The sequence below is a fragment of the Psychrobacillus sp. AK 1817 genome (assembly GCF_008807035.1).
Taxonomy (GTDB): Bacteria; Bacillota; Bacilli; order Bacillales_A; family Planococcaceae; genus Psychrobacillus; species Psychrobacillus faecigallinarum.
The window spans coordinates 2,133,845-2,364,530 of sequence record NZ_CP031739.1; the positions used below are offsets into that span (position 1 = coordinate 2,133,845).

General features: G+C 36.7%; 222 protein-coding genes, 5 tRNA genes, 7 pseudogenes and 3 riboswitches (2 of these 237 cut by a window edge). Of the genes and pseudogenes, 88 read left to right on the forward strand and 146 right to left on the reverse strand.

The features are described from left to right. The 5 genes in view from D0S48_RS10535 to D0S48_RS10555 are tightly spaced (at most 55 nt apart) and all read right to left on the reverse strand, a layout consistent with a single transcriptional unit that may run on beyond the window. Window positions 1–61, reverse strand: the start of a protein-coding gene (locus tag D0S48_RS10535; RefSeq protein ID WP_144538466.1) for a sulfurtransferase TusA family protein. The gene continues 503 nt to the left of window position 1, outside the view; the window shows 61 of its 564 coding nt (coding positions 1–61); it begins with the start codon at window positions 59–61; its stop codon lies off the left edge, out of view. 51 nt (window positions 62–112) lie between these two features. Further along, window positions 113–409, reverse strand: a complete 297-nt coding sequence (locus tag D0S48_RS10540; RefSeq protein ID WP_144538465.1) for a rhodanese-like domain-containing protein — start codon at window positions 407–409, stop codon at window positions 113–115. Window positions 410–424: 15 nt separating this feature from the next. Next, window positions 425–766 (reverse strand): rhodanese-like domain-containing protein, encoded by a 342-nt coding sequence (locus D0S48_RS10545; RefSeq protein ID WP_144538464.1) that lies wholly within the window; start codon window positions 764–766, stop codon window positions 425–427. An 11-nt stretch (window positions 767–777) separates the two neighbouring features. After that, window positions 778–1,254, reverse strand: a complete 477-nt coding sequence (locus tag D0S48_RS10550) for a DsrE/DsrF/DrsH-like family protein (protein ID WP_144538463.1) — start codon at window positions 1,252–1,254, stop codon at window positions 778–780. A 55-nt stretch (window positions 1,255–1,309) separates the two neighbouring features. Further along, a complete protein-coding gene (locus tag D0S48_RS10555; protein WP_144538462.1) occupies window positions 1,310–1,570 on the reverse strand; it encodes a metal-sensitive transcriptional regulator in 261 nt (86 codons plus the stop codon). 293 nt (window positions 1,571–1,863) lie between these two features. On the opposite strand from D0S48_RS10555, the gene D0S48_RS10560 reads away from it, so the two are divergent. Beyond that, on the forward strand, window positions 1,864–2,781 hold the full coding sequence (locus D0S48_RS10560) for a DMT family transporter (protein WP_144538461.1): 918 nt from the start codon (window positions 1,864–1,866) through the stop codon (window positions 2,779–2,781). 111 nt (window positions 2,782–2,892) lie between these two features. On the opposite strand, the gene D0S48_RS10565 is transcribed toward D0S48_RS10560, so the two are convergent. Continuing rightward, window positions 2,893–3,126 (reverse strand): hypothetical protein, encoded by a 234-nt coding sequence (locus D0S48_RS10565; RefSeq protein ID WP_151111572.1) that lies wholly within the window; start codon window positions 3,124–3,126, stop codon window positions 2,893–2,895. A 10-nt stretch (window positions 3,127–3,136) separates the two neighbouring features. Further along, window positions 3,137–4,399 carry a CYP152 family fatty-acid peroxygenase CypC gene (locus D0S48_RS10570; protein ID WP_151111573.1) on the reverse strand — a complete coding sequence of 421 codons (1,263 nt, stop codon included), beginning with the start codon at window positions 4,397–4,399 and terminating at the stop codon, window positions 3,137–3,139. Window positions 4,400–4,550: 151 nt separating this feature from the next. Here D0S48_RS10570 and D0S48_RS10575 point away from each other — a divergent pair, with 151 nt between their 5' ends. Continuing rightward, window positions 4,551–5,180 (forward strand): alpha/beta hydrolase, encoded by a 630-nt coding sequence (locus tag D0S48_RS10575; RefSeq protein ID WP_151111574.1) that lies wholly within the window; start codon window positions 4,551–4,553, stop codon window positions 5,178–5,180. Between the two features lie 69 nt (window positions 5,181–5,249). Here the strand turns inward: D0S48_RS10575 and D0S48_RS10580 are convergent, their stop codons facing one another. The 3 genes from D0S48_RS10580 to nagA all read right to left on the reverse strand — a co-directional run bounded on the left by D0S48_RS10580 (window position 5,250) and on the right by nagA (window position 8,330). Beyond that, the gene (locus D0S48_RS10580) at window positions 5,250–6,251 is read right to left on the reverse strand and encodes a YeiH family protein (protein ID WP_151111575.1); all 1,002 of its coding nucleotides are present in this window, start codon (window positions 6,249–6,251) and stop codon (window positions 5,250–5,252) included. 194 nt (window positions 6,252–6,445) lie between these two features. Continuing rightward, window positions 6,446–7,153, reverse strand: a complete 708-nt coding sequence (nagB, locus tag D0S48_RS10585) for a glucosamine-6-phosphate deaminase (protein WP_186318166.1) — start codon at window positions 7,151–7,153, stop codon at window positions 6,446–6,448. Between the two features lie 10 nt (window positions 7,154–7,163). Continuing rightward, window positions 7,164–8,330, reverse strand: coding sequence for an N-acetylglucosamine-6-phosphate deacetylase (gene nagA / locus D0S48_RS10590; RefSeq protein WP_144538455.1), 1,167 nt, complete (start codon window positions 8,328–8,330; stop codon window positions 7,164–7,166). Between the two features lie 406 nt (window positions 8,331–8,736). Between nagA and D0S48_RS10595 the strand changes: the two genes are divergently transcribed. Beyond that, entirely contained in the window at window positions 8,737–9,444 is a 708-nt protein-coding gene (locus D0S48_RS10595; protein ID WP_144538454.1) for a hypothetical protein, read from the forward strand. A gap of 50 nt (window positions 9,445–9,494) precedes the next feature. Here the strand turns inward: D0S48_RS10595 and D0S48_RS10600 are convergent, their stop codons facing one another. From D0S48_RS10600 to D0S48_RS10655, 12 genes are all read right to left on the reverse strand, one after another. Beyond that, a complete protein-coding gene (locus D0S48_RS10600) occupies window positions 9,495–11,132 on the reverse strand; it encodes a thiamine pyrophosphate-binding protein (protein WP_144538453.1) in 1,638 nt (545 codons plus the stop codon). Between the two features lie 14 nt (window positions 11,133–11,146). Further along, complete coding sequence (locus D0S48_RS10605; RefSeq protein ID WP_151111576.1) at window positions 11,147–13,885, reverse strand: bifunctional diguanylate cyclase/phosphodiesterase; 2,739 nt, start codon at window positions 13,883–13,885, stop codon at window positions 11,147–11,149. Window positions 13,886–14,418: 533 nt separating this feature from the next. Continuing rightward, on the reverse strand, window positions 14,419–15,210 hold the full coding sequence (locus D0S48_RS10610; protein ID WP_151111577.1) for an ABC transporter ATP-binding protein: 792 nt from the start codon (window positions 15,208–15,210) through the stop codon (window positions 14,419–14,421). Between the two features lie 20 nt (window positions 15,211–15,230). Further along, entirely contained in the window at window positions 15,231–16,445 is a 1,215-nt protein-coding gene (locus tag D0S48_RS10615) for an ABC transporter substrate-binding protein (RefSeq protein WP_151111578.1), read from the reverse strand. Between the two features lie 37 nt (window positions 16,446–16,482). Beyond that, a complete protein-coding gene (locus D0S48_RS10620; protein ID WP_151111579.1) occupies window positions 16,483–17,544 on the reverse strand; it encodes a branched-chain amino acid ABC transporter permease in 1,062 nt (353 codons plus the stop codon). A 4-nt stretch (window positions 17,545–17,548) separates the two neighbouring features. Continuing rightward, complete coding sequence (locus D0S48_RS10625; protein ID WP_144538448.1) at window positions 17,549–18,433, reverse strand: branched-chain amino acid ABC transporter permease; 885 nt, start codon at window positions 18,431–18,433, stop codon at window positions 17,549–17,551. Then, window positions 18,430–20,307, reverse strand: a complete 1,878-nt coding sequence (locus D0S48_RS10630; protein ID WP_151111580.1) for an AMP-dependent synthetase/ligase — start codon at window positions 20,305–20,307, stop codon at window positions 18,430–18,432. The genes D0S48_RS10625 and D0S48_RS10630 overlap by 4 nt, the downstream gene beginning before the upstream one ends. A gap of 16 nt (window positions 20,308–20,323) precedes the next feature. Further along, window positions 20,324–21,097, reverse strand: a complete 774-nt coding sequence (locus D0S48_RS10635) for an ABC transporter ATP-binding protein (protein ID WP_151111581.1) — start codon at window positions 21,095–21,097, stop codon at window positions 20,324–20,326. 244 nt (window positions 21,098–21,341) lie between these two features. Beyond that, window positions 21,342–22,553, reverse strand: a complete 1,212-nt coding sequence (locus D0S48_RS10640; protein ID WP_144538445.1) for a NupC/NupG family nucleoside CNT transporter — start codon at window positions 22,551–22,553, stop codon at window positions 21,342–21,344. Window positions 22,554–22,803: 250 nt separating this feature from the next. Then, window positions 22,804–24,009 carry an EAL domain-containing protein gene (locus D0S48_RS10645; RefSeq protein WP_151111582.1) on the reverse strand — a complete coding sequence of 402 codons (1,206 nt, stop codon included), beginning with the start codon at window positions 24,007–24,009 and terminating at the stop codon, window positions 22,804–22,806. A gap of 97 nt (window positions 24,010–24,106) precedes the next feature. Beyond that, the gene (locus tag D0S48_RS10650) at window positions 24,107–24,754 is read right to left on the reverse strand and encodes an SIMPL domain-containing protein (protein ID WP_151111584.1); all 648 of its coding nucleotides are present in this window, start codon (window positions 24,752–24,754) and stop codon (window positions 24,107–24,109) included. 120 nt (window positions 24,755–24,874) lie between these two features. Then, window positions 24,875–25,582, reverse strand: a complete 708-nt coding sequence (locus tag D0S48_RS10655) for an alpha/beta fold hydrolase (RefSeq protein ID WP_151111586.1) — start codon at window positions 25,580–25,582, stop codon at window positions 24,875–24,877. Between the two features lie 234 nt (window positions 25,583–25,816). Here D0S48_RS10655 and D0S48_RS10660 point away from each other — a divergent pair, with 234 nt between their 5' ends. Beyond that, window positions 25,817–26,182 (forward strand): DUF2188 domain-containing protein, encoded by a 366-nt coding sequence (locus D0S48_RS10660; RefSeq protein WP_151111588.1) that lies wholly within the window; start codon window positions 25,817–25,819, stop codon window positions 26,180–26,182. A gap of 46 nt (window positions 26,183–26,228) precedes the next feature. Here the strand turns inward: D0S48_RS10660 and hemH are convergent, their stop codons facing one another. After that, the gene (gene hemH, locus D0S48_RS10665; protein WP_151111590.1) at window positions 26,229–27,140 is read right to left on the reverse strand and encodes a ferrochelatase; all 912 of its coding nucleotides are present in this window, start codon (window positions 27,138–27,140) and stop codon (window positions 26,229–26,231) included. A gap of 158 nt (window positions 27,141–27,298) precedes the next feature. Further along, the gene (locus tag D0S48_RS10670) at window positions 27,299–27,955 is read right to left on the reverse strand and encodes a vWA domain-containing protein (protein ID WP_151111592.1); all 657 of its coding nucleotides are present in this window, start codon (window positions 27,953–27,955) and stop codon (window positions 27,299–27,301) included. A 211-nt stretch (window positions 27,956–28,166) separates the two neighbouring features. On the opposite strand from D0S48_RS10670, the gene D0S48_RS10675 reads away from it, so the two are divergent. Both D0S48_RS10675 and D0S48_RS10680 read left to right on the forward strand, forming a co-directional pair. Next, window positions 28,167–29,222 carry a YeeE/YedE family protein gene (locus tag D0S48_RS10675; protein ID WP_151113794.1) on the forward strand — a complete coding sequence of 352 codons (1,056 nt, stop codon included), beginning with the start codon at window positions 28,167–28,169 and terminating at the stop codon, window positions 29,220–29,222. Window positions 29,223–29,292: 70 nt separating this feature from the next. After that, a complete protein-coding gene (locus D0S48_RS10680; RefSeq protein WP_144538438.1) occupies window positions 29,293–29,517 on the forward strand; it encodes a sulfurtransferase TusA family protein in 225 nt (74 codons plus the stop codon). Between the two features lie 44 nt (window positions 29,518–29,561). On the opposite strand, the gene D0S48_RS10685 is transcribed toward D0S48_RS10680, so the two are convergent. Beyond that, entirely contained in the window at window positions 29,562–30,536 is a 975-nt protein-coding gene (locus D0S48_RS10685) for a macro domain-containing protein (RefSeq protein ID WP_151111594.1), read from the reverse strand. Window positions 30,537–30,683: 147 nt separating this feature from the next. On the opposite strand from D0S48_RS10685, the gene D0S48_RS10690 reads away from it, so the two are divergent. Genes D0S48_RS10690 through D0S48_RS10705 form a run of 4 tightly spaced genes read left to right on the forward strand, consistent with a single transcriptional unit; the run spans window position 30,684 to window position 32,855 of the window. Then, window positions 30,684–31,172, forward strand: coding sequence for a sigma-70 family RNA polymerase sigma factor (locus D0S48_RS10690; RefSeq protein ID WP_144538437.1), 489 nt, complete (start codon window positions 30,684–30,686; stop codon window positions 31,170–31,172). After that, a complete protein-coding gene (locus D0S48_RS10695) occupies window positions 31,165–32,154 on the forward strand; it encodes an anti-sigma factor (RefSeq protein ID WP_144538436.1) in 990 nt (329 codons plus the stop codon). The genes D0S48_RS10690 and D0S48_RS10695 overlap by 8 nt, the downstream gene beginning before the upstream one ends. Then, window positions 32,136–32,435 carry a hypothetical protein gene (locus tag D0S48_RS10700; protein WP_144538435.1) on the forward strand — a complete coding sequence of 100 codons (300 nt, stop codon included), beginning with the start codon at window positions 32,136–32,138 and terminating at the stop codon, window positions 32,433–32,435. The genes D0S48_RS10695 and D0S48_RS10700 overlap by 19 nt, the downstream gene beginning before the upstream one ends. Window positions 32,436–32,471: 36 nt before the next feature. Beyond that, window positions 32,472–32,855, forward strand: a complete 384-nt coding sequence (locus D0S48_RS10705; protein ID WP_151111596.1) for an SLAP domain-containing protein — start codon at window positions 32,472–32,474, stop codon at window positions 32,853–32,855. A 36-nt stretch (window positions 32,856–32,891) separates the two neighbouring features. Here the strand turns inward: D0S48_RS10705 and D0S48_RS10710 are convergent, their stop codons facing one another. The 5 genes from D0S48_RS10710 to D0S48_RS10730 all read right to left on the reverse strand — a co-directional run bounded on the left by D0S48_RS10710 (window position 32,892) and on the right by D0S48_RS10730 (window position 36,019). After that, on the reverse strand, window positions 32,892–33,374 hold the full coding sequence (locus D0S48_RS10710; protein WP_151111598.1) for a hypothetical protein: 483 nt from the start codon (window positions 33,372–33,374) through the stop codon (window positions 32,892–32,894). Between the two features lie 259 nt (window positions 33,375–33,633). After that, window positions 33,634–34,578, reverse strand: coding sequence for an MBL fold metallo-hydrolase (locus D0S48_RS10715; RefSeq protein WP_151111600.1), 945 nt, complete (start codon window positions 34,576–34,578; stop codon window positions 33,634–33,636). Window positions 34,579–34,600: 22 nt separating this feature from the next. Continuing rightward, on the reverse strand, window positions 34,601–35,353 hold the full coding sequence (locus tag D0S48_RS10720) for a YqjF family protein (RefSeq protein ID WP_151111602.1): 753 nt from the start codon (window positions 35,351–35,353) through the stop codon (window positions 34,601–34,603). A gap of 4 nt (window positions 35,354–35,357) precedes the next feature. After that, the gene (locus tag D0S48_RS10725; RefSeq protein ID WP_151111604.1) at window positions 35,358–35,633 is read right to left on the reverse strand and encodes an HAD family hydrolase; all 276 of its coding nucleotides are present in this window, start codon (window positions 35,631–35,633) and stop codon (window positions 35,358–35,360) included. Further along, window positions 35,618–36,019 (reverse strand): HAD family hydrolase, encoded by a 402-nt coding sequence (locus D0S48_RS10730; RefSeq protein WP_151111606.1) that lies wholly within the window; start codon window positions 36,017–36,019, stop codon window positions 35,618–35,620. Before D0S48_RS10730 ends, D0S48_RS10725 begins: the two co-directional genes overlap by 16 nt. A 158-nt stretch (window positions 36,020–36,177) precedes the next feature. On the opposite strand from D0S48_RS10730, the gene D0S48_RS10735 reads away from it, so the two are divergent. Then, window positions 36,178–37,296, forward strand: coding sequence for an NADH-dependent flavin oxidoreductase (locus D0S48_RS10735; RefSeq protein ID WP_151111608.1), 1,119 nt, complete (start codon window positions 36,178–36,180; stop codon window positions 37,294–37,296). Between the two features lie 46 nt (window positions 37,297–37,342). On the opposite strand, the gene D0S48_RS10740 is transcribed toward D0S48_RS10735, so the two are convergent. The 4 genes from D0S48_RS10740 to D0S48_RS10755 form a co-directional block, all read right to left on the reverse strand. Further along, window positions 37,343–38,119 carry a YqhG family protein gene (locus tag D0S48_RS10740; RefSeq protein ID WP_151111610.1) on the reverse strand — a complete coding sequence of 259 codons (777 nt, stop codon included), beginning with the start codon at window positions 38,117–38,119 and terminating at the stop codon, window positions 37,343–37,345. A 29-nt stretch (window positions 38,120–38,148) separates the two neighbouring features. Further along, window positions 38,149–39,681, reverse strand: coding sequence for a DEAD/DEAH box helicase (locus tag D0S48_RS10745; protein WP_144538427.1), 1,533 nt, complete (start codon window positions 39,679–39,681; stop codon window positions 38,149–38,151). Window positions 39,682–39,792: 111 nt separating this feature from the next. After that, the gene (locus D0S48_RS10750; RefSeq protein WP_151111612.1) at window positions 39,793–41,481 is read right to left on the reverse strand and encodes a MutS-related protein; all 1,689 of its coding nucleotides are present in this window, start codon (window positions 41,479–41,481) and stop codon (window positions 39,793–39,795) included. Between the two features lie 14 nt (window positions 41,482–41,495). Continuing rightward, window positions 41,496–42,908 carry a vWA domain-containing protein gene (locus tag D0S48_RS10755; RefSeq protein ID WP_151111614.1) on the reverse strand — a complete coding sequence of 471 codons (1,413 nt, stop codon included), beginning with the start codon at window positions 42,906–42,908 and terminating at the stop codon, window positions 41,496–41,498. Window positions 42,909–43,107: 199 nt separating this feature from the next. On the opposite strand from D0S48_RS10755, the gene D0S48_RS10760 reads away from it, so the two are divergent. From D0S48_RS10760 to D0S48_RS10785, 6 genes are all read left to right on the forward strand, one after another. Continuing rightward, window positions 43,108–43,200: transfer RNA gene (locus D0S48_RS10760), tRNA-Ser, on the forward strand. Between the two features lie 135 nt (window positions 43,201–43,335). Next, window positions 43,336–43,412: transfer RNA gene (locus tag D0S48_RS10765), tRNA-Met, on the forward strand. A gap of 3 nt (window positions 43,413–43,415) precedes the next feature. Continuing rightward, window positions 43,416–43,491: transfer RNA gene (locus tag D0S48_RS10770), tRNA-Asp, on the forward strand. A gap of 112 nt (window positions 43,492–43,603) precedes the next feature. Beyond that, window positions 43,604–43,679 (forward strand) — tRNA-Phe (locus D0S48_RS10775). Window positions 43,680–43,694: 15 nt separating this feature from the next. Continuing rightward, window positions 43,695–43,765: transfer RNA gene (locus D0S48_RS10780), tRNA-Gly, on the forward strand. Between the two features lie 145 nt (window positions 43,766–43,910). Next, the gene (locus D0S48_RS10785; protein WP_151111615.1) at window positions 43,911–44,567 is read left to right on the forward strand and encodes a hypothetical protein; all 657 of its coding nucleotides are present in this window, start codon (window positions 43,911–43,913) and stop codon (window positions 44,565–44,567) included. A 417-nt stretch (window positions 44,568–44,984) separates the two neighbouring features. Here the strand turns inward: D0S48_RS10785 and D0S48_RS10790 are convergent, their stop codons facing one another. After that, window positions 44,985–45,983 carry a Gfo/Idh/MocA family protein gene (locus tag D0S48_RS10790; RefSeq protein ID WP_151111617.1) on the reverse strand — a complete coding sequence of 333 codons (999 nt, stop codon included), beginning with the start codon at window positions 45,981–45,983 and terminating at the stop codon, window positions 44,985–44,987. Window positions 45,984–46,154: 171 nt separating this feature from the next. Here D0S48_RS10790 and D0S48_RS10795 point away from each other — a divergent pair, with 171 nt between their 5' ends. From D0S48_RS10795 to D0S48_RS10805, 3 genes are all read left to right on the forward strand, one after another. Then, a complete protein-coding gene (locus D0S48_RS10795) occupies window positions 46,155–47,030 on the forward strand; it encodes a radical SAM/SPASM domain-containing protein (RefSeq protein WP_151111619.1) in 876 nt (291 codons plus the stop codon). A 188-nt stretch (window positions 47,031–47,218) separates the two neighbouring features. Beyond that, a complete protein-coding gene (locus tag D0S48_RS10800) occupies window positions 47,219–48,196 on the forward strand; it encodes a BMP family lipoprotein (protein ID WP_151111621.1) in 978 nt (325 codons plus the stop codon). Window positions 48,197–48,215: 19 nt separating this feature from the next. Then, window positions 48,216–49,865: a methyl-accepting chemotaxis protein gene (locus D0S48_RS10805; RefSeq protein ID WP_151111623.1), complete on the forward strand. Its 1,650-nt coding sequence runs from the start codon at window positions 48,216–48,218 to the stop codon at window positions 49,863–49,865. Window positions 49,866–49,977: 112 nt separating this feature from the next. On the opposite strand, the gene D0S48_RS10810 is transcribed toward D0S48_RS10805, so the two are convergent. The 4 genes from D0S48_RS10810 to D0S48_RS10825 all read right to left on the reverse strand — a co-directional run bounded on the left by D0S48_RS10810 (window position 49,978) and on the right by D0S48_RS10825 (window position 57,040). Continuing rightward, window positions 49,978–51,783 carry a carbon starvation CstA family protein gene (locus D0S48_RS10810; protein WP_151111625.1) on the reverse strand — a complete coding sequence of 602 codons (1,806 nt, stop codon included), beginning with the start codon at window positions 51,781–51,783 and terminating at the stop codon, window positions 49,978–49,980. 750 nt (window positions 51,784–52,533) lie between these two features. Further along, complete coding sequence (locus D0S48_RS10815) at window positions 52,534–53,730, reverse strand: hypothetical protein (RefSeq protein WP_151111627.1); 1,197 nt, start codon at window positions 53,728–53,730, stop codon at window positions 52,534–52,536. Between the two features lie 41 nt (window positions 53,731–53,771). Further along, window positions 53,772–56,345, reverse strand: a complete 2,574-nt coding sequence (locus D0S48_RS10820) for an ABC transporter permease (RefSeq protein ID WP_151111629.1) — start codon at window positions 56,343–56,345, stop codon at window positions 53,772–53,774. Beyond that, window positions 56,342–57,040, reverse strand: a complete 699-nt coding sequence (locus D0S48_RS10825) for an ABC transporter ATP-binding protein (protein ID WP_151111631.1) — start codon at window positions 57,038–57,040, stop codon at window positions 56,342–56,344. The genes D0S48_RS10820 and D0S48_RS10825 overlap by 4 nt, the downstream gene beginning before the upstream one ends. 416 nt (window positions 57,041–57,456) lie before the next feature. On the opposite strand from D0S48_RS10825, the gene D0S48_RS10830 reads away from it, so the two are divergent. Genes D0S48_RS10830 through D0S48_RS10840 form a run of 3 tightly spaced genes read left to right on the forward strand, consistent with a single transcriptional unit; the run spans window position 57,457 to window position 60,240 of the window. Beyond that, window positions 57,457–58,374 (forward strand): AAA family ATPase, encoded by a 918-nt coding sequence (locus D0S48_RS10830; RefSeq protein ID WP_151111633.1) that lies wholly within the window; start codon window positions 57,457–57,459, stop codon window positions 58,372–58,374. A 2-nt stretch (window positions 58,375–58,376) separates the two neighbouring features. Continuing rightward, entirely contained in the window at window positions 58,377–59,480 is a 1,104-nt protein-coding gene (locus D0S48_RS10835; RefSeq protein ID WP_151111635.1) for a DUF58 domain-containing protein, read from the forward strand. Between the two features lie 13 nt (window positions 59,481–59,493). Next, on the forward strand, window positions 59,494–60,240 hold the full coding sequence (locus tag D0S48_RS10840) for a DUF4129 domain-containing protein (RefSeq protein WP_151111637.1): 747 nt from the start codon (window positions 59,494–59,496) through the stop codon (window positions 60,238–60,240). Window positions 60,241–61,323: 1,083 nt separating this feature from the next. Here the strand turns inward: D0S48_RS10840 and D0S48_RS10845 are convergent. Further along, window positions 61,324–61,866 (reverse strand): peroxiredoxin family protein, encoded by a 543-nt coding sequence (locus D0S48_RS10845; RefSeq protein ID WP_151111639.1) that lies wholly within the window; start codon window positions 61,864–61,866, stop codon window positions 61,324–61,326. A 93-nt stretch (window positions 61,867–61,959) separates the two neighbouring features. Here D0S48_RS10845 and D0S48_RS10850 point away from each other — a divergent pair, with 93 nt between their 5' ends. From D0S48_RS10850 to D0S48_RS10860, 4 genes are read left to right on the forward strand one after another with little or no spacing between them, the layout of a single operon-like run. After that, window positions 61,960–63,756, forward strand: a complete 1,797-nt coding sequence (locus D0S48_RS10850; protein WP_151111641.1) for an ABC transporter ATP-binding protein — start codon at window positions 61,960–61,962, stop codon at window positions 63,754–63,756. Further along, window positions 63,749–64,267 (forward strand): MauE/DoxX family redox-associated membrane protein, encoded by a 519-nt coding sequence (locus D0S48_RS21340; protein WP_225321743.1) that lies wholly within the window; start codon window positions 63,749–63,751, stop codon window positions 64,265–64,267. The genes D0S48_RS10850 and D0S48_RS21340 overlap by 8 nt, the downstream gene beginning before the upstream one ends. After that, on the forward strand, window positions 64,264–64,404 hold the full coding sequence (locus D0S48_RS20635) for a hypothetical protein (RefSeq protein ID WP_191963794.1): 141 nt from the start codon (window positions 64,264–64,266) through the stop codon (window positions 64,402–64,404). The genes D0S48_RS21340 and D0S48_RS20635 overlap by 4 nt, the downstream gene beginning before the upstream one ends. Continuing rightward, window positions 64,404–64,892, forward strand: a complete 489-nt coding sequence (locus tag D0S48_RS10860) for a hypothetical protein (protein ID WP_151111644.1) — start codon at window positions 64,404–64,406, stop codon at window positions 64,890–64,892. The genes D0S48_RS20635 and D0S48_RS10860 overlap by 1 nt, the downstream gene beginning before the upstream one ends. Window positions 64,893–65,035: 143 nt before the next feature. Here the strand turns inward: D0S48_RS10860 and D0S48_RS10865 are convergent, their stop codons facing one another. The 5 genes and pseudogenes from D0S48_RS10865 to tcuA all read right to left on the reverse strand — a co-directional run bounded on the left by D0S48_RS10865 (window position 65,036) and on the right by tcuA (window position 70,740). Beyond that, window positions 65,036–65,398, reverse strand: a complete 363-nt coding sequence (locus D0S48_RS10865) for a hypothetical protein (protein ID WP_151111646.1) — start codon at window positions 65,396–65,398, stop codon at window positions 65,036–65,038. Window positions 65,399–66,055: 657 nt separating this feature from the next. Then, a pseudogene (locus D0S48_RS10870) lies at window positions 66,056–67,582 on the reverse strand (tripartite tricarboxylate transporter permease). A gap of 12 nt (window positions 67,583–67,594) precedes the next feature. Then, complete coding sequence (locus D0S48_RS10875) at window positions 67,595–68,050, reverse strand: tripartite tricarboxylate transporter TctB family protein (RefSeq protein ID WP_151111648.1); 456 nt, start codon at window positions 68,048–68,050, stop codon at window positions 67,595–67,597. 59 nt (window positions 68,051–68,109) lie between these two features. After that, window positions 68,110–69,141 (reverse strand): tripartite tricarboxylate transporter substrate binding protein, encoded by a 1,032-nt coding sequence (locus tag D0S48_RS10880; protein ID WP_151111650.1) that lies wholly within the window; start codon window positions 69,139–69,141, stop codon window positions 68,110–68,112. Window positions 69,142–69,231: 90 nt separating this feature from the next. Beyond that, window positions 69,232–70,740 carry an FAD-dependent tricarballylate dehydrogenase TcuA gene (tcuA, locus tag D0S48_RS10885; RefSeq protein WP_144538415.1) on the reverse strand — a complete coding sequence of 503 codons (1,509 nt, stop codon included), beginning with the start codon at window positions 70,738–70,740 and terminating at the stop codon, window positions 69,232–69,234. Between the two features lie 193 nt (window positions 70,741–70,933). Between tcuA and D0S48_RS10890 the strand changes: the two genes are divergently transcribed. Next, window positions 70,934–71,806 carry a LysR family transcriptional regulator gene (locus D0S48_RS10890; RefSeq protein ID WP_151111652.1) on the forward strand — a complete coding sequence of 291 codons (873 nt, stop codon included), beginning with the start codon at window positions 70,934–70,936 and terminating at the stop codon, window positions 71,804–71,806. 328 nt (window positions 71,807–72,134) lie between these two features. Here D0S48_RS10890 and D0S48_RS10895 read toward each other — a convergent pair whose 3' ends face one another. The 3 genes and pseudogenes from D0S48_RS10895 to D0S48_RS20640 form a co-directional block, all read right to left on the reverse strand. Continuing rightward, entirely contained in the window at window positions 72,135–75,281 is a 3,147-nt protein-coding gene (locus D0S48_RS10895) for a DEAD/DEAH box helicase (protein ID WP_225215989.1), read from the reverse strand. Between the two features lie 93 nt (window positions 75,282–75,374). Continuing rightward, on the reverse strand, window positions 75,375–76,097 hold the full coding sequence (locus tag D0S48_RS10900) for an NERD domain-containing protein (protein ID WP_144538413.1): 723 nt from the start codon (window positions 76,095–76,097) through the stop codon (window positions 75,375–75,377). Window positions 76,098–76,588: 491 nt separating this feature from the next. Next, window positions 76,589–76,947 (reverse strand): annotated as a pseudogene (locus D0S48_RS20640) (transposase); the annotation flags it as partial. Window positions 76,948–76,998: 51 nt separating this feature from the next. On the opposite strand from D0S48_RS20640, the gene D0S48_RS20645 reads away from it, so the two are divergent. Beyond that, a complete protein-coding gene (locus D0S48_RS20645) occupies window positions 76,999–77,334 on the forward strand; it encodes a hypothetical protein (RefSeq protein ID WP_191963920.1) in 336 nt (111 codons plus the stop codon). Here the strand turns inward: D0S48_RS20645 and D0S48_RS10915 are convergent. The 7 genes from D0S48_RS10915 to D0S48_RS10945 all read right to left on the reverse strand — a co-directional run bounded on the left by D0S48_RS10915 (window position 77,318) and on the right by D0S48_RS10945 (window position 86,250). Further along, window positions 77,318–77,668, reverse strand: a complete 351-nt coding sequence (locus D0S48_RS10915) for a hypothetical protein (RefSeq protein WP_225321605.1) — start codon at window positions 77,666–77,668, stop codon at window positions 77,318–77,320. The two genes, D0S48_RS20645 and D0S48_RS10915, sit on opposite strands and share 17 nt — an antisense overlap. Further along, window positions 77,655–79,355, reverse strand: a complete 1,701-nt coding sequence (locus tag D0S48_RS10920; RefSeq protein WP_144538411.1) for an LXG domain-containing protein — start codon at window positions 79,353–79,355, stop codon at window positions 77,655–77,657. Before D0S48_RS10920 ends, D0S48_RS10915 begins: the two co-directional genes overlap by 14 nt. Before the next feature lie 180 nt (window positions 79,356–79,535). After that, entirely contained in the window at window positions 79,536–82,697 is a 3,162-nt protein-coding gene (locus tag D0S48_RS10925) for a DEAD/DEAH box helicase (protein ID WP_151111656.1), read from the reverse strand. 186 nt (window positions 82,698–82,883) lie between these two features. Next, window positions 82,884–83,222: a DUF2185 domain-containing protein gene (locus D0S48_RS10930; RefSeq protein ID WP_154311869.1), complete on the reverse strand. Its 339-nt coding sequence runs from the start codon at window positions 83,220–83,222 to the stop codon at window positions 82,884–82,886. Beyond that, entirely contained in the window at window positions 83,215–83,751 is a 537-nt protein-coding gene (locus D0S48_RS10935) for an ankyrin repeat domain-containing protein (protein WP_151111660.1), read from the reverse strand. The genes D0S48_RS10930 and D0S48_RS10935 overlap by 8 nt, the downstream gene beginning before the upstream one ends. Before the next feature lie 7 nt (window positions 83,752–83,758). After that, window positions 83,759–84,526, reverse strand: a complete 768-nt coding sequence (locus tag D0S48_RS20960) for a GH-E family nuclease (protein WP_225216036.1) — start codon at window positions 84,524–84,526, stop codon at window positions 83,759–83,761. Window positions 84,527–84,852: 326 nt separating this feature from the next. Then, complete coding sequence (locus D0S48_RS10945) at window positions 84,853–86,250, reverse strand: YfcC family protein (RefSeq protein WP_144538407.1); 1,398 nt, start codon at window positions 86,248–86,250, stop codon at window positions 84,853–84,855. A gap of 348 nt (window positions 86,251–86,598) precedes the next feature. Here D0S48_RS10945 and D0S48_RS10950 point away from each other — a divergent pair, with 348 nt between their 5' ends. From D0S48_RS10950 to D0S48_RS10975, 6 genes are all read left to right on the forward strand, one after another. Next, window positions 86,599–87,759: an ABC transporter substrate-binding protein gene (locus tag D0S48_RS10950; protein ID WP_151111662.1), complete on the forward strand. Its 1,161-nt coding sequence runs from the start codon at window positions 86,599–86,601 to the stop codon at window positions 87,757–87,759. Window positions 87,760–87,825: 66 nt separating this feature from the next. Next, window positions 87,826–88,710: a branched-chain amino acid ABC transporter permease gene (locus D0S48_RS10955; RefSeq protein WP_144538405.1), complete on the forward strand. Its 885-nt coding sequence runs from the start codon at window positions 87,826–87,828 to the stop codon at window positions 88,708–88,710. A gap of 7 nt (window positions 88,711–88,717) precedes the next feature. Beyond that, a complete protein-coding gene (locus tag D0S48_RS10960; protein ID WP_144538404.1) occupies window positions 88,718–89,698 on the forward strand; it encodes a branched-chain amino acid ABC transporter permease in 981 nt (326 codons plus the stop codon). After that, entirely contained in the window at window positions 89,670–90,443 is a 774-nt protein-coding gene (locus D0S48_RS10965; protein WP_144538403.1) for an ABC transporter ATP-binding protein, read from the forward strand. The genes D0S48_RS10960 and D0S48_RS10965 overlap by 29 nt, the downstream gene beginning before the upstream one ends. Beyond that, window positions 90,436–91,146 carry an ABC transporter ATP-binding protein gene (locus D0S48_RS10970; protein WP_144538402.1) on the forward strand — a complete coding sequence of 237 codons (711 nt, stop codon included), beginning with the start codon at window positions 90,436–90,438 and terminating at the stop codon, window positions 91,144–91,146. The genes D0S48_RS10965 and D0S48_RS10970 overlap by 8 nt, the downstream gene beginning before the upstream one ends. Before the next feature lie 20 nt (window positions 91,147–91,166). Continuing rightward, window positions 91,167–92,291: an alpha-hydroxy-acid oxidizing protein gene (locus D0S48_RS10975; RefSeq protein ID WP_225321606.1), complete on the forward strand. Its 1,125-nt coding sequence runs from the start codon at window positions 91,167–91,169 to the stop codon at window positions 92,289–92,291. A gap of 164 nt (window positions 92,292–92,455) precedes the next feature. Here D0S48_RS10975 and hpaB read toward each other — a convergent pair whose 3' ends face one another. Continuing rightward, window positions 92,456–93,886: a 4-hydroxyphenylacetate 3-monooxygenase, oxygenase component gene (gene hpaB, locus D0S48_RS10980; protein ID WP_151111666.1), complete on the reverse strand. Its 1,431-nt coding sequence runs from the start codon at window positions 93,884–93,886 to the stop codon at window positions 92,456–92,458. Between the two features lie 212 nt (window positions 93,887–94,098). Here hpaB and D0S48_RS10985 point away from each other — a divergent pair, with 212 nt between their 5' ends. Beyond that, window positions 94,099–94,446, forward strand: a complete 348-nt coding sequence (locus tag D0S48_RS10985) for a hypothetical protein (RefSeq protein ID WP_151111668.1) — start codon at window positions 94,099–94,101, stop codon at window positions 94,444–94,446. Window positions 94,447–94,568: 122 nt separating this feature from the next. Here D0S48_RS10985 and D0S48_RS10990 read toward each other — a convergent pair whose 3' ends face one another. The 4 genes from D0S48_RS10990 to D0S48_RS11005 all read right to left on the reverse strand — a co-directional run bounded on the left by D0S48_RS10990 (window position 94,569) and on the right by D0S48_RS11005 (window position 97,799). Next, window positions 94,569–95,267: an MBL fold metallo-hydrolase gene (locus D0S48_RS10990; RefSeq protein WP_225321607.1), complete on the reverse strand. Its 699-nt coding sequence runs from the start codon at window positions 95,265–95,267 to the stop codon at window positions 94,569–94,571. Then, window positions 95,257–95,895 (reverse strand): TetR/AcrR family transcriptional regulator, encoded by a 639-nt coding sequence (locus D0S48_RS10995; protein WP_151111670.1) that lies wholly within the window; start codon window positions 95,893–95,895, stop codon window positions 95,257–95,259. Before D0S48_RS10995 ends, D0S48_RS10990 begins: the two co-directional genes overlap by 11 nt. Window positions 95,896–96,044: 149 nt before the next feature. Further along, window positions 96,045–96,668: a hypothetical protein gene (locus D0S48_RS11000; protein ID WP_151111672.1), complete on the reverse strand. Its 624-nt coding sequence runs from the start codon at window positions 96,666–96,668 to the stop codon at window positions 96,045–96,047. Between the two features lie 246 nt (window positions 96,669–96,914). After that, window positions 96,915–97,799 carry an SDR family oxidoreductase gene (locus D0S48_RS11005; RefSeq protein ID WP_144538580.1) on the reverse strand — a complete coding sequence of 295 codons (885 nt, stop codon included), beginning with the start codon at window positions 97,797–97,799 and terminating at the stop codon, window positions 96,915–96,917. A gap of 162 nt (window positions 97,800–97,961) precedes the next feature. Between D0S48_RS11005 and D0S48_RS11010 the strand changes: the two genes are divergently transcribed. After that, window positions 97,962–98,138: a hypothetical protein gene (locus tag D0S48_RS11010; protein ID WP_225321608.1), complete on the forward strand. Its 177-nt coding sequence runs from the start codon at window positions 97,962–97,964 to the stop codon at window positions 98,136–98,138. Window positions 98,139–98,224: 86 nt separating this feature from the next. On the opposite strand, the gene D0S48_RS11015 is transcribed toward D0S48_RS11010, so the two are convergent. The 5 genes from D0S48_RS11015 to D0S48_RS11035 all read right to left on the reverse strand — a co-directional run bounded on the left by D0S48_RS11015 (window position 98,225) and on the right by D0S48_RS11035 (window position 103,791). Continuing rightward, window positions 98,225–98,983 carry an SDR family oxidoreductase gene (locus tag D0S48_RS11015; RefSeq protein ID WP_151111674.1) on the reverse strand — a complete coding sequence of 253 codons (759 nt, stop codon included), beginning with the start codon at window positions 98,981–98,983 and terminating at the stop codon, window positions 98,225–98,227. A 203-nt stretch (window positions 98,984–99,186) separates the two neighbouring features. Beyond that, window positions 99,187–100,392, reverse strand: a complete 1,206-nt coding sequence (locus D0S48_RS11020; protein WP_144538393.1) for a quaternary amine ABC transporter ATP-binding protein — start codon at window positions 100,390–100,392, stop codon at window positions 99,187–99,189. Continuing rightward, window positions 100,389–101,276, reverse strand: coding sequence for an ABC transporter permease (locus D0S48_RS11025; RefSeq protein ID WP_318245411.1), 888 nt, complete (start codon window positions 101,274–101,276; stop codon window positions 100,389–100,391). The genes D0S48_RS11020 and D0S48_RS11025 overlap by 4 nt, the downstream gene beginning before the upstream one ends. Before the next feature lie 33 nt (window positions 101,277–101,309). After that, entirely contained in the window at window positions 101,310–102,305 is a 996-nt protein-coding gene (locus tag D0S48_RS11030; protein WP_144538391.1) for an ABC transporter substrate-binding protein, read from the reverse strand. A gap of 526 nt (window positions 102,306–102,831) precedes the next feature. Continuing rightward, a complete protein-coding gene (locus tag D0S48_RS11035) occupies window positions 102,832–103,791 on the reverse strand; it encodes a 2-hydroxyacid dehydrogenase (protein ID WP_144538390.1) in 960 nt (319 codons plus the stop codon). A gap of 155 nt (window positions 103,792–103,946) precedes the next feature. Further along, window positions 103,947–104,054, forward strand: a riboswitch (TPP riboswitch). 76 nt (window positions 104,055–104,130) lie between these two features. Between D0S48_RS11035 and D0S48_RS11040 the strand changes: the two genes are divergently transcribed. Genes D0S48_RS11040 through D0S48_RS11055 form a run of 4 tightly spaced genes read left to right on the forward strand, consistent with a single transcriptional unit; the run spans window position 104,131 to window position 107,397 of the window. Beyond that, window positions 104,131–104,721, forward strand: coding sequence for a YkoF family thiamine/hydroxymethylpyrimidine-binding protein (locus tag D0S48_RS11040; RefSeq protein ID WP_144538579.1), 591 nt, complete (start codon window positions 104,131–104,133; stop codon window positions 104,719–104,721). Continuing rightward, window positions 104,714–105,295, forward strand: a complete 582-nt coding sequence (locus tag D0S48_RS11045) for an ECF transporter S component (protein ID WP_144538389.1) — start codon at window positions 104,714–104,716, stop codon at window positions 105,293–105,295. Before D0S48_RS11040 ends, D0S48_RS11045 begins: the two co-directional genes overlap by 8 nt. Then, window positions 105,288–106,652: an ABC transporter ATP-binding protein gene (locus tag D0S48_RS11050; protein ID WP_225321609.1), complete on the forward strand. Its 1,365-nt coding sequence runs from the start codon at window positions 105,288–105,290 to the stop codon at window positions 106,650–106,652. Before D0S48_RS11045 ends, D0S48_RS11050 begins: the two co-directional genes overlap by 8 nt. Window positions 106,653–106,701: 49 nt before the next feature. After that, window positions 106,702–107,397, forward strand: a complete 696-nt coding sequence (locus tag D0S48_RS11055) for an energy-coupling factor transporter transmembrane component T family protein (protein WP_255475395.1) — start codon at window positions 106,702–106,704, stop codon at window positions 107,395–107,397. A 53-nt stretch (window positions 107,398–107,450) separates the two neighbouring features. Here the strand turns inward: D0S48_RS11055 and D0S48_RS11060 are convergent, their stop codons facing one another. After that, window positions 107,451–109,523: a bifunctional diguanylate cyclase/phosphodiesterase gene (locus D0S48_RS11060; protein WP_151111676.1), complete on the reverse strand. Its 2,073-nt coding sequence runs from the start codon at window positions 109,521–109,523 to the stop codon at window positions 107,451–107,453. 245 nt (window positions 109,524–109,768) lie between these two features. Here D0S48_RS11060 and D0S48_RS11065 point away from each other — a divergent pair, with 245 nt between their 5' ends. Together D0S48_RS11065 and D0S48_RS11070 are read left to right on the forward strand one after the other, a co-directional pair. After that, the gene (locus tag D0S48_RS11065; RefSeq protein WP_151111678.1) at window positions 109,769–110,269 is read left to right on the forward strand and encodes a DUF1697 domain-containing protein; all 501 of its coding nucleotides are present in this window, start codon (window positions 109,769–109,771) and stop codon (window positions 110,267–110,269) included. A gap of 104 nt (window positions 110,270–110,373) precedes the next feature. Next, window positions 110,374–110,742, forward strand: coding sequence for a VOC family protein (locus D0S48_RS11070; protein ID WP_151111679.1), 369 nt, complete (start codon window positions 110,374–110,376; stop codon window positions 110,740–110,742). Between the two features lie 172 nt (window positions 110,743–110,914). Here the strand turns inward: D0S48_RS11070 and D0S48_RS11075 are convergent, their stop codons facing one another. Then, entirely contained in the window at window positions 110,915–114,004 is a 3,090-nt protein-coding gene (locus D0S48_RS11075; protein ID WP_151111681.1) for an efflux RND transporter permease subunit, read from the reverse strand. Window positions 114,005–114,100: 96 nt separating this feature from the next. Between D0S48_RS11075 and D0S48_RS11080 the strand changes: the two genes are divergently transcribed. Further along, window positions 114,101–114,943 (forward strand): TetR/AcrR family transcriptional regulator, encoded by an 843-nt coding sequence (locus tag D0S48_RS11080; protein WP_144538382.1) that lies wholly within the window; start codon window positions 114,101–114,103, stop codon window positions 114,941–114,943. Window positions 114,944–115,089: 146 nt separating this feature from the next. On the opposite strand, the pseudogene D0S48_RS11085 reads toward D0S48_RS11080, so the two are convergent. Beyond that, a pseudogene (locus D0S48_RS11085) lies at window positions 115,090–115,335 on the reverse strand (isochorismatase family protein); the annotation flags it as partial. On the opposite strand from D0S48_RS11085, the pseudogene D0S48_RS21345 reads away from it, so the two are divergent. Next, window positions 115,336–115,503, forward strand: a pseudogene (locus tag D0S48_RS21345) (LLM class flavin-dependent oxidoreductase); the annotation flags it as partial. 64 nt (window positions 115,504–115,567) lie between these two features. Here the strand turns inward: D0S48_RS21345 and D0S48_RS11095 are convergent. The 4 genes from D0S48_RS11095 to D0S48_RS11110 form a co-directional block, all read right to left on the reverse strand. After that, window positions 115,568–116,599 (reverse strand): ribonucleotide-diphosphate reductase subunit beta, encoded by a 1,032-nt coding sequence (locus D0S48_RS11095; RefSeq protein WP_144538381.1) that lies wholly within the window; start codon window positions 116,597–116,599, stop codon window positions 115,568–115,570. After that, complete coding sequence (locus tag D0S48_RS11100; RefSeq protein WP_144538380.1) at window positions 116,571–117,026, reverse strand: flavodoxin; 456 nt, start codon at window positions 117,024–117,026, stop codon at window positions 116,571–116,573. Before D0S48_RS11100 ends, D0S48_RS11095 begins: the two co-directional genes overlap by 29 nt. Next, entirely contained in the window at window positions 117,014–119,239 is a 2,226-nt protein-coding gene (locus D0S48_RS11105) for a ribonucleoside-diphosphate reductase subunit alpha (protein WP_144538379.1), read from the reverse strand. Before D0S48_RS11105 ends, D0S48_RS11100 begins: the two co-directional genes overlap by 13 nt. Window positions 119,240–119,396: 157 nt before the next feature. Then, window positions 119,397–119,576: riboswitch (cobalamin riboswitch) on the reverse strand. 207 nt (window positions 119,577–119,783) lie between these two features. Then, on the reverse strand, window positions 119,784–120,986 hold the full coding sequence (locus D0S48_RS11110; protein ID WP_144538378.1) for a DUF418 domain-containing protein: 1,203 nt from the start codon (window positions 120,984–120,986) through the stop codon (window positions 119,784–119,786). Window positions 120,987–121,093: 107 nt separating this feature from the next. Between D0S48_RS11110 and D0S48_RS11115 the strand changes: the two genes are divergently transcribed. Next, a complete protein-coding gene (locus D0S48_RS11115) occupies window positions 121,094–121,795 on the forward strand; it encodes a response regulator transcription factor (RefSeq protein ID WP_151111683.1) in 702 nt (233 codons plus the stop codon). A 2-nt stretch (window positions 121,796–121,797) separates the two neighbouring features. Next, window positions 121,798–123,444: a sensor histidine kinase gene (locus tag D0S48_RS11120; protein WP_151111685.1), complete on the forward strand. Its 1,647-nt coding sequence runs from the start codon at window positions 121,798–121,800 to the stop codon at window positions 123,442–123,444. Window positions 123,445–123,481: 37 nt separating this feature from the next. Here the strand turns inward: D0S48_RS11120 and D0S48_RS11125 are convergent, their stop codons facing one another. Genes D0S48_RS11125 through D0S48_RS11135 form a run of 3 tightly spaced genes read right to left on the reverse strand, consistent with a single transcriptional unit; the run spans window position 123,482 to window position 126,009 of the window. Then, window positions 123,482–124,309 carry an undecaprenyl-diphosphate phosphatase gene (locus tag D0S48_RS11125; protein WP_144538375.1) on the reverse strand — a complete coding sequence of 276 codons (828 nt, stop codon included), beginning with the start codon at window positions 124,307–124,309 and terminating at the stop codon, window positions 123,482–123,484. 9 nt (window positions 124,310–124,318) lie between these two features. Beyond that, window positions 124,319–124,921 (reverse strand): DedA family protein, encoded by a 603-nt coding sequence (locus tag D0S48_RS11130; protein WP_144538374.1) that lies wholly within the window; start codon window positions 124,919–124,921, stop codon window positions 124,319–124,321. Further along, window positions 124,921–126,009 carry a metallophosphoesterase gene (locus D0S48_RS11135; protein WP_144538373.1) on the reverse strand — a complete coding sequence of 363 codons (1,089 nt, stop codon included), beginning with the start codon at window positions 126,007–126,009 and terminating at the stop codon, window positions 124,921–124,923. The genes D0S48_RS11130 and D0S48_RS11135 overlap by 1 nt, the downstream gene beginning before the upstream one ends. A 161-nt stretch (window positions 126,010–126,170) precedes the next feature. Here D0S48_RS11135 and D0S48_RS11140 point away from each other — a divergent pair, with 161 nt between their 5' ends. The 6 genes from D0S48_RS11140 to D0S48_RS11165 all read left to right on the forward strand — a co-directional run bounded on the left by D0S48_RS11140 (window position 126,171) and on the right by D0S48_RS11165 (window position 129,998). Further along, window positions 126,171–126,518 (forward strand): lmo0954 family membrane protein, encoded by a 348-nt coding sequence (locus D0S48_RS11140; RefSeq protein WP_144538372.1) that lies wholly within the window; start codon window positions 126,171–126,173, stop codon window positions 126,516–126,518. A gap of 13 nt (window positions 126,519–126,531) precedes the next feature. Further along, entirely contained in the window at window positions 126,532–127,170 is a 639-nt protein-coding gene (locus tag D0S48_RS11145) for a PspA/IM30 family protein (RefSeq protein WP_144538371.1), read from the forward strand. Between the two features lie 98 nt (window positions 127,171–127,268). Next, a complete protein-coding gene (gene liaF / locus D0S48_RS11150) occupies window positions 127,269–127,970 on the forward strand; it encodes a cell wall-active antibiotics response protein LiaF (RefSeq protein WP_144538370.1) in 702 nt (233 codons plus the stop codon). Continuing rightward, complete coding sequence (locus D0S48_RS11155) at window positions 127,967–129,040, forward strand: sensor histidine kinase (protein ID WP_144538369.1); 1,074 nt, start codon at window positions 127,967–127,969, stop codon at window positions 129,038–129,040. The genes liaF and D0S48_RS11155 overlap by 4 nt, the downstream gene beginning before the upstream one ends. A 1-nt stretch (window position 129,041) precedes the next feature. Next, window positions 129,042–129,683: a response regulator transcription factor gene (locus tag D0S48_RS11160; protein WP_144538368.1), complete on the forward strand. Its 642-nt coding sequence runs from the start codon at window positions 129,042–129,044 to the stop codon at window positions 129,681–129,683. A 21-nt stretch (window positions 129,684–129,704) separates the two neighbouring features. After that, window positions 129,705–129,998 carry a hypothetical protein gene (locus tag D0S48_RS11165; protein WP_144538367.1) on the forward strand — a complete coding sequence of 98 codons (294 nt, stop codon included), beginning with the start codon at window positions 129,705–129,707 and terminating at the stop codon, window positions 129,996–129,998. A 52-nt stretch (window positions 129,999–130,050) separates the two neighbouring features. On the opposite strand, the gene D0S48_RS11170 is transcribed toward D0S48_RS11165, so the two are convergent. Both D0S48_RS11170 and D0S48_RS11175 read right to left on the reverse strand, forming a co-directional pair. After that, complete coding sequence (locus D0S48_RS11170) at window positions 130,051–130,554, reverse strand: AAA family ATPase (RefSeq protein ID WP_144538366.1); 504 nt, start codon at window positions 130,552–130,554, stop codon at window positions 130,051–130,053. A 3-nt stretch (window positions 130,555–130,557) separates the two neighbouring features. Further along, window positions 130,558–131,022, reverse strand: coding sequence for a DinB family protein (locus D0S48_RS11175; protein WP_144538365.1), 465 nt, complete (start codon window positions 131,020–131,022; stop codon window positions 130,558–130,560). Between the two features lie 61 nt (window positions 131,023–131,083). Between D0S48_RS11175 and D0S48_RS11180 the strand changes: the two genes are divergently transcribed. After that, entirely contained in the window at window positions 131,084–132,067 is a 984-nt protein-coding gene (locus D0S48_RS11180; RefSeq protein WP_225216040.1) for a nuclease-related domain-containing protein, read from the forward strand. A 438-nt stretch (window positions 132,068–132,505) separates the two neighbouring features. Here D0S48_RS11180 and D0S48_RS11185 read toward each other — a convergent pair whose 3' ends face one another. The 8 genes and pseudogenes from D0S48_RS11185 to D0S48_RS11220 all read right to left on the reverse strand — a co-directional run bounded on the left by D0S48_RS11185 (window position 132,506) and on the right by D0S48_RS11220 (window position 140,283). Further along, window positions 132,506–134,710: a sensor histidine kinase gene (locus D0S48_RS11185; RefSeq protein ID WP_151111687.1), complete on the reverse strand. Its 2,205-nt coding sequence runs from the start codon at window positions 134,708–134,710 to the stop codon at window positions 132,506–132,508. Window positions 134,711–134,848: 138 nt separating this feature from the next. After that, complete coding sequence (locus tag D0S48_RS11190) at window positions 134,849–135,541, reverse strand: response regulator transcription factor (protein ID WP_151111688.1); 693 nt, start codon at window positions 135,539–135,541, stop codon at window positions 134,849–134,851. Window positions 135,542–135,659: 118 nt separating this feature from the next. Beyond that, window positions 135,660–135,872 (reverse strand): hypothetical protein, encoded by a 213-nt coding sequence (locus D0S48_RS11195; RefSeq protein ID WP_151111690.1) that lies wholly within the window; start codon window positions 135,870–135,872, stop codon window positions 135,660–135,662. A 198-nt stretch (window positions 135,873–136,070) separates the two neighbouring features. Further along, the gene (locus tag D0S48_RS11200; protein WP_151111692.1) at window positions 136,071–137,192 is read right to left on the reverse strand and encodes a CamS family sex pheromone protein; all 1,122 of its coding nucleotides are present in this window, start codon (window positions 137,190–137,192) and stop codon (window positions 136,071–136,073) included. Between the two features lie 517 nt (window positions 137,193–137,709). Next, window positions 137,710–138,121: pseudogene (locus D0S48_RS11205) on the reverse strand (MarR family transcriptional regulator). After that, window positions 138,111–138,407 (reverse strand): transporter suffix domain-containing protein, encoded by a 297-nt coding sequence (locus D0S48_RS11210; protein ID WP_151111694.1) that lies wholly within the window; start codon window positions 138,405–138,407, stop codon window positions 138,111–138,113. The pseudogene D0S48_RS11205 and the gene D0S48_RS11210 overlap by 11 nt, the downstream one beginning before the upstream one ends. Before the next feature lie 349 nt (window positions 138,408–138,756). Beyond that, on the reverse strand, window positions 138,757–139,221 hold the full coding sequence (locus D0S48_RS11215; protein WP_151111696.1) for a DinB family protein: 465 nt from the start codon (window positions 139,219–139,221) through the stop codon (window positions 138,757–138,759). 150 nt (window positions 139,222–139,371) lie between these two features. Next, window positions 139,372–140,283 (reverse strand): S16 family serine protease, encoded by a 912-nt coding sequence (locus D0S48_RS11220; protein ID WP_144538356.1) that lies wholly within the window; start codon window positions 140,281–140,283, stop codon window positions 139,372–139,374. Between the two features lie 200 nt (window positions 140,284–140,483). On the opposite strand from D0S48_RS11220, the gene D0S48_RS11225 reads away from it, so the two are divergent. Beyond that, a complete protein-coding gene (locus D0S48_RS11225; RefSeq protein WP_144538355.1) occupies window positions 140,484–141,365 on the forward strand; it encodes a BsuPI-related putative proteinase inhibitor in 882 nt (293 codons plus the stop codon). 41 nt (window positions 141,366–141,406) lie between these two features. On the opposite strand, the gene D0S48_RS20650 is transcribed toward D0S48_RS11225, so the two are convergent. Genes D0S48_RS20650 through aceA form a run of 3 tightly spaced genes read right to left on the reverse strand, consistent with a single transcriptional unit; the run spans window position 141,407 to window position 144,448 of the window. Then, window positions 141,407–141,529, reverse strand: coding sequence for a YhfH family protein (locus D0S48_RS20650; protein WP_191697291.1), 123 nt, complete (start codon window positions 141,527–141,529; stop codon window positions 141,407–141,409). Window positions 141,530–141,541: 12 nt separating this feature from the next. Further along, entirely contained in the window at window positions 141,542–143,137 is a 1,596-nt protein-coding gene (gene aceB, locus D0S48_RS11230) for a malate synthase A (RefSeq protein ID WP_144538354.1), read from the reverse strand. Between the two features lie 27 nt (window positions 143,138–143,164). Then, window positions 143,165–144,448 carry an isocitrate lyase gene (aceA, locus tag D0S48_RS11235; protein ID WP_144538353.1) on the reverse strand — a complete coding sequence of 428 codons (1,284 nt, stop codon included), beginning with the start codon at window positions 144,446–144,448 and terminating at the stop codon, window positions 143,165–143,167. A 199-nt stretch (window positions 144,449–144,647) separates the two neighbouring features. Between aceA and D0S48_RS11240 the strand changes: the two genes are divergently transcribed. The 3 genes from D0S48_RS11240 (at window position 144,648) to D0S48_RS20655 (ending at window position 146,068) form a co-directional block, all read left to right on the forward strand. Continuing rightward, a complete protein-coding gene (locus tag D0S48_RS11240) occupies window positions 144,648–145,304 on the forward strand; it encodes a LytTR family DNA-binding domain-containing protein (protein ID WP_144538352.1) in 657 nt (218 codons plus the stop codon). Between the two features lie 223 nt (window positions 145,305–145,527). Beyond that, a complete protein-coding gene (locus tag D0S48_RS11245) occupies window positions 145,528–145,905 on the forward strand; it encodes a YybH family protein (RefSeq protein ID WP_144538351.1) in 378 nt (125 codons plus the stop codon). After that, a complete protein-coding gene (locus D0S48_RS20655) occupies window positions 145,898–146,068 on the forward strand; it encodes a hypothetical protein (protein WP_154311906.1) in 171 nt (56 codons plus the stop codon). Before D0S48_RS11245 ends, D0S48_RS20655 begins: the two co-directional genes overlap by 8 nt. A 25-nt stretch (window positions 146,069–146,093) precedes the next feature. Here the strand turns inward: D0S48_RS20655 and D0S48_RS11250 are convergent, their stop codons facing one another. The 5 genes from D0S48_RS11250 to D0S48_RS11270 all read right to left on the reverse strand — a co-directional run bounded on the left by D0S48_RS11250 (window position 146,094) and on the right by D0S48_RS11270 (window position 150,164). Further along, on the reverse strand, window positions 146,094–147,446 hold the full coding sequence (locus tag D0S48_RS11250; RefSeq protein WP_186318154.1) for a DUF4652 domain-containing protein: 1,353 nt from the start codon (window positions 147,444–147,446) through the stop codon (window positions 146,094–146,096). Beyond that, window positions 147,439–147,963 (reverse strand): sigma-70 family RNA polymerase sigma factor, encoded by a 525-nt coding sequence (locus tag D0S48_RS11255; protein WP_144538349.1) that lies wholly within the window; start codon window positions 147,961–147,963, stop codon window positions 147,439–147,441. The genes D0S48_RS11250 and D0S48_RS11255 overlap by 8 nt, the downstream gene beginning before the upstream one ends. A gap of 113 nt (window positions 147,964–148,076) precedes the next feature. After that, window positions 148,077–148,526 carry a hypothetical protein gene (locus tag D0S48_RS11260; RefSeq protein WP_144538348.1) on the reverse strand — a complete coding sequence of 150 codons (450 nt, stop codon included), beginning with the start codon at window positions 148,524–148,526 and terminating at the stop codon, window positions 148,077–148,079. Window positions 148,527–148,678: 152 nt separating this feature from the next. Further along, window positions 148,679–149,278, reverse strand: coding sequence for a CPBP family intramembrane glutamic endopeptidase (locus tag D0S48_RS11265; RefSeq protein ID WP_225321610.1), 600 nt, complete (start codon window positions 149,276–149,278; stop codon window positions 148,679–148,681). A 1-nt stretch (window position 149,279) separates the two neighbouring features. Next, window positions 149,280–150,164, reverse strand: a complete 885-nt coding sequence (locus D0S48_RS11270; RefSeq protein ID WP_144538347.1) for a DMT family transporter — start codon at window positions 150,162–150,164, stop codon at window positions 149,280–149,282. 94 nt (window positions 150,165–150,258) lie between these two features. Here D0S48_RS11270 and D0S48_RS11275 point away from each other — a divergent pair, with 94 nt between their 5' ends. Continuing rightward, window positions 150,259–150,489, forward strand: coding sequence for an excisionase family DNA-binding protein (locus D0S48_RS11275; RefSeq protein WP_144538346.1), 231 nt, complete (start codon window positions 150,259–150,261; stop codon window positions 150,487–150,489). Window positions 150,490–150,549: 60 nt separating this feature from the next. On the opposite strand, the gene D0S48_RS11280 is transcribed toward D0S48_RS11275, so the two are convergent. Together D0S48_RS11280 and D0S48_RS11285 are read right to left on the reverse strand one after the other, a co-directional pair. Further along, window positions 150,550–151,536 (reverse strand): homoserine dehydrogenase, encoded by a 987-nt coding sequence (locus tag D0S48_RS11280; protein ID WP_144538345.1) that lies wholly within the window; start codon window positions 151,534–151,536, stop codon window positions 150,550–150,552. A 123-nt stretch (window positions 151,537–151,659) separates the two neighbouring features. Continuing rightward, a complete protein-coding gene (locus tag D0S48_RS11285) occupies window positions 151,660–152,952 on the reverse strand; it encodes an O-acetylhomoserine aminocarboxypropyltransferase/cysteine synthase family protein (protein ID WP_151111699.1) in 1,293 nt (430 codons plus the stop codon). A gap of 120 nt (window positions 152,953–153,072) precedes the next feature. Then, window positions 153,073–153,188, reverse strand: a riboswitch (SAM riboswitch). 145 nt (window positions 153,189–153,333) lie between these two features. Between D0S48_RS11285 and D0S48_RS11290 the strand changes: the two genes are divergently transcribed. Beyond that, window positions 153,334–153,975 (forward strand): glycerol-3-phosphate acyltransferase, encoded by a 642-nt coding sequence (locus D0S48_RS11290; RefSeq protein ID WP_151111701.1) that lies wholly within the window; start codon window positions 153,334–153,336, stop codon window positions 153,973–153,975. 13 nt (window positions 153,976–153,988) lie between these two features. Then, window positions 153,989–154,576 carry a YdcF family protein gene (locus D0S48_RS11295; protein WP_151111703.1) on the forward strand — a complete coding sequence of 196 codons (588 nt, stop codon included), beginning with the start codon at window positions 153,989–153,991 and terminating at the stop codon, window positions 154,574–154,576. Window positions 154,577–154,733: 157 nt separating this feature from the next. Here D0S48_RS11295 and D0S48_RS11300 read toward each other — a convergent pair whose 3' ends face one another. Next, the gene (locus D0S48_RS11300) at window positions 154,734–155,483 is read right to left on the reverse strand and encodes a DUF2087 domain-containing protein (protein WP_151111705.1); all 750 of its coding nucleotides are present in this window, start codon (window positions 155,481–155,483) and stop codon (window positions 154,734–154,736) included. 153 nt (window positions 155,484–155,636) lie between these two features. On the opposite strand from D0S48_RS11300, the gene D0S48_RS11305 reads away from it, so the two are divergent. From D0S48_RS11305 to D0S48_RS11325, 5 genes and pseudogenes are all read left to right on the forward strand, one after another. Further along, window positions 155,637–157,334, forward strand: coding sequence for a M3 family oligoendopeptidase (locus tag D0S48_RS11305; protein WP_151111707.1), 1,698 nt, complete (start codon window positions 155,637–155,639; stop codon window positions 157,332–157,334). Window positions 157,335–157,361: 27 nt separating this feature from the next. Beyond that, window positions 157,362–157,768: pseudogene (locus D0S48_RS11310) on the forward strand (RDD family protein). 212 nt (window positions 157,769–157,980) lie between these two features. Further along, complete coding sequence (locus D0S48_RS11315; RefSeq protein WP_151111709.1) at window positions 157,981–158,634, forward strand: lysoplasmalogenase; 654 nt, start codon at window positions 157,981–157,983, stop codon at window positions 158,632–158,634. A 33-nt stretch (window positions 158,635–158,667) separates the two neighbouring features. Next, entirely contained in the window at window positions 158,668–159,894 is a 1,227-nt protein-coding gene (pepT, locus tag D0S48_RS11320) for a peptidase T (protein WP_151111711.1), read from the forward strand. A gap of 12 nt (window positions 159,895–159,906) precedes the next feature. Beyond that, window positions 159,907–160,868, forward strand: a pseudogene (locus D0S48_RS11325) (multidrug resistance efflux transporter family protein). A gap of 59 nt (window positions 160,869–160,927) precedes the next feature. Here the strand turns inward: D0S48_RS11325 and D0S48_RS11330 are convergent. Next, window positions 160,928–163,084: a YhgE/Pip family protein gene (locus D0S48_RS11330; protein ID WP_151111713.1), complete on the reverse strand. Its 2,157-nt coding sequence runs from the start codon at window positions 163,082–163,084 to the stop codon at window positions 160,928–160,930. Between the two features lie 144 nt (window positions 163,085–163,228). Further along, the gene (locus D0S48_RS11335) at window positions 163,229–163,576 is read right to left on the reverse strand and encodes a DUF6054 family protein (protein WP_151111715.1); all 348 of its coding nucleotides are present in this window, start codon (window positions 163,574–163,576) and stop codon (window positions 163,229–163,231) included. Between the two features lie 825 nt (window positions 163,577–164,401). Here D0S48_RS11335 and D0S48_RS11340 point away from each other — a divergent pair. Beyond that, complete coding sequence (locus D0S48_RS11340) at window positions 164,402–164,716, forward strand: DUF3243 domain-containing protein (RefSeq protein WP_144538333.1); 315 nt, start codon at window positions 164,402–164,404, stop codon at window positions 164,714–164,716. After that, window positions 164,706–164,918: a hypothetical protein gene (locus D0S48_RS11345; protein ID WP_151111717.1), complete on the forward strand. Its 213-nt coding sequence runs from the start codon at window positions 164,706–164,708 to the stop codon at window positions 164,916–164,918. The genes D0S48_RS11340 and D0S48_RS11345 overlap by 11 nt, the downstream gene beginning before the upstream one ends. Before the next feature lie 255 nt (window positions 164,919–165,173). Here D0S48_RS11345 and D0S48_RS11350 read toward each other — a convergent pair whose 3' ends face one another. Genes D0S48_RS11350 through D0S48_RS11360 form a run of 3 tightly spaced genes read right to left on the reverse strand, consistent with a single transcriptional unit; the run spans window position 165,174 to window position 167,119 of the window. Further along, on the reverse strand, window positions 165,174–165,563 hold the full coding sequence (locus D0S48_RS11350) for a DnaJ family domain-containing protein (RefSeq protein WP_151111719.1): 390 nt from the start codon (window positions 165,561–165,563) through the stop codon (window positions 165,174–165,176). A gap of 9 nt (window positions 165,564–165,572) precedes the next feature. Then, window positions 165,573–166,019, reverse strand: coding sequence for a PH domain-containing protein (locus tag D0S48_RS11355; RefSeq protein ID WP_144538330.1), 447 nt, complete (start codon window positions 166,017–166,019; stop codon window positions 165,573–165,575). A gap of 11 nt (window positions 166,020–166,030) precedes the next feature. Beyond that, entirely contained in the window at window positions 166,031–167,119 is a 1,089-nt protein-coding gene (locus D0S48_RS11360) for an AI-2E family transporter (protein WP_151111721.1), read from the reverse strand. A gap of 138 nt (window positions 167,120–167,257) precedes the next feature. Here D0S48_RS11360 and D0S48_RS11365 point away from each other — a divergent pair, with 138 nt between their 5' ends. Next, window positions 167,258–167,698, forward strand: coding sequence for an NUDIX hydrolase (locus D0S48_RS11365; protein WP_144538328.1), 441 nt, complete (start codon window positions 167,258–167,260; stop codon window positions 167,696–167,698). A gap of 314 nt (window positions 167,699–168,012) precedes the next feature. On the opposite strand, the gene D0S48_RS11370 is transcribed toward D0S48_RS11365, so the two are convergent. Beyond that, entirely contained in the window at window positions 168,013–169,452 is a 1,440-nt protein-coding gene (locus tag D0S48_RS11370; protein ID WP_144538324.1) for a DEAD/DEAH box helicase, read from the reverse strand. Window positions 169,453–169,727: 275 nt separating this feature from the next. Here D0S48_RS11370 and D0S48_RS11375 point away from each other — a divergent pair, with 275 nt between their 5' ends. Further along, window positions 169,728–169,949: a DUF2187 family protein gene (locus tag D0S48_RS11375; protein ID WP_144538323.1), complete on the forward strand. Its 222-nt coding sequence runs from the start codon at window positions 169,728–169,730 to the stop codon at window positions 169,947–169,949. Here the strand turns inward: D0S48_RS11375 and recQ are convergent. Then, window positions 169,934–171,700: a DNA helicase RecQ gene (gene recQ, locus D0S48_RS11380; protein WP_151111723.1), complete on the reverse strand. Its 1,767-nt coding sequence runs from the start codon at window positions 171,698–171,700 to the stop codon at window positions 169,934–169,936. The two genes, D0S48_RS11375 and recQ, sit on opposite strands and share 16 nt — an antisense overlap. 40 nt (window positions 171,701–171,740) lie before the next feature. Beyond that, complete coding sequence (locus D0S48_RS11385; RefSeq protein WP_144538321.1) at window positions 171,741–171,986, reverse strand: hypothetical protein; 246 nt, start codon at window positions 171,984–171,986, stop codon at window positions 171,741–171,743. Window positions 171,987–172,263: 277 nt separating this feature from the next. On the opposite strand from D0S48_RS11385, the gene D0S48_RS11390 reads away from it, so the two are divergent. Continuing rightward, entirely contained in the window at window positions 172,264–173,457 is a 1,194-nt protein-coding gene (locus D0S48_RS11390; protein WP_151111725.1) for a class I SAM-dependent rRNA methyltransferase, read from the forward strand. Between the two features lie 448 nt (window positions 173,458–173,905). Here D0S48_RS11390 and D0S48_RS11395 read toward each other — a convergent pair whose 3' ends face one another. Beyond that, entirely contained in the window at window positions 173,906–174,331 is a 426-nt protein-coding gene (locus D0S48_RS11395) for a GatB/YqeY domain-containing protein (RefSeq protein WP_151111726.1), read from the reverse strand. Window positions 174,332–174,471: 140 nt separating this feature from the next. On the opposite strand from D0S48_RS11395, the gene D0S48_RS11400 reads away from it, so the two are divergent. From D0S48_RS11400 to D0S48_RS11420, 5 genes are all read left to right on the forward strand, one after another. Beyond that, on the forward strand, window positions 174,472–174,807 hold the full coding sequence (locus tag D0S48_RS11400) for an ArsR/SmtB family transcription factor (protein ID WP_151111728.1): 336 nt from the start codon (window positions 174,472–174,474) through the stop codon (window positions 174,805–174,807). An 18-nt stretch (window positions 174,808–174,825) separates the two neighbouring features. After that, window positions 174,826–176,121, forward strand: coding sequence for an arsenic transporter (locus D0S48_RS11405; protein ID WP_151111730.1), 1,296 nt, complete (start codon window positions 174,826–174,828; stop codon window positions 176,119–176,121). Between the two features lie 21 nt (window positions 176,122–176,142). Then, entirely contained in the window at window positions 176,143–176,562 is a 420-nt protein-coding gene (gene arsC / locus D0S48_RS11410) for an arsenate reductase (thioredoxin) (protein WP_151111732.1), read from the forward strand. 92 nt (window positions 176,563–176,654) lie between these two features. Further along, window positions 176,655–177,101, forward strand: a complete 447-nt coding sequence (locus D0S48_RS11415) for a MarR family winged helix-turn-helix transcriptional regulator (RefSeq protein WP_151111734.1) — start codon at window positions 176,655–176,657, stop codon at window positions 177,099–177,101. Between the two features lie 71 nt (window positions 177,102–177,172). Next, window positions 177,173–178,507, forward strand: a complete 1,335-nt coding sequence (locus D0S48_RS11420; RefSeq protein ID WP_151111736.1) for an NAD(P)-binding domain-containing protein — start codon at window positions 177,173–177,175, stop codon at window positions 178,505–178,507. Between the two features lie 124 nt (window positions 178,508–178,631). On the opposite strand, the gene D0S48_RS11425 is transcribed toward D0S48_RS11420, so the two are convergent. The 12 genes from D0S48_RS11425 to D0S48_RS11475 form a co-directional block, all read right to left on the reverse strand. Next, a complete protein-coding gene (locus D0S48_RS11425; RefSeq protein WP_225321611.1) occupies window positions 178,632–179,453 on the reverse strand; it encodes a squalene/phytoene synthase family protein in 822 nt (273 codons plus the stop codon). Between the two features lie 73 nt (window positions 179,454–179,526). Further along, window positions 179,527–180,258 carry an SDR family NAD(P)-dependent oxidoreductase gene (locus D0S48_RS11430; RefSeq protein ID WP_151111738.1) on the reverse strand — a complete coding sequence of 244 codons (732 nt, stop codon included), beginning with the start codon at window positions 180,256–180,258 and terminating at the stop codon, window positions 179,527–179,529. A gap of 149 nt (window positions 180,259–180,407) precedes the next feature. Then, window positions 180,408–181,187, reverse strand: a complete 780-nt coding sequence (locus D0S48_RS11435) for an alpha/beta fold hydrolase (protein WP_151113799.1) — start codon at window positions 181,185–181,187, stop codon at window positions 180,408–180,410. A 145-nt stretch (window positions 181,188–181,332) separates the two neighbouring features. Continuing rightward, window positions 181,333–182,991: a hypothetical protein gene (locus D0S48_RS11440; protein ID WP_151111740.1), complete on the reverse strand. Its 1,659-nt coding sequence runs from the start codon at window positions 182,989–182,991 to the stop codon at window positions 181,333–181,335. A 265-nt stretch (window positions 182,992–183,256) separates the two neighbouring features. Next, window positions 183,257–184,297 (reverse strand): siderophore ABC transporter substrate-binding protein, encoded by a 1,041-nt coding sequence (locus D0S48_RS11445; protein ID WP_151111742.1) that lies wholly within the window; start codon window positions 184,295–184,297, stop codon window positions 183,257–183,259. A 221-nt stretch (window positions 184,298–184,518) separates the two neighbouring features. Next, window positions 184,519–185,283 carry an iron ABC transporter ATP-binding protein gene (locus D0S48_RS11450; RefSeq protein WP_151111744.1) on the reverse strand — a complete coding sequence of 255 codons (765 nt, stop codon included), beginning with the start codon at window positions 185,281–185,283 and terminating at the stop codon, window positions 184,519–184,521. Next, on the reverse strand, window positions 185,280–186,236 hold the full coding sequence (locus tag D0S48_RS11455) for an iron chelate uptake ABC transporter family permease subunit (RefSeq protein WP_151111746.1): 957 nt from the start codon (window positions 186,234–186,236) through the stop codon (window positions 185,280–185,282). The genes D0S48_RS11450 and D0S48_RS11455 overlap by 4 nt, the downstream gene beginning before the upstream one ends. Then, window positions 186,223–187,179 (reverse strand): ABC transporter permease, encoded by a 957-nt coding sequence (locus D0S48_RS11460; protein WP_144538308.1) that lies wholly within the window; start codon window positions 187,177–187,179, stop codon window positions 186,223–186,225. The genes D0S48_RS11455 and D0S48_RS11460 overlap by 14 nt, the downstream gene beginning before the upstream one ends. 284 nt (window positions 187,180–187,463) lie before the next feature. Further along, window positions 187,464–187,586, reverse strand: coding sequence for a hypothetical protein (locus D0S48_RS21115; RefSeq protein WP_255475357.1), 123 nt, complete (start codon window positions 187,584–187,586; stop codon window positions 187,464–187,466). A 52-nt stretch (window positions 187,587–187,638) separates the two neighbouring features. Further along, window positions 187,639–188,874, reverse strand: a complete 1,236-nt coding sequence (locus D0S48_RS11465; protein ID WP_151111748.1) for an MFS transporter — start codon at window positions 188,872–188,874, stop codon at window positions 187,639–187,641. Window positions 188,875–189,265: 391 nt separating this feature from the next. Beyond that, entirely contained in the window at window positions 189,266–189,952 is a 687-nt protein-coding gene (locus D0S48_RS11470; protein ID WP_151111750.1) for a GNAT family protein, read from the reverse strand. 14 nt (window positions 189,953–189,966) lie between these two features. Continuing rightward, a complete protein-coding gene (locus D0S48_RS11475) occupies window positions 189,967–191,079 on the reverse strand; it encodes a mandelate racemase/muconate lactonizing enzyme family protein (RefSeq protein WP_151111752.1) in 1,113 nt (370 codons plus the stop codon). A gap of 87 nt (window positions 191,080–191,166) precedes the next feature. Here D0S48_RS11475 and D0S48_RS11480 point away from each other — a divergent pair, with 87 nt between their 5' ends. Beyond that, window positions 191,167–192,399: a transcriptional regulator gene (locus tag D0S48_RS11480; protein WP_151111754.1), complete on the forward strand. Its 1,233-nt coding sequence runs from the start codon at window positions 191,167–191,169 to the stop codon at window positions 192,397–192,399. A gap of 138 nt (window positions 192,400–192,537) precedes the next feature. Here the strand turns inward: D0S48_RS11480 and nhaC are convergent, their stop codons facing one another. The 4 genes from nhaC to D0S48_RS11500 form a co-directional block, all read right to left on the reverse strand. After that, window positions 192,538–193,977 carry a Na+/H+ antiporter NhaC gene (nhaC, locus tag D0S48_RS11485; RefSeq protein ID WP_151111756.1) on the reverse strand — a complete coding sequence of 480 codons (1,440 nt, stop codon included), beginning with the start codon at window positions 193,975–193,977 and terminating at the stop codon, window positions 192,538–192,540. Between the two features lie 92 nt (window positions 193,978–194,069). After that, window positions 194,070–195,173, reverse strand: coding sequence for an amidohydrolase (locus D0S48_RS11490; protein WP_151111758.1), 1,104 nt, complete (start codon window positions 195,171–195,173; stop codon window positions 194,070–194,072). Between the two features lie 53 nt (window positions 195,174–195,226). Then, the gene (locus D0S48_RS11495) at window positions 195,227–195,421 is read right to left on the reverse strand and encodes a YwbE family protein (RefSeq protein ID WP_151111760.1); all 195 of its coding nucleotides are present in this window, start codon (window positions 195,419–195,421) and stop codon (window positions 195,227–195,229) included. Between the two features lie 376 nt (window positions 195,422–195,797). Next, window positions 195,798–196,511, reverse strand: coding sequence for a M20 metallopeptidase family protein (locus D0S48_RS11500; RefSeq protein ID WP_191963796.1), 714 nt, complete (start codon window positions 196,509–196,511; stop codon window positions 195,798–195,800). Between the two features lie 6 nt (window positions 196,512–196,517). On the opposite strand from D0S48_RS11500, the gene D0S48_RS21350 reads away from it, so the two are divergent. Next, on the forward strand, window positions 196,518–196,691 hold the full coding sequence (locus tag D0S48_RS21350) for an RHS repeat-associated core domain-containing protein (RefSeq protein ID WP_151111764.1): 174 nt from the start codon (window positions 196,518–196,520) through the stop codon (window positions 196,689–196,691). Here D0S48_RS21350 and D0S48_RS21355 read toward each other — a convergent pair. The 3 genes from D0S48_RS21355 to D0S48_RS11520 all read right to left on the reverse strand — a co-directional run bounded on the left by D0S48_RS21355 (window position 196,624) and on the right by D0S48_RS11520 (window position 198,111). Next, window positions 196,624–196,836 carry a 3'-5' exonuclease gene (locus tag D0S48_RS21355; RefSeq protein WP_151111766.1) on the reverse strand — a complete coding sequence of 71 codons (213 nt, stop codon included), beginning with the start codon at window positions 196,834–196,836 and terminating at the stop codon, window positions 196,624–196,626. The two genes, D0S48_RS21350 and D0S48_RS21355, sit on opposite strands and share 68 nt — an antisense overlap. Before the next feature lie 4 nt (window positions 196,837–196,840). Next, a complete protein-coding gene (locus tag D0S48_RS11515) occupies window positions 196,841–197,032 on the reverse strand; it encodes a hypothetical protein (RefSeq protein WP_151111768.1) in 192 nt (63 codons plus the stop codon). A 593-nt stretch (window positions 197,033–197,625) separates the two neighbouring features. After that, the gene (locus D0S48_RS11520) at window positions 197,626–198,111 is read right to left on the reverse strand and encodes a hypothetical protein (RefSeq protein WP_151111770.1); all 486 of its coding nucleotides are present in this window, start codon (window positions 198,109–198,111) and stop codon (window positions 197,626–197,628) included. A 163-nt stretch (window positions 198,112–198,274) separates the two neighbouring features. Between D0S48_RS11520 and D0S48_RS11525 the strand changes: the two genes are divergently transcribed. Beyond that, window positions 198,275–199,105, forward strand: a complete 831-nt coding sequence (locus D0S48_RS11525) for a hypothetical protein (protein WP_151111772.1) — start codon at window positions 198,275–198,277, stop codon at window positions 199,103–199,105. A 169-nt stretch (window positions 199,106–199,274) separates the two neighbouring features. Here D0S48_RS11525 and D0S48_RS11530 read toward each other — a convergent pair whose 3' ends face one another. The 4 genes from D0S48_RS11530 to D0S48_RS11545 all read right to left on the reverse strand — a co-directional run bounded on the left by D0S48_RS11530 (window position 199,275) and on the right by D0S48_RS11545 (window position 202,497). Then, entirely contained in the window at window positions 199,275–199,979 is a 705-nt protein-coding gene (locus tag D0S48_RS11530; protein WP_191963797.1) for an Rgg family transcriptional regulator, read from the reverse strand. Beyond that, window positions 199,969–200,130, reverse strand: coding sequence for a helix-turn-helix domain-containing protein (locus D0S48_RS11535; protein WP_151111776.1), 162 nt, complete (start codon window positions 200,128–200,130; stop codon window positions 199,969–199,971). Before D0S48_RS11535 ends, D0S48_RS11530 begins: the two co-directional genes overlap by 11 nt. Before the next feature lie 384 nt (window positions 200,131–200,514). Beyond that, window positions 200,515–201,546, reverse strand: a complete 1,032-nt coding sequence (locus D0S48_RS11540; protein ID WP_151111778.1) for a M20 metallopeptidase family protein — start codon at window positions 201,544–201,546, stop codon at window positions 200,515–200,517. Window positions 201,547–201,849: 303 nt separating this feature from the next. Further along, window positions 201,850–202,497, reverse strand: a complete 648-nt coding sequence (locus tag D0S48_RS11545; protein WP_151111780.1) for a GntR family transcriptional regulator — start codon at window positions 202,495–202,497, stop codon at window positions 201,850–201,852. Between the two features lie 470 nt (window positions 202,498–202,967). Between D0S48_RS11545 and D0S48_RS11550 the strand changes: the two genes are divergently transcribed. From D0S48_RS11550 to D0S48_RS11570, 5 genes are all read left to right on the forward strand, one after another. Then, complete coding sequence (locus D0S48_RS11550; RefSeq protein ID WP_151111782.1) at window positions 202,968–203,408, forward strand: peptidylprolyl isomerase; 441 nt, start codon at window positions 202,968–202,970, stop codon at window positions 203,406–203,408. Between the two features lie 774 nt (window positions 203,409–204,182). Continuing rightward, on the forward strand, window positions 204,183–204,374 hold the full coding sequence (locus D0S48_RS11555; RefSeq protein WP_151111784.1) for a hypothetical protein: 192 nt from the start codon (window positions 204,183–204,185) through the stop codon (window positions 204,372–204,374). Between the two features lie 135 nt (window positions 204,375–204,509). Further along, window positions 204,510–204,716, forward strand: a complete 207-nt coding sequence (locus D0S48_RS11560) for a YjcZ family sporulation protein (RefSeq protein WP_151111786.1) — start codon at window positions 204,510–204,512, stop codon at window positions 204,714–204,716. Between the two features lie 441 nt (window positions 204,717–205,157). Continuing rightward, the gene (locus tag D0S48_RS11565; RefSeq protein ID WP_151111788.1) at window positions 205,158–207,092 is read left to right on the forward strand and encodes a glycosyltransferase family 4 protein; all 1,935 of its coding nucleotides are present in this window, start codon (window positions 205,158–205,160) and stop codon (window positions 207,090–207,092) included. A 14-nt stretch (window positions 207,093–207,106) separates the two neighbouring features. Next, a complete protein-coding gene (locus tag D0S48_RS11570; protein WP_151111790.1) occupies window positions 207,107–208,066 on the forward strand; it encodes a glycosyltransferase in 960 nt (319 codons plus the stop codon). Between the two features lie 201 nt (window positions 208,067–208,267). Here the strand turns inward: D0S48_RS11570 and D0S48_RS11575 are convergent, their stop codons facing one another. From D0S48_RS11575 to D0S48_RS11585, 3 genes are all read right to left on the reverse strand, one after another. Then, entirely contained in the window at window positions 208,268–209,377 is a 1,110-nt protein-coding gene (locus tag D0S48_RS11575; protein WP_191963798.1) for a DUF1648 domain-containing protein, read from the reverse strand. Between the two features lie 2 nt (window positions 209,378–209,379). After that, window positions 209,380–209,763, reverse strand: a complete 384-nt coding sequence (locus D0S48_RS11580) for a GntR family transcriptional regulator (RefSeq protein ID WP_151111794.1) — start codon at window positions 209,761–209,763, stop codon at window positions 209,380–209,382. 425 nt (window positions 209,764–210,188) lie between these two features. Beyond that, window positions 210,189–210,833 carry an FMN-dependent NADH-azoreductase gene (locus D0S48_RS11585; RefSeq protein WP_144538295.1) on the reverse strand — a complete coding sequence of 215 codons (645 nt, stop codon included), beginning with the start codon at window positions 210,831–210,833 and terminating at the stop codon, window positions 210,189–210,191. A gap of 250 nt (window positions 210,834–211,083) precedes the next feature. Here D0S48_RS11585 and D0S48_RS11590 point away from each other — a divergent pair, with 250 nt between their 5' ends. Beyond that, the gene (locus tag D0S48_RS11590; RefSeq protein ID WP_144538294.1) at window positions 211,084–211,287 is read left to right on the forward strand and encodes a hypothetical protein; all 204 of its coding nucleotides are present in this window, start codon (window positions 211,084–211,086) and stop codon (window positions 211,285–211,287) included. Window positions 211,288–211,359: 72 nt separating this feature from the next. On the opposite strand, the gene D0S48_RS11595 is transcribed toward D0S48_RS11590, so the two are convergent. The 8 genes from D0S48_RS11595 to D0S48_RS11625 form a co-directional block, all read right to left on the reverse strand. Then, window positions 211,360–211,797, reverse strand: coding sequence for a GNAT family N-acetyltransferase (locus D0S48_RS11595; protein ID WP_151111796.1), 438 nt, complete (start codon window positions 211,795–211,797; stop codon window positions 211,360–211,362). Window positions 211,798–212,067: 270 nt separating this feature from the next. After that, window positions 212,068–213,012 carry an oxygen-dependent tRNA uridine(34) hydroxylase TrhO gene (locus tag D0S48_RS11600; RefSeq protein ID WP_151111798.1) on the reverse strand — a complete coding sequence of 315 codons (945 nt, stop codon included), beginning with the start codon at window positions 213,010–213,012 and terminating at the stop codon, window positions 212,068–212,070. A gap of 362 nt (window positions 213,013–213,374) precedes the next feature. Then, window positions 213,375–213,932, reverse strand: a complete 558-nt coding sequence (locus D0S48_RS11605) for a hypothetical protein (RefSeq protein WP_225321612.1) — start codon at window positions 213,930–213,932, stop codon at window positions 213,375–213,377. Window positions 213,933–214,038: 106 nt separating this feature from the next. Further along, on the reverse strand, window positions 214,039–214,167 hold the full coding sequence (locus tag D0S48_RS21120; RefSeq protein WP_255475358.1) for an endonuclease/exonuclease/phosphatase family protein: 129 nt from the start codon (window positions 214,165–214,167) through the stop codon (window positions 214,039–214,041). Between the two features lie 127 nt (window positions 214,168–214,294). Continuing rightward, window positions 214,295–215,656, reverse strand: coding sequence for an ABC transporter substrate-binding protein (locus D0S48_RS11610; protein WP_151111800.1), 1,362 nt, complete (start codon window positions 215,654–215,656; stop codon window positions 214,295–214,297). Window positions 215,657–215,690: 34 nt separating this feature from the next. Further along, a complete protein-coding gene (locus D0S48_RS11615; protein ID WP_144538289.1) occupies window positions 215,691–216,503 on the reverse strand; it encodes a carbohydrate ABC transporter permease in 813 nt (270 codons plus the stop codon). Further along, complete coding sequence (locus tag D0S48_RS11620; RefSeq protein ID WP_144538572.1) at window positions 216,500–217,411, reverse strand: carbohydrate ABC transporter permease; 912 nt, start codon at window positions 217,409–217,411, stop codon at window positions 216,500–216,502. The genes D0S48_RS11615 and D0S48_RS11620 overlap by 4 nt, the downstream gene beginning before the upstream one ends. Before the next feature lie 20 nt (window positions 217,412–217,431). After that, complete coding sequence (locus D0S48_RS11625) at window positions 217,432–218,562, reverse strand: ABC transporter ATP-binding protein (RefSeq protein WP_144538288.1); 1,131 nt, start codon at window positions 218,560–218,562, stop codon at window positions 217,432–217,434. Between the two features lie 220 nt (window positions 218,563–218,782). On the opposite strand from D0S48_RS11625, the gene D0S48_RS11630 reads away from it, so the two are divergent. Then, window positions 218,783–219,649 carry a glycerophosphodiester phosphodiesterase family protein gene (locus tag D0S48_RS11630; protein ID WP_144538287.1) on the forward strand — a complete coding sequence of 289 codons (867 nt, stop codon included), beginning with the start codon at window positions 218,783–218,785 and terminating at the stop codon, window positions 219,647–219,649. 2 nt (window positions 219,650–219,651) lie between these two features. Here the strand turns inward: D0S48_RS11630 and D0S48_RS11635 are convergent, their stop codons facing one another. The 4 genes from D0S48_RS11635 to D0S48_RS11650 form a co-directional block, all read right to left on the reverse strand. Next, entirely contained in the window at window positions 219,652–220,098 is a 447-nt protein-coding gene (locus D0S48_RS11635) for a YaiI/YqxD family protein (RefSeq protein ID WP_144538286.1), read from the reverse strand. Between the two features lie 262 nt (window positions 220,099–220,360). Continuing rightward, window positions 220,361–221,443 (reverse strand): ABC transporter substrate-binding protein, encoded by a 1,083-nt coding sequence (locus tag D0S48_RS11640; RefSeq protein WP_144538285.1) that lies wholly within the window; start codon window positions 221,441–221,443, stop codon window positions 220,361–220,363. Between the two features lie 12 nt (window positions 221,444–221,455). After that, window positions 221,456–222,235 (reverse strand): ABC transporter ATP-binding protein, encoded by a 780-nt coding sequence (locus D0S48_RS11645; RefSeq protein WP_144538284.1) that lies wholly within the window; start codon window positions 222,233–222,235, stop codon window positions 221,456–221,458. A 4-nt stretch (window positions 222,236–222,239) separates the two neighbouring features. Next, the gene (locus D0S48_RS11650) at window positions 222,240–223,067 is read right to left on the reverse strand and encodes an ABC transporter permease (protein WP_144538283.1); all 828 of its coding nucleotides are present in this window, start codon (window positions 223,065–223,067) and stop codon (window positions 222,240–222,242) included. A 122-nt stretch (window positions 223,068–223,189) separates the two neighbouring features. Between D0S48_RS11650 and D0S48_RS11655 the strand changes: the two genes are divergently transcribed. Continuing rightward, window positions 223,190–224,539 (forward strand): M48 family metallopeptidase, encoded by a 1,350-nt coding sequence (locus D0S48_RS11655; protein WP_144538282.1) that lies wholly within the window; start codon window positions 223,190–223,192, stop codon window positions 224,537–224,539. 590 nt (window positions 224,540–225,129) lie between these two features. Here D0S48_RS11655 and D0S48_RS11660 read toward each other — a convergent pair. The 3 genes from D0S48_RS11660 to D0S48_RS11670 are packed head-to-tail and all read right to left on the reverse strand — an operon-like array spanning window position 225,130 to window position 229,886. Then, window positions 225,130–225,630: a nucleoside deaminase gene (locus D0S48_RS11660; RefSeq protein ID WP_151111802.1), complete on the reverse strand. Its 501-nt coding sequence runs from the start codon at window positions 225,628–225,630 to the stop codon at window positions 225,130–225,132. A 12-nt stretch (window positions 225,631–225,642) separates the two neighbouring features. Continuing rightward, window positions 225,643–228,723: an AAA family ATPase gene (locus D0S48_RS11665; protein ID WP_151111804.1), complete on the reverse strand. Its 3,081-nt coding sequence runs from the start codon at window positions 228,721–228,723 to the stop codon at window positions 225,643–225,645. Further along, window positions 228,720–229,886 (reverse strand): exonuclease SbcCD subunit D, encoded by a 1,167-nt coding sequence (locus tag D0S48_RS11670; protein WP_151111806.1) that lies wholly within the window; start codon window positions 229,884–229,886, stop codon window positions 228,720–228,722. Before D0S48_RS11670 ends, D0S48_RS11665 begins: the two co-directional genes overlap by 4 nt. Before the next feature lie 146 nt (window positions 229,887–230,032). On the opposite strand from D0S48_RS11670, the gene putP reads away from it, so the two are divergent. Beyond that, window positions 230,033–230,686, forward strand: the start of a protein-coding gene (gene putP, locus D0S48_RS11675; protein ID WP_144538278.1) for a sodium/proline symporter PutP. Its footprint extends 840 nt past the window's final position; 654 of the gene's 1,494 nt are visible here — the first part of the coding sequence; its start codon is at window positions 230,033–230,035; its stop codon lies off the right edge, out of view.

Here is a 230,686-nt window from a genome sequence, read left to right on the forward strand (position 1 = left end):
CTATAGGCATTGGACAAGCCAAACCTTTTGCATCTAATTGAACATCTGCTTTTAAACTCATTTATACTCTCCTCCATACCTAATAGGGTATTATATTTTAGAAAAAATTTTTTTAGTTTATTTCACCTTCCCAAGCTAACATTCCACCAGTCATATTTGTAACATCATAGCCTTGGCTATCTAAAAACTGTGTGGCACGTCCACTTCTACCTCCAGATCGGCATACAATAACGTAGGAATCTTTTTTCGAGAGCTCATTCATACGAAATTCTAACAGACCTAGTGGGATGTGAATAATCCCTGGTATTGCTCCTTGCTCCACTTCATCTACTTCTCGCACGTCAATTAAATTTACTTTCTCACCCTTTACTAGTTTTTGTTCTAATTCTTTTGCTGTTATCTCTTTCATTTAAACTTCCTCCTCTTATCTCCATGCACTCATGCCACCACGGACATTTGTGACACGATCATAGCCTATTTTTTTTAATTGTTTACACGCATTACTACTACGCATACCACTTTGACAAATCACTACAATCTCTTTATCTTTCGGTAGCTCATCCAATTTAGATCCCAATGGGATATTTTTAAACTGTCGAATGTTTCTCCCTTTATATTCAGCCGGAGTCCTCACATCTATGAAGAATTTATCTTTGTCATTTAATATATTTTTCAGCTCTGTAGTAGTAATATTTTTAATACCCTTTGCAGGCAACATCTTCCATGCAAAAAATACTACTACCAATGCAACAAATATCCATTCCATTTGTCTCTCTCCTATATAAATAGATTTACAGTGCCATCTTCAGCGTCAGCCAAGTACGCTGCTACTCCCGCATACTGAACACCATCGAGTAATTCTTCTTGTTGTAATCCCAGCAAATCCATCGTCATAGTACAAGAAACTAATTTTATATCTTGCTCCTGTGCCATCTCTATTAACTGAGTTAAAGAAAGTGCATTATGCTTTTTCATGACATGCTTAATCATTTTAGGTCCCATACCAGCCATCTGCATTTTAGATAGTCCAAGCTGCTCTGCTCCCCTCGGCATCATTTTGCCAAACATTTTTTCTAAAAATCCTTTTTTAACCTCAATATGCTGTTGTTTACGTAGCGCATTTATTCCCCAAAATGTGTGAAATATTGTAACCTCATGATCGTAAGCTGCTGCACCGTTTGCAATAATGTATGCTGCCATCGCCTTATCATAATCACCACTGAATAAAACTATCGTAGTTCTTTTCTTTTCCATCTCAATCTCCTTCATACCTGACGGGGTATTATTTTATTTAAATAAAAAAGCCGGACTATCGGCTCTTTACAACCAAATTCATTGCCTCTTGAATAACAGAATTCATTTTATCTTTATTTCCTTCTGCTTCTTGCACACATTCTAAAAGATTGTTACTAACAATTACACCAATTGTACGATCTGCTGCAGAGCGAACTGCTGAAAGCTGGGTAACGACTTCCTTGCAGTCCTTGCCCTCCTCCATCATCCGTAAAATTCCACGAAGCTGGCCTTCCATTCGTTTAATACGATTAATAGTTTTTGCATCGTATGCCAACAAGCACACCTCCTTCTGAAAATTTGATGAATGTTATAACCGTTATATTATACCCCTATAGGTATTTTGTCAACACCAATATAAAAAAGTAATTTTGTCCCTTAGTGATAATTTCCCTTATATATCTGCAAAAAGGTATGTGTACTAAACACTAGTTGATAAATTAATTATTTATTTTTAATCAAAAAAAGATGGATTGTTTAATTTACATATATGTTGTAAGATTCACTAGTTATATTAAAATATTTTTACTTACTTTAACACACTTAATCTAAAGGTAAGGTGAACTATAGATGAATACGAAAGCTTTTTTACTGGCGATTTTGACTGTAGCAATTTGGGGATCTTCTTTTGCAGCAATTAGCGCCAGCTTAAACGGAGGTTATCCTCCCGGTCATTTGGCATTATTCCGTTTTTTGATTGCCTCGCTTATATTTTTACTCATTGCACTCTGGCCAGGAAGTAAATTTAAACTACCCGAAAAACAGGATGGGTGGAAAATAATAATCTTAGGCTGGATTGGTATTAGTTTGTATCATATATGCGTCACTTTTGGACAGATGACTATTTCTGCAGGGACTGCAGGCATGTTAATTGGTTCTGCACCAATCGTTACCACTGTGATGGCTGTAATTATTTTAAAGGAACGTTTAGGTAAGGTAGGATGGGTTGGTTTAGCTTTCGGCTTTATCGGAATTATTCTTATTGCTTTTGGAACTGGGGATTCTTCCTTTGATATCTCTCCAGGAGTATTCCTAGTTTTAATAGCAGCTATTGCAACTTCTATTTTTTTCGTTTACCAAAAGCCTTTATTTAAAAAGTATAGCGCTATTGAACTTACTGCTTATTTTACATGGACAGGTACTTTGCCTTTTCTATTTTTTGCTCCAGGACTGTTTGATACACTCCAAAGTGCAACAAATGAAGCTAATTTATCGGCTATTTATATTGGAATATTCCCTACCGCACTTGCCTACCTCACATGGGCAATAGCTTTATCTCAAAGTAATGCAAGCTCTGTTTCAAATACATTATACGCTGAGCCGGTTGTAGCTATAGTCATCACTTGGATTTGGCTTCACGAGCTTCCATCTCCTCTCTCTATTGTTGGAGGAGTAATTGCTATTAGCAGCTTGTTGTTCGTCAACCTTTATGGAAAAAAACAACGGCTATCCCTACAACAAAAAAAGTTGGTCAAGTCTCATACATGATTGGCAAGTGAGTAGGTAGTTCTTCGGCTAACGCTACTTTTTCTCGAGGGGCAAGGCGCTAGACAAATCTTTGCTTCTTGTCTTTTAAAAAGGTACCTAGTGACTGAAAATTCACTTAGGTACCTTTTTTTTAGTTTTATCTACACGATGGTATTCAGATATTTGGACTACTCGGACATCCTCTGTATTTAACTCATGGTAAATTCCTCTACTATCTCGAAAGGAAATATATTGGTCTCTCTCACTTTGGATAAGGTCCTCAGCTTCTTCTTGAGAATCTAAGTGTATAAACCTCCTAATGTAGTGGTTTTCATCAAAAAAGTAGGTTACTTTAAATTCTTTCATATTTGTTCTCCTATTGCGGCTTGCTTCTTACATTAGCCATGATAAATTTGCTATGTGGGAGACTAGGTATACTCACCATACTATAACTTAAATCTTGATTTGGAATTTCATAATCAAGTTTATTTGAAAGATATTGAAGACTCACCTTCATTACTTCAATGGTTACCCATTCTCCAGCACAGCGATGTCCCATATTGAAGTCACCTCCGCCTTGTGGAATAAAGCTAAATGGACTCTCATCCCACCCCTCGAAACGTTCAGGATTAAAAACTTCAGGATTATCCCATAGGTTTGGGTCATGGTTGGTACCATATAAGTCCAATAGCGTTAACGTACCCTTTTCAAATTGAAAATTGTTCCATATAAAATCCTTCTTCACTCTTGCAACAGCCATTGGAAAGAATGGATAAAAGCGACGTACCTCTTGGACAAACATTTGTTGGAATTGTTCTTCATTCTTTAAAAGTCTTGATTTATTTTCTGGATATTGATGAACAGCTAATCCAGTGAAGGTAATATAGACGGAAATTGCTACAATTGGCCTGATAATATTCAGTACTTCCACTGCAACGATTTCTTTGTCCAAAAGTTTACCATCTATATCCCTATGAATTGAAAAGTTATACAAGGCAGAGCCTTCCCGTGGTGATAACTCCTTATTTCTAACTTGCTCCACCATTTCTCCAACCCAATCCTCTAATTCCTTCCTTGCATGCCTTCCCATCCAATGTTCGGGACCTAACGCAGACGCAGATTCAAATAATTTAGTCAGTTGCTCCGTCCGCTTTTTAAGTTCACCCTCATTTAAAGGAACGCCTGCCCATTCACATGCTAGTTGGCATAATAACTCTCTGGATTCATCGTATAAATTAATCTGTTCTTTTTGCTCCCATTCGCTACCCTTTAAATCCCAATTCTTATGAGTCAGACTTTTTAAGTGCTCCAAATGTGAAGGTGTCATTATAGACATGAACATACCTTTTCGGTTTCTATGCTCTTCCTCGTCTAAAGTTTGAACTCCCCCCTCACCAAATAACGTTTTTTGAAGTCTCTTTGGTGCAGCTCCATTCCTCATAAATTTGTCATTGTCATAAAAAAGTTTTGATGCTTCCTCTCCACCCAAACATATTGCCTTTTGTCCTAGGAGACGAGTTTCAAAAATATTAGAGGCGAAACTCTTCCGCCTATTAGCCAAGTACATATATCCTTCCCGTAATAATGTGAGGCTATGATCCAAACCCTCTTCTTTTGGCATTTGACTTGAATTCGTCATTTCAACCATCTCCTTATTAGCTACTATTGTTGGTTTACTTTTCCCTTTTTAATCTGATTAAAACTAGCAAGGGGCTAACACTAATGTTTTAAAAGATATAAGGTTGGTATGCTAAAATAAATGTACAGTCTCCAGAAGGGAAGAAACCATTATGAAATCACCTTTTACATACAAATACTTACCACCTAAAACTATCACTCCCAACCAACCATCTCTATTTTTACTGCATGGTATGGGTAGTAACGAAGCGGATCTGCTCCAGCTTGTAAAAGAATTCGAAGGAAGCCATCATATATTTAGTTTGCGTGGACCCATCGTGTTTAGTCCTGGATATGCATTTTTTACTATTGAAGAAGCGGGAAAACCACATAGAGAGGTTTTTGATAAGGTCGTGACTTATCTGCACCAATTCATCGCAGAGGCCATAGAAGAATATAATCTGGATCAAAACAAAATAAATTTATTAGGTTTCAGCCAAGGAGCTGTATTGGCTCAAACTTTAGCTTTTACTATGGGTAATGTTATTAATGGAGTAGTTGCTTTAAGTGGTTATTTACCCGATTTCGTTAAAGAGGAATACAGAAAGCATCCTATTGAACATTTGAACGTTTTCATATCTCATGGGGATTATGATTATGTCATTCCATCTCAATGGGGAGCAGAGAGCAAAGAGTACTTTGAGGAACAAGGAGCTAATGTGACGTTTAAAACATACGAAGACGGTCATGGTGTTATTCCTGAAAATCAGCGTGATATCGTTACTTTTATAAAAGAACTATAAGAAAATTTCTATGAAAAATGCTCTAAGCTGATTTGCTAATAATCAACTTAGAGCATTTTTATATAACATCTACAATAAAAGCAATATTAAAATTAAAGCCACAGAAATTTGGAATACCCCTACTCCTCCAGCATATATAGTTAAATTCCATCCCGACTTTATAAGTTCTTTTATTTTTACCCCCATCCCTATCCCTGCTAGTGCGATAATTTCTAAATATCCTCCTAGCTCTTTTATAGGATTAGTAATGGTAGCAGATGGCTGCAATAAACTATTAATACAGCATAGTAGAAGGAATCCTGCCACATACCAAGGAATAATTTTACCAAAGCTAAACTTCTCTTTCGTCGCTACCTTATTTTCCTGTTTTCTAAATTTAATCTGCTTTAACACAAAAACCACTGCGACTAGAAAAATAATTCGACTTATCTTAAATACCGCTGCTTGGTCCTTTACCTCTTCTCCAACAATACTCCCACTTGCAACTACTTGTCCTACCGATTGTAGCGTACCTCCTATGAGAGCAGCAGATGGTATCACAGCATTAGAAAATACAAGATTTGTGATTACCGGTAAAAAAATCATTAGAACAGATCCAAGAAGGTTAACCAATGTCACAGATAAAGCAATATCAGAGGATTTGGCCTGGATTGCTGGCCCTGTCGCAGCAATGGCCGAGGACCCACATACAGCATTACCACTAGCCATTAGTAAGGAGAAATCTTCGCCAAATCTTAGCTTTTTACCAAGCCAGACAACAAAAATGATGGTTAAAGACATTTGAATAACGATAAAAGAAAGCCCTGACACTCCCATTTCCATGATTGTTTGGAAAGTTAAAGTCGCCCCCAATAAAACGATGGAGTAATACAAGAGATTACTTTCAGAAAATTTCACTCCAGCAGACCATCTTGGAGACGAACTAATTTTCAAATTCCCAATTAAAATACCGATTAAAATAGCAAACAGTCCACTTCCCAAAGCAGGAAATAACTCCCCGATAAACCTTGCTATAACCGCAATGATCATACATAAGAACAACCCTGGTAAAATTCGAGCAATTTTTTTCATATCTATCCCTCGCTACTAAGCTTCTAAATAAAAAGCGTTAGTTTTCTTTATACTAAACTTTAGAATAAGACTTTTATTATCGTAAGTAAAATGAAAAAAAGCTATTAAGTACTTAGTAGATACCTGACCTCCTAAATAGTTGGAAACCAAAAAATCCTCCAACTTGTAAGAGGGAGGATTTAGTATATGCTTTTTTAACTACCGTAAATAATCGTCACATCAGGATGATTCTTTAGACAGCTAGCTGGAAATTCCTCTGAAATACCTTCTTGCTGGATACGCTTAAGAGTTTCAGTTTTATTTTCGCCAAAAGCCAAGAGAATAATTCGCTTAGCTTCCATAATAGTTTCAATCCCCATGGTAATTGCAAGCTTGGGAACTTCTTTTTCTTCAGGAAAATATTTGGCATTATCCTGCCTTGTTTTCTCAGCAAGCTCTACAATATGGGTTCTTGTTTGAAAAGAAGTACCAGGCTCGTTAAACCCGATATGACCATTTACCCCAATCCCTAACAACTGAAGATCAATACCACCATTCTGCTCAATTAACTTATCATAATAGGCACATTCCTTCTCCAAATCCTCTGCTAAGCCATTCGGAAGATGAGCATTTTGTCGCGGAATATTAATATGCTTAAATAGGTGCTCGTACATATAATTATGGTAGCTAGTAGCCTCCTCCGCTGCAATTCCCACATATTCATCCAAGTTAAAGGTATTTACCTCCGCAAAGGAAATATCGCCCTTCATGTGGCATTGGACTAGTTCTTTGTAAAATCCTTCTGGGGTTCCTCCTGTAGCCATCCCTAACACACTTTGCGGCTTTTCAATTAGCTGCTTCTCAAAAATAGCGGCTGCCATTTTGCTCATTTCATCATATGTATTTACTTTTATCCATTTTATATTATTTGCTTTAACCATTAGAATAACTCAGCCTTCCTCTACAAAAAGTATATTGAACCTCAAAGGAATCGTTTAGCAATACAATGTCCGCATCTTTTCCAACTGCAAGACTTCCTTTTCGATTATCTATCCCTAATCTCTTTGCTGCGTTTGTCGACGTTATTTTCACTAGCTCATGTAAAGGTAGATTAGTTAAACTCTGAATCCTTCTCATACCTTCATTCATTTTAAGCACACTTCCAGCTAGAGTTCCATTTTCCAAGGTGGCAGTACGATCAACTACCTTAACCTTTTGATCACCAAGTGTATAGATTCCATCGGGAAGTCCCTTCGCTCTCATGGAATCTGTTATGAGGATGATTCTATCAGTGCCAATTACCTTCATTACTAATTGGAGCATATCATCGGAGAGGTGGATGCCATCAGCGATTATCTCACAGAAAAGCGAGTCATTCATGAAGCCCGCACCTACCATGCCTATTTCTCGATGATGAAGACCTGTCATCGCATTAGTAAAATGGGTTAAATGGGATAAACCATTTTGCACCGCGTCATTAACCTCCAAATAAGATGCCTTTGAATGTCCTGCGGAAGAAATTACCCCCTGTTCTTGTAAAAATTGAAGCATCTTAAATTCTTCGTCAAGTTCCGGGGCTAGTGTGACAACTTTTAATTGAGCAAGATGTTCTCCAAACCAGGTTTTCAACAATGAAACAGATGGTTTTTGTATATGCTGAATAGGCTGAGCTCCCGCCTGCTCCGGGTGAATAAATGGCCCTTCCAAATGGAAGCCTAGCATTTCTGCACCCTGTTCCTCATTAGATTTTTTTAAAAAGCTTGTGTTCACATCTACCGATTGCTGTATACGTTCCTGTGAATGAGTAATAGTTGTTGCTAAAAAAGATGTAGTGCCTTCTTGGGGTAAGTACGCAGATATTCGTTCTGTTGCATCTATCTCTCCGTCCATAAAGTCCGCCCCCACTGCTCCATGGATATGAATATCAATAAAGCCAGGCATTGCCACGTAACCCCTCCCGTCCAGTATAGCTCCCTCATATCCTTCTATTTTACCCTCAGATATACAAGCAATCTTTTCGTTCATTATTAAAATATCTCCATCAATCAATCGGCCATCTTCTGCGCAAATCTGAACGTTTTGAATAAGATAGTTACTCATTAGAAACACCTTTCCATTGAATATTTTGACCACTAAAAAATTATATATTTCTAAATAATCATACAATATATAACGAAAGATTAATATATCTTCAGAGCTTTATTTAAATAAGATCTTCTAATCCATATTTGTATGAATCCATTTCATGATTAAAAAAGACGAGCCATGGGAAGTTAATACAAGGTATGATTGATTTCCTATTTAGAAGACCCTTTCCGTTGCGGATGATAAGCTCACTGGAGTCGCTGTCTGCCGCTAAAAGAAACAGTGTAAAAAAGTTGGGATTTAATAGTAAAGTGCTATATATGTAATTAGCTCATATTACTCAAAATTATAATATATTCATTAAAAATAATTGTTTCATCAAAGTTTTAATGTATGATATATAAAAATAAGGAGGAATATTATGGCATACTCATTTTCTTTAAAATACCACCCATCTATTGATCAAATAATTATTCATACCTTAAAAAAAGAAGGGTTAGATGAAATATCATTAGATTCAAGGCTTAAGAATATGTCTAAAATTGAAGCAATGGATCGATATTTTGATTCCGAAGAGATACAAGTAAATACCGAATCAATTGCCCATTTTGTCCACCATGCTTTTTATATTGATTTAGACAAAGCTTATCTGTTAGACAAGGAAACTTCAGCAAAGCTAGAAGATCCTTCTCCAAAGGCTGCTATTACTTGGTGTTTGTCCAATCATCAACAAGAATGGACCGGCGAGCAAATTCGTGCTCTATTAATAAAGCTGTTTGGCATTAACACAAATGGTCTTGCATTCTTAGAAAATAAAGGAATCTCCTTATATTCTAAAAAGCAGTGGATTCTTCGACAGGACAGTGATTTGTTTATTGTATCTACTGGAGCTAATGACATAGATGTATACATAATAGCAACTGATTTTTTTAAACTTAAAACTGGATTAGACGGCTTACCAGAGAGTTTACATGAAAACTTAAATAGTCTTGGTTTTACCTATGACCATGAAAAAATGTGTTATTACTATTGTACTTCTGATAACCAGCCAGTACCTGACGCATTTAAAAAACAGGTCCTTGATAGTTTAATAGAAGTGATAAATACTAAGTACAGCCATGCCATGTAAATATAGAAGGAAAGCTCTTACCTGAGAAAAACAGATAAGAGCTTTATAATTTATTTTCCAAATGATGACAGGAATTTAACCCGATCTCCCATCGGCGGAATGTTGTTATCCACCAAAGATATTTCTAATATAGCCGGGCCATTCATCTGAAGGAGGCTATTAACTACTTCCTCATTCAGGTCTCCCATTTCTTCTATACGAATACTAGGTATGTTCATTGCTGCAGCCATTGCAGCAATGTTAATCGGCTCTTGTGCAAATGTTGGATGAACACGTTTGTATTGCAGATTATGACCATGGTATACCATGCCTAATCGGGCATTGTTCATAACAACAAATAGAACAGGAATGTTGTATTCTTTAGCAGTCAAAATTTCCATCCCATGCATGAAGAAACATCCGTCTCCTGTAATTGAAACTGTAGGACGATCTGGCTCCGCAAGCTTTGCACCTATGGCAGACCCTATACCACTTCCCATAGCACCGAAATGAACATTTATATCAAATGTGCTATATTCAAGAACATCCATATGATGTATAACATAAGCCATAAATTCCCCAATATCTATTGTGTATCGAGTAGAAGAAGGAAGATAAGACTGCAACTGTAGCAATACATTCTTAGTGCTATATTCATCTAGAATTTGATCATTATTTTCTTTTCTATTAAACGCCATTTCTTTTCTCGTAAGCCCTAAAGACTTAAGCTCCTCTATTAATGCAGAAAGGCTTAGTTGAATATCGCCTAGGACAGGGATATCAATTGAATACTTGCGATTAAAGACGGTTTCATCGAAGTCCATTTGAACCGTAAAGCGCCCATCAGTAAGACTGCTGTTATAGTTATTAGTCGCTGTTTCTCCAAGGCTTGAACCAATAATTAAAAGTGACTTACCGTCTCCATCATTTATAAGATTAGTGGCTTGTTCTGTAGCTGCAAATCCAAATACCCCAGCAGATAATGGGTGATCTTGGCGAACATAGCCTTTTGCGACAGGAGTTGTCATTATTGGCCATTCCAGAATTTCGGCTAACTCAAATAATAGGTCTACAGAATTTCTAACTCCTTGCCCTACAAATATATAACCACTTTTTCTTTCCACTAGCTCTTTAGCTACCAGCTTAATCGTTTCAAGGTTTGGTATTACTTCTTCTCGTACTAGTATGGAAGGAATCTCTTCAATGCCACTAGGCCCTTGTTGAACATCAATTGGCATAGCAATATGAACTGGTCCAGGTACTCCAGAAACAGCAATTTTTGTAGCCTTTACAATCTCCTTTAACAAATCCTTTGAGTCTCTTACTGTCACACTATACTTCGTTACAGATTTATAAATAGGGTCCGCATCAAGCTCTTGAGAAGCATTTAAGCCTTCCGTACTCACTGGTACAGCTCCCGTTAAAAACAAAATCGGCAAGTGTTCTCTCATGGCATTTGCTGCACCTGTCACTAAGTTAGTGCCGCCAGGTCCACTGCTTCCAATACACACACTTAGCTGATTGGAGTACTTTGCATAGGCTGCCGCCATATAAGAGGCTGCCCCCTCATGCTTAGTTACAATTGGCGTTATCTCCGGCATATCATATAATTCATTGAAAAAAGCGTTCACAGAGCCTGCTGGTATTCCAAATACGTGTTGTACACCGATCCCCTTTAAATATTCCAACACAGAACGAACAGCCTTCATTTCATATCCCCCTATTAAATCAAATATTTTTCTTTTAATGCCTCTGCTTTTAAAGGAACACTAAAATAATATCCTTGCATTAAATAGCAATCCTTTGACAACAGAAAATCTAACTGTTCCTTTGTTTCGACACCTTCCGCAATTACATTAAGCTTCAAATTCTGTGCTAGTGTGATGATTGTATTGGTAATGGCTGAATTACTATCATCATCTTCTCTAATATCCTGAATGAATGATTTGTCGATTTTTAACGCATCAATTGGAAAGTTCTTAAGATATCCTAATGACGAATATCCTGTGCCAAAGTCATCTATCGCTATCTTCACGCCAATCTCTTTTAGCTGCTCCATCATTTCAACCGTCAAGTCTTTGTTTTTAATGATTTGATTTTCCGTCAGCTCTAAATGTAAAAATTCGGGCGCCAAATTTACATCGATTAAAATCCTCTGAACTACTTCTACTAAATCATTTTCTTCAAATTGTCTACTTGATAAGTTAACGGAAACACTCAATGCATGATTCCCCTCTTCGTGCCATTTCTTCAATTGCTTACAAGCATTTTCCAATACCCATTCTCCGATTGGCACTATTAAACCAGTATCCTCTGCAATGGGAATAAAATCAGCTGGAGAAATCATCCCTTCTGTTGGGTGAATCCATCTCAAAAGGGCTTCAACTCCTATAATAGAGTTTGTCCTACTATCAATTTGTGGCTGATAATATATATCTAATTCATTTCGGTCTAGCGCTTTATATAAGGCATTTTCTAGCTTAATGCTCTCTAATGATCGGTTATTCATCTCACTCTCAAAGAAGTGATATCCAGTTCCGGATTTTTCCTTAGATTTATACATGGCAGCGTCTGCATTTTTTATTAAAACTTCTCCATCTTCACCGTCTTTAGGAAACATACTGATTCCTATGCTCGTTTTAATGTATACTTCATTTCCCATTAAGGAAAAAGGCTGAGAGAATATGTCCGAAATATGGTCTACTACAAGTAACACATCTTCTATACCATTAATGTCAGGCAGAACAACAGTGAACTCATCGCCCCCCTGTCGGGAAGCAATTGCTTCTTTTGGAATTATAATTTTAAGACGGTTTGCCACCTCGCGAAGCAACAAGTCGCCATAGCTGTGTCCTAAACTATCATTAACTAACTTAAAACGGTCTAGATCCAAGTACAAAACTGCCACCTGTTGTTCTTTGTTTTCTAGTATTTTTTTTAACTTATCGTTTAACAAAACTCTGTTTGGGAGATCAGTTAAACTATCATAATATGCCAGGTATCTAATCTCTTCTTCCATTTTCTTTCTTTCAGTGATGTCCTTAAATGTTACAACTTGCCCTATCACGTTTCCATCCTCTTCTATAGAAGAAAGTACATATTCTACAGCTAAATTTGTTTTATCTTTCTTACAAAACATTTGTACTGTCTCTCCAAATGGCGAATGGTCTGGCTCATGACAAATAACTGTAGACGATGGTGTTCCAATTAGTTCTCCCTTTTCGTATCCAAGCATTTTTTCACTAGCGGGATTACAAAATGTTATTCTTCCATCCAAATCTATTCCAAAAATTCCCTCCCCGGCAGAGTTTAATATTAACTCCTTTTCTTTACTTAAATGTTGCAGCTCATGAACTACTCTTTCCAATTCTGTGTTTTTAACTCGAATTTCCGATGTTCTCTCTTCTATGATGGTTTCCTGCTTGTCCATGAAAAGCAGATTAGATAGGCTTGCTGCAGTCGCATCTACGATAGATTGGGTGAGAAGAATGTCGGACTCCGAATACTCCAATCCTTCTTCATCTAGATTCACAACTGCGATTAACCCCAGCACCTCTCCCATTGTTACTAATGGAAATAGGAACATCCCTTTTATACCAAATGTTTTACAGGCCTCATGATTAGGACGATCGTCAGCAAATACGTCTGGAATCATTATGGCCTTTTTAGTTAAAATAACCTCCTGAAATACAGGGTCATTTTCGTCTACCTTTAAAGTTTTATGCGTTTTCATCCAGTCTTCTTCTGTCCAGTCACTATTCTGACTCAGGCTGGCTGGCTTAATATTTTTTTCAGCCATAGGATCCAATAAATGAACCCCGATGTTATAGTTGCCTAACACCTTACCGACATAAAAGAAACAGCGGTCTATGACTTCCTGCATGGTTGAACACATGGATAACTCTCGGGTATGATCCAAAAGTAATTGTTTTTCCGCTATAAGATTTTCCTTGCGCGTAAGATTTGTAGCATTTTGAATAGCTACTCCAGCCATATTGACATAAGCCTCTACTGTTTGGATTTCATCTTCCGTCAAATTCATAGGTGAACCGTAATCGAATAAGAACACAAGTCCAAAAAGTTCACTTTCAAATGAGATAGGTAAAGCTAATAGAGACTTTATCTGAAATGTTTTTACGGCTCTTGGATCTGGCCTTGAATCCTTCGAAGTGTCGGGTATGTAAATAGTTTTTTGCGTTTCTATCACTTCTTTTGCAAGTAGGTCATATTCCGTTTCGATCATATGCATATCTAACGTAAACCCATTGATAAAATCCGGTTTTCCAACGAAGCCTCTAAACTGTCCATCCTGCTGCGGCAAATAAATTCCTACAGAATCGCACCGAACAATCTCCTCGGATATAGCCTTGACGACTTGCTCCAATACTTCTCTTAGGTCTAATGTAGTATTAATCAACTTAGTTATATGTGCTAGACGAGAATATCTCGTTTGCTTTTTCATAAGGGACCTCCATTTTTGAATAATCTATAAGTCTTTCATTTTAGTTAAATTAATATCTATAATAACACCTTTTTTTGTCAATAAATCTAGTAATATTATTATTTATCGAGAATTAGGAAGAACTAAAACTTTCTCATCAAAAAATATATTGTAAATATTAATACTTTTCCCTATTAACAAAATATTAAAACCAAAAATATAGAGCTTAGTACCTAAATCTCCTGTTCTATATTTATAAGTGATTTATTAGCGAGTAATTATATAGGTGTATTATAAACTAAAAAAAGGATGAACTTAGAGTTCATCCTTAAAATAGTATAATAGGTTTTTCATTGTAGCGAGTAGATACCCATTGACTATATTGAAATAGACGCAATGAGAATATACTCCTCTTAATATTTCCTTGAAGATGCTCTTTGTGCAAGGTTCTGCGACTTCTCTGCAACATTGGGATCCTTTTGCGCAAGATTTGAACTCATCTCTGCAAAGTTCAGCGGCGTCTCCGCAAGGTTCGCCACACTCTTTTAGATTTATCACCAAACCATTCGCTGTTTACGCCTAACCTCCTTATTGTCTCTGTAATTCCTCTCTCCATCTTTACCAATTCCTAAATAATGTTCCTTTACCTCTGTATTCGACAGAAGACTTGGAGCGTCACCTTGCAAAACTACTCTGCCATTTTCCATTATATATCCATAATCCGCGATAGATAATGCCACATTGGCATTCTGCTCTACAACTAGGATAGAGGTACCTTCCTCCTTATTTATTTGCTTTATATTTTGGAATATTTCCTTCACCAATAAAGGTGCTATCCCTAAGGACGGTTCATCCAATAGCAGCAGCTTAGGCTTAGCCATAATCCCTCTGCCTATAGCAAGCATTTGCTGCTCCCCTCCTGAAAGGAAGCCTGCCTTTCGGGAAGCTAGAGGTTGAAGCTTTGGAAAATATCCATATATTTTCTCTATATCACTTTTTATATTTGAACGGTCTTTTCGAGTGAATGCACCCGCCATAAGATTTTCCTCTACCGTTAAATCTTTAAAAACGCGTCTACCCTCCATACACAAGAATATACCGTGTCTTACAATTACATCAGGAGTAAGTCCCTTTAATAACCTACCTTCAAATTCGATAGTTCCGTCTGTTAATTGCCCATCCTCGGCATAAAGCAGCCCCGAAATAGCTTTAAGTGTTGTCGATTTCCCTGCACCGTTACTACCTAAAAGAGCCACGATATCTCCGGTTGGAACCTGAAGGGTTGTTCCCTTTAAAGCTAAAATAATTTTTGAGTATACTGCTTCTACATTATTAACTTTTAGCATGCCAGTTCCTCTTTTCTATTTTAGTCCTTATAGCTAAAGTAATCCGTCAAAGGTTCCCATTTACCACCCTTCACAATTCCTAGACGAGTTTGCTCCGTACCTGTATGATTGTCAGCGCTAAAGCTTACAGGTGCTCCAAGTCCACCAAGATCAAATTCTTTTAAAGATTCAAGACCAGATCGGATCTCTTCTCCTGTTATATCACCATCTGGATGTTTTTTAGCAGCTTCTTCTATACCAGCAACCATGATTTTGGCTGCCGACCAGCCTTGGATAAATTTTTGATTGATATCCTCTATTGTTTTACCCTCAGATTTTAAATATTCCTCCACCTCTGTCATTCCTGGATGATCCTCATATGGTAAAGCGTGAGAAAGAATACCAATATAGCCCTCTGCCACTTCTTCTCCCACCATTGTAATAACTCCTTCACCAGAGGCCCAATTCAAGCCGATGAATTGAGTGTCTATATTTAGGGTTTTAGCATCCCGTAGAATTGTTGCCGTTGCGCCCCATGTTTCTTGGATAATTGCATAGTCTGGATTTTTCTTCTCCATATTCAGCAATTGAGATTGCGCCTCTGTAGCTTGAACATCCACAATTTGTTCATCTACTACCTTAATACCAATTTCCGCTGCGTAAGCTTTAATATCTTCAATTGGTGAACGTCCAAATGCTGTGTCATTATATAATAGTGCTACTGTTGGATCTGATCCTTTATGATTATCCTTAATCCACTTAAGAACAGATCTTCCTTGATCGGAATATGATGCTGCAACTAAGAAGTTATAAGGACTTTCCTCTAGATTTTTCAAGCTCTCTGAATAAGATGCAGAGAAGAATGGAAGTTTATCGCTTGCCACTTGCTGACGCAATGCTTCTGTATCTCCAGTTCCCCATCCAAGAACTGCAGAGACTTTTTCCTTATCACGTAGCTCTTGATAAATCTTTTGGGCTTCTGGAATAGAATAAGCATAATCCTTCCCGTTTAACACCAAATCAACACCCTCTATTTCTCCTTTATCCTTTGCATATTTAAAATATGCTTTCTCTCCTTCAGCGTATGGTGTTCCCACGTCCCCAGTTCCGCCAGTAATATCGTACAGGCCACCAACAACTACCTTTCTAGCACCATCACTGCCTTCGGATGCACCCTCCTCTGAACAAGCGCCTAATAGCAACAAGAACAGAATACCCATTATTGTGAATATAAATTTATTACTTCTCAACTTCATCCTCAATCCCCCTTGCTTCTAATGAAAAACTAACTAGCTAATATGAAAATGGCCAAAGCCTAAAGTACTTCTTTATATTGATCCATATATGTGCGAGTCCCCCTGGCTCAAAGATTAAGAACAAAATTATCACCGCCCCAAATACAAAGTCTTTAAAGGCTGAAAAAAGCTGATAGAAATCTGGCATAAATGCTGCCAAAATATCTATGAATGAGCCTAGCATTACAGGCAACAGCGTGATAAATGCCGCCCCTAAAATAGAACCGAACACACTTCCCAAACCACCTATTAAAATCATGGCAAGGTACTCAATAGATACATGGAAATTATAGAGCTCGGGACTTACAATCATCGTATAGTGTGCAAGCAATGCACCAGAGATTCCTACAAAAAATGAACTTATGGCAAAAGCCATCACTTTATATTTAAATAAATTAATCCCCATTATTTGTGCGGCAATATCTCTGTCTCTGACAGCTAGAAAAGCTCGGCCAGTCCTCGTTCTCAATAAATTAGTGGCATACATGATTGTGAGTAATAAAATGATGACACAAAGATAGTAATACTGTGTATTACTTGTCAAAGACACATTTCCCACCCTCGGCCGATTCAAGACCATCCCAGCAGTGCCGCCCGTCAAACTATCCCATCGACTAATGACGAATAAAATAATAACTTGTGCAGCCAAAGTAGCAATCGCCAAGTACAATCCCTTCAAGCGTAGGGACGGTATTCCAAACAGTCCCCCTATTAAAGCTGTAATAATGCCAGCTAGTGGTAAAGAAATCCAAAAGCTCAATCCATAGGTGGAAGTAAGAATAGCAGAGGTGTATCCCCCCACTCCTAAAAATGCTCCTACTCCTATAGAGATTTGACCTGTAAAACCGGTCAATATATTAAGTCCGATTGCCCCAACTGCCGAGATAGCACATAAAGTAAGCAAGCCTATCCAATAATTGGTGGTAACTAATGGGAGCAGGAGGACTATCGCTACTATTAATAGACCCTTGACCTTGCCAGAGGTCGTCCCAAACATTTTGGCGTCATCTAAATAGGAGGTTTTATAATTTCCACTTTCTCTAACAAACAGGTTTCTCACAGGTTCACACCCTCTCAATTGTTCTACTACCAAATAATCCGTATGGTTTTAACATTAAGATGAGTAAAACCACTATAAATGGAGCAACCTCCTTTAAACCTCCTCCAACGAGTGGATCTATGTATCCTCCCGCCAGATTTTGAAGAATACCAATTACAAAACCACCTACAATTGCTCCAAGAACACTGTCCAATCCACCTAGAATTACAACTGGAAGGACGGTCAAACCAATAGCTGACATAGTGGGGCTTAGTCCATTGATATTTCCTAGTAATATTCCACCTACCGCCGCAACTACAGCAGCTATAGTCCAGGTCGCTGCATACACATATTTCACACTGATGCCCATAGACATAGCAGCCTGTCGGTCATCCGCTACCGCTCGCATGGCGATTCCCATTTTAGAGAATTTGAACAGCAATAGGAATATCGTGAGTAGAATTATCACAATTGCGAAGGACCAAAGATAAACGGGACTAATAATAATCCCAGAAATATTTATAGGCGTCGTCGGGAATATTTTAGGGAACATTCTTGTTTGATGACCCCAAATCATATGAACTGCTCCTCCCAACAAACTAGACAGTCCAATAGTCGCCATAATAACGGACACGACAGGCGCATTTTGTATTGGTCTAATAACTAATCGCTCCACGATTAGCCCTAGGAGTGCGCTGAATATAAGTGTTATCAGCAATGCAATGAAAAATGGAATACGGTAAGCAGTTATCAAAACTAAGCAAATATAGGGACCTATAATAACAAACTCTCCATTTGCCAAATTTAGTGCACCACTTGCCCTATAAATCAACACGAATCCTAATGCTACAAGTCCATAGATACTTCCTACGACCACACCAGTGACAAGCATTTGAAGAAAAAATGTCATAAAGTCACCTCCTGCTCTCTATTTAGTTGAACCACTCGCAAAACCTCATTCTCACTCATCCCCATAGAGATGTTTTCTTTTTCTGTATACATACCATCTATTAGCATCTCATAACGATTTTCTATAAACTTCCTTCTAATTTTATAGGTTCGGGTGAGCTCTCCATCATCCACAGAAAACGGCTTGTGTAGAAGAGTAAATTTTTTTACCCTTGCAAAGGCAGGCAATTCATTCATTAGTAATGACACCTGTCGTTCAAGAAACTCTATTACTTGACTGTGTCTGGCCAACTCCGCATATTCTGTATAAGTTATTTTTTTCTTATCTGCCCATCTCCCCACGCTTATCCAATCCATATTTATAATGGCAGTAACATATGGCTTATTTTGACCAAAGCAAACTGCCTCTAGAATGTAGGGATTTGACTTCAACTTACTTTCTATCAATCTTGGATATATAACCTCACCATTTTGGTTAACAATAATATCCTCTATTCGATCTAATATATATAGATGGCCATCATCCTCAAGGTGACCGCAATCCCCTAAGGATATCCATCCGTCTAATCCCTGTTCATTTTCCCCATTTACGCTGCCGTTTGTAACAGCAGTATTTTTAATATAAACTGCTCCATCCTCGCCAATTTTAGCCATCGTATTTGGTAGAGCCTTCCCTGAACTCCCGGCTCTTACTTCTTTATCTCTTTGGACAAAGGCTATTCCAGCAACCTCAGTTCCCCCATAGGTTTGCTTAAGGTTTACTCCGATGCTGTGATAAAAGTAAAACGCTTCTGAATGTAATGCCGCTCCTGCAACATAGGCTCTTTTAACTCTTGCCAATCCTAAATGGTCTCGGATAGCACTAAAAATGACCATATCTCCTAATATATACATGGCTTTATCAATGAATCGAAGAGATTCTTGGTTTAATTCTGCATAAGCTACCTTGTCACCGAATTTCTTAAAGTATCTAAAAATAGTCTTTTTAAATTTGCTAGATGCTTCCATTCTGTTAGTAAAGCTAGACATAATAGATTGATAGACTCTTGGCGGCGCTAATAATGTGTGTGGCCCTATCTCTCTTAAGTCTCCTAAAACTGTTTGGGGTCTTTCAGGGAAGTTAACTACTGTTCCTTCTATTAATGGAGTTACTATTCCTAATATCTGTTCATGAACCCATGCAAAAGGTAGGAAGGAAAAATAATCATCCTTCGTTTTCACTTTATCTATTGCTAACAGACCCACTGCTGCCTGTATAAGATTTGCATGAGTTAAAATAACTCCCTTAGGCGTTCCGGATGTAGCTGCACTATACGCAATGATTGCTGGATCATCTGCGAAAACCTCTGGAAGTGGTTCTAAAGAGAATTTTGCTCTTTCTCTCAACAATGCTATCCCATCCGTTAATAAATCCTCAAAATCTACCAACTTCGGATGCTTATAATTCCTCATCCCCTGTTTGTTATAAAAGATTATTTGCTCAATTAACGGTATTTGCTCTTCAATTTCTAATAATTTATCTACTTGCTCATGATTTTCAACAACTACAATACGCGCTTGACAGTCATTTAAGTAGAATACAAGCTGTTCGGGTAAAGATTCTGGATAAATCCCTACTGCTACGCCACCTAAACTTTGAACTGCAAGCTGAGTATAAACCCACTCAGGCCTATTATCCCCAATAATCGCAAGACTTTCTCCTTTATAAAAATCAAAATATTCAGATAAAACAATAGACAGTTGATTTACCTTTTTAACATATTCTCCCCAAGTTACCTCATTCCATATTCCTAGATGCTTTTGTCTTAGAGCAATCTCTTGCTGATGGTTAGCAGACCTTTCCGCTAAAAGAGTGGGTAATGTTTTTCTATCCATTCCTAGTTTCCCCTTTCTAAATAACGGTTTCTTCTCCAATATAGGCCTTTATAACGTCTGGATTTTCTTGAATTTCTGCTGGAGTTCCAAAACCAATACGCCTACCAAAATCTAACACAGCTATATGGTCAGATAAATTCATTACAACACCCAAATCATGCTCAATTAATACTACCGTTATATCCATAACCTCATGCATTTCCAAGATAAAGTGAGACATAATATCTTTTTCAGCATTATTCATCCCGGCCATTGGTTCATCCAATAATATCAAGTCAGGACTTAATGCCAGCGCTCTTCCTACCTCCACTCTTTTTTGTAATCCATAAGGCAGCGTGCCGACTGGAATATGACGAATATCCTGTAACTCTAAAAATTCAATTACCTCTTCTACCTTCTTTCTATGCTCTATCTCTTCCCTTGCTGCTTTCCCAACGTATAACCCGCCACTTAGAGGACCTGAGTTCATCAATGAATGTCTTCCAAGCTTTAGATTATCAAGAACGGACATATGGGCAAATAATGCTATATTTTGAAATGCTCTAGCAATCCCTAGTGCAGTACGATTATAAGGCTTCATATTTATAATTTCCTGTCCATTATATAAAATGGAGCCACTAGTCGGATGATAGAGACCACTGATACAATTCAACATACTAGTTTTCCCAGCTCCATTTGGCCCTATTAATGAAAAAATCTCCCCTCTGTTTATATGGTAGCTGACATCCTCTAGCGCCTTCACTCCACCAAATTGTAAAGAAACATTTTTTATCTCTAATATAGGATCCACTAGGACTCCTCCTTTTATGTAAGGGTTTACAGTTAAGCTTTTTTTGAATATTACTGTACATTCAATAGCTTTGTCAATGAAATTAATGCGACTTATTTCCTAATATTTTGTCGTTATATGTTTGAAACTGTTGAATTAAAATGAGTGGTGGTAAATATCTTTTATTCATCAAAATAAAAACCCCCTATGTCTAGTCCCATAGGAGGTTTTGTAAAATCATTATTCGACAAATAATTTTTCTATTTTATAAAAACATTCCCGCTATTGCTGCACTCAATAATGACGCTAACGCTCCAGCGATAACCGCCTTAAATCCTAGGCGTGCAATATCCTCTCGTCGGTTTGGAGCCAATGAACCTAATCCACCTAACAATATTGCCATAGAGCTCAAATTTGCAAAGCCGCAAAGAGCAAAGCTTACAACAAGATTTGTTTTTTGGGAAAGTCCCGCCATCTCATCAGTAAATGACTTATAGGCAACAAACTCATTCAAAACTAGCTTTTGACCTATAAAGGACCCGGCTTCCACTGCCTCCGACCACGGGACGCCTATTGCAAAAGCTAGTGGAGAAAAGATAAAGCCTAAAATACCTTCTATAGTAACTCCCTTATAGCCGAATAGCCCAGTAATTCCGCCAATAAGGCCGTTTAAAAGAGCAATCAAAGCAATAAATGCTAATAACATTGCCCCCACATTCACTGCCAGTTTCATCCCATCTGCTGCTCCACTTGCAGCAGCATCAATAACATTTACTTTTGAATCATCCTTTTCCAGCTTAAAATTTGTATCATCAATTGTTTCAGTTTCAGGAAAGATTAATTTTGCCATTATCAGTCCCGCTGGTGCAGCCATGAAGCTCGCAGCAAGTAAGTATTCGAGTGGTACGCCTAATAATGAATATCCTACTAAAACAGATCCCGATACTGATGCAAGTCCTCCAGTCATAACAGCAAAAAGCTCTGATTTGGTCATATTTGCAATAAAGGGTCGAACAACTAAAGGAGCCTCTGTTTGTCCAACAAAGATATTAGCAGCAGCCGATACTGATTCAGCTCTACTAGTTCCTAAAAGCTTTGAAAGTCCTCCTCCAATAATTTTTATGAAAAATTGCATGATGCCCAAATAATATAAAACAGAAATCAAAGCTGAGAAGAAAATAATAATGGTCAAAACCTGTATAACAAAGATGCTACCAAACTGATCAACATCAGATAGTGAACCAAATAAGAAAGAGATACCCTCGCTAGCATACCCAGTTAAATTTTGTACCCCTTCTGAAAGCATAAGCAATGCTTTCCGCCCTAAATCCCACTTTAATACGATAAATGCAAATACAAGCTGTATGGCTAAGCCAATTAATATAGTCCTTAAATTTATTGACCTTTTGGCATTGGAGAGAAGAAATGCTATCGCTAAAACAACAAGAATACCAGCCATTCCCCAAAGTATATTCATATGCAAAACACCTTCTTTTTTAGTGTGTTAATAGCTTTACTCAATTTAGACATATTCTAGCTATTCCCTATTTTCTTCGAAAAAACCGGTTAATCATTTTATAATAATTTATATTGACACACATAAAAAATCGAAATCTTAGAAATAGGATTTCGACGGAGTTAATATTCAATTGTCTTAAAGTTTAGAAATACTGACGATGTAAAACTTTCAAAAAAGCCTGCTTTCTTTTAAGAAAGCAGGCTTTTTTTTATCTGAATATATTTTTTTTAAATAAATAGTCATAGGAAATATCAATAAAAATATACTCGCTGTTATTGATTGGAACTGAGAAAGTTCTCGTCATTTCTCCTGTTTCAATATCACTATAAACATCCGAGAACACGCCACTCTGATCATTTCTCATTTTAATGATGGTTTTCAAAAAGTATGGTCGCCAGCTCCAATTTTTGTTAATTGCTTCTTCTTGAATTCGCCATTTGGAATCAATTCGAACAATATTCGGTGATGTCTGGAAGCCCTCCTCATCACAAATATAAAGACGGAATGAGTATTCACCCAATTCTTCCGCCAATTGCAATAATTGATTTACATCCTCACTAGATGATTTAATCGCTTGGACCTTTTTCTCTAGTTTGTTTTGTAATTCCTTCAATGCATTAAAATTCTCTTCCAATATCCGTTTTTCAGTAGCAATAAATTGACGACATCTATCCTTAAAGCTTTTCTTTAGTTGATTACGAGGAATTAGTCCTGTACTTGCTTCAGCCAAATATTTCCCCTGATAGTATCTGCCACTATTCTTCCAAGCAAATTGAAGTTGATGGACAGTATCGATACCTTCGAACAACATATTTGCTCCAATTTTACGCGCCAATGAACTAAGTGATGTAAAGAGGTCATTTTGTACTCCCCATGATTCATAGCTTAGCTGTTCAATATTTACTTTAAGTATATTAGGTGCAAGCATTTGAATATAGTCTAAATGACTCTCAGAGCCTAGCTGGTTAATGGCTATTTTTATTCCATAAGTTTTGAAATAGCGCACTACATTATTTAATTGATGAAAATCACCTTTAAAATCATGTTCAGATATCACTAAAACCACTCGAGAAAGTTCTTCCTCAGGAATATAGTGCTTGATAATTTCAAAGAAGCTTTCTCCGTAATCTAGCACAAGCAAATTAGCATTACATGGCAGATAAATATCAAAGTTCTTTGGCTGATTAACAAGCTCTCCCAAAGCAATATGGAGGATTTTATGCTCCACATCATTTCTATATTCTTCGGGAACCTCCTCATCGTAAGCGAAACTATTTAGGTCGAGGAGCTTGTCATCGTATTTTAGTTTGCCAGAAACCTCGTATGCAACAACGACATGCTCGTCTGCGCTAAAGATAGGTTGAAAATAAACCTTTACATTATCTAAGTTAGTTAGAACATCGATTGCATCCATCCTGAACCCCCCTTATCTCCATAAATACATGATAAGTCGTAAAAAGGTATTATGCAAATGGACTTTTCGTATTTTTATACAAAAAAAAATATAATTATTAAAACTGAAACTTAACTGTAACATTTGCTTTAATCGTGATAACGCCCTGTTCAATAGGAGTTGCTCCGACAGCAGAATCCAGTGACATCATTCTATACGGCACTATAGGGCTTCCTTCGTTGTTTTCCACTATTTCTATTACTTGAGGAGCAACAGAAAGCCTCATCGTCTCTGCTATCGTCTTAGCCTTTGACTGTGCATAAAGTAATGCCTTGCTAAGTGCCATTTGATAGTATGTTTCTTCGTTATCTAATCGAAATTCTATAGAAGAAATTCGATTAGCTCCATTACTGACTGCTGTATCAATTACTTTTCCAACTAGCCCTACATCAGGTATTTTCACTGAGATGGCATTAGTCACCTCATATCCTCTGAAAACCTGTTTCCCATCTACAAAATCGTAACGAGGGAAAATATTATATACAGCGGTTTGAATATTCTCTCTCGGAATTTCTAACTCCAGTATAGATTGAATAACCTGATTCATGATTGCTGCATTTCTTTGTTGAGCTTCCTCTACTTCGTTGCCTTCCGTACTAACTTCTACCTGCAGGTAAGCATGATTCGGCGGAACCTTTACCGTTCCCTCCCCATTAACGGAAATAGTTCTAATTAGAGGACAAGGCTGTAAAGCATTTGTATACATAAGATCCCCTTCCATATTGCATATACAATAGCATATGCTCCTCATCCAAAAAACTTGTTTAAAATAATAATTTCACAAGCGGAGAATATTGGACTCTTGTTACATTTCTTTCTTGCAGTATCAATGTTTCTTTAGAAATGCCTCCACTACTTTTGTATAAATAACCGGTTGATCCTCATGCACTAAATGTCCTGCAAAAGGAATTATGGCCACATGTATATGCTTGTTTTCTTTCGGATAAATTGTTGCTCCCACGGTTTCATGAGCATTGTTTTCCCCTACTATGTAAAGTACAGGGAAATGGAATCGATACATTGATAACATATCCTCAAAAGGATACCAATCCTCTTTTTTCCCTAAGTAGATGAACCGCCTCCAATCAGATAAATGTAGTTGATTGAAATAATGGACGAACTCATCGTTTAGCAAAACCTTTTCCTGAGTCCTTACGTCCTGCATATGTAAATCAAGCCAGTTATTTGGTTTAACAGGCATAATGCCCGAAACAGTAAGTGTATGAACGCTATCTGGAAATAGCCTTGCAAATTGTACAGCCACAATAGCTCCAAGTGAACATCCAACCAAATGAACCTTAGCTAATCCATAATGCTCGATGGTTTCTAATAAATCATGTGCAGAATCTATAAAGAAGTCTTCAATTTCATCTGAAGCCGACTGACCGTGCCCTCTTAAATCTGGAGAGAACACCCGATAGCTTTTGCAGAAAAACTCCCTTTGATATTCAAAATCAGTATCCCCTGTCTGTAGTCCAGTATGTAAAAAAATAAGCGGCTCTCCACTTCCCTGAATATGTGTATGTAAAATCATTTAGTAGCCCCTCTCCAATCAATTGCTCATGTTTAGTTAAAGATGGATACATCCGAATAACCCTTACAAAATATGGTATATATAAAATTATACATAAATAGAAAAGTTAAATATATATAAATTAAAAATATTTAGTTAATTTAAAGTGTGCTCCTATTTTTTCCTTCAATATTTCCAACTCGTATGTTTATATTAAATAGTTTTCGGGAAATTTTAAGCAAGGAGGCGATAGGGATGCCGTGGAGTAAAAATGATTATCCAGATTCAATGAAAAATCTTGAGCCAGACGTTCGAGAGAAGGCTATTGAAATAGCCAATGCATTATTAAGAGATGACACGGATGAAGGAAGAGCAATTGCTATTGCAACTGCTCAGGCTAGGAAGGCAGTGAACGGAGATGATAGCGGCCGACCAAGATATGAAGTAAAAGCCCGAGAGGATGACTGGGTACTACTAAAGGATGGTGGAGAACGCGCTATTTTCTCAGAGGATACCAAGGAAGCCTTGCTTGAAAAGGCAAAGCCTTACGTCAATGATCATAATGGAATTCTCGCTATTTATCAGGAAGATGGGGACTTAGATAGTACGTTGTATGAATAGTAATAGCTATAAAAAGAACTTCAGACAAATGAGGTTCTTTTTTTGTTTAACACTTCGTTATTTGTTCCTTCACTATTTCCGCCAATGCAATAACCGTATCAAATGAATCTCCGGGAAATTCAGAACGGACAAACTCTACCTTTAACTCTTCGCTAACAAGTTGTGTATCTCTTCCTATTTCAAAATAGGATTCCATGTCAGTTACTATGGATAAAAGCTCGCATGTTACAAATCCTCGAGAGCCCGCTGCTGCTAACGACCTGATAGTATCCTTGACATCTGGACCAAGCCATCCTACCTTACTGCTAGCACTGCGATAAGACATCATCCAGTTAGATACCCCAGCTTCTCTTGCAACAGCCTGAGCCATTGCTTGAAATTGTTCAATATAATCATCGTTTCCTTCTGAGTAGAGAGGTTGGCTATGGACGGTAAATAATACAAATGCATCATCCTGTACATGTGCCGGAAGCCACTTGTAGGCGCGCCTCACTCGATCGGCGTAAACAGAAATAATAGCTGGGTGAGTATTCCATTTTTTGATATGAATAAGCTTTTTATTTTCTCCTGATCGATTTAGGAAATCCTCTACTTCTTTTTGATACACACCAGCTCCACTTAGAGAAAATATAGGGTTTACTGAGAAAGTAACAACGGTATCTACCCCATCTTCTATCATTCTCTTAAGCGTCTCATCTAAATAAGGAAACGTATGCTTGTAGGCATTATATACTTTTATGTCTTTAGAATAGTTAGACAATAATTTCTCCAACCCTTGAGCAATGCGTTCGGAATGTGCACCCAATGGATCATTGGATCCGAACTCTCGATATCTTTTAACAAAGTCCCCTATCATCTTTATGGTTACCTCTTTCCCTTGAATAAGGTGGGCAAAAAAATCAGGTAAATCATCTTTTGATTTTGGAGCTCCATACGCATAAAAAATAATTCCAATCATTGTTCTTTTTACTCCCTTCTAGTCTAGTAGACATTATAAGAAAAATAAAAGAGCATCATAGCTTTTATCATTTGAACTCCAATATGATGAAATCTAGACAAAAGCATCTACTTTATTTCAAAAGGCCAGTCGTTTGACTGACCTTAATATATATATGTTTATTTTCTTTGTTGCTTGCGGCTAGTAAAATCTCTCTCTATTCCCTGCTTCCATGAACGATCTATGTTGGTACCTTTTCGATAGGAGGATACTACGTTACTAACAGATTCGTAGTTCAAGCGAGTTCCTTCTTTGTCTGCATGGTATTTTACTGCAAACTCCTCTGCAATCCCAAAATTAGCCGCAGTAGCAATTGCATCAATATTGGCGCCGAGAAATATGAATTCCCACCCATACTTTTCTTTCTGATGTGAAATCATTGCTCTAATTTTTTCATATGTGTACTCACAGCTAGAGTTTTCCATCCCATCAGTCGTAATAACAAATAATACCCTATCTGCACGTTCCTCGTGGCTAGTTCTTTTTTGTATATTCCCGATTTTCTGTATGGATGATCCTATTGAATCGAGTAAAGCTGTCATCCCCCCTACCTGATAATCTTGCTCCGTGATTGACGAAACGCCCTTAACATTTATCCGATCATGCAATAGGTCATAGTTATCGTTAAACAATACGGTTGTAACGATTGCATCTCCTTCTTCCTTCTTTTGGTTCGCAAGCATGGCATTGAACCCTCCAATAGTATCTGTCTCCAGCCCTGCCATTGAACCACTTTTGTCTAATATAAAAACTAGTTCTGTTAAATTATTTTTCATTATATTTCCTCCATTTGTTTTTTGTTTACAAATGTAGAATATCAATTACTACTATATAAAAGGTCGCTTTCGAAGGGACATTCATATTTCTCCCCACAAATTGGCAATCATTTTTTTCGAGCAAAAACATTGTCATAATTACTGTTCCAATGTAATATAATCCTATCAGTTTAGTATGAATTAAAAAGAAGGCGGGATAAACGTGATACAAATGCTCATTACAGGCTTATTTTGTGGAGCCCTATTGGGATTCGTCATGCAACGTGGTAGATTTTGCTTGACTGGCGGTTTCCGTGACATGTACTTAACAAAAGACAATCGCATGTTTTATGCGTTATTAATAGCAATTGCCGTTCAAAGTGTAGGTGTCTATACATTAATAGAGTTAGGCGTTTTTGAATTTAATGCTGGGACTCTACCATTATTAGCAATTATAGTAGGTTCATTTATTTTTGGTATCGGTATTGTGTTAGCAGGAGGATGTGCGACAGGTACTTGGTATCGTGCTGGAGAAGGCTTAATCGGAAGCTGGATTGCTTTAGCAGGATATATGCTAATGGCTACAATCATGAAAACTGGGGTATTGGTACCTTTAAACGATAAAATAAGCTCTCCTCAGCTATCAACTAACTCAATTCCCGAAACACTTGGAATCAATGTATGGATTTTAATAGGAATATTAGTTGCTATTGTAGGATGGATTGTTTATAAAGAAGTAACGAAACCAAAAGTCTTCATTCCATCATTGAAAGCTAAAAGAACTGGGTTAGCACATATTTTATTTGAAAAACGCTGGCATCCATTTGTAACAGCAGTTTTAGTTGGGGCTATTGCAGTTTTAGCATGGCCATTAAGTGTGGCAACAGGACGTATAGGTGGGCTAGGGATTACTACTCCTTCCGCTAACATCCTCCAGTATTTAACTACCGGTGACACTGCGTTTATCAATTGGGGCGTATTTTTAGTGCTTGGTATTTTCATCGGCTCATTTATCGCAGCAAAAGCCAGCCGCGAGTTCCGCTTCAGAATGCCCGATGTTAAAACGGGTATTAATAGTTTTGTGGGTGGTAATTTAATGGGCTTCGGCGCTAGCTTAGCTGGTGGATGCTCTATAGGTAATGGTTTAGTTATGACTGCCATGATGACTTGGCAAGGTTGGATTGCTTTAGTATTTATGATTCTCGGAACATGGACTGCGGTATACTTCGTATTTGTCCGTGGACGCCAAAAAAACAAAGCAATGAAAGCAAGTGTAAAAACAGCTTAATAAGTGCGAGAGACTGCTCCTCAACCACCAATTTTAAAAATTACTTATCATAAAAAAGGAGAGATTTTATATGAAACAAGTATTAGAAGTTATGGGAATGGTTTGTCCTTTCCCTTTAGTAGAAGCAAAAGAAGCTATCGCTGAATTAAACTCAGGTGACGAGCTTGTAATTGAGTTCGATTGTACACAGGCTACTGAAAGCATCCCTCGTTGGGCAGCAGAAGAAGGACACAACATCACTAACTACGAACAGCTAAGTGATGCAGCTTGGACAATTACAGTTAAAAAGAAATAATATATTAGGGGATCCAGACACTAGTCAGGATCCCTCTTTTTCTTTTATGCTCCTAATATTACTTGGTCAAAACTAAACAGGGCCTCATTAATCTCGAATATATTATAGTTTTCTTGTTGGATAAAATACTCAATAATAACATCAAATTTATGACTTCTAGATAGCGTATAGCCTGCTTTTCCTAGTAGTTCATTTGTTTCTTTTAGATCTAATTGTAGAGCAATAGCAAAGGCAACTACAGTTTTCTTTAATGGGGTATAATCTTTGTTATTTCTGATTTTAGAAAACAGACGACGATCAATATTCGCTCTTTTGTATACTGCCACATCACTCATACCCTTCGCGTCTATGTAGCAAAGAAGCGTCTCGGAGAAGGACTTATCCATATGCTCTACCATTTCCTCTAGAGTCTGATTGGATTGCACCTCCATTAAATCTTCTTGTAGATACCTTTCCCTTCTATTCCTCCCGAAGCTTAAATCCATCTCGTCTACATAATGCTCATCGATAAATTCTTCGATAGACCTAAACAGTTTCTCACTTAATTTAAACGCTTTTTTATCAAACACAACGATATAAACAAGCATTTCATGTTTCATTAAGAAGGAACTTATCGTAGAAATTGCAACTTGTAGTGCCTGCTCCTTTGGATAACCGTATATACCGGAAGAAATTAAAGGGAAAGCAATAGATTCACATCCATATGATGAAGCTAAATCCAATGAATTTTTGTAGCATGCCTTTAGTAGCTCCTCTTCTTTATTTGAACCACCTTCCCATACTGGTCCTACTGTATGAATAATATATTTAGCTTTTAATTGAAAGGCTTCGGTCATTACAGCTTCGCCTGTTGGACAACTCCCTAGATTATTACAAGCCTCTTGTAGCTTCGTCGATCCAGCCTCCTGAAAAATCGCTCCGCAGACACCACCACCCATTTGTAGCTCCCGATTTGCTGCGTTAACAATAGCATCTACATGCATTTTCGTAATATCGTTTCGAACGATTTCTAATGGCATACTCTCTATCCCCTTTCCCTCACGGTCATTTTCTATTAAGTTAAATGATAGACAAAACAGAACAAGTTGAAAAGTATGACATATTTTTTTATTTTATTGCAACTTTTTAAATACTCCATACGAGGATAAAGTGAAAGGTGGGAAGAAATGGACATTGAAATGCTTTATTCACAGTATGTGAACGATATTTATCGTTACATCTATTCTCTGTGCAAAAATAAAGCTATCGCAGAGGACTTAATGCAGGACACGTTTTATAAAGCCCACATCGCTTTACTTTCCAATGAAATTAGAGATATCAAGCCGTGGTTATTTAAAGTGGCCTACTATACATTTATAGATTACATACGGAAGGAAAACCACACACAGCCTTCTAACAATATTGAAACCCAAACTATAGTTACCCCCGAGACAGTTGTATTGGAGGAAGAATCATACCGAGCGCTCTTAAAGTTATTGGATCAGTTATCTCCATATGAAAAGCAGGCAATAATGCTTTGTGACGTACATGAATGCACTTATGAGCAGGCAGCTAATATATTAGACTTGAAATTAAATACAGTGAAGAGCCATTTACTTCGTGGGAGAAAGAAAATGAGGTTGTTACTGACAAAGGAGGAAACGAAAAATGGATGAATATGAGAAATTACTTGCGAACTCCAAAAGAGATTGGGAGAATGCAACTGATACAAATAAATTACAAAAATCTATGAGAAGAAGTATTTCTTCATCTAGGTGGAAATTGATTCTTGCAACCCTTACGACTGGATTACTCATTGTGCCAATCAGTTATCTTTTAACCTTTATCTACTATGCATTTGGTACAAGCTCTACAACACTAATGGATGTTGCGAGCAACACATTATACGTGACGGAACCCAACACTTCACTAGAGGAAATGGAATTTGACATGGAATTTACCCCCTTTTCTATGAAGCTAGGATTCGACCAGTATAAACGTATCGGAGAAGAGGATTATATAGCGAACACTTACAACTTACAATTTACGCTAGGTAGCCTTTCTAAAAAAGAAGTGGATACATCTCTTGAGAGAGTAGGTGCTAAACATCCTACAGAAACAAATCCTTGGCTGACCCACCCAGATAATCGCAATGAAATTGATAATTCTCGTGAATGGAAGGTTCTCGAAGGCTTACCTGATGAAACAGTAGCAGAGGCCTACATTTCGTTAAACGATGTAGTAGATGTAGAAGAAATAGAAAAACTAATGCCTAATGTAGATATCGTGTGGGCAGCTATTGATACTGGTGTAGAAGACAAAAATTTAAGTAAGGATGGAGATGTTGTTTCTCCAATTGGTTATCCTATACAGCTTGATCAAACTTATTGGTCACCTTTTAGAGATGTGGCTTCCAATGAAGAAGCTTTTATCGATATTCTCCAGTTTATCGTTAAGCATGAAGAGTTAGCGACAGAAGTGTCTAGCGCTAAGAATTTAGCTCTATCTGAACGCATTGAATTTATAGAAAAAAATGGTGTGAAGACATACGCAGTAGTAGTGACAGGTCCAAAACAAGACCTGCTTGGATTAAAGGATCTAAGCGTTATACGGACATTAAAAATTGGTGAGGTGAAATTATGGAATTGGTCACATTAAAACGTTTCGATCGAATATTAAACATTGCAGGCTGGATTGGAATTTTAAGTGGATTGGCTGCTCTATTTTTTCTAAACATCGGGATTTTAACAAACTTTGCTATTGATATAAATAGCCTTTACTCAATTGCAGTTGGACTTACGATTATTTTAAGCGTTTTGGCTCTATTTTCAAGAACTAGCCGATCACTAGGTGTATGGGGTATTGGTTTGGGAGTATTTCTCATGCTATTTCAAACAGTTATTTTCTTTTTAGGCTGGATGGTTATCCCGTTTCCGTAAGAAATGCTAAACTAGTTTCATGAGGAGGGATTTAATATGCAGAAGCTACAATGGGAAAAGTCCTGGGACAAAGCAGTAGCTACCCAGGATCGAGAACAAATTGAACTCATTTTTCTGAAAACGAAAGACCTGATGATCGAGGATATTCTTTTCACTCCTATTCGAGAAGCAATCAATCATAAAAAAGAGTTTCTTGTAACTGTCCTGGTACATAATTTTACCGATCAGGAGCTCATCTTTGACCAGACTCGGTTAGTCTATGCCATTGGCAACGAGATAATGGCAAGACACCTATTCACAATACCGATGCTTATAATCCCTCCTAAAGCTAGTATGCCTTGGACATTTATATTTCCAGAAGGAAGTTATATCGCTGCAAGCTTTTTAGAAAATGGAAGATTACAAATACATTCTATTTAAAAAGGATGATTGTGACTTAAATCACGACCATCCTTTTCAATTATCTTCGTGAGTAGTTATTTCATACTCAAAATGGCTAACATTATCAAATCCTTTAACACGATATAAGAATCTTCCCATATGATCCTTGCCAGTTATATCTAAAATAACCACAATTTTTCTAGGATTGTACGAGGCTAGATAAGCGAGACTTACCTGTTCTTCTCTCATTTGGTTGTTGAGATACTTTAAATATAAGCTACGATCATTACCAACCTTATTTATAGCAGGAATATAAAGACTTCTACTCTCCTTAGGTTCCAAACTTCTGATACTACCTAAATCCTGGAAGAGTGGGTTAATAATAAAACTTAAATTGGTTAGTTCTTCATCACTTGAATTAGTCACCTCAATTGTCACGCCATCTTCGTAATGATAATATTCCCCCTGAAATAACCGTTCATTTAAATAGAGAGCTCCCCATACAAAGAGCACAAACGATATGAGAGCTACTAAAAGGATGTAAATTTTTTTCTTCAACAAGACCCTCCACTCTAGTTACATATCTTATATTTTTCTTTTAAGACAATTTTTTATAAGCTCGTCTCGTTGCATATTCTGAGCAGCCATAACAAAGTTTCAGCTTCTTTCCCTCTGGACTTTTAAACAAACGGTAAGGGCCTGCTTTTCTATGACAAATGGAGCATTTTGTAGAAAATATTTTAAACATTTTGTTCCTCCTAAAACTATATCTCTGTTAATCTCTTACTTTTACTTTTTCTACACCCTGTGTAATTTTTTAATGTTGTTTCTCCAAATAATCCAATAACCCCATAGCACCAACCTCGGTGTCAATTTGGATGATTTGATATACTTCATGGTCATCAGGAATCTCTTGCCCTCTTAAATGATCCTTTACTAATGCCTGAAGTCTTTTTGCCAGCTCCTCATGGTCTTTTTGTTCTCTTTTAACGTCCTTTGCCGTTTCCAAGAATAACGGAAGCCATTCAGAAACCTGCGCTAGTCCTGCTTCTGCATCAGCAGTCATTCCAAAGTGACCATAGTAAATATAGCTTAATTTCATATTTTGGAATCGCTCGATAGCTTTTTGCATCGCCTCTGGATTGAATTGATTTGGTGAAGTGGAAGGTAGCACTAGATCAATACCATCTTTAGCTAGCTGCTCGTAACGAACTCCAACCGTGTCTCCTGAAAACATGCCATTACTGACCGGATCATAAATGCCAAAATGATGATTGGCATGACCCGGAGTATCAAAGAAGGTCAGTGTACAATTTTCTCCAATCTGTAACGTTTCTCCTTCTGCCCTGGTTAACAGTCTTTCCTCTGGAATCGCAACAATAGGATCAAACAAGTCATCAAATTTTGAACCATATACTGCTCTTGCGCCTGCAATAAGTCGCTCAGGCTCAGCCAAATGTCTGGCACCCTTTGGATGCACAACTACTTTCGCATTAGGACATTCCTGCAATAACAGGCCTGCTCCCCCAGCATGATCTAGATGAATATGTGTCACAATAATATATTTAACCTCATCTAAGGAGAATCCCAGTTCCTGTAAACCTTCCTTCAAATGCTTGACCGAGGGACTTGGTCCTGTTTCCACTATTGTTAATTTCTCTTCCTGAATGACATATGTACCTGTTCTTTCTGTTAATCCCATATCATAACCATCGATTAAATATATTCTGTCATTCAGCTTTAATGGATAATTGTTTTTCATCTTACTTCCTCCTTTTTCACTCTTAATTGTCCATCGCGGAAACTAATGGCCACATTCTAACCTCCATACTTTTTGAATAATGTAGGACTGGCTCATCGCCTTCCACTTGGATTCCCTGCTCGGAAAGCATGGTATTTACTCGAATTTCCGCCTCCGCCTGCTGTAATGGCCACTTCCTATGAAGTATGTCACAACGGAGTGGCTCCCCTTTTTTACTTAACGTATATAAGCAATAGCGCTCTGTCAGCCACTCCTCAAAACTGCCTTCTTCTGCATAGAATGGTTGGGAGATAGGACGGTAACTGCATTCTAGCTTTGCATTTACACCATGTCGCCGCTTGCTTGAATATTCGATGGTCGATTGGCTTCTAACTACCTTCATATCTGCATGCATATAAGGTAAATGGTATACCGTTTGGGCCACCTTCACGGCAAGTAAATTTTCCGCATCCAAACTAAAGAAAAACACGCCTGGCTTTCCATTTATCGTGACATAAGTTCGAACATTCAACTCAGCAAAACGATCGGTCCCAGGAACTCTTGGTGTTCCACGCAGCCTAATGTTTGTCATATGGAAAGGAACGACACCAATCCAACCTTTGCCATTAAACGAATCTAAAGGCAGTACGTCAGGTACGATTTTTCGTAAAACATTTAGATCAATAGGATAATGTACAAACAACAGGTCATTCCATGTCTGGGTCATCGTCCAAGGTAGTTTAGGGAGTGGCCAGGACCGGTGACTAGCATCCCATTTATCTTTTTTGTCCTCCATAGCTTTACTCCTTTTCTTTTACAATGTCTATTATCTCCATTGGCTGTTTTAACTTAGGAAATCCGTAGAGTTGATCGCTTACGCTAGACGGTAAAAACCATGTAGCCTGGTAAGGTCTCATCCCCACCTCAATTGCTCCCCTTAGCTCATCGGAACCCCCATCTCCTATAAATAAACAATGCTTAGGATGCACATTTAGATTGTTGCAGGCAATTAGGTAGATTGCTGGATTTGGTTTACGCTCTCTCACTTGGTAAGAGAATACTACGGCAACAAACACTTATTCCAGGCTTCTACCTCCTCTGAAGTACAATTACTAATAAGTCCAATTTTAATATCCAAGGCTTTAAGATTTTCTATCATTTTTATAATAGATTCATCAATATTCTCAAAGGCGACCGACTTAACAAATACCCTTTGCTCATGTATTATTTTGATGGCCTGTTCATCAATTGGTAGGCCGTTTTCTTTTAATATTTCTCTTAAAACAGTAGGATGATCGAGATAAGTTCCGTCCATTCTTTCATTAACTCTCGCATGCCATTCTCTTTTATAGAGCGATTCCTCCAATCCAAGAGATTCTACAGAGTAGCTTGCTTTCTTACCTCCCTCTTTCCATTCCGTAATAAGTGTCTCAAACAAATCAAAAAACACCGCTTGAATCAAAAAGGTCACCCCTAAATTTTGTGAGTTACAGGTAACCTTCTACAGATTATAAGCAAAAACCTTCCTACTGGGAGATTTGAGGCCAATTATTTTGAATTTACAATGCATTCCTTTAGGGTATATATATAGTTGATTTAATGAAAAGGAGATGTTACTTAATGGGAAATACTTCTATGTTTGATTCATACACATTACCATCTGGCGTTACATTAAAAAATCGAATTTTAATGGCTCCAATGACAACTTATTCATCCGAGAAAAATGGCGATATATCAGATGACGAACTAATCTATTATGCTCGACGTGCTAAAAGTGGAATCGGGGCAGTTATTACAGCGTGTGCTTATGCAGAGCCACTTGGTGCTGGATTCGAATACTCAATAGGTGCTGAATCTGACGATAGAATTCCTAGTCTGAAAAAGCTAGCAAATGCTATTAAAGACAATGGAGCAAAGGCTATACTACAAATCTTCCATGCCGGGCGACAATCGAATTCGAAGGTGTTAAATGGCGAACAGCCTGTATCTGCCAGTGCTGTTGCTGCTCCACGCGACAATGCAGAAGTGCCACGCGAAATGACAGCAGAAGAAATTGAAAAAACAATTGCTTCTTTTAAGGAAGCAACGCGAAGAGCTATTGAGGCAGGATTTGATGGAGTAGAAATCCATGGGGCGAACACTTACTTAATCCACCAGTTCTTCTCTCCACACTCCAATCGTAGAACAGACAAATGGGGCGGAAGCTTAGAAAAGCGCATGACATTCCCGTTAGCAATTGTTGAGGCTGTTCAGACGGCAGCTAAGCAGTACTCAACAGAGCCATTCATAATAGGATATCGTTTTTCACCAGAGGAGTATCAGGATCCTGGATTTACAATGGAAGATTCTTTGGAGCTTGTACATGTTTTATCTGAGAAAAATCTAGATTATATTCACGTTTCCCTTGGGCATTTCTTTGGTTCCTCTAATCGTGATGAAAACGATACTACTCCACGCATTAAACTTATCCAGGAAGCAATTGGAGACAAAGTTCCTGTAATGGGCGTTGGTACTTTGGAAACTAGAGAGGACGGTGAAAAAGCATTAGAGGTGACTCCCCTTGTTGCGATTGGACGTGCACTAGTAACTGACCCTGAATGGTTTTCAAAACTGGAAAAAGGAGAAGACGACACCATCTTCCCAGCTGTGTATGTAAGCAAAAAAGAGGAACTGGACATTCCAGATCCATTATGGGATAAAATTATGCAGGTTAAAGGTTGGTTTAAGGTTGCAGACTAACATTTAAAAACGGCTCCGGAGATTAATTTTCCGGAGCCGTCATTTATCATCGCATATAAAACAAACCACCGCTAATAATCTCAATACCAACTCGAGCCGCATACTGCTCCTCGAGAGCCTTTTTCTCCATTTCGTAGCACTCTGGCTTCTCTTCTACACCTTCATAAAAGTATTCAAGTACCTCTAGGCTCCTTCGCCATCTTTCTTTTGCTTCTTCCGCCCATGTATGATCGTCGTTAGCAATAATACCGTCAATTACTGCATCTAACCGCTCTAAACCACGTAATGGCTTAATGATATATGGCAGATTAAATACATTGTCTGGCATAGCCACATCAAAACTAATTTCTTTCATCGAATCGTGGAAATCCTCCCTAACAATTCCAGTCATTAAATTTAACCCCAAGGAGAAGAGAGTTTCCTTTGTCTGATCACTATAGTAGGTAATCTTATAATTGACCCCTAACCAAGGTGTAAATATGACTTGGGTATCACTTACTACCTTTTCATACATATGGACAAATGACCCGAGCTCCTGTGCCGCTTGGAACATTTGGTTAAGCCTGTTCGAACCAAAATGGATTACCTCTCCTTTTATATCCTCTTGCAGCTTCGTTTTGTCTGTAATGAATGTCAGCTGCATAGGACTCGACTCGGCACCAGTTGCTTCTACATATTGCCAATAATACGGTCGATTCATAAGCTTTTTATCCATCTCTTCCGTCAATTGAACGACCACGTAATGGTCGCTCTCACTTAATATCGGGCAATTATTTTCTTTAAAAAATTGAAGTAAAAAATCGTGAACTTGTTTTGGGTACATGCATACCCTCCTTCCATACCCTACCTGCACTATATTGTTTTTTTATAAGTCGTTAGAATATCATCTAGTTCGCCGACTACCTTTTCAAATACATCGATTTTGGTGTAAAGCAAATCTAGAATATGCTGCTCAATCGTATCCTGAATAGCCAAATTATAGATGTGGACATCATGCTCTTGCCCTAATCTATGCACTCGCCCAATTCGTTGCTCTAGCTTCATCGGGTTCCAAGGAAGATCATAGTTGATAACATGATGACAAAACTGGAGATTGATACCTTCTCCACCCGATTCGGTTGCTATTAGCACCTGTGCCTGCTCCTTGAACAAATGCTTCATCCAATCACGCTTGTTTTTGTTGAACTTCCCGTTAAATAAAACACTTGTAATTCCCTTCGTGCTTAAATACCATTGCAGATAAATTTGACTTGCACGGTATTCCGTAAAAATAATCACCTTGTCATTTGCTTCTGCAATAATCTCATAAGCTTTTTCTGCTTTAGAGTTAACTTCAAGAGACATGAGCTTCTGCATCACACTTTGCACATAAGCAACCTCTTCGCGGTTGGTACATTTCTCCACCATGTTATTAAGTGTTAAACAGGTTGCTTCCTTGCTGCTACACATTTCCTTTTGAAGTGTAATCATAGAAAAAGCACCAGAAAAAACAGAGGAAATATTCTTTAAATCGGAAATCATCTCATATGCTTCCTTTTCCTCTTTTGTAAATTCAATTGGAATTATATTCACCTTACGAGTTGTCCATTCAATTCCAGTATCCTGCCTTCTGTTTCTTACCATTACCTGATTCACCAGTTCCCTTAAATACTCATCATGCTCTAGGCTGTGTTTGCTTGCAGAAAAAGACTCCTGGAATGTCTCATAATTTCCCAAATGACCTGGCTTCAATAGAGAAATAAGATAAAATAATTCAAATACATCGTTTTGAACAGGCGTCGCTGTTAACAGCAAGCAGAATTTCTTTTTTAACCCTTGAACGAATTCATATATTTTCGTTTTATGATTTTTCAGCTTGTGCGCCTCGTCAATGATGATCATGTCATAATTTTGAGCATATATGAGTTCTTTATGCGGACTTTTTTTGGCTGTATCCATGCTCATAATGACAATGTCATTGTGGTCAAGGGAATAACTCTTTTTGTATGGGATGGCAGGTATATGAAATTTGAAATTCATCTCTTCCACCCATTGATTAATCAAAGATGCTGGTGCTAGTATTAGAGCCTTTTTAACAAGTCCCCGTACCATATATTCTTTCAATATTAAGCCTGCCTCAATCGTTTTACCCAGACCTACCTCGTCCGCTAAAATTGCTTTCCCATTCATACGTTCAATAACTGTCTGCGCCACCTCTAATTGATGGTTTAAAGCCTGAAGATTTGGCAAATACTTTGGAGACTGAAGTCCCGTAAACTCAGTTATTAAATTATTTTTTACTATGTCATAGCTCATATTATAGAGATTCCAATTATCCCATGACTCTTCATTTTCCAATCGTTTTGTTAAGCCTTCCTTCCAGGAAGACGATCTTTCAATCAACATAAAAAACACCTCACAGCAAATCATTTTTCTTAGATTGCCCAAATGTGAGGTGTGTATGATTTATTTTCGAGAATATAAAATATAAAGACTCTCAAAATGGAAAATTCATTCTTAAAATAAACTATCTATCGTGTTTTCTCTTCCCTTTAAAGCTTCCCATGTTCTATGTACTGTAAAGTTTTGAGCTAAAACGTTAGATCTTTTGGTTATCTCATCTGGATATCCAAGTATTTCTAGCAATTTTATAGCATTTCTTGAAATAGAAGGCCCATCATGAATTTTATAATCAAATTGTACTTCTCCACCTTCAACCTTTTCCCTAAAGTGATAATTATCATATATACTTTCCGCTATTTCGGTCAGCTCGATGTCATGGGTTGCCAACAAATTTATACCTTTATTTAGAGATAGCCACTCCATAATGGAGGCCGACGCTGCTATTCGTTCAATGGTATTTGTCCCTTTTAGAATTTCATCTATAAACGAAATACAAGGCTTTCCTCCCGTTATGAGGCGAATAATTCGCTGTAACGATTTTATCTCAGCAATAAAATAGCTGTCACCATTCAACACATTATCCTGAACCGCCATAGAAGTTACGATATAACTAGGCTTCATAGTCCAGCTTTTTGCAATTGCTGTATTGATTGTTTGTGCTAGGATGGCATTAATAGCCACAGCTTTAATATATGTAGACTTCCCAGAAGCATTAGAGCCTGTGATAAGCGTAGATTTCCTTAAATGAGAAGAATTTAAAACTGGCTTTACTAGAAGAGGATGCGCCATTTTTTCAAATGTAAGTACCTCTTGGTCTGTAAAAGTAGGTGTACAGTATGTATCTAATGTATTACGGTAATAACTGACTGCTATTGCCGCATCAAGCTTTCCTACTAAAGTCCAAACTTCTTCATATTCCTTTTGGTGAGCAGAAATTGTTTTGAAAATCTTATTATAGGAAATAAAATCTAACAAAAAGAGGATACGCACGTATTCTAACAATAAATCAAACTCACCACTTCCTCCACTTCCTAAGGTTGCAATCCTGTTAAAGGTAACTACCTTTTTTAAAGGCTGAACACTTTTTTTTAGTCCATCTATATATGGCATTAGCATCAAATCTTTAAGAGAAGCTATTCGCTTACCAGCAAATATAATAGCAGCAGCATACCCCACCGAATGAAGGTTATTTTCTATCTTTGTCTTGTTTCGATAATAAATGATTCCATTTAAGATCAGTGAGCCTATAAAACTTAATATTCCATATTTAATACTTATAAATAGGAAAAGTAGAGAAGCTATGGGCAGAAGTGCAAGGATTACGTACATATAAGTTTTTTTTATTTCAATCTCTTTGAAGTCAAAGAAATAGGAAGATGAATTTGTATAGTTTTCTTTGCCAAGATCAGAAAGTATTAGAAGTATTTTTTCTCTCAAGTTTACGTTTTCTGTAAATAGTGAATACAATGCTTCATTGCTTTCTTTCTTGTTTGGGTCGATTGCTCGAAGCTCATTAAATAAGTATTCCTCCCCTACAGATGATTGAGTGTAATTTAGCTTTTTGAAAACCTCATTCATTCCTAAATCAGCCCACGTCAGCTCATCCACACCATCATAAACTTTCAATTGTTTTTTCTTATTAAACCAATAGGAGGATATGGAGTTCAAATCTGCTTCTGGCGAGGAAAATATACCAGAAGCCCATTCTTCTCTAAACTTCTTTAATTTCTTTCTTTCTCTAGTAAGTAAATGATAAGAAATGAAGGCAATTACCACGATTGCGATAATGAAAAATGTACTCATTAATAGCCCTCCTATTAAGACTGTTCAGACCTCAGCTTATTCACTTCATCTGTCCAAGCTTTAATTTTTTGATGGATGCGATTATATTCGTTTTCCACCGTCTGTTTTTTTGATTCACTTAAATCATCATTCCACTTGGATAATGTGTCTTTTCGTTCCTGCACCTTAGTTTGTAGTGCTTCTGCTTGTTGTGCTGATATTATTTCTTCCGTTTCCATCCATGTCACCATTTGACTCAATCGATTCCGTTCATTGGAAATGGCAAAAGAAAGGGAAAGCGAAATCTTACTAATATCATACTGCGCATTAGAAATAGCAAAACCATTAGGTGCATTTAATTGAATATAAGACACATCTAAGACACTTGGTATAACCCACTTTTCTTCGATACTTATATTCAATTCGTCGCTATTTTCAGCAGAAATATATTCTCCTTTTCCCGCTTCAGCTACAGCCTTTAATTGATCTTGACCTTTTTGGTCTACATTAAAGCCAATAATATTTACTTGACGGTTTTCATTTCCTTTAGCAAACTCTTCGGCCTCTTTAATAGGATCCCCGTCGCATGTCTCTGCTCCGTCACTAACAATATAAACAGTTAATGCACCTTCATAATTCTTACTTGCTTCATTTGCTGTTTTTATTGCGGCAGCTAATGGAGTCCATCCTTTTGCCGCGACATCATCAACTACAGGATCAAATTTATCCGTACTATAAGACTGCATTGGATAAATCTCATCTATCTTTGTACAAGAAAGCTCCTTATCTTTATCCTCCTGTGTACCTGCATGGCCATAGACAAAAAGAGAAACTTCACTAGAAGCTCCAATCGTCTTTGCAAAGCGCTTCATAGCAGTTTTTGCTATCCCCATCTTTTGTTTGCCATCTACGGACAATAGCATACTTGAACTTGCATCGAGTAATAGCATCGACTTTGGTGTAACTTCCTCATTACTTCCACCTGAGATTGTTTCTTTAGTAGGCTCAGGTAAATATGGTTCATTTAAAACGGCTACATAATTCATCTGTTTATCTAACAGATCACTATACACAGTGCTACCGAAATAATAGAGAAGCATTTTAAATAATGTTTCCTCATCTTTTATCATGTCCGTAGTATTTTTAAGCTCTTCTTGTTCATCTAGTGTTAGCTCTCTTGCATCCTTTGGCCAACTGGATGTTTCGTGTTCAAAAGAATAGTCTAGTGAGAACAAACCTGGCTCAGAATTCTTCCATTCCTCTAAATTTGTCGGAATAATAATTTGTTCAATTGCGAGGAGTTTTTCTTTTTCAATGTTCTCCTCTTCTGTTACTATTTTTTGATTGTCATTTATTTTTTTATTTTCTTCACCTGCTTGGGATTCATTCGAGCAAGCTGATAGGAACAATACGAGCAATATAGTTAATAAAGTAAATAGTCGATTCATGAAATTCCTCCTTGCTTTTAAACTTACTTATAATTCCATACGTAACATAATGGAAAAATGTTTCATTTAAGAGAAGAAACAACTTTTATTATTACGGATATAACCTTAAAATTTGTTTTAGAAGAAAAAGGAGGTTGCTTTTATTTTTTAAAAATGGTATACTAGTTCTTGTCTTGTTGCTAGTACAGTAACATTATATGGAGGAATACCCAAGTTCGGCTGAAGGGATCGGTCTTGAAAACCGACAGGCGGGTCATACCGCGCGGGGGTTCGAATCCCTCTTCCTCCTCCATTTTTATTTACGTTGTTTGTAAGTGTAAAATATAGTATACTAGTTTATATATTAACACCGATGCAGGCGTTAGCCGAAGCAGGTGTCTTACTTTCTTTGAGCGTAGTTGATTTAAATTTCAACATATATTATTGTCGCGGGGTGGAGCAGTTCGGTAGCTCGTCGGGCTCATAACCCGAAGGTCACAGGTTCAAATCCTGTCCCCGCAACCAAATGGTCCCGTGGTGTAGCGGTTAACATGCCTGCCTGTCACGCAGGAGATCGCCGGTTCGATCCCGGTCGGGACCGCCATTTTTATTGTAAGCAAGCAGTTCCTATGCAACTAAGTGATATAGCATACATATTTTGTATTATACTTAACTGACTATGAGATACTAAGCTTCGTTTACTTGATACAAATTTAGGCTCAGTAGCTCAGTCGGTAGAGCAAAGGACTGAAAATCCTTGTGTCGGCGGTTCGATTCCGTCCTGAGCCACCATTTATGTTTTAATATGCGGGTGTAGTTTAGTGGTAAAACCTCAGCCTTCCAAGCTGATGATGAGAGTTCGATTCTCTTCACCCGCTTCCAATAAAAAGAAGACCTATTGATGCAAAGATCAATGGGTCTTCTTTTTTTGTCGTTTCTTTTTCAATTTCTTTCATTCGTTGGAATAATAACTCCTTGTTAGGACAAGATAATAGGAGAAAATGATGAGAGGCGGTAATGACTATGACTACAGAATGGTTTGACAGAGTAACAGAGGAGCTACAGGATCATTTGAATTCGATTTGCGAGCAGTACGATCAAGTCGGCCACATGAACATTAATCGCGCCTCTAAACATCCGCGAATTGAATTTTTTGTTAGTACGTTAGAGGATGAGCGAGACTATTTTTGCACTATTCTATTTGATCCTTATAATGAAGAGTTCTATGTTGAAAGTTTCGATGTTGAACTTCTTCAACCTACCCGAATAATGTTGGATGACATTACTGATATTATAGAAGCTGTTCATGAAAGCTTTCACGAATTTCTTGAAGATGACAGTGAAAGTGAATTAATTTATTTGGAAGATTATGATGATACCAACGATGACAATGATGATGACGATGAAATCATGTTAGAGGAAATTGATGTGGATTGGGAAACACCTGAGGTTACTGCATTTTTAATAGATGATAATATTGAGGTAACATATCAGTTCGGTATAGACAGTGCCAATGGCGATGGTGTTCTCCGTAGAAGAAATCGTAGCTGGGTAGATGATGAGGAGTTCGTCGATGAAAGTACCTTTACTTTTAAAAAAGATGAGGCAAGTACAATTATAGCTATGATCGCAAGCCATATGGATAAATTAATCGGATATGATGAAATTATTGATCTTTAATGTTTTTACATCTTCAATTGTACAAGTACCAATTGAAGATGTTTTATTATGTGTGAAATAATCAACCACTGGAGATAAATGTAGTCTTACTTGTAAACTATTTACCGACAAAAGAATATTCTCAAATATATTTACACCTGTGCCAAGCAGATTAACTTTATTGTCACTCAATTATCACTTCAAAGGAATAGATTGTCATTGATTTGTACTCATTCTCTGCTAACAGAATAACATTGAAAAAGCCTTCTAAATGAAAGAAGGCTTTGATAACGAATAAATTGTCTATTTCCAAGTGTATTTAGTAGTCACTAAAATATAAAAATTTTAGCACCGCAATTGCGGTGCTTTTTTAGGTGATGAATTGTACTAGCAGTCCTTTAATACCCCTCATATAGCACTCCATAAATAAAATATAATTTATCTTATTATTTCTATCACTTCACCCGTTTTAATAGATTCCAGACAAGCTTCTATCACTCGCATGTTCTCCACACTAAATCCCCCAGTCACTTCGGGGTTTGTGTTGTTTAAGATGGCATCCGAGAAATGTTCCACTTCTATACGGTAGAGATCACCATGTATACTTTCTTCTAGTGTCATGTCATGTTGTTGGATTAAAATTCTTCCTAAACCACCATTCTGGTCTGGCCGAAATGCGAATGGTACTTTAATCGTCCCTAAAGATCCCACTATTTCATATTCATTTCTTCCTGCCATGTCAAAGCTACAATTGAAGGTAGCATGAATACCATTATCTAATTGTAAAGTTCCAAAAGCACTTATGTCTACTTCGGTTTCACTATCTAGTTTTGCCAAGCAATGGACCTTCACTGGTTCAGCACCCGCCATGTATCGAATTGCATGAATACAATAACAGCCTACATCAAATAGACTGCCTCCCCCCATTTCTTTATTCATTCTAAATTGGCTTTTACGATTGTCCATATAAAATGAGTGACTTGATGTGATTAGTTTAATTTCTCCTATCGCACCGGACGAAATCAGTTCTTTCACACGATTATGCTGTGGATGGAGCTGATACATGAAAGCCTCCATGAACTTCACATTTTGTTCCATACAGACTTCTACCATCTCTGACGCCTCTTTTGCTGTAAGAGATATTGGCTTTTCACAAAGTATATGCTTTCCTGCCTTAGCTGATTTAAATACCCACTCCTTATGCAAATGATTAGGTAGCGGAATATAGACCGCATCAATCATTGGATTAGCGAGAAGCTCCTCATAGCTTTCATAAGCAATAGGAATATCTAAAGCTCTCGCTACATCGTGAACATTACTTCCTCTACCCGCAATAGCAACCAATTCTGCATTGCTCGCCCTTTTGATAGCCGGAATAAGCTGCTCTTGCGCAATTCTTGCTGTACTTAAAATTCCCCAACGAATTTTGTTCGCCACTGTACTCGCCTCCTTGTATTTCATAGAGTATTTCTTAATGCTTTGTTCGGCAAAGTCTGAGTATTTTCCTCCTACACAAAAATATACTTTTAGAAAGCCCTCTCCTAAATTCTTTTTCTGTTAAAATGAGTATAGTTGTTTATCAAATAGAACTGGAACGGTGAAGAAAACTTGAAAACTTTTAAGAAGATGTATATTGAAATTACAAGTGTTTGTAATCTTGCATGTAGCTTTTGTCCACCAACTGCTCGCAAGGCCAACATCATTAAATTGGATGCCTTTAATAACATCCTTGATCAGATAAAGGACCATACGAGATATATTTACCTGCATGTTAAAGGAGAGCCATTGCTCCATGCTAGGATTGACCAGCTTCTAGACGCAGCTCATGCCAAAGGGTTTAAAGTGAATATTACTACAAACGGGACCCTTATTAAAAAGAACCGAGAGAAATTATTAGGAAAACCTGCACTACGCCAAATAAACTTCTCTCTTCACAGCTTTGATGGCCATGAGGGATCTGAGAATCGAGAAAAGTACCTAGGAGATATTCTTGAATTTGTTCGTGATTCGAGAGAGAATAATACTATCATTTCCTATCGTTTATGGAATCTCCAACAAGATCAGGTGTCTGATCTGGTACAACGAAGAAATCGAGAAACCTTAGAAATTCTAGAAAACGAATATAACCTAGATTTCAAGATCGAAGAAAAGGTACAGCCAGGCAAAGGGATTAAAATTGCACCAAACGTTTTTCTAAACCAAGACCATGAATTTCAGTGGCCAAGCCTTCAAGCCCCTGAGGACGACGGCAAAGGATTCTGCCACGCCCTTCGTAGCCAAGCGGCCATCTTAGTAGACGGAACAGTTGTCCCATGCTGTTTAGACGGTGAAGGTGTCATTAACTTAGGCAATGTCAATAAAACCCCCTTCTCCGAAATCATTGAAAGTGAACGAGCAAATGCACTTTATGATGGATTCACAAGAAGAGAAGCCGTTGAAGAAATGTGCAGAAAATGTGGATATAGACAGAGGTTTGGGGTTTAATTTTGTTCATCTATATAAGAAATAAGTAGCAGCCCATCGAGAACTTGTCTCCGATGGGTTTTTATCTGTCTTAAATATAGAAGTGATAGAATTTTTCAACTAAAGTTACTATTTTAATATATATAAATAAATGTAAAATCCGGACGATATCTTCTTAGTGACAATAAATAAAGATTGGAATTGATTTAATGAATAAAATTTTCCTTATTATAACTATAATAATTTTTAGTCTCACGATTACTGCTTGTTCGAGTTCCCAAATAGACAATCAAAGCAACCAAATGAAAATAGGTATCATGCTTTCAGAAGCTGGTTTAGGCGACCAATCTTTTTCAGATTTAGGATTTGCGGGTCTTGAAAAGGCACGAGATGAATTAAATATTTCTTTTGATTATCGAGAAATCCAAGATAGTGAAACCTATGAAAATGGTTTAGAGGAATTAGTAAAACAAGAGAATGATTTAATCATTGGTTTAGGATTCTCTATGCTAGAACCTATGGAAACAATAGCAAAAAAGTATCCAGACAAGACTTTTTTATTAATTGATTCTCAGTCAGATCTTCCTAATATTTATAATATTACTTTCAAAGAAGAAGAAGCTTCTTTTTTAATAGGGGCACTAGCTGGTATGAAAACCAAGACTAACGTAGTTGGGTTCGTCGGTGGAGAAAACAATCCTCTCATACAAAAATTTGAAAAAGGCTTTATCGAGGGAGTTAAATCTGAAAACCCTAATGCAGAAATACTAAGCCAGTATGCCAATACTTATGATGACGATAAATTAGGAGAAAAAATCGCTGAGCAATTTATCGCAGATAAAGCAGACTTTATCTATCCCGCTGCAGGATTTACTGGTGTAGGCGTTATAAATGAATCCCAACGTTTAGGTACATATTCTTTCGGAGTAGATAGTGACCAGTTTTACTTAGCTGAAAAAGCAGTTGTCAGCTCCATGATTAAACAGGTGGATCAAGTAATATTTAATACTGTAAAAGAAATTGTTGAATCCGGAAAAATTGCTAACAAGAATAGTGAATTAGGTTTAAAAGAGAACGGTTTAGATATTGCACCTATTCGCATTATCGACCTGTCACCTTCTGAAGAGGAAAGATTAAAGAAATTACGAGAAGAAATTTCAAATGGGAATATCACAATATTAAAATAGAAATTAAGGTGACGATAGATTGAAACTTAAACAAAAAATATTACTCATTTCCATTATTCCCTTAATGCTCTCCACTTGCATTATCGGTTTTAATATTATTCAGTTAAAATCTTTAAATGCTTCTACGGAGACAATTGTTCAAACACTTCTTAATGTAGAGGAACTTAATAGCTCAACCAAAAGCTTACAAAAATCATTAAGTGCATATTCTCTCAACACATCAGAGAGCAATAAAAATGATATACAGGTAGACTTAGACTCTATCCAATCCACTTACGATATATTAACTCCTAGTTTAACTAGTGAAAAACAAATAGATATTTCTCAACAAATATCTAAGAAATATAATGAAGTCTTAAAAGAGACAGAAGCTGCTATAACAAATAACAATCAAGCCGAGGTCAAACGTCAATCTCTACGAACAAAAGGGTTAATAAATGACGTCATAGAACTAAAAAGAAATATAAACAAAGAATATACGGACATGCAAATGAGTTTGCATGCAAAAATAGATAGTATCGTAAGTATTTCTATTGCTTTAGCATTGGTTTTATTAATAGGTAGTATCGCAATTGTTGTATTTTTCACAAATCGCATTGTTTCTCCAATTAAACAAATTACTAAAAATGCAGAAGAAATCGCAAACGGGAATCTAGTAGTTGATATGAAGAAAATCCATTCTCGTGACGAAGTAGCTACATTACAAGTAGCTTTTGAGAAAATGACTTTAAATTTAAAAGAAATCATTTCTCATGTCTCAGATAGCTCCAACCAAGTTGCAGCTTCAGCCGAAGAATTGATGGCTAGTGCTGATGAAACGATGAAGGGCACCGAATTAATCTCTACTACTATTCAACAAGTGTCAGATGATACCGAACATCAGAAACGCATTTCAGACGAATCTGCTGTTTCAGCTGAAGAAAGCTCAGTTGAAATAACACATATTGCAGCACAGGCTAATTCAGCTTTACAACTAACAATTTCTACGAATCAAATGACTATAGAGGGTTCAAATTTTGTGTCAGAAACCGTTACACAAATGAATCGTATAAGCGAGGCTGTAGAAGATACGGATAGCGCACTTGTCATCCTTAATAATCGAACAGCCGAAATTGTACATGTATTAAAATTAATAACAGATATCGCAGAGCAAACGAACCTACTTGCATTAAACGCAGCGATAGAAGCAGCCAGAGCTGGTGAAGCAGGAAAAGGATTTGCCGTAGTGGCTGGTGAAGTGAGAAAGCTTTCCGAACAAACAAGAAAATCTGTATCAGATATTACAGGTATTGCTGTTGAGATTGAAGGTGACACAAAAAAAACCATTCAATCCATTAATGATGCAAAGGAAAGAGTTAAATCTGGTATAAGGATTGCTCATTCAACGAAGGTGACATTTCATGATATCCTAACAGCTGTTGAGCAAGTTAAAGACCAAGTAAGTAATATCTCACTGATCTCCAACAAAATTCAAACTCAGGTTACTCAAGTTACTATAAGAGCACAAGAAATGTCCGAAGCAACAAAAGTGACATCAGACAATTCTGCATCTGTAGCCTCTGCGTCCGAGGAGCAATTAGCTTCTATGGAGGAAGTAACTGCAGCAGCTGTTTCCTTAGCAAATCTTGCAGAAGATTTACAGATAAAAATTTCTAGATTTACAGTGTAACTATCACATGCAGCAACATTAAATGACAACGCGAACTAACCCATCCGATAAACACTCGGATGGGTTATTAATTTAAAATGTAACTTATTCATTTAAGGCCTCTCTATATTAATTAGACTGCACCCTTCTCGGCAAGTTCGACTAACTTTTTCTGTGGTATTTTCCAAAGTTCAATCCATTTCCTGATAGAGGTTACGAGTATAATAAAACCAAGGATTAGCATAATTACAGACAGTGTCCCATTTAAAAAGCTAAATCCAGGATTGTCTGAATTCCAGTACACATTTTTTACCATCCAATATCCCGCTACATTTACAGTGACATACAGATAAGAAAGAGGTATCAGGCATGTAAGTATATACCATCGTTTATCTGCAATCTTTAGTACAATAGTGGCTCCAATTATTAAACCAATAGAAGCCATCAGCTGGTTAGAAACTCCGAATAGTGCCCAAACCGAACTAATATCCCCGGAATAAAGTAAATAGCCCCATAAAAAGCACGCTAAGGCGCTGGCAAAAATATTTGCCCATAACGAATCCGTCCTTTTTAAAGGTTTAAAGAATGTACCCCCAAAGTCTTGGATCAGATAACGAGCAACTCGTGTTCCCGAGTCGATCGCCGTTAGGATAAAGACTGCCTCGAAGAGGATAACAAATTGATAAAAATAAGAGGCCATTTTTTCAAAGATAGGAATTTCCGTAAAGATATATGTCATACCTACAGCAAGCGTAACAGCCCCGCCTGTTCTTCCTTCCAAGTCCATTCCAATTTCCTCACTAAGCTTATCTAGATAAACTGTTTCCATTCCTAATGTAGCGTATTTCTCTGGTGTGGAGTTTATAGCAAAATAATCTCCTGGCATTAATGATACAGCAGCAATCAAAGCCATAATTGCAACTAAACACTCTACAAGCATTGCGCCAAAGGCTACCCCTTTAATGTCGCTCCAGCGATTAATCATTTTTGGAGTTGTCCCTGAACCAACGAATGCGTGGAACCCTGATATCGCTCCACAAGCAATGGTAATGGAAACGAATGGCCAAACCGGACCAGCAATAATTGGACCACCACCATTGATAAACTCTGTTAATGCAGGAAATTGAACTGCTGGGTTTACATAGAACACACCAATGATTAATGCTGCAAAAACACCAATTTTCATAAAAGTACTTAAATAATCGCGAGGTGCTAGCAATAACCAAACTGGTAGTGCTGCTGCAAAAAATGCATAGATTGGTAAGGCTAAAGCGATTGTACTCTTTTCTAATGTTAAGAAATCACCAAATGCAGTTCCTTGAATATTAGGTCCCCAAATAATAGCCACCATAATAAGTCCAAAGCCTACGATCGTAGCTACTTTCAAGTTTCCTGTTTTCTTATGGTACAACCCAACTGCCATTGCAATGGGAATTGTAATTCCTACGGCAAAGGTTCCCCACGGATTTCTCTCTAAGGCGCTCAACACGACTAAAGAAAGACCCGCCATCGTTATTGTAATAATAAATAGCATTGCTAATCCTGCACAAAAGCCTGCCACAGGACCGAGCTCTTTTTTCGCGATTTCAGATAATGATTTCCCATCCTGACGCATGGATGCAAATAGCACAACCATGTCATGAACTGCTCCCCCTATTACCGCACCTATTAGAAGCCAAAGCAAGCCAGGTAAATAACCAAACTGTGCCGCTAATATCGGTCCAACTAATGGTCCCGCCGCAGCAATCGCAGCAAAATGGTGACCAAACGTGACCCATTTGTTCGTGGGTACATAATCTTTCCCATCCTCCAGTTCATGTGCCGGGGTTGGTTTGGAATCATCTAATTTTAATACTTTTGCAGCCATAAATGTGCCATACAAACGATAAGCAATTAATAAAATACAGATAGATCCAATTACTATAGTAACCGCATTCATTATTTTTTCTCCTCCATCCTATTAATCTACAATAATCATACTAATAAAGAGAATGATAAATTCGTATAATAAATTGAATAATATAAATATATATAAATTTCAATTATTTATATGATACATGAATAAATAATAGAAAAAAACCATGAAATAATAACTAAATGATTATTGTTGATAATTATTTATAGATTTGAAGAAGAAAAACTGAGGATTCAATTGTTTGTTTAAGTATATAAAAATCATAATTTATCGTGATTTTTTAAGAAAAGAGGACGTTAACTTTAATGGAACCTAACTACTTGAAAAGAATTCTGTCCAAACGTATACTTAAAGTAACTACTGAGTACATTAAAAAAGACTGATTGATGTTAGTGCATCAATCAGCCAAATATAATAGTTGGTTCCCAAAGGGATTGGCTGGTAAAAGGATTAACCCATCAGAGCTCTCAACTCAAGGATGGGTTATTTTTTATATCATCTTTAAAAACTATAACTAGGAATAAATTATAAGATTTATAAACTTAGTAGCATATTTGGTATTATCTCCACAATTTTAAATTATATATATATGGTTAATTGTAGAGGATTTACATTTTTTGTTATGAACTTGGATAGGAATGTTGATAAAAAATATACTTTATACACTTTTCTGTATTCACAGAATTTTAGAATCCCTATAGTGGTGGTTAAATATTAATTGGAAAATGGACTCTCTGGCTTTTTGGATTTTTGGATTTTTGGATTTTTTAAATACTACTGTCTATTAAAGTGATTTTCATAGTCTACGGATAACTGATTAGTATTTCCATAGAATTTTTCAAGTATTATAGTTGTTCTCTCTGAAAGTATTTGAAGTTTGTGTTCGCTTCTAGTATCTATATAAGGATCACTGGCCATATCTTTAACCATTGTAAAAAATTTCTCGAAACCTTGCTGTGTTATTAAATAATCTGCAAGTAAAAATCCGACTGAACTAATTTCAAACGATTGGGTGTAGTTTAGTTTGTTCATATCAGTGATAGGCAAGAAGGCAAACTCTTCGTTTTCTAATAACTGCTGTTCCGCAGTCGCTAGATTATTTAAATTAATGATGGGTTTATCTGTCTCATCCTTTTCGACTACACTTTGAAGAAGAGAGGCGACTCCCTCTTGAAGGTATAGAGAAAGATTATCGTTAGAGAAATCAGAGAGCATCTTATGGCTTAACTCGTGAGCAAGAATTTTAAAGCTATTGTTATGGACCATTGATGGAACCATAAGCTTAAGAGATTCACCTGTCTCATTCCAACCAGCTAATCCAGTCCAAGGCACAGTGGCAGATACTTGCTCCATTGAATCATAGAGTTTAATCGTTATTTCCTTTGGTTCCCATTTAAATTCTTTACTGTAGAGTTCTATAATATCACTGGCCTCATTTAAAACTATCTGGGCTTGTTCTTCGTCCGATACATATAGCACTGCTATGTTGCCTTTAATAATTTTCTCAAAGGGTACATCGTCTATTTTCCAATTATCATTTAACTTTAGGATTGAATAGGTAACTTTGTTAATGGAATCGGAGTTTTGGTATTTCATATTAACTGACAACTCAATTGTTCCTTTTTCCAGAGAAGCGAGATTTACCTTACGAAGATGCACGGTAAAATTATATCCCTGGTTCTTTTTGAAGATGGCTTCTTCAATCCATCTCTCTTGTTCTTTATAGAACAAGGAATTTGACTTGTTTTGAAACTTTAAAAACCCTTCCTCATCATTATTTTCTACAGCTTCAATCATTTGAGAGAAGTATGATTTGACGAGGTTACTTTCTTCAACTATTTCTTCTTGTTTATCAATAGCTGCTTGTTCTTCTTTTGTTAAAGAAATCTCTTCTTTTATATTAGTAGGTTCCGTAGAACACCCAAAAAGAATGGTAACGAGGAAACCTATTAGTATCATTATTTTTTTCAATTTCCATCCTCCTCCCTTTCGAGGAATTCGTTTAACATTTTTCACACATTTTCTTTTAATACGTTATAAGGATTAGTTCGCAATGCTTTAATAGCGGGAAAACATGCACCGAGAATGCCTACTATTACTGGGACACAAATTGTTAATGAAAGAATCAATAACGAATCCCAAGGAAAAACTTTATACATAATACCAATGTAGGAAATAGATAGAATCAGACCTACTACTCCTGCTAATAAACCTACTAAGGCTCCTTCAAAAAAAATAGATCGTGTAACTGTCATATCTTTCCAACCAATCGATTTAAAGAGGGCTAGTTCACCTTCTCGTTCCACGATATTTTGCCACATCATCTCGGCAGTAGTGAGGGCACCAATAATGAGAGCCGCACCCATGATTAAATAGTGCGATTTGTTTACCTCGACTGCAACAAACTCGCCTAACCAGGATGTATATAAAACTCCCTCTAGACGAAAAGATACGTATAAATAAAAGGAGAGTAATGTAGAAGGTAATGCAATGGCCAAAACAGATAAAAGGTTTCTTCCGGGTCTTTGCGAGACCTGGTTCAAAACAAACCCGACCATCGATTGATTACTAAAAATCCTTTTAGACTTTTGGGTTATTTCTCCTGATGTAATTCCTTGATAAGGTTTTAATCGCCCGACTTGTATAAGTGGTAAAATTATACCTAAACCATAAATAACAAGCGATGTACTGAATACTAGAGCAATCTTGCTAAAGTTGAACGTGCCTCCATTTAGCATAAAACTGACTTCTAAAATAAAGGCTATTAGTGTGATTATGATTACATAAAAGAATGCTTCTCCAAGCAACATTTTTCGAAGAATACCCGTTCTCCATCCAATTGCTAGAAATATGCTATATTCTTTCTTGCGAGTCAAATAAGAGACAAATGTTGTTGCAAACACATACATTGAACCGATCAGAAGGATGGTAACGAGAATACTCGTATATCCTAAGGAAGTTTCTCTTAGAAGGGTGATTGCTGCGCCTATATGGATCCAAGGTTGTTCAATCCATCCAAGCGCTTTATCGTGTTCAACCACTTGGGTGATAGTTGGTTGAGGGGATGAGCCTCTGGTAATAATTACTTGAAGTCCAGTTGAATGCTCAATCTTATTTTTGACTTGTTCCATTTTTTCTTGCGCTGCATTTCCAATATCATCGATGCCTTTTATTTTAATGCGTATGGAAGATATGCTATTTCCTCCCGTGATTACTTCCGCTGCCTTCACGGTGGTTAATATGTTAGGGGGATTTGTAAGTAGTCCTGTTGGCAAACCGGATCCCTTTAACATCCTTGGGGGATTTAACGGCTCATGGTCTGGTCCAAGGACTATCTCTGCCTCTGTCGGACGATATGTCTCAAGTGGTAGTTCAGTAATAGGGTCTTTACTAATATTTAATTTATCAGAAGAGAAGCTACCGACAATATTCAATCTCAATACTGGCAAGAGTGGTACCCCATCTTCAGTCAATTCATGATCTAACAATTCTGCTTTTCTTAAACCTGAATCTGGTAAGTCATTTTTAAAAATATCAATCATCTCAATAGGCTTGCTTGACACTTGGTAACTATATGCCCATCTCTCTGGAAAAGGACTTTCTATTTTTTGATAATCAATAATACTAGATTTAAAAATTAATTGAGTTCCATGAACCGATAAAGAAGGATTATCATTTGGGTTAGCCAAAGCTTTAAAAATCATGGACTCCAATTCCTTACCAGTTAACTCAAAACTGTCTACTTTCTCTGTCTGTACCCCATTTAAATAGTCCCGTCCATTACCTTTTTTTATTAACTCGGTAGCTTGTTGCCTTTCAGCTTCAGTATTAAAAGGGATAGCTAATTTTTCTTGTGATACCTGAAAAAGGCTATTGGAAAAGCTTTTATTATTTATTAAAACAGGAATTTCATATAATCGGTCTACTGCCTCATCGTAAATAGCCTCATCAGTTGGGTCTAGGTATCTACTAGTATCAGATATTTGAACAGACTTATCTAATCCTACAAGCTTTGCTTCTTCCACCGGGTCAATACCAACCAATAGTTGGTATTGAGCCAAACTTATTTGGCCTTGATGACCAGCGAAAAAACCTAAGCCTTCATTGGAATCTCTCCAGTTAGTAACCCCGTATATCTCTGTATCCTGGATAGTTTTTTGAGATAAACCATCATTAAATGTTTCTACGATCTTATACTTATAGATACTATTGTCCGTTGTTTTAAATTTTTCCTTCATAGTTATTCCTAACGTGGTGTAGCCCAAAACTGAAACCGGTGCTGCAACAGCTATATCGTTCATTGATCTGATTGCTTCGTATTGATCGTAGCTGATGCCTCCATTAATCCCGTTCAAATAATTCGGTTCCATCAGGTTTTCTTCACTGAAAATTGTCCCTGGTGGTATGACAACAAGATCATAGGCACTTTCCCACTTCTGTTGTAGCTGATTATTAACCGTTCCTTTTGTTGTTTCCGTTAAACTGAACAGATAAATGAGCACACTGCTAATTAACACCACCCCAATCACAGAGAGAATGAGTCGGTCTTTATTTCGTATCAGTTGCTTCATCATAAATGCCATCATACTAGCTGCCTCTGACTAACGGAAACAATTTCTCCGTCCCGCATTTCTAGTTTTGTATTTGCTCGATCTGCTAGATTAGGGTCATGTGTAACCAAAATCACGCCACATTGCTTACTTTTATTTAAAGAGGCTAACAGTTCATATACCATTTCCCCAGTCTCAGTATCTAAATTTCCTGTTGGTTCATCTGCTAATAACCATTTTGGTTGATGGACTAAGGCCCTTGCAATAGCTACTCTCTGTTGCTGTCCACCCGAGAGTTGTGAGGGGAGGAAATTCATTTTTTCTTTAAGTCCAACTTGTTCTAAAACTTGTATAGCTCGTTCTTTTTTATTGTATGATACCTTTCTTCCAAAAAGAGGGGACATGACATTTTCTAATGCTGTCATAGTTGGAATCAAATGAAATTGTTGGAAAATGAATCCAATATTCTCAAAGCGAAAATCTGCCATTTCTTTATTGTTCATTTTGTGAATCTGCTGATCTCCATAGAGAATTTCTCCACTAGAAGGGATATCCAGAGTTCCAATTATACTTAATAGCGTCGACTTCCCTGAGCCGGATGGACCGATAATGGAAATAAAGTCTTGTTCCTGAAATGACAAATTAACTTCTTTTATTGCATATGTTTCTGTTTCTATGCCATCTCCTTTAAACACCTTGGTTAGAGATTTACATGCAATATCTTTATTCAAAAAAATCCCTCCATTTTTATAATTTGTAAAATTCAATTATTTTTAGTGTAACATTTTTTCGAAAACAGTGTATACTTTATTAAAAATATACATTTTTACCTTAAAAAGTATTTAAATACATTTATATGATAATCCATTTAAAATAAAACATAACTTAATAGTTTATTGAGTTATTTATAACTCCAGTTTCTTCACTTATTAATAACCACTAGTGTGAAATTAAAAAAGTAGGTTTTGAAACATCCAATTATAACCTAGAAATAATTGGTATATCAACTTTAAAAAGTTAATTAAATAAACAGGTTTATTGGAAAAGGTGTCGAAATAATTTATACATGAGATGACAAAAAGTTACTGTTAATTTTATAGGAGTAATTAAGGTTAATAATCATCCAAATCAGAATTAGGGGGATAATATGTTAAATAAAGTAAAACAAAATATATCTAAAGTAATTGTTGATAAAGAAAATGAAATTGAGCTAATGATTATTGCCTTATTAAGTGATGGTCATATTCTATTAAACGATGTTCCTGGAACAGGTAAAACTACGATGGCTAAATGCTTTTCAAAAAGTCTTGATGGTACATTTAAACGATTACAATTCACACCAGATACGTTACCTTCTGACATAATTGGACAAGAGTACTTTGATGTTAAAACTAGTGAATTTAAGGTAAGAAAAGGTCCGGTTTTTAGTCATGTTCTATTAATTGATGAAATAAATAGGGCTGTACCTAGGTCACAATCTGCCCTACTGGAGATAATGGAAGAAAAGACGGTCACATTAGGAGGTCTATCTTACCCTTTACCTGATCCTTTCATTGTTATTGCTACCCAAAATCCTTTTGATTCCATTGGCACATTTCCGTTACCTGAGGCACAACTCGATCGATTTTTATTAACAATAAGACAAGGGTATCCTTCCTATGAAAACGAAAAAAAAATGCTAAAAAGATTTAGAATAGAAAACCCTAGTGATTTAGTTGAAAGTGTTATATCAATTAACGAGATTATTGGATTTAAGGAAGAGGTGAAACGAGTGTTAATTTCAGATGAAATTGAAGATTATCTTATGAAAATTATTCAGAGTACCAGAAATCATAAATATGTTGAAGTTGGCGTAAGCCCTAGAGGTTCACTTTCCTTTATGAGAGCAATTCAATCACGTGCATTTATCCATGGAAGGGGCTTTTGCATTCCTGATGATGTGAAGTCATTAGCTCAACCTGTGTTAGCCCATAGAATAACACTAAATATGGAGGGCGAAATCAAGACCACTAAGCAACATATAGTAAGTGAAATACTAGATTCAACACCTGTTGAGGTAGAGTAAAGATGATATTAACAAAGGAAATGACCTATTTTTCTTCTCCTATTACATTAAGTTTCTTAGCAGTGCTTTTTATTATTTTCAACTTTCTAGAAATTTATATTTTAGTGGGCTTAATTGCTCTCATCTTTAGTTTTTCCTTATTATCCTATTCTTATCTTAAAACTGTACAAAGTAAGGTGTCCTGGACATTCAAAAAATATAGCCTTTCTTCAAGTATAGGTGATGTTGAAGATTGTTATATTGAGATATCAAACGATTCTCGACTTCCAGTGTTCAACTTGGAAGTGCAAATTGAGAGTGAGAATGAGAAGAGTATTGTCTTTCTCAACTTGAAGAACAAGGAGGATAGCACGACCAAGTTTAAAGTGGATATGCTACCAAAATCGAAAAAGTTGGTTAGGGTGCGAGTAATGGGTAAAAGCCGAGGGCATCATAAGTGGTCGAATTTTGAAATATTTATTAAAGATCCTTTTCGTTTACAAGTCTTTCGATTAGCATATCCTAGTAAATCACTCCCGATATTTATCATATTACCTAGAATTTTAAAAATAAATGATATTAGGTTACAATCTATTATTCATGGAAATAGAATGACAAACCACTCTTATTACACCGATGCGACAATGATTATGGGAACTAAAATCTACGAAAATGAAAGTTTTCACCACATACATTGGTTAGCAACTGCGAAGGAAAATAAAATAGTGACAAAAAAATATGAAAAAGTGAACGGGAACGAATACACAATTTTTTTGAATATTTGCGGTAATTTGAGTTTTCAATTACGTCATGATATGGAGGAACTTATTGAATATGCAGTATCAGTTTATATTGCACTTTTTAAGGAAGGATGTAAGGTACAATTATTGGTGAATTACACTACATTACAGAACGGTATTCTAAAAGTAGATAATCACTCAAGTAAATCACAACTAAAAAAAATGATGGAAACACTTGCTTTAATCGAGACAAGAGGGGCCTTTTTATCCTCAATGAACTTTTATGATAATGTATTTAGGTTGAAAGACAAAAATTCCATGGCACTTATAATTGGCACTCCCCCTGGCCCAAGCCTTTTCAAAAACTGGGTGCAACTAAAAAAATGAAACGAGGATATAAATGAAACATAAGTTAGTTATCATATCCCTCTTTTTTTTAGTAGGTTTAATCCTTAGTAGTTTACTATCACTGACCTCTCTTTCAATAGCTAAACAAATTAAGAACACATTTAGTGAAGAGAAAAATGAATTATTTGAAGGATTTAACAAATCACCTACTAGAGAAGAGAAGATTCCAGAAAATAAAACAAGCAGTGAATTGCTAGAATGGCTTACAGAACCTCCTACTGGAGAAATAAAATTTGTAGAAGAAAAAAAGGATATGGAAGAGGTTCGACCAATTTTGAATTTCAAGGAAAAAGTCTTGCCATCTAAAGATACTTCAAAATTTTCTTTAAAAGGTACTTTATTTTCTTTACTTTTTGTCATTTTATTATTCTTAACCATACTTTTTATTAGATCGAGTTATAAAAAGAAAAATCGGATTAGTAACAATAACATCTTTGCAGTAGAACAGGAACATACAAAACTTCTAAAAAGTAAAAATAGAATTGAAATTACATCCAACACCAAGAAAACTAGGGTAGAGACATCCATCTATATACATGAAATTCGTAGATTGTTACAAGAATGGGAAGCTAGATTAGTAAAAAAAAGAAACAGAAAAGAGGCTGAAACAATTAATGAGTGGTTTGAAAGAATTAACGGACCTGTAGAAATTATCCATATATATGAAAAGGTTCGTTATGGGGAACAGGAATGCACTGATGAGGAGGTAAGATTCATAAAGAGTATACTAGAATTGTAAAAGACTGGACTATTTAAAATGTATTGAATCTCTGAAATCAAAGGACCAACCTTTTCTCTAGCTTCATAGATGCAGGAAAGAGCATTGGATTGCTTACAGGATATCAAAGCTTTCAATACATTCCGAGGATATCACCAAATCAAACAGTACCAAGAAAGAAAAATGACACGAAATATCTCCCGGAAAGAAACTGTTATGATAATTCAGTGAGGGACAATTTCTTTGGCATGCATCAAGAAGTCAATGTTTCTAGCTAGAACTCAGAAAAATATATCGACGACTATAATATTAAGGAATTTAAAGTAAGATTAAACAATCTGAGCTGCCAAAATACTAAGTTCATACTATTTAATACCGTGGATGCTGCACTCTTAATATTTAGAAAAAGTATTTCTTCGGTAACGGACACTTATTGGTTAGTTAGCTAGCATGAGGTTTCTGGCATACATAGAAATTTTCAAATGAATATGCCTAAGCTATCTATATGATAACTGTTATATCACGAGAGTATAGAAATTGTTTGAGCTAAAAAGCAATGGGAAAATTGACATAACAACCTCATAATCGACAAATAACACCAAAATCAAGTCAATAATATAATAATTACCTTAATAAGTCATAAATTAAATCAATGAAATAGGCAGTCAATTAGACTGCCTCATTGTTTATAAATTACAAACACAATAATTTGTAAATTTGTAACCGCAAGACGTCCCGCCTTTACAATCATATATTTCTACTGCATAACTCCCTAAAAAGCTATTACCACAACTGTCTCTCATGCAAGTTTTTCTACCTTCACAATCACAAAGAGGTGCCATCTTTAATGTACTCATTTTATATTCCACCTTTTTATCAGATTAAATTAGTTTAGTTAGGCAAATCTGCAACCGCACTTTTCACTTAAAAAATAACCACAAGATTCTCGAGTTAGACAATCTACCGCTTCGACATACTTGTGCCCAATATAGCTTAAGCACTCCGAAGTTACAGCACAAGATGTTCTACCAGAACTACAATCACAATTCACAGGACCTAAAAGTTTCATATAATTGTTCACCTCCTTTCATTACCAATCTGTGTTTATATTATCTTTTCTTCTATAATTTCCGGTAAATCGAAATATTTTTTCAATTCTCTCGCATATTTAACATAAGAGATAAAGCGGTGTTCAGAGTTAATTAAAATAAATGTGGGATACATAGAAATTTTATAATTTTTAAGGAAATCTGAATTGGTAAAAAGTATTTCTTTGAAAAAGTGATTTTTTATTTCTATTTTTTTATTGCTACTTGGAGATTTAGATACTACTGGTACAAAATTATAGAATTCTCCATATATTAGAGATTCCTCAGCAAATTCAGATAAGTCTTGATCACAAACATCACACCCAGTATCTATTACTAGTAGAATAAGTGGCTTGTCTGTTAAATCATCTAAAGTCACCTTAGTGTTGTCTATATTACTTAAATTAAAATTAGATACAACATCACCATTATGTAATATAGAATCATTTGCAATTTTTAAAAACATTGCCTGTAAATCTTCACCGAATTTTACCTCTTTTAAAATAGATAAAGCAATTATAAGTAATAAGAAACAAGTTATTATATATATTATTTGCACTATTTAAAACCCCCAGATAATTCTGAAATAACTTTCTTTTAAAGAATAACATGTTATAATAAATAAAAAAAGTAAATTTTAGGAGAAAATATAATGTTTACCATTTTTAAGTCATTTAGAACTATATATAAAATTCACCCATTTTTGTTTTTTATTATTATAATATCTAAATTATCCCAGGGTTTCTTTCCCATACTAACACTACTTATATTGCAAAAATTAATAAATTCCGTTCAGTTATTTTTTGAAACAAAAAGCACCATTACAGAAATTTCGTATTTATTGGGATTACAAATTTTGTTGACAATTTTTAGTAACATCTTGTTGAAAGTAGACGAATATACTGTTCTTTATCTTCAAATGAAGCTTGAACTTAGTATAAAAGGGAAAATATCAGAAAAAATACTTGGGGTTAGTTACGAAAAATTAGAAGATCATCAGTTCTATAATCTTATTCAACGGACTCAAGGGGACTTAGGAAGTCAATTTATGAATCCCATTAATAATGTTTTAGAAATAGGTAGATCTTTAATAGTAATTACAACTGTACTTATATTCTTGATTAAATTTCATATACTATTTTTAATAATATTGATTGTATTTGCTATTCCTCTTCTTCTTTTGCAAAATAAATTTGGTAAGAATCGTTATTGGTTAGCCAAATATTTAACACCCTCTGCCAGGGAACAAAATTATATATTCAGTTTATTTTTAGATAGAAAATATAATAAAGAAATTAGATTGAATCAGTCATTTGATTATTTATTTGATAAATGGAAATTATCTTATAGAAAAAATACCGATGAAGTTTTAAAGCAACATTTAAATCAAAATAAAAAACTTGTAGGTTTAGACATCTTAAGCTCTTTAACATTTGCAACTTCTTTTTTTCTTATTCTATATCTCTTGTCTAATTCTGTGATAAGAATTGGGGATTTTGTATCTGTTCTAGAAGCAATTCAAAGAGTATTAGGAGTAATTCATGGTTTATCCTATATAACCTCCAATCTAAAGGAAAATACATATTATTTAAAAGATGTATTTTCAATCCTTGAGATGCCAAATAAACATAAAAATATTAATAAGGAGTTAGTCTATACAAATACTACAGATCCTATATTAGAGATTAATAATTTAGACTTTAAATATCCTCTTTCCCAAAATAAGGTACTAAAAAATATTAATTTAAGGGTGAATAAAGGCGATACTGTAATTATCGTAGGAAGTAATGGTTCTGGTAAATCAACATTGATTAAATGTTTAATGGGGTTATATGAGATACCCGATAATAAGATAAATCTTTTTGGGAAAGATATTAACCTCTTAACTGAAAAAGAAATTTACGGAAAGGTTTCGGTAATATACCAAGATTTTGGTACATATGAGATGACTGCTTTTCAGAACATATTGTTAGGAGATACAACAAAGGAAAAGGATGCAATTGTAGAGTCCGCTAAAAAAGCAGAAACCGATGAATATATTCGCTCTTTAACAAATGGGTATGAGACAAAGTTAGGAAGACTATTTGAAGGTAGTAAAGATTTATCGGGAGGACAGTGGCAAAAATTGGCGCTTGCTCGGGCAATGTTAAAAGACTCAGAATTGATTATATTTGATGAACCTACTTCATCACTAGACTCAATAGCAGAAAAAAAATTGTTTTTAAAATTTAAAGATATTACAGAAGGTAAGACATCTATATACATTTCGCATCGAATGTATGCTTGTCACTTAGCGGATTACATTATAGTGCTAAAGGAAGGACAAATTGTTGAAATGGGTAGTCATCTGGAATTAATAAAAAAAGAAGGGCACTATAAAGAACTTTATAATAACCAATCAGATATGTATAAAACAGGAGAAATGGAGATAAGTTATGGAAATGTTTAGTTCGATACTCTTATTAATATTTGCTTATATATTTTTATTTTCAGCAACAAGTAAAATGAAAGACTATAAAAGTCATATTGAATTAGTAACAAATTACAAAATATTCCCAGTTATTTTTTCGAAATATCTAGTAAATTTATTTTTATTAATTGAATTATTAGCAAGCTTAATGATTATCTTGAGGGTATTCACAAATTATAGTGTAATGGCTCTATCAATACTTACGGTTATATATTCTATTGCTATTATAATAAATCTTGCAAGAGGAAGAAAAGATTTATCTTGCGGATGTGGAGGAGTATTAGGAGATCATTACATATCATATAGACTAGTCATACGAAATTTGATTATTATAATCGGTCTATTTTCTTCTATTATTCTACCCAAAATTAGTTTACTATTTCTAGAATATATAAATTTAAATATTCTAATAATCGCTGGATTTATCTTCTACTTATTACTAAGAGAGACAATACTGTTAAAATCGAAAACTAAGGAGTTGTTATCATGATTATCGATATAATAATTATTTTTACACTTGTCATTTTCATAGGTCAAAGTTTTTTGATGCTTTCCTACTTTAAAACAATTAATAAATTCTTTCAAGAAATTCAACAAATTGACCTCCCGAAAAAGGAGAAACAATGATGATAAAAGTATTCACATTGACTAGTCTTTTAATTTTAGTAGCGATAAACTTTTTAATAGCAAAAAAAATATATGCACTTTTCAGTTTTTATCTACAAATCATTCCACGAAACCCTTATTTAAAATTGGCTAAAGAAATTAAAGTTGGTCAGACAATTGATATCGAACAGATGAAGGCTGACGAAATTTCCCATAAAAATAGTTTAACTGTAGTTGCTATTTCAATAGAGTGTTCTAAGTGTAAGGAACTTATTAACAGTTTTCCACGGTCAAATCTAAGTTTTAATGACTTCCTATTTTTGAGTAACGGAAAAATTCCTGAACCCCAAAGAAATATATTAATAGATCACAAAATTAGTTTTGTTGAATCTGAAAAAGTTTTTAACGACCTTGGTGTTAGATCTGTACCAAAAGCTATCAAAATTGAAGACAATATTATTTTAAGCGTTAATAATATATCCAATGTTGACGAGTTATCTTTGATTTAAAACTATTATGCTAAAACATTACAGCTTTAATTACTATGAAGTGGAGACAATATCTTAAATCTATTCTCTGGATAAGTTGATGACCCCAAACTATCCTTTCTAAACTTAACTAAATTTTAGAAAGGATAGTTTGGGGATACTTTTTATTCACTAATATAAATCATATAGCTACTTCCAGAAACCTTTGCAAGAAAGATATCAGGATCCTCAAGAATAGAATAAATCTCAGTACCAACCTCTAAGGCATTTGAAGAATAGTCGCTGCTTGGTACAACGTCTGAAGCAACTTTTTCTTGTACTTCTCCAACCTTTTCCCCAATGGTAAATTCACTCCCAGCAGACTCTCTAACCTCAGTAAATCTATTGCTATTTGCAATCAACATCGCTGGGCTATCTGCATGGACTTGTATCACTTCGCTTTGTACAGTCATTTGGTCATATTCCGTACAGCCTGTAATGATCGGTAAAATACAGCATATCACTAGAACCATCCATGATTTTCGCATTTTAATCACCTCTCGATTAGCTATAAACTTACAGCTTTGTAAAATCTCTGTGTACAGAAGTATAACCAACTATTACAGATATATGATTCACCATCTTTAACATCCATTAATTACCACTAAAATACTATCTCTTTTTAATTACAAAGTTTTATTATATTAACTAATACCCTTTTTTTCATAAAGATAACAGATAATAACATTTGGAATAGAAATTTAACTACTAATGTAAAGCTTAATTAAAGGCTATGTTAAATGCTAGGGTTGATTTATGATGCAAATAAATCTCTAAATCAAAGAGTAGAATTGATTTCCGCGACAGCCGGACGCTTTCCGCGGGGTGAACGATAAGCCATCATCCATCGCTTACGCGCGTGGTTGTGATGTCTTATCTGTCTCCCTCATCCCGTTGGAGTCGCCGTAATCACTCCATTCAATAAATGGAGAACGCATTTATTTCATACATAAAGCTCTATTTATGAAATTATCTCACATAAAAAAAGCAGGAAAACTAACTCCATCCCATTTTCTTAATCTATTTATGTTCATAATAGTCATTTGAATTTTCCCTTTGTAATGTTTACAAGTCAAAATCAACCAATAACTTTAACAAAGCTTAATAAAAAAAACAGCCGAAATTTAATTTCGACTGACTACTTCTCATCCTTCTTCATTGGTAACTAAGTTTCTCCCTCTCATTTTCAGAATCATTGGTATTACTACCCAAAGAACAGCAAAAATTAGAAATACTAGAGAAATAGGACTCTGTAAGAAGACTATGAAGTCACCATTTGAGCCTGTTAACGCACGTCTCATATTGTTTTCAATCATTGGTCCGAGTACTAAACCTAATACTAGAGGAGCAAGTGGATAATCGTTCTTTGCAAAAAAGTAACCTACCACTCCGAAAAAGAGAAGTAACATTAAATCAAACACCGTGTATTGGACCGCATAGACACCAAAGATTGAAATTGCAATAATACTTGGCAGAAGATATTTCTTAGGTGTTTCAATAATTTTTGAAAATACCTTTACTAGAGGCATGTTAAGTACTAGAAGCAAAATATTTCCTAAAAACATACTAGCGATTAACCCCCATGCTACTTGTGGATGATTGTCGAATAGAAGTGGACCTGGCTGAACATCATACATGATTAATGCTCCCATCAAAATAGCAGTAGTACCGGATCACGGTATTCCAAGAGTTAATAAAGGTATTAAAGCTCCACCAGATGCAGCGTTATTAGCAGATTCTGGTGCTGCCACTCCCTCAATTGCACCTTTTCCGAACTTCTGTGGATTTTTGCTTACTTTTTTCTCCATGATATAAGAGAAAAAAGATGCCAACGTTGCTCCTGCACCAGGTAGAACTCCTATAAAGAAGCCTAATAACGATCCACGAGTAATTGCGCCTGAGCTATCTCTTAAATCCTTTCGAGTGGGAAGAATTCTACCTATTTTTATTATTTCAGTACCCTCGTTATCTTTTTCTATTATCGTTTTAAATACTTCTCCTAGTGCGAACAATCCTACCGCTATTGTTAAAAACTCAAGACCGGAATATAAATTGGGATTATTAAATGTAAAACGGCCAACTCCAGACACTGCATCTATCCCTATCGTAGCTAACAATAATCCCAATACTGTCATCATAAGAGATTTTGTCATTGAATTGCCAGCAAGTCCACTAACCGCACACAAGCCTAATAACATTAAAGAAAAATATTCAGCTGGCCCAAACTTTAATGCAATGTCGGATAATGGTTCTGCAAGAAGCACAAGACCGATTAATGAAACAATCCCAGCAATAAAAGATCCGATAGCTGCAATGGATAAAGCAGCTCCGGCCCGGCCGTTCTTCGCCATCTGGTATCCATCCAATACCGTTACAACAGAAGACGACTCACCTGGTGTATTCAAAAGAATAGATGTCGTAGAACCACCGTACATGGCTCCATAATAAACTCCTGCTAACATAATTATAGAACTAGTAGCGGCAGATTGTGGGTCAAGCCCGCTTGTAATAGTGGCCGTGACCGGGATTAATAAGGCAACCCCGCTCATAGGGCCAATTCCAGGCAGTACTCCAACTGCTGTCCCTATCAATACTCCAAAAAATGCAAATAGTAGATTATGCCATTGAAACGAAACCCAAAATCCATCAGCAAGAAAATGTAGTGCTTCCACTATTATCACCTCTCAATAAAAAATTGTTGGGAACTCTGGTAAAGAACCTTCTAATAATTTCACAAACACAAAATATATTCCAAGAGAAAACCCTCCAGCTATTAGGATAGTTTTAAGCCAACCACCCTTTTCCATTACCTGAAATCCAATGACTAAAAATAAAAATGTAGTAATTACATATCCCAACTTTTCAAGCAACAAGACATATAAAATAGCAGAGACAAAAATAATTAAAAACCTTTTATATTCTATTTTTACTTTTTGAATTTTCTCAGAAGAATGATTACAAGTTTCAAAAAAGAGGCGAAAGCTAAGGAGAATTAATATTACCCCTAAGGCTGTTGGGAATACGTCTGGCCCTACATTACTCCCATAAGCTGTTTCTGGAATTTTTAAGCTTCCAGCTATAAATGCAACCCCTATAAGTAAAAATAAAATACTTATCATACGATCAAAACTTAGATTCACTTTGCCATCACCTCCGAAAAAAATTAGGGGAAAGAGATACTCTCTTTCCCTCTGCATGATTATTTAGCCATATCAAGCGCATGAAGCAGTTCAGCTATTTGATTACTTTGCTCATCTAAAAATAATTTGAAATCGTTTGAGTTTTTATAATCACTTTCCCACCCAGCGCTTTCCATTGATTTCTTCCACTCTTCTGTTTCTACCATTTGCTGAATTTTATCGTCCCAAAAGCTAAGCGCTTCCTCACTCATCTCTTTTGGTCCGAATATCCCTCGCCAAATCATAAATTCTGCATCTATACCTAACTCTTTCATAGTCGGCACATCACTAAGCTCTCCTTCTATTCGCTCTGGTGCCGCAACTGCTAGTACTTTTACTTTTCCTGCCTTTACATACTCTGTGACAGATGATGCATCTGTTGCAATAGCTCCAGCATTACCACCTAGTAAAGCCGTCATTGCTTCACCGGTGCCATCATACGAAACATATTTTATAGATTTATGATCAATTCCAGACTTATACGCTGGTAAAATAGAGACTAAATGATACATGGATCCTGGTCCCGATCCTCCAGCGAATGTTACGGAAGTTGGATCCTCTTCTAAATCCTCCAATAAAGCTGGGAGGTCGTTATACTTAGAATCTGACCTAACAACAATGGATCCATAGTCTTTCGTCAATTGAGCTAGAGGTGTTGTATCTTTATGTCCAAAAGGACTATTACCTTCCTTTTTTAAATTATTTATTAATACAGGAGGGGAGCCAGTAAATAGTTTATAATCGTTTTTAACATCTTGTGTGGCATAACTAGCAATAAATACTGTTCCTCCGCCACCGGGTTTGTTTTCAACTGTCATCGTCTTATCCAATAATTTAGATTCCGCCATCACCTTTGAAAAGGTCCTTGCTGTCCGATCCCAGCCTCCACCTGGACCTGACGGTGCTACAACAACAATTGGTTTCTCTGGATAAGTTCCATTACTTTTTCCAGCTCCACTCGCAGTATTATTTCCATTCCCACTACAACCCGCTAAAGTCAAAACTAATGCAATCCCTACCAAAACACCTTTCCATTTTGCAGTTTTCTTCATAACTTCTTCACCTCTTCGAATAGTATGAAAGCGCATACATTTTTATTTAAATGAATTCTCCTCGGCTTCCAGACACGAGGAGAATATATGCTATTTGGCTAATTCTGTTCTTTCCCTATTAATATAATTAGCTGCTGATGCTCCTGCCAACTTCCCAAATACAGCACCCGACATTAAACCTGACCCGCCAGGATAGTTTTCGTAAAAGATTCCACCAATCATTTCACCTGCTGCAAAAAGTCCATTTATCGGCTCTTCTCTTGCATCTAATACATGACCTGTCGTATCTACGTGTAGTCCGCCAAACGAAAAAGTGATGCCACACGTAACTGGAAAAGCATAGAACGGACCTTGTTCTATTCGAAGTGCCCAATTGGATTTAAGAGGGGTAATTCCCTTCGTTCCCTTCCCGTCCTTCTCCGCTGGCTTGTATTCGCCTTCCTCTACTGCTCGATTGTATTCGCTCACCGTATCTAAAAATTGCTTTTTATCCACTGGTAACAAATTTACTAGTTCTTCTAAAGTATCCGCTTGAAAAAAAGTAGCTTCTTCCAGATCGTATTCTTTCCTTAACATAGGTCTAACCTGCGCATCATAGAGTTGATATGCGACATGGCCAGGTTGCTTCAGTATTTCACGACCATATTTGGCATACGTATAATTTCGTAAATCTGCTCCCTCATCAACAAAACGCTTTCCATCTTTATTTAGCATGATGCTATATGGATAAGAGTGCTTTTTAAAAATATCGCCGGGTTTTGCAAAGTCACCTACTTTGGGAGCATTATAATCTGTACCAATTGAATGGCAGCCTTCCCACTCCCCATATTTTTGTGCTCCTACTTCTAAAGCCATCGTAATACCATCACCTGTATTGAATTCAGTTCCACGGACAATGGCAGCTTCCCATTCTTCCCCAATATGCTCACTTCTCCAATTCTTATTGGCCTCAAAGCTACCACAAGCTAAAATCACACCAAATGTATTTACAGTAATCGATTCATTTTCTTTTTGCACAACAACACCTGTAATTTGCTCATCTTCTTTATTTAATTTTATAGCACGGGAATCATACCAAATCTCAATACTAAGCTCTTGAGCTCTTTCAAAAAGCTTCTTTATTAATCCAACGCCTTTGTTTTCTGTTTTAATCGGCAAACCTCCCCAAAAATGTCGTTTGCCGTCTTGTAGAAAAGATTGATTATCATAGTTCAATTCAAAGTTAATACCTTGATTTTGCATCCATGCAATTGTGTCATAGGACTTGGAAACAAGCTGTTGACCTAGTTGAGGATCGCTTTTCCCACTCGTTACTCGCATTAAGTCATCATAATAATCTTGTTCCGTGTACTCTGGCATCACAATATTTGCTGCCTCATCGTCTGTCAATTTGGGTATTATTTTTCTGATAGCGTCTAAATTATTGTAGGCAACTCGAATCGCTCCATCAGTAAAATAAGAGTTACCTCCGCGTTTTTCTATTGGTCCTTTTTCTAAAACCAGGACACTGGCGCCACCCTCCTTCGCTGCAATTGCTGCACATAAAGCTGCATTTCCAGCTCCTACTACTACAACATCATAATTATGTGTATGAGACATGCTAATTCCTCCTAATAAGTTATAATGAATCTTAAAAAATATAATAAATATAAAATTCAGAAAATAATAATATTACTTTTCTATTTTTCTTCATAGAAAAATCTTATAAGAGCGCCATATATGTGATTTACATAGCATTTAATGTTAGAATAAATTGAAAATTCTTTTTAAAAGAGAGAGGAGTTAGTTATATTTGGACGAAAAAGATTGGCATATATTAACTACACTTCACGATGAAAGAAATATAACAAGAACTGCCCAGCGTCTCTATATTTCTCAGCCTGCATTAACGTATCGAATCCAACAATTAGAAAAAGAATTCTGCACAAAGATTGTTTCACGAAGAAAAAAAGGGGTGGAGTTTACCGTAAAGGGGGAATACCTTGTTCAATATGCAAATCAAATGATTTATCAGCTTCGCCATACAAAAGAACATATTACTAATATGGATGAAGCAGTGAAAGGTACGCTTAGATTGGGCGTTTCTGGATTGTTTGCCCGATTTGAGCTCCCTTCATTATTAAAAGATTTTTTAAAGGAGTACCCGCAAGTTGATATCAATTTGAAAACAGGCTGGAGTACCGAGATACAGCAGATGCTGCAAAAAGAAGAGGCACATCTTGGAATTGTAAGAGGAGATTATAGCTGGAAGGAACATAAAATATTATTACGAGAAGAAAAAATTTGCATAGCATCTAGTAGGAATATAAATTTTAAAGAACTTCCTTCTCTTCCAAGAGTAAATTACAAAACAGATCCATCCTTAAAAAATACCATTGATAATTGGTGGCAGGAAACTTATACGAAACCACCAATGATTTCCATGGAGGTTGATAGAATTGATACTTGCAAGGAGCTAGTCCTAAACGGGCTCGGGTATGCCATTTTACCAGAAATTTGTATCCAAGAAAACGACCTGTTGTGTGTGTCACCTATTAAAATAGACGACAATCGTTTTCTGACCCGCAATACTTGGTTATTTTATAGAGATGTTACGTTAGAGCTAGCCCAAGTAAAAGCATTTATCCATTTTTTAACTGAAATAAAACAGAAAGTGGTATTATGAATCTTTTTGTAGCAATATCTTAGCCTTTTTCCACTATAATGCCAGTGATTATAGTGATTTCCAGATCTATTACATAAATAGCTATCTTTATGAACATAGAAAAATTCTAGTAGGGAAGATCAGCTAATTTCATTTAGTTCCTCAACAACTAGTAACTCGTGGATATAGATAGTGTTCAAGATAATTTAAAAAGAAAAAAGTGCCAACCTACGGATTAGATATCCTCTTAGGTTGGCACTTTTCTGCTTAATTCACATCACTTTGGAGCTAATTAGGCCCTACATAAGGGTTTGTTGACAGTCTGAATGAGTTCAAAAAGAAAATTATATTATAAAACATTTTTATTAGCACTTGATACAAGGTATGCTGGCATTGGTTCGTGCAATTTCCAAATAATACTCACAGGTTTACTACCCTCATGCTTAACATAATCAGCTGTTCCAAGAAAAATAAAGGGTGAGGTATACGGTCCTTCATTCCTATATTCCCTTATAAAGATAGAAATCTGATTATTCGTTTTCCGATGATTAAAGAGCCTAATTGCTGTTGGGCTGGTATCTGAGGTTCTACTTTGAGATTGCCAATGAAATAATTGTTCATTAATTGCATAGTCTTCATATAAAGTCGAAGGAGAGAAATCTTTATCGGATTTATTTAAAGTAACGAAAAAAACATCCGTTTTTTCCTCTTCAAAATACTTAACTCCTTCTCTAAAAGCAGGCTTTTGTTTTTCATTATAGTAACCAAACGCAGCTAATATTTGGTCTATAGTATAATGTGCATGTACTCTTAGAGGAGACACAAAATCGAACGGAGATTTTTTCTCAAGTAATCTTAAATTTTCAAAACAAACCTCGATTACTTGGAGAATTTCGTCCTTTAATGCTTGACTCGTTAATATTTCTCGAAGTCCTTCCTTTATGGAAGAAAAACCTAAATCCCTAGGAGGCTTAGAGAAAAATGAATAGTACAACATTGCTTCCATTCTTTGCTCTTCCTCTGTATTAACATCAGTCTTTTCTATATATTTTTTGTAAAAACTTATCAAATCTAAGGAATCCAAATGAAATAGTTTATGGATTTTTTTCATCAAAAGATCCTCATATTCCGCTTTATATTCTTTTGTAACCCCCGCCTCTACCTTCATCCTTTCAAAGCTACGGTTTTTTTGTGACCCATAAACATCTGCTAATGATAGATGATAATATTGTAAAAAGTTTTTTAAAGTTAGGCGTCTTCCAGAATCAGCTTCGAAGTGTTTAATTTTTGCAATAAGATTTTGTTTATTAATTCGTGCTTCCTTAATATTTCTTAATATATATTCTTTTGCCTGTTTCTCCATTTGGATAACAGAGCCCTTAGGTAAATGGAAAAAACCATTTTCAATATAATGATGAATAGAATGTTTTGTTTTCCCTACTAACGATCGGAATTTCTCTTCAAAAGGATAATTCTTATGGGCTTGTCCAACAAAATCAAGTACAGTTAAACATTCTTTATCATCCGCTAGTCTTAATCCTCTACCAAGTTGCTGTAAAAAGACAGTTAGACTTTCTGTTGGACGTAAAAATAATACCGTGTTTATTTCTGGAATATCTATTCCTTCATTATATAAATCCACAACAAAGATAAAATTTATCTCACCGCTTACTAATTTTCTTTGAGCTACAACTCGTTCCTCAGGTGATGATTTACCATGCAATGAAATGGAAGGTATATTTTTTTGATTAAAATATGTTGACATATATTTTGCGTGATCTACTGACACGCAAAACCCTAACGCTTTTACTTCATTTAGAGAGGTAACATACCTTTTTATACTTTGTATAACTAGATCACTCCTGCGATGATTTGCAGTATAAATATTTGTTAGTTCTCCTATGTCATATCCTTTTCTTGACCATTTAATACTAGTTAAATCAACGTTATCAGTTACACAAAAGTAATGGAATGGACTTAATAATTTTCTATTTATTGCTTCTGTTAACCTCATTTCAGCAGCAATTCGATCATTAAAATAGCTTAAAATACTATCATTATCCATTCGTTCAGGTGTAGCTGTTAAACCAAGTAAAATAGTTGGTTGATAAAAATCTAATAATGCTCTGTACGAGGGTGCTGTGGCATGATGAAATTCATCAACAATAATATAATCATAAAAATCAAAAGTTGTATTTTCACTCATCTTTTTGCTATTCCAGCTTTGAATACTCATAAATAATTGATCAAAAGACTTAGGCTCGTGCTTCCCAACAAACATTTCACCAAAGTTAGCATCCTTCAAAATCGTTCGGAAAGTCACCAAACTTTGTCGTAGTATTTCTTCTCTATGTGCTATAAATAATAACTTTGCGTTAGGTTTTTGTTTTAGAAATCGTTTAAAATCAAAAGCAGATATTACTGTTTTTCCAACTCCCGTCGCAGCCACTACGAGATTTTTCATCTGACCGTGAATAACTCTTTCTACTTCCAACTCATCTAATATTTCTTTTTGATAATGATAAGGCTGGATATCAAAATAATACTGTTCGGTTTCTTCGGCTACAGTCTCTTTTGACAATGAGTACTGCACCATTTCCCAATTTTCGTGTTCATCAGGTAAGAGAGATTTAAATTCCTCATCGTTCCAATAACTTTCAAAGGTTGCCCCAAACTTTCGAAGGACATCAAAAGAATCCCTTTCGGTTATCTTTAAATTCCATTCTAACCCCGAAGTTAATGCTGGATTAGATAAGTTGGAAGAACCGATGTAAGCCGTACTAAAGCCAGAATCGCGTTTAAATAAATATGCCTTTGCATGAAGTCTAGTTCGTTGCTTATCTAAGGATACCCTTACTTCTGTATTAGGTAATTTACTAAGCTCCACAAGTGCTTTATAGTCTGTTGCTTCCATGTACGAAGTCGTAATAATTCTTAGCCTTCCACCACGTTCTATAGTAAAATCCCTAAGTTCATTTAATATGATCCTGAGTCCAGACCATTTAATAAAAGAAACTATCCATTCAATTTCATCAGAGGAAGCAATCTCTTTTTTTAATTCTTCTAACATGTTAGGTTCATATTGAGATCCCGTGAAAAGAGAGCTTTGAGAAATTGAAGTGATTGGTCGAGTTGGCTTCTCTTTACGAACTGTACGTACACTGTTTAGCTTTTTATATACGGAAGTAAGTATTTCTCCTCTTTCATCTAGTTGTAGATTTACAAAATCCTCATCGTGTAATTTTGAATTTAACAATTGAATAATTTGATTACAAGTTTGAATTTGCAACAAAAGCGCTTCTTCATCTTCTTTTGCATCTTCCCGGATATATGAGAGAGCTTTTTTAGTAACCTCTGAAATATATGAAGCAAAGTAGGTTTTTGCCTCTTCGAAATCCATTTTATCTAAGTCAATTGCGTACATTTCAGGAGAAAGCTTCTTTAACTCTGAATAAATGTTTTTATTTATAGGTAGGTCGTAAATGCCTTCTTTCAAAGAAACACCTCCATAGAAAACTTAATCTAAATCAAGTTTATTATATGTTACCCCTTTTTACTCTAATATTTATAATTTGCTTTAGATTTCCAATCACTTTAGCACATACCGACATTTTGGAAAATTAGAACAACCTTTAAAATCACCATATTTACCTGTTCTAGTGATAAGTTGGCTTTTACAACGGGGACAAATATCCATATTTAGTTTGGTTTTTATTTCTCGAACATGGACTTTTCTTGATTCTTTTCCTTGTATATTCGCATTTATTAATATTTTTGCAATCTGTTTCACTCGATAAGGAAGGATTACTTTCTGTTCATAGGATTTTATCGTTTTAAAAAGACCTGATATGTATAAGACTCGTACATGGTCAGAACTTATTTCTAGATTTTTAAAGGTAGCTTCACTACTAAATGCTATTATTGAATAATAAGGTCCATCGTACATTTCTTTTAGTAACGTTTGTATTGCAGTTAGATGAGCAAAGTTCTGCATAATTGGATTGAGAAAATTATATTTGTTCTTATAAATTACTTGCTTCCAATATTTTTGCTTCTCTTTACCATAAATCCATCCCTTATAATTTTTTGTCTCAATAACGAATATACCTACCGTTGATAACACAACATGATCAATTTGGGTGGTTCCTTCCTCGTAAGGAAGCAACAGGTCATGAAGTACAATATATTCCTCTTCATTTAACCCCTTTAAACGACGTTTTACTTGCCACTCTCCAATAGATCCCTTTACAGATGGATTATTTAAACTAACTAAAAGAGTCACAAAACATATTGCTATTAATATGACTATCATCTTATTTCACCCCTTTCCCAGTAGACGATAGTTATACTTTAGATGAAAATTATTCCATAAACAAGCCGAAAAATAAAAAACAAATAATGAAGAAAGAGTATCTGCCAGAGTCTAGACAAAAGGGTTGGAAACCATTTCGATTTCCAACCCTTTTCCAATTAATCTAGGTTAAATCGGTGAAAAAGTCCGTTGCAGCTTATCATTTTGGTTCTTATTACGCCAGGTTGGGTTTTCCATGTCAAACCGGCTAGTTTCTTAGAATTTAAGGCAGCAAAAGTCAGCATCGCCTGCATGGACAATTTTTTTAATTCCTTTAGGGTTGTCCATCGTATACCATGCTTTTCTTTACTCTTTCCATATACTTCTTTAATGGTTGTGTCGCAAGTCTTCAGCTAAATCCAGGTAGTCATGCCAAATGTGGCGTTGAATCATTTTTTGGTGATTCTTACTATGCGTGCACTATCCTTCCTTTGTGGTTGATCGGTATGTAAGATCTGCTCGAACAGATCAGTATCTGCGAAACGTCGGACATAGTTTTACCTAACATGGAGAAGTGAGGAACCTCTGTATGAAAGTCGAATCCTAGAAACCAACGGTATGCCACATTCGTTTCAATTTCCTTGTTTGTCTGGCGTATGGAACGGATACCAAAGGTGTAATAGATGAATGTCACCTGGATCAGTACTACAGGATCTATGCTGGGTCTCCCAATGGTTGAGTAAAGATCTTCAACTAATCGATAGATAAAGGAGAAATCAATTGCCGCATCCAGTTTGCGCACCAGATGGTCTTTAGGAACCAACTGCTCTATGGTCAGTATCTCCAACTGTTCGCGTTCATTGAGTTTGATTCTTGGTCATCCTATCCATCCCCTCATTCCTTTAATAGGAAGCACTGTTGATTGGAGCGGAGAGCGGCGACTCCAGCGGGAATAGCGCGAGCTGAAGACCCTGGACTGAGCGTAGCGAGGGAAGCGGCTGAAGCCGTGCCCGCGGAAAGCGTCCGCTCGCAGCGGAGATTAACATTTCTAGCTTTATCTCTTAAAAGAAAAAAGATTGTAGGCAAAACACCAAAATTCATGGTGTTTGTCTACAGTCTGAGAGCTGCTGAAGAAACAGCATCTACTTTATTTTCCAATTTTCCAAATATAACAATATTCTTTCCAATCCGATACTTAAAAACTGTATTTAAATCCTTTTCATTTGTACACCTTATTTCTATTATTTCCAACCGTTAAATTCTAAGAATTTATCTGGTATTCTTAATTCAAGCTGTTGTTCCAGTTCTCTTAAAAAGACATTCATATCTGCTTTATCGAACCATTGCTGACTATTATCTAATCCTATGCTAGACTTCCCATAGTTTATAGCACAACCAAAGCTGCCTCTATCATAGGTTAACGTAATGATGAAGTATTTATATGCTTGAAAATCTATGGAAAACGTTTGATGAGGTGTATCTGTTAAGTTATAGATTGAGTAATTATCTACTCGGTCTCCGAAATACTCTCTCATTGCTTTAGTAAATATCTTTGCAGTGTCCTTTGCAGTGACAGTATTATCTTTCTGCATACCACATTCCTCCTTCTTCAATTAGTTCAGTAAAGCCATGCTCCTTTTTTAAATATTCCCACTCCTGGTTAAGATAGCTTCCTTTGTAGTCATTGGGATTGTGAGAAAACCTTATTGCTTTGCCACTAGCAACAGCATCATCTAATGCTGGTACATTTAGGTAATCAAACATCTCTTGGTCGGACAAGTTATATTTTCTTTGAATTGTACCCCAGTCGCCTCCCAAATCAAAGTAAGTGGAATTATTTCCAGCTCTAGCAATATAAGAATCTGGTCCCGGCTTAGTCCAGTCTTCTTTTCCATTCTTGACAGAGGGCGTATATTTTCCAAGCGTCATAGAGCTTGCATCTGGATTATGAATAGAGGCACCTCTTATATGTTGAAATTCCTCTACTGGTATTTTATTACCTACTCTACCATCGACAATCTTTATTCCTCTAGCCTCAAGTACATCATCTATTTTATTTGTAGGGATATCATCAACATTGTCACCTAGTTTAGCTAATTTCCCCAACTTTGTTAACTTACCTACTGGTATAAATCCAGCAGCCGCTAGCCCTCTTTCCCATAAAGAAGAATCTTGACCAAAAAGAGCTTTAACGTCATCTAAAATGAGAAAGTCTAATATCCCTTTTGTCAATTTCATTTCTTCCTCTACCTGTGCATCCATTAACTTTCTTAGGAATAATTCCTTTTCCCCGTCAGACAAGGATGAAATATATTCAATATATTCATCTTCCCCTAATTTATAAGCTTCTTTTGGAGACAATATTTCCTCTTTTACTTCCGAGACAATCTCGTAATAAATGGTGCCGTCTCCTTTTAAACTATATTCTTTAATTACAAGTCCATTTTCATATTCGTGATAATTTATTAAAGTGAAATCACCAAATAATTCTCGCTCTACCGTTCTTTCTAGCTTACCCTTCATTAAATTAAAGGTATCTGCCGATAGCTCAGTGCCAATCAGCTTTTCATGTTCATTTTTAATTGAACAACTTAAAATAGGATACGTTTGAGTTTCTAATGCAACTGTTAGCTCGCTATTGACCGATAGTAAATTCCATTTATTATTTTGAAAGTCTTTATCTGTTAGTCCACTTTGCATTAATGCCTCTATATCAGTAACCCAGTTTTCCATTAAGCTTATACCATTTTCAATAGATAACAAGGCAGTATACTGTGTATTATCAAACTCATATAGTTTATCTAATGTGTCATCTTTTTTAGTTCTAGATCTTACAACTCCATCCTGCACATCACTATCATCCAGATGAGGTAGCGAAACAATATCAGAGACCTGATCTATAATGCTATTTGTCGCTTCTACTAAATTTTTTGTAAGATCTGAGATCATCTTGAGTCCTTCTTCTATTTCACCATCCATATATCTTTCAACCATATGTCCTGCGGTACTTGGTTCAAGTGAAAGTAATGCGTTCTCGGTGGACTGCAGCACTCGTTTATATTCCGTAGTAAAAAGTTGAAAAAATTCAAGGAAGGGTAAGTGACACTCCTCATAAAAAGCCCGGATGGAATTCCCTCCGTGCCCTTTTAGTACTTCGTTCATACCAACTAACCCTTTAATATTTTGATGAATAGTCTCTGTTTCCGTTTGAAGTCTATCAAGCATAGAAATATTATCTTTTAACCCTATTTGTAATTGATCGACATCTAATACCTTCATAAGCTCCCTCCCATATCCATTTTATTGATAATATTGTATTCCATTTATTAGGATAAATGGAAATGAGAGATAGATATATATATAAAATAATTCTTATGTCGGAAAGTCAGATGAAATAATCATTACTAAAGACTTCTCACATTGTATATTTATGATGTGTTTTATCTTGTTTTATTAAAGTTACTCTCCTATCAAAACTTCTAAAATGTCTTCTTCGCTCATACTAATGAGCATATCCTTTTCGGAATGAATAACTTCCTCGATTAGACTTTGTTTTCTGTGTTGAAGCTGGGTTATTTTCTCTTCAATGGTACCCTTCGCAACTAGTCGAATGACTTGAACCTCATTTGTTTGTCCCATACGGTGGGCGCGGTCAGCAGCCTGCTGTTCAACAGCTGGGTTCCACCATAAATCGTACAGGATAACCGTATCTGCTCCAGTAAGGTTGAGACCAGTACCCCCTGCCTTTAATGACACGAGAAATAAGTCACCCTCACCGTTATTGAAACGTTCGCATAGACTGACACGTTCAACTGGAGGGGTTTGTCCGTCTATATAAAAGTAAGGTGCACCCTGTTTGACAAGCTGTCTCCGAATGATTGCTAGCATTTGAGTAAACTGTGAGAAGACAAGCACTCGTCTACCGGTCATACGACAATCCTCTAGAATCTCCATCAGTTGTTCATACTTTGCCGAGCTACCCTCATAGCCTTCAACAAATAGGGCTGGGTGGCAGCATAACTGTCTAAGTCTTGTGAGTCCCGCTAGAAACTTGATACGATTTTTTCGAAAGGTTTTTTTCTTCAAATGCTTCAGAGCATCATGCTTTAGCTCTGCCAAATGAGCTGCATAAAGCTTTTTCTGCTCCACCTGAAGCTCGGAGTAGATAACCATCTCGGTTTTCTTAGGCAGCTCTTCTAAAACATCTTTTTTCATACGACGCAATATAAATGGGCGAACCTGCTTCGCTATATGCTCTCTTCTCATTTCACTGAATTCTCTTCTGTTTGGCAATAGACCAGGAAATACTACGTAGAAAATAGACCATAGCTCGTCTAAGGAATTTTCTATCGGTGTTCCAGTAAGTGCAAATCGATGCTTGGCCTGCAGCATTTTTACCGCCCTAGCCGTCTTCGTCATAGGATTTTTAAATGCTTGTGCCTCATCAAAAAACACCGTATGAAAGAACATATCCCGATAACGGTCAGTATCCATTCTCAATGTAGGATAGGAGGTAACAATGACATCCGCATCTGTTGCAGTGAGCCATGCTGTATTTCTGTCCGCCTTACTACCGTCAATAATTCGTGCATCTATATGGGGTGCGAACTTCTCTAACTCGTTTGTCCAGTTATAAAGAAGTGAGGCTGGGGAAACTACTAATATTGGTTGTTTCCGTGCCCGAACCTCAGGTAGCACTGATTCTATAAAAGCAATGCTTTGCAGCGTTTTCCCCAGGCCCATATCGTCTGCGAGTATTCCTCCAAATCCATAGGATGCCATAAGCTTAAACCATCTGTATCCTGCTTTTTGATAATCTCGTAGCACATTTTCTAACCCTCTTGGCACATCCTCTTCCAGATTTGCAGGGTCGTTTAAGTTTTTTAGAAGCTTCGCAAATTGTAAACCAGGCTCTAGTAAATCTCCATGACTCAAAGACTGTGCAATTTGCATTCCTTTTAGGAGTGGAACTTTCATTCCTTCTCGGAAATGTTCACTGCTTACCTCCATATCCTCCATGAATCTTGCGAGATCCAAAAATTCGGGTGTTTCAAGCGATACTAAATTGCCATTTGGTATTCGATAAAATTTTCTTTTCTCTTCAATGGCTGTCATAAGGTGCTGAATTTCTTTTTCTTTTATACCATCCAGCTCGAACCGAAACTCTAGCCATTCTGTTCTTTCCTTCATCTCAATTCTTATCTTCGGACCCGTATATTCCTTTATAACTCGTATCTTTACAGCAGTAGAAGCATATACCTGCACCCAGTTTTCCACGTTAGGCAGTACATAGTATAGGAAGTTATATTCGTCTTCCTCATCCATCAAATAAAATCCCCCTGGTGTTTGGGTAAACCCACAGTCCAATAGGAGCTTCATGATTTCAAGCTCCTTTTCTCTTTGACGCCGCACTCCAGGAAAATGAGTAAAGGATTCCTCTGTTTCTTCACAGGGATTGACTAGCAGATGGCCATAATGGAATTCTAAGCCTGCTAGCAGTCGATTTTTTACCCTATCTAAAAATAACTTGGCCTTGAGTGGTGTCTCACCCATCCTTTTGGAAATAGGCTCCGCTATATATACCTGACCAAGCTTCATCAAGCCCGGCAAGACTGTTTTCATGAAATGGTCTATATTCTTCTCAAGAATAACTAGCTCGTGCTTCCCGGACTGATCCAGCATGCTTTTGAGTTCAGCGAGTCTGCTTGCTTCCTCTGGCTGAAGTTTATACAGCACCCCCTTGGAGAAGGCATAGCCGTAAGATCGGAAAACAGTCACTAAATCTAGACCTTTTACGTTTAACTGATAATCAGGCTTCTTCGCTTCATCAAATTCAAAACGAATAGGCAGCTCTTGTCCAAGCTGAATACCTTCATAATATAGATCATTATGCAGAAACTTGACCCTTGGTGCTTTTACAAGTAAAGGTAGGAGTCGCTCCCAATCCGATACCGAGATAAGTAAGATATCCTCTTGTATATCAGCCTTACTATTTAAGCGCTGACTTTTCATCAGTAATTGAAGTACCTCATCCGTTTCCTTTGAAAAGCTATAAATTTCCGGTGAGTAGAAGCTGCCTGTAGAATATTCGAAAGGCCTTCTTCTTTCCATCTCGTTTAAAAACTTCGCTACTTGCTTGATTTCATGAAAGGATTCGAGACCAATAGCTAACTGTATACCGAATCCATATGCTTCATCATCCAAGGGTACTGAACAGCAAGTAAACTCCATCTCCAAAATCTTTCTTTCATCAAAATGTAATTGCTTACCTGTAGGAGGTGATGTCTTTTTTTCGAATAGATTCAGCATTCTTTCTGCCAAATATCCATCCATTCGCTGCTTTTCATCGATTGATATGAGGGTAGCGGCAATATGCTGACAATAGGTGGAAATGAATCCTACTGGGGGACATGTACAAGTAGCTACAACCTCTCCAGCAGAGTCAGCTTTTATAGTAACAATGAAATCTTCTCCAGCCTTCACAGTAGCTTCCATCACTTTTTGATTGTTCGGGCTAGGATGAAGATGTACCTTATCCGCAAGAAAATAAGCCTTACCCTTTTTATAAGCAGTAATGCCACATAATTCTTTAATTTTCTTTTCGTTTATTGTACTTTTCATCATCTAAAACCCTTTCTATGTTTCTGTTAGCTCTATTTTAGCATGATAGGAATGTTTGTGCGTCCTGTACATACCTTTACCATTTCTAAACGAAAAGAAAAGGACGCCCATTGTTGGACACCCTTTTCCTCCTCTTATTTAGCTTCTAAAATTTCTTGTAAGTTTTCTACTGCCAGCTTATTACCTCTATGCTAGAATTTGCTCAATTGATGTTGTCTTATCAGCCACTAAATCATAAAAACCGATGTGTACGTTTTCTTCATATACCCAAAATAAATCTGTCCCATATGGTGCTTCAAAAATTTCTAGCATCTGAGGTGCCAGTGAATAGATAGTTTCGGCATTCACAATGACAAAATTATCAGGATTGTTCACATATTCATCATCGTCTAACTCCGAAAAAATATTCCATCCGTTTAATTGAGGAATTGTACTCGGTTCTCTAAAGCTATATCGGATGGGTACACCATTCAATACGTTTTTGGATATCATGAAACCGCCATATGCATCATTTCTATTATCCATCCTCATACTCCTTTACTATTTCCAAGAAGTCATTTCTCCAAGGAAACTCTTTCGCGTAGTCTAGAATCGATTTATTAAAAGTATCCTTTATATTTACATCGGATCCCTTTTCCACTAAATAATAATAAATATCCTTCATATCCTCTGTAGTGTTTTTATTGACTGTTATCGCATATTTTAATGGTATAGAGTTAAATTTGTCCACGGCATTTACGTCCACACCATTTTCTACTAGTAGTCTAACAACCGTTTCCATATAATCTTTTGGACCTTTCATAATGTTAAAGAAAAAAGTATGGAGAGCATTTCTATTATACAAAGAGTCTGTAAAGGAGACGTCTATGCCGTCTTTTAATAGATATTTAGTAATGGCAAGCTTATCCTCGGGATTCTTATCATTAAGCATTGCGGTAGACAACAAGTTAAACTTACTATGCGGATTAATCTGATTTGCCTCTCCGTTATAAAAATTTTTAAAATCCTCAAAGGTTCCCTTAAGTACTGCATCAAACACATTTGTAATTTTCATATCCTTATCATTTCCCTTCGAATTTACGACTTCTATTTGCTCCAGGACTCTCTATCCTAAAGTTTTCAGGATTAAACTGGAACTCTTTCAATTCTTCTAAGGTTATTTCACGATTCCTATATTTTTCAAACATAGGATGATACTCATATCCCTGTCGATGTCCAAAGTCTACTGCACCTTTTCTTGGTAGACCTGGCTTCCAATCAAGGACCTCCATCGTATTAGGATCACGTAAAATGCCATCAGGTCCAACATTGTTTTCATATACATTCCGTTCAAATTCTATTTTTTTGTCCCCTGATAATTGTGGTCTACCTCGTGGTTTTCCATTTTTAATATATGGTCCATTTTCAATAGGAGGTAACTTATCTACAATTTTAGAAGCATCTCCCACCTTATCTGCAGCTTTTGAGGCATCAACGGCATTGTCTATAGCTTTTACAGCTGTTGCGCCACCTTTTACTGCTTTTCCTACAGGAAGAGGGATAAGGGAGGCAGCAGCTATTCCTTTATCCAAAAAAGACGCATTTGGATCGGTTAATGTTCGGAAATCATCCATAAATAGAAAGTCAGCGGTAGCTTCAAAAAAGTTTTTGTCTTTAGGTTTATTCGCCTGTGCTTCCTCTACCTTGGATACTATTTCATATTGAATTGGGGCTGATTCGTTAGTTTGAAATTCTTTTACAATAAGTCCGTTGTCATAAATATGATACCTGACAAACAATGTAGTTTCATCTGGCTCACCCTCAACCGATTTAACCCTACCATTTTCCATAATACTCCGTATCTCAGAATCGATTTCTGTTCCTACTAACTCATCTATATTATCTATTCGCTTCGAAATTTACATCTGTTAGACCAGACATAAATATGGATTCTATTTTAGAGATCCATTGATTCATCATCTAAATCCCTTCCCAGGTGTCCTTTTCATTTGTGTTACACGCTTATCTCTATTTTATCACTTTTGAAATTTAGGCTTGATTATAAATACCTTTCATGCCTTACATTTAAAATGCAAAAAAGATTGCCCCTACCTAGGGACAATCCTCTCATATATACTTAGTTTAAAATAGATTATTCACCTTACAAAGCGAACATTTAGGAAATACCAATGGCAACAGCCACTAGTAATGCAAAGCATGCAATAATAGCCCAGCCAAGAATCATTTTCCATATAAATTTTACCCATCGTTCATAAGGAATACCAGCAACAGCCAAATAACCCATCAAAGCTGAAGAAGTAGGAATAATTGAATTGGTAATAGAGTCTCCATATTGGAATGCTAATACCGCCACTTGTCTTTCAAGGCCTAGCAGATCTGTTATAGGAATCATTATTGGCATTGTAGCTGCTGCCTGACCACTACCAGAGGATATAAATAAGTTAAGCACTGCTTGAATAAATAACATGCCGATCACACTAATTGATTGAGGAAGATTACCAATACCTTCTGCAGCATAATACACGATAGTGTCTATAATCTTCCCTTCCTCTAATACGACGGTAATTGCACGTGCAAATCCAACAATTAATGCACCAAATGTTACCGCTTTTGCTCCGTCAATAAAAGAGTCAAAAATACGTGTAGTGTTTAGACCACCTAGTAATCCTGCTATAATTCCCATTATTAAAAACGAGGCTGCCAGCTCAGTGATAAACCATTCCCAGTTAAAAACTCCATAAATATTAAATCCTATTCCAATAGCCATTGTCAAAAAAACTAGCTTGTGTTTACCTGTCAGTTTAGCAAAGTTTTTCATATCTGCATTAACTTCTTTTTGTTCAATATCATATATAACGCTAAGTTCAGGGTTTCGCTTCACCTTGAAGGCATAGCGCATCACATACCAAATCGCAAAGCCCAAAACTAATATGTATACAGCGAAACGAAAGCCAATACCCGAAAATAAAGGTACATCGGCTAACGACTGTGCTACACCTACCGTAAATGGATTTAACATACCTCCAAAAAATCCACTAGCAGCTCCAAGTGTAATCATTGCTGTACCTGTCACTGCATCAAAACCCATTCCTCGAGCTATTGCTATTCCAATTGGGACAAAAATGATGGCTTCCTCTGCCATCCCCATAGTAAATCCTCCTATAGAAAAGAGAATCATACTCATTGGAATCAGAAGCTTTTCTTTACCTTCTAAAGCACGTACTCCTTTATACACTCCAGCTTCAATAGCACCAGTTTTATGGATGATTCCAAATACACCACTTACTAAAAAGATATAGAAAATAATTTGTGCGCCTTTTTCTAAACCCATCGGAATAGCTGTAAACAGCTCAAAAAAGCTCACTGGATCGCTCTCTATTTCTTTGTAACTTCCATCTACTACAAGCGTTCTCCCTGATTCTTCATCTTCTACTCGTTCAAACTCTCCTGCGGGTACTACATAAGAAGCTAGTCCGGCAATTATAATAATAGTAAATATTAATGTATATGTGTGCGGTACCTTAAACCAGGACCTTTTCTTTTTTTCTCTCATCAATTACGCCCCTATTCATAATTTCAGATATTTCAATATTAATCGAATGTTATATTAAAATATAATAAATTAAATAGTAATAAAAGTATATATTTTTTTACTTACCCTAATAAATTTCCTAAAACAAGATAAAAACTTAAAAATATTATTATTTATTAGTAACCTTTTAAATCCTCATTATGCCCTAACATACTCTATTAATTTTGAATTTCTCTATGTTTTATAGAATTCTAACCCAACCAATCAAATTCTTACTATTATAACAATTCTAAATATTAACTTTACATCATCCTTATAAAGGCTTTAATATAGATATATGTTTCACAATTATCTTTAGGGGGTTTGGGAATGGGAAAGACTTTTAAAAAACTATCTATTTTGCTTTCCATTATGATGTTAGTTTTATTGGCAGCTTGTGGAACGGGAGAATCTTCAACTTCAAGTGGAGAAAATAGCAAAGGCGAGAATGGAACGATTTCAGCAAAAATTGGGGTTATCTCATACATGACAGGTCCTGGTGCTGCTTATGGAGAAGCAATCACAAATGGATTGAAATTAGCTTTAGAAGAAATTAATGAAAAAGGCGATGTAAAAATTGAGCTTGCAATTGAAGATTCAGTCGGAAAACAAGAGCAGGCATTATCTGTGGGTCAAAAATTGATGAGTCAGGACGATATTGTTGCAATCATAGGACCAACATTAAGTACAGAGATGAACGTTGTTGGACCTGAAGCTGATCTCAATGGTATCCCAATTATGGGGACTTCCACTACCGCGGCAGGTATTCCTCAGATTGGAGATTATGTATTCCGTAATTCTATACCAGAATCCCTAGCAATCCCTGCTGCATTGGAAAAAGCGGTAGACAAATATGGAGCTAAAAAAGTTGCTATTCTATATGGAAATGATGATCTATTCACTCAGTCCGGATTCGATACGATGAAGGCAGAAGCTGAAAATATGGGGATTGAAATTTTAACAATCGAGACCTTTCAAAAAGGACAGTCCGATTATAATGCGCAACTTACTAAGATTAAAGATCTTCAGCCAGATCTAATCTTGGCTTCCGCTCTATATAATGAGGGTGCAGTAATCATGGACCAAGCAAGAAAAATGGGGATTGATGTTCCTTTTGTTGGAGGTAATGGATTCAACTCCCCTCAAGTAATTGAAATTGCCGGAGAAGCATCTAACGGATTAATTGTTGCAACTCCTTGGTTTGCGGATAAACCAGATGAAAAAGTTCAAGCTTTTGTAGAAAAATATGAAGAAGCGTATGGTCACAAGCCTGACCAGTTCGCTGCACAGGCCTATGATGCTCTTTATATTATTGCAGAGGCATTAAAAAATGCTGGAGAAGCAGACAGAGATGCGCTTCGTGATGCTCTGGCTGAAATTAAGGATTTAGAAGGCATCCTAGGGAAGATTTCTTTTGACAAGGACGGAGACGTAATAATGGATCCTACAGTTCTTATCATCCAGGATGGAGAATTCCAGTTGTTTGAGTAGTTCAAAATTTAACTAATACAGGTAAGGGTGCATAGCCCTTACCTTATTTTGAAAGGGTGAGCTTTCTTGCTTTTAGAACAAATCATTAACGGAATAACACTCGGAAGCATTTATGCGATCGTTGCCCTTGGATTTACGCTTGTCTTTGGAGTACTAGGTATCCTTAACATGGCCCATGGTGAGATTTTCATGATTGGTGCTTTTATAGGAGTGTTAGTAACAAGCGTATTAGGCTTACCACTGTGGGTAGCCTTTCTTTCAGCAGTAATTGTGACTGCTATCTTAGGGTACTTGTTAGAAAGAATTGCACTTCGCCCCCTACGCGGTAAACAGGGAGTTTCGCATCTAGCCCCTTTGATCAGTACGATTGGGGTTTCCATATTATTGGAGAATCTCTCCCATCATTTATTTGGCGCAGGTAATCATCCGTTCCGCCATTCTTTTGCACAAATTCAAATTCAAGTTGGTTCAATTACAATTTATTTAGTACAAATTTTAATTTTTGCTATTTCTATTACCTTGATGGTTGTACTTTCCTACTGGCTCGCTAAAACGAAAGCTGGAAAGGCATTACGTGCGACTGCTGAAAACTTAGAGACTGCCAGTTTACTAGGTGTGAATACGAAGAGAACCATTACAACTACCGTCATACTGGCATCCGCTCTAGGTGGAATTGCTGGAATTCTAGTAGGCATGGCCTTTAACTCTGTTAACCCTCAGATGGGCTTATCCATGGGTTTAAAGGGTTTAGCCATCATCATTCTAGGAGGAATGGGAAATGTAAAGGGTGCGATGGTTGGAGGATTACTCCTTGGTCTTTCAGAAACAATGATTGTTGCCTATGGAGACTCCGGATACAGAGATGCTGTTGCATTTATCGCCATTATTTTTATCCTTCTCATAAGGCCACAGGGTATTTTCGGCAATAAAACCGCTGAGGCAGGAAGGTGATGATGACATGCTAGGAGAAATCTTAAACCCATACCATCTACAAATTATCTCTTTCATTCTTATCAATATTATATTAGGGATAAGCATTTACATAACGCTTTCCTCTGGACAATTATCTTTAGGAAATGCAGGCTTCATGGGTATCGGAGCCTATACGTCTGCACTACTGACTATCAACTTTGAGGTTCCTCTGTATATAAGTATTATTTTAGGCGCTTTAGTTGCAGGTGCTTTTGGGGTTCTAATCGGTATACCTGCTCTAAGGTTAAGCGGGGTTTACCTAGCTATAGCAACATTAGGCTTTGGGGAAGTAATTAGAGTAATCTTTGTAAACTGGGACTCTGTCACGAAGGGCTCGGTTGGATTGTCAGGTATACCCCATCTTGGTAGAGAACTTTTTCAATTTTTAAGAGACTTAGGCTTTGACCCAGATATGCTTGGTCTTAAAAACAATCAAGCTATCTATTTAATAGTTGTACTTGTTTTACTAATAATTACTATTTCCATCATTTGGTTCTTTATCAGACAGAACAAGTCACGTGTAGGCAGAGCATACGCTGCTATTAAAATGGATGAAAAAGCCGCGGAAGCGATGGGTATTAATATCACTTACTACAAAGTACTGTCCTTTACCCAGGGAGCTATTTTAGCAGGCTTCGCAGGCGCTTTATATGCCCATGTATTAGCTTATATTAGTCCAGCAGATTTCGCTTATCACCGTGCAATAGATATTTTAATATTCTCCATTTTTGGCGGAAGTGAGGTTATTTGGGGAGCAATATTCGGCGCAACCTTTATGACACTTCTTCCAGAAGCATTACGATTCATCAGTGAATATAGATACATGATTTACGGAATAATTCTTATTTTGTTGATGGCTTTCCGCCCTCAAGGAATTATAGATGTCCCGGTATTAAATTGGCTAAAGAGAACATTTACATTTAAAAGGAGGGACTCCAATGGTATTAGAGCTAAAAAATATAACTAAAAACTTTGGTGGTATCTCTGCTTTAACTGATGTTTCTTTCCAAATCAACGAAGGAGAGATATTCGGCTTAATCGGCCCTAACGGTGCTGGTAAAACAACTATGTTTAATGTAATTACGAATATGTTCGCCCCTACCTCTGGGGAAATTCTTTTTCTCGGAGAAAATATTTCTGGTATTAAGCCACATAAAATCACTGATAAAGGCATCTGTCGTACGTTTCAAAATATAAGGTTATTTTCTCAAATGTCTGTTTTGGAAAATGTTTTAGTAGGTGCCCACTGTCGAAATAAATCTGGTGTTTTAACAAGCGTACTCAGAACCAAATCTCAAAAGCATGAAGAAAAGAGTAACCATGAAGTCGCTTTAGAATTACTAGAGTTAGTAGGTCTATCGAGATATGAAGATACCATTGCAGAAAATTTAGCTTACGGTCAGCAACGAAGATTGGAAATTGCCAGAGCCTTGGCAAGTAATCCAAAGCTTTTATTATTAGACGAGCCAGCAGCTGGCATGAATGAAACAGAAACAGAGAATTTATTTGATTTGATCAAAAAGGTTCAACAGCGTGGAGTTACTGTTTTATTGATAGAGCATGACATGCCTTTTGTTATGAAGCTTTGCGACAGAATTACCGTTTTAAATTTTGGGAAGAAGCTTGCTGAAGGTACTCCAACGGAAATACAAAACAATCAAGATGTAATTGAAGCTTACCTCGGCTCAGAGGAGGATGAAGAAATTGCTTAAGGTATCTGGTATTGAAACATTTTACGGGAAAATACAGGCTCTTAAAAATGTGAACCTAGTAGTAGAGCAGGGGCAGATTGTAACCCTACTTGGTGCAAATGGCGCTGGGAAAACGACTACGATGAAAACAATTGCCGGTCTGTTAAAACCGCAAAAGGGAACAGTTGAATTTTTAGGAGAAAACATTACAGGTATGAGACCAGATCAGCTTGTTCGAAAAGGTATCGCCCTTGTTCCAGAAGGGCGAGCTATCCTTTCTACGATGACAGTTCTCGAGAACCTGGAAATGGGAGCTTTCCACAGAAATGATAAGGACATAAAAAAGGATATCGAAAATGTTATGCAACAATTTCCTATTTTAAAAGAACGTGAGGACCAATTAGGAGGCACCCTTTCTGGTGGTCAGCAGCAAATGCTTGCTATAGCTAGAGCTCTACTATCTAAGCCGAAACTTTTGCTATTGGATGAGCCTTCTATGGGTCTTGCACCTTTAATCGTAGCGGATATTTTTAAAATGATTCGTGAAATTAAAGATAGCGGTACAACCGTTTTGTTGGTTGAGCAAAATGCGAAGCAGGCTCTTAAAGTAGCAGACTATGGTTATGTCATGGAGACAGGAAAAATAATTATTAACGGTGAAGCGAGTAACCTACTGGAGGACCCAAGAGTTGTCGAGGCATATTTAGGGAAAAAAACTAGTTAAATTTTGAAAGGATGATATGTATGATCAGTTCTATTTCTCATGTGGAACTACCACATTCTATTTCTCTGTTAGAGCAAATGGCTTCCAAGTCTATTGAAAAAGGGCCGTTTACCTATGTCCATAGCGGAGCCGGCAATGAAAGCACGCTTCGTGCCAATGAGGCGGCCTTTGAGGATTGGTATATCGTGCCCCAGTATTTGAATGATGTGAGCTTCAGGGACACTTCAGCTACTTTACTAGGCACTACCTTTCCTTCCTCCTTTGCACTTGCACCAATCGGCGTTCAAAGTATTTTTCATCCAGAGGGTGAGCTGGCTTCAGCACGTGCTGCTGCAGCTTGTGGAGTACCCTTTATAGCTAGCACATTATCCTCTTATCCTTTAGAAGATATTGCCGCCAACCTAGGAAACACCCCTCGTTGGTATCAGTTGTATTGGTCAAACGATGAAGAAATGGCAATAAGTATGGTGCGTCGAGCAGAAAAAGCAGGATACTCGGCTATTGTAATAACGATTGATACCTCTCTTCTTGGTAATAGAGAGCGTGACTTGAATAATCGTTATTCTCCTTTAAAATTGGGAAAAGGAGCTGCAAACTACTTACACGACCCTGTCTTTCAAGGTAGGTTTGCTAGTCCTCCTTCTGCAGACGATCCAGAGGTCATCAAGAATATTGTAGATATTATCTTTAATCCTTCATTAACATGGGAGAATCTCAAAACTATTAAGGAGCATACAAAGCTCCCTATTTTGCTTAAGGGTATTCTTCATGAGGAAGATGCAAGAAAAGCTTTACACCACGGAGTCGATGGAATTATAGTCTCAAATCATGGAGGCAGACAGCTAGATGGGTGTATTTCATCACTAGAGGCCCTACCATCCATTGCGGAAGTCGTCCAGGGGAAGATTCCGGTATTATTGGACAGCGGGATCAGACGGGGCTCTGACGTCGTAAAAGCAAAGGCACTTGGAGCAGATGTAGTTCTACTTGGCAGACCTTTTATTTATGGCCTAGCTGTTGCAGGAGAACAAGGAGTAGAGCATGTTTTACGTAATATGATTAATGATATTGATGTAACTTTAGCTTTATCTGGGTTTGCCTCGATGAAAGAGGTCAACTCCTCTCTTATTAGAAGAAAGAAATAAGTTTAGTCAGAATAGCTAAAGGCAAGAATGCTGAAATCATGCATTCTTGCCTTTCTAAATTATATGGTTATAAGTTAGAATTCTGTGAGCAGTTGACCGATTATCAGCTTTAATCAATAGTAAACGTCCTATTCAGCCAGATTTCCTCTAGATTTAAAGCAGCTCTATAAAATATCGTTAATACGTTGAACATAAGGCTCTTTATCATATTCAGAGTATAGCAGGCTTGCTACGCGTATTGGGTCTCCAAAGAAAAATCGCTCATATATAGTTTGCCTTGTACCGAATGGACTCATCGTGAGATCCCAGGCTAGTCGAAACAATTTTACCCGCTCTACAGCAGAGGCAGCCTTAGCCTGCATATAATGATCGAGATCCTTTCTAATGGGTGAGTTAAAATCATTTTCTGTTGGAATAGACATAAGTCCGCTGGCTCCTAATAGCTGAATGATTTCTGTCAGCCTTGGGTAGATACGTGGAAAAATAGTTATAGCTGCGTGCAATGTTAATCGATCTGGCTCCATGAGTCCGAATCTATTGATTTTCGCTTCCATCTCCGACTTCATTAACAAAGCTTTTAATGATTCTAATGCGACGATCACCTCTGTCGCCTTTTCCTGCACGTGCTGGTACTCTGCTATATTAATAGTTTTAATAATTGATTGTACAATTCCTAGGACAAATTCAGTTTTAATAATCTGTCGTGCTATCACCTGATGAAGGGAGAATGAGTGGAAGGAGCTACTAATCATAAAGTCATTTGCAACGGTCGTATCATCATAAAAAAATACACGCTCCCAAGGGATTAACACATTATCAAAGACTACAATGGTATCCATCTCTTCATACTTGGAGCTAAGTGGATAATTGAAGGTTGACTCACCACCAACTAGTGACTCACGACATATAAACTTTACTCCCTTCGTATTACTTGGGATAGAAAAGCAATAGCCCTTTCCTTCCTCTAATGAAGAACCTGTAGAGAGTACTAATATTTCATCGGTAATTCCACCCTGTGTAGCAAGAAGGCGCGCTCCTTTTATAATGATTCCTTGATCATTTTCACCAATAACCTTTGCCGCAATCGGCTCCTCTGCAGTTTCTAAATAGTAATACGCTCGATTCACTTGGGGCTCGATAAAGCTATGAGTCAAAGTTAAATCATTTTCTCGTACATATTCATAGTAAGATCGGAAATACTGAGGGAAACAGTTTTTTTTGCCTTCTAATAATTTAACAGAAGAGGCAAATGCCATTAAGGTCGTATTCATATAATCAGGACTTCTACCCATCAATCCATGAGTTACTCGAGCCCATTCCTGCACCATCATTCGTTTTTTTGCCAAATCTTCTTTTGACTTAGGCTCCAAAAAGGACAAGCCGACTAAATTTCCCGTGGTTGGCGAAGCATAGGTTAATATTTCTTTGTATTGAGGGTCATGCTGCATATCAAACAACGCCGCCTGGGTCTTCATAATGCCTTTGAATGCCGGATGCTCTGATATGTTGCCTGTTACTTGCTTTCCATCAATCCATACTTCAGAATTCAACCTATTTATGCGTTCTATATACTGTTTTCCATTAATTGCAGGCATAAACACACTCCTAAATGTAACTTCAAATTATTTAATTTATCTGCTTATATTATTATTTTTTTTCTAAATTGGTGACAAAGAATAAGGGGTATCATTTGACTTACTAAATTCAGTATTCTAGGATAACTATTCAAGGAATAATTTTTTCATAATTATAAATAGTGATATATTCTCTAAATACAATTAAATAAATAATAAAGGAGTCATGCAAAATGAAAAAGTTATTAGTTGCTATGGTAGGTTTGTCACTACTTGCTGGTTGCTCCGATGGACAAGAAAAAGCTACAGATGGAACACTCACCGAAAACAGCTCTAAAGCAGAACTACCAAAGCAAAATCAAGTACTAAAGGACTTTCCTGAATACCCAATTCTAGATGACATTATTGATTTACAAGTATATGTGGCAGATATTGAGACGGATAACAAAGGGTCACGAATAATTTTCTTTGAAGATTCTGATGGCAATAAAACATATAAAAGTGTTTTTGTTAAAGACGAGAATTATTTAAAAGTCATTCAGCTTAATGATGAAGGCATTCTTTACAATGAAATATTATAAAAAACAGTCCCCGAATTCTCTCGGGGACTGTTTTTTATATTCAAGCTATAATATTTCATTAAAGTAGTCATTCTTCAATTATCCGTGTTTTATCGGCAAAGTGGATTTTATGATATTATTTCTTAATTGAGCTTTGCTTTTAAAGTTTTTTTCATTTGATTAATGTAAGTAGTAATGCCATCAAACGGATTATCTATTGTTTTTCCATGACAAACCTCTAGCAGTTTCGGCCTTATATCATTTATGGCAGAAATTCCGCTTTCTGTAGCCTGCTTCATATCTCCAGTAAACATTGGCATAGGTTGATGCAGTTTTCCATTGCGCGTCGTAAATAAATCTCCGGCCAAAAGAACATCATCTAACTCATGGTAGTAAACCACATGCCCTGGGGAATGACCAGGAGTATATACTGGCTTAAGTGATCCTACATTTTGAAGCTCTCCTGCTAATTCATACAAAGACTGTGTCAGTCCGTTAGGAAGATTCTGCTCGAGCTTTTTTCGTCTTGGGTAGAGTATTTTGCCCTCTGCATACGGGATTTCTTTTGCGTGTGCAAATACCGGAACTTCCTTCCCCTTTACAATGTGCTCAACTGCACCCACATGATCTGCATGCCCATGCGTCAATACTATTCTTTTCAAGGGTCCAGCGTTTAGCTGTTCAATAAACCCCAATATTCCCTTAGCCATTTTTGGTAAGCCAGCGTCCACTAACGTAACACCGTCCTCCTCCTCCACTACCCATACTTGAACAGGTATCACTAGCCATATCATCCAAGATCTTATGCTCCAAATATTTTCTGAAACCTGTTTAATCTTCAATTTTTTCTCCCCCTATACATTTCCCCTTCATACCCTCTAACATAATCTCTACTGCCAAATCGAATGTCGGAATCAATCTTTCCATTAGCACTTCAAGCGGCTCGTGCTGGTAGGAATAGGTGCTAAGTATGCCATTTAAATGAAAATAAAATATACGAGAATAGGCTAGAATTTGCTGTTCTGATTTAATTTGCAGACAATTTGTAACAGCTGTTTTTAACAAATTAAATATAGAAAGACGTAATTTATTTATTTCCGTCACCGGCTCTTCATCTACCCTAGAAGACATTTCGTTAAAAAATATGCTATACATACTTTTGTTTTGTAGGCAGAAGTAAATATATTTTTTGCTAATTGTTTTTAATTTTTCTTCTGCTGATACATTCGTTTGTTGAAGCGTTTGTTCCATTTGAATGTATAAATCATTCAGATGTGGCATGGACAACTTGTAGAGAAGAGCCTCTTTATCCTTATAGTAAAGGTAAATAGTGGTATGAGAACATCCGGCCAACTTTGCAATTTCTCGTATGGTAACAGCATCATAGCCCTTTTGAGAAAATAATTTCTCTGCTGCATTGATAATTTCTTTCTTTGTTTCGTCTGAACGTGCACTTTGTCTATTTGTCATCTAAACACCCCAACTAACCATTGGTTATATTATAACCAATGGTTAGTGTTCTGTCAAAAAATGCTCTAAAGTCCTTTAAGACCTCAGAGCATTTTCTTTGCTTATAAATGGAAGTAGCTCAAACATAATCTTTGTCTGCGCCTGTAAGGTTACTCCTCTAATGTCTCTTGTTTCTCTTCTCCTTTAACAAAATAGCTAATTGTGTTACCCTCTGTATCAATTTCGATAGCTTGGTCCACATCTACGGCAATTCTGTGCTCAGCAATTACTTGTTCATCTGTTTTAGAGTATTTATAAGTTGCTAGTGTTTTATTTTTATTGTCACTTTCTTGTGTGATGAGTAGCTCAGATCCATTATTAAATGTTATTTTATCGTTTAATATTTCTATTTTCATATTGTTTTCGATAGGTATGTTTTGTGAGATTGCCCACTTTTCCTCAGTCTCATTATACTTCCCTATTAGTAGGCCTTGGGGTTCCTCTTTAGCTTGCGTATAAGGAATAACGACTTCTGGAATAGTATCCTCGTCAAATTGAACAATTACTGCTTGTCCAAATTCTGGCTCAGTTAGTTCATTTTCCTCCCACCATTTGCTTTGGTTAGATAATGCTAGCCATTCTTCATCTGTTACCTCAAGTGAGAACTCCTCATCTTCAACAACTTCTTTCTCACTTCCCTCAACATCGTTATCTTTCTTCACTGTTGTCTCTTCATCTGAGCAGGCTGCAAGTAGTAAACTAAGTGCAGCTAAAAATAATACTTTTTTTAACATACTAGACCTCCTTTAAAAGATGAATGTGCGTAACACTTTGTGTTTAATAACAAAATTCGACATTCATTTTATCTATATAGCCTAAAAACATGGCTGATAAACTCAATACAGGAAAATTTAGTATTTAATTGATTGGAAACATGAATTTTAGATATTCATTCATTTTAAGAACCTCCTTTGAAGAACCACTCATAAATAAGACCAAATCACGAGTGAGTTGGCCTTAGAAGAGTTAAATTATTGCTTTTAGGAAGAAGTCACTTGCCCGCCATTTACGTGAAGTGTTTGGCCAGTTACAAACCGAGAATCATCTGAAGCTAAATAAACAAAAGTAGGTGCTAGCTCAAATGGTTGACCCTGCCGCTCCATAGGATTGCCAGCTTGTGTGACCTCATCTGCAGAAAAGCTAGCTGGGATCAGTGGTGTCCAAATTTTTCCTGGAGCAATTGCATTGACTCTAATCCCTTGGCTTACTAGGTTATTAGCAAGTGCCCGAGTAAACCCTACATTAGCAGCTTTAGTAGCAGTATAGTCCATCAAATGCTTATGTCCCTCATATGCTACGACTGAGGCAGTGTTGATAATAGAACTTCCCGGCTTCAAATATGCTAAGGCAGCTCTTGTGGTATAGAAATGGGAATATATATTTACCTTAAAGGTATCGTCAAATTGCTCATCTGTAATATCTAGAAGACTTAGCTGTTGGAACTGGATTCCAACATGGTTACATAGAATATCAAGCTGCCCAAATTCCTGAACGGTTGCTTCTACTATGTGTTTGCAGTGATTTTTGTTTCTCAAATCTCCCGGTAAAAGCAAGCAGCGTTGTCCAAGTTCTTCGATTCTGTTTTTCGTGCGTAGGGCATCCTCTTGCTCATCAAGATAAGCAATTGCTACTTCTGCACCTTCTTTAGCAAAGGCAATAGCTGCAGCCGCCCCCATCCCGCTATCACCCCCTGTAATAAGCGCAACCTTTCCTTGAAGCTTCCGCGAACCTACATAGCTTGGGTTTTCAATAATAGGTCTTGGATGCATAAGGCGTTCAAGTCCTGGTTGTCTTAACTGTCGTTGCTCTCGTACCGTAATAGGGACTTCCTGGAATTTAGTTATTTTACCGTAGTTTGGATACATAGGGTAGTTTTGATTGTGCTCATGCGGTTCCAATAAAATCTCCCTTCTGATTTAAATATCAAATCATTTTATGTGAGTTTTCTTTCTAAGGTGAATGTCTCTCTTTTGAAGTCGATGCCAGATTTTATTAGAAGAATAGATTAATCAAAAGGAGGAATGCAGTTGAATGATAACCTAATACTTAACCAAGAAGCAGAAATGCTGCTCACAAATTACTCAGATGAAAAAGTACATGTTCAATATAACTCGAATGCCAAGCCATTCGCACTGCCTGAAATTGGAGCAAGACCACCATATTATTGCCACCCAAAGTATGATGCCTATTATCCACTTATATAATTGCTTGTGGTTGTTAACATCAGAATTATCTAATCCTGGTATTGAAAAACCCTCCTCCATAATGGAGAAGGGTTTTCTGAAGATATTTAATAGGAAAGCCAGCCTGCATCTGCTGTTATGACAGTTCCATTAACAAAGCTTGAATCGTCAGAAGCAAGAAATAATGCTACAGTTGCTATCTCTTCTGATTTACCCATTCTTGGATTGTTGCCCATTCCTAATCGAATACGCCCCATTCCTTTTTCACTCACACTCGTCATAGAATTATTTATGTTAGTTTCTACCCCACCCGGTGCGATTGCATTACAGCGAATGCCTTGGTCCGCATACATATATCCAGTATTTTTAGTGAACCCCACTACTGCATGCTTAGAAGCAGTATAAGCACCGCCAGCTCTAGATCCTTGTAGTCCACCAACAGAGGCTACATTGATAATAACTCCCTTTTGCTTATCTAAGAAGATTGGTAATACCTTACGTGTGGAACGCATGACACTCGTAGTATTAACTGAAAATATTCTTTCCCAGTTGCTATCTTCGATATCCCCAGCAGGCTCAAAGTTGTCCATTATACCTGCGTTGTTCACTAAAATATCAACAGTGCCATACGTATTTACCGTCGTATCAATCAGATTTTGAATATCATCTTCCTTTGCAACATTCGCAGTTATGGCTATTGCCTCTCCACCATTTGCTTTAATCTCGTCGACCGTAGCCTTCGCCGTCTCTTCGTTTAAATCCGAAACAGCGACCTTAGCCCCCTCTTTAGCATAGAGAACTGCAATCGCCTTTCCCATACCTGAACCCGCACCTGTTACTACCGCTACTTTGTCTTGAAGTCTCATTCCAACTACCTCCTCGGTTTGATTGAATGCGCTTACATTATTGTTTTAGTAGTTCACAAATCATCTCTTACTATCTTTAGTTTAGTTAAAAAAATCCAATTTTACAATAGATAACCTGTGAACATTTTTGAAAAAAATAAACGTTTTTAATTCAATTCATAGAAAAGCCCAAAGACGAATTAATCGTTTTTGGGCTCTCCTACTTACGCTTTTTGTTCAGGCTCCTCTACAGGATCACTTATTAAGCTTGCCAAAACGTGAACGCGTAAAATCATTCCTTTCATCGTTCCTTCCTCGTCTGTTACAACAAGAGGATACTTAGAATCAAGGACTTGCTGAATCAAGTCTTGTACATATTCTTCAGGATGGACTGTATTCACATCCTTTGACATTGTTTCTTGTAAGGATTTCTTCTGCTTCATGCCCTCGATAGCCTGGTCAATGGTAATGATACCTTGCAACTGACGCTTTCTGTCTACCACAAAAGCACTCGAGTTCCCATTCTCTCTCATCACCTGGATTGCAACATTTAGTCCATCCTTTAATGATACTAATCCGTTGGGCTTAGACATAATATGCTCTGCCTGAAGAATTTTAGTGCGATCAATATCTCGTATAAACTCTGATATATAGCTACTTGCCGGATTTTCCAGAATCTCTTCTGGAGTGCCAATTTGCTCAACTTTTCCGTTTTTCATAACCGCAACACGGTCCCCAATTTTAAAAGCCTCGTTGACATCATGTGTGATGAAGATTATTGTCTTTTGAAGGCGATTTTGGATATCAAGAAGCTCGAGCTGCATTTCTCTACGGATTAATGGGTCAAGTGCACTGAAGGGCTCATCCATTAATAGTATATCTGGATCGTTAGCAAGTGCTCTGGCGATACCTACTCGCTGGCGCATACCTCCAGAAAGTTCATCTGGATATTGGTTTTCATAACCTTTAAGACCAACTGTTTCTAGATGTTTCTGAGCAATTTCCTGGCGCTCGTTCTTAGACATTCCTCTTATCTCTAAACCATACTCAATATTTTCTAATACCGTACGATGGCTAAACAGCCCAAAATGCTGGAATACCATAGCTATTTTCTTTTGACGATAGTATTTTAACTGTGTCTTATTGTAATCCACGACATTTTCTCCATCGACGTATATAGCGCCAGAAGTAGGTCTATTCAATAAATTTAAACAACGAATTAGGGTAGACTTACCACTTCCTGATAACCCCATAATCACGAAGGTCTCTCCCTCCATGATTTCCATTGAGGCATTGTACACTCCGACCGTATGCCCTGTTTTAGCTAATATCTCTTCCTTTGGTACACCCTTCTCTACCATCGGAATAATTTTTTTAGGTCGAGACCCAAAAATCTTCGATACGTTTTCTAATTTTAATTTTACTGTCATGCGGCATCCCTCCTATGTTTCTGAAGGCGATTCGCAATTCCTCCGGTAACGCGGTCGATGATAATCGCTAGGAAAACAATACTGATCCCAGCTTCAAAACCTAGTGAGATGTCTATTCGGTTAATTGCAAAGAGTACTCGTTCTCCAAGTCCCTGCGCACCAACCATAGAACCAACAACCGCCATTGCTAGCGCCATCATTGTTGTTTGATTTATACCTGCCATAATTGTAGGTAAGGCTTGTGGTAGTTGTACTTTCATGAGCATTTGAGAGGAAGAGGAGCCGAATGATTGTGCAGATTCTACAATCTCTTTATCTACACTTCGGATACCTAATTCTGTTAAACGGATTACTGGTGGTAATGCATAAATGATTGTTGCAATAACTGCTGGTACATTTCCGAGCGGAAAGAAGAAAATTACTGGTATTAAGTAGACAAAGCTTGGCATTGTCTGCATCGCGTCTAATATCGGACGCATGATTCTGGACATGGATTTACTAAAAGCCATTCCAACTCCTAGTGGTATGCCTATAACAAGAGACAAAATTACGGAGATTAAAACGATGGAAATGGTGGTCATTGTTTCTGGCCACAAATCAAAGGATCCAATTAAGAAGATAAATGCTGCATATAGCAGTCCTCCATATAGATTATTAAAAAACCATCCAATTAAAAAGATGATAACAATAAATAACCACCAAGGAATCGCTAGTAGACCCGCCTCAAGACCTTTAATCATGGAGGACGAGATGATAAAGATAAAATCAAAGAATGCATCAAAATTCATGGCAAGAAAATCCACGAATTTCTCTACTACATCCCCTATTGGAAATCGTACGTTTGGAAATTCTGTCATAGAATGGGACTGTAAAAGTACAGCCACAACCACCTTTCTTTAGTTAGATTAAGTAATGAATTATTTCAAAGAAGCTTTTACCTTTTCAGCCACTTCTTCGGACACCCAAGCTGTCCAAATATCTTCATACTCTTTCATCCACCAAATAGCGGCTTCATCTGCTTCAACATCATTTTCCTGCATATAGTCTAATGCACTTTCCGTTAAATCGTTACTAGTTTCATATTTACTTAAAAAGTCTACTACGTCCTTAGCTTGTGTTGGTAAATCCTTATGAACTGCAATAACTACATCATTTGGTGGAAACTCAGTTCCTTTTGATTCATTCCATTTTGCTTCGTCGTAAGGTGCGTCTTCTAATAGAGTTAAATCGTAGCTAGCTGTTACCCACGTTGGTGACCAATAATATCCTACCCAAGGCTCCCCTTTTTTATATGCTCCTGCTAAATCTGCAACAATTGCAGAATCAGAGCCGGGTGCCAGATAGTTATATTGTTCGTCAAGGCCATATGTTTCAAGTTTCGTCCCCAAATACTCACTTACTACCCAACTAGATGGAGCTCCGACCACTCGGCCTTTACTGCTATCTTCGGGATCTTGGAAAATTTCTGGATACTTCTCTAAGTCTTGAACTGTCTTTAAATCTGGAGCGATTGGTTCAATACCTCGTTCTGCATCTCCCTCTATCACGTAAGTTGGAACATATAATCCTTGCGCGTTATCAGCGAAATTAGTAGCTACCTTCATGATATTTCCACTTTCAATTGCTTTTTCGTAGACATCTTTAATGTTATCGGTCCATACTTCCATATAGACATTTATGTCGCCCTTTTCAAGTGATTGCATCGTAGCTGCTGTTGTTCCACTTGTTACCTCGGTTTCATAACCATAACCCTCTTCGATGATAGTTTGAGCAATGCTGTTGTGTAGGCGTATACTATCCCATCCTGCATCAGCAAACTTAATCACCTCAATACTGTCTTTGCTTGTCTCGTTGCCACAAGCTGTAAGTACTAAAAGCATGCAAAGTGAAAAAAATAACATAATTTTTTTCATTAGTCTGACTACCTCTTTTCATTCAATTTTTAAATTAGACGTTCGATCGTTCCTCCTTCAATACTTATAAAATAACTGCTAAAATTTCAAAACAATTAAACTTCCTAATACTGAAATTAAAGGACGCCTAATTTATAACTACTAATACTACTAAACAAATTTGTATATTGCAAATTACTTAAAGAGATAGTTGTTAATTTTTTATTTTAATCTGAATATTTAGCATTAATTTAGTAGACCAATACGATTAGATAAATAGGTAAATATTGTACAATATTCTCGTTTAAAAACAGTAATTTTTATCAAGTATTTGATAGATAGTGCTTTTGTATAGTTTTAATTGAAAAGTGCATGCTCACTTGCTTTCTACTAGATTAGGACATAGGATAGTAAGCTTGATTTCAGGTGGACACTTTCTGTGGGGTGAGCGATAAGCCATCCCCGTCGCATACTTACACCTTTCTTACCTCATAAAAAATGCCATGAATACTGGATTCATGGCAGCCTAGATTATAATTTTTTTCCTTTAAACAACTCGATTGTCAGGTTCTTGTCCCTCTAAAACATTTTCAATTGCTTTAGCATTTATTTGCATCATAGCAAGTCTCGTATGAATACTTGCACTGCCGATATGGGGTAGGACTGTAACATTAGGCAAGGTTAAGAGTGGATGATCTAAAGGAACAGGCTCCGTCTCAAAAACATCTAGTCCAGCGGCCCATATTCTTTTATTTAGGAGGGCATCATAAAGGGATTGCTCATCTACGATTCCGCCACGTGCAACATTAATAAGAGCAGAGGTTTCCTTCATCAATCCTAACTCTTTTTTTCCAATCATCCTTTTAGTTTCTGGAGTTAGAGGTGTCAATATTACAACAAAATCAGATTCTTGCAATAATGTTTCTAGCTCCACATATGTAAAGTTATTTTGTTGCTCTGCCTCTAATTTTCTTGTTCTATTATGATATAAGACTTTCATATTAAAACCCTTCGCACGTCTTGCTACCGCTTCACCGATTCTTCCCATGCCTATGATTCCTAACGTAGCTCCAAAAACGTCCATTCCCGTCAGCTGCATCGGTGTCCATGATTTCCATTTACCTGCACGAATATCTTGTTCTGCTTCGGTAATACGACGAGCAGTAGCCAATAACAACGCAAAGGTTAGGTCTGCAGTTGTCTCAGTTAATACACCAGGAGTATTTGTTACCATAACCCCTTTTTCTTTCGCTGCTTCCACATCAATATTATTGAAGCCAACCGCTAGATTACTGATAATTTTTAAATTCGGTAGACTTTCTATAAGTTCCCGGTCCACTTTATCAGAGAGAACCGTCCACAGGGCATGGACGTCCTTTGCCTCCTTTTTTATATCTTCATAATCCATTGGAGTTTCCTCGCTGTGCCACATATTCACCTCAAATTTTTCTCTTAATGGCTGTACAATTTCCTCCGGTAATTTTCGAGTAATAAAAATTTTGTTCATTTAGTTTCCCCCTTATGTTTTCTGATAATTTAAGCATGGACGATTAGAGAAAAGAATTCAACCATATTTACAATTATATTTTTATACGCTATACTGTGGGCACATAAAGAAAACAAATTGTGTAAATTTATACACAACTGTAAAACTACATACCGTTTCTGCACTAGGGGTGCCCACTTTGGCTGTGATGAGAGCTTTTTAGCTCCGATCCCTTATTACTCGATCAGGATAATACCTGCGTGAGGAAGTGCGGTGACTTTCCTTTTTTCATAAGGGTTAGTGGCTGCATCTTCACGGATGTAGCTTTTTTTTATGAAAAAATTGAGGGAGGTTTTTAGGATGGAATGTGGTTTAAGTCCAATTGTAGGGTTTCGTTTTTCCCTACATCCGATGAGCAATGATTTTGTAAGCATTATTAAAGGTGCACTACAGAATACAGATGTATCCAATGTGTGGATGCATACGGATGATGTCTCAACCGTTATCAGAGGAAAACAAGTTCATGTATTTAATGTGGCAAAATCTATTACTCTGAATGCTGCCAAAACAGGGGTACATGTAGCTCTTTCTGGAACATTCTCAGCGGGTTGTCCTGGCGACACCACTGCTGACGTTTATTTAGACAAGGGAAATGAAGTGACAAATAAGGATGAAACAAACCAATATGTTTCTTCTCAATTTGCTTTATACCCTATGAACAATCCTAACTATATGGATGTGATCTACAGAGAGATTGAGCACGCTAAAGTGAAGGGTGTATTCAATGAATCTATGCATTATGCTAGCGGGATTCATGGGGATATCCATGACGTGTTTGCTTATTATGAGGCAGCCTTCAGCAGAGCTAGATCAGAAGAGCACAAGCATTTAGTGATGACTTTATCGATGAGCATTAATAGCCCTTCTCACGGAGATGACCTCCATGCTTAAATCATGGAAGCTAAAAGAAATTGTTTTAATGTCGGTCTTTGCAGTGGTGTTTGGGATTGTTTATTTACTCTTCCTTCATGTAGGAAACATTTGGTCTGGCTTCGTCGGACCAATCGCATATGAGTGGATTTTTGGTGTTTGGTTTATCGTTTCAATTATCTGTATGTACATCATTCGGAAACCCGGGGCGGCGGTTATCTCGGAAACTATCGCAGCAGCAATAGAGGTACTTTTAGGTAATGCCGTCGGGCCACGTCTTATCCTTTCTGGTGTCATACAAGGTCTAGGTGCCGAGGCTGTATTCGCCGCTACACGTTACAAACGGTTTGATCTTTGGGTTTTAATGCTTGCGGGAGCAGGATCCGCAGTTTTTAGCTTTGTGTATGGCTATTTCTTAGGAGGATTTGCCGTTTATACAACTGGGTATGTAGTTTTCATGCTAGTTGTTCGTATTTTTAGTGGAACTCTCATTGCTGGTTTAGGTGGAAAAGCTGTAGCTGACGGCTTGCTTGCCACTGGGTCGTTAAGAGGATATGCTATTTCGCGTTCAAAAAAAGGTGATATTCGTGCCTAAAGTTATCCGTTTTGAAGATGTCACCTTTTCTTATCCAGACAAGGATACTGCTGTTCTATCAAACTTTTCTATGTCTATCGAAAAAGGAGAGCGTGTCGTCATAACCGGACCAAGCGGCTGCGGAAAGAGCACTTTACTTTATTTGTGCAATCGTCTCTATCCAGAAAATTGCGATGGCATAGTGTCCGGTAGAATAGAACTTTTTGGTAAAGAAAATGATTCCTATCGACCTGGCGAGGTCAATCATCGTATCGCAACAGTATTTCAAGATCCCGATGCACAATTTTGTATGCCAACTGTAGAGGAAGAGCTTGCTTTTACTTTAGAGAATTTACTCGTCGCACAGGAAGAAATGGAGACGAAGATTTCTGAAGTATTGGAGTTAACTAGGTTAACGGATTATCGACATTCCATCATTCAATCGCTTTCTGGAGGTATGAAGCAAAGGGTTGCCACTGCTTGTGCAATGATTATGGAGCCAGAAATATTATTGTTAGATGAGCCTATCACCCATCTGGACCCGTATACCGCAAAACAATATATTGAATGGTTGGACTTACTTCAGCAAAAATCGAGTATAACCATCTTAGCGATTGAGCATAGACTCGACCTATGGGACAACTTCTTTCATCGAACAATTAAGTTAAAGGAAGATAGAATTCCGTATGAAAGCTATACCAAAAGGAAGAGCATGGTTCAAGCAGAAAAGTCTCTGCATGTGGAAAATATTAGTACAAAGCATTTTTTACAGCCAACTTCATTCTCTTTAAATAAAGGAGAAATCGCAGTGCTAGCTGGACCAAATGGCAGTGGGAAATCTACATTATTGAAGGCTCTTTCTGGTATTTTACCCTCTAATGGCAAAGTAAAGCCTAGCATGTTAGGCTATGTACCTCAATCACCAGAATTTTTGTTTATTACAGGGCAAGTGAAGGAAGAGGTTTCTTTCGGTGGTGTTCAAAATACGGAGGAAATGTTGGAGCGACTGAATTTATCTACTGTTTCAGATGCACATCCTTTTTCAATCAGTCATGGGCAAAAAAGGCGCCTAGCTATAGCCATTATGCTTTGTCAGAATCGTGAAGTGATACTGATGGATGAGCCTACTTCTGGCCAGGACTCCGCTACTTTAGCCGAACTGTTTAAAGTAATTGATAATCGTTCTAAGGCAGGTACTACCTTCCTAATTGTTACACATGATATGGAGTTTGCTTATAAGGTTGCAGACACCATTTTACTAATGAAAGACGGAGCAATTACAGGAAAATATCACTCTGACAGCTTTTGGGGTAAAGAAGATTTACTGCTAGAACATCAATTACTCTCACCTAGACGAGGTGCTCTCTATGCACACTAGCCTACATAGGATGAATCCGTCTGTTAAGTTTGTGATAGTAATGATTTGCATGCTGACACTTGCGTTTTTTTTCAATCCATGGACTCCACTTATTTTTTGGTTAAGTATTATTTTGGTGCAAATCTTTTTAAGCCATATATCCTGGAGAAAATGGGGCTTACTGATGCTACCATTTTTTATAGCAGCATTTGGCTATCTTTGGACTACTCTTTTATTTGCAGACAGTAGGACTGGTCCTGTTCTTTGGTCTATCGGTTCTGTTGAAATAACTATGAGTCAACTGAATCACGCCTTGTCCCTAAGCTTTCGCGTTTTAGCTTTTTCTAGCCTAAGCTTGTTATTTGCTTTAACTACCGATCCAATTATATTTATACGTAGCCTAATGCAGCAGTTAAAACTATCTCCAAAAATCGCTTACGGAATTATGGTTGGTTATCAATTTCTACCCCTCTTAAAGGATGAATTTATACTAGTTCAACAGGTGCAGAAACTTAGGGGATTAGATGACCAATCAAATATTTTCAAGAGAATAATAGGTTTACGGCGCGTACTAATCCCCATGCTCGCTGGAGCTGTTCGTAAAGCGGAGAAAGTTGCATTTGCTATGGAAGCAAGGGGTTTCACAGGAGAACCAAGAAGGGTTTTTTATCATAAGGTTACTATTGAAAAGAATGATTTCATGTTAGCATTCTTGTTTATTAGTTTATTATTAATCAGTTGTTTCAGTAATCTTTGGTTAGCGTAAAAACAAAGAGAGTGACACCTGACTTGGGTGACACTCTCTTCCTTTAAATACAATCATATTTTATCAGCAAACTTTTGTTTTATATTCTCTTGCCAATGAAATAGTTCTTCTGCTCGCATAGGTTTAGCAAAATAATAACCTTGTAAAATAGGATTTTCGCAGGATGCCCTTAAAAATCCTACCTGTTCTTTTGTTTCCACTCCTTCAAAGACTATTTCTAGTCCGAGTGACGTCCCTAGTGCAATAATAGCCTGTACTATTAAAGAATCTTTATGAGAATTTGGAACTTCCTCAATAAATGTTTTGTCAATCTTCAAGGTAGAGATTGGTATTTGCTTTAAATAAGAAAGTGAGGATACCCCTGTTCCAAAGTCATCCAGGGCAACAGAGAAACCTTTCTCCCTAAATACTCCTACCGCCCGCATTGCTTCTTCAATATTACTTACAAAGCTAGTTTCCGTAATTTCTAACTCTATTTCATTTGGACAGATTTCATAACTACTTGTAATACTTATCAAACGTTTTAGTAGAGCTGGAGAGGTAACATAATGTCCAGGTATATTAATCGCTACTTTTCCTAGTGAAATATTTTCTTTCTTCCATTGGTACATTTGTTTACAAGCCTGTTCTACAATCCAGTCCGTAACCATTTCCATCTTCGAATTTTCCTCTAGTATAGGGACAAAGACTGCCGGAGACAAAAAACCATATTTTGAATTATTCCATCTTAGAAGAACCTCTACTCCTGCTACTTCCACATTTCGTAGATTTATTTTGGGTTGATACACGAGATATAACTCTTTGTTAATCATTGCTTTTTCAATTCCATCGACTAATTCTTTTTCAAACGTATGCGTATGTATGACCGGATCAAACATAATTACTTCATGTTTATGTTCAATGGAAGAGTCATTAAACACAGCTAGGGCATTCGAATAGATTGAATGAAGGTCTCGATAATCCCTTACCGCGGAAATAGCACAAACCCCTGGAAGTACTATTTTTTTATTTTTAATTGTAAGGGGTCTCTTTAAAATCTCCGCTATTTTTTCCATTGCTATTAGCATTTCATGGATATTTGTATCATCAGTAGTTCTCATAATATAAGCGAAACGATTGCTTTCAAATTTAAACAAACGAGCTGATGGCGGCTTGTAATCCGTGAAGATTTTAGTTAAATGTTGAATGACCTCGTCCCCAAACATGAAGCTAAACTCTTGATTTATTTTTCCAAAGTCATGTAAATGCCAGACTGCTAGTGTTTGACCAGTAACAGACTTTTCAATGTATGATTCAAAGCTTCTACGATTAGGTAGCATTGTAAGATTATCAAAGTAATTGGCTCTATATTTTACGTACCGATCCATCATACTAGATAAAAGTAATACCCCTATTAGCATTCCAAGGAAAAAGGTTACAGTTACACCTAGAAAAGTATTATGCATCGAGTGATTTTCTGCAGTTGCGACTAAATAATCTCTCGGGGCGTAAACACTTATTGCTAATATTCCTACATAATGAGTTGTAGCAATTGCACAGCCCATTAAAATGGATGAAAAAGTTTTAGTAATAAAGTTTTTTGTCTTTTTTGATGAATATTTAATAGAAAATAGAGCAGTCTGCGTAAACATGATAGAGATACACAAGCTGATAAATATAGTAGGTCTATCGTAAACGTATTGCACATCCATCTCCATGGAACGGATTCCAATATAGTGAACTCCTGCTATCCCTAACCCCATTAAAATACTTGCAATTATATATTTCCACCAAGATTGAATTGGTTTATTTACCCAATAGAAAAAAATAAAAGATGCTAAAACACCTGGAATTAGTGACACAAAAGTCAATATCCAATTGTAATTCATACTGATTGGCAACGTAATAGCGGTCATACCTACAAAATGCATAGCCCAAATTCCCAAACCAAGTGAAATAGATGCTAATATTAACCAAAATAAATAGTGAAAAAAACTATTTTTTTGGACTCTTTCATTTAGCGATAGCGCAGTAAATGAAGCAATACAGGCAACTATAATTGAAATTATCACACCGACCAATGAATACTCCGGTTGTAACTCTATAGAATATATGGGTGATATAGCACTAAAAAACAACTTTGTCATTCCTTTCGACGAACAACTTATCTGTTAAACTATACCATATCAACCAGACATATAACATAAAAACCATAATGTAATTGTATAATTTTGATTAAATATTTTATCTTATAATATTTTTACAATATATGTGTGTCGAATTGTTGAAAATTGGTTCTTTATGATTATTTATTTTTGTTATATAATTATTGTGAATATTCCAATACTGTTGAAAATAGGTATTATCAGAAAATTATATAGGAGGCTATTAAATGTCATCAGTGGCTCTGCTAAGAGGAATTAATTTAGGAAAGATTAATAAAGTAGATATGAAATCTCTAAAGCAACTCTTTGAAGAATTGGGCTTTCATAATGTACGTACATATATTCAAACAGGAAACGTTATTTTTGATAACAGTGAATGTAGCGAGGGAAAATTAGAGGAAGCACTAAGAATCACTTATGGGTTTTCTATTCCGGTTACTTTAAGAACGAAATCTGAATTGGAAGAAGTACATAACCATCCACTTTTCTTAAATGACCAAACCTTTGTCATGTTTCTACAAAGGAAAATTACCAACGAACAGATTACTATACTTAAGGAAATAGTAGAGGACGAGTTTGTAGTTCTTCATAGACGTAATTTGATCATTAATCATTCCAAGAACTATCACCAGACAAAGTATACGAATGCCTTCTTTGAAAAGAAGCTCCAAACGGTTTGCACAGCTAGAAATAAAAATACAGTGATAAAAATATTAGAAAGAATGTAGGATGTTTGACATAAGAATTTCTTATACCTTTTTATGAATTAAATAAATTTTTATTATCAGAAAACTTACGGTAAAGTAAAGTTATTCATAAGGGGGTATGAAGCATGTCGTTTACTTTTAAAAAAATCGATCATATTCAATTAGCTGCTCCAAAGGGCTGTGAAGAAGAAGCTCGCCGATTCTTCACTGGAATTTTAAGATTGCCAGAAATAGAAAAACCACCTCTTCTAAAACAGAAGGGCGGTGTATGGTTTACATTAGGTAGCTATCAAATTCACATTGGAGTTGAAGAAAAGTTTTCTCCTGCCAAGAAGGCACATCCAGCATTCGAGGTGGAAAACTTAGAAGCTCTAAAAGAGCATTTATCCGAACAAGGAGTAAGCTTTGTAGTCGATGCAGAGCTACCAGGAGCTAATCGCATCTACATTCATGATCCATTTGGTAATCGAATCGAGATTTTAGAGTGGATGTGACTTAAAAAAAGCGCAGTCGTGACAAAATTGTTCTTCGATTTCCACTCTGCTTTGGTTTACGCTTTCAGGGGTAGCCAATAAGCCATCACCGCCGCTCACGCATCTTGCAGGAACACTTATATTTGAAAAAACGCCTATGGGAAAATGACTCCCACAGGCGTTTTTATTTTAATTAATTATCTTGTACTTCGTTACGTTTTTTCTTAAATAGCTTAGAAAGAACCTCATAAACGATTGGAACTATAATCAGCGTTAACAATGTTGAACTTGCTAGACCACCGATTACGGTAATACCTAATCCTTTAGAGATTAAACCACCGCCACCACCTGAACCAACCGCAAGTGGAACAAGTGCTCCAATTGTTGCAATGGCAGTCATAAGAATTGGACGTAAACGTGTTGCCCCAGCTTCTAAGATTGCTTCACGCATTGTCATACCATCACGTTCCATATGAATAATACGGTCCACAAGCACGATAGCGTTCGTCACAACTATACCTATCAGCATGAGGAGACCCATCATAACAGATACGGAAATTGTTTCATCTGCAAGCCATAGACCTGCAAATGAACCGATTACTGCAAATGGTAACGAGAATAGGATAGCAAATGGCGCTACACCTTCACCAAATGTTACTACCAAGATGAAGTAAACAATCGCAATCGCTGCAAGCATCGCCACTCCAAGCTGAGTAAATGTTTCATTCATATCTGCAGTTACCCCTGCAACTCCAACTGTTACACCCTTAGGTAAGTCTAATTCTTCAATCGCTTCATCTACATCTGCTGAAGCTTTTGAAATATCATCATCTAGGATTGTAGCTGATACAGTAGCATAGTACTCTCCTTTACTACGCGCAAGCGTATTTAAAGCGTACCCTTCTTCTACTGTTACAATTTCAGACAATGGGATTGTTGTTCCCATTGCTGTCGGAACTTCTTTTGCTAAAATATCATCAATTGATTTAGGTGTTTCTGTTTGTTCTTGTTGTACGATAACCTCTAAAGTATTACCGTCTTTTTCAACTGTAGTTAATACTTCCTGAGTAGTAGTAGGACTTAACATCATAACGATTTGACCTGTTGTTAACCCATATTGTAATAATTCATCCTGTGCTACTTGGAACGTATACTCTACATAGCTATCTTCGGCACTTGAAGAAACATCTTTTAATCCTTCTGTTTCTCCCATTACCCCTTCAACCATAGATACAGCTTCATTTAGTTTATCTAAATTTTCGCTATAGAATGTGTAGCTGATTTCATTTGTTGACATAGACATACTCGAGAAGTTTTGGCTCTTCCATTCGCCGGTTTGACCAATGTTAAAGACATACTCCTCAATTTCTTCACGAGCACCAGGGAAATCTTCCATGTCTTCATCAAAGATCAAGTACATTAACGCTCCGCCTGTACCCCCGCCCATCATAGCAGTCATGTCATTTGCACCGTCACCGTTAATAGATACTTGAGCGATATCGATATCTTTGCGTTTTAGCATCTCTTCTTCAACTTTTGTAACGTTAGCTAAGGTATCTTCTTTTAGTTCACCAGCTTTTGGTGTGTATGTTAAATACATTACTTTTTCTTCTTCACTTCCTAAGAAACTAAAGCCAATTAAAGGAGTAAGCATTAGACTACCTACTAATAATGCAATAGAAACAATAGAAGTAATAATTTTATGGTTCAATGTCCATTTTAGAATTTTCTTATAACCTTCAGCTAATTTGCCTTGCTCTTTGTGATTACTTTCTGTTTTTTCAGCATAAAGTTTTTTCTTAAATAAGAAATGAGACATTGCTGGTACAATCGTAATTGCTACCAATAAAGATGCACCAAGAGCAAAAGTCATTGTTAATGCGAATGGCATGAATAATTCTCCAACCATTCCACCGACGAAGATTAACGGTGCAAATACTGCCACTGTTACTAATGTAGATGAAAGGATTGGCTTGAACATTTCAATAGTCGCTTCACGAACTAAAGCACGACCTGATAATGGCTCACCTTTTAAATGTAAACGACGATAAATATTTTCTACTACTACAATGGAGTCATCAATTACCCGTCCAATCGCAACCGTAATTGCTCCAAGTGTCATAATGTTCAACGTTATATCTAACCAATTTAATAGCAGTAAAGCCATGAATATAGATACTGGTATAGATACAATTGAAATAATAGTAGATTTGAAATCGCGCAAGAATAGCAAAATGATTAATACTGCGATCAAACCACCAAAGACTGCTTTTTCTACCATCGTGAATACAGATTCTTCGATAGGAGCACCTTGGTCTAGAGATACATCAATAACAATACCATCAATGTTCTTTTCTTCTTCTGCGATTAAATCCTTCACTGCATTTACTACAGTTACTGTGTTAGCATCTTGATTTTTTACTATTTGAATTGCAATGGCATTCTTACCATTAGTACGGGAAACAGACTCTACTTTACCAACAACCTCAACTTGTGCAATATCCCCTAATTTAACAAATGGAGATGGATTGGTAGCAGATGGAGTCACAGGAATTAGCATTTCTTTTAATTCATCCGCAGTCATAAACTTACCATCGACTGCTACTGCCTGCTCACCTTCTTCAAATTCAAACAATCCTAATGATACAGCCATATCACTAGCTTGAATCATTTGCTTGACAGTATCTTCTGTTACATCCAATTCAGCCATCTTCGCTTCGTCATATGTAAGCTCTACTTCTTCAATATGTTGACCTGTTATAGTCGCCGATGCAACGCCATCGATTTTATCAATTTTTGGAAGTAAAATATCTTCTACTGTCGATGTTAGTTCTACAATATCCTCTTCTGTACTACTTACACTAAGTGCAACTACTGGCATCATATTCATACTGATTGCTGTTATAGTTGGCTCCTGTGCACCTTCCGGTAAAGATATTTTATCCAAGGCAGATTCCATGGCGCGTTTTGCTTCATCCATGTCAGTGCCGTATTCGTATTCCACTTGAATGCTAGACATATTCGAATATGAATTAGAATATACAGACTTAACATCTTCTAATCCTTCTAATGCTTTTTCAAAAGGCATCGAAACGTCTTCCATTACTTTTTCAGGAGTCGCACCAGGATAAACATCCATCACCATTAAGAACGGAATCGAGATATCTGGAATGGTCTCCATTTTCATTCGTGTACCTGAATAAATACCAGAAACAGTTATAATAATCGTTAATAACCAAACTGCTAGTTTATTTTTCAGGACAAAATTTACTAACCCTTTCACCCTTACACCTACCCTCAATTGACTTATCGAACTCATTTATTTATAATAATGACTAATTGGTCATTTGTCAACAATATGCATTGGGAGCGATAATATATGGTAAAGAAACAACTAATTATGGATAAAGCGTTAGAACTGTTTGCTAAACAAGGTTTTGAAGCTACATCAGTCCAACAAATTACTGACCATTGCGGAATTTCTAAAGGTGCCTTCTACCTTTCTTATAAATCTAAGGATGAACTAATCATCTCTTTAGTAGATTGCTTTATGAAACAAATAATCGCTGACATTGACTCGTCAGTCAAAGATTGTTCACATTCTGATGATATGCTATCTACATTTTTTTACACAACCAATAAAGCGTTTCAAGATAACTCTACTTTTGCAAAGATTTTCTTTAAGGAGCAAACCCATACTGTAAATGAAAACCTTTTGAATAGATTGTCTTATTATGATAGTAAGGTAAATGACATTATCTTATACATAATTGATCATTTGGTATTAGAAAATGAAAAGACTAAGTTCGATTTGCTAATTTGTATAAAAGGATTTATGAAGGTCTATGTGGATCTTTTCTTAATCTACGAATTACCTCTACTAGATCTAGATATCCTCACTAAATCGCTAGTAGAGAAAACAAACATCTTAGCTAGGCATTCCACTATTCCTTTTATCACCAAGGAAAGTGCACAGATCTTACAGGATCATATTGAAGGTACTGATAATAATTCAAAACAGATTATTGAATTAATCGAGCAGCTCATAATAGACATTGAGGAGCCGATTGAAAAAGAATCATTGGAGCTCTTAAAAAATTGTCTACAAAGCGAAAACAATAGCCTCGCCATTATTAAAGGGTTATTGGAAAATATTAAAAACAACCCGCAATGTAAGTGGGTTGCCTATTTAATAAGAGAGAAGTACTCCATTCAACAATAAGGGTCATGCTGGGAATACTTATATCGAAAATAAAACAGTTATAAAATAAAGGGTGTCCAGAAATTATCTTTTCTGGACACCCTTTTTTGTTATTGAAATATCCTTCTTGTGAAAGAAAAGATGTTTTTTCCAAAAAGGAAGTTCTTTTATTTTAAAAATGCCTGTGTTGTTTTCACAGTTGCATAGATGCCATTTAATGCGGCCATAAATGCGTAATGAACATGATTAGCGGGAATAATTTTATCTTCAATTTGTAATGACGTAGTTGCACAAGCATCTTCAATCACTTGACATGTATATCCATGTTCAACTGCTGCACGTACTGTTGCATCAATACACATATGTGACATCATACCACATACAATTAATTCTTTAACTCCTTGCTCTTGAAGATGGGGGATGCAGAAACAATTTGTCGGGATATAATTGAATTTCAACAGACGTATCAAGTAGATGAGATCATTGTGATATCTAATATATACGAAACGAAAAAAGAAATTCATTCTTATGAGATTTTAAAAAAAGTTGTGGATGAGCTATTTGATTTAAAAATTAACTAAAAAGGAGGATGTTCATGACGTAGGTCACGAACATCCTCTCTAAATATAGACATTTGCGCTTTTCTTACAAGTCGTCAAAGCCATTATCGATGGCATTAACTTTTACATACTGGCGTGACTTTTGCTCGAAGAAGTCTGTTTTCGTGCCATCTATATTATCCGCATAGGCACGGATCCATTTCATAGGATTCTCTACATACTCTGGGTAGATTTCATGAAGACCGATAAGACGCAGCATCTTATTAGCGCGGTACTTAATATATCCATGCATATCATCTAAATCAATTCCCTCAATGTCCTTGAGTACATAGTTTGACCACTCTATTTCGAGCTCCACTGATTCTTTGTATTGATCGTACACCCAGTTCATCATGTCATCATTATTTAGCTCAGGATTTTCCGCCAGTACAGCACGGAATAACTCTGAGATAAATCGTCCATGCTCTAGTTCGTCTCTATTAATATAGCTAATCATTGTAGAGGTACCTACCATTTTGTTGTAGCGTGCAAGGTTATAAAAATAGGCAAATCCCGAGTAGAAAAATAAACCCTCTAGTAACGTTGTGTAAGTTAATGTTTTTAAAATATTTTCTGTCGATGGATTCTCCACAAATTCATTATAGTATTTCATAATATTTTGGTTGCGCTTTAATAATATCTCATCCGTTCTTCCAAATTCGAAGGATTTGTTTTGTTCATTAAGCGAAACAACTGAGGACAGCACATAAGAATAACTTTCATTATGTACAGCTTCCTGCTGCGCGATTACTGCCATAATAGATTGTACGGATGAATCTGTAGCGTAAAGTGACAGCAACAGAGCTGTACGAGTCTGGGGCGCATCTAATGTAGCAAGTAGACCAATTATTTTCAAATAGGCCTCCTGCTCCGATTTTGTTAAGCTATCAAATTGCTTAATATCATTCGACATATTAATCTCATCTGCTTGCCAATAGTTCCCTAGTAAGCGTTTATAGATTTTATGCCAATGCGGATAAGCTATATCATTCCAGTTTAAAATTCCACTCGATTTCCCATTAAATATCCCTGTGGATTTGTTTGGGTTTCTAGGTTCTAATGTTTTTGCCTTTAACATTTTCCAAAACTCCCTCTAGCCATTTTATAACTATTTTTTCTTGACTTCCTCTTGGTGATTGTTCTATTTTTAAACCTTCATATTCACAAGCATAAAACTCGGTTAGTTTGTTTACAGCATTGCAAAATAAGTCGTCGCCACCGAATTGTGTGTCTCCTGAACCAAAAATATAGACATTTTTCGGTTTATAGCCCACTGCTCGAACAAATTCCTTCACTTCATCCGGAATACCACCCTCGTCCCAAGTGAAGGTTCCTAGAAATAGGAAGTCATATGCAGATAGCTGTGGCACTATCCCATCACCTATTTCATACATGTCCACCATATAACCTTGTTCCTCTAAATTCACTTTTAATAGTTCAGCTATCTCTTCAGTATTCCCGCTATAGCTCAAATAACAAATGATGGTTTTCATTAGCTCGAACAAGACTCACATTCTACCAGTTCTATTGAAGTGGAACGTACATAATAAGTTGTTTTTAGACCACTATTCCAGGCATCTAAGTGTAGCGCTAACAATTCCTTAGCCTTAATAGTATTTTGAACATATAGATTTAGCGAAACACCTTGGTCGATATGTCTTTGACGGGCAGCATTTTGTTTTAACGTCCAATGCTGGTCGATAAAGTAAGCTGATTTGTAATACCATGTCGTCTCTGAATTTAAATCTGGGACTGTCACTGGAATTTTATAATCTTTCTTTTCCTCTGAATAGGTCTTTTGGAAAATCGGATCAATACTTGCCGTACTTCCCGCTAAAATGGAGGTAGATGAGTTTGGTGCAACCGCCATCAAATATCCATTTCGGATACCATTTTCAGCTACTTGCTCACGCAGACTTACCCATTCCTCTCCGTCATATTGACGGTTTTCAAAATAAGCCCCTGTTTGCCAATCAGAACCTTCGAATAAAGGGTAGGCCCCTTTTTCCTTCGCAAGATTTAAGGAAGCTTGAATCGTCAAATAGGCAATTCTTTCATATAAATTATCAGCAAGCTCTACTGCTTCCTCTGATTCCCAACGAATTTGCTTAAGGGCAAGTAAATGATGCCAACCAAACGTTCCAAGTCCAATTCCACGATACCTTGCGTTTGTGCGCTCTGCCTGTGGCACTGGAATCATGTTCATATCTATAACATTGTCTAACATTCTTACCTGGATGTTTATCAATCGTTCTAGTACATCCTCTGGTACTGCTTTACCTAAATTAATAGAAGAAAGGTTACAAACTACGAAATCACCAGGTTTTCTACGAGTTACAATCACATCGTCCTCTAGCTGGATGGATTCAAATTCAGTGGCACTTTGGTTTTGAAAAATTTCCGTACAAAGATTACTACTATAAATCATTCCAACATGCTTGTTTGGATTACGGCGATTCACTTCATCTCTATAAAACATAAATGGGACACCCGTTTCTAACTGGGATCGCATAATTCGCTTCATCAAATCTATTGCTGGAACTGTTTCTCGTGAAAGGCGATGATCCATTACACATTCTTCATACTTTTCTCTGAAAGAACCATCTCCACGTTTTTCATCATAAAAGTCTTCTAATGAGTAACCTTTGAGCTGACGAACCTCGTGAGGGTCAAACAAATGCCATTCTCCTCTTGCATCAACCTTTTCCATGAACAAATCTGGCAAGCATACACCAGTAAAAATATCATGTGCTCGAAGTCGTTCATCGCCATTATTTAGTCTTAAATCTAAAAATGTAAATATATCTTTATGCCACACATCCAAGTAAACAGCTACTGCACCTTGACGTTGGCCTAGCTGATCTACGCTGACAGCTGTATTGTTTAGTTGCTTTATCCATGGAAGAACCCCACTAGACGCTCCCACAAAACCTCTTATAGAAGAGCCACGGCTACGGACCTTGCCCATATAAACGCCTATTCCTCCTCCAAATTTAGAAAGTGTGGCTATGTCTGTGTTGCTATCATAAATTCCTTGTAGACTGTCATCAACCGTGTCGATAAAACAGCTAGAAAGCTGCCCGTGTGGCTTTCCTGCATTAGAAAGAGTCGGAGTAGCAACCGTCATATATAAATTGCTCATCGCCCAATAGGCTTCTTTAATTTTTTCTATGCGGTTTTCTTTTTCGTCCTTCATTAGCGTCATTGCAATAATCATCCAGCGTTCTTGTGGCAATTCTACAATAGTCTTATCAAAATCCTTCGCTACATAACGATCTAAAAGCGTTTTTAAAGCTATATATGTGAAGAGGAAGTCTCTTTCAGTAACGAGGATTTCTGCTAATTGCTCTAATTCCTCTGTAGAATAGGTTTCTATGATACGAGAATCATAAATTCCCTTAGCCGATAGCTTTTGAACGTTATCTGCAAACTTTGTATAGACTGCATCTGCCGTTGTATTTCTTCGTTCCGCTTGTTGCGAATATACTTCTGCTAAATAGATTCGAGCCGCCACAAATGTCCAATAAGGTTCATGTTCATCAAGAAAGCTCAGCGACTCTAAGGACATGGCTTTAGACCAGCTGGCAATATTGCCCTCTGGGTGTTTTTGTAGCCACTTGTCATGTGACCTCCTTAATGGTGCTATCTTTTCTTCCCCAAACTCCTGTGTTAATTGGTATAGTACCTGTTGTTTTTCTGTGTTTGAAATAGTGGTCATTTAGAATTCCTCCCTGTCTTTACATAACAAAAAAGCGATGGCTCTAGCCTCTTCGGCTGAGTCATCGCTCACGATTTTAAAGTAGGAAACAACAAGACGTATCGTTCGTTCAAAGATAGAGTCTCTCGCCCCCACCTCTCAACCCCCGAAGAAAGTGTTGCTTCACCGATAAACAGGCAGGTCTACTGGCTCGTGTTTCTTCCTTCTGCTGGCCTTCCCACGAAAAATCGCAGTGGCATATTCAACAGTCGTCCACACTTACAGTTGCGGGGACAGCTTCGGTATTTCACCGAATTCCCTTTTAAACCATAACGGTACCTTTTCATCGTATAAATACTATATATTGTGTTTTGATTACTTATATACCCTAACATATTGTGTTTAAACTTGTACATAGGTAAAAAGACTAGACGTTTGATACACAGCTTTATTTCTGTACATTAAACTAATTTCATATCCCTTTAATCGCTCTTTCTAATCTCTATTCTATATAAATTTTATAAGCTTTCGTAGCCGTATTATGAAAACTTACTTTCGTATTTATTCATACAGGCTTACCTTGCAGCTTTACCTTCTTTTTCTTAGCTTTCATATGACCGCTCCAGGAGAGGTTTGTACCCATTCGAAGAATCATTTCCAAGGGACCTCGTTTGAATACCTTCAAGTAGTAGTAGCTACCTATACATTGTAGAACAAAAATTACAAAGCCCAGCAAGACACTATTTAGCATGCCCAAAGAGCCAAATTGTCCTAAACCGTATCCGTAATAGATAAAAGTACAAATAACACTTTGCATAATGTAATTTGTTAAAGAAAGTTTCCCAACACTTTCAAAACCAATGAAAACCTTGTTACCTGAGAACTTTATAAATAGGATAGCAAATATACCAATATAGGATATACACAGTAATTGTGTACCCATTTGTAATAGAACTGCTGTCCAATTTGTTTCTTCTCCAATAATAGCGATAGATTTTAAAAGTAAACTAATTGGCAAAAGAGCCATACTTAATATATACCATTTTTGTTCTCGTTCCATGTGTAGAAATAAGCCACCCTTTGCAGCTGCCATACCAAACAAAAACATCGGTGACGTCAACAATGGTCCAAACAAAAGCATAAACAAGCTAAAAAATACTTTTTCCCCTTCACTTTCAAAATACAGTGGATCCTCTGTATTTCTGTGTTGCTTAATTTCCTCATAAGAGCCATTTTGATAGACTTCATTTGTAGTTTCTATGTATAATGATTGCTTTTCCAACTCTTCCTTACTTTTTTCTTCCATTCCATAACTAAGAGCACCAGTCAATACAAACAAAACAGTTCCCCATATAATTAAAGTTTTCTTTTTTCTATTTAAAAAAAGTAATAGGAATAATCCCATTAACCCGTAAAAGGCTAGAATATCCCCTTCCCATAAATAGGTTGAATGAAGTAAACCTAGAATAAAAAGAAATATAAAACGTCTCCATAAATGCCTTTTTACTTTTCCGTTCTTTATTTTAATTGATTCTGCTAGTTTTATTAATGAAAAACCAAACAAAAAAGTGAATATCGGCATAAAACTACCTTCTACTGCTATTTTAAGAATAGCATAAATAGTCTTGTCTGTGGCAGAAGCCGTAAAGTACTCTAATTCTTCCTTTCCCCATATACCGTAATGGAAAATTAACAAATTCGCTAATAATATACCAAACAAACTGATTCCTCTTAAAGCATCTATAAAACGCACTCTTTCTTCTTTCATCATGAAACCTCCTAAAAATATCTCTTAGTTAGTATAAAATGGTAAGCTTATAATAAATTGAAACTAACCTTACAGAAACCTTAAATATTTCTAGGAGTGATTTACTAATGGAAGAAACTAATATTTTGATAGTTGAAGACGAGCTTGCTATCGCTGAGATGGTAGAAATTATTTTAAGAAAAGAAAATTTTCGACATATTGATATTTGTGAAACTTACCCGAAGGCAAGTAATTATATTTCCAATATGCATTATGATTTATATATTCTCGATATAATGCTTCCGGATGGAGTGGGACTTGATTTAGCTAAACAAATTCGTTTTAAATCCGATGCTCCTATATTTTTTCTAACAGCAAAAGAAAGTGATGCTGACAAAATAAGAGGATTTATGAATGGAGCTGACGATTACATAACAAAACCTTTTAATCCACTGGAATTAGCTGCTCGAGTGAAAGCACACATGAAACGCTATACTTCTTCCTTTAAAGCTTCCGATGAAAAAGTATATAAATTTGGCCATTTTTTGTTAGATAAAAGAAGCGCAGAACTTACTGTGAACGGAGAAAAAAGCATTGTTACGGGCAAACTATTTCATTTACTACTCCTATTTTGTGAAAACGCCGGACAGATTTTATCTAAGGAGCAAATTTTTCTTTCTATCTGGGGAGAAGACAGTTATATAGATGACAACACAATCATGGTACATATACGGAGACTCCGAGAGAAGATTGAACAAAACCCTAGTAATCCTAAACAGCTGATTACAATTAGAGGGATTGGCTATAAGCTCCTAAACGAGGAGAAATAGTAATGAGACTTTCAAGTAAAATATCTCTAAGATTTTTAGTTTATTTTGTTGTATTTTATGCTGTATTATTTTTAGTCACATTTGGAATGTTTGCTTATATCATTTTCGATTTGCTTTCAAAGGAAGCTATCTCAGATATTCGTGCATTGGAAGCCTTTGAAATAGAAAGTGACATTGCAAAACAACCGGATGGCAGCTATGTATTTTCGGAGGACTTTATTAAATTGGCTAAGCAAAACTCCGGCCATTTATATCTTGTAGACCAAGCAGGCGAAGTACTTGCAACTACTGAACAAGAAATACTATCTATTGAATGGGTTGCCATACAGAAACAAGATCACGCTGTTTGGGAGTTAACAGACCAGCTGTTCTTACTTTTCATAGAAAACCAACCTGTAGATTTGTTGCTCGGTAAACTTTACATTAATAATAAAATTCAAATGAACGATGAGCTGGAAAAGGAGTTTTCATCTGTAGATGCAGCCGTTGAAATATATAACCAAGATGGGATAAGAGAAGAAATCCTTTATGGAGATGTATATAAAGCATTAAGTAGCATGGAGATAGTTACAAATAGTCAGGATTACTTTGAAAGAAAAGAAATTACTGCCTTTCAAACGATGGAAAACGGAAAAGTCCTAGTAGTACGAATGCCAAATACTAATTATCATCCCTTTGAACCAGCATTAATAGATACTATGAAAAAGCTAGTGTTCTCCATTTTAGCGTTCCATCTCTTCCTGTTTATCTTTACTATTCTTTTTTCCATTTGGATTGGATATCGATTTGGTCGTCCCTTACTATATTTCTTACATAGAATTGAAAAATTAAGCGTAAAGGACTACGATCCTCCAAATGACAAAAGATTACGTTCCCCAAAATCCGGTAGATTTAAACGAAAATACCGTATATACGAGGAAGTGGACAAGTCACTAGCTAGGTTAGCAAATACATTAAAAAGTAACGAAGAGAAAATAATAAAAACGGAAAAACTAAGAGAGGATTGGATCACTGGTCTCTCTCACGACTTAAAAACCCCTCTTAGTTCTATTTATGGATATTCTATAATGCTATCATCTAATGAGTACACATGGACCCCCATAGAGGTACAACGTTTCGCTAAAACAATGCAGGAAAAATCTATTTATATGAATGCGTTAATCGAGGATTTGACATATACTTACCAGTTGAAAAACGATGCGATTCAACTTAACAAAGAAAAGTTGAATCTCTTTGATTTTTTAAGGTCCTATGTTTACGCCTGTGATTGGAATGACATTCAAGAACCTATAGGAAACAAGGATATTACCGTCTATTTAGATGCAAAGCTATTTGAACGGGTTCTCGACAATCTTGTAGGAAATGCAGTAAAACATACTCCGAAGGGCACCAAGGTACACTTAGAAATTTATGAAAAAGATAGCTCAGCCTGTCTGGTCATCCGAGATGAGGGACCTGGTATTCCAAAGGTAGCTTTAGACAACTTGTTTAACCGTTATTATAGAGGTACAAATACTACCTCTGAAATTTCGGGCACTGGGCTTGGTTTAGCAATCTCCAAGCAACTAATAGAAGCACATAACGGAACGATACTAGTAGAATCCTCAAAAATAGGAACACTAGTGACCGTCACTTTTCCAAAAGAATAAAAAAAGCATTGGGAGCTCCCAATGCTTTTTGTTTTTCTTATAAAAATATAATAACTGCAAGTACTGCAGCTAATACAATACGGTAAATTGCGAACGGCGTTAGCTTGACTTTATCGATCAGTTTCAAGAAGAAGCGAATTGAAATTAATGCAAAAACAAATGCGCTGACAAAGCCCACTGCATAGAAGCCAATGTGATCCATCTCTACATATTCCCAGTTTTTCAAAAGAGAAAGGAAGCTTGCCCCTGCCATAATCGGCACAGCCATGATGAAAGTAAAATCTGCTGCCGTTTTATGGTTCATCCCTAGTAATACCCCACCAGAAATAGTTGATCCAGAACGAGAAAACCCTGGCCATAATGATAGACATTGTATAAGCCCTACAAGAATCGCCTGCTTATATGTAATCTTGTCTAGTGTATTCGTTTTCGGATGCTTAGGTCCTAATTTATCTGCTATAATCATTAAAATAGCACCAAGCACTAAACCTATTAAAACCGTCTTTGTTGTAAATAAATGCTCATCGATATAATCCTCAAATAATACACCAAGTACACCAGCCGGAATAAGACCAACAATTACATGAGTCAGTTTTAACTGTTCACCTTTAGGCGCATCCTTTATTTGATATAAGCCTATTAAACTTAGTAGCCTTTTCCAAAAAACAACAACTACAGCGAGAATCGACCCAAGTTGAATAACAATTTTAAATGTATTTGCTGAATATTCCCCTAAAAAATCTTTTGTTTGCAGCCACATATCATCCACAATAATCATATGACCCGTAGATGATACTGGGGCAAATTCTGTCATACCTTCTACAAAACCTAATATTAGTGCTTTAAATAATTCTAGAATTTCCATAAGATCTCCTTAGTCACGTTTTTTAAAATACCATACTAAAAATGCAATACCTACAATTGCTAAAATAATATAAACTACGTTCGAATAGATATCCATATACCCTACGATATCTTCCCAATTTTCACCAACTGCTGATCCTACTGAAACTAAAATAGTATTCCAAATAAGAGTACCTAAAGTAGTAAATAGAAGGAACAGCCAAAACTTCATGTTTGACATCCCTGCTGGAATAGAAATCAGGCTTCTTACTAATGGAATTAGTCGTCCGAAAAATACTGCCCATACGCCGTATTTATCAAACCAGGCATCTGCCTTATGAATATCTTTTACAGTCAATCTCAAGAATTTACCGTATTTCTTTACAATCTTCTCTAAACGCTCTACATCTAATAACAAACCAATCCCATATAGAATGGCTGCCCCTATCACTGACCCTGCTGTAGCTGCCAAAATAACACCTAGCTTGGTCATGGAAGTAGATGTCGTCATAAATCCTCCGAGCGTTAAAATGACCTCAGAAGGGATTGGCGGAAAAACATTTTCTAATAAAATCAATAAAAATACGCCAAAATATCCAAACTGGTTCATCCATTCTGTGATCCAGGCTTCCATTAAACTTCCACATCCTCTAACTTAATCTCAATCGACCAAAGCTCTGATCGACTACCTAGTCGAATTGGTGGTCCCCAAAATCCAAAACCAGAAGATACAATCGCGTGCATACTCCCTTTTTTCCTATACCCATAATCCAGCTCAAAAATTCTTTGTGTAAACAAATGATTCGGCCACATTTGTCCACGATGCGTATGGCCAGAAACATGAAAGTCTACCTTTTCTTTCTCTGGTATAAGTAAATTGGAAGGTGTGTGATCCATCACAAACCAAGGTAAATTCTTTTCTTTTGGAGCCAATTCAGATAACTCTTTTCGATTTCTATTTGTTAAATCCTCACGTCCTGTCAAATAGAACGTATCTGCCACTAAGATTGTTTCATCTAATAGCATTTGCACACTAGATGCTTCCATTTCTTCTATTAAGAGTGGAATTTTCTTTCCGTAGTATTCGTGATTTCCCAAGACTCCATAATTACCATACGTTGATCGTAGCTGCTTCATCACCTCGGACATGCCTTTTTTTACAAACCAAATCGGGTCATCGTCCACTAAATCTCCAACCAATAATACAAGATCAGGATTTTGTTCATTTGATTTTTTTACAAATCGCATTAAATGCGCTTTATTGGACAATAAGCCAAGATGGAAATCAGATGCAACGACAACTTTTAGACTATCCACTGATGCATCCTTTTTTGGCATGGTAATTTTAAGCTCGCGAACTACTGGCGAAAAAGCGTTATATGTTCCTAGTAGCATTATTAACACAAAAAATAATAAAACAATCCCACCTATCAGCTTTAACTGCCCTGGAAAAACCCATGCAAATATAGTTGCAACAGGAAAAAGGAGAATCCCATATTGCATGACGATAAGCCAATAAGAACCTATTATACTAAAAGTTCTAAGTCTGTGGTCAAGCCTTGCGATAATAATCGCAAAAGCAAATAAGAACCAGATAACTAAAAACAGCCAAGAATTGATGGTAAAGAAAGCTTCTAACCATGTTGAAACGCTCCAACCAAAGTAAAAAACAATAGACGAATATATAATGATAGCTAATATAATAGAGCCAATTTTTTTCATTGTGAAATTCTCCATTTTTGTCTTTTCCCATTAGTATAGCAGATTTGAATAATTTACTCTTTCTCAGCCTCTAGACCGAGAAGAAAATCATGTTTAAGACCGTTTGGCTAAACACAAGGAATTGGTAAGCTATATATACAGACGAGAGGAGGAACAAACATATGAAAAAATTTGGTTTAGTTACACTTGGAATAATCGCAGGAATTGTCGCTTTGGTGAATCTTGGTCCGTTGTTAGGATTAGGGATATCCGCGCTATTCGTCTTTGCAGGTGTACATTTTTATCTAAAGAGCGACTCTAGCTTATTGAAAATCTTTTGGGCAATTGTTGGAATTATCGGGTTATTAACAGCTATTTCTAACATACCTGGATTTGTTGGTATCTTATCTATTGTCGCACTTTATTTCATCTGGAAGAAGTGGAAAAAGGACGACATCTCCCTTTCGATACCCAAAACTGATGACCCATTCGTAAACTTCGAAAAACAGTGGAACGAACTTAACAAATAAGGAGGAAACTATCATGACATCATTACTACAACGATTAAAGTATTCAGTCGAAGCAGATCTACACCGATTATTTGATAAAAAAGAGGAAAAAAACCCAATTGCTATGCTTAACCAATACATTCGTGAAGCGGAAAAGCAAACTGAACAAACAGGTAAATGGTTAGAGCGCCAAGGCAAACTAAAATTAGAGCTTGAAAAAGAATTAACAGAAACATTACAAATGGCAGAGAAACGTCAAAAACAAGTGGAGCTAGCTACCGCTACAGGCGAAGAGGATCTAATCTCCTTTGCTCAAGCTGAGGTAAATGCTTATAACGAGCGTGCTAAAACTTTACAAAACAGCATTCGTCAAACAATGGAGGAGCTCTTTGGATTAGAACGTAAGTATGAAGAGATGAAACACAAGGTGAAAGATATGAAGGTCCGACAATTACAGCTGATGGGGAAAGAAAATGTAACTCGCGCCCACCACCAAATGGATCAATTATTAAAGCCTGAAGAAACACAGAAAAACTTTGGTACTTTCCAAGACATGGAGCAATACATTGAACGTCTAGGACAGAAGATCGAAAAAGAGCATGAAATCACTTCAATGGAACAACGTTTAGAACAATTAGAAAAAAACGAACAACCAAAGGCTGAAATTGTGTAAAATATAGAAAAGGTTGTCCATTTTTTAGGACTAATGAGGAGAAGGCAAGCGCCTTCTCCTTCTCATGCATTACTATGCGAAGAAGGGAGAATACAAGCATGAAAGAAAACCAAACAAACAAGCTAGCTTTTTTTCTTATTTGTTTTGTTTTTCTCATTTTTATAGAAGCTACTATATTTGGGAATGGCAATATTATATTAGTCCTTCTTGGCATAGGAATGATGTACTTTAGCTTGCGAAAGCAGTCTAAGTATATTTTCTGGCTAGGTTTTATTTTTCTTATTTTGGCTGTCTTTTCGATGTGGAGTCTACGATTATTTTTAGTAGCCATCATTGTTTATTCCCTTTATAAGCTTTGGAAAAATGAACCCATCAGCCAGGTGATTAAACCATTTGGAACGGTATATGAAGAAACACCGAATAGTATTATTCAAAATAAGCTATTCACATCACAGTCTACTCCATTTCAAGCCTATGAATGGCAAGATGTACATGTGCAAAGCTTTTACGGTGACTACTTGATCGACGTGACGGAAACGGTGCTCCCAAAAGGTACCTCCCTTATTTCTATTCGTCAGTCTTTAGGTAAGGTCACTATTTATGTACCATATGAGATCCCAGTCCGCATACATTATACTACCGTTATCGGCGAAGCCCATATTCTTTCTCGTGGTGCTCGTCGTTTGTGGAACCAAACCGTTCTTGTAAAGGATGGGTATTCGGAAGATGTTGCTCACTCTGCTGAGCTAGTGATTACTGTTTCTACTTGGATTGGAGATATCGAGGTGATCCGGAAATGAGAATATTTTTGGGGCAAGGAATCTCCATCTTTACCTACTTAGTTATTATTATCGCTTTGCTTTTGTATGTTATTTGGGGATGGCCTAATGAAGAGGCATGGTTGTCGTTATTAGAGACGACCTATGCCCAAATCCCTTTTGGTGTGTGGATTGTATTTGTTCTAGCCTTCATAAGCTTTGGTTTTTCATTGAACACACTCCAAAAGGTACGAAGCCAAGAAAAGAAAATAGAAACGAGCCTACGACCTTTACTTGCAGAAACCTTTGAACCGAGCAAGAAGAAATATACTCAAACAAAGCGAATGCAGGCGACTGTTACCCAACTGGAACAGCTAATATTAACTCAGCGAAAAACATTGCAACGTATTACCAACGAAAAGGCAGAAACCCAGGACAGAATTATTCAGGAAAGACTAGTCCAAGAAAGACAAAGACTGGCTAGAGAGCTTCATGACTCTGTATCTCAGCAGCTCTTTGCAGCCTCCATGCTCCTCTCTACTATGGTTGAAATAGAGGAAGCTAAAAATGGAGAAGTGCCAAAGACATTAATGCAAACGGAAAAAATTGTGCAACAGGCCCAATTAGAAATGCGTGCTTTACTTCTTCATTTACGTCCTGCCGCTCTACACAATAAAACCCTGAAGGAAGGCTTAGAAGAGTTACTTCAGGAGCTTCAGGAGAAAGTGTTTTTTACTATTCGATACAGATTAGAAGAGGTTTCCTTATCTAAAGGCGCTGAGGATCATTTATTCCGTATTGCACAGGAAACTCTATCAAATACGTTAAGACATGCTAAAGCAACTGAAGTAGACATTCTATTCGTTGAAAGAGACAATCTTGCCATTTTCCGTGTACAGGATAACGGGGTTGGCTTTGAAGTAGGAGAAGGTAAAAATGGCTCTTACGGAATTCAAAGTGTCAGAGAACGTGCTGTTGAAATTGGAGCTACTTGTAAGGTAGTATCTGTTCCTTCTCAAGGGACAATTGTAGAAGTTAAACTGCCGATTGAAAAGCCAGTAGCCCAACCGATAAATTTAGAAAAAATTACAACCGCAGAGAGGAGTGAATAGAATGATACGCATTTTGTTAGCTGACGATCATGAAATGGTACGAATTGGGGTTTCGGCATACTTACAGGCACAGCCAGATATGGAGGTCGTTGCGGAGGCCGTGAATGGTCAAGAGGCCGTTGACTTGGCTCTTGAGCACAGACCTGACATCATCCTTATGGACATGGTCATGCCTATTTTAAACGGTGCAGAGGCAACTCGGGAAATTATACAAAAATGGCCCACAGCAAAGGTAATGGTTGTCACTAGTTTTATAGACGATGACAAGGTATACCCCGCACTAGAGGCAGGAGCAATCAGCTATTTATTGAAAACATCTAAAGCTTCTCATATAGCTGATTCTATTCGTAAAACTTTAAGTGGGAATGCCGTATTAGAGCCAGAGGTAACCAATAAAATGATGATGCGAATGCGCCAAGGCTCCGGGCATGCACTACATGAAGATTTAACCGATCGAGAAAGAGAGGTACTTCTTCTCATGGCTGAAGGTAAAACTAATCAGGAAATAGCGGACACTTTATACATTGCTTTAAAAACTGCAAAAACACACGTAAGCAACATATTATCTAAGCTGGAGGTCAATGATCGAACTCAAGCTGTCATTTATGCGTATGAGCATAAGTTAGTCTCTACAAAAAAATAACCAATCCTCTCGAGCTGTCATATGCTATTAAAAAGACAGCCAAAGGATGATAGACAACATATGAATCCCAAAAACAACGACAAATCCAGTGAGCAACCAAACTTAGGCGCAACTTTGGACTTCTTGGGCTCTGTCGTCGTGACATTAGGTTTTCTTATTGGCACGATTGGAGAAGGAATTACCCTCCAAGAAAACTTAGAAGAAGAGCAATCCGAAAAAAAATCTAAGAGCAATCAAAAACTTCAGCTTTCTCAAATAGAAAAAAAATTAGACTACGTCATTAACGAACTTGAAGCATTAAAAAGAAAGAGATGACCCTATACATAAGAGGGTCATCTTTTTGTCTGTTTTAGCAGTGTCAGTAAAACTATATATTTTTTTGAACTACTGATAAATCATTTTTTGTTAGTAGTACCACTTTCATCTCATACTTACTAAACTTCTTTAAAAATTCTGGTTTCATCTGTTTTTCAAAGTAGCTTGTCCATTGAAACATTTTTAGAAAAATAGAAAAGGTCGGTTGGTAGTTAGCCTCTTCCAATCTAAGCACTTGACGGGCATACCTCTTTGTAATTCGGAAATACCTAATAGACACAGGAATATCTAAAAAAATAATGTAATCGGAAGCTTCTAATCCTGGATCCGTCCAATCTATATGTACACCCTCGATTATCCATTGGTCGAGGTTAACTGCTTCTTTTAGCAGCTCATCCCTTTTTTCCACAGAATTCCTAATATCCCCTTGCCCTTGATGATTTCTAGTCCAAACAAAGTTATCTGTTTCAAAATGCGGAATTCTATAATGTTGTGCCAACTGGCGAGCAAGTGTTGTTTTCCCACTTCCTACAGAGCCTACAATATATATTTTCATATTTTACACCGCATTTGCTTGATTGATAGAATGAATGACTCCGGCATGAACCCCCTCATGCCAAACAATGAATTGGACAATTGCTTCTACTGTTTCCATGCTATGTAGATTTCCTATTTCTAACGTTTCAATTAAGTAATCCTGAAGATTAGGTGCTAAAAGGGCCAGTATACGGTCTAGCTGGTCTTTTAAACTAACTATTAGTTCTTCCTTTGAAGGTGGGACCTCCTGCCATTCATCCGGATCTGTCCCTGGAGCAAAAAATTGTATCCATTCGGGATGAACAATACTGTAGGTTGGAATTGCTTTTTGAACCAATATTTCCATTTGTACATAGATGTGGCCTACGTTCCATCGAACGGTGTTGGAGAATCCTTTAGGCTTTATATCCCACATATCTTCCTTGCACTGTTTGATCCTTCCTAGTGTATAGATTCTCGCAAAGTTAAGTTGGTATAAAGATTCCATGACTTCCCACCTCTTTTTAATTTGAGTATATCATTTATGGGAAAATTCTGTCTCCTACTACTTGTTTTATATTTTACTAGGTGGTATCTTTTACAAGAAAGGAGAGATTAATATAGACCAACCACGAAGTATTCCTAAAACAATCGAAGTTTACAAGCGTTCCATTCATCGTCTTTCTATTCAACATCCACTAATACCGCACATAGAAAATCGGATTTACAGTCTTAAAGCTGGTTATGCTGGTGAGACTTACGTTGATAATTTTTTAAAACAGAGCCCCTTTTCTAAGCATTACTCAATTTTAAAAGACCTCCACTTTTCTATTTCTGATTCCATCTATCTTCAAATAGACACCATGATTCTTACCCCAAAGTATTTAGCAATCCTTGAAGTCAAAAATATTCGCGGGAAAATCTCCTTCCAAAGAAATCCCGAACAACTTATACGAGAAATCGACGACCAAATCACTGCATTTAAATGTCCCGAGCAACAAGTAATACGCAATACCCAAAAGCTAGCTTTACTACTACATCCCCTAAAAATTCAAATTCCAATTAAATCTTTTATTGTATTTGCATCTACCAAAACTATAGTGGCACAACCTCCTAAACAAGTGAAAGCAGTTATGGGCTGCGATATTGCCACCCACATCGATTCACTCAATGCACTCCCTGATGTCTTATCCATTACTAAATTTCAACAACTAATAAAATATCTAATGACAAATTCGACAGAGTTTATTCCGAAGCCTCTATCTCATAGCTATCCGTTGGAACTTACAGATATAAAACGAGGAACGCTATGTTCACAATGCTTTCAATTTGTAGAAGGTAATTGCCCTACTTGTGGAACAATAAAAAAAATAATGCAGCATCAAGCATTAGAGGACTGGTTTTATTTGTATAAAGAATCTATCTCTAACAAAGAGTGTGTGGACTTCCTGAATCTTAAAGATAAGCATATGGCGTCATACTTAATGAAGACCTCTAGATTATATCCGGTAAACAACACGAGAAGCAGATATTATGTAATCCAAAAAAGATAAATGCCACTGTCTCTGAATAATACATATGTTTACAGAGTGTGGTTGGATTAGGGTCTCATTTCCAATTCCTATTCCTTCTCTCGAGATGGTTTTACGACAATCCGGAGCTCCTTTACTACAATTAAGCTCTACTTTACGACAATTACACGCTACTTTACTACAATGCATTTCCTGCTCCTTCTCTCGAGATGGTCTTACGACAATCGGGGGCTCGATTACTACAATCCAGCTCTACTTTACGACAATTACACGCTACTTTACTACAATGCATTTCCTGCTCCTTACTTCGAGACAGTTTTACGACAATCCGGAGCTCCTTTACTACAATCGAGCTCTACTTTACGACAATTACACGCTACTTTACTACAATGCACTTCCTGCTCCTTAATTTCATACTAAAAACCCCCTCCACAAAAGGAGGGGGGTTACATTTTCTAACTAGATTGTTTGTATTTTCACCGTAACTTTAAACAAGTCTCCGTCTACTTCCATTCTTAGAATTCCGCCATGTAGGTCTACGATGGATTGTGCAATAGCAAGCCCTAGACCAGAGCCGTCTGTATGACGAGATGTGTCGGCGCGCTTAAATCTCTCAGTAAGTTCTGCCACATCATCACCTAGCTCATATTTAGCTATATTTTTAATAACAAACACCGCGTATCCATCCACCTGATCTAAATTTATATAGACCCGTGTGTTAGGTAGGGAGTACTTCAACGTATTAATAATAAGGTTGTCTAGAACTCTCCACCATTTCTGACCATCTACGTAGGACATGATCGGTTTTGTGCCGATAGTTACTCGGTAATCGAGACCTGATTTATCAATATCCTCCTGGTGCTCGGCAACTGCCTGTTGCAAAAGCTGGGTTAAATCTACCTTACGTTTGTCTAATTCAATATTTCCTGTAGCCATTTTGGATACTTCAAATAGATCCTCTATCAATGTTTTTAAACGTAATGACTTTTTGTCTAAAATCGCTATATAAGAAGCTCGCTCTTCCTCCGTAATATCGGGATTTTTCAATAGGTCAGTGTACGTAATAATAGAAGTTAAAGGTGTACGCAAATCATGGCTGACATTTGTGATTAGCTCGGTCTTCAATCGTTCACTCTTCACCTGCTCTGTTTGAGAGGATTGCACACGACCTCTTAGCTCATTAACATTAGCTGCAAGCTCTGCTATTGGTGATTTGCCTTTTACTTTTATTTCCGTTCCATTGTTACCTTTAACCATCTCTTCTGTCTTTCCTATTATCCTGTTCAAGTAAGCCATCCGAGAAGTTAAAATACCCAATACCGGAATACCGATAAATAATGTAGCTGGAATCCAAACTAAAATTAACTCCCAAAACTGAAAGGTTAACATTGTTCCAAATCCCCAGAAGAAAATCACTACTAACAGAATAATCGTTTGTACCCCAATAGAACGTCTCAGGAAGAAACCTTCTAATGAATTAATCCAACTTACTGTTAAGCTATTTTTCCAATCTGCTGTATTAAATGAATTTTTCAGCCATGGCAATTGATATAAGGTTAATGCCGTTAATATAACTGCTGCAATAAAACTACCAATTGGAATGTCATATCCGCCATAATAAAAGATTGATAGCATTGCTTCCTTAGAAAATAGGATTGCTAGATAAGCACTAACGAAAACTAACACAAAACGAACATCAATTGGTAAACTCTGAAATTTTTCTCGCCCAGGCTCAAATTGGAATGTATCTCGATTCTTCCTCCATAAGGAAACAAACAATATTGCTGAAAGAGCCCCTATAACAATGACTCCGTAGAATATTAGCTGTTGTGTTTTAAAGTAATTGTATTGATCAGCTCTATTTCCACTTAGCATACTTGCTTCAGATATGGCAATTGTGCCTTCAAAACGAGAATACTGATCTCCAATGGCATCTCTCAGATCCCACTCTTCACCATCATAATAATTACGTTCCATTTCTGCTAAATCATAAACGTTACTTTTCTTTAAATATCCATTATCACTAGAGAACACTTTCTTAAATGCATTTTTCTTCCCAATATCACCATTGGTAAATACTTCGCCTGTTTCTATATTTTTTAATTCGTAGTTAAAATCATCTCTTTCAATGAGAAATCTATTCTTGGCCTTAGTTAAGTTTCGAAAGTAAGCATCCACTTCTTCTTCTTTTTCTCTTCGAATCTTATCTTCTACATATTCGTCGCTTTCAAAGTTCTTTCTAATATCGGCAATCTTTGCATCACGTTCTGCTATTATACCTTCTTTTAGTGAGGTTTCCTCGGGTTGCTCCTGTGCCGCACCATCAATTGAGGTTTCCTCTGTTTTTGTGGAATTTATTCTTTCCTCATAATTTTGCTCAATTGAATAAATTTGCTCCTCTAAATTTCCAAAACGATTACGATACTCTTCAATTTCACTAGAGGACACTGTTATACTTTTCTTCACTTCTTCTATATCTGGAACGGCCAATACTAATGGGACTAGTGCAGATTCATATTCACTTAACTCTTGTTGAAAATCATAACTATCAAAATAAGAAGTACCAACGTACTCTTTAGCTTTATTTGTGAGAGTGTATAGAGCACCAATTGCTATTACTGCTAACACACTCAATATAACTACTTTTCCTAGCGGACGTTTCATCTTGCTCCCCCTTTCATTAATTCAATTACTTCGGTAAATGTTCTACTAATATCCATGATGGGAATTAGGTGAATTGTGCAATAAAATAAGCAAAGTGCACCGCATAAAATAGCAGTTATAGAAAATATCAGACTCCATTTACTTGTCGATTTTATAGCCAACTCCCCACACCACCTTTAAATATCTTGGGTTTTTAGGATTCGTCTCAATTTTTTCACGTATTTTTCGAATATGAACGGCTACGATATTTTCTGCGTTATAAGCTGGTTCGTTCCATACTCTCTCATAAATCTCATTAATAGAAAAAACTCGACCTGCATTAATCATCAGCAATTCTGTAATCTTATACTCAATAGGTGTAAGCTTAACTGCTTCGCCTTCCACGGAGAGCTCCTTTGCTTCCTGATTTAATATAAGTCCATCTACCTCTACTGTTGCTTGTTTCCCTTGATATGTCCCAAGCTTTGTATACCTTCTTAGTTGAGACTTCACTCGAGCTACAAGCTCCATTGGGTGAAAGGGCTTCGTCACGTAATCATCCGCTCCAACAGACAAGCCATGAATCTTGTCTGAATCCTCGGCTTTAGCGCTTAACATAATAATAGGTATATTTCTCTGCTCTCTTATTTTAAACGTAGCAGAAATCCCATCCATTTGAGGCATCATAATGTCTAGTACAATGACATGAACCTCGTTTTCCTCCAACAGCTCCAGTGCCTCTAATCCATTTCCCGCCTTCAATACACGGTAGCCTTCATTTTTTAAATATATTTCTATTCCATCTCGAATATCTTGATCATCGTCCGTCACTAGTACTGTAAACTCAGGCATCCTTATACCTCCTCCGCATCGCTTTCTTATGTTTCTAATTGTAACCTTCATTTCTTAACATTCCAGCAGTATAATTCTGAAGAAAATCTTAAGAAATTCATATATTTACTTGTATTTATTAAGCTGATTTCATTGAATTAAAATTAAACGTAACAAGAGCATCGTTTATTCCCATTTTCTTTATATCAGTTTGAAATTTTTCTCCAATCGGCCTTGGCTCAATTTCAGTAAACTGAACAACTCCAGAACTTCTATCATTCAGACCCCCTATTAGGGCGGAGATATCTCCTGTTCCAAACACCACTTGTATATTTTTATTTATTATAGGCAATATAAAAACCCCTCATCTTAACTTATAAATGCGCTTCGTTTAAATACCTTCACTCTACTCTTATATACTAATTGCTATGGTGATTGCTCATATAGGGTAGTTTATAAAAAACACTACTGATAAGAAAAAAAGAAATCGATGCTAATCGATTTCTCTTTTTCTTGAATATCAGCTAGTTAATTCCCAGCCTCTTTTAAATTATATTGGTCTTGCATAAAGCTGTTTTTTTATTGGATCCCAAATGATAATTCCAACATTTTGATTTAGATCTGTAAAAGTAATAGTAATAGGTATAGGAAGATAATCAACTAAAACAGTATTTAATTTATCACCAGTGAGTTGTAAAAGACCAATCAATTCAGGATCATTTATTAAAGGCACGTTAACATCTAGTTTTAAATCAATTAATTCCCCGTTTTGATATCGAAGTTTGCCACTTATTTTAGGATTTAAATGTCCAAAAAATTTCTGAATATCTTCTTTGAAAATTAATAATTTATCATAAGTTCCTTTGTCTAAACTATATAATGAATCTGAAGGGAACGTATAATTTTTTATATCTATATCAGTCCATTTATTTATTCTATCTCCTTCTGGAATAAATGTTTCAGCTAAAAATATTCCTGGAAGTATACCATTTATATTTGATTCTTGGTATAAAGTTAAATAAATAGGGACATTAGGTATTTTATTATTGTTTCTAATATTTTTAATTATAACTTCGGCTATTTCCTTCCCGTAATTTTCCACATCATTTACATTATCATCGTTACTATCGACTTTAACTTGACCTGTATGAACTAAACCTTTATCATCAGTTACTCTAAAGTCATAAAACTCATTCAAAGATATTGCTAAAGATATTCCCTCTAATTTTCCATTTTCTTTGTTAATAAAATTATGTTCTAATACATGAGATAATATCCTAGGATTGTTTTTTTGATCTTTTACAACATCTCCCGTACTATCTTTTATAGATGGGTTTAAACCAAAACCTTCTTTTGATTTTCTATCTAACCATTGACTAATAATATTTTCATCTAAATATTGACCTTCCTGCATATAAAACTTGTTTGTAGAAAAGTGATTTACTGATAATTCCATTAGTCCTTGCTCAATTTCAGTTACATCTAATATATTGTTTATATTACTCAGTATCAATCCTCTTGAAACGTTAGTCTTTGCAGGTTGCATAATTTCATATATGTTCTTTTCTTGAAATAGTGATATTTTATTTTCAACAACTTGTTCATCATTACTACAAGAAACTAAAAAAAATAGTGGTGTTATAAAAAACAACATCCTCTTCCATATTTCCATTTATCGCAACCTCCTTACCAATTTATATATAATAAAACCATACATTTCCATTTTAGTTAACTTAGACTAAAAAGTAAAACAGACAACCAAATTAGTTACATAAGGTCTAACTTAAGATCCTTTATAAAACACTTGGCAGTAGTCTATTTAAAAGGCGTACGATTAATTACTTTAAATCGTATTTACTATATAAAAATCGAAATTTTTTCGTAAAAATTGGTGTATCTAACCAAATTTTTATTTAATTTATCCATTTATTCATATCTCATAAAAAAAATGACCTTGAGCAAATGCCCAAGACCAATGTAAAATTAATGGTGGTCGATTATGGAAGGTATCCCTCATGCCTCCTATAAACTATGTAGGAAGCTCACTTTTACTCTATAAAAATAACGCTAGCTTATGCTGTCCGTTTCAGCAACAATTTTTCGTATTTCGGTATCTGTTTTTGCATCTACATTCCATAGCGGATTAAATTTAATTTCCCACTCCAATGACTCAGGATCAATACTCCAATCTACGACGCTGATGTTTGCACCGCAAGTTCCTTTAGTTTCACTTCAGAGGATAAACTCGTATAATATTTTTCGGAAACCTGTTGCATAAATACGTCACACTCTTTTTTATACAATAAGCCCTTTTCTCCAAGTTCCACTGAAAATGTACGCTTATCTTCCGCGTGTTGCTTTCTAATAATATATCCTTCTGCCTCAAGTTTAACTAACTGTTGGCTGATTGCACTCTTGGTTTTATTCATTTTTTCCGCCAACTTTGTAGTGGTAGATGATGGGTGGCGAATAATTAATGTTAACAATGTATATTGCTGATTATTTAATTGAAAATTCATGTAATTTCTTTTTTTCTTCTAGCAACAGCCATAGTTCTTCAATTGTTTGATTGATTTTCTCAGCTATATTTTCATTCTTCATGCTTTTGACTGTCACCTTTTCTTCTCCAGTTTTTCGGGTTTAACTTGTTTTTGTATTTGTTCACTACTTCTTTCCCAACAAATACAGCACCTATCAAGAATATGATTTCGCCAATTACTATACATACGGGAATGATAGTAGCCTTTATATGGGTTGGCAATGAGGTGAAAGGTACGATGGCTGCGGCCCCCCAAAATATAGGATAAAGGATTAGAAGTACTATTCCAAGTTTAAATAGAAATGGTTTCTTTTGTTTATTTTTATTTTCTAATAGTTCTTTTTCCAATGCTAAGCCCTCACGTATAATTTATTTTAGTTCACTTAACTAAAATAAATTATATGGGAAAGATGGTTTAATTACTAGGTAATGCATCCTCTAAAATCAAGCTATTATATAATAGTTTGTTCTATAAATCCGTTACGATTTTCACCTTTCCTAATTCAAATTTTCCTACTGTATAAGTTCAATAAGAAAAGTGCATTTTGTTCCTACCAAATATTAAAAGAGCACCCGATTGGATGCCCTCAATGTTACTTTTTATTAAATTACTGCCCTTTAACCGTTACGATAGTATCTTATTTATCTATCTTGGCCTCTACGATGCCGAAGCCATCTCGAAACTGCTAATCTCTAACTATTGAGGTTCAATGAGATCAGTGTCTGGCGGGATATACCCAAGTTGTCTTCCTATTTTAACGATTTGTCCTTTATGGTGAAATTCATGAGTGATGGTATGGGTAAAAAGCCATAATGCTGTAAATTCCCCTCTTCCATCAACCTTATTAGTTTCATCCCATTTACCACTAAATTTATTTAGAAATTCATAAACCAAGTCATCCGTTCCCCTAAAAATTTCGCGTATTTTCTCAACATCGTTTACTGATTCTATTTCTATTTTGGAAAGTGATTTCCCAAGTGCACGATTTCCTAACCATACTCGATAACAGTTAGCTACATGAACATGTAGACTTTGAACTGAATCACCACCGAAATTTTCAAGCTCTTTAACATAATCGGCAGGTGACAACGTTTCGCAATAATCAAATAAAGATTCCCTTGTACGTTGTATCCAATCATACTGGGTTTTGAAAACATCCATCTTATCGCCCTCCTTTAAAAAACATTTTTTAATCGACCAGCCTCACTAACCTATTAAAATTATTCAACATCCATCTAAATAATCCCTCTTTCTTCAAAAAACCTTCTCAGTTATTTGAAGAATGAAGATAATCCTTCATAGATACTTTATTTAAAAGTTATTTCTATATTCTTCGTTCAAATCATTAATAAGTTCAACCGCTCCATCTACATGTTCAACATCATAGACTTCCATATTTAGTTTTAATTCTTTTTGAATAGCTACCGCTTCTTTTGCATTTTCGCTCGGGATAATCATAAAGTGAAAATCGTATTTATCTGCAGTTTGTAGCTTTTCCTTCAAGCTTCCGATAGCTGATACGTTTCCGTCTCCATCTATCGCCCCCGTAACAGCAATTTTTAACCTATTTTGCAATTCGCCTTTTATAATGAGTTCTGTTAGTAATAAGCTAAGCCCCGAGCTATCTCCTATAGCTTGATCATCATTAAAATAATCAGTAATCCTTGTCTCTTCTTTCCCGAAATATTGCTTCAGATTCTCTCTCATCTTTTCTTTTGGAGATTTTTCATTTAGGTGTATCCAACTTAATAGCGTCTTATTTTTTTCTTCATAAAGTATTTGATTCGTCAATTTAGTAATCTTATAAAAATCTTCATTTTGTCTTATCAAATATTCCTGTGCCTCCTGTTTGCTTTCCATATTATCTAAAGGTAAAGAAGCAACACTTACTATAAAGATCCCTGAACCTACTACTGTCTGCCTTGGCTCTATGTATACGTCTGCTACGTGTGTTTTTGAGATAAACCCTAACAGCGGCAGCTCATAGCAAAATAATAGGAGTAGTATGGATAGAGAAATTCCAATTTTTCGTCTCGTTGCACGTTTTTTTCGAAGCGCAATCATTGAGATAGATAAAACAATTAGGCTAATCAGTAATATTAGTAAAAACGAGATTCCATCAATGTAATCTTGAAGATATAATACTAGAAATAAAAGATAAAAAAAGATCGTTAAAATGACTTGGACTACATTTAATGAACGAAATTTATCAATAATTTTCAACTCCAATCTAAAATTATATGTTGTTCAACTTACATGTCATCGTTCTTATATATAAATTAATTAACAAATAAATAAATAAGAATATTTCGCCCTATAAAATACCATTTTTATCTAATTGTAGCATCTATTCTATTATTTTTCCGTCTTATCTGAAACTTTCTCGCGCAAAAACTGTCTAATGTTTTAAAGGAGTGAACAAGATGAAAAAAATGCTATGGAGTTTGCTAACTGTTTTTATGCTCTTAATTCTTGCAAGCTGCGGAACTAATGATAATGATGAAAATAATCCTACGACGGGAAGCGAGCAGCAAGAAACTGAGCCTAAGGTGTCTACTCAGTTAAATGTGGACGCTAATGGAGAAGCAGTTTTCCTTATAAAAAACGAGTCAAATAAAGAAAGTACCTTATCATTTACCAGTGGCCAGGAAGTGGAATATCAGCTACTGGACCAAGATAAAACAGTAGTATATACGTACTCTGCAAATAAAAGCTTTACACAAGCAATTCAGGAAAAAAAGCTTCAGCCAAATGAAGAAATTTCCTTTGACCTAGACCTGGAAAATGAGCTCGTGGATGTACCTGCTGGAAAGTATACGCTGGTGGCTTGGTCATTAGCACCTGAACTTAGTGACCAAAAAGTTGAAACTACTTATGACTGGGCTGGTACGGAAAAAGCAGAGGAGAGCGCCCCTCCTGCAGAAGAAATAAGTAAAGTTACTCTTTATCGCGAGGACGATAATGCTGAATTCGTGGAGCCTTATGAGGTAGAAATCGATCCATCTGGAGATATGGTGAAGCAAATATTTGAGGAAATAGATACAACTAAAGTCGGTTTGTTGGACTATCGATTTGAAAATGACGATAAAAAGCTAGTGCTTGTTATGGATAAAACTACAGAAAACGTACAAGGTACGGCTGGGGAGTATTTATTCATTGGTAAAGTCCTTCATTCCTACTTTGAAAACTTCCCTAAATTAGAGGAGATTGATTTCGTGCAACAAGATGGGAGCCCGGCTGTTCTTCCACATATGGGAGCAGTTAGCACCTTTACAAGAGATGAACAATATACAAAACCAAATTAATGTAATGAAAAGAGCTTGGATTGCCTCCAAGCTCTTTTTATTTATTCACTTCTTTTGTTTAGACAGCGTTCGCATTCGAATAATGGAGATTCTACTTGCTCTTGGATGACACATCCACATTCGCGACAAATCTTTGAATTTTTTTCACTTGTTGGCTTATTCATTCCAATCACCTCCTATAGTTTTGCATAGCCTGGAATTGTTAGAAATTCAATGAAGTTATCCTCTTTTACAAGAGTCAAAAATAGCTCTGCTGCCTCCATATATCTTCCGGACAAATAGATATCATTGCCGAAGTCTGCTTTTAGCTTTCCTAGCTCCTCTGTTAGAACCTGCTCGACAAGCGGCATTGTAATTTTCCTTCCATCCTCTAGCTTTCCTTCTGGATGTCTAACCCATTGCCAAACCTGCGTACGAGAAATTTCTGCCGTCGCTGCATCCTCCATTAAGTTGTTAATAGGTGCAGCTCCATTTCCTTGAAGCCAAGAAGCGATATACTGAACCCCAACACTACAGTTTAATCGAAGTCCTTCTTCCGTAATTGTTCCAGTTGGCACTTCAAGTAAATCCTCCGCAGTTACCTGCACATCCTCTCGTTTACGATGGATTTGGTTTGGGGTTGGCATATGCTCATCGAATTGCTCCCATGCTACTGGTACTAGCCCTGGATGGGCCACCCAAGTTCCATCATGACCATCAGAGGCTTCCCTTCTTTTATCTTCACGTACTTTGGCAAAGGCTGCCTCGTTTGCCTCTTCATCATTCTTAATGGGGATTTGGGCTGCCATGCCACCGATTGCGGAAGCATTTCTCTTGTGACAGGTTTGAATACAAAGCTGCGTATATGCTCTCATAAACGGAGAAGTCATTGTCACCTGGCCTCGGTCTGGTAAGATTACCCCTGGCTGATTGCGGAGGCGCTTGATGTAGCTGAAAATATAATCCCAGCGTCCACAATTTAATCCTGCAGAATGTTCTTTTAGCTCGTATAAAATCTCATCCATTTCAAATGACGCCATAATTGTTTCTATTAATACAGTTGCTTTTATAGTCCCTAGTGGAATATCTAGCTTCTCCTGAGCGAACACAAAGATATCGTTCCATAGTCTAGCCTCTAGATGACTTTCTAGCTTTGGCAGATAAAAGTACGGTCCTGTTCCTCGCTCGATTGCCTCTTTTGCGTTATGGAAAAAATATAAACCGAAGTCAAAGAAGCTACCGGAAATCGGTTTTCCATCTATATGAATATTTTTCTCCATGAGATGTAGGCCTCTTGGACGAACGAGCAACACTGCTGTTTCATCCTTTAGATGATAGCTTTTACCCGTTTCGGGTTGAGTATAAGAAATCGTCTTTTTAACTGCATCCCTCATATTGATTTGACCCTCAATCATATTCTCCCAAGTAGGAGATGTTGCATCCTCGAAGCAGGCCATGAATGCTTTGGCTCCAGAGTTTAAGGCATTGATGACCATTTTCCGATTGACCGGCCCTGTAATCTCTACCCTTCTATCCTGTAGATCCTGAGGAATTGGAGCAATTGTCCAATCTCCTTCTCGGATATGCTTCGTCTCTGCTAGAAAATCTAACTTTTCACCATTATCTAGCCTTTCTTGGCGTTTTCTCCGAGCAATCAGTAATTCCTTTCTTCGATCATCAAATGTTTGATGAAGAGAAGCGATGAAATCCAAAGCCTCTGGCGTTAATATTTCGTACATTCCTTCAACTTCATTACCTACTACTTCAATATTTTTTGCAGCTGTTTGTTCCATTCCTTTACCCTCCCATTTCTTCAATGATCAAGCAAATTGTGCTGTTTCTGTGGATCCCTTCATTGCAGTTGTTGAGGAAGTTCCACCAGATACAATTTGAGATACCTCATCAAAGTAGCCAGTACCAACCTCACGCTGATGTTTGGTAGCTGTATACCCCTTTGACTCGTTGGCAAACTCTGCTTGCTGCAATTTAGAATAAGCTGCCATGCCTTTAGTTTTATATTCATGCGCAAGCTCAAACATGCTGTGATTCAGTGAATGGAAACCTGCAAGTGTAACGAATTGGAACTTGTAACCCATCTTGCCTAGTTCTACTTGATACTCAGCAATCGTTTCTTCATCCAGATTAGCCTTCCAGTTAAAGGATGGAGAGCAGTTGTATGCAAGCATTTTATCTGGATATCTAGCATGGATGGCATCAGCAAATTGTTTTGCTTCCTCTAGGCTTGGATGGGACGTTTCACACCAAACTAGATCTGCGTATGGTGCATATGCTAAACCACGTGCAATTGCTTGGTCGATACCTGCCTTTGTTCGGTAAAAGCCTTCTGGAGTTCTTTCCCCAGTAATAAATTCATGGTCACTTGGATCAATATCACTTGTAACCATATCTGCAGCGTCTGCATCTGTACGTGCTATTAAAACGGTTGGTACCCCTGACACGTCTGCTGCTAGACGAGCTGCTACTAAATTGCGGATAGCATTTTGCGTAGGAAGTAGAACTTTCCCTCCCAAATGACCACATTTCTTTTCAGAGGCTAATTGGTCCTCTAAGTGAACGCCTGCTGCCCCCGCTTCAATCATTCCTTTAATTAACTCAAATACATTTAGTGGTCCACCAAAACCAGCCTCAGCGTCTGCAACGATCGGTGCAAACCAATCAAACTCATCCTCACGTCCCTCTGCTTGGTCAATTTGGTCTGCCCGCTGTAGTGCTTGGTTAATACGCTTAACTACTGCTGGCACGCTGTTTGCCGGGTAAAGGCTTTGATCTGGGTACATTTGGCCTGAAAGGTTAGCATCTGCTGCCACCTGCCAGCCGCTCAAGTAAATTGCTTGAAGACCGGCTTTTACCTGCTGTACTGCTTGGTTTCCTGTTAGGGCTCCTAAGGCATTTATGAAATCTTCTGTATGAAGAGATTTCCAAAGGCGTTCTGCTCCCTTGCGCGCCAATGTATGCTCGATTTGTAGCGATCCTCGAAGTTTAATAACCTCTTCTGGAGTATAAGGGCGCTCTATTCCCTTCCAACGGCTATCCTCTTCCCATTGCTTTCTAAGCTCTTCTACTTGTTGTTGTCTATTTATCATAATTCAACACACCTCTCCTTAATTTTTCGATAATTGAAAATATGTCTTTTTTACTGTATCATAACAGTGTTGTTTCTTGTAATCTAATATATAACAGAAGGATTTATTCTGTATCGTTTTTTGGATAGGTCGCTTTTTTAAAGGGATGAATTAGAAATAGGATGGATGAATGCAAATAATTGATTTTGGAGGTGTATAAATGGAAATAACGAAAAACCAATTAAAGAGATATAGTAGCCTGCTAGAGGAGTGGATTCCTAAGGAGGCTTCCATTGCAATTGCCGTTAAAGACCAGTACATCTATTACTACGCAGGAGAGCATGATCTCCAGTTAAAAGAAGGACAGAAGGTACAGCCAGGAAGTATTGCAGATGTAGTTTTGAAGAGTGGGTGCAGAGCGGAAGCTGTGTTAGACGATAATTTGTTTCATATACCTTATTACGGGGTGGGATACCCAATAGAGATTAATGGCGAAGATGCAGTATTAGTTGTAATACTACCTCCACAACATAGCGTGAAGAAGTTTCAACCCTTTCGATTTCTCACAGGAAAAAAGGAAGATGAATGGAAGCCAGTATCCATTGAAAAAATAGAATATATGGAAAGCTTGCAAAAGAAGACTTGGTTTTACACAGAGGGAGAGACGTATAAAACAACTATTTCTTTAAAGGATCTTCAAAAGCGGCTACCCGATAACTTTATACGTATACATCGCTCTTATATCGTCAACATCTCCTTTATTGATCGAATCATTCGAGACTTTTCATCAAATTTATTAGTTGTATTAACGAACGGTACGGAATTGCCCGTTAGCCAATCTTATATGGCGGAGGTTAGGAGCGTTTTGGGATTTTGAAAGCTGAACGGTCATAAATACTTGTATCCGGTCATAAAAAAATCTATACGGTCGTATTTTCCTTATGAACGACCATAAAATTTTTTATACGGTCATAAATCTCGCTGAATGGGCATAAACAAAAGGAGCTGCCAATCGGACGCTCCTTTTTAGTTTCAAACCTCGGTTGTTTTCAAGAAAAATTTTCTATATTATAAAAATAATACATATTTGGAGGATAATCATGGAAATATTGAACACTTATATAGCAGCAACTAATACCCACAACTTTGAAGAAGTACAAAAAGTATTGCACAAAGATGCCGTTTATTTTTTTTCTGATCAAACCTGTACCACTCATCAAGCAATTCAGACTTATTTTGAAAATGCTTGGACCATTGTAAAAGACGAAAACTATGAAGCTCGCAATGTATACTGGCTTCATCAAGGTGAAACTTCAGCCACTTGTATTTATACTTACTTTTATGAAGGGTACATCAATGGAGAGTATTCAAGTGGAGAAGGTAGAGCTACGAATGTGTTCGTGAAGGAAGAAGGAAGGTGGTTACTCATTCATGAGCATTTAAGTAATAAAATAGTAAAGGAGGAGAAGTATGATTAATACAATTATTGCAATTATCCCTCTTATTCTTTTCTTTGCATTCTGGATTTTTATTATCTGGTTTGTCATTACATTGGTTCATTCGAGCAAAGAGCGCAATGAACTATTAAAAGAGATTTCTAGAAAGCTAGATAATCTTCAGAACACAAACAAATTAGATTAAAAGAGAGGGATAATCACACCCTCTCTCAAGGCTTTGGTAAAGGCAATGTTTCTTCTTCTATATGACTCTCCGAACTTTCCATGGCATCTGTATCATATACATGTAACTGGTATGTGAAAGTTCCGTCTTCATTAACCTTTACAGACATAACCTCTTCCTTGTTAGTTAAATCTGTAATAATTGGTTTCACTTCATTCTTCTCGATATCCAACATGTACAGCTTTCCACCAGCCGTTACCATTCCGTATCCATATCCGATAATTACAAATAATCGTTGTTCGTCAATCCACGCTACATCTTTTGGTGTATACTGACTGTTTTGCTCTGCCTCAAGCAGTTTAAAAATAAGCGAATCTTTAGTTTCAATGTTTTCAATCACTAGTGTGCCAATGCCCTCCTCTCCTGCTTGTTCTCCAAGACCTTCGATTGTCGCTCGAAGTCCACCATTTGGAGAAGGTACCCAAGTAGAGTGGAACTCAGGTTCGTAATCAGATTTTATAGTCTTTGCAAATGTCTCTGGAGTTTTGTTGTCAACATCATCAGTCTCCTTAGTATGCTTAAATTCTGTAATATCCTCTGTTAACCCAATCACATAGTCGCCTTTCTCTTCATCCCAGTATTCAGATATCCCTTTTACATATCCATAATTAGGAGCATAGTAGCTTCTAGCACGATAAGCATCTGCGGTTGTTTCTACTACCATGACATCGGTAAAGGTGCCTAAGGGCGTTGTAATCTCTTCATTTAGTGAAACAATAACTCCTTCACCAAGTGTACCTCCATACCCATATTGATCTCCTGCTTGAAAAGGAGCTTCTAAAATTATTTCTATGGTAGGCAAGGACTCTAACTCTTCGAATGTCATATTTGTTGGAGAAGTAGCCTCCATCACTTCTCTGTACACTAGTTCCAACTTATTTTCTTTTATTCGATAAATATTTTCGAAAGTTTCTCCTGCATTACTTATTATTTGTTTTATATAGAATTGATTGATCCAAATTGTATCTATAGTAGAACCACTATCCTCATATCCTCCTGCAAATACAGATTTGCTATTGCTCGGGAAATACTCTCTTAAAGTCCAAGTAAGGTCTTCTTCCTGATTCGGTTCCTCTTTGTTTTCCTCGTTAGGAGTAACCGTCATAGGTGATTCCTCTGAAGGCTGCGCTTGCTTTTCGGTTAAAAAGTTAGGAATTATTAATATACTAGCGACAGTTATCATGCCGAGAAACGCAAGAATAGTTGCATAATAGGTCAATCGCTCTGGTGTTCTTTTTACGCGCTTTCTCTTATTCTTTTGGATTTGTTCCTGCACTCTAGCAGCACGGTCAGAGGTGTCCCCTATTTTCAATAGCAGTTGTCGTTTGATATCATTCATGTATAAGCACCTCCCATTCACCATGCTTTAATTTTTCCTTCAAAAGTGCCCTGGCCTTCCTGAGCCTTGTCTTTATAGTATTATCTGAAATGGTCAATAGCTGTGAAATCTCCAGCACTGATAACTCTTCAAAATAATAATGAATGATAACCTCGCGATATTTTAAGGGCAGTTCCAGCACGGACTCTGCCAGTTCTGACTTTTCATCGTTTTCTACGATTCGATTTCTTGATTTTTTGGATGGTGTCTTAAATGAATTAGTTAATATATGAGTTCGATATCGCCAGCTCTTTAAATAGTCCTTGCATCGGTTAATGGTCATTCGTCCAAGATACGTCTTCAAGGATGCACGTTCCTCAAACTGCTCGAATTTTTGATAAAAGGCCAAAAAAACCTCTTGAACAATATCCTCTGCTGCCGGCCATTCCTTTACATATAAATAGGCAATCTTCAGCAAATAATCCATATGCTCCTGCATGACCTGCTGAAATCTCTGTTCCTCTAGATAACCGTTCAATTCCCATCCCCCTTCCCTTTGCCTTTTACTAATAGACGAGGCTCCCTACTCGCACGTTTTAAAATGTGGATATATTAACAAAAGCTGCTTCGATATATGCTCGAAACAGCTTGTTACTTTAGAATGATTATCTCTTTTGTATATGGGTTAAACACTAATGAAATTTTTTTTGAATCCTGAATAGCTTTTATAGAATAAACTTCTTTTCCAGTTTCAATTTGAATTGATGTGGTTAAAAAACTTTCTATTACCTCTACCTTGTACTCCCTCTCCACTATTTCCTGTGCTTCTACATACGTATAATTAGGCTTAACAATTTCATAGAACAAAGTAATGCAACCAATTCCAATTAAGCACGATATGATCGTTTTAAAGAGTTTTTCTTTTTCATCCATCGACACTATATAAATATGAACATACGATAATAATATTAAAGGTATCGAAGCTGATAAAAAGTATAAAGTTGGATCAATTCGTAAATATTCGCGTGAATCATAAAGTAAGTGGAGAAAGAAAGCAATTGAGACAATAAAATAAATGATTGATGCGAATATGTTCTTCATCGTCCAACCTCCTCCCTTTTGGAGCCACAATAATAAAACTAAGCTTTCCTCTCCTAATTAGGACTTCTTTTTATATTATTCAACAAGTCGCACTCATTCACCTTTCCCTGAAAACAAAAAACACAGCCCCTTTTAAAAGGCTGCGGTTCCAATTAAGATTTTAGTTTTATCACATTAAATTTAAATAATAACGTAATACCAACATTGTTTACAAAATGAATAAATAGAGGGACCAATAAATTGTCTGTATAAAAATAACTCCAGCCTAACACTAAGCTTGGAACTGTGATATTTAGCAGCATCCACGGTTTCCTATAGTACTGTATGTGAAATGCAACAAACAAAAAAGCAGTTAAAATAATTGCAAGCCATTGATGTTCCAAGGTTAAAAACAAGACATTTTGGATAATCCCTCGAAAAAGGAGTTCTTCAAAAAGTGCAGCTACAAACATAAACGAGACAATAACAAAAATCGAGTTGTTTTGATATCCCTTATTCGTATCATTTATATGTTCTGCTGAGGTTAAATAGGTAAGTAAAACTCCATATAGGGTTAAAACAATCGATGCGAAGATTATTACGATAATCATTTTCGAAACTTCATTAAATGATAAGACGCTTGAAAGTGCCAAATAGTCTTCTATCACCATAAAAAGGAGGATTGCCAAGCAACATAAATTCAAGCCCATAAATGCTGGTATAGCACTCTTCAGATTCATGTGATTTACTTGTCTTTCGCTTACATTTTTCAACCTATACCTCCACCTGTTTCGATTCTTTGTTTGCTTTACTGCCTACAGTCAGAATGACAATACTTCCAAGCAGGAGGCCAATACCGACCCAAGAAGTAGCACTCAATATCTCACCTACGACAACCACACCAAGTAGGGCTGCTGTAGTCGGCTCTGCTAGAGACAAGGTCAGTGCAGAGGAGGCTGGGATTTTGCGAAGACCCCAACCATACAAAACATAGGCCACGCTTGTTGTAGCTAATCCTAAATAGAAGATGATTCCCACGTTCCCTGTATCAGCTAGCCAACTTATGTCATACATAAAGAGAAATGGTGTTAACAGAAACGCACTAAGCGAGAATGTCATCGCTACCACGGGTATCGCTTCTTCCTTTTGCAAAAGAGATTTGCTTGTCAATGTATAAAAGGCAAAAATAAGTCCGGCGATCAGTGAATAAGAAATGCCGACGGGATCAATTGTGACTTCACCCTTCGTTAAAAATAAAAACAGACAGCCTACTATTGCTAGTCCAGTAGAGAGACCCCATACTCTTGTCGGTCTCATTTTAAAGAAGATCCACTCAACCATTCCGGAGAATACCGGTGCACTTCCTATAGCCACCACACTAGCAATCGCCACTCCTGTTAAACGAACCGATGAGAAAAATAATAATTGAAACAAGGATATGCAAATAGCAGCGTATAATGTTTCTTTCCATGGCCAAGAGCGAAACTTAAATTTTTTTAGTAAAATCATAACGATCAGTAAAGGAATTCCTCCCGTTGCTGAACGCCCTGCGCTAATAATAAATGGATGTGCATTATCTGGTAAAAATGTTTGGGCAGTGCCTGTCGTTCCCCAAAGCATGGCACCGAGTAATACGAATATGTATGGTATAACAGTCACTCATTTCATCCTTTCTGCTATCACTAAAATATAAGTAGGAGCGTTGAGTTACTTCTTTTTCTCCATTATACTAATATGTAGGAGGGATTTGTACATGTACATGACAGTAGAAGAAACGGCTGATTTCTTGTCTATGCCACTTGATCAGGTCAAAAGGTATATAGCCGAAAAAAAGATACGTGCTGTCTTTGACGGAGAGCAGTATGTCGTCAATAGTGCACAGTTCGAAACCCATTTAGAGCAAGTGGAAGAATTGAAACGCCAAATCGACGAGTGGCGAAACACTCCTATTCCAGAAGACATAGACGTAAAAGACGAAGACTAACCGTTTTAAGCATACATCAAACAAAAAGGACGTTTCCTTGGGAAATGTCCTTTTGTTTTTTTATATAGTAATGAAAAAACCTGCGCGTTTTCCAATGATCTCTGCATAATCCTCTACCATTACACTAGCAGTAGGATACATACCAGCTCCAGGTCCTACCAATGTTAGTGTTCCAATATAGTTCGTATCTAAGGATACAGCATTATTTACACCTTCAATAGCATATAACGGATGATCTGGTCCAACTAATTGAGGTCCTACTGAAGCATAAAGCTCTCCGTTTTCATCCTGTTCGATTTCTGCCACATGGCGGTAACGGAGCCCGGTATCCTTCGCTTTACGCACATCCTCTAATGTAATTTCATCGATTCCTACTACACGTACCTCGTTCCAATCAGGCTGTTTTCCAAACGCTAATGCACTTAAAATCATTAATTTGCGAAATGCATCCTGACCAGAGATATCATTGTAAGGATCTGCCTCCGCATACCCTAATAACTGTGCTTCTTTTAACGCATCTTCAAATGGAGATTCTTCTAAACGCATTTGTGTCAAAATATAATTGGACGTTCCGTTTAAAATGCCTTGAATCTTTTTCACTGAGTTTACTTGAAGTAGATTTTTTAATGTCTTAATAATTGGGACTCCACCTGCAGTGGTCGCCTCATACCCTACAAAAACTCCTCGTGACTTTGCACGTTCCTGCAATGGGATACTATATTTTGAGAACATGACCTTATTTGCTGTAATGACGTGACAGCCCTTGTCTATCGCTCTACATAAATAGCTATAAGCCGGCTCTTCGTTAACTATTGCTTCAAAAACTACTTGAAGCCCAGGAATATTTTCAATATCCTCAAAGTCATCTGTCACTAATACGCCTGGGGTCTCGGGTCTTTCTTTAGCTAAATTATTAATGAGAATCGCACAAATTTCGATGTCCAATCCTAATGACTTTTTTAAGTCTTCTCGTTTTTCATTCACAATGTGATAAATCCCTTGGCCGACTGTTCCAAATCCTAAGATTGCTGCTTTTATTTTTGCCATGCTGTCTCCTCCAAATGAATCTGTACAATTGAATTTAAATAATCGTACTTGAATAAAATTTCAATTAACTAATTGACTATTTTACATATTGTAGACTATTTCCACTCAATTAACAACAAAATTCTATCTAGAGAGGACATTTGTTTTCTCTAAAAGTACTTTTCCGAGTGCTTCTTGTAAATCTTCTACTGCCTCCAAGCCTACAGACAAGCGAATTAGATCCTCTGTAACCCCTGTTTTTACTAAATCCTCCGGTGTAAGTTGTTGGTGAGTAGTGGAAGCTGGATGAATAATTAGAGATTTTGCGTCTCCCACATTTGCTACATGTGACCAAATCTCTATATTATCGATAATATGTCTACCTGCTTCTCTACCTCCCTTTGCTCCAAATGTCAAAATAGAACCGTATCCATTCTTTAAATACTTTTTAGCAAGTTCATGTGTAGGATGGCTTTCAAGCCCTAAATAGTTAACCCATGAAACTTCCTCATTGTCATTTAAGTACTCCGCAATTTTCTGGGCATTTTCGTTATGTCTTGGCACTCGTAAGTGAAGTGTTTCTAATCCTTGAAGAAAGGAGAAAGCTGCTTCTGGGCTTAGAGAAGGACCAAAATCACGTAGCAACTGGACTCTTAGCTTTATAGCAAATGCCACGCCTGGAACATCGATTCCGTAGCGCAAACCATGATAGGTTACGTCTGGCTCTGTAAAGCCCGGGAATTTTTCAGAATTCCAGTTGAAGTTACCTCCATCAACTACTACTCCACCAATTGTTGTACCGTGACCTCCAATCCATTTTGTCGCCGAATGGATAACTATATGAGCGCCATGCTCAATTGGATTTGAACCAAACGGAGTAGCGAAAGTATTATCTACTAGTAATGGAACCCCCACTTCGTTCGCAATGGTAGCTACCTGCTCCACATCCAGTACATTTAAGCTTGGATTTCCAATAATTTCAGCAAAAAAACCTTTTGTCTTCTCAGTAACTGCTGATCTGAAATTCTCAGGATCCGTTGAATCTATAAACTTTACAGTAATTCCATAGCGAGGAAGTGTATGAGCAAAAAGATTAAAGGTCCCTCCATATAAGTTTTCAGCTGCGATAATTTCATCTCCAGCGCCTGCAATATTTAAAATAGAAAATGCAATGGCTGCCATCCCTGATGAAAGGGCCACTGCGGCAGTACCTCCTTCAAGTAATGCAATTCTTTGCTCAAAAACATCAACTGTTGGGTTTGTTATTCGGGAATAGATGTTACCAGTCTCTTTTAATGCAAATAGATTTTGAGCATGCTCAGTGTTTTGAAATACATATGAGGTTGTTTTGTGAATCGGTACCGCTCTTGATCCTGTGACTGGATCCGGTTGTTGTCCACCATGCAATAGAAGTGTTTCTTTTTGAAGATTTGTCATTTTGAATTCCTCCGTTATTAGTAGATTAGATGGATGCTTGGAGGCGGGAGAGGATTATAGAACTGCCAATGTAAAAACCCCTCTTCACTTAAGAAGAGGGGTCAAATTGACATGTTCCTCCTCTTATCTTCCAAATTCATAAAAGAATTTGTAGGATTTAGCACCTTTCCAAGTAAAAGAACTTGGTGGTTGCCGGGCATCGTAGGGCCTATTCCCTCCGCCACTCTTGATAAGAGTATTAGATTAGTGTTCCATCTTGTTACACAGTATAAATCCTCCGTTATTTATAAGTCAAGTTATTTTATATAAAATTCTGAAACTTCATCATTTTATAATCGTTTAATATAATAGATAGAATATTATTTTTGGGGGTGTCATAGAATGATTATTTGGAGTGTTAGCATTCTTTTAATAGGCTACTTAGTTGGTTCGATTCATGGATCAAAATTAGCCCAATGGATGAGTGGTGTTAATATAAAAAAAGAAGGCTTAAATAATTCAGGAGCTTCCAACGCCACCATAGTGCTTGGATGGAAGTATGGCGTTTTAGTAGGAGCCATAGATATTTTAAAAGGCGCAATTATGATTATTGGGGCAAGATTAATTGCTCCGCAGCTGACCTCACTTAGTACCTCTGAGCATGATTTTTTGCTTTATATAGCTGGTGCTGCTGTAATCTTAGGGCATAACTTTCCTATTTACACAAAATTTAAAGGCGGTAAAGGCACAGCTTCCATCATTGGAGTACTGCTAGCGTTACATTGGCCGATTGGATTAGCAGGACTATTATTGTTAATCTGCATCACACTTTTGACTGATTATTTATTGATAGGTGTATTCTTTTTCTACCTTATCTTTATAGGAGCCTCTATATGGACCGCAGATGGAATAGGTCCAATCATAGTTGCAGGATTTCTATTTCTAATGGCGTCGTTCTTACATATAGAGAATGTTCAGCGGTTAATTCGAAAAGAAGAAGTAAAGATTTCCTCTGTTATGAAGAAAAAAAAGCCATCACTGTAAAAGGAGTGGTTAAATGAGCAAAAAAAAGAGGTGGATTGTGCTAGTTCCTTTAATAATAATGGCAACTAGTGGAGTCGGTATGTGGATGCTTACAAGCAAATGGCTAGAGGATGGATTAAAACCTAAGGCAAACGGTTCCAATGAATACGCAATTGTGTTAGGGGCCAAGGTTAAACAAGGCCAGATTCCTTCTCTTGCACTACGATATCGTCTAGAGGCTGCACTAGAATATGCAAACACATATCATAATGTAAAGCTCGTTGTGACTGGAGGACAAGGACCGGACGAGGATATAGAGGAAGCAGTGGTTATGAAGGAATATCTCATGGAGAATGGAATCCCCGAGAGTCGAATAATCGTAGAAGATCAATCCACTTCTACGTATGAAAACCTTCTGTTCTCCCAACAGCTTCTACCCGATAGCGTTACCTCTGTCACAATTATTACGAGTGATTTTCATCTACAACGGGCAAAGATTATTGCAGAAGGAATAGGATGGAATGCAGATGTGGTTGCTGCTAAGACACCACAAATTTCAGAGTCAAAATTGCGATTACGTGAAAGGGCTGCCTTGCTCAAAACCTTTGTATCTGGAAAATAATAAAAGGGAGAGATGCAAAAATTATAATCTCTCCCTAGCTAAAAGAACGGATTGACTTCTTTATCCGAGCTCCCTTTGTTACATCGATTCTCCTCTGTATCTTTCTATCCACTATAAGCTCTTGCAGAGTTTACTTGAGGCTCTTTTTAATTCATCGTTAATCCTTCACCCAATAAGTGCTGCCATCATCTTTTCTATCTAAAAACCCATACTCGATTAAATAACGTCTTAACGTCACATAATCCTCATAGACATTTTTTAAGATCGTATTTATTTCTTTTTCAGTGTAATTTTTCTCTTGTTCAAAACGTTGAATAATAACTCTAAGTGTTGAAAGCTTTTGTTTTTCCTTTTTCGGAAATTTTAGCATTGGTCCGTTAATCCCCTCGGGAAAAAATTTGCTTTCGAGTTCAGCTTGTTCTTCTTCCGTGATATTGTAGCGATCATCCACCATGGTTGCATTCTTGTGAACAGGCAGGAATGCAGGGGCATGATTATCTCTTTCCTTCAACAGTTCCATCATTGTTAAAAATATTTTCGCCTGTCTTTCCTTTTCCTTTAGAACAAACCGATGATTTCGAATAGTTGAGGCACTCCCTATTCCTAGCTCCTTTTGGATTTCTACATCGCTCTTCCCCTCAAAAAATAGACGTAGCAGACTGTTTTGATGTTCAGTCAATCCCGTTAGCTTTTTGTTTAAACCACTTAAATATTCAAAAGTTGATACGTGTTTGTTATCGATATGACGAATCATAAACTTCTCAGCTTCATATAACATATTATTCTCGGGGTAGATGACACCCTTTTCTATCTGTTCTCCACATAGCAAACACTGATAAACGTTTGCTTCTTCTATATATCCCTTTTTCATCTCTTCAATTGTAGCTTCCCAAAATTTTTCTATCATGACTATAACAAACAACTCCTAATTATGTTTATTTATTTACAAACATAATATATTATTATCTATAATAAAACAAGATAAATAATAAGTTGCAATTTATCTGAAAATAATAAACAATTAGAAGGAATAGATTAATAATATATAGGGGGAAATACATTGGTTACATTTAAAGAATACAAATATAATAGACCTGATTTACAAGAAATGAAGACAGCTTTCCATGAACTACTGGCTAAAATGAAGGAAGCAACATCTGTGGAAGAGCAAAACTTAGTGATTGAAGAAATAAATGCAATTCGCAACAATTTTTCTACTCAGGCTAACCTTGTATATATTAGAGCTTCTATTGATACAAATGATGAATTTTATCAAAAAGAACGAGATTTCTTTGATGAAATTAGCCCTGAAGTAGATGAGCTTGTAACGGAATACTATAAAGTTCTAGTAGATTCTCCTTACAGAAACGTATTGGAACAGAAATGGGGTAGTCAACTATTTGATCTTGCGGACTTTCAAATTAAGGGGTTTTCTTCAGAGGTAATCAGTTTAATGCAAAAGGAGAATAAGCTAACTTCTGACTATTCTAAGCTAGTTGCATCGGCCGAAGTCGAATTTGAAGGGGAAAAATATACACTCGCGCAACTTGGAAAATTCACCGAGTCTACTGATCGTGAAGTAAGAAAAAAGGCTAGAGAAGCTTCCGCTGGATTTTTTCAAAAAAACGAAGAAAAATTTGATACTATATATGATCAACTTGTTAAAATTCGTCATGAAATCGCAACTACACTAGGCTATAAAAACTTTGTTGAGCTCGGCTATGTTCGAATGAATCGAATCGACTATAACGCGGAAATGGTTAAAAAATTCCGTGACCAAGTACGTGATCACATTGTTCCTCTTGCAAATAAACTATATGAAAGACAGGCTAACCGCATTGGAGTAGATAAACTAAAATTTTACGATGAACCACTAAACTTTTTAACAGGAAATGCTACTCCACAAGGCTCTCCACAATGGATTATTGATAATGGAAAGAAAATGTATGAAGAGCTATCTCCAGAGACTGCTGAGTTCTTTCAATTTATGATTGATCGTGACTTGATGGATTTAGAAGCTAAAAAAGGGAAAGAGGCTGGTGGCTATTGTACGTTTGTAGATGACTATGAGTCTCCATATATCTTCTCTAACTTCAATGGAACCTCAGGTGATATTGATGTCCTTACGCACGAAGCAGGTCATGCATTCCAGGTATATACTAGTCGCAATATTGGGATTCCAGAATATATTTGGCCTACCTTCGAATCCTGTGAAATTCACTCGATGAGTATGGAGTTTTTTACTTGGCCTTGGATGGAACTTTTCTTCAAAGATCAAACTGAAAAATATAAATTTGCTCACTTAAGCAGTGGACTTCTCTTCTTGCCTTATGGTGTAGCTGTAGACGAGTTTCAGCATGCTGTATATGAAAATCCAGAAATGACTCCCGCAGAAAGAAAGGCAGCTTGGAGAAATATTGAACAAATTTACCTACCTCACCGTGATTATGATGGCAACAGTTATTACGAGGCTGGTGGCTTCTGGCAGCGTCAGGGACATATATACGCAAGTCCTTTCTATTACATTGATTACACATTGGCGCAGATTTGTGCATTCCAATTTTGGAAACGTTCCAGAGAGGATCGTGAAGAAGCGTGGAGAGATTATTTACACCTTTGTAAATTAGGTGGCTCTATGTCCTTCACCAAACTTGTAAAGGAAGCTCATCTCATTTCTCCTTTTGAAGAAGGTTGCGTGGAATCAGTTATAGGTACAATTGAAGATTACTTAAACAGCGTAAACGATGCTGCTCTTTAATATTAAAAAGTAAGGGGTTTATACTTTATGAGCAATCCTGCTGGTTTTTGGATACGATTTTGGCACTTCTGTTAGATGCTATTATTATCGGAATACCATTATCACTAATTAGCTTAGTTCTTATAGGAGAAAGTGATACTTGGTTAACCACAATTGGTCAGACATTCTATTCCTTTGCAATCCCTATTTTTTGGACTGGGTACACGGTAGGCAAAAGAATTGCAGGTATTCGAATTGTTCAGATAGACGGATCTAATGTAGATATTCGGACGATGGTAAAAAGAGATCTTATCACTGGGCTCATTTACGGGTTAACCTTAGGTATAGCTGTTATCGTAAGTGCATTCATGGTGGCTTTACGTGAGGATAAGCGAGCTCTTCATGATTTTATAGGAGGGACTTATGTAACCCATAATCCTCCTGATTACTTGTAGGGGTCTGCGTCTGCCCCCTACAAGTAAATTTAGAAAAGCGAAAAGGCAGTGCCCCGTTGCCATAGCCTTTTAGTATTTGTAAACTCTAGTGTCCTAAATAAAGGACTGGGACAGCATGTCTCAGTCCTTTTAGCACGGTAACGTAGAATTTATTAGATTATAGCCTCATACAATGGCAGGAAAATATTTGTAATAAAGAAAGAGGTGCAGTTATGTGGAGTAAAATCTTATCTATTGCTATTGCGTTAATGGGAGTCATCTATATATTCTTGATTCCTTATGATCCAACTGGATTGAAAATCACGTTCAAATTAATTCCTATGCTCCTTATTATTCTATTTGCATTTAGCCAAGCTCCTGGTTTGCCAAAGATCTATAAAACACTCATTATTTTAGGATTGTTTGTATGTATGCTCGCAGATGGATTAATTTATTGGTTTATAGTTGGTCTCGTAACATTTTTAATCGGACATATTATTTATATTTTTGCCTTTAGAAAAATTAAGAAAAACTCAATTCCTAAATGGGCAGCCACATTATTATTAATATATGGTCTCATTATGAGCGTATGGCTGGCAGGTACGTTATGGTCAGAAAAGGAATCTTTTTTAGCTGTTGCTGTAGTTCTCTACATAGCAGTGATATTAACTATGGGGTGGAATGCATTTCAAACAGGGAATAAATTTGCCATTATTGGTGCTACTTTGTTTATATTCTCTGACTCTATTCTTGCAATCAACAAATTTATAATTGATGTTCCTTATGAGCACTCGCTAGTCATGCTTTCTTATTACGGAGCACAATTTCTATTTGCATACAGTATAATTTCTCATTATTCCGCTACACGGAATAATCTGTTAAAATAAACATATGCTTTGCATATTGGAGGAGATTTTAACATGAAAGAAATACTGATTGAACGCTTAACAAGATACGCAAAAATAGATACTCAATCCAACGCTTCGAGCAATTCTTGCCCTTCTACCAAAGGTCAATGGGACCTGCTTCATTTATTGGAGAAGGAATTAGGCGAGCTTGGAATGGAAGAAATAACTTTAGATGAAAATGGATACTTATTTGCTTCTCTTCCTGCTAATACAGATAAAGAAGTCGCTACAATTGGTTTCTTAGCACATGTAGATACAGCAACAGATTACACGGGCAAAAACGTAAATCCACAGCTAATCGAAAACTATGATGGCCAGGATATTCAACTAAATGATCATACTGTAATGTCTGTCACAGACTTTCCAGAACTTAAACAGTATATAGGTCAGACACTAATGACTACAGACGGAAAGACTTTGCTAGGTGCTGATAACAAAGCAGGAATCGCTATTATTATGACTGCTATGGAATACTTCCTGCAAAATCCGGGAGTTCAGCACGGGAAAATCCGTGTAGCGTTTACTCCAGATGAAGAAATTGGTCGTGGACCACATAAGTTTAACGTAGAGAAATTCGAGGCTAAATATGCGTACACGATGGACGGAGGTCCTCTTGGGGAACTGCAATATGAAAGCTTCAATGCAGCTGGCGTTAAAGTAACCACTCACGGTAAAAGTGTACACCCTGGCTCTGCTAAGGGAAAATTGGTGAACTCCATTACAATGGCTACTAAATTCCAGTCTCACATGCCTTTGGATGCCGTGCCAGAAAAAACGGATGGAAATGAAGGATTTATTCATCTGATGAATTTTAATGGAGACGTAGAAAAATCTGAGTTAAGCTACATTATTCGTGATCATGATCGCGAAAAATTTGAAGCTAAAAAACAGCTTTTTCAAGATACTGCAGAAAAAATTAGAGCTGAATATGGAGAAAATACAATTACCGTTGACATTAAAGACCAATACTATAACATGGGCGAGAAAATTACACCTGTTATGGAAATTGTAGATATTGCGAAGAATGTTATGATTTCATTAGATATTGAACCATTAATCATTCCTATTCGCGGAGGAACAGATGGTTCTCAGCTTTCCTTCATGGGTATGCCAACTCCAAATATTTTTACAGGTGGAGAAAACTATCACGGGAAATACGAGTATATCTCTGTAGATGCTATGGAAAAGGCTACAGAAGTGATGAAGGGAATCATTCAATCTTTCGAAAAACAGGCATAAGTAGGTGCTTCCATGCGTGAAATAACATTAGGAATTCTGGCCTCACTATTTTTTGCTGTTACATTTATACTAAATCGTTCTATGGAAGTATCGGGGGGAGCTGGCTTTGGAGCTCTTCTCTTCGCTACTTTTTTATGGTGCCATTTTTATTCTTCATTGTATTCTTTCGAAATGGTTTACCGACTATGGTTAAGGAGCTTAAAATTGCACCAATAACTTGGTTAGTCTGGAGTTTTGTAGGATTTGGTTTGTTCTACGCGCCTTTAACCTTTGCCGCTGCCTATGGTCCTGGCTGGCTGATTTCTGGAATGTGGCAATTTACCATAGTCTCAGGAGTATTGTTAGCTCCCTTCTTCCTTGTAAAGGTTGGAGATCGACTCATAAGACAGAGGATTCCAAAGGTATCCCTTATTATATCTTTTATTATTTTAATAGGAATAGTACTCATTCAAATACCTGATCTCCAAAACTTAAACGGGAGTATGTTGCTTTTAGGAGTTTTACCAGTTCTAATAGCCACTTTTGCTTATCCTCTCGGTAATCGAAAGATGATGGAGCATTTAGGAGGCAGGCTAGATACGTTTCAAAGAGTCCTTGGGATGACTATTGCTTCTATGCCATTATGGATCATACTTGCTATCTATGCGACTTTTACCGTGGGACTACCTTCTAGCAGTCAAGTATTTCAATCATTTATAGTGGGAGTTAGCTCTGGAGTTATCGCTACCACGCTCTTCTTTATGGCAACCGATCTAGTACGAGACAACCAAGGAAAGCTAGCAGCAGTGGAAGCTACACAATCTACAGAAATAATATTTGTAATAATTGGAGAAATGGTTTTATTAAGTATCCCTTTACCTCCAGCCTTAGCGTTAGTAGGCTTAGGAGTTATTATCTTCGGCATGGTACTACACTGCTACTATACAACGGTTCAAACTACTAAACTGATAACTTCTAAAACATCGAATAACTAGAAAAAATATGAGACACTCGTTAAGTTCTTTGACGAGTGTCTCTTTTTATATCTTAGATATTACACTGTAGCTTCTGTCACTTGGTTTCTTTCTGTGATATAGCGAGCTACATGCTTGTAGCTAATAGCAAATACGACAAACGTCAGTAGAAGGAATGCTACTAGGCAGATTAGAAGTACAAATGCATTTGCCATCATAAATCCTGGATCACCTAAAGAAATAACAGCTTTAAGACCTGCATTTGAATATGTCAGCGGTAAAAACTTACTAAGTGCCTGTAAATTTTCCGGTAACATAGGTATCGGCAGATTGGAGCCTGTTGTAGAAAGCTGAAGCACTATGAAAGCTAGAGCTATAAAGCGCCCAATGTTCCCTCCTATTGCCACTAAGAAGAAAATAATAGACATAAACGCCAAGCTAACAAAGATTGTAAATAATATAAACAATCCAATGTTATTTACTTGAAGCTTTAAAATGAATAATGAAAATAAGGATACTATTAGACCTTGTGTTATAGCAAATAATGAAAGTTGCATTAGTTTACTTGCGTACCAACTAAATAGTGAACCAGGTAAAGTAACGGGACGTTTGAAATCAACTATAAATGATAATATTAATATGCCAACAAATAAAGCTAAAGAAATAATGTATGGGGCCGTAGAATCACGGTAATAGTTATAGCTATTTACCGTCTCACCTTTAAAGCTAACTGGGTTAGAGAATTTAGTAATGTTAGCTTCACTCACTTGAATACTGTTAACCTGATCAGCTCCACCAGCTAAACCAGTTTGAAGCTCCTGGCTTCCAGATTGCAATTGATTAGCACCATCATTTAGTGAAGTTACCCCTAAAGTCATCGTCTCCCAACCAACCGCAACAGTTTCGTTACCATCACTAATTTGTGTAAGTCCTGCTTTTAAATCGTTCACTGCATTTCCAATTTTCGTCCAAGAACTAGCGACAGTAGCATTTCCGTTTGCAACTTGGTTTGCACCTGCTTTTAAACGAGTAATTCCAGCATTAGCTGTTGTTTGCCCTTCCACTAATTGATTGATACCAGCGTCCAGTTGCTTAGATCCGTTAGTAAGCTGAGTCGCTCCTGCAACTAATGCATCTGCACCCTGTTTTAATGGTTGAACCTGTTGATCAAATTGAGCAAGACCTTTTGTAATTGCGTCACTCGTTCCAACAAGAGTCATAAATTCCGCGTCCGTTGCAAGCTCAGGATGCTTTGCTAAATATCCTTTCAAACCTTCTGTTAGTCCTTGTGAACCTCCTGAAAGCGTTTTCGTGGATTCCGTTACTTTAGCCATTCCTCCTGCTAACTGCTCCGCTCCTGGCTTTAATTGTTTCTCTAAGCCCGTCGATAATGTCGTACTCCCTTTACTAACAGTCTTTAATCCATTCAGTACTTGATCAGAACCTGCCTTAAGAGAATCTAAGCCCTGGACAACCTCCTTGGAACCTGTTGCCAACCTTTTAATATCTTTCTCTCCACCGTTAATAGAAATAAGTAATTGGCTAGCACCATCCTCAGCTGTTTTCGCTCCAGACGCTAGCTTTTGGATATCTCCAGACTTCTCATTTAGAGATTGTAATAATTGACTCGTACCAGCCGAAAGACTAGCAGTTCCCTCATATAGTTTGCTAGAACCATCGGCTCCTGAAGCGAATCCACTAGAAATATCACCGAATCGGGCAAATAATGTTTTAGTATAAGTTTCTGTAATTTTATTTCCTAGCTGTTCTCGAATTTTTTCTGTAGCACTTTTAGTAACCTGAGCAGCCATGAAGTTTAGCCCTTCATTTTGAGTATAAATTACTTCTGCCACCTCTGGATTAGCATCAAGTACAGTTGTAACTTTTCTAGAAAAGTCCTCTGGAATTTCAATTACCATATAATACTTCTGACTCTTAAGACCCTTTTCTGCTTCTTCCTTAGATACAAAGTTCCAACCTAGCGAAGGGTTTCTCTTCAAGTCTTTCACTAAATCATTCCCTACATTTATTGGAGCTCCCCCTGATTCAGCGCCTGCATCATTATTAACAAATGCCACAGGTAAATTGTCTAGATTGTCATACGGTCCCCATGTAGCAGATAACAAAACAGCTACATAGATAACTGGAATTAACAAAACTCCAATTAGTGAAAATAACACCCCTTTTTTCTCTGTTAGCTTGGATAATTCCACGCTCAACATTTTGAACGCACCCATACATAACCCCCTATATAAATTAAAAAATGTAGAAGTAAAAATGAATGGTCATTCATTTTTATTCCTACATTAATTATATTTTAAATTTTTAGATTTTTCATTATTTTTGTTAAATAGTAATAATAGACTATAAATATCAAAATGTCACTGTTCTATAACATGATTTTCCAATGCCCGCCTAACACTGTCTACAAAATCACCGCCAGCTCCCCAATTAAATCGAAGAAAAGCTCCTTGTCCTCCTCCAGAGGCAGCAGCGTGAACCTTTGTGCTTCCTTCTAGATTATCCAATGTAATAGTTAGAGAAGCTCTGTTGCTAGTTCTATAATAAAATTTTTCTATTACACAAACAACAACCTCTTGAGCTCCGACTGTACGTTTATGAACGTCTAATACCTTACCGGAAATAGACCCTGTAACAATTGACTCTTCTATCATTCTCAAAGCATTAATAGGTGTAATATTCACATAAAAATCTCGCACATCTTTCATTGTAAATCCCCCTTTCTAAATTTACGGATAAAAAGGTAAAAGGTTACAACTACGGATGCTTCTATTTGATTTAGTATAAAATAATCAGTATCTCTATTTCACTTATTAGGCTATGGCATTCACCTTAATGAGATTTATTCCATTTTCTCGTAAATAACTGTATTTGATTCGCACATAATAATTAGTACACAAACAAATTGGACAAGGATCTTTATAATTAGCTATTCCTGAACGATTGATATTATATACACATCAATGAAAAAATACAGTCATTTGTAATGCATCTCGGCTTTCTATCACAATGATGAGGACTCTGCTTCTAATCCGCCTTTACTCTTTTACAAATCCTTAATACTCGATTTCCTAATGCCATTGTATTATTAGCTATCCATTTATATCTTCACGTTTCCTTATAATTTGCCCTGTTTTGCATTCTTTATGTCTTGCCTATTCTGTTTTTTACAATCCAGATATGAATTAGAGAATTGAAAATACAATCCCACCACTACTTTATTAACTAAATTTGAAAGCAAAAAAAAAACGACATCACTAAGGATGCCGTTAAAAATATGCACGAACTTAACGTTGAGGGGGTTAAGTATGCAAAAAATTCAGCCACAATTTGGAGAAAAGTTGCTGGTAAGAACCTTCTCACTAATTGAGTAAGCTCTATACGATAATGATAATCATTTTCAATTGAGTTGTCAACTATTTATATAATTGGGTTTTTACTTGCAATTATAGTTTGATAAAAAATGGAAGATGCATATTCCCTAAAACTTTGGGAATAGCTAAGAACAATCCAAAAAAAAGGAGTGAGAAAGAATGGATCGCAAAATAGACAAACAAGTGGAAGTCGCATTGGAAAGCTTCAGTACCGATGAAAAAAATGATATCCTAAAAAACTTTACTACGTTTAAGGACTATCTATCTGACAAAGTGAGAATCGGTGAAAAAATGGGTCTTAGCGATGATACTTTAGCGAAAGCTACTGAAAAAGTTGCTGGATACCTTGCTGCTAACGAAGAACCGAAAAATCGCGAAGAACACCTATTACAGCAATTATGGAAAAGTGCAGATAAAGATCAACAACATGCGCTTAGTCATATGCTTTTAAAGCTAACAAGAAATGAAGGATAGACGGGAAGAATCAGATGGTCGCTTACTCGATAATCCCGATAGGGTAAAGACAACGAAAATGAGTCTGTTTGATATGCATCAAGATATGCAAACCGTCGATGCAATTTCTGTAGAGGATTTAAACATACAGGTGCAAGATGAAAGAAATCATACCCACACAAAAGACCGTTCTTCAAGTGAAGAACGATTTCCCCCAAGATAAGTTTTAAGATGCTCCTAGTAGCAACAAAAAAGAATGCTCCGTTCCCCTCGGAGCATTCTTTTTTTTATTATAAATATACTAAGCATATTAGCACCGATAGCTGTTTTTTTACTATAGCCTAATGTGTCTAAAAGAAAGCTAATACATATCGCAGCTGTAAAAGTTGGTAAAATATAGCCGCCAGTAGAACCAAATAACCCCGCTTAATTGATTTATATATTTAATTATTTTAGGTGCACGAGGTAAGACTATTTCTTAATGCCAACGGTTTAATGCATTTTCTACCGATTCTAATTTCACCGTACTTTTTTGCATTGGAGGTGGGCAGGATTTATTGTAGGCTAAAATCTTTTCATTCACCTTTGTAACTCGGAAGTGCAGGTCCTCATTAAGACCCTGTGCATACTTCGTAGCGATATGCTGTAATTCATCACGGATCTCATGCTGTAGCTTGAGCCAATGTGGTTTATATCCGGCATCCTTAGCTACTTTCTGAAAGTGCTGAAAGATGTCCCCCTTAAAATACTCTTCAGAAAGCGGCTTTCCAGCGCCCTTTAAGTTTTCCATCCCACCAGTTTTTTCATAGTTCCTTAGAATGTCCCCCATCAAATCATTCACAGGAGGAATATATTCGTCTTTGTCCATCATTAATCCTTATTTCAAAGAGATATGTGGAGCTTTTTCCGACAAAACTAATAAGAATTTCTGTTGCTCACTAGGCGAAATAATCACACTACCAAGGGATGCTTTTTTATAGTGAATCTCAATTGCATCCTTGGAAGAAAGAATCCGATAACCAGCTAGAATCTGTGAAGTTTTATTGACCTTCGTAATATCTTCATATGGAATTTTACTTCTGAATGGTCCCCCTTTAATAAATAAATAATTCTCCTTGAAGGAGTATTCAATATCAAAGGTCAACCACAAAATAAACGCAACACACATGACAAACAATGAACTAATAATAATTACAGCTTTTACATCTACATTATCTGACCATAGTTCATAAACTACAGGTACCAGAGTAGCAAGAGCTACTATAGATATCGCACTCATGATTATATAAGTAAAGGTTTTATCAATTTTAGATTTAAAGGTCATCCCATCGCCTCCTAAACAGATTTCGTGGCTGTGTCCTTAATACCTTCCCGGTGGGCATAAATATTTTTCAAAATCGCTTTTACTACCGCATAGGTTGGTACCCCTAAAATGATGCCCATAAGACCGGCAATATTTCCTGCTGCTAAAATAATCGTGATTACCGTTAACGGATGAATATCCAATGATTTACCCATTACATTAGGCGTAATGAAGTTACTTTCAATCTGCTGAGCAACTAGCATAATAATTGCCACATAGATAGCTAACTTAGGCTCTTGAATTAAAGCAATAATGAGAGCAGGCACTAATGATATATACGGCCCTAAGAAAGGAATAACATTCATAATCATCCCAAACAGTGCTAGCAGTAATGCATACTCTAGACCAATAGCTGTATATCCGATAAATAGCATAACTCCCACTAGAAAACTAACAAACAATTGCCCTTGAACATAAGAACGAAGTGTATCGTCAATATCCGATAAAGTTTTACGTATGAAGATTTTCTTTTCACCTTTAAAGAACTGCGTAATGAAAGGAACAAACTTCTCGTGATCCTTCAACATATAGACAAGGAAGAATGGTACAAGAACTAGTAAAAGTACCCCTTGGAAAACATTCTGGATGAACTTGACTATAAAACCACCGGCAGATACTGCTATTGTTTCAATTTTTCCGCTTGCGCTATCCAAAGTTGTTTGGAGGGCCTTTGGTAGTTCTCCTATTTTCTCTCGTTGAGAAATTGTGTAATTAATAAAATCTTCTATTTCTTCTACCATTTCCGGTGTATTATTTACCAGAGCATTCACCTGTTTGGTCAATACCGGGCTTACAAGTGCTATAAAGCCCCATATAAGTAGACCAATTACGATAAATACAGATATAATACTTGCCCATCTAGGAAACTTTTTGGATTCTAGCCATTTTTGAAGAGGTCTTGATAAGTAGAAGAGCACCCCTCCTAATAATAACGGCATAAAAATTGCTTGAGCTATTATCATAAATGGAGAGAAAATAGACTTAACTTGCATGAACATAAAAATAATCAATAACGTAAATAAAATTGCAGTTCCAACTTGAAACCATAGTTTTTTAGTCAACTAACTTTCACATCCTCAATGTATGTTTAACTTAATATTCTATACGCATTATCTTTAGGTAAGTTTCACTTATATACGTATCGTAACATTTTTATAGTAAACTGTTAATAAATCTTAATTTGGAGAGGGGGAAGACTTTTGGAATACTATAAAACACTGCGCCAATATGTTGGTCATCAGCCTCTTATACTTCCTGGGTCAGTCGTGCTAATACTAAACAATAATAAAGAGGTACTACTTCAAGAAAGAGCGACAGGAGTTTATGGTCTGCCTGGCGGTCTAATGGAGCTGGGTGAGAGCTTGGAAGATACTGCACGCCGAGAGGTCTTTGAGGAGACAGGCTTGCGTATAGGTAAACTTACACTATGTCATGTCTATTCTGGTCAAGATTATTATATCGAAAACCCAAACGGAGATACTTTCTATTCGGTTACAGCTGTCTACAAAACAAACGAATTTGAAGGTATTCTTACTCCAGATGGCTTGGAAACTATCTCTCTTCAATTTTTCCCTCCAAATAACTTGCCCGAAGGTATTGTAGCATCTTATCGCACCTTTATAGAGAACGAGCTATTCTAGTCACTAGTTGTTAAACTTAACATACTAGGTGAGAACCTGTCTCTTTTGATTCAAGAATATACAAAAGAATAAAATGGTTAGTGAAAAGTCAGCGGACTAATGGATGCTTACTTATTTTATCTTATTCATGATATGCCTACTTATCTTTATATTCAAATCGTGGGAATTTTACTACTTCCCACTTCGTCTGGCTTAAGGTGGTATCTAAATCCAAAAACGAGTAAAAATTCACAGCCCTCTTCAAGTAGCCTAACCAAATTTGAAAAGCATTTGCTTTCATACTAAAAAAAGAGAAGGAAAACTCCTTCTCTTTTTTATTTATGGGCAATATGAACTTTTAGAAGTTTACCCTTTATCGTTGTATTTCTCATCTTTTTCAAAACAAGAGGACCTTTTCCATTTAGGATTTCAACGTAGGAAACATTATCTTGAATAGTAATAATACCTATATCATCCGCAGAAATGCCTTCAATTTTAGCTATTGTTCCAACAAAATCTACTGCACGGATTTTCTTCTTCTTCCCGCCATTGAAATATAACTTAGTAATATTAGCGTTCAGCTGCTCGCCCTTCGACTTTTTAAATTCAGGCTGCTCCTGCATTTTCAAATCAAATGCCGCGCGATTCTGAGCTACTGCTTCTGCCTTCATTTCACTTCCACTAGGAATTTCAAAGCCAACAAACGCTTCTATTTCTTTCACAAATTTATCTTCATGAGGAGTTGCTAGCATAATGGATTTTCCACTTCTGCCTGCTCGTCCTGTTCGACCTGTCCGGTGAACATAGCTTTCTTGCTCTAATGGCACATCATAATGTACAACATGGGTAATATCTTCAATATCTATACCTCGGGCTGCAACATCCGTAGCTATCAAATAACGGAACTCTCCTCTTCGGAAATCGTCCATTACCTCAAAACGATCCTCCTGCATCATGCCTCCATGAATCTTATCTGCTGTATAACCTTTTTGATCCAGTGCATCTACCAGCTGATCTACGCGCTCTTTCGTACGGCAAAAGATAATACAGCTATCAGGATTTTCTACGATAGTTAATTTTTCTAAAAATGCTAACTTCTGATCATCCTTTACAACATATTTTACGTGTTCAATTTTAGGGGCGTCTTCTTCACCTGCGTCTATTTCTATTGATACTGCATCATTCATATATTTGCCGCTTAACGTTTTTATTTCTTGTGACAAAGTAGCAGAAAATAGCATTGTAGTTCGTTTTTTAGGAAGTAGCTTTATAATAGATTCCACTTGATCTAGGAAGCCCATATTTAACATTTCGTCTGCTTCATCGATAACTAAGTATTCTATCTTGGACACATCCAATGTTCCTTTTTCCATGTGGTCAAGCACTCGACCTGGTGTACCTACAACAATATGTGTTTTTTGTTTTAATGCCAGCTTTTGTTTTGCAAAAGGCGATTTTCCATATAACGCTAGCCCTTTAATTCGCTTATAGCGACCGATATTCGTAATATCCTCTTGAACCTGTACTGCAAGCTCTCTTGTTGGAGTTAACACTAATGCCTGAGGCTTATTTTCTTCCCAGTCCACTAACTCACATAAAGGTGTAGCGAAAGCTGCCGTTTTACCACTACCGGTTTTGGATTTCACTAGAATATCTTGCTTTGACAACGCTACTGGTATCACCTTCTGTTGTACCTCGGTTGGTTCTATATATCCTAATTGTTCTATAGCTTGCAATATTTTATCATCTAACTTAAATTCTTTAAAATGCATCATGCATTATCTCCTCTATATGAAACCTTTTTTATCTTGCCATCTATCTCTATCATGAACAAATTCGTTATTCTCAAACCCTTGGATCTATACGTTATATCTAAATAGGTTATATTTCTAATACTTCCCCAAAACTTCTCCTTAAATTCTAAAGAGAGTTCGACAGCTTTCGCAAGGAAACTCTTTTTAATAATCTTAATCTACAATTTTCATCATAGAACTGTGGTATAATTACCATATCGCTCTGTGAGTGAAAATAATTGAAAAGAGGCAGATACATGAGTTTCCAACGACAACCTAAGGACGTTTCACCTTTCGTGGCAGCACGGAAAATTGATGAGAAGATCTCTTTTACACGTAATGATGTTGAAGTACAAGGTACTATTTTTAAAATTTTAGAGCAATCTGTTATTGTCGAAATATCTATGGAGGATGCGAAGAAAATTAATGTTCCTTCCAACCTTACAGTAGTATCTCATAAAAATTATACGGTGCTATAACGAAGTATTTCTTCCAGAAAAGCTTGACCATATTTGTCTCGCTTATTAGCACCTACTCCATGTACATCTAATAATTCATCTTCGGTTTGCGGACGCTTTACACACATGTCTTGTAATGTTTTATCAGAAAATATAACAAACGGTGGAACACCAGCTTCGTCCGCAATTTTTTTCCGAAGTACCCTTAAACCTTCAAATAATGGTTCATTCTTAGCGATTTGCTTTGTGACCGCCACTCCCTTACGAGTTATCTTTCTCTTTCCTAACAACACATCTTTTCCTGCATCTGATATATAAATTGTCGGCATACTACCCTGCTTTACTAATAGTAATCCTTCCGCAATCATAAACTCCATAAGCCCTAAAACTTCTTTAGAGGATTTATTTTTTAAAATCCCATAAGTAGATAGCTTAGTAAACCCAAAATCTACCACTTTTTTGTTTTGAGAACCAGTTAATACCTGAGCGATAATCGTCTTACCAAATTTTTGTCCCATCCTTACCACACAAGATAGAACCATCTGTACTTCCTTTGTTACATCCTGCACTTCTCTGGAATCCGTACAATTTCCACATTGACCACAAGGTTCTCCATTTGGCTCACCGAAATATTGGACAATGTACTGCTGTAAGCAACTTTCTGTATGACAGTAGTCTACCATTCCTTGTAGCTTTTCTAGCTCTTGTGGAATTCGTTCACGGTCCAAAGCCTGATCTATTAAGAATCGTTGAGTTTGTACATCTTGAGATGCATATAACACGACACATTCACTTGCGAGCCCATCACGCCCAGCTCTTCCAGCCTCTTGGTAATAACTTTCCATGTTTTTTGGGAGCTGATAGTGAATGACGTATCTGACATTGGACTTGTCAATTCCCATTCCAAAAGCATTTGTAGCCACCATAACTTGTGCCTCGTCTGTTAGAAATCGCTCCTGCTCCTTATTTCTAAATGCCTCAGGCAATCCAGCATGGTATTTAGCTGCTTGTACCCCTGACTTGTTTAATAAATCATACAGCAAATCTACGGTTTTTCTTGTTGCTGCATAAATAATACCAACTTCGTGCGCATTCTTTTTAATAAAATCCTTCAGAAATTTATTCTTGTCTTGTCCAAGTACAACAGAGAACGAAAGATTGGAACGAGCAAATCCAGTGATAACCGTATTGCCGTCATTAATTTGTAGTAAACGACAAATGTCGTCTCGTACAGCTGGTGTTGCTGTCGCTGTTAGTGCTAGTACAACAGGGGGGTCTATAAATACGTCCTTTAATCGATGGATAGCACGGTAGCTAGGTCGAAAATCATGTCCCCATTGCGAGATACAGTGAGCCTCATCAACTGCTATTAATGGCACCTTCACTTTTTTTAATTGGTTTAAAAAACTTTGAGACTCCAAACGCTCTGGTGCAATATATAGCATTCTATATTGGCCATTCAAAACCTCTTCCATCGTTTCTCTGACTTCTTCTGCCGTCAATGTACTATTGATAAAAGTTGCTGGTATCCCAGCCTGCAACAATGTGTCAACTTGATCCTTCATCAGAGAGATTAGAGGAGAGATTACTATCGTAGTACCATCTAGTAATAGGGACGGAATTTGATAGCAAAGAGACTTTCCGCCTCCTGTTGGCATTACGCATAGGCTCGACTTGCCATCCATTACATAGTTTATAATAGTCTCTTGTCCTTCTCGAAAAGAGTCATACCCATAATATTCCTGTAGTAGTTGTGTTGCATTTTCTAGCATGCTGGTCGCTCCTATCTAGTGAAGTAAAAAGGGAAACAGATTATTTTCCGCTTCCCTTCTTTTTATTCCCTGTATTAGTTTGATTTGTTTGGGGTTTTGGATCAACTTTGTCGATGTCTGGTTTTAAGAGGATATACCCTAAGAGAGAGGACACAATAGCTGCACCAAGTGCGATAAGGATCTTATTTATAATAGTCACTTCATTATATTCTTCTTGAGATAAAATAATCGATGCCAATACAGCCACAATTACCATGATCGGTATGATAACTTTTGATTTTTTCAAAGCGAACTTCCTTTCCGACATATAGTTTAGTATACCATAAATTCATAGGGAGAATGTGAGTACGTGGGTGAAATATGGAATGAGTTTGTTATCTTCTTGAAATGAGCCAATTAAAGTTATGTAAGATATGCCCTCCTACAACTCATTAATTGTCTCGTATAAGCACTTATGTCTTCTTCTCCATAAATTCCTTAAGCTCCACACCAAATACCCCATTCCTTTTTAAATCTAGTTTCTTATGTGATAATAGAGTAAACACATTTTAAGGATGAATTTGATGAGAAATGAAATAGATATAAAAGTAAAAGAGTTGTTAGCAAATGATTTACAGAAGGGCGTTCCTGTTTTATTGAAGGATGGCTTTCATGAAATAGATTCGTTAGTAGATGGCACAATCTTAAAGCTGCGTAATCCCGGTGGAAAATTTATCGGGAAAGGCTACGTCGGAAAGCAAAATAAAGGGATTGGCTGGTTACTTACCAAAAATGAAGCCGAAGCAATTGATACTGACTTCTTCCTAAAGAAAATCACCAATGCTTTGAAGCATCGGGATGATTATTTTAATAGCGATGATACAACTGCTTTCCGCATCTTTAATGGGGAAGGAGATGGAATCGGCGGTTTAACTATTGATTATTTTGATGGTTTTTATTTAATCAGCTGGTACAGCCAGGGAATTTTTGCGTTTAAGGAGCTAATTTTAGAAGCATTGGAATCTGCTGTCCCTTCCTACAAAGGAATTTATGAAAAGAAACGATTTGATACTAAGGGACAATATTTAGAGGACGACGATTTTGTCAAAGGCAATCGAGGAGAATTCCCTCTCCTAGTAAAAGAAAATGGGGAAAATTTTGCAATATACTTGAACGACGGTGCGATGGTCGGAGTCTTTCTAGATCAAAGGGATGTCCGAAAAAAAATTCGTGATGAGTATGCCAAAGGAAAAAATGTTCTTAATACATTCTCTTATACTGGTGCATTTTCTGTTTTTGCTGCAGCTGGTGGTGCTAAGAAAACTACTAGCGTCGATTTAGCTAAGCGTAGTTTGAGCAAAACAACTGAGCAATTTGAGGTAAATGGAATTGACGTTGAGAAGCAGGATATCATCGTCATGGATGTCTTTGATTATTTCAAGTACGCGAAGCGCAAGGAGCTATCCTTTGATATGGTCATTTTAGATCCCCCTAGCTTTGCACGTTCGAAAAAGTATACATTCAGCTCTGCCAAAGATTATACAAAATTATTGAAGGATGCAATTGCTATTACTGAAAAAAATGGTGTAATAGTTGCCTCCACGAACAATGCAACCTTTGGAATGAAAAAATTTAAAAGCTTTGTAGAAAAAGCTTTTAAAGAAAGCAGTCAAAAGTACGTAATTGAGGAAGAATTCTCTTTACCAAATGATTTCCGTACTTCCCCACTTTTTAAAGAGGGTAACTATTTAAAAGTACTTTTCATACGAGCTATATAAGAAAAGTGTAAGCGGCTGATCTGCACCGACAAGCAAATGAGGAAATGCGAAGAGGCAGCTCCTCAGCCACCGCAGTAGTTCCTCATTTGACCTCGAGGGGCAAGCCGCTGAAACTGGACAATAAGAAAAGGGTAAGCGGCTGTTTCTGCACCGACAAGCAAATGGAGGCATTTCTTCATTCGATGCAAATATCCTTGGTTGCGCTGAACCGGACAAGTAAGTAATGGGACAATGTTTTATCATTACTGCAAGGTTCCGGGTGTTCTCTGCAAGGGTTAAGTAAATTTGTGCAAGGTTCTAACCCTTTTCCGCAAGGTTTTGGACCATTTGTGCAAGGTCTAACCCTTTTCCGCAAGGTTTACAATGCGCTCGATAAGCTTATTTATTTGGCCCTCCAAGCAAATATAAAGAGGATGGTCGTGACTCAAATCACGACCATCCCTTTTTTTTAGATTAAGCTCTTTACCACTTTAGATGTTGTAGCGCCATCTGCTTTTCCTGATAGTAATGGTTTAGCAATTTTCATTGCATCTCCCATGTTCATTCCCTTAGTAACTCCAGCTTCTGTTAGAGCTGCAGCAATTTCTTCCTCACTTAATTGTTTAGGCAAGAAGCTCTTCAGTAATACCAGCTTTGCTTCCTCTTTTTCGATTAAATCTTCACGTCCTGCATCTTTTGCGCCATCCAATGCTTGGTTTGTTTGTTTTACTTCACGGTTTACTACCGCTACTTCCTCTTCTGGAGTTAAAGAGGATCCTTTTTCTTTTTCCGCTTTATCTAGAGCTGCCTTTAAAAGGGTTAATACTCCCTTAGAAAGCACATCTTTATCACGCATCGCTTGTTTCAATTGATCAAATACTGCTGTTTTTAACATTTTAATACTTCCCTTCTACTTTACATCTCATTTATTTTATTATAGTCCACCTCTTCTTCTCCTGTAAAATTTAGTTGCATTTAATATATAAGCAAAGTATTATATAAGCGATTACTTATATAAAAAAGGAGAAATATCTTATGACACAGGAAATAGAACGAGCAGCGAATATATTCAAGCTGTTGGGTGATAAAACACGACTCAGCATGATTAAGATGCTTGAATCTCAAGATTATTGTGTTTGTGAATTTGTGGAGATATTCAAAACTAGCCAGCCTGCCATTAGTCAGCACATAAAAAAATTAAAGGATGCCGAGTTAGTTCGAGAGTCTAGACGGGGCCAATGGATTATCTATTCACTAAATAGAGATAATGAACTCTTTTCGCTTGTGAAGAGCATTCTTGCACATCTGCCAAATCAAGACTTTAACCTGAAGCAGCTAGAGGAACAAGGACGACGTATTACATGCAAGTAACTATTGGAGGTTTATAGATTGTCACCACTTATTTTAGCAACGATTATTTTTATCATCACACTTATCTTTGTCATTTGGCAGCCGAGGGGCTTGAATATTGGTTGGTCTGCCTGCGCAGGGGCAATTGTAGCATTGTTAGTTGGGGTCGTCGGATTTAATGATGTCCTAGAAGTTATAGATATCACCTGGAATGCGACCCTTTCCTTTATTGCCATTATCCTTATATCTTTAATCTTGGATGAGATTGGACTTTTTGAATGGGCTGCTCTTCATATGGCTAGAGCAGCAAAAAGCAACGGTATTAAAATGTTTGTCTATGTCAGTCTCCTGGGTGCAATAGTAGCAGCTTTCTTTGCTAATGATGGAGCTGCTCTAATCCTTACGCCAATTGTATTGGCAATGGTTCGTAATTTGAATTTTTCGGAGAAAATGATATTCCCCTTTATCATGGCCAGTGGTTTTATAGCAGATACGACTTCTTTACCGTTTGTCGTCAGTAATTTGGTAAACATTGTTTCTGCTGATTTCTTTGGCATTGGTTTTATAGAATACGCTTCTCGAATGATTCTACCGAATATATTTTCTTTAGCTGCAACTATCCTTGTATTGTTGTTTTATTTTAGAAAAAGTATTCCAAGAACGTATGATTTAACAAAGTTAAAAGAGCCTAAAGAAGCTATAAAAGATAAGAAAATGTTTCATCTATCCTGGTTTGTGCTTTCTATTTTATTAGTTGGTTACTTTACAAGCGAATTTATAGGACTTCCAGTTTCATTTGTAGCAGGTTTGGTTGCAATATTTTTTATTATTATGGCAAGAAAAAGTACGGTTGTGGATACTCGGGCTGTAGTAAAAGGAGCACCCTGGAATATTGTCTTTTTCTCTATTGGTATGTATGTAGTAGTTTACGGCCTTGGAAATGCTGGTTTGACACATGCTTTGGCAAAGGTTATTGAGGGCGCAGCAGAACACGGATTATTTACTGCAACGATGTCTATGGGCTTCATTGCTGCATTCTTATCATCAATCATGAACAATATGCCTACTGTAATGGTCGATGCCTTAGCTATAGCCGAGACGAATACTACGGGCACGATTAGGGAGGCACTTATATATGCCAATATAATAGGTTCCGACTTAGGACCTAAAATCACACCTATCGGATCACTCGCAACCCTTGTTTGGCTTCATGTTCTTTCACAAAAAGGCGTTAAAATTTCTTGGGGAGTATATTTTAAAACAGGTCTTATCTTAACAATACCTATATTATTCATTACGCTATTAGGATTATATTTGTCCTTAATAGCCTACTAAAACTAAAGGAGTAGATCTAATATGACCAACAAAATAATTTACTTTTTATGTACTGGTAATTCCTGCAGAAGTCAAATGGCAGAGGGCTGGGCTAAACACTATTTAAGCAAAGACTGGACAGTAAAAAGCGCTGGAATTGAAGCTCATGGTATTAATCCCAACGCTATAAAAGCCATGAAAGAGGTTGGCATTGATATTTCTAACCACACTTCCGATATTATTGATGAGGAAACACTTCATCAAGCAGAACTAGTTGTCACTCTATGTGGAGATGCTGCAGATAAATGCCCCGTAACACCTCCTCACGTTAAGAGAGTGCATTGGGGGTTTGATGATCCTGCCAAAGCAGATGGCTCGGAAGCACAAAAATGGAGCACCTTCCAGCGAGTTCGTGATGAAATTGGAGAAAGAATTAAGCACTTTAGCGAATACGGAAAGTAAATGTAACTTCGAGCATAAAAAGCTCGGAGTTTTACAGAAAATATTTGCATTTTACAAATAACTAGCATATGCTATATTCAGAGGTGAAACACATGGATAATAAACGAGAGCTTTTTCAAATACTTACACGTAGATTTGGATTATTAAATAAAAATTGCTGTACAATAGGTGCGGTGGACGTTTCCACCATACAAAGCCATATTCTCTATGAAATCGATAAACAGCCGGAAAAATCCATGCAACAAATTGCTGAAGCTCTTGCAGTAGATATCACCACCTTTAGTAGACAAATTCAAACATTAGTTAAGATGGAATTAGTAAAGAAAACACCATCACATACGGACAAAAGAGTTTATCTACTTTCTTTAACAACTAAAGGCAAGTTCGTCGCTACAACTATAGACCAATCGATGAATGACTATTTAGAAGAAGTATTTTCCCATATGAATGATTTTGAAAAAGAAACTGTCATACGCTCGATTCAATTATTGAATCAGGCGATGGCCAAATCAACTGTTTGTTGTACCCCACTACTTTAAGCAAGTGAAAGCTTGCTTAAAAAAATAGGGATTACTTGCATTTTACAAATAATATATTGGAGGTTATTTAAATGAATCAAATACAATTAAAGCCTATTAACACTGGATGCTGTTGTTCTCCTTCTGAAAAAGTTGAACCGAGCAAAGATTTACCTATTGCCATTATTGGTGCTGGACCAATTGGTTTAGCTGCCGCTGCTCATTTGGTAAATGCAGGAGAACGTTTCATAATTCTTGAGTCAGGTCAAAATGTTGGCCACCATATTACTTCTTGGGGGCATGTTCGTTTATTTTCACCATGGCAATATAACGTGGATAAAGTTGCGAAGAAATTGTTGGAGAAACAGGGGTGGATTGCTCCAAATCCTGAGGAACTTCCTCTAGGTCAAGAACTGGTTAGCAATTATTTAGAGCCTTTAGCTAGTCTTCCAGAAATAAAGAGCTCTCTTTTCCTTAATACGAGAGTATTATCTATTAGCAAAAAAGGATTAGATAAAATGAAGACTGCTAATCGATCAGATGCCCCCTTCATACTTTACACGGAGCAAGGCGGACTATCGAATAGAATCGAAGCGAGAGCTGTTATTGATGCAACTGGAACTTGGTCCAATCCAAATCCCATTAATGCAGACAACATATGGACTAATACGGAAAAAGATTTAAAAGATCATATATATTATGGAATTCCTCATATTCTTGGATCCGCTTTACAAAAATACAAAGGAAAACGAGTAGCGGTTGTTGGTGGTGGTCATTCGGCTATCAATACAATTCTAGAGCTCGCTCAGTTAAAAGACGATGTGAAAATCACATGGATTATGAGAAAGAAAAATGTAGAATCTGCATATGGAGGAGAGGAAAAGGACGCACTTGCAGCTCGAGGGGAATTAGGAAGTAAAATTCACCAGTTAATCGATTCAGGCAAGATTCAAGTATTTACACCATTCCATATCCACCAGCTTATCAAGACAGAGAAAGGTATTGAAATTGGTGGAGAATTCGCGAGCAAAGAGATGGTTCTCCCACCTGTCGATGAAATAATTGCTAATACAGGCAGTCGTCCAGATCTTTCCATGACAAGAGAGATTCGATTAAGCATTGATACTGCTACCGAGAGCGTAGAGGCTCTGGCTCCGTTAATCGACCCTAATCTTCATAGCTGTGGAACAGTTCGTCCCCATGGAGAAGAAGAATTACGACAGCCTGAAAAGGGATATTACATTGTTGGTATGAAAAGCTATGGTCGAGCACCTACATTTCTAATGGCTACAGGATATGAGCAAGTGCGCTCTATCTTAGCATATCTGACGGGAGATTTGGTTTCTGCCAAAAATGTTGAGTTGGATTTGCCAGAAACCGGTGTTTGTAGTGTGAATTTGAATGACCCAGCATCTACTTGTTGCTAGGAAAAGCGAGTAGGCTCTATAGTTTTTTTATTAATATAGAATCAAGAAGCTATACTAAACTTCACAAAAATATATCTCTTCAAAAAAATCCCGAGAACTCATGTCTCGGGATTTTTACGTATATTTAAACTTCCGCTTGTACTTCTACAACGGTTTCTTCAACTTCCGAACGGGACATTTTTTCTTGTCCATTCTTTAGTGCTTTTAATGTTTTGTGAGCTAATGCAAGAGGTAGCTTGCAGAATAATAGGATGCTTTTGCGATTAATGCTTTTAATATATTCATCCGCTTTAGCTAGGTTGCCCTCAGCATATTCAAACATATCTGCTCGTGTCCATCCTTCTGGGAAAAACTGAACCCCGCGCTCACTATCCTCTTCCTTATTACGTAAAATATTTACTGCCTGTAGGCCTCGACCATAAGCAATTGCTAAATCACGGTCTGTTTCAATGTCAGCATTCCATTTCCATAGGTCAGAAAGCATTACACCAACAAGCCCAGCTACATAGTACGTATACTCGTCCAAGTCTTCTTTTGTTTTTACTTGCCATTCCTTCTTTGTCCACTTTGCCATTCCTTCTGCCATTTCAGCAGTATAGGTCTTAACAGTCTCTACTAGATCTTTCGGACAAATTTCAAGCCAATCTCCCAGTCTTAAGGAAACTGCTGGCAGAGTTTCTTGATATGGAGCTACAAGCATTTCATATTCTTTTTTATCAAAATCATTTACCAGCATTTTGCTAGTTTCTAATAGTAAACGCTGTTTTGCTTGTGAATCTAATGTTTCATGGTCTTCAATCTCGTCAATTGCACGCATACAGAGATATGCAGAGGCAACCGCCTTTTTTAGAGTAGGTTCTAAAAAAGTAATTGGTATATAAAAGGTTCTGCTTGTTTTCTTCAGCATATCCATTGCTTCTTTTTGTAATGTTGCTACTTCACGCACAACTAGGCCTCCATTTCACAATCTACTCTATCCTCTATTGTATCGGATTTTCACAAAAAGATAAAACGACTCCTTACAGTTGTCGTAAATCTGTTACAACTTCGCTTGTATAATATTGTTCGCTTTCCACAAATCTAATTAGTTTGGAAGCAACTTCCTCCGCACTACTTAACTGACCGGTATTCTTATATTCCTTGAAACGATCTACTAATGGAAACTCACTTTCCGTGGATTCCCGAATTCTACCTTGCATATTTGTATCAATAATTCCTGGAGCAATCGAAACCAATTTCACTCCATTAGATTTGCTTGCCTCCTCCAGCTGAACTGCTTCAGTAAATCGATCTAGACCAGCCTTCCCAGCACAATAGCTGCTCCACCCCTCATATCCCTTACGGCCCGCGCCAGAAGAGATTTGCATAACCTTCTTTGGAATTTCTTTTTGTTCTGTCATCTTTATAAATGTTCCCGTCAAAATCATAGGCGCAGTTAAGTTTACTGCAATACTTTTTGCCACTAAATTGTTATCTATATCTCCCGCTGTCCCGATAGGTTCAATTGTTCCTGCGTTATTGATAAGTGTTATAGTCGTTGCAGCCTCTATGACTTCATTCATCAACTCTTCCATAGTTTCCGCTATTTTTTCAGTTTTAGCTAAATCTAATATGAAGTGATGATAATTAGAATGCTCAAATTTACTTTCTCCTCTAGCAATCCCATATACCACTTTATTGTTGTCTAGTAATTGCTTTACTAACTCTTGTCCAATACCGTTAGTTGATCCCGTTACGATAAATACATCCATTACATTTCCTCCTTCAATTGCTATTACTATTAGCATATCTTTCCTTTTAGCTACTTTCAATTATGTTTATGTACAAGTTGGGAGAAATTAAAAAAAAGACCTCGAAAATATTTTTTCTAGGTCTAGTCAGAATCACCAGCAAGCTTTAATTAAATAAAGTCCATTAACAAGCGATTAAACCTTTCTCTTTCCTCCCAGAAGGGACCATGACCACTGTAGTAAAACGGCAACAATTGTGAGTTTGAAATTTGCTGATGAATTTCCTCAGCTTGAGAAAAAGGGATTACCCTATCATGGATGCCATGTACAATAATCGTTGGTGCAACTATTTGGCGTAGATCCTGTTGAACATTTTCATCTCTAAGTAACTCGATGACTGCTGCTGTAGACCACCCAGCTGCTTGCAATCCCATGTGAAAGAACCAATCACAAAACTCCTCCGTAGCATATTGAAAAAAGAAACTATCCGTTACTTCTCGCATCATCTTAGGTCGATCATTCAATGCTAAATGTAAAAAATGGTCAGCTGTGTCTTTTGTAAAACCTGTTGGTGCTGCAGGATCCACTAAAACAAGATAGGTAACACCTTTTCCTTTGTGCCTAGACATATAGCGTATAGCTATTGCCCCTCCTGTTGAATGACCTACTAGTGCAAAATCATCTAATTGAAGTGCATCTACTATTGCTAGAATATCATCCGCCAGCCTATCATACGTGTACCCGTCTATTGGTTTATCAGACTGGCCAAATCCTCTCCAATCCAGACCTATACAGCGATATCCCATATGTGGGAGCACATCAAACTGATACTCAAACTGCTTGTGACTTAACGGCCAGCCATGAACAAACAAGATGGTTTTTGAGCCGGTAGGATTTATGTCTTCCACATATAAATTCACACCTGGTTCTACATTTACGAAATACCCTATACTACTTCCTCCATTGTTCAAATGATTTTCATTAGCGTATTCATCTCGTTAGACATGAGTTACTTTTGACATAAAAAGTCCCATTCTAGCCTTGGGAGGGCATAGAATGGGCGCAGCTATTAAGAGTAAGTCACTCTCTATTCAGTTATTCAATACCTTCTATCGTTACTTCCTTCACTGGTAAGAATAGCTCTCCAGTTTCTAAGTACTTCACCTGTACCTTATCGCCTACTTCCATATAAACAACGAATGGTGCCATTTCTGAAGAGACGATGTAATTTGTTTTATTGTCTAGCAAGAACGATACTTGCGTGAAGTCTCCCACACGTTCTTTAAATACACGTACTATTGTGCCAGAGACTGATTTTTCCTCAGCGCTTGAACTACCATCTACTGTACTTCCTCCACGCTGAATTGCTGTTTTATAGAGTTTTAATGCCTCATTCGGTGTATTACCATATACCGATATTTCTGGGTTAGCGGCTGAGACGATAAAGTAATTCTGTAAGAATCCGTTTGAATCTAGTACTGGTGTTAGCCAGCTTGCCTCTCCGTAGAAATTATACAGAACTGGCATTTCTCCGGACCATTTCTTTTCAATAAATTTCTTTTCAATAATTTGAAGTGCCCCTTGAGAGTCCATATAGGAATCCTCAAGGTTTCCAGTGTAGTAGGTCGCTTTGCCTGTTCGTCCGTCCGTCAAGGAATAGCCAAGCATAGAATCTACACCTTCTTTTGGACTCGTAAAGTCTGTAAAATAATACATTTCTCCATTTTCAGTGAAGATTGGGCTGACGTTTGCCTCTGTTCCCTCATCTGAAGGTAGCCTCACGTCCTTTTTACCAATCAAGCTATTGATAAACCCATGTACATATTTTCCGTAATAGCTATTTTGTAAGCTAACAGTCTCTGGTGACACCGCACCATCGATAAATTCTGGGACATCTGCAAGCGCAAACGATTCTGTTTGGCCTGTTGAAGGGTCTACAACGACAATACCTTCTACATCAAAACCGTTACGAGCTGCGATGAATTTACCATATGATCGGATATAATACGGCTTACCATCTTCATCAATTTCTAATTGTGCATCTCCATAAAAGATTTTGTTCGGATGCTTCATACGCATATGTCTTTCCAAATTTTTATGAAGATACGAAGATGGTGTATAAGTCATATCTGCTTTTACAAATTTCGGATTATCCGCTGAATCGGTTGCACTCATTGTAAAATACCCTGGAGTAACATCCCCATTCCACCACTTGAAGAATCCTGAAAATTCTACGGGTGCAATATAAACGTACTTGCCATCTACTTTTTGAATTTGTAAATTACCCAATTCATAATAGCTTGTGTTTGGCACTTGCCCAAATGCCTTCTTCATTTTATTACGAGCAAACTTAGGAGGAACACTCGCTGGTGTCTTTGTTTCATCGAATGCTTCAATTTCCACTTGTTCATCCATTTTTGCTACTTCGTACTTCTTATCAGCATTCCATACAGGAGCTGAAAGCATATAAACCGTTAAAGCTAAACTTCCTAGTAAAAGAACTCCTTTTACTTTTTGTTCTGCACCTCTCGCCAAAAATGTTCCTGCAAAAGTTATAATCACTAGCCAAGGCCATAAGGCAGTCCAGTTTCTATCTAAATTGGTTACATAGTATATAATTGCGACTACAACGAACGTTAGGATTGTTAGTAAAGCAATAGAAGAAATTTTATCCTTTCGATCGCCGCTAAGTGGGACAACTAGTAATGCAGTGACAACTGCGACTACGGCTGAAATAATAAATACATAAGCCATTTATCCATCCTTCTTTCTTTTATTCATACTTCTTTATACGGTCGAAAGAAGAAATAGTTTCAAGCTTTACGTTATATTGATTTTTGAAAGTAGACATAAGAGCTGATTAATTTGCCGCCATTTTACCGTTTCTATACGCTCCTTATACGATTTTCATAGCTATTTTTTCTCATATAGGATTTTCTTTAAAACAAAAATACCCTATAAGATGACCTTTTTTCAAAGTGTCTATCTTATAGGGTACCTTTTGTTGAGATTCAAAAAATTATTTTAATTCATTTAAGATTTCATCTAATTTTTCTGTTTCTGTTGTTACACCGTTGCTTGAGAAGTACCAGTTAACACCGTCTAGGTATACGATTTTGCCTTCTTTGTAAGCACGAGTTTGTTTGATAATATCATTTTCGATGTCTGCTTTAATTGTTTCTACATCAGAAGCAGTACGATCAATAATTAGTAATACTTCTGGGTCAACAGAAAGGATTGACTCGTAAGAGAAATCAGAACCGTGTGATGAAGCTTCAATATCAGTAGTCGCTGGTTTAAAGCCAAAGTCATTATATACGTAAGCAAAACGAGAATCTGCCCCGTTATCGAAACCAGAGATTTTCTTATCGTTGTACATTGCTACTAATGCGTTTTCATAACCTGCTGCTTTTTCTTTCACAGCATCTACTTTCTCTTGTAACGCTGCTTTTAATTCTTTAGCTTCAGTTTCTTTATCAAAGATTTGAGCTGCTAAGTCAACTGTTTCATTTACAGCATCAATATAGTTTTGGTTATCAGAACCGATGAATACTACGTTCGGTGTGATTTCTTTCAATTCTTCATAGAATGGAGATTGACGACCAGAGATAAAAATAACATCTGGTTCAGCAGCAGCTACTGCTTCAAAGTCAATTTGTTTTAATGTACCAACATCAGCAACACCGTCAACAACATATTTTTCTTTTAAGTGCGGAGGGATGTTACCTTTACCACCGCCAGCTGCGATTCCTACGATACCTTCCACACCTAAAGCATCAAGTGTATCTAAGAAACCATAGTCCAATGTGATAATACGTTCAGGCATTTTTTCTAATGTAACATCTTCAAATGTGATTGTTGTACCTTTTTCTTCATCTTCACGTGAAGCAGTTAAGGAAGATACTGTCATTGGGAATGCAGAAGTTTCCGCAACCTCATTTTCTGCAACAGGTGTTTCTTTATCAGTAGATTCTCCAGCTGATGATTCGTCATCTGAGTTACATGCTCCCAGCATTAATGTTAAAGCTGCTAACGCAGTTAAAAATTTCCATTTCTTCATCTTTTGCTTCCTCCTAGAAATACTTTCTTTAATTGAAAATGATTATCATTTTCATTCATCTGTAATCAGTTTAAATGAAACGCACAAAATTTGTCAACTTATTTTTGCAATTAATTCTCATTCTCATTTAAACCGCATTAAATGCGTGCATAAGTGTCTAGACTCATGCACGCATATTGAATCTCCTACCTATTAGAGATAGAAACATTTTGCTGAAAAAATTAATGAGAATTAAAGTATACGCAAATACGGCAACCATCTTGCACTTGTACAGGAATATCCATATCGTATACATCACGTAAAGCTTCCGAGTTAATAATCTCATGCGTTGGACCATCCTTTACAAGACGGCCATCCTTTAATGCTACGATGCGATCAGAGTATACAGAAGCAAAGTTAATGTCATGTAATACAATGACTACAGTTTTCCCTAAATCATCTACAAGCTTGCGTAAAATTTTCATAATTTGTACAGAATGTTTCATATCTAGATTATTTAAGGGCTCATCTAATAAAATATATTCTGTATCCTGAGCAATAACCATTGAAATAAATGCACGCTGCTTTTGACCACCCGATAACTCATCTAAAAAATTATCTTGCATCTCGGTTAAGTTCATATATTCCAGTGCTTGGTCGACCAATTTTTCATCCTCTGCATTTAGTCGGCCCTTGGAATACGGATAGCGACCAAAGGAAACAAGCTCGCGAACAGTTAAACGTATATTTAAGTGGTTTGCCTGTTTTAAAATAGCTACTCGCTTTGCAAAAGTATCTGACTTCATTTTCTTTACGTCCGTTTGATCTAAAAATACATCCCCTGTATCAGCATCTAATAGTCGGCTCACCATTGATAACAAAGTGGATTTACCAGCACCATTTGGGCCAATAAAAGAAGTGATAGCCTTTGGTTGGATTTTTAATGTTACATTTTCAACGACCGTTTTTTTCCCAAAGCTTTTAGAAAGCTCTTTAATTTCAATCATTCTGCTTTCCTACTTTCCTTTAGTAATAAGTAAATAAAGTAAATCCCACCGACAAAGTTAATTATTACACTAATCGTTGTATTCAAATGGAATACATGCTGCACGAGAAATTGTCCTCCGACAAGCGCTATAATACTAATCAGGCTCGCCCCAACAATCAATACAGAATGTTTATAGGTGTCTAAATATTGATACGCTACATTCGCTACAATTAAACCTAAGAATGTGACAGGTCCAACTAACGCTGTTGAAGTAGCTATTAACACAGAAGATAATATTAAAACTTGTAGTACGATTCTGTCATAGTTAACACCTAGATTGATGGCATTATCTCGACCTAATGATACAACATTCAAATCTCTCAATAATCGAGAACCATACAAAAATGCAAGTCCCAGTATAACTATTGCAATAAGTAACAATTCTGTTTTCACATTCATAAAGCTTGCAAACAATCGAGCTTGTAGACTTTCATACTCTACAGGATCAATAATAACTTGCATGAATGTTACTAGACTTCCTAACAAGGTTCCAATAATCATACCCGCTAACAATAGAAGGAAAATTGGATATTTATCTGCTCGGAATAAAAAACGATATAAGATTAAAGCGAAAATTACCATCGCAATAATAGATACACTAAAGTTTAAGTAACGGCTTACGACGAAAACAGAAGCTGAACCTGCTGTAAAGTATATTACCGTTTGCACTACTTGATACATAGAGTCAATACCCATTACGGAAGGTGTTAATAAACGGTTATGTGTTACAGTCTGGAATATAACCGTCGCATATGCAATTGCTGTACCAGTAATAACCATTGCAGCTAAACGCTCTAAACGCTTTGGAAAGGCATAACTGAAACCACCCTGAATATTATAAAATGCAAACAACGCCATAAATATTAACGCAATAACACCTAAAATAATTAGCTTGGTACTATTTTTTCGCATATGCTTTCCCCCTAAACAACATAATTAAGAAGATCGCACTGCCAATTACGGCGACTGTCGTATTAACCGGAATTTCATATGGATGGACAATTAAACGGCTTATAATATCACATGCGAGTAAGAATGCAGCACCCATGAAAATAGTATGCGGTATTGTCTTGCGTAAATTATCTCCCAGATACAAAGAAACAAGGTTAGGAACGATTAAACCTAAGAATGGGATAATACCTACTGTTAAAACAACCGTTGTAGAAATTATCGCTACAATGACAAGACCTATATTTAACACTGTACGATAACTTAGGCCTAAGTTTTTTGCAAAATCCTCACCCATACCTGCTACAGTGAATTTATTTGCATAAATATAAGCAATAATAATCGCTGGTACAGCTACGTATAGTAATTCATAGCGCCCAGAGACAACTAATGTAAAGCTCCCTAAAAAGAATGATTCAACATTTTGTAAAACATCTGCTTCATATCCTAAGAATGTTGAGATGGCCCCAATGATATTACCGTACATAATACCGATTAAAGGTACGAAAATAACATCCTTAAATTTAATACGCTCAAGCAATTGCATAAAGATAAAAGTTCCAATTAGAGCAAATGTAAAACTAAAGAAAATCTGTCCCATATAAGACATATTTGTAAAGAATATCATCGAAACTATAACACCTAGTTTTGCTGCATCAAGTGTACCAGCCGTTGTCGGTGATACGAATTTGTTTCGGCTTAAGCTTTGCATAATTAAGCCCGCAATACCCATTCCTGCACCAGCTAATATAATTGCCATTAAGCGTGGCAATCGACTCATTAAAAAGATTTGGGTCTTTTGGGAGTCCCAATCAAGCAGATCACTCGGTTTAATATCAATGGCTCCTATAAATAGCGAAATAAAGGATAGGATAATAGTTGCTACTACTAATATCCATAATCTCATTTGTAATCCCCATAAAAAATTATTTTTCTCAATTTTATTGATAACGATTATCATTATTGAGTCGTCTTTCATTATAAACAAGGAATATAGTAAAATCAACCTGTTCTACTCGATAACACTATTAATTTTCACTATTCTTTGTACTCTAAAATTACGAGACTTCATAAAAAGATATGGAAGAAGGGCAATTCGACTCTCGCTTACTTTCCCTATCAAGCGAATATAAAAAAACTGCCCATTTTTATTAGGCAGCTATATTACTTATTAACTTTTTGTAGTAGCATTTAATTACTTATTAAAATTTTATCATCCTGTTCAAATGTAAATCTTATATATACTTCTAAGCATCTCCATGGTTGCGATTCTTCAGCGAAATCCATTTGCTCGTTCATCATTTGGGACTTCATCCATTACCCTAAGCCCCCCAAACATACAACTTATTATTTGAAATGTATACTTCTACATACTAACTTCTTCTAGACATATCGTCTTTTTCTTTTTAACCTCAAAGCCCCTCTTCCAGCTGATCGTCACCATAAAGGCAGACACGACCAATACGCCACTTAGAACATAGAAACACATGACGATTAGACCTGAAGAAACCATTCCAGTAAAAAGGGCTAGCAATAAAATTCTTATGAGTAAACCAATGGAACGAAACAAACTATCAACCCTACCAATGATTTCGTTTGGAATTTGATCCATCAGGAAGGAATTCCTCGCAACCCGAGCTCCACTGTTTCCAATCGCTAAAAACAACATTAATGTTAAGTAAATAGGTAGTTCAACAAAGACTATCATGGAAATCGCAACCGTATAAATAAGCACTCCTAAAATGATTGTCTTCTCATTTCCTAGTTTTTGCGCCAGAATAGGAACAACAATACCTGCTAGCACTGCACCAGCAGCATATATCATCCCTTCTAAACCATATACACTTGCATCCGCGTCTAACACCTCAACTAGATAAACAGGAAACAAATAATTTGTTAGCATGACCCCTATAAAAGGCATAAAAGAAAATACTAAAAAGACAAACATGGTTGGACGAGCCAACATATAAACTAAGCCTTCCCACGTTTTACCTTTCTCCACCTTTTCTGCCTTCGGTCGTTTTACTCTTGTGTAAGGTAGCTTAACATAAAAGTATATCGCTGCTCCGTACGTCAATACATCTAATAATAAAATATAATGTAAATCCCATTTCATCAGTAAAATACTCGCCACTCCCCCAGCAATCATACTAGAAAGCTGGCCCTGTACCTCCATCGTTCCATTTAAAGACTTATACTGATCCTTATGGAAAATTTCTTGATTCATCGCAAACATGGTTGGATAAAAAATTGTGTAATATAGACTACCAATCATATAAATTAGTGTATAGTGCCAGATTTCATAGGATAAACCTAAAAATCCAATAGAGGCAAAAAACAATAATACAACTAAACAAACCACTTCGCTGATTAAAAGTAATTTCTTTCTGGACATTCTATCCACTAAAGAACCTACAAAGGGCGTAATTATAAAACTAATGATAGTCATAGAAATTGTAATGTACCCAAATACAGCATTGCCATCGTCACTCGTCACTAGCATCCAAGGAATTGCAATCATCGTTATTCCTGAGCCAATAGAGGAAGCTATATTAGCAAATATAATTAACCAAAATCGTGAATCCTGATATAAAGTTTTCATCGTCAAACACCCCTTAAAATATTCTTACTATTTTAAATATAAGGGAATCGAAGTATCGCGCATTCAGTCAAAGGTCTTGAATGGTTCTCATACATTTGACTGAAGAAAAGAGAGGATGCAGCTCTTCATCCAACACAATACTCCTGTTTGTGACAAGCTTGCACAGGAACTTCATAAAAAATTTGAAAAAATATATACCTGATTCTCTAATAAAAAAATCATTTTTACCTTAATGGGTCGTAATCCCAGTAGATAAAAATGATTTATTTGCCTTACATATTATTTTAAGACCTCAAGTGAGATAAAACCTTTTGGTTACTTCAAAACTATTTAGGGAGCTTTGTCGATTATAGACTCCCTAATGAATTTTCATTAAGGGTCTATAATCGCTTTATAGCGTTTCCTTATATACAACGAACCATTCTTCGTCTTTTTGGAAGATACTTGTGCCTACCCAGCCCGCTGCTAGTAATTTTTGCTGTTCCTCTATGTCCCCCATTTTCATATGGAGCTCTTTTTCGCCAAATGTTATAAAATCATTTCCATCGATTCTCTTGTAAAATATGTAACGCAGCATATTATCATACTTACGTTTGAGAGCTTTAATAACCATTCCTTGGCTTAACTTGTCTTTTAAGCTGGCAAAGTTAAATGGTGCTACCGTCGCACAAATATAGATGTATGTAGAATCTTGCATAAGCTCCATTACAAGGTCCGCTAGTTTTCTTTGGAGGCCGTAACCGCGGTATGTAGGATGGACATTCGTAATTTCTTGATAGACAACGTCACCTAATTGTTCTTCCGAAAGACCAATATCATATCCTAAATGATGCTTGTCCATTGCTGGAATCGCAAGGGTGCGAAATGCGATTAGCTCCTCACCTGCAAATACACCTACCATTAAACGGTGCTCTAGAGAGTCTTCGAATTCCTCCTTTGTAAGGGGCTGTAAAAACTCTTTATTATCTAAGTTTTGCAAGACAATGTCCTGTAAGGCTAAAATTTGTTCTATATTGTCCTTTGTTAACTCTCGAGCTGGGTACTCTTTTTCCCCAAGACTGACTATCCACTCTTTCATTGATGCACTTCCTCTTACTTCATTACTTTATCGGAGAACTCTGTTAACTCTTTTAACACTTCTTCATCCACGTCTATACCTAAACCTGGTCGCTCATTAAGTTTAATAAAAGGAACATCATAGCGCAAATTTCCAACGTCCTTCGAGAACTTAAGTGGACCCGTCAATTCGACACTCGTAAATGCTTTTTTAGAGAATGCTACATGAAATCCTGCGGCTGAACCAATGGAAGACTCGACCATAGAACCGATTTGACATTCTAAGCCTGCCATTTCAGCCATATGAGCAAGCTTCATAGCGGGATATATACCGCCACATTTCATCAGCTTAATATTCACTTTGTGTGCAGCTTGCTTCTCTATTAACTCACGCATATCACGAAGTCCTCTCAAGCCTTCGTCCATCATAAGGGGGGTACTAGTTTTTGCCTTGACCTCCACCATTCCGTTAAAATCATCTGCCATTACAGGCTGTTCCAGCCAATCTAGTCCTGTATGCTCTAGCTGACGCATCGCAGAAATAGTATTAGCACTATTCTTCCAACCCTGATTTACGTCTACTCGAATGGCAATCTCATTGCCCACTTTTTCTCTAACTGCTTGGATTCGTTTTACATCAGCCTGTACTTCTGTTCCTACTTTCATTTTAAATGAAGTATAGCCCTCTTTCATACGTTTTTCTGCTTCTTCTGCCATAGATTCTGGGGAGCCTATGCTCAATACATGAGTAACTGGAAATCTTTCATGATAACGCCCACCTAGCAATTGGTATACTGGAACACCGAGTTTTTTACCGACCACATCGTAGCAAGCAATGTCTAAGGCTGCTTTAGCTGCTGGTGCTTGGTAGACAGCTTTATCCATCTTTTCATGAAGTCGCTCAAATTCCATCGGATTTTCTCGGATTAAGGCTGGTGCTAAAGTATTTTTTAGCATAGCATATGTACTCTCCCATGTTTCTCCTGTTACGTGCTCGTCTGCGACTGCCTCTCCATATCCAACTAGGCCTTCTTCTGTTGTGAGCTTCACTATGATAGAAGGCATATCATCGTACGTATGATAACTAATGATAAATGGATCGATTAATGGTAATCTAATAGCAGATATTTCTATTTCTTTAATTTTCATATTTTTCTAACTTCCTTTACATATTTTTATTTTTTGGTTATAGTTGTCGTTAAATAGTCGTTAAATACATAAAAAAAGGGGGATATCATGCAATCACGTATAGCAGTTCTTGGCTCTACAAACTTTATAGAACGCTTGAAGCATTTCGAACATGAGATGCCTTTTATCCGATTGGATTATTATCACTATAATACTCCAAAAGAGGCGAAGGAACTAGTAAAAAATATAAAACCATGCGCTGCTGTATTTTTCTCTGGTTCGCTCCCCTACCTATATGCAAAAAAAGAGAGAGAGCTCTTGCCTGTACCTTCCTATTATTTAAAGCAGGATAGTACTTCTGTTGCTACTACATTATTAGCAACTTGTCATACACCTATTCATCAAATTTCCATGGACTTAATAGAACCAAGACTTGTAGAAAGCGTCTTACAGGATATCAACCAAACAGCTGCAGTTCCCTTTCTTATGCAAATTGATCCTGCATTCTCTTTAGAAGAGGTGGTGTCTTTTCATATTAACCTACAAAATGCCGGAAAAACAAAGCTTGCAATTACTTCTGTCCACGCTGTTTATGAATCTTTGATGCAAAGTGGAATACCTGTCGTTCGAATGATTGACCCAAAAAACTCTATTTTAAAAGCGATTGAAGAAACCAATTCATTAGCAATTCTCGCAAAAAGTGAAGCCTCCAAAATTGCCGTTTGCTCTATTTTGCTAGACCAGGAGGACTCTAGTTCAGCAACCTCCTTGAATAAAGTAACAAATTCCATAGACGCTTCGATTGTTAAAGTCGATGACCTGCTTTATATGCTTTTCACTACTCAAGGAAAGGTTCAACTTGCCTTGGAGAGCAACGTGGTGAATAGCTGGTTCGACCTTTTTAGCACCCCCGTCCGCATTGCCTTTGGGTATGGCACGACAGTGTTAGAAGCTAGTGAAAACGCTAAGGATGCCTTAAGACATGCTACAAAAAACAATATCTATCTAATGAACCAGGAAAAACAACTAACAGGTCCACTCCTTCAGAATGAAACTAAAATCGACTTAAGAACGAACGATCCTAGGCTTGTTTTAGTAGCCAAAGAGACAAAATTAAGCCCGGCTAATCTTTCTAAAATTATGCAATTTAGTCGCATCCACCATTCCGTCGAGTTTACTGCACATGATTTAGAAGTCTTTTTAAAGGTCAGTAGGCGAACAACTGAAAGGATTCTTAAAAAGTTGTCGGATCACGGTTATGCATCCATCGTTGGTGAAGAAATGACCTATCAGCAGGGGCGACCTCGAGCGGTATATGAATTTAACTTTCCTACCTATTAAATATAAAGCCTGCTGAGTTCTAGGTAATTTTTGCTGAACGGTTATAAAATTTTCTATCCGGTCATAAAAAGCTTTTTGGCATTAAAAAGCCACTTAAAAAGAAAAGGAAAGCTCAGCTTATCACTGAACTTTCCTTTTTTATGCTTCTGCAATCTCTTTGTTTAAAATCTCTTGCTTTTCTTCCTCAGAGATTTTTACAATGGAGAAACCTACTGCTGCATAGATAATAGATAGAATTGGCACTGTATAGTTTAATATAGCATATGGTGCATATTCAAAAGCTCCTACCCCTAGTGTCCCTAATATGAAAACACCACAAGTGTTCCAAGGTATAAATACCGATGTCAAAGTTCCTCCATCCTCTAAAGCTCGTGATAAGTTTTTAGAGTGCAGTCCCATATTCGTGTACGCTTTAGAAAACATTCTAGCTGGTACAACGATCGAGATGTATTGCTCTGAACAAGTAGCATTCGTAGTAAAACATGCTAATATGGTAGAAGCTACCATAGAGAATGCTGTCTTCGCAAGCTTTAAAATCTGATTCATAATAGACTGAAGCATCCCTGAAAACTCAAGTATCCCACCAAAGGTCATTGCAACAATCGTCATTGAAACCGTGTACATCATAGAATCTAACCCACCACGGTTAAACAGTTCATCTACCATTGCGTTACCTGTTTTAATCTCATATCCACTTTGAAGAGCACTAACAGCTGAAGCCACGTCTCCTCCTTGAACAAAAATCTGAGATAGGAATCCTAGTAAAATACCAACTACTAAAGCTGGAATAGCAGGTACCTTTAGAGCAACTAATACAATTACTGCTAACGGAATTAGCAATAACCACGGTGATATAACAAAGCTTTGATCAAGCACGCCTATTGTTTGCTGTATGCTCTCCTGATCAATGCTGCTGTTTTTATATTTCATTCCTAATAGACCATAAGCTACTAACGCAATAACTGCTGCGGGTATAGTAGTGTAAAACATATGTCGAATATGTACGAATAAATCTGTTCCTGTAAGACCTGCCGCTAGATTGGTTGTGTCGGACAACGGTGACATTTTGTCTCCAAAATAAGCTCCAGAGATAACTGCTCCAGCTATCATAGCAGCCGGAATTCCCATACTTAACCCGATTCCCATACCTGCAACCCCAATTGTCCCCATCGTGGACCAAGAGCTACCAATTGCAAGCGATACTATCATACAAATTACACAAATTGTTACTAAGAAGAAAGCTGGCGTTATGATTTTTAGTCCGAAATAAATCATCGTAGCAACTACACCACCGCCGATCCATGCTCCTATGATAAGACCTACCAATATAATGATGACTACCGCTGGAAGCGCTAGTTTAATCCCCTTGTACATCATTTCCTCGACTTCATCCCATTTAAAGCCATGTTTCCAAGCAACAAATGCTGCTATGATTGTACCAACTATTAACGGAATGTGAGGTCCTTGCTCCAACTTAACTACAGTAATAATCATTGTTAAAATCATTACTAATAAAGGCGTGATCGCCCATATCAAGGACATTTCTTTTTTCTCTAATGGTTTCTTTTCTTCTACCATTCCAATTCACCCCTTCGCGACTTGTTCAATAATTTACAATTGTCGTTTATTAGTCGCTATTAGGGATATATTAATCTTTTATTAAAATTACGTCAATCTTTTTTAGCAATTTTTAAAAGCGCTTTCATAAGCACTTGAGCACCGAGATATAGGGCTTTGCGATCAAAAGTCATATGAGGATGATGAAGACCAGGAGAAAGGTCTGCTCCTATGCCAATCATTGCAGCCTTCAATTTCGGCTGTCTAATCGTATAAAAATGGAAATCATCACTACCAGATGTGATAACCTCTTCTGCTAGGTTCTCTGTTCCAATCGCTTCAATGATACCTTCTCTAGCTATTGAAGCGGCTTCTTTTGAAACTTCTGCTCCAGGAGTAATATCTTGCCACTCCCATTCTATTTCTATATCAAAAAGCCCTTGAAGAGTAAGTAAGTTTTTCTCAATTTGGTCTTTCATTTGTTTAAGCACATTGTTTTTTTGAGCACGTGCATCGATCGAGAAGCTTGCTGTACCAGGGATAATATTGGAACTTTCCCCACCAGCCTGTATTTTCGTCAGTTTTGCAGAGTATGCCTCAAAAGGAGAAAAGTATAGGTTTTTTAAGGATTGATGGATTGCAACTGCTACATCAATCGCATTCTTTCCTTGATGAGGTCGAGCTCCATGTGCATCAATCCCTTTAATTTTCCCTTCAAGGAACATTGCTGCACCGTGGTGTATCGCTGGTGCCACCTTACCAAAAGGTAGCTCTTCCACGGGTCTTAAATGCACTCCAAAGAGATGGGTAACATCCTCTAGTGCCCCTCTATCAATCATAGAATTGGCACCATTTCCCTTTTCCTCAGCAGGCTGGAATATAAAGCGAATACGTTTATCCAGCTTTGCATCCTTCAATAAAAGAAGAGCTCCTAAAACCATTGAAATATTTGCATCATGACCACAAGAATGATTTGCTCGGTATATCCCGTCTACCTCCTGCCATAATGCATCGATATCTGCACGAATTGCAATCACTTCTTTTCCCTCGCCTATTTCTGCCAAGAGACCTGTTACATCTTCAAATCGTCGGTAAGGAACTTCTAGTGAATCAAGGATTTCAGCAATTTTATTGGTTGTTTCGAATTCCTTCCAGCTAACTTCCGGATATTTATGAAAATGTTCAAACCACTCTAATATTTGAGATTCTACCTGCATCTTTTCTCGCTCTCCCTTTACTGTTAATGTATGTACAGACCCCTATTAAGCCTTTATTTTATAATTTCGCAGACTCTGCCTATTTGACCGTCCGTCAATCTTACTTTAATGCCGTGTGGATGAAAGGTTGAATTCGTTAAAATATCTTGAACTACTCCCTTTGTTTTATTGCCTGAGCGCTGATCCTTTTTCAAAATTATATACACTTCTAGTCCTGCATGAATATCTTTTCTATTTTGTCCGTTCATATAATTCACCTCTTTTTGTATCGTACCACTTTCATGCTGTGCTTACATCCATTTGTTTAATACTATATAAATTGTAGAAAAATAATTCCTATCCCTTAGCGGTTTTAAACATCACTCAACTACAAATCACTGGTAATTGTCGCTACGTTTTTGGAAACATCCCAAGTCTAGGCATAAGGCTGTCATATGAGATATTCTCAACATACATATAATTTAGCTAATAATCAAAAAATCCTCCCTATAAAAAGGAGGAAAATGATTAGTTGTACTGCTTCTCTACATACTTGGTAACACGAAGCTCTGAACCAAAGCGCTCTAATTTTGGTATCCCTATAGGAATCTTATTACATACTACTAGGCAAATTTTTTCAATATATTATTTATGTTGTTGCTTCAACCACTCTATTGCCACATTCGCATGTAAACTAGCACCATATTTAAAGATTTCTTCCTTTTGTTGCATGCGTGGATTATGAACCGGTGCCTCTCCTTCTTTACCTGTCCCTAAAATAAGAAATGCAGACTGTACAGATTGAGAAATATAAGAGAAATCTTCTGAACCACTCATTACTCCATTCTCGATAATGTTCTCGAGGCCCATTACTTTTTCTAGGGTGGGCATTATTTCTTCAACGAATTCAGGGTTGTTAAATGTGGTTGGTGTATGGAATTCAATCAAACTGTATTCTCCGCGCCATGCTTTTACTACATGGTCAATCATCTCCGGTATTCGTTTACATAAATGATCCCGTGTCATTTGATCATAGCTTCTCATATTGCCCTGTAAAATCGCCTTGTCAGGAATGACATTTGTAACAGTTCCCCCACTCATTGCCCCGACAGAAAATGTTACATTCGCATTTGGAGGAGCTTCACGTGTTAACAATAAATTTAAGCTTGTATAAACTTGGTTCATAATCATGTTGGCATCAATTGTCTTATGAGGTTGTGAGCTATGCCCACCATTCCCTTGGATTTCAACAATATACGTATCCATTGCTTGTGTTAATGTACCTTTATGAACTGATAAAGTCCCGGCTTGTTTACATAAAATGGGTATACTTATGTATCGCAAACCTTCTTCTATCATTATAACGTGCATGGAGATGTCATTGCATTAACGGATGTTAATGACGAGAAGATTGCGACATATGAATACGATGCATGGGGTAATATACTGGAAGCAAGTGAAGCTGACCAAGTTAAGGATAATCCTTTTCGATATGCCGGATACCAGCTTGATCATGAAACCGGCTTATATTACTTGTAAATACAACAGGAAACTCTAAGCTCTTTGATTGATGTATAGTCATTAGACGTACAGCCTCTGGTTGTTCCTCTCCGCTCATATCATTAAAGGTTTCTGTGACTATAACAAGTTGAAAAATTGGGTTAACGTGATAAAAGTTGAGCATAAATCTAGGTGGATGTTAATTCCTTTATCTTTGGTATATCCTTCTCTTTTCCAATGAGTTCATTAAAATAATTGCTGCATTCACCAAAGAAGACATGATTTAGGATTTCACCATTAAATTCAATATGTTCTTGTAAGTAACGCTTGTACTCTTCAAATTCATCTGTAAAGTGTATTGCTAAGTCTTTATATTCCATTTTTTCTCCTGTTGCTGAACAATTGTATTTATAATTTCTTATTCAACTAAACTGCTGCGTTAGTTTAAGTGAAAACCTTCACAATCTTATTCAAATCTTAACATAACCATCCAATTTGTTCCTATCTGTTTTTAAATAAATTAATAATTGAAAGCTCGGATCTCCTGACATCCTTTTCTCCACCTCGGTTGAAAACTACCCTTTTTTCCTTTAATTCATCCTATTTGCTCGATATTCCGGCATTTTTGCGTTCATCCTTCTTTCAACAACATTAACTCCTAACTAAAACGACCAAAACACTGTCATATAAGGGTATTGGCCGTTTTAAGTACAGCAGGTTATTTGAGTTAATTACGATTATACGAATTGTTTGTAAACCTAATAAAATTATTTGAAGTTTCCCCTATTTCGTCTTTCACTTATTTCTAAAAGGATAATAGTCAGTATTCTGTTAACATTAAAACGTCGAAATTGGACAGAAAAAAATCCTGTGTGTAAAATTATTGTTCTTTTTTCATTAAGTCCGGAAATTATTGCCTCAAAATTGGACAAAAATTTCTAGACTTTTTAAAATACTTTATATATCGTGTAAATTATTCAAATGTAATTGTATCTCCAATAATAAATGTTTCACTCTGAGAACCGTCGCCATTTGTCCACTCAACAACTATCTCTGATTCATTAAATATTTCTTTAATATCCTCTTCACTTAATCCTTTTGAATAAAAAGTCAGCTCATATTGATATTCAGCAAAACTCTCCTCAGAGTTATCTTGTGAAGTACCCTTCCCTCCCCAATAACGCTTTATTTGGTCATGATTATCTAATACACCGCTCCAATTATCAAACATTTCAATTTTTCTTTCTGTATCACTTTTATGCTCCATATAGAAATTGAAAGTAAGTTTTTTAAAGTCTTCTTTTTTTGATTCGCTGTATTCAACTGGTCGCCCTAAGGTATTGAAATCTTCTTCTGTTAAGTTAGAAATTACCGTTCCAATTGTGATTTCAGGTTCTGCATTGTTACAAGCGGTTAATATGCTGCAGATCCCTATTAGTATGATTATGAGCCTCTTCATAACTATTTCCCCTTTGAATTTAGTTATTACATATTTTTTATTATAGTTTATCAGTATCCCTCTTCACATAATATTCATTTATGAATATTATAAACAATTAAATGTTCTAAAAATTATAATATTTTTATAGAGGTTAAAAACAATTATAAAGGAGCTGAAGATTTTGAAGAAGAAAAATTTATTGTTTGCATTATCTCCATTTATTTTAGGCCTATCTATAATGGGTAGCTCTACTACCGAAGCTAGTAGCATTTCTGAGAAGGAATATGAACAGAAAACTGAAGTTCAATTATCAAATATTTTTAATGAGACTAGCTTATCTTCTTTAGATTTAAAAGGCACTAATCTTACCAAATCAATTGCCCAACTATCTGACGAAGAGTTTGATCGTTTTATGTATAATGTCGTTAAAAACAACAATGAAAGTACCGATACTTTAACAAAAAAACTCGATGAAGTTGGAGTTGAATTTGCAATTAAACCTAAAGGGAACGAAGGAATCTCAATTAATGCTGTTAAGTCTAATGATGTGACTTTAACTGCTTATTCTTCAAAACGTTCTGGAGATTCTTATTATCGCATCAGTGGAATGTGGGATGCATCAATTGGAGAAGTTTATTCTGCAACAGAAGATCCAGTTTCTATTGAATGGGACCCAAGTGCCGCTACATATTATGGCTCAGCGGGAGATAACAACGTATCTTCAGTTTCAGATGTAGGGCAAAAAGGTCAGGGAATAGTTATGTTCACAGTTGTTGACGATGGTCAGTTTGATGGATACGCAACTGTATATGTAACTAAAAAATCATCTTCACAATTATTCTATGGTATTAAATATATTCATTCTTACTCAACTTTTAATGCTGATGTCGGTGGCGAAGCAGGTATTAACTTCGAAAGAGGTGGAATTACAGGTGGGTTTACCTTTAATATCCAACAAAAAACAAACGTTGTTACATGGCAAAAATGGGATGACAATACCCTATACTATTAAGTAATTTATGGCATATAACCTTAACCTCTATTAGTTCCAGGTGTACAATAACTCCCTTTAATTTGTTAGAAAAATATATTCATATTTTTCTCTAGCTATTAGAGGGAGTTATTACGAATATATTACTTTGTAAAGGGCAAGATAAGAATAACCCTCTAAATTTTGGATATTACAATGTTAATTCTAATTTAAGTGCTTCCAGCAACTTCTCCTCTTCTAATACCTCGACAATGTTTAACCCTTTCTTAATCCATTGTTTACCTTGTTCCTCACTCCCAGTTCGTTCCATGCAAATTCCTTTACGAATGTAACATATAGCAAGCGGAATATAAGCATTTAATTGTTTGCATTTGGGTTCTATATTTAAGATCTCTGTTAATGCCTCTGAGTATTTTTTATTAGAAATATATAGATATGATAGGTTAAGTATTATGTTTATTGACATACGATCGATGTTTTGGAAGTTTTTATACCGGTCAATACTTTTTTGTATAAAATTCCTTGTTTCCATTATTGTTTCTAATGGAAATATAAACATAATTGCATTAAAAAGATAGATGTCGGAAATATATAGTTGTTCCATTTTTTTTAATCTATCCCAAATCTCAAAAGCAGGTATACGAGCTTGCTCAATGTCATTGTCGTTATTCAAGTGAATCAATGCACTACATAACGTTCTAATGTCTTTTATATCCTCATCGTATCTACTATTTAGAATTAGTTCACATTCATTATAAATTTCTTTTAATTTTAAATTACTGTTATAAGGGGCATAAAAAAATTTAATTAATAGTTTCCTTTTATCTGAATAACTATAACCATTTTTGATAAATTCAAATTCCTCTAAATCCAACCCGACTTTATCAAGAATCATCATAAATCATCATAAATGAGGTAGCTCTTATTTCAATTGCATCTACCTCAAACTTCGAATAATTACTTTGTGAAATATGAGCACTTTTAGCTATTTCTGCTTGGGTAAATCCTTTGGAAGTTCTTATTTTTTTTATTAATTTACCTAACATGTACCAATCCCCTCCACTAATATACTTATTAAATTGGTTTTGTATGTTATTCAATTATGAATATTTTGGTAGATTCATTATATTTTACCCTATTTTTGAAAATAGGAGGTGAAAATTATATGGATCAAATCGTAACGATATTAGTTTGGTTAACAGGAGTAGGATTTTGAATTCTTAATTTTGAAAAACTATAAGAGATAGCTCTTTTTCTATTAAATAATACGGCCCTATCTGGGGCCTTTTTGTTTGGTATAAAATATACAAAAATACACCTCACTTGTGACATAGTGTGCATGTCAGTATGAGATGTATTAGCAGTGTTCAATTAATTTAAGAAAGTTTTGAAAAATAAAAATAAGAATGTTCATATTTGATTAGCGGGCATCAAAAAAACCGTATTGTACCAATAAAACAATAGGCACCCTTTGTTAATTTTGTATAGTGACCAAAGTCTTCAGAGCCACGGAAAGCCTCATCTAATTCAATTAATTCTATGTTTTTGGATTTTGCAGCTAAGCGAATCTTATCGGCACTTTCTTTATGGTTTATAGTTTCTGGGAATTCGTCGTTATAAGAGAAACTTACTTTTAACCCGTGTTCTACACCTTGAGCTTTCGCGAAGTTTTCAAGATTTTCTTGAAGTTGTTCCAACTCTTCTTCGTATAGAGCTCGAATTGTTATTCGAAGATCTCCTTTAGAAGCTGCAATACCAAAAGCTTTTTCACCAACATCAATTTGTACGACCGTGCATAAAACAAGACCTTTGCTTTTTTCTGGAGATGTAAATTCGGAAATTGCTTTGATAATATTAGCAAAAGCTAAAGATGGATTGGTACCAGTTTCTGGCTGACTTGCATGGGCAGGAGAACCTTCCAAATGTATCGTCATCCCTTTTGAAGCACAAAAACTTGTACCATCAATAATCCCAACAGCCTTATAAGATAATCCACTCATATTATGGTAAGCAAAAATTTCATCAATATTGTGTTCCTTAATTAATTCTACGCATTGAATAGCACCATCTCCAGTCTCTTCAGCAGGCTGGAAAAGAAAGAAAATATTTTTGTCTGCACCCTTCTCATTAATTTCAAGTGCAAATCCTGCTAATGTTGCAGCATGACCATCATGTCCACATTTATGTGCTTTTCCGGGAAATTGAGAAGCCCAAGGAAGATCAATGACCTCATCCATTGGTAGTGCATCATAATCTGCACGGAATGCAATGCTAGGCTTATCTAAGCCGGCACGATAAACCGCATAGAACCAATTTCCTTTATCTACGATTTCTAGTTTTGTATACGCTTTCAAAAAATCTATTAAATATTTTTTTGTCCAAACCTCCTCGTTAGAGAGCTCTGGATGCTGATGTAATGTATGTCGTAATTTTTTCGCTAGTTCAAAGTTTTTTTGAATCAATTATCCCATCTCCTTTAAATACATCTTCGTTTCAAAAGCAAAAGTAACCATTATAATATATTTATGCATATTGTATATTAAATTCATTTTCTCTTATTGTATATTATATTTTATGTTTTTAATTTTTACAATAAAATAATTATTTACATTATTTGAAGTAATGTTTATAAATCAAACCCTTACATAATACAAAAGGATTCGGAATAAGTTCATTCCGAATCCTTTTGTATTTGACCATTAACTGTCACATAAAAAAATAGACAGACTCAATTGACTTGAGTTGTCTACTGTCCTTTATATTTTCTACAATGGTATTATCTCCACTTTATCTGTATCCCAATGTACTTCTTTTATATACCTTTCTAATTCACCTAACTCACCATTTTTAAAAAGCTCCAACATCTTTCTATGTTCATCGTTCGTCACTAAGAGCCTTTTTTTCAGCTCTTCCTTGTCTTCAAAATGATAAACGCTCTTTAAAAATCTTTTTTCTGATTTTAATAGAAGGCTTACAAGGCTTTTGTTTGGACACACCGAAAGATAGACATTATGAAAAGCTTCCTGCATTTTATGATACATTTGGAAATTTTCCGTATTTATTGCTAGTTCAATACTCTGTATATAGAAATCCATTTCCTTCATGTGGTTCTCAGTCAAGAGCGGTGCTGAAAGTGAAGCAGCTAAGCCATCCAATGCACCAATAATAAAATACGTTTCTTTCGCTTCTTCCTTTGTAAGTTTTTTTATCACGAACCCTTTTCTTGGCACATTATCTAATAGACCTTCGGAAGAAAGCTGTATAAGTGCCTCTCTAACTGGAGTTCTACTAACCTTTAAACTTTCACTAATCGCGGTTTCATTTACTTTACTATTGGCGATTAATTCTCCATTGTTAATCTTTTCTACTATATAATTATAAACGTGGTCTTTTAAAGATAAATATTCTGTCATAAAAATACTCCTTGCATTATTTAATATATAAACTAAAACGTATGAATTTGAACTTGGAGCGTATATAGGATAATTATTAATCTGTATTCTTAAGTAAATAATAACGAGTTACCCAAAAACCTACTTTAGACTAATTAACCTAAGCTTTTTAGGATAGGTTCTTACTTAAGAATCTACCATTGTTGAGTATGAAATATGAAGTATTTAACTATCATTGTACATCAATTGGAAAAATTAAGCTTTACTTTTAACACTAGTTTGCAATAGACACTCTGCTTAGATGTTATTCTTTTTTACACGTTGTTTTCCAAAATTTTTGAATTTAAAAGCTGAATGAATAATTTTACTTCGGAGGTGGCTGGTTCTTTCTAATCATCTATTAAGCCTCTTTGCAGTTATGTTCTTTGGAAAAAGCTAGAGTTCATGCTATACTGTGAAAGAATTTTTTATTACAAAAGGAGTGTTTTATAATGACGAAAAAAGGTTATTTCCTTATGGAATCTGGGGACAAAATTGAATTTGAATTATATCCAAACGAAGCACCAAACACAGTAGCAAACTTTGAAGAATTAGCTAACAGTGGTTTTTACAACGGTGTAGTATTTCACCGTGTTATTCCTGGCTTTGTAAGCCAAGGTGGAGATCCAACTGGTACAGGCATGGGCGGAAGCGGCAAAACAATCAAATGTGAAACTGCTGGAAACCCACACAAACACGAAGCAGGAAGCCTTTCTATGGCTCATGCAGGAAAAGACACTGGATCAAGCCAATTCTTCATCGTGCACGAACCACAACCACATCTAAACGGTGTTCACACTGTTTTCGGTAAAGTAACAAGCGGTTTAGAAGCTGCAAAAGCTATGAAAAATGGCGATAAAATGGAAAAAGTTGAAGTGTTTGACGAAGAGTAAGTAAATAACAGACAACTGTTTAGGCTTTGGAATTTTTGTTCCAAAGCCTACATTTTTCTAGTTATTTGATGTATGGGAACAGATACAAAAAATGAACATCTCTGTGATTTTTATTCCATACGTTCTCTTTCCCCCAGCAAGATCCTTCTGCACCATTCTTTTTTCTATTTCATATACATAATTATCTCTACCCTGCCAAGCACTATGTTTAGGAGGTTATAGCATGAAGGATTTCCATTGCTGTGCAACTTGTATTCATTTCATCAGTGAAAAAACGAAAAACGGAATGTTTTATAAATGCAAAAGGTTGGGCTTTCAAACTGCTCCCACATATAAATTTAATTGTTGGAACCCAAAAGAAAACGTTCGAAAGCTGATGGAAAAGGAAAATCAATAGATATCTCTATTTAAAAGTGAATGACTGCTACCAGTTACCATAAATTAATGGTCGAAGAGATAATCCTAAATTGGCTCTTTATTAAACATCCGAGAGCCTGCTTTGTAATATCATATTTTAGACAACGTTATTTAACTCCTCCATAACTCCAATCTGCAGATTTTGATCCCACAAACAAAAGTCTCCATTAATCACTAAAAATAAATATCTTTTTGTAACATATTTACTTTCATAGTTATACTTGTTTATTTTTAAAATAAATGGTCGTTATATTACAATAAAATAACAATAAGAATATAAATCTGTATATTTATTCCTTTCCATTATTTTTGTTGATATAATCGTATACATAAAAAGTCATAGTCGGAGGTGTACCTATGTTTCTTATTACCCGTCAATTAAATGGTACAACAGAGACCTTAAAAAATTCTAATAGCCAATTAGATAAAACTTTTACGAACTATGAAGATGCACATAATTTCGTCCAAAAGCTAAATCAAAATATTATTCCATCTAAACATTGGACGGTTACAGAAAATATGAATGAAGCAAAGAGCGAACAGTTATAATAACTGCTCGTTTTTTTGTTTTCATTTTTTCTTCTATTTAAAAATAAAAAAATATGGAGAACTACTACATATTCATCAGTCTAACCATAATTCCCCACATAAAATAAGATAACTCTTAGCGAGGAGGTGGTAATAATGAGTTATTCAAATTATTGTGGCGGCTATGGTGGTGGTAACACTGGCGGATATGGCGGTTACTGTGGCAACACTGGCGGTAACGTTGGTGGAGTCGGCTTCGGATCAGGATTCGCTTTATTAGTAGTATTATTTATTCTTTTAATTATCGTAATTGGTACTTTGGGGCATGGCAAAGGCGGCTATGTTGGCGGTGAATCCTGCTAATTAAGGATTCATGTACCTCCAAGTTATTTCAGTTTCCTTCATGAGATGGGCTTTTATAGCCTGTCTCTATTTACATAAAGTATAGTTGTTATAGTTAGGCATGCTCGTTCTCAGGAAATTTCCTTTCTCTTTAAAAGTGGATAAGCTACCATTATCTTTTTACAACTAAAAAATAATTTATTGTTTATCCATTTTTCTCCACGTTCCTCACATTCCAACTACACCAAATATTTAAATGTTTTTTATCCTAAATCACATCTTTTCACTCTCTTCTCCCTCCATTCCTTTTCAAAAAAACTTTAAGGTTATTCGGATTAGACTGTGCATTTTAACTTAGATCAGAAACTAATTACTGAATAAAATACATAAACGGAAAGTTAAAACATTCATTACAGACAGGAGATTATTCCCTGTTTTTTAGGAAGTTGAGGAGAATTTAAGTTGATATGCTTTGCAATATTAGCACATGAGAATGAAGAAGTGCTGGTTAATCAAATAAAAAATATTAAATACTATAATCCAGGCTGTAAAGTTATCCTTTACAACGGCGGATTGGATACCAAATTTGGATTAAAATCCAATATACCTATTTGTCCCAAAAGTAGACCTTTGAAAAAAGAAAAATTAGGTCGCTTTTTTTTGGATATCATGACGTGGCTTGAAGAAATACAAATAGACTATGATTATCTAGTTAATTTGGATTCAGATGTTATGTTTATAAAAAAAGGATATGAAAAGTATTTAAATAAACATATGCAGGGGTATGACTGCATGGGAATTAATATGGGAATCCAACGTTCACCCCTGGATGCTCCCCACTGGGTTCCTGGAATGAACATGTGGAGCGAATGGGCAATATGGCAACCTTTTTTTGGAACAGATTACTTTTGCGGCTCCCTTAATTCCATGCAGGTATACCGTAAAGAAATTGTTAAAAAAATGATCACCAATTTAGACATTGATAAACTAGAAACACTTTTCCAGGTAACAGATGTATATGCGCTCGAAGAAATACTATATGCGACCCTTGCTGTACGGTGCGGCGGTAAACACAGACCATATCCTAGTGAATGTGCGGAATTTGTAGGATGGACCCCTCTATCAATTAGCGAAATAGAAATAGCTCTAGAGAATGAAAATGTGTTTTTTGTTCACCCTATCGAACGAACAATGGATAATCCTGCTAGAAAATGGCTAACAAATAAAATAAAGTTATTTTCACGATTCTTAGAATTTATAGGATATAGAAAAAAAAAAATAGATTACCCAAGTTCTTTAACCATTAGTTGGGCCTGTTATCAGGGAGGAGTAGAAACTGCACTTTATAACCGTTTGAGAATTTTGACCTCTCTGGATGTTAATGCACATGCTTATTTTTATCATGGTGGTTCAGGCGCATCACTCTATAAGGATATTCCCTATCATATATCTTCTATAGAAAAAGATTTAGGGGCTTACATCCAAAAATATCAATTTAACATTGTGACATTTATCAATACACTTTATAACATTGAAGAACTAGAACGTATTGACTATCAAGGCAAAGTAATTTTTGAATTCCACGGTTATAACTCAAGTATTTCACAGGAACTATACAAAATAAATAGTGGACAAGATAAAGGCTATGTAAAGGCTATAGTTGTACCAAGTAGTTATGTAGCGGAAATTGCAAAAGCTAATCTAACAAATAGAAAAGATCTGCCTATCTTTGTTGCAAGAAATCCAATAGATACCTCTGTTTTTTATAAACAATCAACAAATGCAATAGTAAATATGTATCCAAAGTTAAAAACTTGGAAAGGTATTCCTATAATTGGTTGGGTCGGTAGACTAGATAGCAATAAAAACTGGGAGAAGCTATTAAGTATTTTTACTGCAATTAAAACTAAAAATTCATTAGTTAAATTAGCAATTGTGAGCGATATCACTTCCAGTCCAGATGTCCACCTCTTCAATGAAAAAGTACTACAGTCTAATCTCTCAGACGAAATAATTTTACTTCCTAACGTACCATTTGAAAAAATGCCCTCTTACTACTCATTAATAACTCAATCTAGAGGAGTATTTCTTTCTACTTCTTTATCTGAAGGATACCCACTAAATTTACTAGAAGCACAAGCGTGTGAATGCCCAATCGTTTGCACAGATATTGGTGGCAGCAATGAAATAGTAACTGATAAATTAACTGGCTTTACATTTCCTGTTATAAACGACAATATTGCAATATTACAGACTCAAGAACTCCTAAATAACAGCAAATTACGCAAAAAAGTTGGAAAAAGGGCAAGAAAAAGCGTCCTCTCCAAAAATAACCTTGATCAAAATATTAAGGAATACTTAAATTGGATTACTAATTTAGGTAACCATGAGTTTTAGGGAGGTGTAAAGTTATGAAAAAAAAATTAACCATTTTATTTATTACCTTTGATAACAAACGTAACGTCGATAGAAACTCCTTTTATTTAACACAAGAACTTGCAAAAATATCAAATTTAATTCTATGGCATGAAGCCGGCAATATTAGGGATATTTTATCAAAAATAAACGATATTCCAGACTTCATTATATTGAACGATATGAAGGAAGGTCCAGAAGTAACAGGTTGGCCTTCGATATCCATTCCTTTTGGTATTATTATACATGATCTTCATTACGCTATTAACAAAAGAAAAGAGTTTATTTGGAATAATGATGTCCCTTATATCTTCTCTATTTACCGTGACAAGTTTTATGAATGGTACCCTGAATTTAAAGAGCGGTTACGGTGGCTTCCCCAACATACGAATACAAACATTTTCAAAGATTATAAGATAGAAAAGGATATTGACTGGTTGCTAATGGGAGCAGTTACAGGATGGGTTTATCCACTTCGTGAGAAGATTGTCCAAACCATGTATGGGCACAATGGTTTTGTTTATCACGAGCACCCTGGATATCGGGATATATATGAAGAGAAAGAAAATAATATATTTATTGGTGAGCAATATGCCAGAGAAATTAACCGCGCTAAAATGTTTTTTACATGTGATTCTATTTATAATTATCCCATTACTAAATACTATGAAGTCCTTGCTTGCAAGACTTTATTGCTTGCTTCCTCCTCCAAGGAGCTAGCTGACTTAGGTTTTATCCCTGGGGTCAATTATGTAGAGATTGATGAAAATAATTTCATAGAAAAAGCTTTTTACTATTTACATCATTCTGAAGAGCGAATGAAAATTACTGAAGAGGGATATAAAATGGTCCATGAAAAATATTCTACAGCAAAACGTGCAATGCTATTAAAAACAATGATCTATGAGATTCTAAGTGAAAGACAATTATTGAACAAGGATCAAATTGATCTTTGAATAAAATTATATTGAGCAACTTGCCGCTTTTCCAAATAAATGATTAAAAAAATGTTTTCACATACATTGTCTTATTTCACATTCTTAGATGGAATAAAATAACCTATCTAGATAATTGGGGATTCCTATATCCTTTGTCTCTTTGTATATGCGCAACATAAAAATAATCCCTAGAGCATTTTATACTCTAGGGACATCGTTTTACAGAAGAAACGAAATAGCAAGAATGAGAAGAATGGGACCTAAAATAAATAACCAGGCTAATGGTCTTGCAAAGTTAATGGACCAACCGACTCCAAAACGTTTTTCCACAAAAATGCTAGGGTCGTCTTTGTTAATATAGAAAATACCGCCCTTCCAAAACTGATCATCGTCTACAGATGTAATATGATGATTTACTTCTGCTTCATCCTCCCCTACTTTTATACGTGAACCACCTTGCCCTACTTTTATTGTAAAAATAGCAACGCTAGCAAAAGCTAGGACCAAAAACCCAAGTGGCAGGACAAGCATAACTATCGAGGAGGTTATTTCCGGATGAATGGTTTGTAACTGAAAATACCCCATCATCAAAGTAATCGCTACCGACATGACAAAAGAAAGCCAGCTTGAATATTTTCGAAATGCTAGCTGCTGCTTTACAGAGGTTTTTTTGTTTCGAGGGCTTATACTTGTTCCTGATAATTTTATCCCCTCGCTTGTAAATAAAAACATTCCCTGAACAACCAATAATATCAGTGGAAGAGAAATGGCAGTAAAATAACTTTTCTTACTAAATGCATCTGCTTCCCCTGTTGGACCCCAATGGGTAGGAATCAATTCCGGCATCTGTGGATATTTCATAATTGTATAAACGATAAGTCCGATTGTTACAACCATTGGGACGATAAAAGCCATTTTTGGAAGTAATTGAAGCTTTTCATGGAACTTCAAATCCACTACTCTCACTTCGTTTTTATCTGAGTACCAACGACGCTCCTCTTTTAACTTCTTCATTCTTGTATGCATGATAAAGTAATAAGCGATACTCAAAAAAAGAACGACAAATTGAATCCCCACACTAACAAGGGCAAGAGTCTCCTCTGCAGGCTTTTGACTGAGCGCCCATACTAAATAGATCGCAAAGATAACTAAGCCAACCGAGAGAACGACTCCGGTATATCTTTTTTTTAGTAGAAGTATTTCCTTATCCTTTGCATGCTGATCAGGAACATTTAAACCGAAGATGAGCGTTGGCTTTAAAAATACCGGAATGAACGCCTGTAATATCGTAATAAATAAAAGAATAAATCCAAATAACAATAAAATCATCATTACCCCTCCTTAATATGTTGAACAAGCTCTCTTACCATCGCAACCATTTCTTCCTCTGAAAGCTGTAATACCATTCCCTCCGCTAATAATGGGCGAATTTGTTCTGCAAGCAATTGCTGTTGTATTTGTGTTGCTTTTTCCAATCCTTTTGGCTGCACAATGACCCCAGATTTTGGGACAATTTGAATGAAGTCCTTTTCTTCTAAAAGGTGATATGCTTTGTTAACTGTATGCATATTCATCCCCAAATCTGCTGCAAAACTTCTTACAGATGGTAGAGAATCCCCTGGCTTTAACTCACCCCTAGCCATGCCTTCTATCAATTGTTGAGCTAACTGTAAATAGATCGGTACGGATGAATTTGGTTTTATCTCTATAAACATATTATGCCTCCTATTTACGTTGTTCTATTAATATTATAACACACTGTTCTATGTATAGTATATCAAAACTAATTAATCATTCTCCTGTGTTAGTTGGATGGTTCCTGGTTGTTTTACGACAATTGATCACTGGTTTACTACAATTGGAGCTTATTTTACGACAATTAGCCACTGATTTACTACAATCACCCGGTAGTTTACTACAATCCCATTCTATGGCGAACGCTTCCGCCTGGTTTACTACAATCAGAGCTTATTTTACGACAATCAGCCACTAGATTACTACAATCAACCGATAGTTTACTACAATCCACTCCTAAGATGAGCGCTCTCGACCATCTTTCCTGCATTTCACTTAGCTTATTTCCGCATAAAAATAAAGCCGCCAAGGTCGCTTAAGGACCTTGACGGCTTTATATAATTAATTAGGCTTTAACTGCTAAGTCTACTAAACGTTGAGCAGAAGCTTTTACTTCTTCCATACCTGAAGAAATGATTTCTTGTGCTTTATCAGGCATTGCGTTATGACCTTCAATAATTACTTCATCAATAATTTGCATACCGAAAACTCCACCAAATACTGCGCGCATGTAGTTTACAGCCATTTCCATTGGTGCTGCCTCAGGTGTAGAGTAAATACCACCGCGAGCGTTTAGGAAGATTGCTTTTTTATCTGTCATCAATTGAATCATGTTGCCTTGTGCATCATATTTAAATGCAAAGCCTGCAGCATATACATAATCAATGAAAGTTTGTAATTTAGCTGGAATAGTTAGATTCCATAATGGGAATGCAAATACTACAACATCTGCAGCAGTTAATAAATCCATTGCTTTTTGTTTAGCTGATAACAAGCGAGATTCCACATCAGTTAACTCTCCACCATTTTGTACTTTACCGAAAGCATTGAAAAGATCTTGTCCAAAGTATGGAGTGTCTTCTTCATATACGTCATAAACAGTTACGTTTACGTCTTTACCTTCAAGCTCAGCCATGAATGTTTCATACATTTTACTTGAAATTGCCTCTGTTGCTGGACGATTATTTGCTTTTACTACTAATACGTTCATTTTAAAACTCCTCTATATATCTATATGTTTTTTTAGGTTTTATTTATCTCACTTTCGAGACTTCTCTATATTATATTAATATAAGTTGACTGTCAAAAAGTTAGCTCATGTTAGTTATTTGATCTTTACAATAGATTTCTCCAGAATATGTGCAGCTATACCAAATGAATTATTCTTATTTTTCATCCATTTGGAAACTTTAACTATTCCTGTATTTGTTATACTATTTATACAAAGGGAGGTGCCATGCTTGGAGGATATTATTGCTATATTTATTTTTTCTGCTATTGGCTTATCCTTGCTTAGCGTAATTGCTATTGGAGGCTACGTAACAGTAAAACAACAGCAGCATAAGCAAAAGGAATTAGAGATAGAGCTTTTGCGTTTAGAAAATGAAGCTTTTATGCTTTTGGAGCGAAAAGCTATACGAGAAGGAAAACAGCTGGAGGAATAAATGGAGTTAATAAATAGAAAAGGTGCTCCTTGTAAATACCTTCACAAAGAGCACCATAATTGGTTTGAGTTATTATAATCCTATTACATGAGTTGTGTCCGGAGATCTTCGGTCAAATATAAAGCCGTTTGCCCGATAAAAAGCATCAGCTTTTGTTGATTCAGTTTTAGTAGTGATTTCATTGAATTGGCCTTTTGCATCTTCTAAAATTACTTTAAATAGCTTACTCCCGATTCCTTTTCTTCGGTAATCAGGCAAAGTATAAAATCGGTGTAATCTAGCAGAGTCTGATCCCAAGATATCACGATTCAGGCCACCAATCGCAACTAGCTCTTCTGCTTCCCAAGCACCATACAGTGCTTCTCCCTGTTCACTAAATCTGTTTGTACCATCCTCATATTCAGATGCCAGTCTGGAGACAAAACGATACCCTTCTTTTTCGCTTTCTTCAATTAGCTTGGATACGTCGACCTCTTTCAAATCAGAAATTCTTCTCACTTCGATTGCCATATACGTTCCTCCATTCTATTATAAAAAACGAACTCCTAGTATCTTTCTAGATAAGACCACTAAACCCCTTTATACCTATTATTATATTTTGTTTCCCACTATATTATACAGTCACAGATTATACATCAATGGTGAATCATCTTGTACAGTTTTTCCATATGTTTCGCATTATAATGGAGACAATATGTTTACACATTCTTTCTTGCTCTAAAAATGAAATATTATAAAAAAACCATGCTAATTAAATAGCATGGTTGATCAAAAATTATGTTAAATAGCAGCTAATCTAGCTTCTACTTCTTCTTCAGTTAAATTATGTTCTACAATATAGCGATTTCTTGGGTGCACACGACACTCATGTGAACAGCTACGAAGATATTTGTGTTCATTTTCTTCAGAACAAAGAATTTTGTCATTACAGTCTGGATTTGCACAGTTTACATATCGCTCGCAAGGTTCTCCAGTGAAATGGTCTTTCCCTACCACTACATGCTCGACTTGGTTAATCGGCACAGCTATACGCTCATCAAAAACGTACATTTGGCCATCCCACAGCTGACCACGAACCTCTGGGTCTTTACCATAGGTAGCAATACCGCCGTGTAATTGAGCAACGTCTTCAAATCCTTCTCTTACTAACCAGCCAGAGAATTTTTCACAACGGATTCCGCCAGTGCAATATGTTAATACCTTTTTACCTTCAAACAATTCCTTATTGTCATGAATCCATTCAGGAAGATCACGGAAGTTACGAATATCCGGACGGATTGCCCCACGGAAATGACCTAAGTCAAACTCATAATCATTACGAGCATCTATCACTATTGTATCTTCTGCTTGCATTTGCTCATAAAATTCTTTTGGAGACAAATATTTTCCTGTTAATTCATTAGGATTGATGTCTTCCTCTAATCCTAAATGAACAATTTCACGCTTAGGTCGAACGTGCATTTTTTTGAATGCATGTCCATCCGCTTCATCTATTTTAAACACCATATCCGCGAAACGATTGTCCGCTTTCATCATGTCCATGTATGCGTCTGTTTGTTCAATTGTTCCGGAACAAGTTCCGTTAATACCTTCGTTCGATACTAAAATACGCCCTTTTAACCCAATTTCCTTACATGCAGCAAGATGCTCTTGTGCAAATATTACTGGATCTTCAATCGGGACATATTTGTAGTAAAGTAATACTCTGTATGCATTTGTGTCCATTTTTTACTCCACCTTTTCAAATTTTGTCCATCAATTTATCATAACAAATTTAATGTGAGAAGTTAAATAGTTAGTTTTATCAAAATTTGACCACGAGGAGTTTTCCATGTAATGCTACAGGCTTGAATCTCAAGTTCGCTCGACAAAATTTCCAAGAAACTTGGTGAACGGTCATAAATATTTTTATCCGGTCATAAATCCTTGCTGAACGGTCATAAATATTTCTATCCGGTCATAAATCCTTGCTGAACGGTCATAAATATTTCTATCCGGTCATAAATCCTTTCCGAACGGTCATAAAAAAATCTATCCGGTCATAAGTCTATACTCGCTGGTTCCAAACGGGATTCTTTTACTTGTTTTCATGGATTTTTCATTCTTTCATTAACATTTATAATATCTAATACCACTCCATAGTGGTCGCTAGGTAATATCTGTGCTTTGGCAGTTGGATTATTCCCAAACACTTCCACACTTATAGATGGTAGTTTCAAATTCTTATGTAGCTTTAATAAAATCCAGTCATATCGAGCTTGTATGGTTAAACTTGATTCGTTTTTTATGTTTGGATTATTTATATAGTCTAAAGTAGGCTGAGCTTTAATATTATTTATTTCTTCATTTAGCTGTGCTGCATCTATCCATTTATTATTAGTTAGGTATTGATGAATACTTGAATTAGGTTCATCATTAAAATCTCCGCAAAGAACCTCGTATGATTTATTGTCCTCTAAAATCCATTCATGTACCGCTCTAATCTGTTCTTCTCTTACTATAGTAGATTTCCAATTTAAATGAACATTTGTTATTCCAAATTCGTAGGATCCATATTTGAAAGTAATTCTATTTGCACAGTAATTTGTTTCCTTAATATTTTTGCTCCAAATTACATCTTCACTACTTATTGGATATTTACTCAAGATAGCTAGTCCTTCATCTGGAGAATCAGGATATTCGTTAAAAATACCATATGGATATCCGATAGTGTTTGCTATATACTGAGCGACATTTAAATTCTCACCTTCTTCAATACGCCATTACTTCCTGTAAAGAAATAATATCAGGATTTACTTTTTTTATTTCTTCACAAATTGCTATTAATCGGTCCTTCCACATTACTTGCTTATTCCAAATATTAAAGGTCGCTATTCTCATTACTTCTCCTATGGTATTTTGTATTTGGCTGTCACTTTTAAAGGAATGTCTTCGTTTAGACTTAAATTGATTCTCTCTTTAACCATAAAACAAGCAGAAAGCTTTTGCTCTCTGCTTGCTTTCTTATTTATTTTGTTTTGTTAGCTATATCGATTGCTCGATTAGTTCCTTCTGCTGCAGCATCTAGCGCTTCTTTAGGATCCATCCCTTGGTATAGATTCTCTAAAGCTGTGACGATTTGCTGACGAGATTCTGGGAAAACCGAGATTAAAGCTCCCTGAGTAGCAATAGAAGGCTCCGTGCTTTGAAGCTGCTCCACCGTTACTTTTAACTGTGGCATCTCTTCCCAAGCTTTTTTTACGATATCTTCTTCATATGCGGATGGGTTGATCGCAAAGTAACCTGTATCTAAATGCCATTTTGCTTGGACCTCTGGAGTAGTTAGATATTTCATGAATTCCCAGGCCGCTTTTTGCTCAATTTCTGCGATTCCCTTAGACATCCATAGAGATGCCCCTCCGATTACAACACCTTTACGATCTACTTCATCTGCATAAGGAATGTATGCTGCCCCTACTTCAAATGGTGCGTTATCAATGATTCCACGTACACCTGCGGAAGAATCCATATACATAGCCACTTTCCCTGATTGGAAGGCAGCTCGGATGTCATCCCAGTTCGTTCCGAAGTTACCAAATGTGCCAGCTTTATTCATTGTATTTAGGAATTCAAATACACGTTGACCTTCTTCTCCGTTGAAAACTGCTTCGGTTGCGTCACCTGCGCGGCCATTTTCTTCATTTACATACAGTCCACCTTGTGTCGCTACTAGCTGCTCGAAGAACCAGCCGTATGTCAGCATAGAGAAGCCCTTCATTTCATCTGTTTTAAGCTTAGCAGCTGCATCAATTACCTCTTGGAAAGTTTTAGGAGGATTCTCAGGATCTAAGCCAGCTTCCTTGAAAGCATCCTTGTTATAAAGCATTACCGGTGTAGAAGAGTTAAACGGCATAGAGTATAATTCACCATCTAAAGAATAATAATTTAAAATGTTTTCCTCTAATTGAGACAAATCATAGTTATCTTCATCGATAAATTTTTGCATTGGCTCGATGAATCCACTTTCAATCATATATTTAGTCCCTACCTCAAACACCTGCGTTATGGCTGGAGCATCTGCAGTACCACCAACACTACGAAGCTTAGTTAATGATTCTTCATAAGATCCTTGGAATTCTGCCTTAACTTCATAGTCATCCTGTGATGCATTAAAGTCTGCGACAAGACTGTCTAGAGCAGTCTGCCCTGATCCTGACATAGCATGCCAGAAGGAAATGACTGTTTTACCTTCTTCTGATTTTTCAACATCTTCATCGCTTTTTTGCACAGGTTCTGTTGACGATCCCTCATCACTATTTGTACAGGCAGCTAATGCTAGAATACCTAATAAAATCATGAACAACCACGTAAACTTAAACTTCTTTCCCATTTCATACACCTCTTTTTTTAGTTTGGAACAACTGTTATTTTAAAGCCCCTTGCGTTAACCCCTTTTGCAATTGCTTTTGTCCTAAAAACAATAGTAATAGTGTTGGAATAATAACTACGATTACCCCTGCCATCACCACCCCCCATTCTGTTGCAACCTCTTGCGACTGCAACTGCTTCAAACCAATTTGTACCGTTCGAACGGAATTATTGGTTGTAACTAACAGCGGCCATAAATACATATTCCATGTTGTTAAGAACCCATAAGCTCCTAGTGTTACTAAACTAGTTTTAGAAACTGGTAGAATCACACGTATGAAAAAAGCGAATCGGCTCAGTCCTGCAATTTGAGAAGCCTCATGTAGCTCCTTCGGTATTGTTTTGAAGTGCTGTCTGAGTAAAAATGTCCCGAATGCTAATGCAAAGAATGGTAGTGTCATACCTTGATATGTGTTAATCCAATTCAGATTTTGAATGGTAAAGAAATTGGGTATCATCGTCGCTTCCCAAGGTATCATCATTGTGGAGATAAACAGGAAGAATACAAAATCCCTTCCTTTAAATGGGATAAAAACAAATGCATAGGCTGCTAGACTACAAACAACTAGCTGCCCTAGCATGACCCCAAACGAAACAATAAAGCTGTTGATCAAATAATTTAACAAAGGCAGGCGATCAAACACCTTCACATAATTATCAAAGCTAAAGGTAGAAGGGAGGAATTTTCCCTGTAAAATTTCTCCTCCAGTCATGAAGCTTACCATTAAGGCATAGATAATTGGGAAAAACATAATAAGGGCAGTAATGATCAATAAAAAATAAACGACGGAGCGCTTAAATATTCTCATTGGTAATGCACCTTCTTTTCACCTAGCTTAAACTGTAATATCGTAACGATTAAAATACATACAAACAAGAACACTGCCTGCGCACTTGCTGTACCGAATTGGTAGTTAACAAATGCCTCTCGATAAATGGAATACACTATAAGATTAGTAGATTGGGAAGGTCCACCCTTCGTTAAAATATCCACCTGTCCAAACGTTTGAAATGCATTAATGAGTGAGATCGTAATGATAAAAAACAAGGTAGGAGATAACATTGGAATAGTTATTCTTCTCAAACGATACCAATAGCTTGCTCCGTCAATACGTGCACTTTCATATAAGTGCTCATCAATATTTTGTAGTCCTCCTAGCAATATCAGAAAGCAGAAGCCTGTGTTCAACCATATAGTAGTCAATGACACAGATAGCAATGCCCATGTCGGGTCTAGCAGCCATTCAACTTGTGGAAGATTTAAAATGGCAAGCACTTTATTGAACATTCCAATACTCGGATGGAACAGGAATAACCATACAACAGAAGACGCTGCCACAGAAACTCCCATAGTAGAAGCATAGATCGTACGGAAGAACCCAATTCCTTTTAGCTTTTCATTGGCAAGGAGTGCGAGCCCTAGCGCTATAATAATTCCTGTAGGAACTGTATACAATACAAATAGGAATGTGGCCTTTATACTATTTAGAAATGCTGACGATTCAAGCAAATACGCATAATTTTCAAGACCAACAAATACTGCAGCCTCTCCTGCTTGATTGGTTAAGAAAAAGCTTAAATAAATTGTTCGAAACATCGGATAAAAAACAAACACAGAAAATAATATAATAGATGGCAATAAATATAGGAGAGCAGTCCGGGCATCCAATGAACGCTTCCAAATACTTTTCTTTTGCTTCGATTTAGCGGCTGTCATATGCTTCGATTTCACTACTGTCATACGAATACCTCTTTACCAAATACATGGTTTTCTACATCAGAAGGTTTTTTAATAATCTCCTTCGTCACGCTATCAAAGAAACAAAAGGAATCATAATTCATAATTACTGGAATTTTATCACCTACAGCTATTTGCCATTGGCCGCTCCATTTTACTTGCCATTGCTGATCATTCAATAAAAATGAAAACACCGTTTCATTTCCTAAAATCTCGACATTTACAATTTCGACAACTACTTTTTCCTCAATAGTTGATTCCTTAGTTGCGGCTTTAATATGTTCCGGACGGATGCCAACAATTACATTGTCTGTGAGGTAATGTGCGTCCTCAGCAGGCACTGGGATAGTAATTAAATCATTCAATACAATAGCGTGCTTCTCTTTACTTCCAACGCCTTCGGCAATATTCATTGGTGGTGAACCAATAAAAGTAGCTACAAATGGATTAGCTGGATTATTATAAATATCAATTGGCTTGCCTATCTGTTGAATGGATCCTTCATGCAGAATCATAATGCGATCACCCATAGTCATCGCCTCAATTTGGTCATGTGTTACATAGATCATTGTAATTCCAAGTCTGCGTTGAATCTGTCTTATTTCCGATCTCATATGTGCGCGAAGCTTCGCATCTAAGTTGGATAATGGTTCATCCATTAAGCAAATTGGTGCTTGGTTTACGATAGCTCGAGCAAGAGCAACGCGTTGTCTTTGCCCTCCTGAAAGCTCTCTCGGCTTGCGCTTTAAGTAATCAGAAAGTCCAAGCATCTGAGCAACTTCCTTTGTTCGATTAGCCCGTTCTTCTTTAGAAATTTTCTTTACGTGCAAACCAAACTGGATATTTTCCTCCACAGTAAGATGAGGATATAAGGCGTAATTTTGAAATACCATGGACAAATCACGCTTACTTGGAGGTAAATCATTCACTTCCTGCTCACCAATTTTGAGCACTCCTCCTGTTATCTCTTCTAGCCCTGCGATCATTCGTAGCATTGTACTTTTTCCACACCCCGATGGCCCAACAAGTACAAAGAATTCCCCTGGTTCAATCGTTACGTTAATATTAGAGATAACGCTAGATTGTTTGTCATACGACTTAGAGATGTCAATCAGTTCTACTCGCTTCAAAAGATTTCCCCCATCCTCTATTCAATTATGTAACTATAAACATTAGGTTTATAGAGTTTACTATGAAAGCTAGCAAAAAATGATTCTATTCAGCTTCCATAGTTATGTTATCTTTTCATAACTATATTACTAAACCGAATATTCTAAAGTAAAGAAATTTACAATTTTTACAGAATATTTACTTTTAGATAAAAAGTTTACATCTTTGGAGGACATATTTATGCGCAAAAGTAGTTTAATTTTATTGATTTTCATTGTGCTCATTGGCGGATGTAAAGGGAGCGAAGTAACACCTATTGCTTCAGATGAGTTTTTTGTCATCGCGCATAGAGGGGCATCCACCTATGCACCAGAGCATACAATGGTAGCTTACGAGGTTGCTGAGCAACTAGGTGCGACCTATATTGAAATTGACCTACAAATGACCAAGGATGGCTCCCTAATAGCCATGCATGACGAAAAAGTGGACCGAACCACAGATGGGGAAGGTTTAGTAAAGGATTTCACATTAGAAGAATTAAAAGAATTGAATGCAGGAAAGTGGTTTAATGATGCGTATCCAGAATTCGCTAACGATGTGTATGAAAAGGTTCGAGTTCCCACACTAAGAGAAATATTTGAGAATTTTGGGGATAGAGTAAACTATTATATTGAAATGAAGTCCCCCAAAATATATGAGGACATGGAAGAAGAATTACTTGCTTTACTAGAGGAATATAACTTGCTAAATCACCAATCAGAAATACCAAAAGTGATTGTTCAATCCTTTAATCGTGCTAGTTTAATAGAGTTTCATGAGCTGGAGCCAAGTATCCCCCTTATTCAATTGCTCAGCTATAAGGAGAAAGCAGAGCTAACCAACCAAGAGATTAAAAGCTTAAACATCTATGCTAGCGGCATAGGTGTAAACGTGAATGCCGTGGACGGTACCTTTATTCATGAAGCCCAGGAAAATGGGTTAAAGGTTCATCTGTTTTCCCTTAAAAGTGAAGCAGACATAAAAAAAGCCTTGATTTACAAGGCTGATGGTATTTTCGCAGATGCTCCCAATATAGCAATAGACATTTTACAAAATACCGAGGATTAAATCTATTGCTTTAAAGCGTGCTCACAAATTCGCTTAAAATGTATTTCAAACTTTTCATTATCTTCTCTTTGACGTTTCCGTGGTCCCTTCGTTCGACCACCTGCTTGTCTGATTTTTTTAGATATATGTCTACTATCTAACAGCTGATCTATGTTTTCTGGTGTAAACCATCTTCCATTTTGGTCTATCGCAAAGCCTTGCTTAGCTAGAACCATCGCTGCTAATCCATAATCCTGGGTGACAACAATGTCGCCCTTTTTTACTTTATTTACAAGCACAAAATCCACCGCATCCGCACCTTTAGAAACCATGACTGTTTCTGCTCCTTCTCTTTGCATATAATGTGCGGTGTCACATAATAACGTTACCTTCAAATTGAACTGTTTTGCTATATCTATCGTTAAGTCCACTACTGGACAACCATCTGCATCCACTAGTACATTCACCATGTCGAGCACCCCTATCAGCTATTTATCCCTCATTGTATACTAAATGAGCATTTTTATGAATTTAGGAAACAACGCTTCTAGCTTAGCTTATAAAAAAACGCTAGAATCTACTTGCAAAATTTCTGATTTTTGCTTTTACAGAAACTCTCCACTTCCTTGGGCAAGCAGACTTTTTATATCTTAAAGTAGAAAAAGCATTACAATTCTTTTTAAGTTAAAAAGGTATGAAGAAGTATATCTCCATACCTTTTGTCGATTGGATTTATTTATATTCACCAAGTATTTCTACTGCTTTTTCTGTGATGGAGGTATCTACTGCTTTATCAAAGTCTACATCTCCACTAATTGCACCATTTTCTTTGTATGCATCATATTGCTTAACAACGTCATCTAAAAACATTTTACCATCAGGGTCTAAGCCTGTGACAAATACCTTTTCCCATAATGCAGGGTCCTTTAAGGAAGTATGCTTTGTCATGATTTCAATGATTTCCGCTTTTCCTTCCCCTTTTATAAAGGCATCATTATAATCACGAACTCCTTTTAGATAAGCAGCCATGAATCGAAGGGATACATCTTGTTCCTCACTCATAAATTGAGGAGATCCTAAAACCATCGCTATTTGAGATTCCGGTGCATAATCCGTTGCATCTCCAAAACGCTCATGGAATCCATTTTCAATTCCCTGCGTGATTAATGGTTCAATTTGAAGAGCAGCATCTATAGATCCATTTTCAATGGCACCAAGCATGCTCCCGAAATCACCAAGCAGTACAAATTCCACGTCTTCCTGCGTCAAACCTGCGTGCTTCAGCATTTCTAGATAAATATATTCATCGATCGAGTTTTTGGAGGAAACGGCAATACGCTTTCCTTCAAAATCCTTATACTCCTTGATGACGTCCTTCATATGGTTTCCAATGACGAAAGTGAAATACGATTTACCTGGGACGTTATGACCCTTATCTGCAATAATTTTCACATCAATTCCCTGCGCAATGGCATTAAAAAATGAAGCAGTAGAAACTCCACCAGCGATATCTACGTCCCCCGAAGCAAGGGCAGGAAGCATCTCATCACTATTTGCAAATTGGGCAAATTCTACTTCAATATTGTAGTCCTCAAAGTAACCTTTCTCCTTGGCAATGTAAAAGCCTGCTCCTGAGGCAGCACCATCCTCGGCTATAATTACTTTCGCTTTTTTATCCAGTGGAGCTAAATCTCCAGATGGGTTATCCTTACTGACTTGATCGTCAATGCTGCCAGAACTTTCTTTTTCCTTCGAACTACAAGCACCAAGTAATAGAATAGTGGACGCAAATAGTATGAACCAGCGTTTCTTCACAACTTTCCTCCTTTATTTTCTCGATTTTTGAACTTCTTGCTGTAAATGATTCCATATAGATATAAATTGTTCAGCCATCTCTGCATTTGCCCTAACCTGCTCCATCGTACGTGGTCTTGGCATAGGAACTTTTATCTCCCTAACAATCTCACCTGGATGAGAGCTTAATAATACTATCCGATCACTCAGTAACAACGCCTCATCAATGCTATGAGTGATAAATAAAACAGTTTTTTTATTTTCAGACCAGATAGATAATAATTCTTCCTGCAGTATAAATTTGTTCTGTTCATCTAAAGCAGCAAATGGTTCATCCATTAAAAGTATTTCTGGGTCATTGGCAAAAGCCCTAGCGATACTAATCCTTTGCTTCATTCCTCCAGAAAGCTCCTTTGGATAAAGCGTTGAAAAGTTAATTAATCCTACCTTTTTTAAGTAATAGTCAGTTTGCTTCTTTACAAACTCCTGAGGTAGATGCCTCATTTTTAATCCAAAGGCGACGTTTTCTTCAACTGTCAGCCACGGAATAACTCCTTTTTCTTGAAAAACCATGGATTGTAGAGGACGGTTGCCTGCCTCTGCATCAATTGAAAAAGATCCAGAGCTCGGTGTTTCAAGTCCAGCAAGAATTCGTAGAAGAGTTGTCTTTCCACACCCACTTGGTCCAACTAAACAGATGAATTCCCCTTCATTTACTTGAAGGGAAATGTTCTTTATAGCCGTGACACTGTTATTTTTTTTATAGAAAACCTTAGTCATGTTATCAATCGATATTTTTACTTTGCTACTCATTTACTCACCTCCATGGTACGATTCTCTTTTGCAGTCCACGCAGGAGAAGGGAAAATAAAAACCCAAAAAAAGAAATGAGTACTAAACCAACGAACATTTCTTTTAACATGAATGCCTTATAAGAGGTCCATATTAAAAATCCAATACCGGATGTAGCTCCCATCATTTCTGCTGCAACGATGGTTAATAATGCGATTGCCTGCCCCATTTGAATGCCCTCTAGCATCACGGGCAAGGCTCCAGGAAAAGCAATTTTTACGAAGAAGTTCTTTGGACTTGCCCCATAATTTTTAGCTACGTCCAAATGTACTTGGTCTATGTTCAACACACCAGCAACTGTATTAATAACAACAGGAAAAAATACACTTCCAGCAATTGTTACTACTTTAGAGAAGTCTCCAATACCAAAAAGAATAATGATAATTGGCATTAAAGCGAGAGTAGGAATTGGCATAAAAGCCATGACAATTGGAGATATAAAATGTCGAATAGGTGCATACAATCCCATTAACAACCCGATGACCACTCCAGGAATGACACCAAGCAGGAAACCCATCGCAATTCTATAGAGCGAAACTGATACATGGGTCCAGAGCATCCCGTTTGTAGCTAGTTCAAAAAATGTCGATACTATGGCTGAAGGAGGAGGGAAAAAGCGAATATCTAAAATTCCCGTTCGCGAAAAAACCTCCCAAAGGATTAAGATGAGTATTGGTGAAGTAATTGTTAAAAGTTGCTTACCTCGTTCTCTTAGTTGTTGCTTTTTCCATTCCTTTTGTTCCGTTTCATAAGGCTCGTAATCCCTGTCTACAAGCCCTTTTTCATCGCGCATCTTTCACCACCTCTTTCTAAAAATAATATGTCGAATGGCGAAAATGTGTGAAAGAGCCTATAATGAAAATTGACTTAAATTGTAGTATTTGTTAATTTAATATCATCAAAAGGAGGAAGAATATGACAGACAAACAGTTAAGATCTAACCGAGAATTGCCATATTTTATTTTATGTATCCTATTTAGTCTGCTAATTTATGTTATAGCTATAGCAACTATTTTTGGGGTTGCTATTTTTGTAGTCTTGTTTTTAATCAGTACATATGCACTTATTATGCATCTCGGCTATGTTAGGGCAAATGGAATTCGAATTAGTGAAAGGCAATTTCCTGATGTGTATGAACGCATAACACGTATGTCTCACGATATGAAACTAAAACGTGTACCGGATATATTTGTGGTTCATTCCGAGGGGGCATTTAACGCATTTGCAACACGCTTTTTAGGAAAAAATATGGTTGTTCTATATTCAGAAGTTTTTGAGCTTGCTAGAGAGCAGGGCGAAGCAGAGCTTGATTTTATCATCGCCCATGAGCTTACACATATTAAACGAAATCATATATGGAAAAACATTTTAATCATGCCAGCTCAATTACTTCCATTTCTTTCACAAGCTTATAGCCGTGCTTGTGAGTATACATGCGACCGCCAAGCAGCTTATTTCATCCAAGACGGGGCAGCAGCTAAGCGTGGACTGACCATTTTGAGTATTGGAAAGGAACTTTATAAAGAGGTAAATGAGGATGCATATTTAGAACAAATTTCGACGGAGTCTAACGTAATTACATGGCTTGGTGAAATACTTTCTTCCCATCCAACAACTCCTAAAAGAGTCCAAGCAGTCGGGCATTTTATGCAGGTAGAAGGAACTCCTACCTATTATCCTAACGCAAACAAAATAGCTCTTGGAGTTGGTGCCCTGTTTGGTATTTTCTTCATTGGTTATTTTGGAATCATAGCTATAGTTCTAGCAGGATCTCTAACCTATGCTAGTATTTTCCCTGAAGATTTTTTTGAGAATGAAGCAGCATTAAATACTTCTGTTTCAGAGGAGTCAACAGTTGACGCATCCTCCGCACCATTACCAATGGAATCCCTTAATATGACTCCTTTAATGGAAGCAGTTGTGAATGGCGATTATATAACGGTTCAGGAGCTTGTAGCCAGTGGAGTTGATTTAGAGGAACGAGATGCAGAAGAAACAACCGCTTTACATCATGCAGTATATGCAAACGATACCAGGTTAGCATATATTTTACTCGAAGCTGGAGCTAACGCTAATACAGAGGATCTCTATTCAAACGCTCTAACTGCTTCTTTTTATGAAGATAACTACGAATTGGCAGCCTTATTACATGTGTATGGAGCCGATCCTACTAAGATTGATCCAGAAGGATACTCTGGGACTAATATTCTAGGGGTTAGTGAGGAACAATTCGCAGATACAGTAAAAGGGTTAATCCCAGAATAATTTTATAGTAGACCATTAAAGGGCGCTACTGGAGATAGGAGAAATACAAAAGCAACTTTAAAAGCCTTCAGTTGAAACAGTCTTCTTATATAACATTATCTTTTAAATTTAAGGTGTCTGGTCGTGATATGACCAGACACCTTTTTCGGTAATTTTATTAGTAAAGCCATCCATATTCTTTCTTCAACTAATAAATAATAATAAGGGCTAAGTAATCAAATATGATAGCTTTCCGTGGGGTGAGCTTTAAGCCATCACCGCTCTCTACACGCGCGTTTGTGATGTCTTATCTGTCTCACTCATCCCACTGGAGTCGCCGCCTTTCGCTACAATCATGCATTAAGTAGAAATGTTAAAGTGCTATTGGTAATTTAGCTCATTATCTGTTTTTTGCATTATTATAAAAGCATTTGAGCTAAAGTATTTAAGTTAAGAATAATGTATTTAATCGATTTCCGCTTCGTTTTTACTGCTTAAAGTAAGGTCTCACTCAAAAAAGGAAGATACTCAACTTAATTGCATTTTTGCGAGCGTCTTTTGCATTAGAAAAGTCATCATCATTTCCTCCATGAGCTAAAGTCTTTTTCCTTCTATGACAAATTATTACGTAATGATGTTACATTATTAATGTTTGTCTTCCAGCTATTCATTAATATCATTTGTCTTTGCTTTAGATCCTCAAACGGTTCTTCCATCACTTCAATACGGTCAAATTTTTCTAGGAAGATGGAGGTGTCCCTTAGCCTCTTATATCCTCCGAATCCCTCGTCATCATTTAGTAGCCATACTACCCGCTGGATCTTAGCAAACAATATTCCTCCCGTACACATTGGGCATGGCTCGAGTGAGCTATAAAGCGTAAACTTCTTGTTTTTTATTTTAGCATCAAACATTGCTGATCCTGCGTTTCGTATGGCTTCAATCTCAGCATGTGCCGTAATATCCTGACTTGGATGCACTCTGTTTCTGCCTTTTGCAATGAGGTTAAAATGTTCATCTACAATAACCGAACCAACTGGATAGGTATTCTCCTCTAAAGCTTTTTCTGCTTCCTCTAATGCCATCTCTAAGAAGTGTCGATCTATGTCCATGGTGCTCCCCCGTTACTTAATCACAAATTTTGTTTGGCTGTAGCCTTCTTTTAGCTTTTCCACTTCAAGAATCGCAGGAATGGCCGACTTAAGCTCACTAACATGAGAAATTACACCAACCATTCGTCCAGATTTCTGAAGGTCTACTAGTGTATCTATTGCGTTATTTAATGATTCCTCGTCTAGAGAACCAAAGCCTTCGTCGATAAACATCGTTTCAATCCTTACACTTCCACGATAACCCTGGATGACGTCCGACATACCGAGAGCAAGGCATAGGGAGGCATTAAACTTTTCTCCTCCTGACAATGTTTTTACATCACGAATTTGACCGGTATAGGCATCATATACATCTAATCCAAGCCCACTTTGTTTCCCATGGGTTTCCTGTCTATCGCTTCTCATTAGTTGGTACTGGCCATTCGATAAATACTTCAGCCTCTCATTGGCTGCATGAATGATTTGCTCTAAGTACTCAATTTGTATATATCGTTCAAATGAGATCTTTAAAGGATTTTGCCCTCTAAGCAAATCATACAAATCGAGGATATGACCTACTTGTTGCTCTAATTTGGCTATACGCTCGCTAGATAATGATAATTTTTCTTGTATTTCTGTTCCAGCTTTTACGTATTCCTTTGTACTGTTTAGAGTGTTTAACGCTGATTCGTATGCATTTTTAAGGTGAGTTAACTCCTCTTCAAGTAACTTTAAATCAGCCTTACTTTTACCTTCAAGCTTCTTCTGCCCATCCTTAACTTGCTCAGTAAAGGTATGCACTGCCTGTTTGTAAGCTTCACAGCGTTCCTTTAGTGTCTCTCGATCACGTTCACCCATTTTTGCTTCCTCATAAGCTCTTATCGTCTCAAAGCCCGCCTTAGATAATGCTTCTTTGAACTGGTGATCGGCCTTCTCTTTCTTGCGTATGGCTTCCTTCGCAGATTGAATGGCATGCTCGAGCTTCATCTCAGCTTTCGTATTCGAATCCTCAGCTTCTTTATATTTCTTTTGCACTTGCTCCCACGTATCTTCTAGCTGCTCCTTAAATCTTTTAGCCGCTCTAATTTGGTCCTGTAGGTCGTCTAAATTAGCCACTGTACTTGGAATAGAGCTCTGTTTTGAATCTACTACTGCTTTTACCTGCTCATATTCACCTTTTATCTGAAGGTATAATTTTTCTATATTATTTTTTTCATCTTCTAATTGCTCTATTTGTTCTAAGTTTTTTTTGTATGCTTCTTTTAAGGAATTTAGGTTTGCTTTATCGGAACGCAGCTCTCCTATTTCTATTTCTAGCTTTTCAACATCTATCTTCACTTGCTCTATTTCTAAAATAGATAATTGAAGCTCTTCTAATTGCTCTAATATTTTTTCTACATTTTCCTGAGCATTTTCTCTTTTGGTACGGACGGTTAAAAAGCTAGTTTCCTTTTGGGTTAAATTACCTTTAAGCATTTGCATTTGGACATCGTTTAATATATCTTCATGAATTCGCGTACTAGTTGGCTTATGTTCGGTACTGCCACACACAGGACAAGCTTCCCCGTCAACGAGCTTAGAGGCCAGAATACTTGCTTGGCTAGTTAGCCATTTCTCCTCTTCATGTTGAAGTGTTAGCTTGGCTTCCAGAAATACTTTTTCTTCCGTTTCTTCTAGACGCTTCAATTCTTCAAACGTCTTCTCCTGCTGTATAAATTCCTGCATTAGCTGATAATGCTCTTTAATCTGAGAATATTGTTGAACCTTGTTATCTAACAGATCGACCCGCTCTTCTAGTTCTTCTTTTTTCTCTTTCAACAAAAGGATGCTTGCCTTAGCTTGCTGGTACTTGCCTATTTTTAAATCTAGCTGTGCTTTTAATTTATTTTGGCTATCGTCAGTTTCTTTTAATTGCGTTTTCTTTTGCTCTAGCTCTTCCATTAATGGCAGTAGAGCATTTAGCTGGATTAAAGCCTTTACACTTAGCTCTCGCTCTTGTTTCCTGTTTGATTCTTGAAGAAATTCTTTCTCCATTTGGCTAAAGAAATTAGCCTTTAAAGCTAGCTCTTCCTTTGCTTTCTCCATTAGGCTTGCCTTTAGATTTTCTTCCGTCACTGTTTCTCTATAGTAGTTTTCGATTGCTTCTATTGAGCTTGCTCTCTCTGCAGCCTCTAACCTTTTTCCTTCTTCTACATACGCAATCTCCTGCCCAAGAAGCTGTTGTAACTTCTGCTCTTTGAACTCTAGATCTTCCAGTTGTATATTTGTATTTTTAGCATTGTAGTATGCAGACTGCTTGGCAATTTGATTTTCATATGCTTCCTCACTGGAAACTTCATCTTTTTTAATCTTTTGGCAGTAAAACTTAGTCTCCTCCTGCAAGGCATCTTGTAATTGGAAGATATTAAATTGACCATCCTCCAGTAACTCAAAAAGTCTAGATTCTCGTTTCGGAAACGAAGCCACAATTTGTTCGGAATAACTATTGCGAGTACTTTCTTCTTTTTTAAGCTCAGCTTCAGCGACTACTTTTTTCTCTTTTAACCTTTCATTAATCATTCTATAAGGTTCGGTTTTAAAAATTTTTCGAAGGATTGCTTCCTTGTTTTCTGTAGAAGAGGTTAATAGTTTCCTAAATTCCCCCTGGGGAAGCATGACGATTTGGCTGAATTGATCTTGCGTAAGCCCAATGATGTCCTCAACCTTTTTGTTAATCTCTGAAACTATTTGTCTTTCGACAACAGGTACTTCTCCTGTCTCCTTAATCTCAAAGAACTCATATCTTTCACCTGTTGAGCTTTTATTTCCTTTTTTAACATGAGGAAGCTGTCTAAAAATACGATATTTCCTATTAAATATTTCAAAAATCAATTCAACAGAAGTGTGCGTATTGTCCAGTGCAAAGTCGCTTCGCAACATTTTTGTATCTTTTCTATCTTCCCCGCTTCCGGAGCCATATAGAGCAAAGCTTATGCCATCAAATATAGTAGTCTTCCCCGCTCCAGTAGCTCCTGATATAACAAATAGGCGATGGTCCTTCAAATCCAAAAAGTTAATGGTTTCTGTAAATTTATAAGGACCGAATGCGGTCATTTTCAATTGAATTGGCTTCATGCTCCGCTCCCTCCTTCTCTCTCTTCAAGCATTAAGCCGGAAAGCACTCCCTTAAATAGCTCCTTAGTTTCCTCTGCCGGAGCTTGTCCCCTTATCTCCTCATAAAACGATTCAAATAACATAAAGTCATCCATTTTATGGCGGCTTATCTGTTCTTCTGTTTTACCTAATCCAATGGATTGAAATACCTTTCTTTCTACATGCATCGCATTAGGATACACAGTTCGAATTTGCTCCATTGGCGAAAGTACTGGTGTATCGTCTAGCAACTTAACAAAAATATAATCCTCACTTGTCGGGTGCTGAAGAATGTCAGTTAAATAGCCTTCCACTGTACGCATATCTCTGTTAGGGATTAGCAGCCTCTTTTCTACCTTTAAATTACCCTCTTTATCAAGTTCTACTATTAAAAAACCTTTTTTATGATGTTCCTCTGATATTGAATATTTTAAAGGTGATCCGGCGTATTGAATGGTTTCATTTTGCACATAATGTGCTTGATGAAGATGGCCTAATGCCGTGTAATGAAAGTTCTTAAATAGAGAAGCGTCGACATACTCGGCTCCTCCAATTGCTAGTGGTCTTTCTGACTCACTAGTATTTTCCTCCTCTTGTCCTTGAGGTGTAACAAAGGCATGTCCTACTAATACATGTCTTTTAGTAGAATCCATTTGTAATTCTATTTCTTCCACTATTTTTTTCATAGCTAGCTGATGACTAGTAATTGTCTCATCCTCCATTATAAATCGAACCTGTGAAGGATCCATATACGGTACTAGATGAAACTCTACTTCTCCATAGTCATCATTTATTGTCACTGATGTAAGTTCTTTTGTTAGTTGTCCCACTATATGTAAACCAGTTTCTTTCATAATGTTGCTACCAAAGTTCAAACGACCTGGGCTGTCATGATTTCCAGCGATGCTTAGTACAGGAGTCTGATGTTTTAACACGATATCAGCCAGTATATCATTCAATAAATTTACAGCATCAGAAGGTGGCACAGCTCGGTCATACAAATCACCAGCTATAATCACCACATCTGGTTTTTCTTCATCTATTGCTTTTAAAAACTGGGCTAGCACAAGTCTCTGATCTTCGGTCATATAGATACCTTGTACTAATTTACCTAAATGCCAGTCTGCTGTGTGAAATATTTTCAAGAGAAAATACCCTCCTATATAAAGTTAGTATGTTTATTTATATCTATTTTATCATTTATAAATAACAGGTTATATTAACTTGCTAAGATTTCCTAATGAAGTTAAAAAGTAAAAATGTTATGATTATGACCAGAGGAGGATGTTATATGTCAGCAGAAACTTATCAAATAATAGCCATAGCCATATATATGGTGGCCATGCTTGCTATTGGTTATTATTCGTACAGAAAGACGGTTAATTTGACAGATTATATGCTAGGCGGACGTTCACTCGGTCCAGCTGTTACTGCATTAAGTGCAGGAGCTGCCGATATGTCTGGTTGGTTATTGATGGGGTTACCCGGAGCAATATATCTTAGTGGGATGGGAGAAGCTTGGATAGCGATTGGTTTAACCATTGGAGCATATTTAAACTGGTTATATGTGGCTCCACGATTACGTGTATACACACAAGTTTCCAATGATTCCATTACTATTCCAAGTTACTTAGAAAGTCGTTTAAAGCAATCTTCTCGTTTACTACGAGTGGCTTCCGGCCTGATTATTCTTTTATTCTTTACATTTTATGTATCTTCAGGAATGGTTTCAGGCGGAGTTTTCTTTGAAAGCTCTTTTGGATTAGACTACCACACGGGTCTGTTAATTGTATCGGGAGTAACAGTAGCCTATACACTATTTGGGGGCTTCCTTGCAGTTAGTTACACAGATTTCCTTCAAGGTCTTCTCATGTTCCTTGCTTTAATAGCTGTTCCAATAGTTGGAGTATTTACAACTGGTGGGTTAAGTGAAACTGTAGAATCG

What these genes read in the sequence shown, in the direction of transcription:
- D0S48_RS11155 (WP_144538369.1), top strand. Translation starts at nt 127,967, where the DNA reads ATGAGAATATTTTTGGGGCAAGGAATCTCCATCTTTACCTACTTAGTT.
- D0S48_RS10750 (WP_151111612.1), bottom strand. Translation starts at nt 41,481, where the DNA reads ATGAGTACATTTTTCATTATCGCAATCGTGGTAATTGCCTTCATTTCT.
- D0S48_RS11495 (WP_151111760.1), bottom strand. Translation starts at nt 195,421, where the DNA reads ATGAACGGACAAAATAGAAAAGATATTCATGCAGGACTAGAAGTGTAT.
- D0S48_RS11135 (WP_144538373.1), bottom strand. Translation starts at nt 126,009, where the DNA reads ATGAAAAAAATTGGCTCTATTATATTAGCTATCATTATATATTCGTCT.
- tcuA (WP_144538415.1), bottom strand. Translation starts at nt 70,740, where the DNA reads ATGTCTCATACACATAATTATGATGTTGTAGTAGTAGGAGCTGGAAAT.
- D0S48_RS10850 (WP_151111641.1), top strand. Translation starts at nt 61,960, where the DNA reads ATGTTTACCATTTTTAAGTCATTTAGAACTATATATAAAATTCACCCA.
- hpaB (WP_151111666.1), bottom strand. Translation starts at nt 93,886, where the DNA reads ATGCCTGCAATTAATGGAAAACAGTATATAGAACGCATAAATAGGTTG.
- D0S48_RS11400 (WP_151111728.1), top strand. Translation starts at nt 174,472, where the DNA reads ATGACACAGGAAATAGAACGAGCAGCGAATATATTCAAGCTGTTGGGT.
- D0S48_RS11515 (WP_151111768.1), bottom strand. Translation starts at nt 197,032, where the DNA reads ATGGAATATAAAGACTTAGCAATACACTTTACAGATGAATTTGAAGAG.
- D0S48_RS11555 (WP_151111784.1), top strand. Translation starts at nt 204,183, where the DNA reads ATGTTTCTTATTACCCGTCAATTAAATGGTACAACAGAGACCTTAAAA.
- D0S48_RS11065 (WP_151111678.1), top strand. Translation starts at nt 109,769, where the DNA reads ATGTCATCAGTGGCTCTGCTAAGAGGAATTAATTTAGGAAAGATTAAT.
- D0S48_RS11635 (WP_144538286.1), bottom strand. Translation starts at nt 220,098, where the DNA reads ATGGTGAATGTACTAGTGGATGCAGATGGTTGTCCAGTAGTGGACTTA.
- D0S48_RS10580 (WP_151111575.1), bottom strand. Translation starts at nt 6,251, where the DNA reads ATGAAAAAAATTGCTCGAATTTTACCAGGGTTGTTCTTATGTATGATC.
- D0S48_RS11035 (WP_144538390.1), bottom strand. Translation starts at nt 103,791, where the DNA reads ATGAACAAAATTTTTATTACTCGAAAATTACCGGAGGAAATTGTACAG.
- D0S48_RS10975 (WP_225321606.1), top strand. Translation starts at nt 91,167, where the DNA reads ATGATCAGTTCTATTTCTCATGTGGAACTACCACATTCTATTTCTCTG.
- D0S48_RS10565 (WP_151111572.1), bottom strand. Translation starts at nt 3,126, where the DNA reads ATGAAAGAATTTAAAGTAACCTACTTTTTTGATGAAAACCACTACATT.
- D0S48_RS11225 (WP_144538355.1), top strand. Translation starts at nt 140,484, where the DNA reads ATGAAAAAAATGCTATGGAGTTTGCTAACTGTTTTTATGCTCTTAATT.
- D0S48_RS10830 (WP_151111633.1), top strand. Translation starts at nt 57,457, where the DNA reads ATGTTAAATAAAGTAAAACAAAATATATCTAAAGTAATTGTTGATAAA.
- D0S48_RS11275 (WP_144538346.1), top strand. Translation starts at nt 150,259, where the DNA reads ATGTACATGACAGTAGAAGAAACGGCTGATTTCTTGTCTATGCCACTT.
- D0S48_RS11285 (WP_151111699.1), bottom strand. Translation starts at nt 152,952, where the DNA reads ATGACAAATCTTCAAAAAGAAACACTTCTATTGCATGGTGGACAACAA.
- aceA (WP_144538353.1), bottom strand. Translation starts at nt 144,448, where the DNA reads ATGATAAATAGACAACAACAAGTAGAAGAGCTTAGAAAGCAATGGGAA.
- D0S48_RS10860 (WP_151111644.1), top strand. Translation starts at nt 64,404, where the DNA reads ATGATAAAAGTATTCACATTGACTAGTCTTTTAATTTTAGTAGCGATA.
- D0S48_RS10865 (WP_151111646.1), bottom strand. Translation starts at nt 65,398, where the DNA reads ATGCGAAAATCATGGATGGTTCTAGTGATATGCTGTATTTTACCGATC.
- D0S48_RS11470 (WP_151111750.1), bottom strand. Translation starts at nt 189,952, where the DNA reads ATGAAAGAGTGGATAGTCAGTCTTGGGGAAAAAGAGTACCCAGCTCGA.
- D0S48_RS10800 (WP_151111621.1), top strand. Translation starts at nt 47,219, where the DNA reads ATGAATAAAATTTTCCTTATTATAACTATAATAATTTTTAGTCTCACG.
- D0S48_RS11335 (WP_151111715.1), bottom strand. Translation starts at nt 163,576, where the DNA reads ATGAAAGATGTGCGAGATTTTTATGTGAATATTACACCTATTAATGCT.
- D0S48_RS10715 (WP_151111600.1), bottom strand. Translation starts at nt 34,578, where the DNA reads ATGAAAAACAATTATCCATTAAAGCTGAATGACAGAATATATTTAATC.
- D0S48_RS10690 (WP_144538437.1), top strand. Translation starts at nt 30,684, where the DNA reads ATGGACATTGAAATGCTTTATTCACAGTATGTGAACGATATTTATCGT.
- D0S48_RS11280 (WP_144538345.1), bottom strand. Translation starts at nt 151,536, where the DNA reads ATGGCAAAAATAAAAGCAGCAATCTTAGGATTTGGAACAGTCGGCCAA.
- D0S48_RS10660 (WP_151111588.1), top strand. Translation starts at nt 25,817, where the DNA reads ATGCCGTGGAGTAAAAATGATTATCCAGATTCAATGAAAAATCTTGAG.
- D0S48_RS11420 (WP_151111736.1), top strand. Translation starts at nt 177,173, where the DNA reads ATGAATCAAATACAATTAAAGCCTATTAACACTGGATGCTGTTGTTCT.
- D0S48_RS11500 (WP_191963796.1), bottom strand. Translation starts at nt 196,511, where the DNA reads ATGATAGAAGAAGGTTTGCGATACATAAGTATACCCATTTTATGTAAA.
- aceB (WP_144538354.1), bottom strand. Translation starts at nt 143,137, where the DNA reads ATGGAACAAACAGCTGCAAAAAATATTGAAGTAGTAGGTAATGAAGTT.
- D0S48_RS11585 (WP_144538295.1), bottom strand. Translation starts at nt 210,833, where the DNA reads ATGAACGTATTAGTAGTAAAAGCAAATAATCGTCCAGCAACAGAGGCA.
- D0S48_RS10995 (WP_151111670.1), bottom strand. Translation starts at nt 95,895, where the DNA reads ATGACAAATAGACAAAGTGCACGTTCAGACGAAACAAAGAAAGAAATT.
- D0S48_RS10920 (WP_144538411.1), bottom strand. Translation starts at nt 79,355, where the DNA reads ATGAAGGTATTAGATGTCGATCAATTACAAATAGGGTTAAAAGATAAT.
- D0S48_RS11370 (WP_144538324.1), bottom strand. Translation starts at nt 169,452, where the DNA reads ATGATGCATTTTAAAGAATTTAAGTTAGATGATAAAATATTGCAAGCT.
- D0S48_RS11125 (WP_144538375.1), bottom strand. Translation starts at nt 124,309, where the DNA reads ATGGAAATTCTAGAATTATTTAAAGCACTAATATTAGGTTTTGTAGAA.
- D0S48_RS11530 (WP_191963797.1), bottom strand. Translation starts at nt 199,979, where the DNA reads ATGATTCTTGATAAAGTCGGGTTGGATTTAGAGGAATTTGAATTTATC.
- D0S48_RS10600 (WP_144538453.1), bottom strand. Translation starts at nt 11,132, where the DNA reads ATGAAGGCTGTTCGTTCTGTGTTGGAATATTTAAAGGGGATCGGTGTA.
- D0S48_RS11045 (WP_144538389.1), top strand. Translation starts at nt 104,714, where the DNA reads ATGCTTAAATCATGGAAGCTAAAAGAAATTGTTTTAATGTCGGTCTTT.
- D0S48_RS11445 (WP_151111742.1), bottom strand. Translation starts at nt 184,297, where the DNA reads ATGAAGAAATGGAAATTTTTAACTGCGTTAGCAGCTTTAACATTAATG.
- D0S48_RS11595 (WP_151111796.1), bottom strand. Translation starts at nt 211,797, where the DNA reads ATGGCAATCGAAGTGAGAAGAATTTCTGATTTGAAAGAGGTCGACGTA.
- D0S48_RS10545 (WP_144538464.1), bottom strand. Translation starts at nt 766, where the DNA reads ATGGAATGGATATTTGTTGCATTGGTAGTAGTATTTTTTGCATGGAAG.
- D0S48_RS11185 (WP_151111687.1), bottom strand. Translation starts at nt 134,710, where the DNA reads ATGAAACGTCCGCTAGGAAAAGTAGTTATATTGAGTGTGTTAGCAGTA.
- D0S48_RS11000 (WP_151111672.1), bottom strand. Translation starts at nt 96,668, where the DNA reads ATGTTAAAAAAAGTATTATTTTTAGCTGCACTTAGTTTACTACTTGCA.
- D0S48_RS11480 (WP_151111754.1), top strand. Translation starts at nt 191,167, where the DNA reads ATGCAATCACGTATAGCAGTTCTTGGCTCTACAAACTTTATAGAACGC.
- D0S48_RS11580 (WP_151111794.1), bottom strand. Translation starts at nt 209,763, where the DNA reads ATGTTTATAGAGATAAAACCAAATTCATCCGTACCGATCTATTTACAG.
- D0S48_RS10550 (WP_144538463.1), bottom strand. Translation starts at nt 1,254, where the DNA reads ATGGAAAAGAAAAGAACTACGATAGTTTTATTCAGTGGTGATTATGAT.
- D0S48_RS10595 (WP_144538454.1), top strand. Translation starts at nt 8,737, where the DNA reads ATGGCATACTCATTTTCTTTAAAATACCACCCATCTATTGATCAAATA.
- D0S48_RS11295 (WP_151111703.1), top strand. Translation starts at nt 153,989, where the DNA reads ATGAGCAAAAAAAAGAGGTGGATTGTGCTAGTTCCTTTAATAATAATG.
- D0S48_RS11645 (WP_144538284.1), bottom strand. Translation starts at nt 222,235, where the DNA reads ATGAGTAGCAAAGTAAAAATATCGATTGATAACATGACTAAGGTTTTC.
- D0S48_RS11620 (WP_144538572.1), bottom strand. Translation starts at nt 217,411, where the DNA reads ATGACAGCCGCTAAATCGAAGCAAAAGAAAAGTATTTGGAAGCGTTCA.
- D0S48_RS10745 (WP_144538427.1), bottom strand. Translation starts at nt 39,681, where the DNA reads ATGTTGATTGAAAGATCGTCTTCCTGGAAGGAAGGCTTAACAAAACGA.
- D0S48_RS10720 (WP_151111602.1), bottom strand. Translation starts at nt 35,353, where the DNA reads ATGGAGGACAAAAAAGATAAATGGGATGCTAGTCACCGGTCCTGGCCA.
- D0S48_RS21355 (WP_151111766.1), bottom strand. Translation starts at nt 196,836, where the DNA reads ATGCTCAACTTTTATCACGTTAACCCAATTTTTCAACTTGTTATAGTC.
- hemH (WP_151111590.1), bottom strand. Translation starts at nt 27,140, where the DNA reads ATGATTGGAATTATTTTTTATGCGTATGGAGCTCCAAAATCAAAAGAT.
- D0S48_RS10605 (WP_151111576.1), bottom strand. Translation starts at nt 13,885, where the DNA reads ATGAAAAAGCAAACGAGATATTCTCGTCTAGCACATATAACTAAGTTG.
- D0S48_RS20650 (WP_191697291.1), bottom strand. Translation starts at nt 141,529, where the DNA reads ATGAATAAGCCAACAAGTGAAAAAAATTCAAAGATTTGTCGCGAATGT.
- D0S48_RS10675 (WP_151113794.1), top strand. Translation starts at nt 28,167, where the DNA reads ATGCTCATTACAGGCTTATTTTGTGGAGCCCTATTGGGATTCGTCATG.
- D0S48_RS11545 (WP_151111780.1), bottom strand. Translation starts at nt 202,497, where the DNA reads ATGACAGAATATTTATCTTTAAAAGACCACGTTTATAATTATATAGTA.
- D0S48_RS11020 (WP_144538393.1), bottom strand. Translation starts at nt 100,392, where the DNA reads ATGACAGTAAAATTAAAATTAGAAAACGTATCGAAGATTTTTGGGTCT.
- D0S48_RS10935 (WP_151111660.1), bottom strand. Translation starts at nt 83,751, where the DNA reads ATGAAAATTACAAATGTGTTTGATGCAGTACTTAAGGGAACCTTTGAG.
- D0S48_RS10900 (WP_144538413.1), bottom strand. Translation starts at nt 76,097, where the DNA reads ATGATAGTCATATTAATAGCAATATGTTTTGTGACTCTTTTAGTTAGT.
- D0S48_RS11095 (WP_144538381.1), bottom strand. Translation starts at nt 116,599, where the DNA reads ATGTTAAAGGCAAAAACATTAGAACCTAGAAACCCAAACAAATCCACA.
- D0S48_RS10820 (WP_151111629.1), bottom strand. Translation starts at nt 56,345, where the DNA reads ATGATGGCATTTATGATGAAGCAACTGATACGAAATAAAGACCGACTC.
- D0S48_RS11120 (WP_151111685.1), top strand. Translation starts at nt 121,798, where the DNA reads ATGAGACTTTCAAGTAAAATATCTCTAAGATTTTTAGTTTATTTTGTT.
- liaF (WP_144538370.1), top strand. Translation starts at nt 127,269, where the DNA reads ATGAAAGAAAACCAAACAAACAAGCTAGCTTTTTTTCTTATTTGTTTT.
- D0S48_RS11520 (WP_151111770.1), bottom strand. Translation starts at nt 198,111, where the DNA reads ATGAAGAGGCTCATAATCATACTAATAGGGATCTGCAGCATATTAACC.
- D0S48_RS11610 (WP_151111800.1), bottom strand. Translation starts at nt 215,656, where the DNA reads ATGGGAAAGAAGTTTAAGTTTACGTGGTTGTTCATGATTTTATTAGGT.
- D0S48_RS11015 (WP_151111674.1), bottom strand. Translation starts at nt 98,983, where the DNA reads ATGAGACTTCAAGACAAAGTAGCGGTAGTAACAGGTGCGGGTTCAGGT.
- D0S48_RS11110 (WP_144538378.1), bottom strand. Translation starts at nt 120,986, where the DNA reads ATGAAAGAAGAAAGAGTGCGTTTTATAGATGCTTTAAGAGGAATCAGT.
- D0S48_RS10930 (WP_154311869.1), bottom strand. Translation starts at nt 83,222, where the DNA reads ATGGATAATAGAAATGATGCATATGGCGGTTTCATGATATCCAAAAAC.
- D0S48_RS11415 (WP_151111734.1), top strand. Translation starts at nt 176,655, where the DNA reads ATGGATAATAAACGAGAGCTTTTTCAAATACTTACACGTAGATTTGGA.
- D0S48_RS10965 (WP_144538403.1), top strand. Translation starts at nt 89,670, where the DNA reads ATGGTATTAGAGCTAAAAAATATAACTAAAAACTTTGGTGGTATCTCT.
- D0S48_RS10575 (WP_151111574.1), top strand. Translation starts at nt 4,551, where the DNA reads ATGAAATCACCTTTTACATACAAATACTTACCACCTAAAACTATCACT.
- D0S48_RS10680 (WP_144538438.1), top strand. Translation starts at nt 29,293, where the DNA reads ATGAAACAAGTATTAGAAGTTATGGGAATGGTTTGTCCTTTCCCTTTA.
- D0S48_RS10650 (WP_151111584.1), bottom strand. Translation starts at nt 24,754, where the DNA reads ATGTATACAAATGCTTTACAGCCTTGTCCTCTAATTAGAACTATTTCC.
- D0S48_RS11490 (WP_151111758.1), bottom strand. Translation starts at nt 195,173, where the DNA reads ATGCAGGTAGAATCTCAAATATTAGAGTGGTTTGAACATTTTCATAAA.
- D0S48_RS21115 (WP_255475357.1), bottom strand. Translation starts at nt 187,586, where the DNA reads ATGAAGTCCCAAATGATGAACGAGCAAATGGATTTCGCTGAAGAATCG.
- D0S48_RS10880 (WP_151111650.1), bottom strand. Translation starts at nt 69,141, where the DNA reads ATGAAGAAAACTGCAAAATGGAAAGGTGTTTTGGTAGGGATTGCATTA.
- D0S48_RS11460 (WP_144538308.1), bottom strand. Translation starts at nt 187,179, where the DNA reads ATGAGATTATGGATATTAGTAGTAGCAACTATTATCCTATCCTTTATT.
- D0S48_RS11315 (WP_151111709.1), top strand. Translation starts at nt 157,981, where the DNA reads ATGTGGAGTAAAATCTTATCTATTGCTATTGCGTTAATGGGAGTCATC.
- D0S48_RS10840 (WP_151111637.1), top strand. Translation starts at nt 59,494, where the DNA reads ATGAAACATAAGTTAGTTATCATATCCCTCTTTTTTTTAGTAGGTTTA.
- D0S48_RS11290 (WP_151111701.1), top strand. Translation starts at nt 153,334, where the DNA reads ATGATTATTTGGAGTGTTAGCATTCTTTTAATAGGCTACTTAGTTGGT.
- D0S48_RS10810 (WP_151111625.1), bottom strand. Translation starts at nt 51,783, where the DNA reads ATGAATGCGGTTACTATAGTAATTGGATCTATCTGTATTTTATTAATT.
- pepT (WP_151111711.1), top strand. Translation starts at nt 158,668, where the DNA reads ATGAAAGAAATACTGATTGAACGCTTAACAAGATACGCAAAAATAGAT.
- D0S48_RS11430 (WP_151111738.1), bottom strand. Translation starts at nt 180,258, where the DNA reads ATGGATGTATTTATCGTAACGGGATCAACTAACGGTATTGGACAAGAG.
- D0S48_RS10615 (WP_151111578.1), bottom strand. Translation starts at nt 16,445, where the DNA reads ATGAAGTTGAGAAGTAATAAATTTATATTCACAATAATGGGTATTCTG.
- D0S48_RS11215 (WP_151111696.1), bottom strand. Translation starts at nt 139,221, where the DNA reads ATGGATGTTTTCAAAACCCAGTATGATTGGATACAACGTACAAGGGAA.
- D0S48_RS10915 (WP_225321605.1), bottom strand. Translation starts at nt 77,668, where the DNA reads ATGCAGAAAGATAATACTGTCACTGCAAAGGACACTGCAAAGATATTT.
- D0S48_RS10625 (WP_144538448.1), bottom strand. Translation starts at nt 18,433, where the DNA reads ATGACATTTTTTCTTCAAATGCTTGTCACTGGTGTGGTCGTAGGAAGT.
- D0S48_RS11345 (WP_151111717.1), top strand. Translation starts at nt 164,706, where the DNA reads ATGAAGGATAGACGGGAAGAATCAGATGGTCGCTTACTCGATAATCCC.
- D0S48_RS11200 (WP_151111692.1), bottom strand. Translation starts at nt 137,192, where the DNA reads ATGGAAATATGGAAGAGGATGTTGTTTTTTATAACACCACTATTTTTT.
- D0S48_RS11170 (WP_144538366.1), bottom strand. Translation starts at nt 130,554, where the DNA reads ATGAAAATATATATTGTAGGCTCTGTAGGAAGTGGGAAAACAACACTT.
- D0S48_RS11240 (WP_144538352.1), top strand. Translation starts at nt 144,648, where the DNA reads ATGGAAATAACGAAAAACCAATTAAAGAGATATAGTAGCCTGCTAGAG.
- D0S48_RS10705 (WP_151111596.1), top strand. Translation starts at nt 32,472, where the DNA reads ATGCAGAAGCTACAATGGGAAAAGTCCTGGGACAAAGCAGTAGCTACC.
- D0S48_RS11550 (WP_151111782.1), top strand. Translation starts at nt 202,968, where the DNA reads ATGACGAAAAAAGGTTATTTCCTTATGGAATCTGGGGACAAAATTGAA.
- D0S48_RS11600 (WP_151111798.1), bottom strand. Translation starts at nt 213,012, where the DNA reads ATGGACACAAATGCATACAGAGTATTACTTTACTACAAATATGTCCCG.
- D0S48_RS11105 (WP_144538379.1), bottom strand. Translation starts at nt 119,239, where the DNA reads ATGACCACTATTTCAAACACAGAAAAACAACAGGTACTATACCAATTA.
- D0S48_RS10925 (WP_151111656.1), bottom strand. Translation starts at nt 82,697, where the DNA reads ATGAAAAGTACAATAAACGAAAAGAAAATTAAAGAATTATGTGGCATT.
- D0S48_RS11175 (WP_144538365.1), bottom strand. Translation starts at nt 131,022, where the DNA reads ATGGAATCTTTATACCAACTTAACTTTGCGAGAATCTATACACTAGGA.
- recQ (WP_151111723.1), bottom strand. Translation starts at nt 171,700, where the DNA reads ATGCTAGAAAATGCAACACAACTACTACAGGAATATTATGGGTATGAC.
- D0S48_RS11055 (WP_255475395.1), top strand. Translation starts at nt 106,702, where the DNA reads ATGCTGACACTTGCGTTTTTTTTCAATCCATGGACTCCACTTATTTTT.
- D0S48_RS11030 (WP_144538391.1), bottom strand. Translation starts at nt 102,305, where the DNA reads ATGAAAAAAATTATGTTATTTTTTTCACTTTGCATGCTTTTAGTACTT.
- D0S48_RS11250 (WP_186318154.1), bottom strand. Translation starts at nt 147,446, where the DNA reads ATGAATGATATCAAACGACAACTGCTATTGAAAATAGGGGACACCTCT.
- D0S48_RS11390 (WP_151111725.1), top strand. Translation starts at nt 172,264, where the DNA reads ATGAGAAATGAAATAGATATAAAAGTAAAAGAGTTGTTAGCAAATGAT.
- D0S48_RS11340 (WP_144538333.1), top strand. Translation starts at nt 164,402, where the DNA reads ATGGATCGCAAAATAGACAAACAAGTGGAAGTCGCATTGGAAAGCTTC.
- D0S48_RS11145 (WP_144538371.1), top strand. Translation starts at nt 126,532, where the DNA reads ATGACATCATTACTACAACGATTAAAGTATTCAGTCGAAGCAGATCTA.
- D0S48_RS11300 (WP_151111705.1), bottom strand. Translation starts at nt 155,483, where the DNA reads ATGATAGAAAAATTTTGGGAAGCTACAATTGAAGAGATGAAAAAGGGA.
- D0S48_RS11395 (WP_151111726.1), bottom strand. Translation starts at nt 174,331, where the DNA reads ATGTTAAAAACAGCAGTATTTGATCAATTGAAACAAGCGATGCGTGAT.
- D0S48_RS10630 (WP_151111580.1), bottom strand. Translation starts at nt 20,307, where the DNA reads ATGGATAGAAAAACATTACCCACTCTTTTAGCGGAAAGGTCTGCTAAC.
- D0S48_RS10985 (WP_151111668.1), top strand. Translation starts at nt 94,099, where the DNA reads ATGAAAAAGTTATTAGTTGCTATGGTAGGTTTGTCACTACTTGCTGGT.
- D0S48_RS10960 (WP_144538404.1), top strand. Translation starts at nt 88,718, where the DNA reads ATGCTAGGAGAAATCTTAAACCCATACCATCTACAAATTATCTCTTTC.
- D0S48_RS10560 (WP_144538461.1), top strand. Translation starts at nt 1,864, where the DNA reads ATGAATACGAAAGCTTTTTTACTGGCGATTTTGACTGTAGCAATTTGG.
- D0S48_RS11080 (WP_144538382.1), top strand. Translation starts at nt 114,101, where the DNA reads ATGGTAAAGAAACAACTAATTATGGATAAAGCGTTAGAACTGTTTGCT.
- D0S48_RS10695 (WP_144538436.1), top strand. Translation starts at nt 31,165, where the DNA reads ATGGATGAATATGAGAAATTACTTGCGAACTCCAAAAGAGATTGGGAG.
- D0S48_RS21340 (WP_225321743.1), top strand. Translation starts at nt 63,749, where the DNA reads ATGTTTAGTTCGATACTCTTATTAATATTTGCTTATATATTTTTATTT.
- D0S48_RS11115 (WP_151111683.1), top strand. Translation starts at nt 121,094, where the DNA reads ATGGAAGAAACTAATATTTTGATAGTTGAAGACGAGCTTGCTATCGCT.
- D0S48_RS11560 (WP_151111786.1), top strand. Translation starts at nt 204,510, where the DNA reads ATGAGTTATTCAAATTATTGTGGCGGCTATGGTGGTGGTAACACTGGC.
- D0S48_RS11350 (WP_151111719.1), bottom strand. Translation starts at nt 165,563, where the DNA reads ATGGACAAAGACGAATATATTCCTCCTGTGAATGATTTGATGGGGGAC.
- D0S48_RS10755 (WP_151111614.1), bottom strand. Translation starts at nt 42,908, where the DNA reads ATGAATCGACTATTTACTTTATTAACTATATTGCTCGTATTGTTCCTA.
- D0S48_RS11040 (WP_144538579.1), top strand. Translation starts at nt 104,131, where the DNA reads ATGGAATGTGGTTTAAGTCCAATTGTAGGGTTTCGTTTTTCCCTACAT.
- D0S48_RS11665 (WP_151111804.1), bottom strand. Translation starts at nt 228,723, where the DNA reads ATGAAGCCAATTCAATTGAAAATGACCGCATTCGGTCCTTATAAATTT.
- D0S48_RS10835 (WP_151111635.1), top strand. Translation starts at nt 58,377, where the DNA reads ATGATATTAACAAAGGAAATGACCTATTTTTCTTCTCCTATTACATTA.
- D0S48_RS11165 (WP_144538367.1), top strand. Translation starts at nt 129,705, where the DNA reads ATGCTATTAAAAAGACAGCCAAAGGATGATAGACAACATATGAATCCC.
- D0S48_RS10655 (WP_151111586.1), bottom strand. Translation starts at nt 25,582, where the DNA reads ATGATTTTACATACACATATTCAGGGAAGTGGAGAGCCGCTTATTTTT.
- D0S48_RS11655 (WP_144538282.1), top strand. Translation starts at nt 223,190, where the DNA reads ATGACAGACAAACAGTTAAGATCTAACCGAGAATTGCCATATTTTATT.
- D0S48_RS10640 (WP_144538445.1), bottom strand. Translation starts at nt 22,553, where the DNA reads ATGAATATACTTTGGGGAATGGCTGGTATTCTTGTTGTTTTAGCGATA.
- D0S48_RS10700 (WP_144538435.1), top strand. Translation starts at nt 32,136, where the DNA reads ATGGAATTGGTCACATTAAAACGTTTCGATCGAATATTAAACATTGCA.
- D0S48_RS20635 (WP_191963794.1), top strand. Translation starts at nt 64,264, where the DNA reads ATGATTATCGATATAATAATTATTTTTACACTTGTCATTTTCATAGGT.
- D0S48_RS11005 (WP_144538580.1), bottom strand. Translation starts at nt 97,799, where the DNA reads ATGTATCCAAACTACGGTAAAATAACTAAATTCCAGGAAGTCCCTATT.
- D0S48_RS10785 (WP_151111615.1), top strand. Translation starts at nt 43,911, where the DNA reads ATGACTACAGAATGGTTTGACAGAGTAACAGAGGAGCTACAGGATCAT.
- D0S48_RS10950 (WP_151111662.1), top strand. Translation starts at nt 86,599, where the DNA reads ATGGGAAAGACTTTTAAAAAACTATCTATTTTGCTTTCCATTATGATG.
- nhaC (WP_151111756.1), bottom strand. Translation starts at nt 193,977, where the DNA reads ATGGTAGAAGAAAAGAAACCATTAGAGAAAAAAGAAATGTCCTTGATA.
- D0S48_RS10945 (WP_144538407.1), bottom strand. Translation starts at nt 86,250, where the DNA reads ATGAGAGAAAAAAAGAAAAGGTCCTGGTTTAAGGTACCGCACACATAT.
- D0S48_RS20655 (WP_154311906.1), top strand. Translation starts at nt 145,898, where the DNA reads ATGATTAATACAATTATTGCAATTATCCCTCTTATTCTTTTCTTTGCA.
- D0S48_RS10670 (WP_151111592.1), bottom strand. Translation starts at nt 27,955, where the DNA reads ATGAAAAATAATTTAACAGAACTAGTTTTTATATTAGACAAAAGTGGT.
- D0S48_RS11355 (WP_144538330.1), bottom strand. Translation starts at nt 166,019, where the DNA reads ATGACCTTTAAATCTAAAATTGATAAAACCTTTACTTATATAATCATG.
- D0S48_RS20960 (WP_225216036.1), bottom strand. Translation starts at nt 84,526, where the DNA reads ATGGAAAATGGTAGGGTTAAATCGGTTGAGGGTGAGCCAGATGAAACT.
- D0S48_RS10645 (WP_151111582.1), bottom strand. Translation starts at nt 24,009, where the DNA reads ATGGATGCAATCGATGTTCTAACTAACTTAGATAATGTAAAGGTTTAT.
- D0S48_RS11575 (WP_191963798.1), bottom strand. Translation starts at nt 209,377, where the DNA reads ATGATTTTATTGTTATTTGGATTTATTCTTTTATTTATTACGATATTA.
- D0S48_RS21120 (WP_255475358.1), bottom strand. Translation starts at nt 214,167, where the DNA reads ATGAGAATAGCGACCTTTAATATTTGGAATAAGCAAGTAATGTGGAAG.
- D0S48_RS11330 (WP_151111713.1), bottom strand. Translation starts at nt 163,084, where the DNA reads ATGGGTGCGTTCAAAATGTTGAGCGTGGAATTATCCAAGCTAACAGAG.
- D0S48_RS11245 (WP_144538351.1), top strand. Translation starts at nt 145,528, where the DNA reads ATGGAAATATTGAACACTTATATAGCAGCAACTAATACCCACAACTTT.
- D0S48_RS11650 (WP_144538283.1), bottom strand. Translation starts at nt 223,067, where the DNA reads ATGCGCGATGAAAAAGGGCTTGTAGACAGGGATTACGAGCCTTATGAA.
- D0S48_RS11440 (WP_151111740.1), bottom strand. Translation starts at nt 182,991, where the DNA reads ATGGCTTATGTATTTATTATTTCAGCCGTAGTCGCAGTTGTCACTGCA.
- D0S48_RS10610 (WP_151111577.1), bottom strand. Translation starts at nt 15,210, where the DNA reads ATGCTAAAAGTTAATAATGTAGAAGCAGTATACTCAAAAATTATTTTA.
- D0S48_RS11375 (WP_144538323.1), top strand. Translation starts at nt 169,728, where the DNA reads ATGAGTTTCCAACGACAACCTAAGGACGTTTCACCTTTCGTGGCAGCA.
- D0S48_RS11060 (WP_151111676.1), bottom strand. Translation starts at nt 109,523, where the DNA reads ATGACAAAGTTGTTTTTTAGTGCTATATCACCCATATATTCTATAGAG.
- D0S48_RS10540 (WP_144538465.1), bottom strand. Translation starts at nt 409, where the DNA reads ATGAAAGAGATAACAGCAAAAGAATTAGAACAAAAACTAGTAAAGGGT.
- D0S48_RS11130 (WP_144538374.1), bottom strand. Translation starts at nt 124,921, where the DNA reads ATGGAAGCCTGGATCACAGAATGGATGAACCAGTTTGGATATTTTGGC.
- D0S48_RS11450 (WP_151111744.1), bottom strand. Translation starts at nt 185,283, where the DNA reads ATGATTGAAATTAAAGAGCTTTCTAAAAGCTTTGGGAAAAAAACGGTC.
- arsC (WP_151111732.1), top strand. Translation starts at nt 176,143, where the DNA reads ATGACCAACAAAATAATTTACTTTTTATGTACTGGTAATTCCTGCAGA.
- D0S48_RS11630 (WP_144538287.1), top strand. Translation starts at nt 218,783, where the DNA reads ATGCGCAAAAGTAGTTTAATTTTATTGATTTTCATTGTGCTCATTGGC.
- D0S48_RS10740 (WP_151111610.1), bottom strand. Translation starts at nt 38,119, where the DNA reads ATGTACCCAAAACAAGTTCACGATTTTTTACTTCAATTTTTTAAAGAA.
- D0S48_RS11140 (WP_144538372.1), top strand. Translation starts at nt 126,171, where the DNA reads ATGAAAAAATTTGGTTTAGTTACACTTGGAATAATCGCAGGAATTGTC.
- D0S48_RS11475 (WP_151111752.1), bottom strand. Translation starts at nt 191,079, where the DNA reads ATGAAAATTAAAGAAATAGAAATATCTGCTATTAGATTACCATTAATC.
- D0S48_RS11465 (WP_151111748.1), bottom strand. Translation starts at nt 188,874, where the DNA reads ATGAAAACTTTATATCAGGATTCACGATTTTGGTTAATTATATTTGCT.
- nagA (WP_144538455.1), bottom strand. Translation starts at nt 8,330, where the DNA reads ATGAGTAACTATCTTATTCAAAACGTTCAGATTTGCGCAGAAGATGGC.
- D0S48_RS11190 (WP_151111688.1), bottom strand. Translation starts at nt 135,541, where the DNA reads ATGCCTGAGTTTACAGTACTAGTGACGGACGATGATCAAGATATTCGA.
- D0S48_RS10685 (WP_151111594.1), bottom strand. Translation starts at nt 30,536, where the DNA reads ATGCCATTAGAAATCGTTCGAAACGATATTACGAAAATGCATGTAGAT.
- D0S48_RS11260 (WP_144538348.1), bottom strand. Translation starts at nt 148,526, where the DNA reads ATGAAGAACATATTCGCATCAATCATTTATTTTATTGTCTCAATTGCT.
- D0S48_RS10570 (WP_151111573.1), bottom strand. Translation starts at nt 4,399, where the DNA reads ATGACGAATTCAAGTCAAATGCCAAAAGAAGAGGGTTTGGATCATAGC.
- D0S48_RS11070 (WP_151111679.1), top strand. Translation starts at nt 110,374, where the DNA reads ATGTCGTTTACTTTTAAAAAAATCGATCATATTCAATTAGCTGCTCCA.
- D0S48_RS11570 (WP_151111790.1), top strand. Translation starts at nt 207,107, where the DNA reads ATGAAAAAAAAATTAACCATTTTATTTATTACCTTTGATAACAAACGT.
- D0S48_RS11535 (WP_151111776.1), bottom strand. Translation starts at nt 200,130, where the DNA reads ATGTTAGGTAAATTAATAAAAAAAATAAGAACTTCCAAAGGATTTACC.
- D0S48_RS11660 (WP_151111802.1), bottom strand. Translation starts at nt 225,630, where the DNA reads ATGGACATAGATCGACACTTCTTAGAGATGGCATTAGAGGAAGCAGAA.
- D0S48_RS11455 (WP_151111746.1), bottom strand. Translation starts at nt 186,236, where the DNA reads ATGCGAAAAAATAGTACCAAGCTAATTATTTTAGGTGTTATTGCGTTA.
- D0S48_RS11160 (WP_144538368.1), top strand. Translation starts at nt 129,042, where the DNA reads ATGATACGCATTTTGTTAGCTGACGATCATGAAATGGTACGAATTGGG.
- D0S48_RS10735 (WP_151111608.1), top strand. Translation starts at nt 36,178, where the DNA reads ATGGGAAATACTTCTATGTTTGATTCATACACATTACCATCTGGCGTT.
- D0S48_RS11615 (WP_144538289.1), bottom strand. Translation starts at nt 216,503, where the DNA reads ATGAGAATATTTAAGCGCTCCGTCGTTTATTTTTTATTGATCATTACT.